Source organism: Sphingobacterium corticibacterium (assembly GCF_004208525.1).
GTDB lineage: Bacteria > Bacteroidota > Bacteroidia > Sphingobacteriales > Sphingobacteriaceae > Sphingobacterium > Sphingobacterium corticibacterium.
The window spans coordinates 692,056-922,741 of sequence record NZ_SGIT01000001.1; the positions used below are offsets into that span (position 1 = coordinate 692,056).

The 230,686-nt window shown below is 40.7% G+C and carries 206 protein-coding genes, 10 tRNA genes, 1 other RNA gene and 1 riboswitch (2 of these 218 running past the window's edge); of the genes, 114 read left to right on the top strand and 103 right to left on the bottom strand.

Annotated features, from left to right (window positions below):
- From bglX to EWE74_RS02860, 9 genes are all read right to left on the bottom strand, one after another.
- Positions 1-841 carry the 5' portion of a beta-glucosidase BglX gene (gene bglX / locus EWE74_RS02820; RefSeq protein WP_130140012.1) on the bottom strand. 1,439 nt of this gene lie to the left of the window's left edge, so 841 of the gene's 2,280 nt are visible here — the first part of the coding sequence; the start codon lies at positions 839-841; the stop codon falls past the left edge of the window.
- Positions 842-874: 33 nt separating this feature from the next.
- Complete coding sequence (locus tag EWE74_RS02825) at positions 875-2,614, bottom strand: family 43 glycosylhydrolase (RefSeq protein WP_130140013.1); 1,740 nt, start codon at positions 2,612-2,614, stop codon at positions 875-877.
- On the bottom strand, positions 2,589-4,148 hold the full coding sequence (locus tag EWE74_RS02830) for a sulfatase family protein (RefSeq protein ID WP_130140014.1): 1,560 nt from the start codon (positions 4,146-4,148) through the stop codon (positions 2,589-2,591). Before EWE74_RS02830 ends, EWE74_RS02825 begins: the two co-directional genes overlap by 26 nt.
- A 12-nt stretch (positions 4,149-4,160) precedes the next feature.
- Positions 4,161-5,522: a glucoamylase family protein gene (locus EWE74_RS02835; protein WP_239018535.1), complete on the bottom strand. Its 1,362-nt coding sequence runs from the start codon at positions 5,520-5,522 to the stop codon at positions 4,161-4,163.
- A gap of 37 nt (positions 5,523-5,559) precedes the next feature.
- Positions 5,560-7,542 (bottom strand): glucoamylase family protein, encoded by a 1,983-nt coding sequence (locus tag EWE74_RS02840; RefSeq protein ID WP_130140015.1) that lies wholly within the window; start codon positions 7,540-7,542, stop codon positions 5,560-5,562.
- A 16-nt stretch (positions 7,543-7,558) separates the two neighbouring features.
- Positions 7,559-8,629, bottom strand: a complete 1,071-nt coding sequence (locus tag EWE74_RS02845; RefSeq protein WP_206365123.1) for a LamG domain-containing protein — start codon at positions 8,627-8,629, stop codon at positions 7,559-7,561.
- 34 nt (positions 8,630-8,663) lie between these two features.
- Entirely contained in the window at positions 8,664-10,199 is a 1,536-nt protein-coding gene (locus EWE74_RS02850; RefSeq protein ID WP_206365124.1) for a RagB/SusD family nutrient uptake outer membrane protein, read from the bottom strand.
- Between the two features lie 19 nt (positions 10,200-10,218).
- Positions 10,219-13,287, bottom strand: a complete 3,069-nt coding sequence (locus EWE74_RS02855) for a SusC/RagA family TonB-linked outer membrane protein (protein WP_130140018.1) — start codon at positions 13,285-13,287, stop codon at positions 10,219-10,221.
- A 275-nt stretch (positions 13,288-13,562) separates the two neighbouring features.
- A complete protein-coding gene (locus EWE74_RS02860) occupies positions 13,563-16,415 on the bottom strand; it encodes a helix-turn-helix and ligand-binding sensor domain-containing protein (protein WP_130140019.1) in 2,853 nt (950 codons plus the stop codon).
- Between the two features lie 260 nt (positions 16,416-16,675).
- Between EWE74_RS02860 and ispE the strand changes: the two genes are divergently transcribed.
- On the top strand, positions 16,676-17,491 hold the full coding sequence (gene ispE / locus EWE74_RS02865) for a 4-(cytidine 5'-diphospho)-2-C-methyl-D-erythritol kinase (protein WP_130140020.1): 816 nt from the start codon (positions 16,676-16,678) through the stop codon (positions 17,489-17,491).
- Position 17,492: 1 nt separating this feature from the next.
- On the opposite strand, the gene EWE74_RS02870 is transcribed toward ispE, so the two are convergent.
- From EWE74_RS02870 to EWE74_RS02890, 5 genes are all read right to left on the bottom strand, one after another.
- Complete coding sequence (locus EWE74_RS02870; RefSeq protein WP_130140021.1) at positions 17,493-18,470, bottom strand: bifunctional riboflavin kinase/FAD synthetase; 978 nt, start codon at positions 18,468-18,470, stop codon at positions 17,493-17,495.
- A gap of 5 nt (positions 18,471-18,475) precedes the next feature.
- Positions 18,476-19,213, bottom strand: a complete 738-nt coding sequence (gene truB / locus EWE74_RS02875; RefSeq protein ID WP_130140022.1) for a tRNA pseudouridine(55) synthase TruB — start codon at positions 19,211-19,213, stop codon at positions 18,476-18,478.
- On the bottom strand, positions 19,214-20,008 hold the full coding sequence (locus EWE74_RS02880; protein WP_130140023.1) for an undecaprenyl-diphosphate phosphatase: 795 nt from the start codon (positions 20,006-20,008) through the stop codon (positions 19,214-19,216).
- 2 nt (positions 20,009-20,010) lie between these two features.
- Entirely contained in the window at positions 20,011-20,253 is a 243-nt protein-coding gene (locus tag EWE74_RS02885) for a DUF3098 domain-containing protein (RefSeq protein ID WP_130140024.1), read from the bottom strand.
- 112 nt (positions 20,254-20,365) lie between these two features.
- Complete coding sequence (locus EWE74_RS02890) at positions 20,366-21,244, bottom strand: cell division protein FtsX (protein WP_130140025.1); 879 nt, start codon at positions 21,242-21,244, stop codon at positions 20,366-20,368.
- 202 nt (positions 21,245-21,446) lie between these two features.
- Here EWE74_RS02890 and leuS point away from each other — a divergent pair, with 202 nt between their 5' ends.
- The 3 genes from leuS to EWE74_RS02905 all read left to right on the top strand — a co-directional run bounded on the left by leuS (position 21,447) and on the right by EWE74_RS02905 (position 25,662).
- A complete protein-coding gene (leuS, locus tag EWE74_RS02895; protein WP_130140026.1) occupies positions 21,447-24,230 on the top strand; it encodes a leucine--tRNA ligase in 2,784 nt (927 codons plus the stop codon).
- A gap of 116 nt (positions 24,231-24,346) precedes the next feature.
- Entirely contained in the window at positions 24,347-24,937 is a 591-nt protein-coding gene (locus EWE74_RS02900; protein WP_130140027.1) for a hypothetical protein, read from the top strand.
- Positions 24,934-25,662, top strand: a complete 729-nt coding sequence (locus EWE74_RS02905; RefSeq protein ID WP_130140028.1) for a DUF3307 domain-containing protein — start codon at positions 24,934-24,936, stop codon at positions 25,660-25,662. Before EWE74_RS02900 ends, EWE74_RS02905 begins: the two co-directional genes overlap by 4 nt.
- Before the next feature lie 50 nt (positions 25,663-25,712).
- Here the strand turns inward: EWE74_RS02905 and EWE74_RS02910 are convergent, their stop codons facing one another.
- On the bottom strand, positions 25,713-26,384 hold the full coding sequence (locus EWE74_RS02910) for a copper homeostasis protein CutC (protein ID WP_130140029.1): 672 nt from the start codon (positions 26,382-26,384) through the stop codon (positions 25,713-25,715).
- Between the two features lie 2 nt (positions 26,385-26,386).
- Complete coding sequence (locus tag EWE74_RS02915) at positions 26,387-27,343, bottom strand: N(4)-(beta-N-acetylglucosaminyl)-L-asparaginase (RefSeq protein WP_317125932.1); 957 nt, start codon at positions 27,341-27,343, stop codon at positions 26,387-26,389.
- A 141-nt stretch (positions 27,344-27,484) separates the two neighbouring features.
- Between EWE74_RS02915 and EWE74_RS02920 the strand changes: the two genes are divergently transcribed.
- Entirely contained in the window at positions 27,485-28,693 is a 1,209-nt protein-coding gene (locus EWE74_RS02920; RefSeq protein WP_223857509.1) for a pyridoxal phosphate-dependent aminotransferase, read from the top strand.
- Between the two features lie 74 nt (positions 28,694-28,767).
- A complete protein-coding gene (locus EWE74_RS02925) occupies positions 28,768-29,736 on the top strand; it encodes a bile acid:sodium symporter family protein (protein WP_130140030.1) in 969 nt (322 codons plus the stop codon).
- Here EWE74_RS02925 and EWE74_RS02930 read toward each other — a convergent pair.
- Positions 29,729-30,193, bottom strand: a complete 465-nt coding sequence (locus EWE74_RS02930; RefSeq protein WP_130140031.1) for a DUF4268 domain-containing protein — start codon at positions 30,191-30,193, stop codon at positions 29,729-29,731. The genes EWE74_RS02925 and EWE74_RS02930 overlap by 8 nt on opposite strands.
- A 121-nt stretch (positions 30,194-30,314) precedes the next feature.
- Here EWE74_RS02930 and EWE74_RS02935 point away from each other — a divergent pair, with 121 nt between their 5' ends.
- The gene (locus EWE74_RS02935) at positions 30,315-30,848 is read left to right on the top strand and encodes a lipocalin family protein (protein ID WP_130140032.1); all 534 of its coding nucleotides are present in this window, start codon (positions 30,315-30,317) and stop codon (positions 30,846-30,848) included.
- Positions 30,849-30,893: 45 nt separating this feature from the next.
- On the opposite strand, the gene EWE74_RS02940 is transcribed toward EWE74_RS02935, so the two are convergent.
- Positions 30,894-30,970 (bottom strand) — tRNA-Ala (locus EWE74_RS02940).
- 134 nt (positions 30,971-31,104) lie between these two features.
- A complete protein-coding gene (locus tag EWE74_RS02945) occupies positions 31,105-31,464 on the bottom strand; it encodes a DUF2200 domain-containing protein (RefSeq protein ID WP_130140033.1) in 360 nt (119 codons plus the stop codon).
- A gap of 274 nt (positions 31,465-31,738) precedes the next feature.
- On the opposite strand from EWE74_RS02945, the gene EWE74_RS02950 reads away from it, so the two are divergent.
- Entirely contained in the window at positions 31,739-31,969 is a 231-nt protein-coding gene (locus EWE74_RS02950; RefSeq protein WP_130140034.1) for a hypothetical protein, read from the top strand.
- 57 nt (positions 31,970-32,026) lie between these two features.
- Here the strand turns inward: EWE74_RS02950 and EWE74_RS02955 are convergent.
- Positions 32,027-32,114, bottom strand: a tRNA-Ser gene (locus EWE74_RS02955).
- Positions 32,115-32,286: 172 nt separating this feature from the next.
- Between EWE74_RS02955 and EWE74_RS02960 the strand changes: the two genes are divergently transcribed.
- The gene (locus EWE74_RS02960; protein WP_130140035.1) at positions 32,287-32,760 is read left to right on the top strand and encodes a DinB family protein; all 474 of its coding nucleotides are present in this window, start codon (positions 32,287-32,289) and stop codon (positions 32,758-32,760) included.
- Between the two features lie 65 nt (positions 32,761-32,825).
- On the opposite strand, the gene EWE74_RS02965 is transcribed toward EWE74_RS02960, so the two are convergent.
- The 3 genes from EWE74_RS02965 to EWE74_RS02975 all read right to left on the bottom strand — a co-directional run bounded on the left by EWE74_RS02965 (position 32,826) and on the right by EWE74_RS02975 (position 34,787).
- The gene (locus tag EWE74_RS02965; RefSeq protein WP_130140036.1) at positions 32,826-33,782 is read right to left on the bottom strand and encodes a helix-turn-helix transcriptional regulator; all 957 of its coding nucleotides are present in this window, start codon (positions 33,780-33,782) and stop codon (positions 32,826-32,828) included.
- A gap of 74 nt (positions 33,783-33,856) precedes the next feature.
- Complete coding sequence (locus tag EWE74_RS02970) at positions 33,857-34,234, bottom strand: hypothetical protein (protein WP_130140037.1); 378 nt, start codon at positions 34,232-34,234, stop codon at positions 33,857-33,859.
- Positions 34,235-34,313: 79 nt separating this feature from the next.
- Positions 34,314-34,787: a DUF2383 domain-containing protein gene (locus tag EWE74_RS02975; RefSeq protein WP_130140038.1), complete on the bottom strand. Its 474-nt coding sequence runs from the start codon at positions 34,785-34,787 to the stop codon at positions 34,314-34,316.
- 102 nt (positions 34,788-34,889) lie between these two features.
- Between EWE74_RS02975 and EWE74_RS02980 the strand changes: the two genes are divergently transcribed.
- The gene (locus EWE74_RS02980) at positions 34,890-35,135 is read left to right on the top strand and encodes a hypothetical protein (protein WP_130140039.1); all 246 of its coding nucleotides are present in this window, start codon (positions 34,890-34,892) and stop codon (positions 35,133-35,135) included.
- A 19-nt stretch (positions 35,136-35,154) separates the two neighbouring features.
- On the opposite strand, the gene EWE74_RS02985 is transcribed toward EWE74_RS02980, so the two are convergent.
- The gene (locus tag EWE74_RS02985) at positions 35,155-36,114 is read right to left on the bottom strand and encodes an endonuclease/exonuclease/phosphatase family protein (RefSeq protein WP_130140040.1); all 960 of its coding nucleotides are present in this window, start codon (positions 36,112-36,114) and stop codon (positions 35,155-35,157) included.
- Positions 36,115-36,312: 198 nt separating this feature from the next.
- On the opposite strand from EWE74_RS02985, the gene EWE74_RS02990 reads away from it, so the two are divergent.
- Genes EWE74_RS02990 through EWE74_RS03000 form a run of 3 tightly spaced genes read left to right on the top strand, consistent with a single transcriptional unit; the run spans position 36,313 to position 39,645 of the window.
- Positions 36,313-37,488: a glycosyltransferase family 4 protein gene (locus tag EWE74_RS02990; RefSeq protein WP_130140041.1), complete on the top strand. Its 1,176-nt coding sequence runs from the start codon at positions 36,313-36,315 to the stop codon at positions 37,486-37,488.
- Positions 37,488-38,495 (top strand): lysylphosphatidylglycerol synthase transmembrane domain-containing protein, encoded by a 1,008-nt coding sequence (locus EWE74_RS02995; RefSeq protein ID WP_130140042.1) that lies wholly within the window; start codon positions 37,488-37,490, stop codon positions 38,493-38,495. The genes EWE74_RS02990 and EWE74_RS02995 overlap by 1 nt, the downstream gene beginning before the upstream one ends.
- On the top strand, positions 38,476-39,645 hold the full coding sequence (locus EWE74_RS03000; RefSeq protein WP_130140043.1) for a glycosyltransferase family 4 protein: 1,170 nt from the start codon (positions 38,476-38,478) through the stop codon (positions 39,643-39,645). Before EWE74_RS02995 ends, EWE74_RS03000 begins: the two co-directional genes overlap by 20 nt.
- 31 nt (positions 39,646-39,676) lie before the next feature.
- Here EWE74_RS03000 and rpsU read toward each other — a convergent pair whose 3' ends face one another.
- Together rpsU and EWE74_RS03010 are read right to left on the bottom strand one after the other, a co-directional pair.
- A complete protein-coding gene (gene rpsU, locus EWE74_RS03005) occupies positions 39,677-39,868 on the bottom strand; it encodes a 30S ribosomal protein S21 (RefSeq protein ID WP_130140044.1) in 192 nt (63 codons plus the stop codon).
- A gap of 95 nt (positions 39,869-39,963) precedes the next feature.
- The gene (locus tag EWE74_RS03010) at positions 39,964-40,593 is read right to left on the bottom strand and encodes an HAD family hydrolase (RefSeq protein ID WP_130140045.1); all 630 of its coding nucleotides are present in this window, start codon (positions 40,591-40,593) and stop codon (positions 39,964-39,966) included.
- Positions 40,594-40,681: 88 nt separating this feature from the next.
- On the opposite strand from EWE74_RS03010, the gene EWE74_RS03015 reads away from it, so the two are divergent.
- From EWE74_RS03015 to EWE74_RS21270, 4 genes are all read left to right on the top strand, one after another.
- Positions 40,682-40,755: transfer RNA gene (locus tag EWE74_RS03015), tRNA-Ile, on the top strand.
- A 189-nt stretch (positions 40,756-40,944) separates the two neighbouring features.
- Complete coding sequence (locus EWE74_RS21260; protein ID WP_239018536.1) at positions 40,945-41,265, top strand: hypothetical protein; 321 nt, start codon at positions 40,945-40,947, stop codon at positions 41,263-41,265.
- 23 nt (positions 41,266-41,288) lie between these two features.
- Positions 41,289-41,897, top strand: a complete 609-nt coding sequence (locus EWE74_RS21265) for a phage integrase SAM-like domain-containing protein (RefSeq protein WP_239018594.1) — start codon at positions 41,289-41,291, stop codon at positions 41,895-41,897.
- A 59-nt stretch (positions 41,898-41,956) separates the two neighbouring features.
- Positions 41,957-42,244 (top strand): site-specific integrase, encoded by a 288-nt coding sequence (locus EWE74_RS21270; protein WP_239018537.1) that lies wholly within the window; start codon positions 41,957-41,959, stop codon positions 42,242-42,244.
- 278 nt (positions 42,245-42,522) lie between these two features.
- On the opposite strand, the gene EWE74_RS03025 is transcribed toward EWE74_RS21270, so the two are convergent.
- From EWE74_RS03025 to EWE74_RS03040, 4 genes are all read right to left on the bottom strand, one after another.
- A complete protein-coding gene (locus tag EWE74_RS03025; RefSeq protein ID WP_130140046.1) occupies positions 42,523-42,810 on the bottom strand; it encodes a hypothetical protein in 288 nt (95 codons plus the stop codon).
- Positions 42,811-42,902: 92 nt separating this feature from the next.
- Positions 42,903-44,330 carry an efflux transporter outer membrane subunit gene (locus EWE74_RS03030; protein WP_130140047.1) on the bottom strand — a complete coding sequence of 476 codons (1,428 nt, stop codon included), beginning with the start codon at positions 44,328-44,330 and terminating at the stop codon, positions 42,903-42,905.
- A gap of 16 nt (positions 44,331-44,346) precedes the next feature.
- The gene (locus EWE74_RS03035; protein WP_130140048.1) at positions 44,347-47,493 is read right to left on the bottom strand and encodes an efflux RND transporter permease subunit; all 3,147 of its coding nucleotides are present in this window, start codon (positions 47,491-47,493) and stop codon (positions 44,347-44,349) included.
- A 22-nt stretch (positions 47,494-47,515) separates the two neighbouring features.
- On the bottom strand, positions 47,516-48,718 hold the full coding sequence (locus EWE74_RS03040; protein ID WP_130140049.1) for an efflux RND transporter periplasmic adaptor subunit: 1,203 nt from the start codon (positions 48,716-48,718) through the stop codon (positions 47,516-47,518).
- Positions 48,719-49,136: 418 nt separating this feature from the next.
- Between EWE74_RS03040 and EWE74_RS03045 the strand changes: the two genes are divergently transcribed.
- From EWE74_RS03045 to EWE74_RS03095, 10 genes are all read left to right on the top strand, one after another.
- Positions 49,137-49,688, top strand: coding sequence for a TetR/AcrR family transcriptional regulator (locus tag EWE74_RS03045; protein WP_130140050.1), 552 nt, complete (start codon positions 49,137-49,139; stop codon positions 49,686-49,688).
- Between the two features lie 3 nt (positions 49,689-49,691).
- Positions 49,692-50,021, top strand: a complete 330-nt coding sequence (locus EWE74_RS03050; RefSeq protein ID WP_130140051.1) for a DMT family transporter — start codon at positions 49,692-49,694, stop codon at positions 50,019-50,021.
- Between the two features lie 24 nt (positions 50,022-50,045).
- The gene (locus EWE74_RS03055; protein ID WP_130140052.1) at positions 50,046-50,630 is read left to right on the top strand and encodes a pentapeptide repeat-containing protein; all 585 of its coding nucleotides are present in this window, start codon (positions 50,046-50,048) and stop codon (positions 50,628-50,630) included.
- A 646-nt stretch (positions 50,631-51,276) separates the two neighbouring features.
- Positions 51,277-52,647 carry a TolC family protein gene (locus tag EWE74_RS03065; RefSeq protein ID WP_239018538.1) on the top strand — a complete coding sequence of 457 codons (1,371 nt, stop codon included), beginning with the start codon at positions 51,277-51,279 and terminating at the stop codon, positions 52,645-52,647.
- 10 nt (positions 52,648-52,657) lie between these two features.
- A complete protein-coding gene (locus EWE74_RS03070; protein ID WP_130140055.1) occupies positions 52,658-55,867 on the top strand; it encodes an efflux RND transporter permease subunit in 3,210 nt (1,069 codons plus the stop codon).
- A gap of 77 nt (positions 55,868-55,944) precedes the next feature.
- A complete protein-coding gene (locus EWE74_RS03075) occupies positions 55,945-57,054 on the top strand; it encodes an efflux RND transporter periplasmic adaptor subunit (RefSeq protein WP_130140056.1) in 1,110 nt (369 codons plus the stop codon).
- A gap of 139 nt (positions 57,055-57,193) precedes the next feature.
- Complete coding sequence (locus EWE74_RS03080) at positions 57,194-57,703, top strand: hypothetical protein (protein WP_130140057.1); 510 nt, start codon at positions 57,194-57,196, stop codon at positions 57,701-57,703.
- A 53-nt stretch (positions 57,704-57,756) separates the two neighbouring features.
- Positions 57,757-59,307: a glutamine-hydrolyzing GMP synthase gene (guaA, locus tag EWE74_RS03085; RefSeq protein ID WP_130140058.1), complete on the top strand. Its 1,551-nt coding sequence runs from the start codon at positions 57,757-57,759 to the stop codon at positions 59,305-59,307.
- The gene (locus tag EWE74_RS03090; RefSeq protein ID WP_130140059.1) at positions 59,264-60,547 is read left to right on the top strand and encodes an ABC transporter substrate-binding protein; all 1,284 of its coding nucleotides are present in this window, start codon (positions 59,264-59,266) and stop codon (positions 60,545-60,547) included. The genes guaA and EWE74_RS03090 overlap by 44 nt, the downstream gene beginning before the upstream one ends.
- Position 60,548: 1 nt before the next feature.
- Complete coding sequence (locus EWE74_RS03095) at positions 60,549-61,742, top strand: RsmB/NOP family class I SAM-dependent RNA methyltransferase (RefSeq protein ID WP_130140060.1); 1,194 nt, start codon at positions 60,549-60,551, stop codon at positions 61,740-61,742.
- Here the strand turns inward: EWE74_RS03095 and EWE74_RS03100 are convergent.
- On the bottom strand, positions 61,720-62,187 hold the full coding sequence (locus EWE74_RS03100; RefSeq protein ID WP_130140061.1) for a universal stress protein: 468 nt from the start codon (positions 62,185-62,187) through the stop codon (positions 61,720-61,722). The genes EWE74_RS03095 and EWE74_RS03100 overlap by 23 nt on opposite strands.
- An 83-nt stretch (positions 62,188-62,270) precedes the next feature.
- Here EWE74_RS03100 and EWE74_RS03105 point away from each other — a divergent pair, with 83 nt between their 5' ends.
- Positions 62,271-63,041, top strand: a complete 771-nt coding sequence (locus tag EWE74_RS03105) for a C40 family peptidase (protein WP_130140062.1) — start codon at positions 62,271-62,273, stop codon at positions 63,039-63,041.
- Positions 63,042-63,056: 15 nt separating this feature from the next.
- Positions 63,057-64,037, top strand: a complete 981-nt coding sequence (locus EWE74_RS03110) for a tetratricopeptide repeat protein (protein ID WP_130140063.1) — start codon at positions 63,057-63,059, stop codon at positions 64,035-64,037.
- A gap of 14 nt (positions 64,038-64,051) precedes the next feature.
- Here EWE74_RS03110 and EWE74_RS03115 read toward each other — a convergent pair whose 3' ends face one another.
- The gene (locus EWE74_RS03115; RefSeq protein WP_130140064.1) at positions 64,052-64,939 is read right to left on the bottom strand and encodes a dienelactone hydrolase family protein; all 888 of its coding nucleotides are present in this window, start codon (positions 64,937-64,939) and stop codon (positions 64,052-64,054) included.
- Positions 64,940-65,056: 117 nt separating this feature from the next.
- On the opposite strand from EWE74_RS03115, the gene EWE74_RS03120 reads away from it, so the two are divergent.
- Positions 65,057-66,343: an MFS transporter gene (locus tag EWE74_RS03120; protein ID WP_130140065.1), complete on the top strand. Its 1,287-nt coding sequence runs from the start codon at positions 65,057-65,059 to the stop codon at positions 66,341-66,343.
- Here EWE74_RS03120 and EWE74_RS03125 read toward each other — a convergent pair.
- Both EWE74_RS03125 and ychF read right to left on the bottom strand, forming a co-directional pair.
- A complete protein-coding gene (locus EWE74_RS03125; RefSeq protein WP_130140066.1) occupies positions 66,340-67,221 on the bottom strand; it encodes a DUF72 domain-containing protein in 882 nt (293 codons plus the stop codon). The genes EWE74_RS03120 and EWE74_RS03125 overlap by 4 nt on opposite strands.
- A gap of 72 nt (positions 67,222-67,293) precedes the next feature.
- Positions 67,294-68,394: a redox-regulated ATPase YchF gene (ychF, locus tag EWE74_RS03130; RefSeq protein WP_130140067.1), complete on the bottom strand. Its 1,101-nt coding sequence runs from the start codon at positions 68,392-68,394 to the stop codon at positions 67,294-67,296.
- Positions 68,395-68,661: 267 nt separating this feature from the next.
- On the opposite strand from ychF, the gene EWE74_RS03135 reads away from it, so the two are divergent.
- Positions 68,662-69,660 (top strand): polysaccharide deacetylase family protein, encoded by a 999-nt coding sequence (locus tag EWE74_RS03135; protein WP_239018539.1) that lies wholly within the window; start codon positions 68,662-68,664, stop codon positions 69,658-69,660.
- A 6-nt stretch (positions 69,661-69,666) separates the two neighbouring features.
- On the opposite strand, the gene EWE74_RS03140 is transcribed toward EWE74_RS03135, so the two are convergent.
- On the bottom strand, positions 69,667-70,620 hold the full coding sequence (locus EWE74_RS03140; protein ID WP_130140068.1) for an acetyl-CoA carboxylase carboxyltransferase subunit alpha: 954 nt from the start codon (positions 70,618-70,620) through the stop codon (positions 69,667-69,669).
- 164 nt (positions 70,621-70,784) lie between these two features.
- On the opposite strand from EWE74_RS03140, the gene EWE74_RS03145 reads away from it, so the two are divergent.
- Positions 70,785-71,660: a mechanosensitive ion channel family protein gene (locus EWE74_RS03145; protein WP_239018540.1), complete on the top strand. Its 876-nt coding sequence runs from the start codon at positions 70,785-70,787 to the stop codon at positions 71,658-71,660.
- 1 nt (position 71,661) lies between these two features.
- Here the strand turns inward: EWE74_RS03145 and coaA are convergent, their stop codons facing one another.
- The 5 genes from coaA to EWE74_RS03170 all read right to left on the bottom strand — a co-directional run bounded on the left by coaA (position 71,662) and on the right by EWE74_RS03170 (position 76,021).
- Positions 71,662-72,603: a type I pantothenate kinase gene (gene coaA, locus EWE74_RS03150; protein ID WP_130140069.1), complete on the bottom strand. Its 942-nt coding sequence runs from the start codon at positions 72,601-72,603 to the stop codon at positions 71,662-71,664.
- Positions 72,604-72,671: 68 nt separating this feature from the next.
- On the bottom strand, positions 72,672-73,073 hold the full coding sequence (locus tag EWE74_RS03155; protein ID WP_130140070.1) for an OsmC family protein: 402 nt from the start codon (positions 73,071-73,073) through the stop codon (positions 72,672-72,674).
- A gap of 17 nt (positions 73,074-73,090) precedes the next feature.
- On the bottom strand, positions 73,091-73,459 hold the full coding sequence (locus EWE74_RS03160) for a methylglyoxal synthase (protein ID WP_130140071.1): 369 nt from the start codon (positions 73,457-73,459) through the stop codon (positions 73,091-73,093).
- 59 nt (positions 73,460-73,518) lie between these two features.
- Positions 73,519-74,748: a nucleoside recognition domain-containing protein gene (locus tag EWE74_RS03165; RefSeq protein WP_130140072.1), complete on the bottom strand. Its 1,230-nt coding sequence runs from the start codon at positions 74,746-74,748 to the stop codon at positions 73,519-73,521.
- A 223-nt stretch (positions 74,749-74,971) separates the two neighbouring features.
- Entirely contained in the window at positions 74,972-76,021 is a 1,050-nt protein-coding gene (locus EWE74_RS03170; RefSeq protein ID WP_130140073.1) for a patatin-like phospholipase family protein, read from the bottom strand.
- Positions 76,022-76,115: 94 nt separating this feature from the next.
- Here EWE74_RS03170 and EWE74_RS03175 point away from each other — a divergent pair, with 94 nt between their 5' ends.
- Entirely contained in the window at positions 76,116-76,631 is a 516-nt protein-coding gene (locus tag EWE74_RS03175; protein ID WP_239018541.1) for a GNAT family N-acetyltransferase, read from the top strand.
- Positions 76,632-76,639: 8 nt separating this feature from the next.
- Here EWE74_RS03175 and EWE74_RS03180 read toward each other — a convergent pair whose 3' ends face one another.
- The 3 genes from EWE74_RS03180 to EWE74_RS03190 form a co-directional block, all read right to left on the bottom strand.
- Entirely contained in the window at positions 76,640-76,933 is a 294-nt protein-coding gene (locus tag EWE74_RS03180) for a DUF202 domain-containing protein (protein WP_130140074.1), read from the bottom strand.
- 98 nt (positions 76,934-77,031) lie between these two features.
- A tRNA-Ser gene (locus EWE74_RS03185) sits at positions 77,032-77,118 on the bottom strand.
- Positions 77,119-77,214: 96 nt separating this feature from the next.
- The gene (locus EWE74_RS03190; protein WP_130140075.1) at positions 77,215-79,368 is read right to left on the bottom strand and encodes an HD family phosphohydrolase; all 2,154 of its coding nucleotides are present in this window, start codon (positions 79,366-79,368) and stop codon (positions 77,215-77,217) included.
- Positions 79,369-79,480: 112 nt separating this feature from the next.
- Here EWE74_RS03190 and rpe point away from each other — a divergent pair, with 112 nt between their 5' ends.
- The 3 genes from rpe to EWE74_RS03205 all read left to right on the top strand — a co-directional run bounded on the left by rpe (position 79,481) and on the right by EWE74_RS03205 (position 85,653).
- Complete coding sequence (gene rpe, locus EWE74_RS03195) at positions 79,481-80,161, top strand: ribulose-phosphate 3-epimerase (RefSeq protein ID WP_130140076.1); 681 nt, start codon at positions 79,481-79,483, stop codon at positions 80,159-80,161.
- Between the two features lie 279 nt (positions 80,162-80,440).
- Positions 80,441-83,212, top strand: coding sequence for a bifunctional aconitate hydratase 2/2-methylisocitrate dehydratase (locus tag EWE74_RS03200; RefSeq protein ID WP_130140077.1), 2,772 nt, complete (start codon positions 80,441-80,443; stop codon positions 83,210-83,212).
- Positions 83,213-83,385: 173 nt separating this feature from the next.
- Positions 83,386-85,653 (top strand): aconitate hydratase, encoded by a 2,268-nt coding sequence (locus tag EWE74_RS03205; RefSeq protein ID WP_130140078.1) that lies wholly within the window; start codon positions 83,386-83,388, stop codon positions 85,651-85,653.
- A gap of 65 nt (positions 85,654-85,718) precedes the next feature.
- On the opposite strand, the gene EWE74_RS03210 is transcribed toward EWE74_RS03205, so the two are convergent.
- The 4 genes from EWE74_RS03210 to EWE74_RS03225 are packed head-to-tail and all read right to left on the bottom strand — an operon-like array spanning position 85,719 to position 89,726.
- Positions 85,719-86,900, bottom strand: a complete 1,182-nt coding sequence (locus EWE74_RS03210; RefSeq protein ID WP_130140079.1) for a class I SAM-dependent methyltransferase — start codon at positions 86,898-86,900, stop codon at positions 85,719-85,721.
- 3 nt (positions 86,901-86,903) lie between these two features.
- On the bottom strand, positions 86,904-88,172 hold the full coding sequence (locus tag EWE74_RS03215; protein ID WP_130140080.1) for an aspartate kinase: 1,269 nt from the start codon (positions 88,170-88,172) through the stop codon (positions 86,904-86,906).
- 11 nt (positions 88,173-88,183) lie between these two features.
- Positions 88,184-89,005, bottom strand: coding sequence for a DUF3298 and DUF4163 domain-containing protein (locus EWE74_RS03220; protein WP_130140081.1), 822 nt, complete (start codon positions 89,003-89,005; stop codon positions 88,184-88,186).
- Between the two features lie 28 nt (positions 89,006-89,033).
- Positions 89,034-89,726, bottom strand: a complete 693-nt coding sequence (locus EWE74_RS03225; protein WP_130140082.1) for a YggS family pyridoxal phosphate-dependent enzyme — start codon at positions 89,724-89,726, stop codon at positions 89,034-89,036.
- An 82-nt stretch (positions 89,727-89,808) separates the two neighbouring features.
- Between EWE74_RS03225 and EWE74_RS03230 the strand changes: the two genes are divergently transcribed.
- Together EWE74_RS03230 and EWE74_RS03235 are read left to right on the top strand one after the other, a co-directional pair.
- Positions 89,809-90,513 carry a DUF4296 domain-containing protein gene (locus EWE74_RS03230; RefSeq protein ID WP_165384631.1) on the top strand — a complete coding sequence of 235 codons (705 nt, stop codon included), beginning with the start codon at positions 89,809-89,811 and terminating at the stop codon, positions 90,511-90,513.
- A gap of 7 nt (positions 90,514-90,520) precedes the next feature.
- On the top strand, positions 90,521-92,896 hold the full coding sequence (locus EWE74_RS03235; RefSeq protein WP_130140084.1) for an endonuclease MutS2: 2,376 nt from the start codon (positions 90,521-90,523) through the stop codon (positions 92,894-92,896).
- 14 nt (positions 92,897-92,910) lie between these two features.
- On the opposite strand, the gene EWE74_RS03240 is transcribed toward EWE74_RS03235, so the two are convergent.
- Complete coding sequence (locus EWE74_RS03240) at positions 92,911-93,555, bottom strand: MgtC/SapB family protein (RefSeq protein ID WP_130140085.1); 645 nt, start codon at positions 93,553-93,555, stop codon at positions 92,911-92,913.
- 86 nt (positions 93,556-93,641) lie between these two features.
- Positions 93,642-94,346, bottom strand: coding sequence for an LOG family protein (locus EWE74_RS03245; protein ID WP_130141111.1), 705 nt, complete (start codon positions 94,344-94,346; stop codon positions 93,642-93,644).
- A 56-nt stretch (positions 94,347-94,402) separates the two neighbouring features.
- On the opposite strand from EWE74_RS03245, the gene recR reads away from it, so the two are divergent.
- Positions 94,403-95,017, top strand: coding sequence for a recombination mediator RecR (recR, locus tag EWE74_RS03250; RefSeq protein ID WP_130140086.1), 615 nt, complete (start codon positions 94,403-94,405; stop codon positions 95,015-95,017).
- A 4-nt stretch (positions 95,018-95,021) separates the two neighbouring features.
- On the opposite strand, the gene EWE74_RS03255 is transcribed toward recR, so the two are convergent.
- The gene (locus tag EWE74_RS03255; protein WP_130140087.1) at positions 95,022-96,272 is read right to left on the bottom strand and encodes a PQQ-dependent sugar dehydrogenase; all 1,251 of its coding nucleotides are present in this window, start codon (positions 96,270-96,272) and stop codon (positions 95,022-95,024) included.
- 267 nt (positions 96,273-96,539) lie between these two features.
- Here EWE74_RS03255 and EWE74_RS03260 point away from each other — a divergent pair, with 267 nt between their 5' ends.
- Positions 96,540-98,051 (top strand): SulP family inorganic anion transporter, encoded by a 1,512-nt coding sequence (locus tag EWE74_RS03260; protein WP_262708704.1) that lies wholly within the window; start codon positions 96,540-96,542, stop codon positions 98,049-98,051.
- Between the two features lie 8 nt (positions 98,052-98,059).
- Here EWE74_RS03260 and EWE74_RS03265 read toward each other — a convergent pair whose 3' ends face one another.
- Together EWE74_RS03265 and EWE74_RS03270 are read right to left on the bottom strand one after the other, a co-directional pair.
- Positions 98,060-99,016, bottom strand: coding sequence for a hypothetical protein (locus tag EWE74_RS03265; protein WP_130140088.1), 957 nt, complete (start codon positions 99,014-99,016; stop codon positions 98,060-98,062).
- Between the two features lie 49 nt (positions 99,017-99,065).
- The gene (locus EWE74_RS03270) at positions 99,066-100,064 is read right to left on the bottom strand and encodes a beta-ketoacyl-ACP synthase III (RefSeq protein WP_130140089.1); all 999 of its coding nucleotides are present in this window, start codon (positions 100,062-100,064) and stop codon (positions 99,066-99,068) included.
- A gap of 185 nt (positions 100,065-100,249) precedes the next feature.
- Here EWE74_RS03270 and EWE74_RS03275 point away from each other — a divergent pair, with 185 nt between their 5' ends.
- Together EWE74_RS03275 and EWE74_RS03280 are read left to right on the top strand one after the other, a co-directional pair.
- Positions 100,250-101,644: an APC family permease gene (locus EWE74_RS03275; protein WP_130140090.1), complete on the top strand. Its 1,395-nt coding sequence runs from the start codon at positions 100,250-100,252 to the stop codon at positions 101,642-101,644.
- A 40-nt stretch (positions 101,645-101,684) separates the two neighbouring features.
- Complete coding sequence (locus EWE74_RS03280) at positions 101,685-102,212, top strand: class I SAM-dependent methyltransferase (protein WP_130140091.1); 528 nt, start codon at positions 101,685-101,687, stop codon at positions 102,210-102,212.
- A gap of 271 nt (positions 102,213-102,483) precedes the next feature.
- Here EWE74_RS03280 and metQ read toward each other — a convergent pair whose 3' ends face one another.
- From metQ to EWE74_RS03300, 4 genes are all read right to left on the bottom strand, one after another.
- A complete protein-coding gene (metQ, locus tag EWE74_RS03285) occupies positions 102,484-103,284 on the bottom strand; it encodes a methionine ABC transporter substrate-binding lipoprotein MetQ (RefSeq protein ID WP_130140092.1) in 801 nt (266 codons plus the stop codon).
- Positions 103,285-103,327: 43 nt separating this feature from the next.
- Complete coding sequence (gene metI, locus EWE74_RS03290) at positions 103,328-103,984, bottom strand: methionine ABC transporter permease MetI (RefSeq protein WP_130140093.1); 657 nt, start codon at positions 103,982-103,984, stop codon at positions 103,328-103,330.
- Between the two features lie 11 nt (positions 103,985-103,995).
- On the bottom strand, positions 103,996-104,742 hold the full coding sequence (locus EWE74_RS03295) for a methionine ABC transporter ATP-binding protein (RefSeq protein ID WP_130140094.1): 747 nt from the start codon (positions 104,740-104,742) through the stop codon (positions 103,996-103,998).
- A 177-nt stretch (positions 104,743-104,919) separates the two neighbouring features.
- On the bottom strand, positions 104,920-105,420 hold the full coding sequence (locus EWE74_RS03300) for a hypothetical protein (RefSeq protein WP_130140095.1): 501 nt from the start codon (positions 105,418-105,420) through the stop codon (positions 104,920-104,922).
- Between the two features lie 243 nt (positions 105,421-105,663).
- On the opposite strand from EWE74_RS03300, the gene guaB reads away from it, so the two are divergent.
- Positions 105,664-107,136 (top strand): IMP dehydrogenase, encoded by a 1,473-nt coding sequence (gene guaB, locus EWE74_RS03305; protein ID WP_130140096.1) that lies wholly within the window; start codon positions 105,664-105,666, stop codon positions 107,134-107,136.
- A 98-nt stretch (positions 107,137-107,234) separates the two neighbouring features.
- Positions 107,235-107,354, top strand: coding sequence for a 30S ribosomal protein THX (locus EWE74_RS03310; protein ID WP_130140097.1), 120 nt, complete (start codon positions 107,235-107,237; stop codon positions 107,352-107,354).
- 39 nt (positions 107,355-107,393) lie between these two features.
- Here the strand turns inward: EWE74_RS03310 and EWE74_RS03315 are convergent, their stop codons facing one another.
- Genes EWE74_RS03315 through EWE74_RS03330 form a run of 4 tightly spaced genes read right to left on the bottom strand, consistent with a single transcriptional unit; the run spans position 107,394 to position 111,935 of the window.
- Positions 107,394-108,860: an amino acid permease gene (locus EWE74_RS03315; RefSeq protein WP_130140098.1), complete on the bottom strand. Its 1,467-nt coding sequence runs from the start codon at positions 108,858-108,860 to the stop codon at positions 107,394-107,396.
- A gap of 30 nt (positions 108,861-108,890) precedes the next feature.
- Positions 108,891-109,589, bottom strand: coding sequence for a hypothetical protein (locus EWE74_RS03320; RefSeq protein WP_130140099.1), 699 nt, complete (start codon positions 109,587-109,589; stop codon positions 108,891-108,893).
- 41 nt (positions 109,590-109,630) lie between these two features.
- Positions 109,631-111,580: a M1 family metallopeptidase gene (locus EWE74_RS03325; protein ID WP_130140100.1), complete on the bottom strand. Its 1,950-nt coding sequence runs from the start codon at positions 111,578-111,580 to the stop codon at positions 109,631-109,633.
- Positions 111,581-111,584: 4 nt separating this feature from the next.
- Positions 111,585-111,935 (bottom strand): ArsC family reductase, encoded by a 351-nt coding sequence (locus EWE74_RS03330; RefSeq protein ID WP_130140101.1) that lies wholly within the window; start codon positions 111,933-111,935, stop codon positions 111,585-111,587.
- An 820-nt stretch (positions 111,936-112,755) separates the two neighbouring features.
- Between EWE74_RS03330 and fbaA the strand changes: the two genes are divergently transcribed.
- From fbaA to EWE74_RS03370, 8 genes are all read left to right on the top strand, one after another.
- A complete protein-coding gene (gene fbaA, locus EWE74_RS03335) occupies positions 112,756-113,835 on the top strand; it encodes a class II fructose-bisphosphate aldolase (protein WP_130140102.1) in 1,080 nt (359 codons plus the stop codon).
- Positions 113,836-113,973: 138 nt separating this feature from the next.
- Positions 113,974-114,858 (top strand): tyrosine-type recombinase/integrase, encoded by an 885-nt coding sequence (locus EWE74_RS03340; protein ID WP_317125934.1) that lies wholly within the window; start codon positions 113,974-113,976, stop codon positions 114,856-114,858.
- Positions 114,859-114,873: 15 nt separating this feature from the next.
- On the top strand, positions 114,874-115,218 hold the full coding sequence (gene hpf / locus EWE74_RS03345; RefSeq protein WP_130140103.1) for a ribosome hibernation-promoting factor, HPF/YfiA family: 345 nt from the start codon (positions 114,874-114,876) through the stop codon (positions 115,216-115,218).
- Between the two features lie 123 nt (positions 115,219-115,341).
- Positions 115,342-115,704, top strand: coding sequence for a hypothetical protein (locus EWE74_RS03350; RefSeq protein WP_130140104.1), 363 nt, complete (start codon positions 115,342-115,344; stop codon positions 115,702-115,704).
- Between the two features lie 176 nt (positions 115,705-115,880).
- The gene (locus tag EWE74_RS03355; RefSeq protein WP_130140105.1) at positions 115,881-116,408 is read left to right on the top strand and encodes a ferritin; all 528 of its coding nucleotides are present in this window, start codon (positions 115,881-115,883) and stop codon (positions 116,406-116,408) included.
- A gap of 111 nt (positions 116,409-116,519) precedes the next feature.
- Positions 116,520-119,273: a TonB-dependent receptor gene (locus EWE74_RS03360; RefSeq protein ID WP_239018542.1), complete on the top strand. Its 2,754-nt coding sequence runs from the start codon at positions 116,520-116,522 to the stop codon at positions 119,271-119,273.
- 2 nt (positions 119,274-119,275) lie between these two features.
- Entirely contained in the window at positions 119,276-120,247 is a 972-nt protein-coding gene (locus tag EWE74_RS03365; RefSeq protein ID WP_130140106.1) for an NAD(P)H-quinone oxidoreductase, read from the top strand.
- Between the two features lie 4 nt (positions 120,248-120,251).
- On the top strand, positions 120,252-121,232 hold the full coding sequence (locus tag EWE74_RS03370; protein ID WP_130140107.1) for a Gfo/Idh/MocA family protein: 981 nt from the start codon (positions 120,252-120,254) through the stop codon (positions 121,230-121,232).
- On the opposite strand, the gene EWE74_RS03375 is transcribed toward EWE74_RS03370, so the two are convergent.
- Positions 121,222-121,671 carry a nuclear transport factor 2 family protein gene (locus EWE74_RS03375; protein WP_130140108.1) on the bottom strand — a complete coding sequence of 150 codons (450 nt, stop codon included), beginning with the start codon at positions 121,669-121,671 and terminating at the stop codon, positions 121,222-121,224. The genes EWE74_RS03370 and EWE74_RS03375 overlap by 11 nt on opposite strands.
- A gap of 99 nt (positions 121,672-121,770) precedes the next feature.
- On the opposite strand from EWE74_RS03375, the gene rocD reads away from it, so the two are divergent.
- The gene (gene rocD / locus EWE74_RS03380; protein ID WP_130140109.1) at positions 121,771-123,012 is read left to right on the top strand and encodes an ornithine--oxo-acid transaminase; all 1,242 of its coding nucleotides are present in this window, start codon (positions 121,771-121,773) and stop codon (positions 123,010-123,012) included.
- A 140-nt stretch (positions 123,013-123,152) separates the two neighbouring features.
- Positions 123,153-123,830 (top strand): YceI family protein, encoded by a 678-nt coding sequence (locus tag EWE74_RS03385; RefSeq protein WP_130140110.1) that lies wholly within the window; start codon positions 123,153-123,155, stop codon positions 123,828-123,830.
- Positions 123,831-124,057: 227 nt separating this feature from the next.
- Here the strand turns inward: EWE74_RS03385 and EWE74_RS03390 are convergent, their stop codons facing one another.
- From EWE74_RS03390 to EWE74_RS03420, 7 genes are all read right to left on the bottom strand, one after another.
- Complete coding sequence (locus tag EWE74_RS03390; protein WP_130140111.1) at positions 124,058-125,965, bottom strand: DUF294 nucleotidyltransferase-like domain-containing protein; 1,908 nt, start codon at positions 125,963-125,965, stop codon at positions 124,058-124,060.
- Positions 125,966-125,995: 30 nt separating this feature from the next.
- A complete protein-coding gene (locus EWE74_RS03395; RefSeq protein ID WP_130140112.1) occupies positions 125,996-126,628 on the bottom strand; it encodes a 3'-5' exonuclease in 633 nt (210 codons plus the stop codon).
- A 120-nt stretch (positions 126,629-126,748) separates the two neighbouring features.
- Positions 126,749-126,822: transfer RNA gene (locus EWE74_RS03400), tRNA-Pro, on the bottom strand.
- Between the two features lie 122 nt (positions 126,823-126,944).
- Positions 126,945-128,129 (bottom strand): homoserine dehydrogenase, encoded by a 1,185-nt coding sequence (locus tag EWE74_RS03405; protein WP_130140113.1) that lies wholly within the window; start codon positions 128,127-128,129, stop codon positions 126,945-126,947.
- Positions 128,130-128,207: 78 nt separating this feature from the next.
- Positions 128,208-129,515: an O-acetylhomoserine aminocarboxypropyltransferase/cysteine synthase family protein gene (locus EWE74_RS03410; RefSeq protein ID WP_130140114.1), complete on the bottom strand. Its 1,308-nt coding sequence runs from the start codon at positions 129,513-129,515 to the stop codon at positions 128,208-128,210.
- Positions 129,516-129,726: 211 nt separating this feature from the next.
- A riboswitch (SAM riboswitch) is annotated at positions 129,727-129,842 on the bottom strand.
- A gap of 131 nt (positions 129,843-129,973) precedes the next feature.
- Positions 129,974-130,049 (bottom strand) — tRNA-Phe (locus tag EWE74_RS03415).
- Positions 130,050-130,088: 39 nt separating this feature from the next.
- A tRNA-Phe gene (locus EWE74_RS03420) sits at positions 130,089-130,164 on the bottom strand.
- A 184-nt stretch (positions 130,165-130,348) separates the two neighbouring features.
- On the opposite strand from EWE74_RS03420, the gene mnmA reads away from it, so the two are divergent.
- Positions 130,349-131,443 carry a tRNA 2-thiouridine(34) synthase MnmA gene (mnmA, locus tag EWE74_RS03425; protein ID WP_130140115.1) on the top strand — a complete coding sequence of 365 codons (1,095 nt, stop codon included), beginning with the start codon at positions 130,349-130,351 and terminating at the stop codon, positions 131,441-131,443.
- A 36-nt stretch (positions 131,444-131,479) separates the two neighbouring features.
- Here the strand turns inward: mnmA and gap are convergent, their stop codons facing one another.
- From gap to pfkA, 3 genes are all read right to left on the bottom strand, one after another.
- On the bottom strand, positions 131,480-132,475 hold the full coding sequence (gap, locus tag EWE74_RS03430) for a type I glyceraldehyde-3-phosphate dehydrogenase (RefSeq protein ID WP_130140116.1): 996 nt from the start codon (positions 132,473-132,475) through the stop codon (positions 131,480-131,482).
- Between the two features lie 8 nt (positions 132,476-132,483).
- The gene (locus EWE74_RS03435) at positions 132,484-133,332 is read right to left on the bottom strand and encodes a hypothetical protein (RefSeq protein ID WP_130140117.1); all 849 of its coding nucleotides are present in this window, start codon (positions 133,330-133,332) and stop codon (positions 132,484-132,486) included.
- 114 nt (positions 133,333-133,446) lie between these two features.
- Positions 133,447-134,430, bottom strand: coding sequence for a 6-phosphofructokinase (pfkA, locus tag EWE74_RS03440; RefSeq protein WP_130140118.1), 984 nt, complete (start codon positions 134,428-134,430; stop codon positions 133,447-133,449).
- Positions 134,431-134,551: 121 nt separating this feature from the next.
- On the opposite strand from pfkA, the gene EWE74_RS03445 reads away from it, so the two are divergent.
- The 6 genes from EWE74_RS03445 (at position 134,552) to EWE74_RS03470 (ending at position 142,175) form a co-directional block, all read left to right on the top strand.
- Positions 134,552-135,214, top strand: a complete 663-nt coding sequence (locus tag EWE74_RS03445; protein ID WP_130140119.1) for an NUDIX hydrolase — start codon at positions 134,552-134,554, stop codon at positions 135,212-135,214.
- A gap of 119 nt (positions 135,215-135,333) precedes the next feature.
- Positions 135,334-135,939 (top strand): TetR/AcrR family transcriptional regulator, encoded by a 606-nt coding sequence (locus EWE74_RS03450; protein WP_130140120.1) that lies wholly within the window; start codon positions 135,334-135,336, stop codon positions 135,937-135,939.
- 11 nt (positions 135,940-135,950) lie between these two features.
- On the top strand, positions 135,951-137,282 hold the full coding sequence (locus EWE74_RS03455; RefSeq protein ID WP_206365127.1) for a TolC family protein: 1,332 nt from the start codon (positions 135,951-135,953) through the stop codon (positions 137,280-137,282).
- A gap of 24 nt (positions 137,283-137,306) precedes the next feature.
- Entirely contained in the window at positions 137,307-138,365 is a 1,059-nt protein-coding gene (locus EWE74_RS03460) for an efflux RND transporter periplasmic adaptor subunit (protein ID WP_130140122.1), read from the top strand.
- Between the two features lie 14 nt (positions 138,366-138,379).
- The gene (locus tag EWE74_RS03465; RefSeq protein WP_130140123.1) at positions 138,380-141,571 is read left to right on the top strand and encodes an efflux RND transporter permease subunit; all 3,192 of its coding nucleotides are present in this window, start codon (positions 138,380-138,382) and stop codon (positions 141,569-141,571) included.
- 157 nt (positions 141,572-141,728) lie between these two features.
- Positions 141,729-142,175 carry a DoxX family protein gene (locus EWE74_RS03470; protein WP_130140124.1) on the top strand — a complete coding sequence of 149 codons (447 nt, stop codon included), beginning with the start codon at positions 141,729-141,731 and terminating at the stop codon, positions 142,173-142,175.
- A gap of 44 nt (positions 142,176-142,219) precedes the next feature.
- On the opposite strand, the gene EWE74_RS03475 is transcribed toward EWE74_RS03470, so the two are convergent.
- Positions 142,220-142,732 (bottom strand): RNA polymerase sigma factor, encoded by a 513-nt coding sequence (locus tag EWE74_RS03475; RefSeq protein WP_165384632.1) that lies wholly within the window; start codon positions 142,730-142,732, stop codon positions 142,220-142,222.
- Between the two features lie 482 nt (positions 142,733-143,214).
- On the opposite strand from EWE74_RS03475, the gene EWE74_RS03480 reads away from it, so the two are divergent.
- Positions 143,215-144,312 (top strand): sensor histidine kinase, encoded by a 1,098-nt coding sequence (locus tag EWE74_RS03480; RefSeq protein WP_130140126.1) that lies wholly within the window; start codon positions 143,215-143,217, stop codon positions 144,310-144,312.
- A 42-nt stretch (positions 144,313-144,354) separates the two neighbouring features.
- Here EWE74_RS03480 and EWE74_RS03485 read toward each other — a convergent pair whose 3' ends face one another.
- Positions 144,355-146,364 carry a M13 family metallopeptidase gene (locus EWE74_RS03485; RefSeq protein WP_130140127.1) on the bottom strand — a complete coding sequence of 670 codons (2,010 nt, stop codon included), beginning with the start codon at positions 146,362-146,364 and terminating at the stop codon, positions 144,355-144,357.
- Between the two features lie 143 nt (positions 146,365-146,507).
- Between EWE74_RS03485 and EWE74_RS03490 the strand changes: the two genes are divergently transcribed.
- Both EWE74_RS03490 and EWE74_RS03495 read left to right on the top strand, forming a co-directional pair.
- Complete coding sequence (locus EWE74_RS03490; RefSeq protein WP_130140128.1) at positions 146,508-147,155, top strand: hypothetical protein; 648 nt, start codon at positions 146,508-146,510, stop codon at positions 147,153-147,155.
- A gap of 34 nt (positions 147,156-147,189) precedes the next feature.
- Positions 147,190-147,984, top strand: coding sequence for a Rossmann-fold NAD(P)-binding domain-containing protein (locus tag EWE74_RS03495; RefSeq protein ID WP_130140129.1), 795 nt, complete (start codon positions 147,190-147,192; stop codon positions 147,982-147,984).
- On the opposite strand, the gene EWE74_RS03500 is transcribed toward EWE74_RS03495, so the two are convergent.
- The gene (locus EWE74_RS03500; RefSeq protein WP_130140130.1) at positions 147,971-148,387 is read right to left on the bottom strand and encodes a cupin domain-containing protein; all 417 of its coding nucleotides are present in this window, start codon (positions 148,385-148,387) and stop codon (positions 147,971-147,973) included. The two genes, EWE74_RS03495 and EWE74_RS03500, sit on opposite strands and share 14 nt — an antisense overlap.
- A 125-nt stretch (positions 148,388-148,512) precedes the next feature.
- Here EWE74_RS03500 and yihA point away from each other — a divergent pair, with 125 nt between their 5' ends.
- From yihA to EWE74_RS03555, 11 genes are all read left to right on the top strand, one after another.
- On the top strand, positions 148,513-149,133 hold the full coding sequence (yihA, locus tag EWE74_RS03505) for a ribosome biogenesis GTP-binding protein YihA/YsxC (RefSeq protein ID WP_130140131.1): 621 nt from the start codon (positions 148,513-148,515) through the stop codon (positions 149,131-149,133).
- 2 nt (positions 149,134-149,135) lie between these two features.
- Complete coding sequence (locus EWE74_RS03510; RefSeq protein WP_130140132.1) at positions 149,136-149,984, top strand: 4-hydroxybenzoate octaprenyltransferase; 849 nt, start codon at positions 149,136-149,138, stop codon at positions 149,982-149,984.
- An 83-nt stretch (positions 149,985-150,067) separates the two neighbouring features.
- Positions 150,068-151,081 (top strand): LacI family DNA-binding transcriptional regulator, encoded by a 1,014-nt coding sequence (locus EWE74_RS03515; protein WP_130140133.1) that lies wholly within the window; start codon positions 150,068-150,070, stop codon positions 151,079-151,081.
- A 207-nt stretch (positions 151,082-151,288) separates the two neighbouring features.
- Entirely contained in the window at positions 151,289-153,868 is a 2,580-nt protein-coding gene (locus EWE74_RS03520) for an alpha-amylase family glycosyl hydrolase (protein WP_239018543.1), read from the top strand.
- 15 nt (positions 153,869-153,883) lie between these two features.
- The gene (locus tag EWE74_RS03525) at positions 153,884-156,865 is read left to right on the top strand and encodes a SusC/RagA family TonB-linked outer membrane protein (protein WP_239018544.1); all 2,982 of its coding nucleotides are present in this window, start codon (positions 153,884-153,886) and stop codon (positions 156,863-156,865) included.
- Positions 156,866-156,881: 16 nt separating this feature from the next.
- Positions 156,882-158,462, top strand: a complete 1,581-nt coding sequence (locus EWE74_RS03530; protein ID WP_130140134.1) for a RagB/SusD family nutrient uptake outer membrane protein — start codon at positions 156,882-156,884, stop codon at positions 158,460-158,462.
- Positions 158,463-158,489: 27 nt separating this feature from the next.
- Positions 158,490-159,515, top strand: coding sequence for a SusE domain-containing protein (locus EWE74_RS03535; protein WP_130140135.1), 1,026 nt, complete (start codon positions 158,490-158,492; stop codon positions 159,513-159,515).
- Between the two features lie 14 nt (positions 159,516-159,529).
- A complete protein-coding gene (locus EWE74_RS03540; RefSeq protein WP_130140136.1) occupies positions 159,530-161,368 on the top strand; it encodes a glycoside hydrolase family 13 protein in 1,839 nt (612 codons plus the stop codon).
- Positions 161,369-161,371: 3 nt separating this feature from the next.
- On the top strand, positions 161,372-162,028 hold the full coding sequence (gene pgmB, locus EWE74_RS03545; RefSeq protein WP_130140137.1) for a beta-phosphoglucomutase: 657 nt from the start codon (positions 161,372-161,374) through the stop codon (positions 162,026-162,028).
- Between the two features lie 11 nt (positions 162,029-162,039).
- Positions 162,040-164,328, top strand: coding sequence for a family 65 glycosyl hydrolase domain-containing protein (locus EWE74_RS03550; RefSeq protein WP_130140138.1), 2,289 nt, complete (start codon positions 162,040-162,042; stop codon positions 164,326-164,328).
- Positions 164,329-164,337: 9 nt separating this feature from the next.
- Positions 164,338-165,678 carry an MFS transporter gene (locus EWE74_RS03555; protein ID WP_130140139.1) on the top strand — a complete coding sequence of 447 codons (1,341 nt, stop codon included), beginning with the start codon at positions 164,338-164,340 and terminating at the stop codon, positions 165,676-165,678.
- 10 nt (positions 165,679-165,688) lie between these two features.
- Here the strand turns inward: EWE74_RS03555 and clpB are convergent, their stop codons facing one another.
- Positions 165,689-168,295, bottom strand: a complete 2,607-nt coding sequence (gene clpB, locus EWE74_RS03560) for an ATP-dependent chaperone ClpB (RefSeq protein WP_130140140.1) — start codon at positions 168,293-168,295, stop codon at positions 165,689-165,691.
- Between the two features lie 288 nt (positions 168,296-168,583).
- Here clpB and EWE74_RS03565 point away from each other — a divergent pair.
- The 4 genes from EWE74_RS03565 (at position 168,584) to obgE (ending at position 170,439) form a co-directional block, all read left to right on the top strand.
- Positions 168,584-168,656 (top strand) — tRNA-Thr (locus tag EWE74_RS03565).
- Positions 168,657-168,705: 49 nt separating this feature from the next.
- Positions 168,706-168,779, top strand: a tRNA-Arg gene (locus tag EWE74_RS03570).
- 60 nt (positions 168,780-168,839) lie between these two features.
- A complete protein-coding gene (locus tag EWE74_RS03575; protein WP_130140141.1) occupies positions 168,840-169,409 on the top strand; it encodes an adenylate kinase in 570 nt (189 codons plus the stop codon).
- Positions 169,410-169,440: 31 nt separating this feature from the next.
- Positions 169,441-170,439: a GTPase ObgE gene (obgE, locus tag EWE74_RS03580; RefSeq protein ID WP_130140142.1), complete on the top strand. Its 999-nt coding sequence runs from the start codon at positions 169,441-169,443 to the stop codon at positions 170,437-170,439.
- Between the two features lie 2 nt (positions 170,440-170,441).
- Here the strand turns inward: obgE and EWE74_RS03585 are convergent, their stop codons facing one another.
- The gene (locus EWE74_RS03585) at positions 170,442-171,053 is read right to left on the bottom strand and encodes a hypothetical protein (protein WP_130140143.1); all 612 of its coding nucleotides are present in this window, start codon (positions 171,051-171,053) and stop codon (positions 170,442-170,444) included.
- 27 nt (positions 171,054-171,080) lie between these two features.
- A complete protein-coding gene (gene panB, locus EWE74_RS03590) occupies positions 171,081-171,896 on the bottom strand; it encodes a 3-methyl-2-oxobutanoate hydroxymethyltransferase (RefSeq protein WP_130140144.1) in 816 nt (271 codons plus the stop codon).
- A gap of 81 nt (positions 171,897-171,977) precedes the next feature.
- Here panB and EWE74_RS03595 point away from each other — a divergent pair, with 81 nt between their 5' ends.
- The 5 genes from EWE74_RS03595 (at position 171,978) to EWE74_RS03615 (ending at position 175,661) form a co-directional block, all read left to right on the top strand.
- Positions 171,978-172,721 carry an RluA family pseudouridine synthase gene (locus tag EWE74_RS03595; RefSeq protein WP_130140145.1) on the top strand — a complete coding sequence of 248 codons (744 nt, stop codon included), beginning with the start codon at positions 171,978-171,980 and terminating at the stop codon, positions 172,719-172,721.
- Positions 172,722-172,813: 92 nt separating this feature from the next.
- The gene (locus EWE74_RS03600) at positions 172,814-173,413 is read left to right on the top strand and encodes a TlpA family protein disulfide reductase (RefSeq protein WP_130140146.1); all 600 of its coding nucleotides are present in this window, start codon (positions 172,814-172,816) and stop codon (positions 173,411-173,413) included.
- A gap of 2 nt (positions 173,414-173,415) precedes the next feature.
- Complete coding sequence (gene pyrF, locus EWE74_RS03605; protein ID WP_130140147.1) at positions 173,416-174,258, top strand: orotidine-5'-phosphate decarboxylase; 843 nt, start codon at positions 173,416-173,418, stop codon at positions 174,256-174,258.
- Positions 174,259-174,289: 31 nt separating this feature from the next.
- Entirely contained in the window at positions 174,290-175,051 is a 762-nt protein-coding gene (locus EWE74_RS03610) for a hypothetical protein (protein WP_130140148.1), read from the top strand.
- Positions 175,052-175,061: 10 nt separating this feature from the next.
- Positions 175,062-175,661: a hypothetical protein gene (locus EWE74_RS03615; RefSeq protein WP_130140149.1), complete on the top strand. Its 600-nt coding sequence runs from the start codon at positions 175,062-175,064 to the stop codon at positions 175,659-175,661.
- 46 nt (positions 175,662-175,707) lie between these two features.
- Here the strand turns inward: EWE74_RS03615 and EWE74_RS03620 are convergent, their stop codons facing one another.
- Positions 175,708-176,817, bottom strand: coding sequence for an acyloxyacyl hydrolase (locus EWE74_RS03620; protein ID WP_239018545.1), 1,110 nt, complete (start codon positions 176,815-176,817; stop codon positions 175,708-175,710).
- Between the two features lie 238 nt (positions 176,818-177,055).
- Here EWE74_RS03620 and EWE74_RS03625 point away from each other — a divergent pair, with 238 nt between their 5' ends.
- The 9 genes from EWE74_RS03625 to EWE74_RS03665 all read left to right on the top strand — a co-directional run bounded on the left by EWE74_RS03625 (position 177,056) and on the right by EWE74_RS03665 (position 186,873).
- Complete coding sequence (locus EWE74_RS03625) at positions 177,056-178,039, top strand: formylglycine-generating enzyme family protein (protein ID WP_239018546.1); 984 nt, start codon at positions 177,056-177,058, stop codon at positions 178,037-178,039.
- Positions 178,040-178,064: 25 nt separating this feature from the next.
- Positions 178,065-179,378: a Gfo/Idh/MocA family protein gene (locus tag EWE74_RS03630; protein ID WP_130140150.1), complete on the top strand. Its 1,314-nt coding sequence runs from the start codon at positions 178,065-178,067 to the stop codon at positions 179,376-179,378.
- 3 nt (positions 179,379-179,381) lie between these two features.
- Positions 179,382-180,368, top strand: a complete 987-nt coding sequence (locus EWE74_RS03635) for an FAD:protein FMN transferase (RefSeq protein ID WP_130140151.1) — start codon at positions 179,382-179,384, stop codon at positions 180,366-180,368.
- A 19-nt stretch (positions 180,369-180,387) separates the two neighbouring features.
- Positions 180,388-181,299 carry a hydroxypyruvate isomerase family protein gene (locus tag EWE74_RS03640; RefSeq protein WP_130140152.1) on the top strand — a complete coding sequence of 304 codons (912 nt, stop codon included), beginning with the start codon at positions 180,388-180,390 and terminating at the stop codon, positions 181,297-181,299.
- A gap of 61 nt (positions 181,300-181,360) precedes the next feature.
- Positions 181,361-182,605: an MFS transporter gene (locus EWE74_RS03645; protein WP_130140153.1), complete on the top strand. Its 1,245-nt coding sequence runs from the start codon at positions 181,361-181,363 to the stop codon at positions 182,603-182,605.
- A 29-nt stretch (positions 182,606-182,634) separates the two neighbouring features.
- Positions 182,635-184,317, top strand: a complete 1,683-nt coding sequence (locus EWE74_RS03650) for a GMC oxidoreductase (RefSeq protein ID WP_130140154.1) — start codon at positions 182,635-182,637, stop codon at positions 184,315-184,317.
- Positions 184,318-184,346: 29 nt separating this feature from the next.
- The gene (locus EWE74_RS03655) at positions 184,347-185,774 is read left to right on the top strand and encodes a Gfo/Idh/MocA family protein (protein ID WP_206365128.1); all 1,428 of its coding nucleotides are present in this window, start codon (positions 184,347-184,349) and stop codon (positions 185,772-185,774) included.
- Positions 185,775-185,790: 16 nt separating this feature from the next.
- Positions 185,791-186,390 (top strand): gluconate 2-dehydrogenase subunit 3 family protein, encoded by a 600-nt coding sequence (locus tag EWE74_RS03660; RefSeq protein WP_130140156.1) that lies wholly within the window; start codon positions 185,791-185,793, stop codon positions 186,388-186,390.
- A 216-nt stretch (positions 186,391-186,606) separates the two neighbouring features.
- Positions 186,607-186,873 carry a hypothetical protein gene (locus EWE74_RS03665; protein ID WP_130140157.1) on the top strand — a complete coding sequence of 89 codons (267 nt, stop codon included), beginning with the start codon at positions 186,607-186,609 and terminating at the stop codon, positions 186,871-186,873.
- Positions 186,874-187,131: 258 nt separating this feature from the next.
- Here the strand turns inward: EWE74_RS03665 and EWE74_RS03670 are convergent, their stop codons facing one another.
- The 8 genes from EWE74_RS03670 to EWE74_RS03705 form a co-directional block, all read right to left on the bottom strand.
- Positions 187,132-187,377 (bottom strand): hypothetical protein, encoded by a 246-nt coding sequence (locus EWE74_RS03670; protein ID WP_130140158.1) that lies wholly within the window; start codon positions 187,375-187,377, stop codon positions 187,132-187,134.
- Between the two features lie 73 nt (positions 187,378-187,450).
- A complete protein-coding gene (gdhA, locus tag EWE74_RS03675) occupies positions 187,451-188,785 on the bottom strand; it encodes an NADP-specific glutamate dehydrogenase (RefSeq protein ID WP_130140159.1) in 1,335 nt (444 codons plus the stop codon).
- A 249-nt stretch (positions 188,786-189,034) separates the two neighbouring features.
- A complete protein-coding gene (locus EWE74_RS03680) occupies positions 189,035-190,279 on the bottom strand; it encodes a sulfate adenylyltransferase subunit 1 (RefSeq protein WP_130140160.1) in 1,245 nt (414 codons plus the stop codon).
- A gap of 19 nt (positions 190,280-190,298) precedes the next feature.
- A complete protein-coding gene (gene cysD / locus EWE74_RS03685; protein ID WP_130140161.1) occupies positions 190,299-191,189 on the bottom strand; it encodes a sulfate adenylyltransferase subunit CysD in 891 nt (296 codons plus the stop codon).
- Positions 191,190-191,214: 25 nt separating this feature from the next.
- Positions 191,215-191,910 carry a phosphoadenylyl-sulfate reductase gene (locus tag EWE74_RS03690; protein ID WP_130140162.1) on the bottom strand — a complete coding sequence of 232 codons (696 nt, stop codon included), beginning with the start codon at positions 191,908-191,910 and terminating at the stop codon, positions 191,215-191,217.
- Positions 191,894-192,487, bottom strand: a complete 594-nt coding sequence (locus tag EWE74_RS03695; RefSeq protein WP_130140163.1) for a precorrin-2 dehydrogenase/sirohydrochlorin ferrochelatase family protein — start codon at positions 192,485-192,487, stop codon at positions 191,894-191,896. The genes EWE74_RS03690 and EWE74_RS03695 overlap by 17 nt, the downstream gene beginning before the upstream one ends.
- A gap of 6 nt (positions 192,488-192,493) precedes the next feature.
- Positions 192,494-193,258, bottom strand: a complete 765-nt coding sequence (gene cobA, locus EWE74_RS03700; RefSeq protein ID WP_130140164.1) for a uroporphyrinogen-III C-methyltransferase — start codon at positions 193,256-193,258, stop codon at positions 192,494-192,496.
- A 25-nt stretch (positions 193,259-193,283) separates the two neighbouring features.
- Entirely contained in the window at positions 193,284-195,395 is a 2,112-nt protein-coding gene (locus tag EWE74_RS03705) for a HEPN domain-containing protein (RefSeq protein WP_130140165.1), read from the bottom strand.
- A 174-nt stretch (positions 195,396-195,569) separates the two neighbouring features.
- Here EWE74_RS03705 and EWE74_RS03710 point away from each other — a divergent pair, with 174 nt between their 5' ends.
- Genes EWE74_RS03710 through EWE74_RS03725 form a run of 4 tightly spaced genes read left to right on the top strand, consistent with a single transcriptional unit; the run spans position 195,570 to position 199,040 of the window.
- Positions 195,570-196,538, top strand: coding sequence for a PstS family phosphate ABC transporter substrate-binding protein (locus tag EWE74_RS03710; protein ID WP_130140166.1), 969 nt, complete (start codon positions 195,570-195,572; stop codon positions 196,536-196,538).
- A complete protein-coding gene (gene pstC / locus EWE74_RS03715) occupies positions 196,535-197,422 on the top strand; it encodes a phosphate ABC transporter permease subunit PstC (protein WP_239018547.1) in 888 nt (295 codons plus the stop codon). Before EWE74_RS03710 ends, pstC begins: the two co-directional genes overlap by 4 nt.
- The gene (locus tag EWE74_RS03720; RefSeq protein WP_165384633.1) at positions 197,419-198,276 is read left to right on the top strand and encodes a PstA family ABC transporter permease; all 858 of its coding nucleotides are present in this window, start codon (positions 197,419-197,421) and stop codon (positions 198,274-198,276) included. The genes pstC and EWE74_RS03720 overlap by 4 nt, the downstream gene beginning before the upstream one ends.
- On the top strand, positions 198,231-199,040 hold the full coding sequence (locus EWE74_RS03725; protein ID WP_130140168.1) for a phosphate ABC transporter ATP-binding protein: 810 nt from the start codon (positions 198,231-198,233) through the stop codon (positions 199,038-199,040). Before EWE74_RS03720 ends, EWE74_RS03725 begins: the two co-directional genes overlap by 46 nt.
- Positions 199,041-199,105: 65 nt before the next feature.
- Here EWE74_RS03725 and EWE74_RS03730 read toward each other — a convergent pair whose 3' ends face one another.
- Entirely contained in the window at positions 199,106-199,405 is a 300-nt protein-coding gene (locus tag EWE74_RS03730) for a YgaP family membrane protein (RefSeq protein ID WP_130140169.1), read from the bottom strand.
- A 71-nt stretch (positions 199,406-199,476) separates the two neighbouring features.
- Here EWE74_RS03730 and EWE74_RS03735 point away from each other — a divergent pair, with 71 nt between their 5' ends.
- Positions 199,477-200,349 (top strand): ATP cone domain-containing protein, encoded by an 873-nt coding sequence (locus tag EWE74_RS03735; RefSeq protein WP_239018548.1) that lies wholly within the window; start codon positions 199,477-199,479, stop codon positions 200,347-200,349.
- A gap of 194 nt (positions 200,350-200,543) precedes the next feature.
- Positions 200,544-200,690: an LPXTG cell wall anchor domain-containing protein gene (locus tag EWE74_RS03740; protein ID WP_130140170.1), complete on the top strand. Its 147-nt coding sequence runs from the start codon at positions 200,544-200,546 to the stop codon at positions 200,688-200,690.
- 43 nt (positions 200,691-200,733) lie between these two features.
- Here the strand turns inward: EWE74_RS03740 and EWE74_RS03745 are convergent, their stop codons facing one another.
- The 5 genes from EWE74_RS03745 to argS all read right to left on the bottom strand — a co-directional run bounded on the left by EWE74_RS03745 (position 200,734) and on the right by argS (position 206,718).
- On the bottom strand, positions 200,734-202,119 hold the full coding sequence (locus tag EWE74_RS03745; RefSeq protein WP_130140171.1) for a sigma-54-dependent transcriptional regulator: 1,386 nt from the start codon (positions 202,117-202,119) through the stop codon (positions 200,734-200,736).
- 50 nt (positions 202,120-202,169) lie between these two features.
- Positions 202,170-202,561: RNase P RNA component class A (rnpB, locus tag EWE74_RS03750), an RNA gene on the bottom strand.
- Between the two features lie 19 nt (positions 202,562-202,580).
- Positions 202,581-203,777: a BaiN/RdsA family NAD(P)/FAD-dependent oxidoreductase gene (locus EWE74_RS03755; protein WP_262708705.1), complete on the bottom strand. Its 1,197-nt coding sequence runs from the start codon at positions 203,775-203,777 to the stop codon at positions 202,581-202,583.
- A gap of 56 nt (positions 203,778-203,833) precedes the next feature.
- Positions 203,834-204,913 carry a Gfo/Idh/MocA family oxidoreductase gene (locus tag EWE74_RS03760; protein WP_130140172.1) on the bottom strand — a complete coding sequence of 360 codons (1,080 nt, stop codon included), beginning with the start codon at positions 204,911-204,913 and terminating at the stop codon, positions 203,834-203,836.
- Between the two features lie 20 nt (positions 204,914-204,933).
- Positions 204,934-206,718 carry an arginine--tRNA ligase gene (gene argS, locus EWE74_RS03765; RefSeq protein WP_130140173.1) on the bottom strand — a complete coding sequence of 595 codons (1,785 nt, stop codon included), beginning with the start codon at positions 206,716-206,718 and terminating at the stop codon, positions 204,934-204,936.
- Between the two features lie 109 nt (positions 206,719-206,827).
- Here argS and EWE74_RS03770 point away from each other — a divergent pair, with 109 nt between their 5' ends.
- The 4 genes from EWE74_RS03770 (at position 206,828) to EWE74_RS03785 (ending at position 210,284) form a co-directional block, all read left to right on the top strand.
- Complete coding sequence (locus EWE74_RS03770; RefSeq protein WP_130140174.1) at positions 206,828-208,219, top strand: arginine decarboxylase; 1,392 nt, start codon at positions 206,828-206,830, stop codon at positions 208,217-208,219.
- A gap of 134 nt (positions 208,220-208,353) precedes the next feature.
- Positions 208,354-209,268, top strand: coding sequence for a hypothetical protein (locus EWE74_RS03775; protein WP_130140175.1), 915 nt, complete (start codon positions 208,354-208,356; stop codon positions 209,266-209,268).
- A complete protein-coding gene (locus EWE74_RS03780; RefSeq protein WP_130140176.1) occupies positions 209,265-209,945 on the top strand; it encodes an ABC transporter ATP-binding protein in 681 nt (226 codons plus the stop codon). Before EWE74_RS03775 ends, EWE74_RS03780 begins: the two co-directional genes overlap by 4 nt.
- Before the next feature lie 153 nt (positions 209,946-210,098).
- A complete protein-coding gene (locus tag EWE74_RS03785; RefSeq protein WP_130140177.1) occupies positions 210,099-210,284 on the top strand; it encodes a hypothetical protein in 186 nt (61 codons plus the stop codon).
- Between the two features lie 47 nt (positions 210,285-210,331).
- Here EWE74_RS03785 and EWE74_RS03790 read toward each other — a convergent pair.
- A tRNA-Arg gene (locus EWE74_RS03790) sits at positions 210,332-210,405 on the bottom strand.
- A gap of 167 nt (positions 210,406-210,572) precedes the next feature.
- On the opposite strand from EWE74_RS03790, the gene EWE74_RS03795 reads away from it, so the two are divergent.
- Positions 210,573-211,397 (top strand): alpha/beta fold hydrolase, encoded by an 825-nt coding sequence (locus EWE74_RS03795; protein WP_130140178.1) that lies wholly within the window; start codon positions 210,573-210,575, stop codon positions 211,395-211,397.
- Here EWE74_RS03795 and EWE74_RS03800 read toward each other — a convergent pair.
- Entirely contained in the window at positions 211,381-212,166 is a 786-nt protein-coding gene (locus tag EWE74_RS03800; RefSeq protein WP_130140179.1) for a patatin-like phospholipase family protein, read from the bottom strand. The genes EWE74_RS03795 and EWE74_RS03800 overlap by 17 nt on opposite strands.
- A 10-nt stretch (positions 212,167-212,176) precedes the next feature.
- Positions 212,177-213,631 carry an aminoacyl-histidine dipeptidase gene (locus tag EWE74_RS03805; protein ID WP_130140180.1) on the bottom strand — a complete coding sequence of 485 codons (1,455 nt, stop codon included), beginning with the start codon at positions 213,629-213,631 and terminating at the stop codon, positions 212,177-212,179.
- Positions 213,632-213,729: 98 nt separating this feature from the next.
- Here EWE74_RS03805 and EWE74_RS03810 point away from each other — a divergent pair, with 98 nt between their 5' ends.
- Entirely contained in the window at positions 213,730-214,329 is a 600-nt protein-coding gene (locus EWE74_RS03810; protein WP_130140181.1) for a sugar O-acetyltransferase, read from the top strand.
- Here the strand turns inward: EWE74_RS03810 and EWE74_RS03815 are convergent.
- From EWE74_RS03815 to EWE74_RS03825, 3 genes are all read right to left on the bottom strand, one after another.
- Positions 214,283-215,095 carry an alpha/beta hydrolase gene (locus tag EWE74_RS03815; RefSeq protein WP_130140182.1) on the bottom strand — a complete coding sequence of 271 codons (813 nt, stop codon included), beginning with the start codon at positions 215,093-215,095 and terminating at the stop codon, positions 214,283-214,285. The genes EWE74_RS03810 and EWE74_RS03815 overlap by 47 nt on opposite strands.
- A gap of 77 nt (positions 215,096-215,172) precedes the next feature.
- Positions 215,173-215,835 (bottom strand): hypothetical protein, encoded by a 663-nt coding sequence (locus tag EWE74_RS03820; RefSeq protein WP_130140183.1) that lies wholly within the window; start codon positions 215,833-215,835, stop codon positions 215,173-215,175.
- 58 nt (positions 215,836-215,893) lie between these two features.
- Entirely contained in the window at positions 215,894-216,502 is a 609-nt protein-coding gene (locus EWE74_RS03825) for a WbqC family protein (RefSeq protein WP_130140184.1), read from the bottom strand.
- Positions 216,503-216,623: 121 nt separating this feature from the next.
- Between EWE74_RS03825 and EWE74_RS03830 the strand changes: the two genes are divergently transcribed.
- The 7 genes from EWE74_RS03830 (at position 216,624) to EWE74_RS03860 (ending at position 225,602) form a co-directional block, all read left to right on the top strand.
- Positions 216,624-217,490: a lysophospholipid acyltransferase family protein gene (locus EWE74_RS03830; RefSeq protein WP_130140185.1), complete on the top strand. Its 867-nt coding sequence runs from the start codon at positions 216,624-216,626 to the stop codon at positions 217,488-217,490.
- Positions 217,487-218,518 carry a glycosyltransferase family 2 protein gene (locus EWE74_RS03835; RefSeq protein ID WP_130140186.1) on the top strand — a complete coding sequence of 344 codons (1,032 nt, stop codon included), beginning with the start codon at positions 217,487-217,489 and terminating at the stop codon, positions 218,516-218,518. The genes EWE74_RS03830 and EWE74_RS03835 overlap by 4 nt, the downstream gene beginning before the upstream one ends.
- A 46-nt stretch (positions 218,519-218,564) precedes the next feature.
- On the top strand, positions 218,565-220,589 hold the full coding sequence (ligA, locus tag EWE74_RS03840; RefSeq protein ID WP_130140187.1) for an NAD-dependent DNA ligase LigA: 2,025 nt from the start codon (positions 218,565-218,567) through the stop codon (positions 220,587-220,589).
- A 20-nt stretch (positions 220,590-220,609) separates the two neighbouring features.
- On the top strand, positions 220,610-221,488 hold the full coding sequence (dapA, locus tag EWE74_RS03845) for a 4-hydroxy-tetrahydrodipicolinate synthase (protein WP_130140188.1): 879 nt from the start codon (positions 220,610-220,612) through the stop codon (positions 221,486-221,488).
- A 130-nt stretch (positions 221,489-221,618) separates the two neighbouring features.
- Positions 221,619-222,290 carry a hypothetical protein gene (locus EWE74_RS03850; protein WP_130140189.1) on the top strand — a complete coding sequence of 224 codons (672 nt, stop codon included), beginning with the start codon at positions 221,619-221,621 and terminating at the stop codon, positions 222,288-222,290.
- A 3-nt stretch (positions 222,291-222,293) separates the two neighbouring features.
- On the top strand, positions 222,294-224,318 hold the full coding sequence (locus tag EWE74_RS03855; RefSeq protein ID WP_130140190.1) for a hypothetical protein: 2,025 nt from the start codon (positions 222,294-222,296) through the stop codon (positions 224,316-224,318).
- A 12-nt stretch (positions 224,319-224,330) separates the two neighbouring features.
- Entirely contained in the window at positions 224,331-225,602 is a 1,272-nt protein-coding gene (locus EWE74_RS03860) for a hypothetical protein (protein WP_130140191.1), read from the top strand.
- A gap of 14 nt (positions 225,603-225,616) precedes the next feature.
- Here EWE74_RS03860 and EWE74_RS03865 read toward each other — a convergent pair whose 3' ends face one another.
- Positions 225,617-226,105 carry a hypothetical protein gene (locus EWE74_RS03865; RefSeq protein ID WP_206365129.1) on the bottom strand — a complete coding sequence of 163 codons (489 nt, stop codon included), beginning with the start codon at positions 226,103-226,105 and terminating at the stop codon, positions 225,617-225,619.
- 233 nt (positions 226,106-226,338) lie between these two features.
- On the opposite strand from EWE74_RS03865, the gene EWE74_RS03870 reads away from it, so the two are divergent.
- On the top strand, positions 226,339-227,643 hold the full coding sequence (locus EWE74_RS03870; RefSeq protein ID WP_130140193.1) for a DEAD/DEAH box helicase: 1,305 nt from the start codon (positions 226,339-226,341) through the stop codon (positions 227,641-227,643).
- 9 nt (positions 227,644-227,652) lie between these two features.
- On the opposite strand, the gene EWE74_RS03875 is transcribed toward EWE74_RS03870, so the two are convergent.
- Positions 227,653-228,012, bottom strand: a complete 360-nt coding sequence (locus tag EWE74_RS03875; protein WP_130140194.1) for a DUF4180 domain-containing protein — start codon at positions 228,010-228,012, stop codon at positions 227,653-227,655.
- Between the two features lie 229 nt (positions 228,013-228,241).
- On the opposite strand from EWE74_RS03875, the gene EWE74_RS21410 reads away from it, so the two are divergent.
- A complete protein-coding gene (locus tag EWE74_RS21410; protein WP_262708708.1) occupies positions 228,242-228,376 on the top strand; it encodes a hypothetical protein in 135 nt (44 codons plus the stop codon).
- Between the two features lie 541 nt (positions 228,377-228,917).
- Here the strand turns inward: EWE74_RS21410 and EWE74_RS03880 are convergent.
- The 3 genes from EWE74_RS03880 to EWE74_RS03890 form a co-directional block, all read right to left on the bottom strand.
- Entirely contained in the window at positions 228,918-229,247 is a 330-nt protein-coding gene (locus EWE74_RS03880) for a hypothetical protein (protein ID WP_130140195.1), read from the bottom strand.
- A gap of 131 nt (positions 229,248-229,378) precedes the next feature.
- The gene (locus EWE74_RS03885) at positions 229,379-229,819 is read right to left on the bottom strand and encodes a sulfatase/phosphatase domain-containing protein (RefSeq protein WP_130140196.1); all 441 of its coding nucleotides are present in this window, start codon (positions 229,817-229,819) and stop codon (positions 229,379-229,381) included.
- Positions 229,820-229,823: 4 nt separating this feature from the next.
- Positions 229,824-230,686: the 3' portion of a sugar porter family MFS transporter gene (locus EWE74_RS03890; protein WP_130140197.1), read on the bottom strand. Its footprint extends 463 nt past the window's final position; the window shows 863 of its 1,326 coding nt (coding positions 464-1,326); its start codon lies off the right edge, out of view; it ends in the stop codon at positions 229,824-229,826.

Sequence of the window (230,686 nt, forward strand, 5' to 3'; positions counted from 1 at the left end):
CCATCCCTTTGAATCCCCATTGGTTGCGTAAAACATCCGTCATCAGCCATCTATTTGCAGTAGCAGGTACACCATTGATATCGTTAAACGATGTCATCACCGTTCCGGCACCGGCATCGATGGCGGCTTTGTAGGGCGGGAAGTATTCGTTATACATCCGGTGCAGACTCATATCGGTTGTATGGTAATCTCTTCCAGCTTCGGCGGCTCCATAAAGCGCAAAGTGTTTCACACAGGCCATCAAGGTATAGTTTGTAGCGAGATCTTCACCTTGGTACCCCTTAACCATTTCTGTTGCTATGCGCGAGCTAAGGTAGGTGTCTTCACCACTTCCTTCGGATATCCGACCCCAACGCGGATCCCGGGAAATATCGACCATCGGGGAGAATGTCCAGTTCAAACCATCTGCACTGGCTTCTACCGCGGCGATACGTGCCGATTCACGAATAAGTCCCATATCCCAGGTAGCGGCTAAACCGAGGGGGATAGGAAACATCGTTTTATACCCATGGATAACGTCCATGCCGAAAATAATCGGAATGCCTAAACGCGATTGTGTAACCGCTAATTCTTGTGCAGCTCTGATTTTAGCAGGAGAAGACATGCTGAAGATTCCGCCGATTTCGCCTGCCTTTATTTTGGCTTCTACACCGGTAGATACAACCGAGCCCGTCACGGCTTCGCCTCCGGTAACGAGATTTAGCTGCCCAATTTTTTCTTCCACGGTCATCTTGCCCATGAGATCTGCAATAAATTTATCCATTTTGGTGTCGGTTTGGGCGTTTGCGTCCAACCACGCTATGGTGGCGATACCGAGCATCCATATTGTTAATCTTTTCATGATCGTTATCCTTATTTTATGGAGTTATCTATTTTATTCTATTTTGGTAATGGTGGACAATTCGGAAACACCATTCTCATTAAACGCCTCTATGGCGAAATAATAGGTTTGATCGGTGTTCAAGGACTTTAATAAGAGTTCATTGTCTTCATAAACCATCCACGAGCTATACAACTTATCCGGAGCAATGCCCCAACGTACATTATAACCTTGTGCATTGGTTTGCTTCGACCAGCTTAAAGCGATATCGCGCCTGTCACTATACCTATCTAAACGAAAGTTTTTAACGGGAGCAGGTTTTTTCCCGTTTCCTATTCCGAAGATTCGGATCTCGGACATCGCTAGGTGAGGAGTAGGTACCTCGATATTCTTATATCGGATATAACGTGTTGATACTGCGGATTCCAACTCGATATAGTCGTTGGGTGTATCCTTAAAACTTTTGCTTTTATCAACAATTGTAAACCAGTTTTCGCCATCACCAGAACCTTCCAATGTATAGCGATGTCTTAATCCTTCGATGCGTCCATACATATCCGACTGATAATCGGCATAATTGATTTGGATAGCATATATATCAGCTTGTTTTTCCAGATCGATAACGACCCATTGGCGGGCATCATTGTTTTCGGCCAGCCAAGACGTTTTGGCAATCTCATCAGTCAATGCCGATGCATCGTATCCCTCTTGGATCGATGATACATGGACGGGTTTGTTGTAAGAGAGTAACATCCATCCTCTAAACTGACCTCCTTTATTCGGTACGGAAGGCGCATAACGTGGATAATCTCCGAAGTAGGTGTCCGTATACATGATTCCGTCCTCATCGAAAAAAGTAGGAAACATACAAAGTCGTCTTTCCCAGGTCATGTTCACCGAATAATCCATCGTTGCAAAATGCCAATAATGACCACCGGGACCGACAACCGTACTACCATGTCCCGCACCGTTCATATAGCCACCCGGCTTATACGAAATCGGGTTGTGCGCCTGATAGGTATAAGGCCCAAGTGGCTGGTCCGCTATGTAAACACCATCGCCATATACGTTAAATTGGGTGCCGGGAGCAGCATATTGCATATAATATTTGTTGTTGTGCTTGGTAAGCCAGGGCCCTTCAATATAACCGCCCAGCACGGTGTCAGCATGGTTTTCTCCAAAGCGTTCCCAACCATGTTTGTCGGGCGCTAAGTTGAAAAGCTCGACGATAACCGAATCGGCAATGAACCGCTTGTTTTTATCCAATTTACGTCCGCGGATAGGAAATTTGTTGGATGAACCCCAGAACATATAAGCCTGTCCGTCATCATCGATAAATAGATCTGGATCTTGCAAGTTGTTAATGATGGAGGGAGTGGCTTTCCAATCGCCTTTTTTTGGATCGTCGGTATATAGGACACTCATGTGGCCAGATGGATCACCCGTAACATATAATATGGAATCCCTGTAGTTGTGTGCGGCTGGTGCGTTCGATCCCTCGAAATACCACTTGTCGGGCGTGATGAAATTCCAGTTTTGTAGGTCGGTAGAATGCCAGTACCCCATGGATCGGGTAACGAACATATAATATTCACCGCGGAATTCAACAACCGCCGGGTCGGCTCCGGATCGATAGGATATATCGCGATGTGCATTATAGATCATGTAGGTGTAATCCACGTTCAGTGGATTGCAGTAGGTGTCGGCGCGCATGTTTTGGCTATGTCCTTCGGTAGCAAACAGGACAAAAAGTAAGGCGAGCCAGATCTTATCGATATTCTTTGTCAACTTCATATTTATCTTGTAACATTAGCAATTCCCGCTGTAGTTTTTGTGTTAATTTTGCTGTTCCTTTTTTACCGTATATATTTTTGATCTCGGAGGGATCTTTTTGGAGATCATAAAGCTCCGAAAGATTCTCCTTTGGAAAATGCATCAATTTGTATCGTTCCATTTTTACCCCGTAATGTGCACGGACACTATGGAAGCCTGGATATTCATAGTAATGATAGTAAAGTGATTTTCGCCAGTCTTTTGGTGTTTTTCCATGTTGTACGAGTGCTTTGAAAGATTTCCCTTGCATTTCATCTGGTACGGCAATCTGACATAAATCCAATAGGGTGGGGGCAAAATCTATATTCTGTGTTAAACCATCTATTTTGATGCCTGACTCAATATGTTTAGGGTAGGACATGAGCAAAGGCATACCAAAGGATTCTTCGTACATAAAGCGTTTGTCGAACCATCCATGTTCGCCAAGGTAAAAGCCTTGGTCTGATGTATAGATAACAATGGTGTTTTTGTCCAATCCATTAGCTTTTAGATAGTCCAAAATCGCACCAACACTTTCATCTACCGATTTGACCGTAGCCAGGTAATCCTGCATATAGCGCTGGAACTTCCAGAGCGCTTTTTCTTTTTCCGTACGTTCCGTAATATGGAAATCGTTGTTCCGATCTCTGTAAGCCGTAAAGAAACGTTTCTGTTCTGCAGCTGTCATGGTATTCAAGAAAGCATGGGGCCAAGGATCGTACAGTAAGGTATCTGAATCGATACCGGTTACCATCTTCAGATCATGGCCTTCGTACATGTCCCGATAGATATTCATCTCTTGTTGCGCAGCTGCATATCGTCCTTCGTAATCATCGAAATATGTCTCGGGCACCGGAAAGGTGGTGTTTTCATAAAGCTTGTAGTGCCGTTCAGCAGGCACCCAGTTGCGATGCGGGGCTTTATGGTGCATCATGAGGAAAAACGGTTTGTTTTTATCACGATGTTCCAACCAATCTTTGGTCAGGTTGGTAATCAGATCGGTAACATAACCCATACGACGAACGGTATCCTGTTCCGTAATGAAATAGGGGTTGTAATAATCCCCTTGATCATTTAAAATTTCCCAATGATCGAAGCCCGTTGGTTTTGAAATGAGGTGCCATTTACCGATAATAGCTGTTTCATAACCGTTTTGCTGTAGTATTTTGGGGAGCGTCTGTTGGGTACCGTCAAAACCTCTATTTCCATTTTGCATAAATCCATTCTTATGACTGTGTTTACCCGTCAGTATTGCTGCTCGGCTAGGGCCACAAATGGAATTGCTGCAATAATTATTTAAGAATAGCGCTCCCTCATTGGCGATACGGTCGATATGTGGTGTCGGTGCTTTTTGAGAAATAGGATGTCCGTACGCGCTGATGGCCTGTTCTGCATGGTCATCACTCATGATAAATATGACGTTAGGACGCTGTGTGTCTGTCTGGCCGTAAGAACTCAAAGATACCATCCATATGGCGCCGAAAAAAAGAGCATATTTTAAGTTGTTTTTGAACATACGATTATTACTTTATCGTGCTGAAAAACCTAGTTTCTTTAAGCCTTCTTGTACATCTGGTGCACCCATAAAGAGATTCCAGATGAACCCATCTTTATAATTCTGAATCATCACGACCATCGGTCCCTGGTCAATGGCAAGATAACGTTGTGGATACCAATTCTCCGATTCGCTATAGGCGTCGTAAAAACCGTATTTACCCCATACGTCATCACCAATGCTATCTTTTAAATAGCGCATAAAGCTGATGCTTTCTTTGGGTGTATAGGGGATGGATGAAATGGCCGCCGTAGGCGATACCACGCCGGTAGGATCGTTGTCCGGATGGTGGGCATTATAACCATTTGTTGAATAACTTGCCGTCCATCCCCAACCTTTATCCGCTCCGTATCCCTTAAATTGTTTTGGGTTATCTTCTGCGTAGGCAATATGAATCTTCGCGTGGTTGGTCACCACGTCTTGGTAGTTTGCATATTGATCAGATAGCCCATTTGGATTTAAGCCTAAAAAGGAATAATGCGACCAAAATAATGGTCCGACTTCACCGTCTTTTGCGTTGTGTTTAACAATGGTTGGTATGTCGTATTTTGTAATCGACGTACGAATAGCGCCATCACGCGCCCAACCTTTGTGATAAGTGGCGGCTGGAATAGCATGTGTAGGGGAGGACGCTCCTAAAATGTAAGCAATCATACATTCATCGAATCCTTGAATAGCATGATTCATGCCCCAACCATGTTTCGGGCTCCAGTGCCAATAAAGCACATCTTTTCCATTTCTATAGAAATCCCAGTTAATACCTTTCCATAGTTCGTCGGCTTTGGCCGCTATCGTTTTCTCTGCTTCGTTACCGCCTTTATAATATTCGCGGATGGTAATCAGTGCCTGTGCCATAAAAGCAGTTTCGACAATATCGCCACCATCATCATTTTTGCTGAAAGCTTTTGGTTTGCCCGTGTCACCGAAATACCAATGCGACCAAGCGCCTTGGAAACGTTCGACCTTATCGAGAAAGTTCAGTGCTTTTTCAAACCGCGCCAGTCCTTCTTCTTTGGTAATAAATTCATTATGTATCCCTACCAAGATAGACATTAAACCAAAACCGCTTCCACCGATAGTAATAACGTTTTCATCGTTTTGGGGATATTCACCATCTATGTGAATCCGTTCTCTGGCCAATCCGGAATTGGGCTCCGCACCATCCCAAAAATACTGAAAGGTTTGTTGTTGGACGAGATCTATAAGTGCCTCGTCTGTTAATGTATCGTGAACAGCCTGTTGTTTGTTGTTTGTGCCACCGTTAGGATTCTGGCAAGCACTTAATGTGAGTACAACGCTCAAAGTAGCTAGGGAAAAAACTTTTCTTATCATCATGTACTTATTTATTATTTTCTATATCGTTTTATTATTTCTATTTATGTAAACTAAGTCTGTTCAAACCCTGTTGGATTTCGGGGGCGCTCATCAATAAATCCCATAGTAACCCTGTGCGGTAATTTTCAATCATCAAGATAATAGGGCCTTGATCTATAGCTAGATAACTGTCCGCTACCCAACCTTCGGTAATGTTGAATGCATCATAAAAACCGTACTCACCCCATAGCCGGTCGCCCATGGTATAATAAAAAAAATGCAATGCGCGCATGGATTCCGCTGGTGTATAGGGAAAGGAGGAAAGGGCGGCGGTAGGGGTAATAACTCCCAAATCGTTAGTGGGCGAATGAGCCGCATATCCGATATGGTTGTCACTGGCGGTCAATCCCCAGCAGTCCGCACTATATCCGACAAAAGCTTTCGGGTTTCGGACACAATATCTGTGATTGATTAAACTGTGGTTGACGTTTTGTTCCCAATAATTGGCATATTCGTCTTGTACCTGGTGGGGATCAATGCCTAGAAAGGAGTAATGACTAAAGAATAACGGACCTCCAAAATCAGGTCCTAACGGCAGGGATATACCTTCGTACATGGCTCCGTTTCGCATATTACCATTTCTAGCCCAACCGTTCGTATATACGCTTTTCGAAATATTATGTGTGGGAGAGGATGCGGCCAGTACATAAGTAATCAAGGATTCGTTCCACCCGCTGATTTTCAGGTTCATTGCCCATTTTTTATCCGGTGACCAATGCCAATACAATACTTCTTGCCCATCTCTGCAATACCAGTTCCAGTCTACGCTTTCCCATAATATATTGATGCGGTCAATATGTGATTTTTCAGCAGGTACATTCGGATTTAGATATTGTCGGAAAGTAAGCAGACCCTGTAGGAGCAAAGCTGTTTCCACCAGATCTCCGCCGTTGTCATTGGCACTGAAGGGAAGGGCTGCACCGGTTTCGCCATGGATCCAATGTGACCATGCACCATGAAAGCGATCAGTTGTTTCCAGGAAGGTTAATAGCTGTTCCATCCGTTCCAAGCCTTGTGCTCTGCTAATAAAATTACGCTCCATTCCCACGATTAATGCCATGATGCCAAAACCTGATCCTCCACTGGTTACGGTATTTCCGGAGGTGTTGCGTTCCCGAGCCATACCACTCCCCGGATGGGCGAAATCCCAAAAATATTTAAATGTTTGTCGTTGAACGAGCGTTAGTAATTCATCATCGGATACGACAGGGAATTTTGGTGTGGGATCTATTGCTGTGTATAATGTTTTGGAAATTCCGGCAAATTTTTCGCCGTCGCGTCCTGTTAACGCATCGGATAAGGTGAGGATATATTTTGTGAGATAGGGAAGCGGTTGGTTGCTGTGTAGGCTGATCGTTTTACCATTATTTAGCAAGGAGAAAGCCACTTGCTCGGTATCTGGACCGATGAGTTTAAAGGCCTCGCCTACTGATGCGGTGGAAACCGCTACCGACAAATGGATGTCTATCGAAAAATCCAACGGAATGTTCGTTAATAGATTGCTGTTGTCCCTCTCCTCACCATTGTATTCGATGCCGAGAATTTCTATATCCGATTTGCGGGTAGTAAATTGGATATTCCGAGCGGAAAACGGGGCACCGTCAGTAGCTTTAAGTCCATCAGATAATTCAAGAATATAGCGTGTATTGGGTGATAAAAGACGCTCAGGATATATAAGCACTTGTGCTCCCTGGGCTACAAAAGCCAGCTGAACCGGTACTTCTCCCGATTCGTATCGTAAGCTAATGGCGCTTTTTGCACTTTGCTGATCAACAGGCCCAGAAAAAACCAGGGAGATACTCCGATCCATTGGTATGTCCGTGTTTTCTCCGGGATTATCCAGATCAACTTCGGTTTCTCCAATAAATACATTAGAAAGAGTAAGGCTGCCGATATGTCCGGTTTCTTTTTTACACCCTTCAACCGTGAAAGTTAAAAGACTCCAAAACAATATCCATACCGGCAAACTTACCTTCTTCATTATTGTTTAGTTTACGTTAATTATCTTCAAAAATGGTGTTCACTTCTTCGGCCGTTAATGCTTTGTCGAAGAAACGTAACTCATCGATTAAACTTAAATCAGATTTATGATTCCACCCTGTGAAATTAGGAGCACCCGAAGCGATAGAGATCGCGTCACAGTCCGCCCAGCTTACCCCGGTAAAGGAACCATCTTTAACAACCTTACCATTGATATAAAGTGCACATCGGTCTGGCGCTATCGTGAAAGCAATATGTACCCAGTCCGCAGTTGCACTGATATCTGCCGCAGTACCACCGTCGAACCAGACGTCTGCTGTGCCATTTCCGACATTCAATTTTATACGTTGGTTTCCAGATGCACCCGGCTCTCTAAACAAGCGGAAACCGCTGGATCGTTTGTTGTTCGATGGATCTGGAGGGCTCACCGTTACTAATCCTGCATGAGTCGTACTCGCATTAATTTTATACCAGAACGAGCCACTGAACTCACTGCCGACCAAGCCCGCCGTTGGAACGGTTAAGTAACTGTCTGTTGCGCCGGCATAAGCACGACCTGCCTTTCCTGCCCCAAAGCTTGGGCTACCTATCTTTGCTGCAGTGATTTCCCCCAAAAGATCCATGTAGACATTGCCCTCAAACGGCATATAAAATATTTCTCCAGGGTATTTAGCGGCATATATATTGCTAATCTCGAATTCATGAACTTTGGTGGTGGTTTTTCCCGAGGCATCCGTCGCGTTAACTTCAAATTTGTAGTTACCCAACGCTAAATTTTCGCTTTTAAACGAGGTTTTAACGCGTCGGAAATCTAGAAACCCTTGATAGGATTCCAAAGGCTGCCCATTCAGTGCAATAGCAATCGAGGTTATTTCGATATCGTCTCTGACTTCAAATTCAAAATCGATATCGGTAGATTCATCTGTAAATGGAATTAATACCACAGCAGATGAAGGATATCCAATCGTGATGGCAGGTGCATTTTCATCATTGCCAGCATCTACCGGATTGATGTCATCTATATATCCATCCTGGCAGGCTGCGAATATCAACAGCGTGCTGAGGAATAAAATGTTAAACTTCTTCATGTTCCTTGTCATTTATAAAAGGTATAAGCTATTCTTAGTCTTCTGTTTGTAATTGCGGTAAAATGCCTTGCTGTTCAAGTGGGTAGGGGTAAAACCTTCCGTTGGACGTATTATATGTCCGCCCACCGTATGAAAGATCAGCGGTTTTATCGTGGCGGATCAAATCGTAAAAACGAATACCCCATTCTCCGGCAAACTCTGCCATTTTTTCATTTAATACATCGTCTAATGTGACATTGCTCAAAGCTCCCATATTGGCGCGATCACGAACCATATTAACAGCTGCTGTTGCCGTCATTGCCGTGCTGCTGGCACCACTCGTTAATGCTTCGGCGTGCATCAACAATACTTCGGCATAACGAATACCGATGAGGTTTTTATTTTCGCCATAAGCTGTCCGACCAGGTGTGAGCTGTGTGGACGGAAAATAATGTTTGCCGCTTAAAAACCGATAGCGGGCATGATTATTAAAAACATCACCTTCACGCGTTGTATTCGATATCCAGCTAGGTAGTGTAGCATAATTTGGATCACTCCTCAGCGCTTCTATACCGCGAGGCGTAAATAATACGGTGGTTTCCAAACGTAATCGTTCTCCACGGTCTAACATAAACTTTATATATTTTTGGCTAGGCTCCCAGAACCCCCATCCACCGCTTGATCCCGATCTCGCCGGGGTCCAGCTGCCCGGTCCGTAAAAATCCCAATTGAATTTGTTGGATGTGCCGGAAGACGTACCATAGTCTGAATATTGAAATTCTAACAGGTTTTCGCTATTTAATTTTCCCGGTAATTTGAAAAGCTGATAATAATCAGGTTCTAGGGAAAACAAGTTGCTGCTGATGATTTGACCAGTGGCTTCGGCTACAGCCGGGAAATTTTTAAGCTCTAAATTTGCCATTGCCTTGATGGCAAGAGCTGTATAACGTGTTACCCCCCCTCGTATATCCGAACGTTGGTCCGGACGCACATTCGGCAGGAGAGGTATAGCTTCGTCCATCTGGACGGAAATGTGTTGCATCACCTCCTCAAAAGTAGACAGTTCGACATTGAACAGCGCCGAAGGCTGTGAGCTCTGCGGAATCAGGATACTACCCCACATCCGTGCCAACTGGAGTAATTCATATCCTTCCATCACTTTTATTTCAGCAATATGTTGCTGTGCGGTCGTGGCATTGGCGCCTGCCTCTTGATACTTTTGGATTTCTTCAATAGCACCTCTCCAGTAAATTAAGTCGGAATAAAGGTTCAGCCAGGTAGAATTAAAGCCCCAAAAGTTTCTATCATAACGGAAACTATCCACTTGTGCTAGTACAGGCTGATCACCCAATCCGCCAATATCGATATCATCTCCTCTGACACTTATCAACGGGAATGTTTCCCATTGCATGCCATATAGTTCATTATACGCGCCGCGTAAAAGAAGAACCATGTTTTGGGACTGCGTATAATCTGTGCCCTCCACGATTTGTTGGTTTTCAAGAGGAGCATCCAATTCACAGGATGCCATTCCGAAAAGAAGGCCGACTAATATAACGGCAAAATATTTTAATGTATGGTTTCGTTTCATGATCATCATTTCTTTATTATTATAATTTAATCATTACGCCCAACGTATATACTGCGGGAACAGGATATACTTCTCTGTCCACTCCGTTGGATACTTCGGGATTGAATCCGTTGTATTTGAAAACGGTCAATGGGCGTTCTGCCGTTAGCGTTACTCTCGTTTCAGGCCATTTTTTGCCGTTGATTTCCTTTCCTAAGAAAGAATAGGACAGTCGTACGTTTTGTAAGCGGAAATACGAGCCATTTTCTATAAAATAACTGCTTAGATTCTGATTCCAAGCTCTCCTCAGACCGGAAGCTGATGGGTACGAATTGGATGTGCCTTCGCCACGCCAGAGGTTGGTCGCCAAATCAGCGTCGATATTGGTATCATTCGTGAATATCATCTCGCCACGCTTTCTGTTGAGAATATGATAACCATGCTGTCCTTGGAACAAAGCTTGAAAATCCAATTTTTTATAGCGAAAGCCTATATTACCACCCCAAGTGAATGTAGGTAGATAAGAGCCTAATACCATGCGATCTTCATCGTCGATTATGCCGTCGTTGTTGACATCTCGGAATATCAAATCACCCTCACGTAATTGTCTCTCCTGAATAAATTCTTTCGTGTATCCACTTGCCTGTACAAGGTTGTCAATGGAGGAAGCATCGGCGTAAGAGCCTTTCTGAAAAACGCCGACGACATCATATCCGTAGAAGGCTTGGTAAGGTTGGCCAATAATGGATCGCTGACGAAACTCTGCAGAACCGGCATTTATATAAGTGGGCCCCCCGAGCCCTAGCACTTCGTTTTTAAGCGTTGCGAAATTTCCACCGATATTATAAGAAAAATCTTCATGGATGTCGTCGGTCCAGTTAAGGTTCATTTCAAAACCTTTGTTGCGAATTTGACCTACACTTCTTCTTTCTTCTGCTCGGAACACAGGAGGGGTAATTCGGACAGCGAGATCACGGGTATCCCGGATAAAATAATCAGCTCCCAAGGATAGTCGGTTGTTCAAAAAGCGAGCATCTAAACCAATATTGGTTTCCACAGTGGTCTCCCATTGAGAGATATAATCAAATGTGGGATTGAGCCTTCTACCAACGATACGCGTACCGTCGATAGCGCCGTTATTTTCTTCCAATACGGGTAAACCTGTGGCCGGAGCTATACCGTCGTTACCCAATTGTCCCCATGATGCTCGGAATTTTAAGAAATCGATTCCAGAAACGTCAAAGAACTCTTCTTGGGAAACGATCCAACCTGCTCCGAGGGTGGCGAAATTACCCCATTTTTTCTGAAACTTGTTGTTTCCATCACGACGCAGGGTACCATACAGTAAATATTTGCCATCGTAATTATAAGATAAACGACCAAAAAAAGATAGAAATTGCAAATTCGCATTGATCGTCGCGTCGTTAGCATCTCCAATATCGTCGACGTCAAACTCTGTCGCATTGGTTAAGTACCAATATTGTTCAGCCGCGCGGGAAGGTGCCGGATTGATGGCTGTTCCACGGGCATATAGGAGCTCGCTATATTCGTTACGCCATGATTGTCCTAACACGGCCGTTAAACTGTGTTTTCCGAATTTATCGTCATACGTCAGGAAATTATCCCAAACCTGGTCATAATCGGATGTGTTCTGCCGTCTGATTGCCGATTGGCGGGCGGTTACGCCGTCATGATGTTCAAAGTCGATGCGTCTGGCGTTCACAAAGCCCAAGCTGTAATTATATTGTGTCCGGAATTTTAATTTATTTTCAATGATGTTAGCTTCCAAATGGAAGTTACCCAACATTTTGGCAACATGATTCCGGTTGTCTACATACATTAACGGATAAAAAGGGTTTTGTACACCTCGATATCCTAGTTGTTGCGCATTAGCCAATTTATAAGGGTCTGCCATCGTATTCTGTTCATCATATACGGGTAAAATGGGAACAGAAAAATAAGCTCTGAACCATGCCGTATTTTCGCCATTATATTGCCGCGCCGTACTCACATTGAAATTACCGCCGACATTTAACCAGTCGCGTACCCGACTATCTATTTTGGTTCGGAACGATAGTCTTTGAAAGTCATTTCGCTGCTCGTTGAGCAAGCCGTCTTGTTTGAAATAACTACCACCTATGGAGTAACGGGTTTTTTCGCCACCCCCATTGAATGACAAACTGTGGTTCTGAATAGGAGCGGGACTCATAATCTCGTTGTACCAATCGGTGTTGACATTTGGTAAGTTAGGATCGATACGACTACGTCCATACCGTTGCATCGCATTGTCAATAAAAGCAATATCCGCAGAACCTCCGGTTTCGTTTATATATTGAACGAATTGCTGCGTATTGGCCATCTTTAAAACATTTTGGGGATTTTGAATCCCATAATATCCGTCGTATACAATTTCTGCTTCCTGGTTGTACGCGCCTGACTTTGTTTCTATCAACACCACACCATTTCCGGCACGAACACCATAAATAGCAGAAGCAGAAGCATCTTTCAACACGTTGATGGTTTCGATGTCATTGGGATTCAAAAAATCGATATTATCAAAGAACATTCCGTCTACAACATACAACGGTGCACTTCCTCCCTCGAATGAGCCAATACCCCGAAGCCGGACAGTCGGCGAAGCACCGGGAGCTCCACTGCTGACAATCTGTACCCCAGCTACACGCCCTTGTAACGCTTGTAAGGGGTTGGCATTTGGTGTTTTTACGATGTCTTCTGATTTCACCGTAACGATGGAAGATGTCAGGTTCCGTTGCGTTTGCGTACCATAACCGATAACAACAACTTCTTCTAAAGCTTGGTCTTCACTGATCAAGAAAACATCTATAGTTTCCTGATCGCCGACCTCGACCGTCTGGGCAGTGTACCCAATAAAACGAAAAGTTAGCGCATCTGTAGGATTCGCCTCAATCGAAAACCGTCCAGCGGCATCCGTCTGGCTTCCCGTGCCATCCGGTTTAGAAATGGTCACCCCTGGAAGACCAATTAAAGATCCGCTGTCTTTGACTGTTCCGGTGACCGTTCTAACCTGTGCATACCCATAAGATAAGGTAGCGGTTAAGAACAAAAAAAGTATAAATAACTTCCTCATAAAACTAGTTTGTTAATGTTTATAATTGTGACACAATAACAGGTTATCGTAACACCGTGCATATAATCATAACAAAGATGTGATGTATAAGGTTTTAGGCAAAATAAAGCCGTTGCACATTACTACATCATATGTTTGGTGCTGCTACAGAAAGGGTTTGTTTACAGATTATTTAGTTGATTATTAGATTTTTAATGTCTATTCGAGCTTGCTCAAATATTTTTAGTTAGTGTTTTTTGTACACTATGATGATGTAGTAATAATGATGTAGTTTTTTATCGTTCTAATAAGAATTCTGTTAGATTTTTTTCTGTCGGAAGATTGAATTTTTTACGTAAACGGTACCGTCTTATCTCTACACCCCGTGTCGTAATGTTGAGTAGAGACGCCATATCTTTACTTGACATGTTGAGTCGCAAATAAGCACATAGCTTAAGATCATTTGGAGACAAGGATGGATAATCGGCCTTTAGTTTTTTGAAGAAGTTTTCGTGCGACTCATTAAAGCTTTTTTCAAAGACATCCCAATCGCGCTCATCGCTACGGGCATTATCCATGAGTTTGTTTATTTTTTGCAATTGGTCTGCGGATAGCTTGTTGCCGCCTTTGTCTTTAATGTTGAGGAGTTCCTCTTGCAGATTGTTTAACAGTTCGTTTTTGTATACGATATTCGTAGCCACATTAGCAATCTCTCGGCTTTTTTGCGCTAATTCCTGCTCCAATTGTGCGTTTTTTAATTGCATGAGCTTTTTCTCGTTTTGCTCGACTTCACGGCGCAACAATTCTTCTTGACGACGACGCAGTTTATGTCGCAGCTGGAGCTTATCTTGTTTTATTTTTTTGATGATACGACGTCGTACAATCATAAAACCAAATCCCAGTATAATAAGGTATAAAAGAAGTGCAGGCCATTGCAGATAAAATGGCGGTTTAATCGTGAACGTAATCTGACTAATGTCTGAAATCTGTCCGTTAGTGGCTAAGGCGCGTACTTTAAATACATAGGTGCCCCAAGAAAGATTCGTGAAGTCAATATAAGGTATTTCCGAAGGACTTGACCATTTATTATGGTACCCCTCTAATTGATACTGGTATTTTAAGGGCGTACTGGAATACCAAGGGGACGAGAATAGGACACGTATGTTGTTCTGGTGATAAGGAATAGATTTTTCGATGCCTAGATAAAGAATAGAATCACCGCTCATCATGGAGATATCCTGTAACCCTTTGATGATAGGACTTTTGATCGGTAAGTTATGTCTGAAATGCGGATTGTAGGCAACAAAACCGTTATCCAACGCAAAAAGAAATCGATCCGCGGCAAACTCCACATTTTCATGATTTTTCATAACCGTATTCTCTAGCACATTAAACGTGGCAGAATCAACGTGAATGTTATTGTCTTTCCACTCTACTAAAGCAAAACGTCCGTCATGGATAAAAATGTAAGTGCCATTGTCTCGCTCTTTAATGCTAGCGGCGTAGGCAAAAGAACCGAGTGATTTATTTAAATCGCTGTATACATCGAATTTTCCCAATACCTTATCGTAGATAAAAATACCTTTATCGGTCGCGAAAACTGTATTGCCCCGTATACTAGTTGGTGTGATCCGCTGGATGTCGGGGAAATCTTCTATAAAGGAGAAGGTCTTTAAGGTTTTTAGCGATGGCTGGGTTGTAGAAAGTTCTAAAAGCTGAATGTTATTGTTTAACACAGCCCAAAAGCTCCTATTCTCCCAAGGATAAAGTTTAAGGACGGCTTGTTTCAGTTCTTTAAACCTGTGATTTAATTGCCATCCTTGTCGGTTTTCAAATAGCGCTATGCCGGTGTAATTTCCTTGTATGAAAAAAGGATCGTCAGGTGTGAGCTGGATGTTTTGCCAACCTCCGGTCCAACTCGATATTCGTTCTATACGATTATCTTTCACTAAAAAAGTGCCATCATTATGTCCACATATAAGTTGATTGTTGAATATTTCCAGTGACCAAACTTGTCCTTGTGAATTAGGGATGAATTGAAATTGAAGCTGTTGGAGGTAACTATCTGCTGTCCAAGAGCTATAAAATAAGCCTTGATTCGTTCCGAGATATATTTTGTCTTGAAATACCTTGATGGCATATACGGTACCTAACTCTCCAAAAATATCTTTGTAGTAATAAAAAGGAGAGTTAATTTCGATGCGATCGATACCATTATCTAATCCAGCCCATATATTACCCTGCTTATCCAATACCATGCTAAGTACGGTATTGTTTTGAAGCCCATTTCGTTTATGGATATGTTGGAGGATTTTTCCTGTTTTATCGGCAATGAAAATGCCATTTTTTATGGTTCCGAACGCAAATGTGTTATCATCTATCTTAATGCCGTTATTTATTTGCGCTTCTTTAAGAAGTTGACTTAATTGGGAATTCGTATTCCATGGGGAAGCTGTTCCGTTGGTGTTTAGTAAAAAAAGACCGTTTTTTGCTGTTCCAACCAGTATCTCGTTTGTACCGAAGGGAAGTAGTACCAAAACGTTCGTCAGTCGCGTTTCCAAAGGAGTAAAGCCATTAGGCCCCCAGGAACTTAGTCCACTTGGAATCTTTTCTAACCATATATGGTCTCCTGTTTTATGGGCAAAGAGGAATGGTTCTCCGTTTCCATAATGTGTCGTTATTTTATCCTGATGCAGGAGATAAAATTTAGAGAATGACTGAAAGATAATGGAATCACCGTTGATGAGGATTTTCCATATCTCGTCGTTTTGGATGACACCGGGCTCTACCAAATGTGTTAAGGAATAATATTTAAGCTTTCCGTTCTTCTTTTCAAAATAACCGAATTCCGCTTTGCCACCAGCATATATCTTCCCGTCGTCCGCAACACGGACACTTCGCGCCCCCGCTTTATTTTTCAATGGATATATCTCCCAATAGGAGCCGTCGAATGTGATTATACCATCACCATTAGCAGCATATAGCACGCCATCCTGCCCTTGGTCAATACTCCAGTTCTGGTTTCCAGCTTTATATTGCGATTTGGTATAGTTCTGGACGTGCGGGCTTCCGATAGATGAAATGGATTGCCCGTAACAGCAAATGCTTAGGAGTAAACAAAACAACAAACTTATGGTGCGGATCATCATACAATACCTTTGCGAACTACGCAAGTTACAAACTCAGATGCTTTTTAGCAAAAGCTTCTTGAAACCTTTATTGTTGTGATTCAACAAAGGTTTATTTTATAAAATTGCATATCTCCCCCTTTACATTAAAATGTCCATCCGGATGTTTTACAACTGTACAAACCCATCCTTAGTACAATCCCTTATGTAAAACATTCGAAGGACGAGCTTTTTGCTTCTTTTTCGTGAGGAAAAAGAAGAAGAATGAGTAATATTGCATTATGATTTCATTTGCCAATGCTAAAATCAATATCGGACTAAATATTGTCGGTAAGCGTGCCGATGGCTATCATCTATTGGAGTCTGTATTTTATCCTTTTCCTTTATACGATATTATAGAAATCACATCAACGGAATCTGCTAATAAAACAACACTTGAAATTACAGGGCTAGATTTACCGATAGAGGATAACAATCTGTGTTTAAAGGCTTATCACTTGCTCGCAGAAAGATTTAGTTTACCTCCAGTACATATCCATTTGCATAAGCAGATTCCGTTTGGAGCAGGACTAGGAGGAGGCTCGTCAGATGGCGCATTTGTATTGAAAATGCTGAACGAGAAATTTAATATTGGACTTTCAGCTCTACAGTTGGAAGAGGAGGCTGCCAAATTGGGAGCGGATTGCCCCTTTTTTATGCAGAACAAACCCCTTTATGCAGAAGGAATCGGAACAGATTTTTCTCCTATTTCAATAGACCTGTCAGATAAATTTTTAGTACTCGTTAAGCCCGAAATAAGTATAGCTACGGCAGAGGCCTATCAACATGTCAAGCCTAATTCCTCCAACGATGACTTGAGAGAAGTGTTGCAGCTTCCCGTACAAGACTGGAAATTTTATGTTAAAAATGATTTTGAAGAGGGTATCTTTGATATATATCCAATCATCAGGAAGATTAAATTAACGTTGTATGCCGCAGGAGCCTTATATGCTTCGATGTCGGGTTCTGGATCGGCCGTATATGGGATATTTCCGAAGCCTGTCGATTTAACCACCTTAAAAGGATTAGGCGAGGTTTATTATCCGAAAGAGATTTAAATTATATCCCGAAATATTCCCGAATACTTTTTTCATCCGCTTTAATCTGATTGCGCATGGTTTCCAGCGAATCAAACCATTGATCATGACGGATGAATTTAAGAAACTTCACCCGTAGGGTGGTAGAATAAATATCATCCTTAAAATCCAATAAATTAATCTCAATTTTTCGATTCATGCCATCCACTGTAGGACGTGTACCAATATACGCCATTCCTTTCGCTATACGGTCGGGCTGTGGCGTGACATACTCACCGGTATGGACCGTGGACATATTGGCGTATATTTCGACTTCTACTGCATAAATACCATAGGCAGGGATAAGTTTGTGTGGTTCGTGTACGTTGAGGTTTGCGGTTGGGAAACCGATTTCCCGACCGATTTGGTCGCCACGGACGACTGTACCTGTCAACTCGAATGAATAACCCAAATATTTATTAGCCGTTTCGATGTCTCCTTTTATTAAGGACTCTCGAATTTTGGTCGATGACACGGCAACATCCTCAATATCCTGTTCAGGGATCTGCTCAACTGTGTAATCGTATATTTCTGCCAACTCTTTCAGGTCTTTGATAGACCCTTGTCGATCTTTGCCGAAATGATGGTCGTATCCAATCACAATTTGTTTGGTGCCTAGTCGCCCGACCAAGACGTTACTGATATATTCTTCTGGTGTCTGATTGGAAAAATCACGTGTAAAAGGGGTAATGATTAAGTGATCGATTCCCGAAAGGGCTAACCGGTGGGTCTTTTCCTCTATATCGTTAATGAGACGCAAATTGTCATCATCCGGATTAATGATTAGACGGGGATGCGGAAAAAAAGTAAGCAAGATCGTTTCACCATCTCTTTCTGCAGCACATTCTCTTAATTTGGATAAGATTTTTTGATGTCCAATATGTACACCATCAAATGTACCGATAGTTACGATAGCATTGGAGAGTGGTTCAAACTCATCTAAACTTTTATATATCTTCACTATAATTAGCTATTTTTTTGTTGCTGTTGAATCGTTGTTCTGTGTAATTTAATTTTTTCAATTAAATCCTGCAAATTCCAGGCATCATCTACGTGAAAATCACCGCTTTTTGTGCGCCTAAGCTTACTGAGATGGGCGCCTATTCCCAATGCCTTCCCAAAATCATGTGCTATAGAGCGGATATAGGTGCCTTTAGAGCAACTGATTCGGAAATATAGGTTGGGCATTTCAATTTTCTCTATATCGAAACTGTTAATGATGATACGTCGTGCTTTCAACTCAACATCTTCTCCGCGCCGTGCTTTTTCATATACACGCTCACCTTTTATTTTAATAGCGGAATGGGCAGGTGGATACTGTTCAAGTTCACCTGCAAATCTTAGTGCTGTTTCGTAAATATCGGCTTCGGTGATATGGGTGTAATCAAATGTTTGATTAACGGCTGTTTCCAAATCGTAGGAGGGAGTAGTTGTACCTAGCGTAATGACACCGGTATATTCTTTGTCTTCCGCTTGGAAGGAGTCAATTCTTTTCGTGAATTTACCGGTACAAATAATCAATAACCCCGTTGCTAAGGGGTCAAGAGTTCCGGCATGACCTACTTTGATTTTCTGAGGTTTCATACTATTGCGGAGTTTACCTACCACATCAAAACTTGTCCATTCTAAAGGTTTATCAACCAATAGAACCTCACCTCCTGCAAAATCGAATGGAGAAGAGAGAGTTTCTTCTACGTTTGTCATTTATATAATTTCCAAACTATGGCCGCTCAATAATAATCCAATAATCACGAGTCCTACGATAATACGGTACCATCCGAATGCTTTAAAACCATACTTTGTTAATACGCTGATAAAGCTTTTAATAGCGATAATGGCGACAATAAAACCGACCACGTTACCCACAATGAGGAGGTTTATTTCCTCACCGCTTAAAACATGCCCTTCCTTCATGAATTTATACAATTTGACAACCGAGGCACCCAACATCATCGGAATCGCCAAGAAAAAAGAGAACTCGGCAGCAGCTTTACGTGTGAGGCTTTGAGTCATACCACCAACAATGGTGCTTGCTGAACGTGATGTTCCCGGAATCAGTGCCAAACATTGATACCAACCGATGATGAAGGCTTGTTTGTAGGAGATATCGTCCGAATTATCGACTTGAGGTCTGTTAAACCATTTGTCCACAAATAATAAGATAATACCGCCGATGACCAGCATTACTGCTACCATCAACGGACTTTCTAAAAGGGAGTCGATGAAATCATTGAGTACTAACCCGAGTATAGAAGCGGGAATAGCGGCTACCACCAACTTATAATAAAAGTCTAGCGATTTAAAAAATCTTCGATAGTATAAAACTAACACGGAAAGGATGGTGCCGAGTTGTATAACGATGGTAAACAGTTTAACGAAAGGAGAGGGCTCCATGCCCATTAATGCTGTTCCGATAATCATGTGACCTGTCGAAGAAACAGGTAAAAATTCTGTTAATCCTTCAATGATTGCCAAGACAATCGCCTGAAAATAGGTCATTTTTAATTATTTTTTTTGTTTTTGGGTTTGTATAAAATGGCAACGAAGCCTAATGCGAATCCGAGAACAACTACGAAAGGTGCTAGCGTTATTTTTGTGAAACTGTAAATATCTTCCGTGCCTGTCATGAGGATGAACCCTAGAACAACCACAAGTACACTAGCAACAAACAGTTGATAGTTTATTTTTTCAAAAACAAAGCCGAATTTTGGCGGTGGGGTATGATGTTGTTTTTTTTCTGACATATTTCGTTGTTCGTAATTTAATTGGACCAATACGATTGCCCTTTATATTTCACCTTTTTATACATTTATGGTTTAACTTTTTAACTCTCTAACCCTTAATTCTTTAACTTTACTATCTATACAAACTATGTGATTTAGCTCTTAGATATTTTGTTACCGCGAAATAAGTGCTGAAACCGGAAATAACAATCCCTAGCGCAACTACTATAAGGAAAATCGCACCAAATTCATACCAGTTACGTAAAAATACCAGATCGGGAATTTGCTTTTGGGCAAATTGCAGGGTAAATATCAATAACAAAATAGCAATTAAGGCACCTAATAAACCGTGGAATATACCATATAGGAGATAAGGTTTACGAATAAAGTTCTTCGTTGCGCCGATAAGCTGCATACTCTTGATAAGAAACCGTTGTGAATAAATTGCTAAGCGGATCGTATTATTAATCAGTGCTACGGCAATGATTAATAGCACAATGGTGAAGCCTAACACCACAATACCAATAATACGGATATTCTTGTTAACCATATCAATAAGTGATTCTTGGTAAACCACCTCTTTTACGCGGCTGTTTTTAGCTGATTTCTGAATAAAAGTCTGTATGCTGTCTGTATTGGCATATTGTTCTTTTAAGTAGACGTCTATAGAAGGCAACAGCGGATTATGTCCCAGATATTCCACGAAATCCTCTCCGAGGTCTTCTTTAAGGTTTTTTGCCGCCAGTTCCTTACTGATATATTCCGTACGTAATACATAAGGATCTTTTTCAAGGTCCTTTTGCATCGCCAATACATCTCCCTCATTCACATTGTCGTTGACAATGATATTGAGAACGATATTCTCTTTGACGTATTTTGATAGATTTTTTGCGTGCACCAGAATCAAGCCTAATAAACCTGTCATCAACAGTACCAAAGCGATACTAATGACCGTTGATACATAAACAGATTTGGTTTTCTTTCTCGGTGAACCTTCTTCGTGAGTAGACATACGCTCTTTTTAATCTAATATTATGATGCGAAAGTAAATAATAATGTGCATTTAAGAAACAATTCGTCCGAATAATTTGCTTAAGCACCTAGACATTTAACATTCAATATATACATTTTATTGCCTATTCTGAAACTTTTATGCCTAAATTGATGTAAAATAGCTATTTTCGCATCTCTTTCAGATTAGCAGCATCATTATTATGGAATACAATCATCAATCGTTAGAAAAGAAGTGGCAACAATTTTGGGCGGAGAACGGTACATTTAAACCTGCGGAGACAACGGACAAACCCAAATATTATGTGTTAGACATGTTTCCTTATCCGTCTGGTGCCGGATTGCATGTAGGGCATCCGCTTGGCTATATTGCGTCGGATATTTTTTCTAGATATAAAAGATTAAAAGGTTTTAATGTATTGCATCCCATGGGGTATGACTCATTTGGGCTACCTGCTGAACAATATGCTATTCAAACGGGACAACATCCGTCCGTTACGACGGAAACAAATATCAAGCGCTATAGAGAGCAACTGGATAATATCGGCTTTTCCTACGATTGGTCGAGGGAAGTGCGTACATCGGAACCCGATTATTATAAATGGACACAGTGGATTTTCATGCAGTTGTTTAATGCTTGGTATAATAAAGAAACGGATAAGGCTGAGTCAATTGATAGTTTAATAGCACGGTTTAAAGACTCAGGCTCTGAGGATATTGAAGCAGTTTGTGATGATGATATATTAACGTTTACAGCTACGGAATGGAATGGCTTTTCGGAAGAAGAGCAGCAACGAGAGTTGTTAAAATATAGGCTGGCTTATTTGCGGGAAAGTACGGTGAACTGGTGTGCTGCTTTGGGAACCGTATTGGCAAATGATGAAGTTATTAATGGTGTATCTGAACGGGGAGGATATCCTGTCGAGCAGAAAAAAATGATGCAATGGTCAATGCGTATTACAGCATATGCTGACCGTTTGCTCCGCGGATTGGATACGGTGGATTGGCCGGAACCTTTAGTAGAAATGCAACGTAACTGGATAGGGAAATCGGTGGGCGCGTCGGTAAAATTTCTGCTACCCCAGTTGCATACAGATATCGAAGTATTTACGACTCGAGTGGATACCATCTTCGGTGTCTCTTTTATCGTTTTAGCTCCGGAACATGAATTAGTTGACACTTTAACTACAGATAATCAACGAGCTGAAATTGAATCTTATAAAGAGAAAACTGCGAAGAAATCTGAACTAGATCGTATGGCGGATACCAAAACGGTATCGGGTGCTTTTACAGGTTCATACGCGAAGCACCCATTGACTGGAGAGGACGTGCCGATTTGGATTGCAGACTATGTTTTGGCGGGATATGGAACGGGAGCTGTGATGGCTGTACCATCTGGTGACCAACGGGATTATGTTTTTGCAAAACATTTTAATTTGCCGATCATTCCGATTTCCGATGCACAAAATATCGAAGAAGAAGCTGATCCTACTAAAGATGGTCGCTATATCAACGCTGATTTTATCAATGGTATGACGTATAGTGAAGCTTTACCCGCATTGATCGGACGTTTGGAAGAGCTCCGTTTAGGTAGGGCTAAAATAAACTATCGGATGCGCGATGCTATTTTTGGTCGTCAGCGTTATTGGGGAGAACCCGTACCCGTATACTTTAAAGATGGATTGCCTTATTTGATAAAAGAGGAGGAGTTACCTTTGTTACTGCCGGAGGTAGACAAGTATTTGCCAACAGAAACAGGTGAACCTCCATTGGGTAGGGCTGAAGGATGGAAGTATAACGGGAAATATGATTACGAGTTGAGTACGATGCCTGGCTGGGCTGGTTCTTCCTGGTATTGGTTTCGCTATATGGATCCCAAAAATGACCAGACCTTTGCATCGAAAGAAGCCGTAGATTACTGGAAAGCTGTAGATTTATATATCGGTGGTTCAGAGCATGCTACGGGTCATTTGCTCTACTCTAGGTTCTGGAACAAAGTGCTGAAAGATCTTGGATATCACAACGAAGAAGAACCTTTTAAAAAGTTGATCAACCAAGGGATGATTCAAGGGCGTTCTAACTTCGTATATCGTGTGCTTGACGAAGAGGGGAAGGGAACAAATGTTTTTGTGTCATATGGTCTAAAAGATAAATACAACACTATTCCATTGCATGTTGATGTAAACATCGTTTATAATGATATACTCGATACGGAAAGATTTAAAGCCTTTCGTCCAGACTTTGCGGACGCGGAATTTGTCTTGGAGAATGGCAAATATATTTGTGGTACGGAAGTGGAGAAGATGTCAAAGTCTAAATTCAACGTGGTTAATCCGGACGACATTATAGAAACCTATGGCGCCGATACGCTCCGCCTCTACGAGATGTTCCTAGGTCCATTGGAGCAATCAAAGCCTTGGAATACAAATGGTATTGAGGGTGTATATAAATTTTTACGTAAGGTATGGCGTTTATTCCATGATGCCCAGGGAAATCTTGCTATATCGGACGAAGAGCCTAGCAAAGCAGAATACAAGGCACTGCATAAAATCATCAAAAAGGTAGAAGAGGACATAGAGCGTTTCTCGTTCAATACTTCTGTATCGGCGTTTATGATCTGTGTGAATGAGCTGACTGATTTGAAATGTAATAAACGAAAAATATTACAGGATCTCATTATTGTTCTTCAACCTTATGCGCCTCATATTACAGAAGAATTGTGGGGATTACTGGGAAATGAGGCAGGGACAATCTCCTATGCGCCATATCCTGTGTTTAATCCTAGTTACTTGGTTGAGTCAGAATTTGCTTACCCGGTCTCTGTTAATGGAAAAATGAAGATGAATCTATCGTTGGCTTTGGATTTGGATGCAAAGGCAGTAGAGGGAATTGTATTAGCAAATGTAGACGTACAGCGTTATCTGGATGGAAAGACCGTAAAAAAAGTCATTTTTGTGAAAGGTAAGATTATCAATATTGTAGTATAATATTATCACTGTTTTTAGTGGTATTTTGATTTATCATCGTTTTTAGTGATAATTTTAATTATCACTAATTTTGCTGATATGCTGTTGTATACTTATCTTTACGTAAAAGTCGTTATATGATAGCTGTAATATCAGGTGATATAATCAAATCGCGCTCTGTAGATCCGAAAGTATGGATGCCGGCATTGGAGGAAGCCATAGGACTATATTCGGATAAATTTGATATTTTTCGAGGAGATAGTTTCCAAGCGGAGCTCACACGCCAAAATGCATTAACAGCTACCGTCTATATTAAAGCTGCTATGCTGGCGTATAATTTAGATGTACGTATTGGTATTGGTATCGGAACCAAGGAATACGATGCCCCGCATATTAAAAACTCCTTTGGTTCCGCACTTACTTATTCTGGAGAAGCATTTGAAGAACTAAAAAAGGAAACAATATTTTTTAAATCGGCTTATCCCAAGCTTGATGCCGTATGTAATGTGATATTACCTCTAGTCGCAGAATTGACTACCCGATGGACACCTAATATAGCCGAAACGGTGAAAGCGGCATTCCAGAATGAGGGAGCTAACCAAGCTGAATTGGCTAAAATATTAGACAAGAAATATCAAAGTCAAGTGAGCACCGAATTGCAAAAAGCGAGCTATGCTAAAATACAACGCGCATTGGACTATTGTACAAAAGAAATGTTAGCGTTATGAGTATTTTATTTTTAAAACTGTTGCTGGCTCATTTTATAGGTGATTTCGTCTTACAACCCAAAAGCTGGGTGAAGAAACGCAAAGATCACATCCTTTATTTGCTGATACATATTGCGATGCATACCATGCTGCTGGTCCTGTTTTTCATCCCGGAACTATCCGACCAATGGCAAATAATATTATTTATAAGCTGTGTGCATCTGTTGATCGATAGTGCTAAGATTTATTTTGAGAAAAAATTTCCACGACGTACGTTTTTGTTATTCATAGCAGATCAAACGTTACATATCCTGTCATTGGTTGCCGTTGTATGGTATACATATGGCTTACCTGTCAATTGGGAAACGTTATTTTCTGCAAAAAGCCTATTATATGTTTTAGCTTTTGTGTTAACGGTGTTTGTTAGTCCGATTATGTTAAGGGTTTTCTTCAGCAAATGGACGTCCGAAGCGGATGTTGTGAACAAGCCGAAAAATTCTCTTGTCGACGCCGGGATGCTGATTGGTATTATGGAACGGTTGCTGATCGTCCTTTTTATACAGGTAGGATTCCTGTCGGGTATAGGATTTCTTTTGGGCGCAAAATCTATTTTCCGTTTTGGTGACTTAACTAATGCTAAGGACACGAAGTTTACGGAATACATCCTCGTAGGTACCTTAGCTAGTTTTGTTATTGGGATAGCAATCGGTTATGGTTTACGGCTAGGCTTGAAGTATCTCGTATAGTTTCCACAAGGGGTAATAACTATCTTCCATAGGCCTAAATAAAAAAGCAGTTATAATTTAACTGCTTTCACCAATGCCGCTACTTCTTCAGCGACCGCTGTTTCTGTCCCATCCGTGATGGCCGACGAATGAAAATATTCGGTACCTGTTTCCTGCCAAATATGCCCAATATTGGTGGAGCGTAAACCTCCGCCAGGCATAATAACAATACGACTACGAGCTCGCAGTACCAAACGTTTCAATTCCTCCTTTCCTAAATCTACATTGGGCGCACAGCCAGAAGTGAGGACTGTCGTAAAACCACAATCGATAATATCTTCTAATGCTTCTATGCTGTCCGTGACCTCATCAAACGCCCTATGAAAAGTGCAAGGTTTTCCACCCGCCAATCTAACTAATGCCCCGTTTCGTCGTCTATCAATATTCCCTGCCGAATCCAGTACACCAAATACAAAACCATCCACGCCTAATGCATCATATAGGGTTATGTCTTTTTGCATTTGCGTAAACTCGTGATCCGAATACACAAAATTACCACCTCGGGGTCTTACCATAACGTTGAGTGTAATTTTTAATTCGCGGCGTACGATTTCTGTCTCCTGCAAATCGGGGCTTGTCCCACCGACTTGCATATTGGTACAAAACTCTACACGGTCAGCGCCGTATTGTTGTGCTATCCGTGCTGCTTCTATATTAAAACAGGCAATTTCTATTTTTGGCATCTTTATTTGAGATAATGTGGAGAAAATATAAGTTCATTTCCGACATAGTCATACTTCGCATAATTAAATCCGCCATGTATACAATATGCACCATATTCTCCTTGTTTACTAAGGGCAATAAATCCAACCTGTATGTTATCTAATGTTTTCTTCCGGTTTTTGGTGAAATTAATAATTCGATTTACCGCCTCTTCACAAGCTTTTTGAGGCGTGTGACCTTGGCGCATTAATTCAACCACCAGATGTGAACCTACTGTGCGGACAACTTCTTCGCCGTGTCCAGTGGCTGTAGCTGCCCCCACTTCGTTGTCGACATATAGTCCCGCGCCAATAATAGGGGAATCGCCAACCCGTCCATGCATCTTAAAAGCCATGCCGCTGGTTGTACAGGCTCCCGAAAGATTGCCGTCTGCGTCTAATGCAATCATGCCGATGGTATCATGGTTTTCAATATTGACAACAGGTTCGTACTTTGCTGTTTTGAGCCATTCCCGCCATTCTTTTTCCGAAACTTCCGTTAATAGATTTTCTAATGGAAATCCTTGTTCTTGTGCAAACTGTTGTGCGCCGTCGCCAACGAGCATCACGTGTGGTGTTTTTTCCATTACTGCCCGGGCTACTGATATAGCATGTTTTACCCCTTCTAGCGCAGCTACAGATCCAATATTCGCATTTTCATCCATAATACAAGCATCCAACGTCACTTTACCGTCTCTATCCGGACGCCCTCCGTAACCTACGCTGCGCTCGGTAGCGTCAGCTTCGGTATAACGTACTCCCTGTTCGACAGCATCTAATGCACGTCCTCCTGTAGAAAGAATTTTCCACGCTTCTATATTCGCTTTCAACCCAAAATCCCAAGTGGAAAGAACGATAGGTTTGTTTATCGGGCTCTGTAGTGGTTTTAGCTGTTGGGCATAACTGGGATGTAATCCAAGCAGGAGCGAACCAACGCCCATATTTTTTAAAAATTTTCTCCGCGAATCCATATGAACAAATCTAGAAAAACCTAACGAAATCCCTATAAAAAATGAATTACTCATAAAAAAATAGCCTAGGCATTGGTGAATACAAAGCATTTTATTTAGGTTTGTAACATCATGAGTACGACATCATATTTATCAGATAGGATTAATAATTTATCCGAATCAGCGACCTTAAAAATGACAAAATTAGGGCGCGAATTAGCCTCTAAAGGTATTAACGTTATTAGTTTGAGTGTAGGAGAGCCAGACTTTAATACACCCGATAACGTGAAGGATGCAGCAAAAAAAGCGCTAGACGAAAACTATACACGTTATTCTCCGGTACCGGGTTATCCAGAACTCCGCCAAGCCATTGTGAACAAATTGAAAAATGAAAACGGGTTGGATTATGAGCCTTCGCAGATTGTGGTATCTACGGGTGCGAAACAATCACTTTCTAACGTTATCTTGACATTGATCAATCCCGGTGATGAGGTTATTATCCCTACACCATACTGGGTCTCTTATTCAGAGATGGTCGTTTTGGCAGAAGGAAAATCCGTATTTATCGATACGGATATTGATTCGGATTTCAAGATCACTGCTGCGCAATTGGAAGCAGCTATTACGCCGAAAACAAAATTGTTTATGTTCTCTTCACCTTGTAATCCAACAGGTTCGGTTTATAGCAAGGAAGAATTAGCAGCATTAGCTAAGGTTTTCGAGAAATATCCCCATATTTTCATCTTGTCTGACGAAATTTATGAACATATTAATTTTATCGACAAACATGAATCTATCGCCCAATTCGAATCTATCCGTGATCGCGTTATCATTGTAAATGGTTTTTCCAAGGCTTTTGCGATGACAGGTTGGCGTTTAGGGTATATAGCTGCCAATAAGGAAATTGCTGCCGCGAACGATAAATTACAGGGACAAACGACTTCTGGGACTTGTTCCATTGCACAACGAGCAGGTATTATTGCTTATAATGATGGGTTGGAAAGCGTAAATGAAATGAAAGAAGCATTTTTACGCAGACGCCAACTTGTATATGATTTATTGAATGATATTCCGGGAGTGAAAACAAATCTCCCAGAAGGAGCATTTTATTTCTTCCCCGAAATCAGTTCGTTTTTTGGAAAAAAAGATGCACAAGGCAATGTAATTAAAGATTCCTCAGATCTTGCGCTATATCTGCTCAATGAAGGACATGTCGCAACGGTTGGAGGTGATTCTTTTGGAAATAACAACTACATCCGTCTTTCGTATGCTGCTTCAGATGAAAACTTGAAGGAGGCTCTTCGGCGGATAAAAGAGGCGTTAGGAAGGTTGTCTTCTTAGCATTTTTTGTCTACGAATATGTTAAATATTAGTAGAGACGCAACATGTTGCGTCTCTACTTCATATAGATCTGTATGAAACTGAAATTCGATGGCTTTATTCTGGCTCTATTTTGTTTCATTGTTTTAGCTTATTACTTTCCGCAGCTATATCTGTGGCAGGGCGGACAGATAATCGGATTGACAACAAGCATCGGTGTATCCCTGATCTTCTTTTTCTACGGACTTAAATTAAGTTTCCAACAATTGAAAGTAGGACTACGCAATTGGAAACTTCACCTACTGGTACAAGGAGCAACCTTTGTCCTATTTCCGCTGCTCTTACTACCATTTTATCCATTTGTCCAAAACGAATTACAGTACGATTTTTGGCTCTCTTTTTTCTTTTTGGCAGCATTGCCATCCACAGTGTCTTCTTCTGTGGTGATGGTTTCCATTGCCCGAGGGAATATTTCGGCCGCGATTTTCAATGCTAGTATATCGGGATTGATAGGTGTGATTATTACGCCATTATGGATGCAGTTTTTTCTTGATTTTGGCGAGATTGATGTTTTTGGCGATGTGTATTGGGGTTTGATAAAGGAAATTATTATCCCGGTTATTGCAGGGCTACTATTGCAGCCGTATTTGGGTAAATGGGCTTTAAGATATAATCGACAATTAACGTTGTTCGACAAATCCGTTATTTTACTCATTGTCTATTGTAGTTTCGCTGAATCATTTGTAAGTGGCGTGTTTGAAAGCATGGGGAAGTTATATTTGCTATGGACTTTTGTAGGTGTAGTGCTATTGTTTATACTTGTCTACGGATTGATTTATGTGTTCGCTAAATTTGTCCTCAACTTCAATAGGGAAGATTGTATAACGGCCTTGTTCTGTGGTTCAAAAAAATCATTGACTCACGGGTCGGTATTTGGAAAATTTCTGTTTGCCCACTCCATTAGCGCAGGTCTATATTTTTTGCCGCTAATGATTTTCCATGCTTTTCAGATATTGGTCGTTACGGTGATAGCACAACGATATCATCGTGAAGATACTATTTAAATAGTTCAAACCCATATTTTGCGTTACTCCAAAATTGGTCTAAAGCGATAATACGTGGTTTGAAGAAATTGATCAAGGTAGGCCAATCCTCTGCTTTAAAAACGGAAACGTTTTTGTCGAGTTCTATTCCGATACGAGTGGTGTTTTTGCCGTATTCATCATAGTGGTTTTCACTCCATATCCACTCTTCTCCAAGTTCGGCATGCAATACATTTTTGTATTCTTTAAATTGCGTAAACATCAATTCCCGTATACCTTCATCTGGATGGCTGATTGCTACATAAATTTTTGCAGTTTTATGGTCTGCTTCCATACGGAAGTAAAGATGTTTGATGCCTGTTTTATAATTAACCCAATTGATTTTTAACCCGTCTTCATTTGGAACCAAGGACATAAACCGACCAAAACTTGTCCAAAACTGCTCTTTTAATTTTTTTGCTTCCTCTTTTGAATACAATATCTTTTGCTGAAAATGTTACTGCCAGTGATTACTAAAAACTTCATAGATGTCTCATGAAAGTTTTCCAAAACTATCAATTAATAGCCAAACTTTTATAACACTTTTTGGTTTAGTCTGTATGGATAGAAAAAAATCATTATTGTTGTTGGCAGCAGTAGCGGCAGGTACAACTTTATATAATTTGCTGAAGCCCGTTAAATCGAATATAGCGGTGGTACAAGGTTTCCAGAAGGAAAAATATCTAGGAGAGTGGTATGAGATTGCCCGTATGGATTTTTATTGGGAAAAAAATCTTAAAAATGTACTGGCTACCTATGCTTTGAATGACGATAGCAGTATCCAGGTCAATAATCAGGGATATGATATGGCAAAAGAAAAATATAAGCAAAGCATTGGCAGAGCAAAGTTCGTTAGAACAGAAGAGGAGGGGGCTTTGAAGGTTTCTTTTTTCGGTCCGTTTTATTCCGGATATAACGTTGTGATGATTGATGATGATTATCGTTATGCTTTGGTGTTCGGCGAAAATCTTGATTATATGTGGATACTATCACGGGATAAAACAATACCGGATGATGTTAAGCAGAAGTATCTCGCTTATGCTAGACGTTCAGGATATGCGATTGATAAATTGGTGTGGACGTTACAGGAATAATAAGAAATAGGCAAGGGTTAAATAATAATCCTTGCCTATTTTCGATGGTGGAGAATATCGGAGTCGAACCGATGACCTTTTGGCTGCCAGCCAAACGCTCTAGCCAGCTGAGCTAATCCCCCTTTTTTTAAAATCATTCAAACTTAGATAAAATGCTTTGCATTCACAAACTGAATGTTAAATAAGTTCATGCAGCATACCGTTAAAAATAAAAAAGTGTATCGTACCTAATAGAAAAAATCATCATGAGGATTTATTACCTTAAAATCTTTTCCATCTTTCTGCCTTTCGCCAGTTCGTCCACCAACTTGTCTAAATATCGGACTTGTCTTGTTAAGGGGTTTTCAATTTCTTCTATCCGATAGCCACAAATTACACCGGTTATGAGCGATGCGTTAGGGTTAAGATTAGCTCTCTCAAACAATATTTCAAAGGTTATGTTTTCATCAATAAGTTCTTGTAGTTTTTTGTTATCAAATCCCGTCAGCCACTCGATGACTTGATGTAACTCTTCTATTGTTCTACCTTTGTTTTTCACTTTGATCACGTAATGGGGATAAACGGAAGCAAATGTCATTTTTGCTATTCGTTCATTATGTTCAGAAGTTGTTTTCATTTCAGATTTTTTTGTGTTTCAGTCGCCTCTGATAAACTTAAATGCTTAAATATACGAAATGTAGGTCTAAGGAGTAGGGCATAGTTGATTTTATTGTTAGTCTCATCAAGTCAAAAAAAGACGATTGTAAAATAAATTCAGACGAACATTTTTCATATAAAAGATGTTCTTATATAGAAGACTAACGATACGTTAAAGAAAAAAGATATACATTATGAGCATAGTTATAAAAATAGATATGTTGAAAAAAAATTGCTTAGCAAGCATAATACTGATGAGTATACTATTCAGCGCTTGTAACGGAGGATCAAGACCATCATCTGCGGATAGGACCGATTCTCTTTCGCAACCCATCGAAGATAATGGTGTCCCGTTGAATAATCTAGAACGAAATAGAGATACGGATACTGTCGATCAGCAACTAGAAAATAATTCCGGCGTTCCATTAGATAATTTGAACCGCGACAACAGTAAGGATACGATTAACCGCCCGGGTTTAAATTGAGCATCTTTCGCAAAAAATAAAGCCCGACCTATTATAGGGGTCGGGCTTTATTTTTTGCAGAGAGAGCGGGATTCGAACCCGCGATACGGTCATCCCGTATACAGACTTTCCAGGTCTGCTCTTTCAACCACTCAGACATCTCTCTTTTCGGTGTGCAAATATACAATATTTATATTTTAAACCTAATTTTAAATCTTTTTTAATAAATTGAAAAGATGAAAGGACTGTTGACATACAGTTGTCATTCCATGCCATAATTTTGTTACAGTAATAAGATTTATAAAAGACTATTTATTGATTTTTAATTATTTAACGGTATGGGAACCACAGCAATTTTAACAAAGGAAGAGTTTTTGAAACATTGGTTAGGGCATCGCGATCTGACTCGTCGAACATTGGAAAAATTTCCAGAAAAAGAGCTTTTTGATTTTTCAATAGGGGGTATGCGATCTTTTTCGGAATTGATCATGGAATTATTGTCCATCGCCGAACCCGGACTGCGAGGAATCGTAGAAATAGATAATCAACCTTATAATCACAAATTAGCTTTGAACACAAAAGAAGATCTTTTAGCAAAATGGGATGCAGATACGCCGAAAATCATTGAGCTGTTCAATCAGATTCCGGAAGAAGACTTTCATTTGGTGCATAATTTATTCGGCGAATATAAATTTCCTATATACAGTAACCTGTTATATTTTATTGACAACGAAATTCACCACCGGGCACAAGGGTTTGTGTATCTACGGGCGCTGGGTATTGAGCCTCCTTTTTTCTGGGACAGACCATAACGCAATTGTCGAGAGTTGTAATTTGATAAAGTGCCCTATGTGATTTTAGTAACGTGGGGCATTTTTTATGAAGTAAATTTAACCTGAATATTGGCCAGTAATGCTTTGACATGTTCTTTGAGTTTCTCCGGCTCTAAAATACGTGCTTGATCCGCAAACATGAGATACCAGCGGGCAAACTCCTGTTCCATGTTTCTACAGGCGAAGGTCATCATAACCTCCGTGTCAATTATCTCTTCCGATACAAACCCATAATAGGAGCGTTCCCATTCCATATAACGCGCGTATGCAAAAGGTACAGCTATTCGTATGGTTATGGTTGGCGCAGGTTCTTCTTTTTCTAGATAATGTGATAATGACTTATGCGTTCTGGTAAAAGGAGTAGATGCTAGTTGGATTCGTTGGATTCGATCGATGCGAAATTGCCGATAATCTTTTCGCAGGTGACAGTAAGCGATAAAATACCAATAGTTTCCCTGGTGAAATACACCTACGGGTTCGATTTCCCGATGTACGGCGGTACTGTACGTACCGCTCTGATAATCCATATTAACCATTTTATGTTGAGCGATACTTTCAAATAATATGGATAGTGCAGAAGGTACGTTTTCGTTAAATCGATGTGTTAGCGAGCCCATTAACATATTTTCTTCCAGTAACGTTACATTTAGCTTCTCGTTGTAGCGAAGGTAGGCTTTGATTTTATTGAGTGCAGAACTAAAATGCCGGAACAGATCAGGATCTACAAATTTCTGCATCAACTTTTCTGCTGCAGCAAGAGTTAATATTTCTTCCTTAGAAAATTTAGTGGGTGGCAACCGGTATCCCTCCACCAGTCCGTAGCCTGTGCCTGCTTCGCCGTAAATGGGAATACCCGCTTGTTCCAGTGCTTTTATATCACGATAAATTGTTCGTTGGCTAACTTCAAATTGTTCGGCAAGATCCTGTGCCTTCACAATAGGTTTTGCCTGCAGTTGAAAGTAAATAGCAACAATCCTATTAAACCGCTTTGTAACCTCCATGCAGTAAAAGTAAACATTTTGAAACGAAAGAAAGCCAATCTTAGATTGGCTTTCTTTCGTTTTATGTCTCTTTTTTAGCGAGAACAATCGGCCGTCCATGTGCGACCGTCTCTTAGATAAGCAATCTTCAAGCTGGATGCTGTAATCCGGATGGTTCCGAGTTCTCCGCCGTTAAAGACGAGCGTGTTATTTTCGCCTTTTTCCATGGTAATATCACCTAAAGTTGGAATACCGTCCGAAAAATTGAAGGTATAATTATTGCCGACTTTTGTAACGGTGACCGAACCGTTTGTCTCGGGTACGTCTTCGTCATCAGAACTATTAAAAGAAACTGATCCTTCATACTTTCCCAAAAACAAATCATTGTCCGCGGGATCATCGTCTTTACTACAAGAGCTAAACGCGATAAATGTAATAAACAATAAACTCAAAATTTTAATACTCGTTTTCATATAATCTAATTTAGTAAATCTTAAAACTGTTACAGATATATTACAATCGAAATGCCAGTTAGCATTTTGTTAACAAAAATTAACGTTCTTGATCTGTTGCTTTTGTTGCACCTTTTATTTGTTCGACGATTTCTTGTTGAAGCGTTGCTTGGCTTTTAAGCATGGCGGTCGTGCTTTCCGTAAAGCTTCCTGCATTAGAAAGAATCTCCTGAAAAATACGAAGCAATGTATTTTCCGTTTTTTCGCAGACTTCGATGACCTGGTCGCGTCCGATTGCCTCTACCGAAGGTTTTTCTTCTTGCCAGCGCGTATATAGATTGCCGGCCACCCATTCCCGTTCAGAAAATGGACTATCCTCTTTGGCTAGCACACCATTGAGCTCCGATTTGAATTGCTGTGTTAGTTGCATACATTTTTCCAAAAACGCTATCAAGTCTATATCCTTGTTGGCATCAGCAGAAGAAATAATTGCGCGGTAAATTTCAACACGCTCTGTAAGGATCTGAATAAGATCGTGCAGCTGTGTGGCATGTGTATTTGTGTTGTTTTCCATAAACAAATAAGATATTGTCTATTCTATGAACAATTTCATCGGGATTCAGTTTCTAATAAGAGAAGTATTAACGCTTAAGTTTTATAATTATATAAATTCAATATGGAAACCAGTCTAATTACCAAGGAGCAACTTGACAAGATTGTAGAGCGAGTAGAAGGAGAATTTCGGGCATATTTCACATCGGAGGAATCAAAAGTAAATTCGTTACGCGATTGTTTTTTTAAGCCGGAGATATATGAGAAAGAGAAGTTATTAAGCCTAGATCAGGAGATATTTCAGTTGCTTCCGAAAGAGATTCAAGAAAAAACACACGAGTTGATTGCCGAGTTGACGAAAGTAGATTGATATGTAACAAACATAAATGTTATTTTTTCTTCCACTGTAGGATACACGATATCGCATAATGATCGGAGAGCGGTATATCATTTCCATCGGTAAAATATTGCTTTTCCAGTTTATATCTTTGAGGACAAAATTCAATAAACGTGCTATTACGAAAAAAGATTTTATCGATACTTTCACAACTATCCGTTAGCGTTAGTTTCTCACTTGGAACAAAAGTGGGATAGGGCAGTGGACATTTTCCATTTTTCATTAGCATGACCCATACATCTTGCACGCCCGTCTGTTTGGTAAACCATGATAAGTTATCCCAGGCAGCTGCAAAATGTGCGTTAAAATCGCCCATCACGATAATAGCATTGCTGGCAGAATGCGTGGTGATATAGTCTACTAACTGTTCGATATTTTTTTGTCGGGCGGTAGCTGCATATTTGTCATCCCGAGCCGTAGCATGGATGTTGTAAACATCGACATTGACTGATTTTGCGATGGTGATACGGGAAAAAGAAAATCCCTTCGCTGCTAAGCAATCTGAGCCATTACAATGCTGCCAAGGAATACGACGTGTTTCTTGGATTGGGTATTTGGACAAGGTATTGAGTCCATCGCCGTAAGGCACTGCCATTTTATGTTCAGTGCGATAACGATGCCTATTATCCTCTCCATAAAGTTCGTGATGATAATGGAAATCTTCCTGCACATTGACAATATCAAAACGATTGATTTTTTTAGAAATTTCTTTCATACTGCTTGCTCGTGAATTTACGGCGGCAGAAAGGAAATCAGGCAGACCTGCTACATTATAGGTCAATAAGGATAGCTCACCTTCACTGCGCTCTTCCAATGCAATTGTGTGCTCCTCGATATAAGATATAGAATTTGTGTTGGAGTGTGTGGTTTTGGTGAAATAAAGACCACAAACAATGGGGAGGAATGAAACAGACAAAACTTTTCGCCAGTATTTCTTTCTATGCGATATCATATTGAATGCATGGTTTTATTTTTATACATCAAAGCTAGTGCATGAGTGTTAGATATTTGTAAACCATCTATTATGCTTCCGTATGGAAATGATGTATTAAAGGTAAATAAGTATATGAAATTTCATAAATCATTAATATTCAGTTTCTATTAAGAAAATATGTCATGTTTATTTTCGTAAAAACAAACATCTAAGTATATGATAAGAATCGCTTTTTTTGCGGAGATCTTGTTTGAAGAATATGATGGTGCTGCCCGTACCATGTTTCAAATCATCAATCGAATCGATATAGAACGTTTTTCTTTCTTTTTTATTTATGGAAAAGGACCGGAAGAGATAGAAGGACATGCCTCGATTCGTATACCCACGCTCAATACAGGTTTAAATGCAGACTACAGTATTAGTCTGCCGGCGTTGGTAAAGGGGCAGATTAAGCAACAATTGGATGCGTTCCAGCCGGATGTTATCCATATTGCTACCCCTTCTTTATTGGGTTTTTTTGCTTTACGTTATGCGCGATCACGAAATATTCCGGTTATCAGTCTTTATCACACCAATTTTCTTTCTTATATACCCTATTATTTTCGGAAGGTTCCTACGCTTATTAAACCTGTGCAACGCTGGATGACGTCTGCTACTCGACGATTTTATAACAACTGTGACGTGGTCTATGTACCGTCCTGTGCTATGCAAAAACAGCTGGAGGATCTAGGTGTAGAAAGAGATAAAATGATCTTATGGCAACGTGGCATTGATTTAAAGCTTTTCAATCCGGAAAAAAGAGATAGGGCTTATGTGCGCGATATTACGGGAAACGACAATCCCAATATATTGTTTGCCAGTAGGTTGGTGTGGGAAAAAAATATACAAACTTTGATCGAAATTTATAAACGGCTTCAGAGATCGCATTTGCCCCATAATTTTATTGTGGCGGGTGATGGAGCTGCAGGGGAGGAGATGAAACGGCAAATGCCAGAAGCTATTTTTTTGGGGACATTATCCCACAGCGATCTTGCGAAACTGTATGCTTCATCGGATATTTTTGTTTTTCCGTCGATCTCGGAAACCTACGGAAATGTGGTTGTAGAAGCAATGGCTTCTGGCCTTCCCTGTGTTATCGCTGATGGCGGAGGAAGTGCAGATTTGGTACGACACGGACAAACTGGCTATAAATGTCTGCCTAGGTCTGCAGAGGATTTTCTTATTTATATCAGGATGTTGCTCGCAGATCCGACGTTACATAAATTTATCAGTGACACCGGAATCGCTTACACGGAAAAATTAGACTGGAAAAACCTGGTAGATCGCTATTTTGACGAAGTGACGCGATTAGGATTGCAATCCAACAAAAATATTGTCTGGGAAGCTTGCTAATGTACAAGAAAAGCCTTAAAATTTTAATGTTTGCCTGTATCGTTGTTCCCATAGCAATATTTATTGTTCAGGTGGATTTCGCGATCGTTTTGGCTGAGCTTCGGAAAATTGGATCGGGTTTTTTTGTCATTCTATTGATCACTCTTATAGCGTATATGCTCGGTACAATAGGTTGGTGGATTTGTTTAGGATCAGAACGTACTCGCATTTCTTTAGGGCAGCTTTTTGGAATTAGGCAAATTGGCGAAACGGTAGGGCTTTATAACCCGTCGAGCGTCGTCGGAGGGGATATGCTCAAGAACGAACTATTGAAATCCTACTCCATTTCAAACAGCAATGCATCAACATCTGTTGTCGTGTCACGTGTTACCGCCATATTATCACAACTGCTGCTTTTCATCTTATCTCTTTGTTGGTTAGTGGTTATCATGGATAATTCACGACAAGCGTTTTGGCTATATGGTTTATGCATACTGATTGCATTATTACTTTCATTAAAAATATTGTTTTTCTATCTGCTACATCAAAAGCGGAGTACAGTTGAGACGCAAGAGGTAGGCTCTTTTAATTTATGGCAACGCCTCTGTAAGGTTATTCGTAGTTTAGCCGTGCAAACACGATATTTTTTTCAGCATCACACAAAGCTCTTTTGGTGGTCTTACTTTTTCTTTTTTTTACATTGGTTGATAGGAGGCCTGGAATTTTATTTTATCCTTCGTTTTCTGAACTACGATGTACCGTTAATGCATAGCGTATGGATGGATATGGGCGTCATGATCTTTAAAAGCGTCGGTGCATTTATACCAGGGCAGTTAGGGATAGAGGAATTAGGTAATAAGATACTGTTGGCGAGTATAAGTATTCAGGGGTCTACCGTATGGATAACTGTATCGATATTGCGCCGTGCTCGTCAAATATGTTGGATATTAGTGGGGGTAATCTGTTATGTTTTTGTCCGCAAAACCGATACGCTTAGCATTTTCAAACATGGAAATACTGTTCGTTAGTCACAAGTATCCACCTGCTACTGGAGGGATGGAAAAGCAAAGTTATGAGCTGATTGAAGGCATGCATGCACACGCCATTGTACGAAAAATTGTTTATACAGGGGAAGAAAGCTACTTTCAGTTTTTTCGCAAATTAAATGGACGTATCCTATCGATGATACATCGATACCCTAAGATCGGTATAATACATTTTAATGATGGGTTGATAGCGGCTGTTGGCCTCTGGCATGTAGGCTATACGCATCTGCGTAGGGTCGTTACGCTCCACGGGTTAGATGTCGTCTTTCCACTTAAGGTCTATCAACGTTTCATTTTACCGCGATTTAATCGATACGATCATATCGTCGCAGTCAGTCATGCAACGGCTACCGCGGCTATCAGACGCGGGATAGACAAAAAGAAGGTTTCGGTTATCGCAAATGGTATTGATCATCAGTTGGAACCGAAAAATAATATCGAGGATTGGGAACAGTTTCGGCACAAATATCATTTGCCGGCTCATCGTAAAATTTTAGTAACATTAGGTAGGCCTGTTAAGCGAAAGGGTTTTTCGTGGTTTATTCGTGAGGTACTTCCGTTGCTTCCGGAAGAATATCATTTAGTCATGGCTGGTCCATTGTCTAAAGAGCCATCAAAAGTAGACAAACTGTTGGCGGGTTTACCGGAGAGGTGTCGCACCCTATATATGCTTTTTATGGGCTATCCTTCAGACCAAGCAGCGCTATGTACTTTATTAAACGATCCTGCATATGACAAAAAGATCACGCATCTAGGCAAATTACCGTTGGAAGAGGTAGAAATTCTGTTGAGTCATGCCGAGGCATTCTTAATGCCTAATATTAAAGTTGAAGGCGATATGGAGGGGTTTGGTCTGGTATGTCTGGAAGCAAGTGCCTGTGGGGCATTGGTGCTGGCGTCAGCACTGGATGGAATTACAGATGCTATACAACACCAAAAAAATGGCATACAGGTGGAACCGGAGAATGCAGAGGCTTGGTCGCAAGCAATCCAACACCGGTGGGATACGGAAGGGCAGCAGCGGTATGCTTTTCGTAAGTACACATTAAATCATTTCGGTTGGGACAAAATGGTAAATGATTATGCCGTATTATTTAAGAGGTTGTGTCAACATAAAAAAAGAGGCTTTTAGCCTCTTTTATTTTTTATCGTATCAAACAATATTAAACGTTCTCTTGGTTTAAATGTTGTTTATAGATTGCTTTCTTAATCTGGGTACGACGAGTTACTGATTTTTTCTCGTATGCTTGACGAGAACGAAGTTCACGTAATACACCAGTTTTTTCAAATTTCTTTTTGAAACGTTTCAACGCTCTGTCTAAAGATTCTCCTTCTTTTACATTTACGATAATCATGCTTTAAATACCTCCTTTCGTGCCCTTTTAATTTTTTGTGTGTGCAAAGATAGAGAAATAATTTAGATATAGAAAGGGATTGTCTAAGAAATGTTTCATAATCCCAATTTTTTTACAATTTCTTCCAAAGGCTCTTCCTGACTACACAATGCGGTTTGAAATCCTAATTTTTCCGCTGTTTCCAAATGTTGTGGACTATCGTCAATAAACAAAGTTTCTTGTTGTTGAATGCCTGTATCAATCACTAAATGGTCAAAAATATCCCGATTGGGTTTGCGTAAACCTATTACATGTGAATAATATGTTTTCTCAAAGAATACCGAGTTGTCCGGAACACCATATTTTTCCTGAATATGTTGCATGCAATATGCATAGTGAATTTCGTTGTTATTACTCAGCAAAAATAGGCGATATTTTGTTTGCAGGTACTCCAATATTTCATGTTTGCCTTCTGGCACTCCGATTAATAAAGCATTCCAAGCGTCATTAATTTGTTTATCGGTCAGGTCTGGGCAGTTTGCTCGCTCTCGAATCCCATTCCTAAATTCAGCGGCACTAATTTCTCCTCGATCAAAAGAGTCAAATAGGGGATCTTGTGCCCGATGTCCAAAAAAATCATTTACATTTTTGATACCCAAGGATATAAAGGCTTCTCGCACGCGAACAAAGTCAATCATAAAAATAACATTGCCGTAATCGAGTATAATATTTTTAATTTTTTGCATGGAAAATTTTGTTTTCTCCGTGCAAATATCGATAATTGCATCGTCAAAACGGAATGACAGTGCGTTCTTTTTGATAGGTTAAAAAACTGCGCCTATAGCTCAGTCGGTTAGAGTAGAAGACTCATAATCTTTTGGTCCCTGGTTCGAGCCCAGGTGGGCGCACAAATCGAAAAGTCGTTTTTCTGCAAAGGAAAGCGACTTTTTTCGTTTCTTAGGGCACTTTAGGGACATTTGTCCTACGTTGCATCGGATACCCCGAAACGGCGTGATTTGCATAATTTTTTGTTGAACTTCACGTAAAACCGTTACAAATACGTTACGGAAATTTTTGCGTGCTAATTCTAATGAATTATGGCAACCGTTAGCGACAAGGTGTTTGAGCACCACAAGAAAGCCGATGGAACGTACAATGTGAAAATCTGTATCCATCACAAGGACCAAAGAAAGTATCTTGACACAAACCATTACGTTGTCAAGAAGCAACTGACCAAGGATTACAAAGTCAAAGACCCGTTTATCGCGGACAAGGTCGAGCAACAGCTAAGGGACTATCGAAAGATGATCAGCGAACTCGACGATCGGCTGGATTATTTTACCGCTGAATCTCTACGCGATTACCTGCGAGACAAAGATGAAGATGTCGATTTTATCAAGTTTTTGATCAGCATATAGAACGTCTAAGAAAAGAAGATCGAATCGGAACCGCAAACAACCACCGGAAAATCCGCAACAGTTTGGTCGATTATTTCAACCGCTCGGCCGTATCCATCAAGGAGATCAACTCCAATATGCTGATTGCCTATGAACGTTACATGCGGTCAGAAAGGACGATGACACGTATAAATCAATTGGGAAATGAAGTGACAACAAAAGAAAAAGGTTTGTCTGACAGCGGCCTGCACAACAAGATGCGAGACCTACGTACCTTGTTCAACGCCGCGAGGGATCATTATAACAATGAAGACCTTGGAATATACCGCATCAAACATTATCCATTCAAGAAATACAAGGTTGGTTCCTCACCCCTCACCAAGAAAAGGAACAATACACTTGAACAAGTATTGACTATTCGGGATTGTGTAACCATCCCCGGAAGCCGTGCGGAATTAGCAAAGGAACTTTATATGCTTTCGTTCTACCTTTGTGGCATAAATGCCGTAGACCTGTACCAAATAACAGAACGTGACGTTAGAAACGGACGTTTAGACTATAACCGTTCCAAGACACAAGACAAACGTAAGGATAATGCCTTTATCAGTATTAAGATTGTTGATGAAGTAAGCCTTTATTGGAAAAATATTTAGGGAAATTGCGTGAACGCTATTCAAGTGCCAATGCCCTTAATTGGGCGTTATGTAAAGGCATGGAGCAATTACGCAAGTTGACTGGCATACCCGAACTAACTTTGTATTGGGCGAGACACACATTTGCGAACACGGCAAGGAATAATTGTCGCATGAGCAAAGACGACGTAACTCTTGCACTCAATCACGTTGACGAAGGCAATCGTCCTACGGACATCTATATCGCCAAAGACTGGAAGATTGTGGATGACGTTCAACGGAAGGTCATTGCACAGCTTATAAAATTCGAAATTAAGGTGATCAAGAAGGTACAAATGGAAAGCGAAACAGAAAAAAACGCTGCCTAATAAAAGAGAATGAATTACATGGGAATAATTTTCTCATGTAATTCATCTTAAGTATTTTAAATACGTAAATTTGAGTATCGATGAAAAATGTAGTTTGGTTTTTTATTACCTGCATCATTGCAACGATAGGCTTTTTTGCAGCCTTATCTATGAGAACCCCGTGGATAGGATTTGCTGTAGCTTTTGGTATATGGTTTATATTTATATGGACTACAACTAAGCCACGTAGGAGGTGATAAAATATCCATAGTACACAGATCAAAGTTTGGCTTATGTTATTATACGACGTGAAAAATTGATTTATTGACCAAAGAACCTTTTATCGCTTTGTCAGACAAACTGATACCCTCCTTTTCAAAAATCTTTTCCAGTTCGTATATTTCTCTAATGATGTACACGGTTTTGCCGTGTTCTTCAAGGTACAATGCCAATTCATTCATCTGCTCTAAATCTTCATCTATCAGGATGAATCTGGAATACTCCCGTAGAAATTTATTTTCAATGGAAGCGGGTTCAATTTTTTTATTCACTATTATAAAAGGTGCTGTCTGCTGTTGATTTCTCATAGGATTATTGCATTACGAAATTTCTCAATCAGAATGACCGGCTATTATCTGTTTCGATAAAACCGGCCATTCATTTCAACTATAATTAGCAACTACTGCCAGCCACCGCCGACAGCTCGGTAAAGTGCTGTAATGGCATTTAAACGTAGCGTTTTCAAAGAGGCAAGCTCCAGATCAGCCTGCAATTTGCTTGATTGGGCAACGATCACTTCCAGATAGGTTGCCTCCCCATATTGATATAATTTTAGGGAGTTGTTTACGACGTTTTCAGCTTTTTCTACCAATCCGATAGCAACAACTTCCTGCTCTTGCAGCTTTTCAATCTGCACCAGCGCATCCGAAACTTCACCGTAGGCATTCAGCACGGATTGCTTGAAGTTGATCTCACCCTGTTCAGATGCGATCTTGGCCTGTTCATATCTTGTTTTCAATTGCTTCCCCTGTAATATGGGCTGGGCAATCGTTCCTGTCGCCAAACCAAACAAAGAACCGGGTACATTAAACCAATTGGATGCTTTCAGCGCATTAAGACCACCCTGTGCCGTAATGTTCAATGCAGGATACATACTAACTTTGGCAACGTGGATGCTGGCAAAACTCTTTCGTAAAGTCAATTCACTGCTTTTTACATCTGGTCGGTAACTCAACATTTCTGCTGGTATTCCGGTTGAAATGCTTTCGGGAGTAACCACATTGTCCAAACTGGCCTGTCTTTTGATCTTTTCTGGGAATGAACCTGTAAGAATACTCAACGCATTTTCTTGAAGACTGATAGATGACTCCAACTGCGGAATGCTTTTCAGTATCTGCTCTTTTGCTATTCCCTGTTGCTCCACGGCAAGGGAATTGATCACGCCCAATTCGTACTGCTTTTGCAGGATAATCAGTGTATTGTCAGCAAAAGCGAGGTTTTGCTGTGTCACTTCCAATTGCTTGTCAAGCATCAGCAGGTTATAATAACCTTGCACGATTTCCGATACCAATCTAGTTTGAATCGCTTTGGCTGCTTCCTGTGTCTGCAAGAAGTCAGCCAGCGCTTCTTCTTTTGCTCCCTTGATCTTGCCCCAGATATCCGCTTCCCAAGAGAGGTTTATAGACGTGGTGTAATCTGTCAGGTAACTTTGTCCGAGAAAATAACTCAAAGATTCTCCGTTCATACTGTTACCAGAAGGGCTATTGATATTGGCACTTACTACCGTTGCGTCAATCTTTGGAGCATATCCCCACTTTGCTTGTCTGTAGCCAAGCGAAGCAGATTCGATCTGCTTTAAGGCTACTTTTAGATCATTGTTCTGCTGCATTGCCTTATCAATAAGGGAAATGAGTACAGGGTCTTTAAAGAAATCCCTGTAGCTTATCTTGGCAATACTTAGCGTGTCGGTCTGTCCTGTATCCGTTCTGAATATTTCGGGCAGGTTAAGTTCCGGCTGCTGGTATTCCTGAACCGCACAGGATGACAAAAATCCCGATAAAAGCAAGGTGCCGACCCATTTATATGTTCTGTTTTTCACTAAATTCATTTTTTACATTTTATAATTAATATTCCCAATCTGCGTCTGTTACGGTTTTACCACTGATTTTCTCGTGGAAATATTGGAAGACCACAAACAGAACAGGTGTGATAAACAGTCCTAAAATGGTTCCGAAAAGCATCCCTGAAATAGCAGCCCAGCCAATAGAGTGGTTACCCATTGCTGACGGACCGACAACGAACAGCAAAGGGATCAATCCCGTGATAAATGCCAGTGAAGTCATCAGGATAGGGCGCAGACGGGCTTTGGCACCTTCAATGGCAGATGCAAGCAGGCTTTTACCTGCCCGTCTGCGTTGAATGGCAAATTCCACGATCAGGATACCGTTCTTCGCCAACAGACCGATCAGCATCACCAACGCAATCTGTACATAGATATTGTTGGATATACCGGCAAAGGTGATTCCGATAAATACCCCGCTTAGACCTATCGGAATAGCTAACAGCACCGATAAGGGCAGTACATAACTTTCGTATTGTGCTGCAAGCAGGAAGTAAACAAAGATGAGACACAGGGCAAAAATCAAGGTCGATTGCGCACCTGACTTACTTTCCTCGCGGCTCATTCCTTTATAGTCATAGGTATATCCCGGAGGCAATACCTGCTTGCCCACTTCTTCGATAGCCGTCATAGCCTGTCCCGTACTATATCCCCAGCCGGGGATCACCGTTAGGTTGGAAGATTTGAAAAGATTGAATCTGTCTACGACTTCGGCGCCCGTTGTTCTTTTTAACGTAACCAACGTGTTTATAGGTACCATTTCTCCACTGCTATTTTTTACAAAAACACCGTTCAATGAGGCTTCGTCCTTACGTGTTTCGGGAGTTGCTTGTACCAATACTCTGTAATATTTACCAAAGCGGTTAAAATCTGAAGATTGGATACTACCGTAATATCCCTGCATGACACCCATAACTTCAGCAACAGTTACACCCAATTGGGCAGCTTTAGATTCATCCACGACCACTTCATATTGCGGATAGGAAACATCAAAAGTGGTATAGGCCACCATAATTTCCGGTCTTTGCATCAAAGCTCCCATCATGGCATAGGAAGCATTCCCAAGGTTGTGCAGCTCACCATTGGTCCTGTCCTGCAAGACCAGTTCTATACCACTGGTGTTACCAAAACCATCCACCGTAGGCGTGTTTACAACAAGGAAGTTTGCCCTCTTGTCCTGCGATAAGATGCCCGTCAATTGTCCGATTACTTGATCTATGTTATGTATATCCCCGCGTTCTTTAGGTTTTTTCAGCTTCACAAAGAAGGTCGCTGCATTAGAGGCATTGGCACCGCTGAATAGACCCAATCCCGTTACGGACATCACATTGTCGGTCGCCGGATGGTGGACAAGAACATCTTCCGCTTTATTGACAACATCTGCGGTACGGTCAATAGAAGCTCCCGGAGGAAGATTTACCGTTGCAATAATAAAATTCTGATCTTCATCAGGAATAAATCCTGTTGGCGTTACCATCGACATCCACGCAAACAATCCACCAAATACTGCCATGATAGAAAATGCCACCCATTTTCTCTTGATAAGGAATAGGATTGATTTTCCGTATCTGTTGGTCATTTTATTGAATGAGGCATTGAAACCTGCAAAGAAACGATCTTTAAAACCGAGCTTTTTTTGTTCACCATCTTCCGTATGATGTTGCTTTAAAAACAACGCGCACAATGCAGGGCTTAATGTCAAGGCATTAATAGCGGAAATGACAATCGCTATTGCCAAGGTTAGGGCAAATTGCTGATAGAACAGCCCGGTCGAACCCTCCATAAAGGACACCGGAATAAACACGGCAGACATCACCAGTGTAATGGAAACAATCGCTCCCGATATTTCACTCATGGCAGAGACTGTAGCAGCCCTTGCATTGAGTTTTTTCTTCTCCATCTTGGCGTGTACGGCTTCGACCACCACAATCGCATCATCCACGACTATACCGATCGCCAGCACGAGAGCAAACAAAGTGAGTATATTTATCGAAAAGCCAAAGAGGTTCATAAAGAAAAAGGTACCTACAATGGAAACCGGCACTGCAATGGCAGGTATCAACGTAGAACGGAAATCCTGAAGGAAGATAAATACCACTAAAAATACCAGAATAAAAGCCTCAATCAAAGTAATTATAACCTGATCGATGGATCGGTCAAGCGAATCTTTGGTAGCAAAAGGTATCTGATAGATCATTTTATCCGGAAATGATCTGGACAGCTCTTTCATTTTTTCCATCACCTCTATCTGCACCTCGTTGGCATTGGAACCGGCCATCTGGAAAACAGCCATAGAAACGGACTGTTTCTTATCCGATTTGGAAGATATGGCATAATTATATGCCGCAAATTCTACGGTTGCCAGATCTTTCAGCCGTAATACGGAACCATCGTTTAAAGCCCGTACTATAATATTTTTATACTGTTCGGGTTCTGTAAATTTACCTTTGTATCGCATGACATACTCCATCGCTTCATCCGTGCGCTCACCGAAACGACCGGGTGCAGCTTCGAGGTTTTGGGATTGGATAGCATTGGAAACCTCAAATGGCGTTAGATTATAAGCATTCAGTTTGGCGGGGTCTAACCACACACGCATAGAATAATCCTTGTTGCCCCAGGCCATTGCATCACCCACACCCTTGATTCTTTTCAGCTCGGGCAGGATATTGATCTTGGCATAGTTTTCTATAAAAAGATCGTCCAACGAACCGTCTTCACTGGTCAAACTTATAATCGCTATTTGGCTGTTCTGTCTTTTTATCGTAGTAATACCGGTCTGTACGACTTCTACAGGCAATTGATTCGTGACCTGTGCCACACGGTTCTGTACATTGATAGCCGCTTGATCGGGGTCAGTTCCCAATTTGAAAATAACGGTAATCTGTAATGTTCCGTCATTACTGGCAACTGAACTGATATAATCCATATTTTCCACACCGTTGATTGCATTCTCCAATGGAGGTGCTACGGAACGGGAGATTGCTTCGGCATTGGCTCCAGGATAGGTTGCGATGACCATTACCGTAGGCGGGGCAATGTCAGGGAACTTGGTAATAGGAAGGCTGACCATCCCTACGATCCCCAATATTACCAATAGCACAGAAATAACTGTCGCCAATACGGGTTTTTTTATAATACTTTTTAGCATAATCTCTCTGAAATGTATTTAATTAGTTATGGGAATTTTTATGTTCTTCAGGAACTGATTTTTGTTCTACCACTGCATCGCCAGACTGTAACCTTTCAAAGCCTGAAACAATGTATTTATCGCCGGGTTTGATCCCGTCCGTTACGATGAAATTTTGTCCTGATTTTCCTGAAACCTGAATGGGAAGTTGGACTACCTTGCTTTCTTGATCAACGGAATAAGCAAATATCCTGTCCTGAATACTCATTGTGGAAGAAATCGGGAACAGTATAGCATTGTCATGGTTTTGCCCCAGTACAATTCTTCCTGTATTACCGCTTCTGAGCAACAATTTCGGATTGCTGAATTTTGCCCGCATCGTAATGGAACCTGTGGTTCTGCTGAATTGACCATCAATTGCATCTATTTTTCCCTGTAGCTCATATTTACTCCCGTTTGAAATCAAAAGGTCAACGGCAGGTGCATTATTCAGTTTGCCGTCATATCTTTGCTGGAAATCCACGAAATCATTTTCGCTCATACTGAAATAGACATACACTTCCTGTATATCCGAAAGTACCGTGATCGATTCTACGTTTGTAGGAGAAAGCAAACTTCCCGGACGGTAATTCAATCTTCCGATATATCCGCTTACCGGTGCTTTAATAGTGCTGAAATTAACGTTAATCCGTGCCGATTCTATTGCCGATTCGGCTTGTGCAACAGCTCCCTGCGCTCCATCATATGTTGCTTGCGCTTCTTGTATCTGAATATCGGTAACAACTTTACTGCTGACCAATTCCTTTTTTCTGTCCAAATTGATTTTTGCAGTTAAAAGGCTCGCTTTAGCAGTGGTAAGAGCCGCCTGCGCAGTCCGTAGCTGTTCCTGATAGACACCGTCATCTAACTTGAACAAAGGCTGACCTGCTTTGACGTACTCACCCTCATCTACATAGATTTTACTTAGATAGCCGGATACCTGAGGACGGATCTCCACATTAGCAATACCTTCTATACTTGCGGAATATTCTTTTTCAACGGCAACGTTTTGCTGTTGCACCACAGCGAATGGAAGTTCGGGAGCTCCCTGATTCCATCCAGCTTCCTGATTATTCTGCCCGCAACCTGTCATTAAAAATATAGACAAGAGCAAGCCCGGCGATCCTATCTGAAAAAGTTTGTTTTTAAGTGGTTTAACAGGATTGACAGGATCGTTTAATAAAATTGAACGAATTGATTTTGACATGATTATGATATATATATTTATTAGAAAACAATACAAGTTGAAAAGGCCGGATACAGGAACTGTACCGACTAATGACATTTGGTTTGGCGTGACTATTTTAATAAAGTACGAACCAGAAGGCGACCAATGGGGCGACCTGTGGCAATCTGGGGGTTAAATTCATGATGTGCATCCGAAAAGTTTAGGTAGAAAAGGACTGTTCGAAAAGGAAAGAGAATAGCTGTGAATAATACTTATAACAGGTAATCTTAATGTCTTAAATCGTACATCAATATCCCGTTTACTGCTTACAACAACTAAGTTATTATCCATATTATCCTTGTTCGGAAGTGCCATAATTTGTCTAAACGACATACAAATGTAGAATTTTTTTAAAACAAACCAATCGTTCGGTATCTTTGAAAAAAAATATTTGTTTATGAGAGAGAGCAATCAATATACAAGAAAGAAAGAACCGGAATTGAACAGGCAATCAATTATAGATGCTGCTACAGATATTGGCTCTGAAACCGACTGGAGCCAAGTTACTTTTCAAGCTATTGCTGATCGTATTGGATTAAGTAAGGGGGGAATCATTCATCATTTCAGGAATAAGGAAGAGCTTTTGGACGAGCTGATGAGTGAAAGTTTAGCGGAACTGACAAACTGGATAGAGCAATATAAGAAAGAGCATCCTGATAAGGAAGGGGCAACGGCATATTTGGATTTTGTGTTGAACGAAAGAAAAGATGAAAGATATAAAAAAACAATGCGAATAGTTCTACAGGCCATTTTGGTAAATCCCAAATACAGAACAGAATGGAACAAATGGTACAATAAATATATTATTCCTCCCGAAGGTGAAATGAGCACCAAAAGTTTAGCTATTTATCTAATTGCAGATGGTATTTGGTATGGCGAAAATATGAATTCACATACCTATTCTGAAAAAGATAAAAAACGGATTATGAGCTATGTCAAAACGCTATAAGTAATGAAATATTTGCATTTAGCATTAGCTATAATTTTTGAAGTTGTCGGTTCATCTTTTATAAAAGCGTCAGATGGATTTTCTAAATGGCTCCCTACTACCATTGTTGCCATAGCTTATATGATTTGTTTCTATTTTTTGGCACAAGCTTTAAGGTACATTCCATTGGGAGTTGCTTATGCTATTTGGGGCGGATTGGGAATTGTCCTAACAGCGACAATTTCAGTGTTGGTATTCAAGCAAAAGTTAGATATACCTGCCATCATAGGGATTGTACTTATCGTATCAGGCGTATTTGTAATGAATTTTTTCTCGAAAAGTTTAAGTCACTAATATCAGTTGAAACTAAAAAAATAAATGGAAGAAACAGTCGTTCACACCAACAAAACATTTTCAGGTGTTGATTATTCAGAAAAAAAATTAAGAAACAGAGAATTCGTACAATGTGAATTTGTAAGTTGTGATTTCAACAAAAGTGATCTGAAAGAGAATGACTTTGAAGATTGTACATTTAAACAATGTAATTTTTCAATGGCCGACATCGACGGAACAGGATTTCGTAACGCTGTGTTCTTTGGCTGTAAAATGCTCGGCGTAGATTTCACAAGATGCAGTAAGTTCGCTTTCTCTCTTTCATTTACAGACTGCCATTTAGATTACAGTAATTTTTTTGGAACAAAGCTAAAAAAAACAATATTTAAAAACTGTACTTTAAAAGATGTAGAATTTACGGAAGCTGACCTAACAGCTTCGGAATTTTTGGATTGTGATCTTACTTCTGCAAAATTTTCTAACACCAATCTTGAAAAAGCAGATTTTAGAACAGCTGTCAACTTCGCAATAGACCCTGACGGAAACAGAATGAGGAAAGCAAAATTTTCGTCACTAAATATCGCAGGCTTATTGTATAAATACAATCTTGATATTTATTACAGGAATTAATTGTTCACTTCCGTAAATAAAGCTAATTTAGCATTCTGATGAGCAACATTACACCAAGTATTACAAATTACTTTCAGCGATACCTTTTCGTATTCGCTACGTTGTTTTTGGTACTATTCTCATCTTGTGCCGTTAAAGCGAGTGTCAAAACATTCGTTGGCATTCCTACAAAAACACAACAGGGTTTACCAAAAGCAAATCATAACTTACCTGTAAACTCTGTTGATAGATGTACCGTAGTTGCGGCATCGGATACGCAAATCATTCAAAAGCGTGTTTTCGACGCTAATGATTTACTACCTGTAGTTCTTTTTACGGCTTCTTTTCTGTTTTTATTTAGTTTTCGTACTGTAAGCAAAGAAAATAAACATCCTGTTTATAGCGGTAGCTCAAAAATTCGCAGTTCTATTCCAATCTTCTTGGAATACCGGAAACTTATCATTCATTTTTCCCACTAATCCTTTTTCCTTATCAATCACAAAGTTTGGTAGGTAAGACTTCTATTGTTTTCATCGAAATAATTGATTTTTCAATGGCCGATGAGAGCTCTCCCGACTGCGTCGGGTTCAGTTTCATTTTCAAATAATCTTAGGTCGCCTTTATACGACCTTTCCAAAAACTGTACAGTAATATGATTAAACATATTATGGCAACCACAATAGTGTGGGGTGCCGTTGTTGCGACATTTCCACTATATGCACAGCAACAACAAGAACATGCTTTGGGCAGCCTATGGCTCAAAGTAGAGGAAAACTATGTGGGTATTAATGCGAAAACGGCTTCCGTTGATGCCGCTAAACTCCATGAACGGGCAGTAAAAAGCAATATGCTACCGCAGATAAAAGCACAGGTACAGAATACCTACGGAACTTATGAGGGAAGTTCGGGAGGCTTTTTTCCGCAGGCAGGTTTCTTTAACGTGAGCGGTTCGACCGCAGGATTGGATGGTAGTTCCATAGCCGCCAGTACCTTTGGCTCCGCAATTGCCGAATGGGAGGTTTTTTCTTTCGGAAAGCTCCACAAGCAGAAAGAGGCTGCCGGAGCTTTGTACGATAAATCGCTAAACGAAAAAGACGCGTATTTGCTCAATCTGAAAAAGATGTTGTCCGAACGGTACATTGTCTTTTTATATAATAATGCTAAACTGAATTGGACGGAGAAAAATGCCGAACGCCTGAACGATATTCGCAAAATAACTTCGGGGTTGTCCGCATCAGGATTACGACCTGTGGCGGACAGCTTGCTTGCTTCATCATCGTACGTTCAGGCAATGGGCGAATACGATAAATGGAGCGGTTTCAAAAATGCTTCCTTTATCAAACTATTGGAACTCTACGGCGACGAGACAATTGATTATACAACTTCTGTCGAACGGTTCAGCAACCCGTCAGCAATGAATTTAAACAGCGAAAACGCTATAAATCCTTCGCACCCTATATTGAATACATTGGACAAGCAATCTAAATATTATACATTGAGCGGTCAGGCACAAAAAAGAGCCTCATTACCGTCTGTCAGTATTTTGGGAGGTTATGCACACCGTGGAACAGGTATCAGCCCGAACGGAACGGTATCGGGTGCTTGGAAAGACGGCTTTAGCAACACCACCAATAATTTTTTGGCAGGTATCGGCATTACGTGGAATATCACAAGCCTGCATACCAACCGTATGAAAGGCGAACAGCTTTTTAAAGAAGCGGAAAGTATCAAACTGCTCCAAACGCAGTACGAGCAGACCATGCAAGCGGATCTGTCCGCATCAAAGACAAAAATCGTACAGCAATACGAACAGCTCCAAAAAACAAGGCTTGCCGTACAGCAGTCGCAGGATGCTTACGAAATGTACCTCGCAAGATACAAAAGCGGTCTTATTGCATTGAGCGAGCTTTTGCAGATAAGAGCCTTGTTGGAGCAGGCTGAAAACACCCATATCGCGGCATCACGGGATTATTGGGTTCTCCTGGCTTATGAGGCAGAGCTGACTGCCAATTTCGATTTTTTGTTTAACAATCTTTAATTAATCGTATATGAACATCATAAAATTTGCGTTAAGGAAACCGATTGCGATTATGGTTGTCGTACTGTCGATTGCTTTCTTTTCCTATAACACCGTAAAAAAAATCAACGTAGATATATTCCCCGAAGTGGAATTACCTACGATATACATCGCTATGCCCTACGGGGGATTGTCCCCTGCCTATATGGATGGGTTTATGGCGAACGAGTTCCAAAAGGTACTTTTATTCGTCAGTGGTGTAGAAAACATCGATTTCAAAAGCGTACAGGGAATGACCCTGATGAAACTGAGCTTTTACCCTGGAACCGATATGGCGCAGGCTGCTGGAGAGGTAGCCACCTTTACCAACCGGGCAATGGGGTTTCTGCCAGCTGGAGCGGTTCCGCCTATGGTCGTCCGCTTTGACGGTAGCTCACTTCCCGTAGGACAGCTGGTTTTTGAGAGTGAACAGCGTTCGGTCAATGAATTACAGACACTTGCCATCACGCGAATACGGCCGATGTTTACCGAAATCCCTGGCATTACTTCTCCAGCTCCATTCGGAGGGAACGTCCGGACAATCGTGGTCAATATAAACCCCGAAGCCATGCAGGCAAACGGGTTAAGTCCTGAAGAAATTACAGCCGCTATTACCAAGAACAGCCTGCCGTCGCCTGCGGGAAATATTCGCATCGGCGATAAAAACTTAATGGCTCCGATTAACTCCATTGCCAAGAACCCCGAAGAATTTCTGAATACACCTGTAAAAACAAACGATAATAGGACTATATATGTCCGTGATGTCGCAAGTGTATTGGACGCAGCAGACCAGACCGTAGGTTATGCAGTTGTTAACGGCAAAAGATCGGTGTACCTGCCGATTATCAAAAAGGCGGATGCCTCCACATTGGACGCCGTAGAAAACTTAAAGTCTTCTATTCCCATGCTGAAAAACCAACTGCCCGAAGACGTGGATGTCCATTATGAATTTGACCAATCGACCTACATCGAAAGGGCACTTTCCACGCTTATCCACGAAGGAATTTTGGGTGCAGTATTTACTGGTGTGGTTATTTTACTCTTTTTGGGCGATAACCGTGGGGCAATCATCGTTGTATTGACCATTCCGATTGCGATTTTGTCAGCTGTTTCCGTTTTGCACCTTTTCGGGCAGACCATAAACATTATGACCTTGAGCGGTCTTGCCTTGTCAATTGGTATTCTCGTCGATGAAGCCACCGTAACGATAGAGAACATACACCAGCATTTTGAAATGGGCAAGCCCAAACAGCGAGCCATTTTGGACGCTTTGCTCGAAATATCTATCCCTAAATTGCTGATTTTGATCTGTATTCTTGCCGTACTGACCCCTGCCTTTATTATGACGGGTATTCCAAAGGATATGTTTATGCCTTTGTCTATGGCTGTGGCTTTTGCTATGATAGCTTCCTTTTTGGCTTCGCAGACCTTTGTGCCGATTTTGGCAAATTGGTTGATGAAGAACAAGCACAGCAACGAAACCAATACGCCGAGAAAACGGGCTTTCTTTGAAAAATTTCGCGTAAACTATGCTTACCGTATGCGTAAATGGTCAACCAAAGCCTTGCCTCTTTTTGCATTATATCTATTAGTTGCAGGAGGGATTGCCGCATTGCTGTTGAACGTCGTCGGAACAGATGTCATGCCGGTTTCCAATAACGGAGACTTTCAGTTACGCATACAAGCTCCGCAGGGGAGTAGGCTCGAAAAGACCGAGAAAATCGTCAGTGAAATTACCGATGAAATCCGTGGGGTTATTCCCGAAAACGGTATCAAACTGACCTCTGCATTCGTGGGAACGCATTCGGCAGGAACGCCCATCAATCCGATATTCCTGTTTACGAGTGCTTCACACGAGGCGGTTTTGCAGGTTTCTGTCAATCAGAAAGTGTATACGGGTTCCATAGAAGATTTGAAAGAAGAAATAAGGGTAAAATTACAAGAAAAACATCCCGATGTCGCTTTCAACTTTGAGCCAATGGAATTGACCGAGAAGATTATGGGACAGGGTGCAATGACCCCGATTGAGGTCAAAGTCGGTGCAAGACAAATAAACGGTGCTTTTGCACACGCATCTAAGATTGCGGAAAATTTGAAGAAAGTACCTTACCTGCGTGATGTCCGCATAGCGGAAGCGATTGCTTATCCTACATTGGAAATTGACGTAAATCGTGATCTTGCCGGACAGTTCGGACTGACCATGCAGGACGTAACCCGAAGCCTTGTAACAGCTACTTCATCTACACGATATACGGATAAAAACCTTTGGATTGACCCCAATTCAGGATTGGTATTCCAAACGCAGGTACAGATACCGGAGGCTACGATGCAATCGGAGGAAAAACTTCGGTCAATTCCATTAAAGAAAGGAAGTCTTCGTCCGGTATTGGAAGATGTGGCAACCATTCGTAAGGTTACTTCTCCTGCACAGGTAAACCGTAAAGGCCCAAATCGATACGTTACCGTTGTAGCCAATGTGTACGGAAAGGATTTAGGAAGTGCTTCTACAGTCGTCAAACAGGCAATTGCAGATGCAGGAGAACCACCCCGCGGCACGACGGTTTGGACAGCGGGAACATTACAGTTATTGGAAGATACCTTGGATAGTCTTATGGCAGGTTTGGGCGTAGCCATTATTGTTATTTTCCTAATGCTTTCAGCTTATTACCAATCGTTTAAAGTGCCGTTGGTCATCCTTTCAGTATTACCCGCCGTAATTGCGGGAAGTCTAATCCTGCTCTACCTTACAGGCAGTACGCTCAACTTGCAATCCTATATGGGGATTATTATGTCGCTTGGCGTATCGGTATCAAATGCCGTGCTATTGGTCAATCAAGCCGAATTTTATCGGAAAAAAATGGCATTGAAACCCGCTAATTCGGCAAGACTTGCTGCTTCGTCACGATTAAGACCCGTTTTGATGACCGCGACAGCGATGTTTGCGGGAATGTTGCCGATGGCAATGGGTTTAGGGGACGGAGCTGAGCAAGTTGCGCCATTGGGTAGGGCGGTTATCGGCGGACTTATAGCTTCCACAGTGTCCATTCTGTTATTGGTTCCGCATTTCTTTTCTTCTTTGATGTCGAGAACTTCCATTATCAGCCCGTCCTTAGACCCTGATGATGATGAAAGTAGATATTATACAGAACAATCAGAAAAAAACTCGCTTAATAGTCGTATTACGGATGATGAAAAACATTAACGGTCCTTTCTGTGCATTGAAAACAAATACTTTCAGAAAAAACAAACGATATAATAAAATTTAAAACCATACATAAAATGTACCACAGTATTTCCATAAATAAAAAATCAGTAGCACTATTGGCTATGACAACCTCGTTGATATTGGTTCTTTCCGCTTGTTCTCAAAAACCAGAGAAAAAAGAACGACCACAGAATGTGGAAGTGAAAGCAGTTAGTTATCCGACGGCTCCTGTACAATTGATCAATCCCGAATATGAAATATCGGTGCCGGCAGAACTGAAACCCTATGAACAGGTAGCGGTATATGCAAAGGTTAGCGGATTTGTCCAGCAGTTGTACGTGGACAGAGGTGACCACGTTCACAAAGGACAGCTTTTAGCCGTATTGGAAGCTCCTGAAATGGAACAGCAATACCTTTCGAGTAAATCATCTGAGCAAAAAGTTTATAACGATTATCGCTATGCAAGGCAGGCTTATGATAGGTTGGTGGATGCTTCCAAAACTACGGGTGCAGTAGCGGATATTGAATTGGATAGGGCAAAAAGTGCCATGGAAAGTGCTAAATCGGCTTACGATGCCTCCAAAGCAGGTACGGCACATTCCTCACAGCTGCAGCAGTACCTGCGTATCACAGCCCCTTTTGATGGTGTGATTACGCAGCGAAATGTTTCGGTCGGAGCATTGGCAGGAACAGGAAGCAACGTGCCTTTATATATAATCGCACAGGGCAATAAGCTCCGTCTGACTTTATCCCTGCCCGAAAAACACGCATCATCTGTTCAGCAAAGTATGCCGGCCACGTTTACGGTTAGCTCACAGCCCGGAAAAATGTTTAATGCCAAACTTTCCCGTTCATCGGGTTTGCTCGATCAACAGGACCGTTCCCTTACTTTAGAGTTTGATGTGAGCAATCCCTCGGGCGAATTGCAAGGAGGAGATTATGCACAGGTCAAATTAAAACTAAAACGTAAAAAGCCATCGCATTGGGTTAACAGCAAGAGCGTTTTAAACACGCAATCGGGAACGTATGTCTTGACGTTAAATAATGAAGAAGTGAAACGGATTGCTGTAGACGAGGGTATACGTATAGATACGCTGATAGAGGTATTTGGTAACCTTTCTCCCGAAGACAAGATTATTGTTAAACCGTCGGAAGAGATTAAAGTGGGCAAAGCCGAGCTTTAGCGAAAATCAAATTTTAGGATTATAATTTTATCAAAGCTATTGTAGCTTATTATTTTATATGGTAACTTGTTAAGCCAATCGAAAGCAAGATTGGCTTATTTTTTGTAAAGATATACTATATAACCAACGTATAAGGCTTATGGTGAGAAGATGCTTTTATGTGATGCTGTTTCAGATGCTAATAACGACGACGGCGTTATTCGGACAAAAACTTTCTCTTCCGGAAATTAGAAAGGATTTTAAAATTGGACATAAGGATGAAGCTACATGTAAAAAGCATCTGAATGCGTTAGAGGAATATGCAGACTGTCCAGTAGAGCGAGGTTATGAGGCCGCATACCATATGTTTATGGCAAACCATATAGGGAATCCCTTTAAGAAAATGGGTTATTTCAAAAATGGAAAAAAAATGCTCGAAGAGGAAATAGCGCGTAATCCAAGTGATATAGAATTACGGTATATTCGCTTGTGTATTCAATATTATATCCCGTCTTTTTTGGGATATAAAGGTAATATAGAGGAAGATAAAGATTTTTTAGTAAATAATTTGTATAAACTAAAAGATCAGAAAACCAAAGAACTCATTTATACTTATTTAAAAGGAGCGAAGATGTATTCTGAGGCAGAATTAGCATTACTAGGCCGTTAAAGGAAATCAATTAAAATCGTTAAAAATACAAGGCGAATATGTAACTTTGCGCCATGTCCGAAAAAATTATCATTCTCGATTTTGGCTCACAATATACACAGCTTATAGCACGCCGTGTTCGAGAGCTTAACGTTTACTGTGAAATTCATCCTTATAATAACTTACCGGTATTTGATGATGAGGTGAAAGGCGTTATCTTTTCTGGTAGTCCGTATTCTGTTAGACAGGAGGATGCCCCCCAAATTGATTATGCCGATATCCAAAATCGTTTTCCGTTATTAGCTGTATGCTATGGCGCGCAGTATCTAGCACAGCAGTCGGGCGGAGAGGTATTACCATCCGAAATTAGGGAGTACGGTCGTGCGAACCTGCAATTTGTGAATCAGGAAAGCGTCTTATTGAAAGGTGTACCGGTGCAATCACAAGTATGGATGTCCCATGGCGACACCATTAAAGAAATTCCTTCCAATTTTAAGATTATTGCCAGTACGGACAAAGTACGGGTGGCGGCGTACGAAATAGAAGGTACACGTACGTATGGTATCCAGTTTCACCCGGAGGTGACACATAGTACCGACGGACAAGTATTGTTAAAGAATTTTGTGGTTGATATATGCGGTTGTTCACAAGACTGGACGCCAGATACCTTTGTGGAAACAACGGTAGCCGAATTAAAAGCACAACTGGGTGACGATCATGTGATCATGGCGTTGTCGGGAGGCGTAGACTCTACCGTAGCAGCCGTATTATTACACCAAGCTATTGGAAAGAATCTTCATTGTATTTTTGTGGATCATGGCTTACTTCGTAAAAATGAATACGAACAAGTGTTAGATTCATACAAAAATATGGGGCTAAATATAAAAGGAATCAATGCGAAAGAATTATTTTTTGGCCGTTTAGCGGGTGTTTCAGAACCCGAGCAAAAACGAAAAATAATAGGTGCGTCTTTTATTGATGTGTTCGATCAAGCGTCCAAGGATATTCAACATGAATTACCGGAAGGCGTGGAAGCAAAATGGCTAGGACAGGGGACAATCTATCCCGACGTCATTGAATCTATTTCTGTGAAAGGTCCATCGGCAACTATTAAATCGCACCATAATGTCGGTGGTTTACCGGATTTTATGAAATTGAAGGTGGTAGAGCCATTAAAAGCTTTGTTTAAAGACGAGGTACGCCGTGTAGGGAAAACATTGGAAGTGGATGCTAATATTTTAGGACGACATCCTTTCCCCGGCCCGGGACTTGCTATTCGGGTGCTGGGCGATATTACGGAAGAAAAGGTACGGATTTTGCAGGAAGCTGATGACATCTATATCCGTAACCTAAAAGACGCGGGATGGTATGATAAAGTATGGCAGGCAGGAACGATCTTTCTACCAGTCCAATCTGTAGGAGTGATGGGGGATGAGCGTACATATGAACACGTGGTCGCGTTACGCGCAGTGGGTTCATTAGACGGTATGACAGCCGATTGGATTCACTTGCCATACGATTTGTTAGCAAAAATTTCAAACGAAATCATCAATCATGTTAAAGGAATTAATAGAGTTGTCTATGATATCAGTTCAAAACCACCAGCTACGATCGAGTGGGAATAGACTATTTTTCGTATTAATCTTAGGTGTCTTTTTTTTTCTGGGAGCTTGTTCCCCTAAAACCAGGGTATTAAAGTCTCCAGATCATAGTGGAGGGAATGTAGGGGGAACTCTTCCAAAAGAAGAGAAACCGGAAATTACCGACAAGGAGGAAACAGCAGAGGATGCTCGTAGAGCAGAAGCAGCAAGAAATAGTGTCACACTAGTTCTACCTTTTCAATTGGATAAGATCGCTCCACATACATTATCAAAGGAAGATGTTAATCGCTCGGCTATTGCACTAGATTTTTACCAAGGTTTTCAATTGGGGCTAGACGAATTGGCGCAGAAAGGAAGATCTTTTTCACTGAATGTAGTTGATTCGCGCGATAACGAACTACATAACCAATCTATTGCAAGGTCAGAGGATGTTACCAATGCTGCGCTGATTGTGGGACCGGTATTCCCGAAAGAGATTACGACTTTTGGTACACATCGGTCAAATAAAAAGGTGTTGCAAGTAAACCCCTTGGCCGCTACAAAAGCACGAGACTTTAATCTGCCTAATTTGGTGTCGTTAACACCATCTATTGATGTACACACAAAAGCTATGGCTAAACGCGTAGCACATGATTATAAAACGGGTGATGTCGTTATTATTTATAATACATCAGATAATGATGGAAAGCAGTTTTTGAGTGGTTTTCTATCCGAGTTGAAAAGTGCGAATTCCTCCGTTCAGGTAAGATCCGTATCCTCTATCCCTCAATTAAATGAACAGATTAGTTTAACCGGTACGAATTTGGTTGTAGCGGGTACAACGGACAGATTCCAATTGCGGTCTTTCGTGAGCAATTTGGAAATAAAATCTTCAGAGGAATTTTACACCTTTCGTGTATACGGCCATCCGTTATGGGACCGTATTGACTTTAGTATATATGAGCGTTTTGGTGATTTCCAACCTGTTATTACCACAGAGAGCCATATGAAAGCATGGACAAGGGCGGCCAAAGAGTTTAAAGATCAATACTATTCATTGTATGGTGTTAATCCTTCGGATTATTCTTATAAAGGATATGACGCCGCACGATATTTCGGAAATTTACTGGCGAAATATGGAGACGATTATCCAGCACATATCACAAAAGAGAAATTCGAGGGTTTATTTAGCACGTATACGTTTGATTATAACGAGGGATGGGGGTTTGTAAATAATGCTGTTTCGTTTAAGAATTATCAAGGCTCTTCGTTTCAATTGAAATAATATGGAAGCTAATCCACGTAGAGTTGAGCAGCAATTGCGAAATTTTCAGCGCGCCTTGGATGCTTATAATAATACGGAACCCTTTGCCCGGTTTCTTACCAAATTTTTTAAAGAAAATAAACAGATGGGATCATCCGATAGACGGATGATCTCTCGCTTATGTTATAATATATTCCGGCTAGGATGTTCTCTACAAGATTTACCCACGGTTGACCGCCTTGTTATCGCTGAATTTTTATGTGAAACGCAGAGTGCTGTTGTAGAATGCTACAAACCGGATTGGATTGCCAATATTAGCGCCTCTATAGCGGAAAAGATATTTTTTTTAGATACGCAGGGATATGATGTGAGGAACCGCCTTTTTCCCTTCGCGTCTCGTTTGTCCCCCACCATAGATACCGAACAATTTGTATTAAGTCACTTGATACAGCCCGATTTATTCATTCGTGTGCCGAATAATAATAAAGTGGTTGTAGAACGGGAGCTTGTCGAACATGGAGTTGCCTTTGCACCTGTTTTTGGAAATGCTTACCGTTTAGAAAATGGGAGTAAACTGCAAAATATAAAGAAGATAGAGGGTTTATATGAAGTGCAGGATTTATCCTCCCAGCAAAGTCTCGAAGGTCTTTCTTTAACTCCGGGAGAAAAATGGTGGGATGCGTGTGCCGCTTCGGGCGGAAAATCACTTTTATTACTAGATCGTTGTCCACTTATTGACTTGCTAGTCTCCGACATACGGCAAAGTGTACTTCGCAATCTAGATGAGCGTTTTGATAAAGCAAAGATAAAGACGAATTATAGGAAGAAAGTGCTGGATTTAACGCAGGATATTGATCATTTGATGAACGGGGAGACTTTTGATGCCATATTGGTTGACGCACCTTGCTCCGGTTCTGGAACCTGGGGACGTACACCCGAGATGCTCAGCCAGTTTGACGAAGAACGGATACAGACTTTTGCTTCTCTTCAACGTCAAATCGTGGACACTGTCGTTCGGTATCTTAAACCACAAGGAATATTAGTGTACATTACCTGTTCCGTATTTGAAGCAGAAAATGAACAGCTTGTACGGTATCTGGAAGATAAACATGCATTGGTCGTGGAAGAAGGTGGTATTATAAAAGGATATAATAGAAAATCGGACAGCATGTTTGCCGTCCGACTGCGAAAACCTACTCACATTTACCGGGAATAACAAGTACCGGGCAATTTGCTTTTCGTATAACTGATTCGGATACGCTACCCGAGATAAAGTGTTCAAAACCTGTACGTCCATTAGATCCCATAACGATAAGATCCGCTGTCCATTCGGTAGCGGTACTGAGAATTTCGTCCCGAACATGGCCTACTTTGTTAAATAGAAAGACTTCCTGCGCCCCTTCAAAATGAACGGCTACACTTTCCAAAAAACGTTGAGCGGATTCTTGCTGTATCTCCGAAACTTCTGGTACTACAATGGGTTGTTGCCCTAATAGCGGATCTGCTCCGTAGTTGGCAGGCGATGTCGGAGGGACGACAGTAACCAGTGCAATCGACGAACGGAACTCCCGAACCAAGTCTTTTGCGTAATCAATTGCCTTAACGGTACATGGTGTATCGTCCACGGCTAAAAGTATGCGATTGAATCTATGACTGCTCATCTTTTGTGGCTATATAAAAAGTGATATATTCGTAAATATAAAACAGCGTTGCTGTGGTATTTGTTTTTATAAAAACAACTCATATGAATATAGGTATCTGTAACTTATCGGCAATTCCCTTAAGAGCAACGAATAGCCACCGCAGCGAAATGGTGAATCAAGTACTTTTTGCAGAGCGATTTGAAATACTCCAGGAGGAAAAGGAATGGGTGTACATTCGTATGTTCGATATTGATTATGAAGGCTGGTTACAGCGCGGTCAGTTTGTATTCTTACCGGAAAATAATTTTATAGCTACCTCGGAAGACAATTTCCTAATTGTTGATATCGCAGGAGCAACAGCTTTCGTTGACGATCAAAAAGTGCGTTTATTTCCAGGAACGAAGATTTCTGCGCAACTTTTGCAAAAGCAGTATTCGGATTTTCCATATCGGATTGAAGGAAATTTACGTAAACCAAATGTAATAGACTTTGAAGGAGAATTGCCCAAATTGATAGATTATTATTATAACAGTCCTTATCTGTGGGGTGGACGTATCCAGGCGGGCATCGATTGTTCGGGACTTAGCCAAACGATATATACTCACTTCGGAATACAGTTGCCACGTGACGCATACCAGCAAGCCGAAAAAGGTGAGGTGGTCGATTTCTTACCCGAAATTAAACCTGGAGATCTAGCTTTCTTTGATAATGAGGAACGTCGGATTACACATGTTGGCATTATGATCGATGCAGAAACGATTTTCCACGCTTCTACAAACGTACGTATAGATAAAATGGATTCCGAGGGTATCTTTAATAAAGAACAAAACCGCTATACCCATAAGCTTCGCATTGTGAAAAGATTCTGGTAATTACTATTTTTGGTCATGTCTTTAAAAAACAATAGATACTTTCTTCTGGCAAGTGCCCAGCTTTTTCCTTTAACTTTTTTAGAACCCATAGAGATCGCGGTAGAGGATCAGGCATTGGTTGCAGCTAGAGAAGCGTTCTTATCCTATAAAAGTGGGCAACTGAAAATCGCACTTGAACAATATACAAAAGCCATTCAACGATTTTCCGACCAACCCTTTTTCTATGCTTGCCGATCAATTCTAAATATGGCTTTGGGTGATGAAGAAGGTGCATTTTATGACTATCAGGTAGCCAAAGGGTTAGATTTTAATTATCAAGCTTTTTTGGAGTGGGTAGAAAATAGACCCTCGGAAGAGAGACCTTTAGAAAGGAATACCGAGCTGAAGCAGTTATTGTCTGATGCGTTGGAAACAACACAGCAATTTGATTACGAGCATACGCTAAAATTGTATGCATACGCCCATGGAAAATATCCGGAGGACGTGGATGTGCTCGTATATCGGGGCGCTTTACATATACGGTTATTGAGATATGATAGGGCCTTGACTGATTTGAATCAGGCAATAACCATGAATCCGACACATTTTCAAGCATATCTGTTTCGGGCTAAATTATTTAAAGCTATCCAAGAACACGAAAAAGCGAAAGAAGATTTTGATAAAGCCATAGAGATTCAGCCAGAAGCTGGCGTCATTTACGAAGAAAGAGGAGGCTTTTTAGTTGATTTAAAATACTACGAAGAGGCTTTGTTGGATTTTAATAAATTAGTAAGTTTGCTTCCCGAAGATTTTTATGTGTATGCATTGCGCGCAGATCTTTTTGAGAAAATGGAAAATTGGGAAGCTGCGCTGCACGATTACTCAAAAGCAATAGCGCTAAATCCTTATTATTCCGATCTATATGCTTATCGCGCCGACATGAAGGATCGACTAGGCGATACAATGGGTGCGGCCGAAGACCGCCGTATGTTTGAAGAATTGGAAAAGGAGGATTAACGCATGTTTTATTCCTATTTTAACGTTTGATTGAAAAAATCAACCGTTCTTTTCCAAGCTAGATCTGCGGCTTCTTTATCGTACCGTGGCGTAGTATCGTTGTGGAATCCATGGTGCGTACCTGGGTAAGAATATGCTGTATATTCTTTTTTATCGGCCTGGAGAGCTTTTTCATAAGCGGGCCAGCCCTTATTTACATTCTCGTCTGATTCCGCAAATTGTAACAAAAGAGGAGAATTTATGTTTGGAACTTCTTCCAAAGGGGCTTGACCACCGTAAAAAGGTACCGCTGCCGATAATTCTGATATACGTACGGCCATCATATTAGAAATCCAACCGCCAAAACAGAAACCTACAACACCAACTTTACCATTGCATAGCGGATATTTTTTTAGATAATCAAAAGCAGCAATAAAGTCTTCCAGCATTTCATCGCGATTGCGTTTTTGTTGTAATACACGGCCATCATCATCGTTTCCGGGGTATCCGCCTAATGGTGACAACGCATCAGGAGCCAAGCTAACGAAACCGGCTAAAGCTGCACGACGTGCAACATCTTCTATATGTGGATTTAACCCTCTGTTTTCATGGACAACCACAATACCTCCGAGTTTTCCCGTAGTGCTTTGAGGCATGGATAGTAATCCTTTGATAGCTCCGCCTCCTTTGGGTGATTGATAGGTTATATATTGCGATTCTAATCGCGGGTCATTGGCTTTTATCTGAGCCGTATTTTTATAATCGGGTGTTAAAAAACTCATTAAAGAAGATACAGTCAATCCGCCTACCGCATATAAGGACAGCCTTTGCATAAACTCGCGTCGGTTGAGGCGATTGTGTGCATAGTCATTGTAAAGTTCAAATACCTTAGGATCAAGTTCTTCTTTTTTTATGGTTTTCATATCATGGAGGTTTTTAGGATACATTCCTATTATAACTAAACGATGGTTACTTATATTTTGTTTTGTTTGTAATACAAAAAGCTATCTTTGTCTCGCGAAATAAGATCTCATAAATTTATGCAGACAAAAATCAGTCTACCTTTTACAGGATACGAAAAATTTGTAATCTTCATCTTAGCTATCAGTCAGTTTACGGTTATCTTGGATTTCATGGTGATGTCGCCTTTGGGCGACCTGCTTATCAAATCTATGGATATGCATGCCTCATCGTTTGGTATCGTGGTATCCGCGTATGCTTTCAGTGCAGGTGTTTCCGGACTTTTAACGGCTGGTTTTGCAGACAAGTATGATCGGAAGAAACTATTATTGTTTTTTTATACAGGCTTTATTATCGGTACGATCTGTTGTGGGATTGCCCATACATTTTACACGTTAGTAGCGGCAAGAATTATAACCGGCCTGTTCGGTGGGGTTATTGGCTCTATTTCCATGGCCATTATCACAGATCTGTTTGCATTGGAAAAAAGGGGACGGGTAATGGGTTTTGTTCAGATGGGATTTGGTGCCAGCCAGGTTTTAGGCATTCCAATCGGACTATATATAGCAAATAAAATGGGTTGGGAAGCGCCATTCTTATTTATAGCCGGATTGGCCGTACTCATTGCGATTGTTATCGTCTTGCGATTAAAACCAGTGGATGCTCATTTAGGGATGGAAGTACAGAAAAAAGCTATTAGTCATTTAGTACAAACGCTAAAGAAAAAACCGTATCGTATCGGCTTTTTAACAACCGCGGTGTTGTCTGTCGGTGGTTTTATGATGATGCCATACGGAACAGTGTTTGCCGTAAATAATCTGGGAATAAGCAACGAACAATTACCTTTTTTATTTATGGCATCGGGTGTAAGTTCGCTTCTTATTATGCCATTTATTGGCAAAATGAGCGATAGGGTGAATAAATATAAATTATTTGCCATTGCGACGATTTGGTTGATGATTGTTTGTGTTATTTATACGAACCTTTCTACAACTCCTTTTATGTGGGTATTGGTTATTAATATCTGCATGATGATGGGAATTATGAGCCGAATGGTGCCATCGTCGGCGCTGATATCAGCCGTTCCAGATATGCAAGATCGTGGTGCATTTATGAGTATCAATGCATCGCTACAGCAAATAGCTGGAGGAATTGCAGCAACAATTGCGGGGCTTATCGTCTTTCAGCAAAATAAATTCAGTCCATTAGAACATTACGATATTGTCGGTTATACGGTTGTTGCCGTATCATTGGTTTCCATATTGCTCATGTATAGCGTAGATAAACTTGTTAAAACTAAGATGAGAAACATACCCTCATCTGTTTTAGATGAAGCAACGGGGTCATCGACTCAGGAACAGGCTTAAAACAACGTGTTTTCTTTGTTTGGTATACGGAGGTTTGAACCTATTTCCTTGTTGAGGTGTTCAATGAAATGTGTTGCTAGCAAAGGTGATTCCAACTCTATGTTTTGATGTATAAAAAAATATAATTGTTGCAAACCAGCTTCTTTCCATTTCTTGATGACCTTTACCCATTCAACCAACCGCTCATAGTCTGATGGATGATTAGCACCAACATAGCGTATAAACGCCGTCGGAGTGGTTAAACGCATATGCACCATATCACGGCGCCCGGCGGTATCGACGAGTACGTTGGTCGTATGCGTATCTTCGAATAACTTGTATAAGTTCTCACTGATATTTTTGTCTGAGAACCACTCTTGATTACGAACTTCTACAGCCAATGGATAACCTTTCGGAAAGCTATGTAAGAATTTTTCCAGTCTGTCAAAATCCTTTGGTTTATAATTATCGTGCATCTGTAAGAATGCCATACCCAGTTTCTCTTCAAATAATACAGTGGCATCTACGAAATCCTTTATTTTTTCATCGGTGTTGAGGAGTCTGGAATAATGACTAACCGATTGTGGGATTTTGGGGAAGAACTTAAAATCATCAGGTGTTTTGTCTTTCCAGGTTTTCACCTGTTCTTTGGAAGGAGAATTGTAAAATGTTGCATTTAACTCAATGGAATTAAACTGTCTGGAATAGTATACCAATTCATCTTTAGTCCCCCGAGGGTAGAACCCCTTTAAATCTGCTTTGTTCCATTTTGCACAGCCTACACTTATTTCTAGTGGTTTCTTTTGTGGATGTGCCTCCAGCAACTGGAATGTCTCCGACGGAGTAGGAGGAAGCGAAAAATCAATTTCTTCCGGATTACTTACTTGTCCAAATTTCATACTCGAAGATAAAAAAAAAATAAAAAACGCCCAACAATAGTCGGGCGTTCATTTTATAATGAGTTTAGTTTATTATACATTAAATCTAAAGTGCATAATGTCGCCATCTTCAACGATATAGGTCTTTCCTTCTACACTAAGCTTACCTGCCTCTTTAACCGCACTCTCTGAACCATATTGAATGAAATCGTCATATTTGATAACCTCGGCACGGATGAAGCCTTTTTCGAAATCCGTGTGGATAACCCCCGCAGCCTGAGGTGCCGTAAAACCTTTCTCGATCGTCCAGGCGCGTACTTCTTGAACACCAGCGGTAAAATAAGTAGCAAGATCCAATAGAGAATAAGCTGCCCGAATTAATTTATATACGCCAGACTCGTCCAATCCTAGATCGTCTAGGAACATTTTACGCTCTTCATACGATTCAAGTTGGGCAATTTCGGACTCAATTTGTGCGGAGATGACGAGTACTTCTGCATTCTCATCTTTGACAGCTTCTTTCACACGGTCTACATAGGCGTTTCCTGTTGTTACCGAAGCTTCGTCTACGTTGCATACATATAAAACAGGCTTTATCGTCAACAGGGCAAGATCACTGATAAACTCAAAATCCTCCGGTTGGATAGGAGCCGTTCGGGCGGATTTACCAGCTTCGAGGTGTTCTTTGACAACAGACAGGATTTCATATGTTCTCTTTGCGTCTTTATCACCGCCTGTTTTTGCCATTTTTTCTACTTTCTGGACACGTTTTACAACGGTATCCAAATCTTTCAGCTGCAATTCCGTATCAATGATTTCTTTATCGCGAATGGGATCCACAGAACCATCTACGTGTATCACATTACCGTCGTCGAAACAACGCAATACGTGAATAATAGCATTGGTTGTGCGTATATTTCCTAAAAATTGATTTCCTAAGCCTTCGCCTTTTGAGGCTCCCTTTACTAAACCCGCTATATCAACGATTTCAATGGTATTGGGAACGACGCGTTGTGGTTTGACAATTTCTGCCAATTTATTTAATCTATCGTCAGGTACGGTAATAACACCGACATTAGGTTCTATGGTGCAAAAAGGAAAATTTGCCGCCTGTGCTTTTGCATTGGACAGGCAGTTGAATAATGTTGATTTACCTACATTTGGTAAACCTACTATACCACATTGTAAAGCCATGAAAATTTCAATTTTTTGAATCGCACAAAGATAGCGAAAATCAACTATTTTTTGTCTGTTATTTTTGTTTCATTCAACGGATATACGGCATTGTCACGGGACATTATAAATTCTTCCTCATCCAACATGAAATAAATTGTGTATATTAACGCTGGGTGTGGGGAATGGGCATCTCTGGAAGCTACCTAATTTGAAATATATCCTTTTTTAAGTTTAATCAATAAAAATTTTTTAATTTCGAATCAAATTTATAATTGGAAATAGCGTATGGTGAAGGCGATAAAACCCATCCTAAGTTTGGGGGCTGTCATAGGTGCAGCAATATCGTTTGTGGGATGTCAGGGGAGCATGAACACAAAAGCAGCAAGTTCATTAACGGATACGGTAGTGGTTGATAGCTCTTTCGTGATAGACAGCACGTCGGTCGTGAAAGATACGGCCGTACAGAAAGAGAAAGGATATTTAACCGAACGATGGCGAAATCCTGTTCAGGTTCCGGTATTGGATACATTGAACCCTATCAGCAAAGATTCGCTGGCAAGATTTGTAAGACTGGAGCGTCGCCGTGTTCGGGACTCCGTAACGCAAGAATTAGATAAACTTCCTAAACATGTTTATTTTACCTTTGATGATGGTCCCTTGATAGGGAGTTCGGCAATTGATTCTATTTCAAAAGCAAAAAATATTAAAATTAATGCATTTTTAGTCGGTAGGCATGCCAATATGTCGAAACGACTGAAGAAAGATCTTCAGCGGTATAAGGATAACACTTTGGTAGAATGCTATAATCATAGCTATACCCATGCCGGCAATAGATTTAATACCTTTTATAGCAATCCAGTTAGTGCGTATGAAGATTTTGAGAAAAATGAATTGGATTTGGAATTGAAGCATAAAATAGTGCGTTTGCCCGGGCGTAATATCTGGATTTATGATGACATAAGGCGGATAGATCTAAAAAGTGGTGCCAGTACAGCGGATATGTTGTATACGAACGGATACAAGATTTATGGATGGGATGTGGAATGGAGAATTCATAGTGCTTCGGGTAAACCTGTACAATCCGTTGAGGAAATATATACGCGTATTCGGAATTATATGAATAACAAGTCGTCTATGGAGCCGAATAATGTTGTGTTGCTGATGCACGATGATATGTTCCAGAGCAAAAAAGGACAGCAATTGCTGTCCTCGTTGATCGATACTATTCAAACCACAACGGATTATAAGTTTGAATTTATAAGCGATTATCCGTTTCGGTACTAATTGTTTTTATTCTACAACAACCCCCATTTTACTAAACTTATCGATGCGCTCCGCCACAAGGCTATCGGCATCTTTTCGCGTTAGTTCAGTAAGGTCGCTTAATATCTTTGCTTTTAGGTTTTCAGCTGCCAAGGCTGGATCTTGATGTGCGCCACCCATAGGCTCACCAATGATACCGTCAATTAATCCATTTTTCAGCATATCTTCTGCTGTCAGTTTAAGGGATTCTGCTGCTTTTTCTTTCTGATCCCAACTCCTGTAGAGAATAGAAGAACAAGACTCTGGCGAGATAACCGAATACCAGGTGTTTTGCATCATGTAAACACGATCTCCCACGCCAATTCCTAGTGCACCACCAGAAGCACCTTCTCCAATAACAATACAGATAACAGGTACTTTAAGCACAGACATTTCCAAGAGATTGCGAGCGATAGCTTCGCCTTGTCCACGTTCCTCTGCTTCCAGGCCAGGATAAGCCCCCATGGTATCGATTAATGTTACTACCGGTTTATTAAATTTCTCTGCCATCTTCATCAATCGAAGTGCTTTTCGATATCCTTCAGGGTTGGCCATTCCAAAATTTCGGTATTGACGTTCTTTAGTGTTTTTTCCTTTTTGGTGTCCAATTACCATCACGGATTGGCCGTTAATAGAAGCAAATCCACCAACAATAGCTTTGTCGTCCCGTACCGTACGGTCGCCATGGAGTTCGATAAATTCATCGCAGATCATCTCAATGTAATCGAAAGTCTGCGGACGGTCTGGATGACGGGACATCTGAACCTTTTGCCAGCCGGTCAGGTTGGCATAAATATCTTGTTTGGTGTGTTCGAGCTTTTCCGCTAGTTCATTAACAGTAGCACTCATATCTACCTTGGTCTTTTCCTGCACTTGTAAGACCTTTTCTATTTGGGTTTGCAAGTCTGCAATAGGCTTTTCAAAATCAAATGTTGTTTGCATAATTATATGTGTCTAGCGCATTTCAGCTCGCTAAGTTAGCTTATTTTATGCTTTTTCAGAAATAAGAACGAAAAAAGCTATACTTCCTAATAAACCAGCACTCTTTTTGCCGAGACACAATTGTATTGGAATATCAGTGGAAAAGTGATAATTTAGGACATTTTATGATCATGACAGAAGAAAAGAAAGATACCAATCCCATACCATTTTTAGTGAAGCTGGTTTTATGGATTTTATTATACGCCTCGTTTTGGTATTCCGGCGATTTTTATGAGCAACATCCTCGGCTGAATAAAGTGTCCGATGGACTTAATCTGTTTTTGACAGCCAGCATATTGTTTTCTATAGGTCGGTATATCATTATAACCATATATAATAAGAGGCATGAAAAGCGCATAGTACGTGGTAATTTCGTGTTGGGTATTAATCGGCTTACGGTAGTACTCAACACATCTGTAGCGTTGATCAGTTTTATGATTGCTTTTGGTATAGACCCGCGAGAGTTTGTTACTAGCTTAACCATTGTGGCAATGGCAATAGCGGTTACATTTCGGGAATATATTACCAACTTGATATCGGGATTGTTTATTATGTTTTCGGATCAGCTGTCGGTAGGCGATAGGGTAAAGGTTGGCGAACATAAAGGGCGTATTGTCGATATCAATTTTTCTAGTCTGATTATACAAAATGAAGATGACGATATGGTCATGGTACCTAACAACATGGTTTTTACGTCTCCGATAATCAACTTGTCTGCACATCGCTCGACGCTTTTTTTGGTGAAATTTGAATTGCCGCTACAGGCTGCAGTGGAAGTGGATAAGTTGGAAAAAAGCATACAAGCGCTTCTGGCAAATCATCCTTATCTAACCGGAGAAGATGATTTACAGCTTAAAGTCGTTGAAATAGGGAAAGATTATGCTAAATACAAGATGGAAATGCATGCAAAAAGCAGTAGTAACAAAGTACATAAACAAGTAGAAAATGAAGTGTTTAAAGAGGTTCTGAAGTTTAAGAAGGATTATGATGTAGAGACTTAAGCTATATTTTACGAACCTTTATTTGTTTAACAAAATGATGAGATCCTTTTTCCAGAATTAAATCCGCGCGGTAGCGGGTAGGTAATATGTTCTTATGCAGGTTTGGGAGGTTAATGGTATTCCAGATAGTTGTAGCCATGGCAATACTTTCTTCTTTATCTAGATTGGCATAACGATGAAAATAGGAGGCCGGATTTTGGAAAGATGTTGCACGTAAAGATTCAAATCTATTAATATACCAATTTATTAAATCCTTCTCATCGGCATCGACATAAATAGAATAATCAAAATAATCTGAAACGAAAACGCTGTTTCCAGTAGATGAGTTAACCTGCAATACATTTATCCCTTCCACAATAAGTATATCCGGTTGTGCTATGATTTGGCTTTCGTGCGGAATGACATCGTATTCCAAATGTGAATAAACAGGTACTTCAAACTGGGGAAGCCCAGATTTCATCGATGCAAGAAAACTCAGTAATAGTTTGGTGTCGTAACTCTCTGGAAAGCCTTTACGTATATTCCGTTCTGCTAAAATTTTGTTAGGGTACAGAAAACCGTCTGTTGTTACCAGCTCCACTTTGGGTTTGGTTGGAAGCATGGAGAGCACTTTCTGCAGCACACGTGCGGTTGTACTTTTTCCTGCAGCTACAGATCCAGCTATCCCTATGATAAAAGGAAGGCTATTCGTAGCCTTGTTTAGAAAATTATTTACAGCAGCATGCTGGTCTTTTGTACGCTTAATCAAAATACCCAACAAGTGTGCTAACGGGAAATATATTTCTTCAATTTCGGTAACAGTGAGGGGTTCATTTAAAGCCCGTAAATTTTTCACATCCTCCCCCGCAAGGTGATGTGAAAAATGGCCGTTTAAATTTTTCCATTCCGTCCTGTCAAATAACTGAAATGGTGTATCAACCTCGCTGTTGTTAGTTGAAGACATTTATTTAAATTTTGAATGTCGGCAAACATAGATAAAATGCTTCGCATTCACGAATACATTATAAAAAATTATATTAAATTGCTTTGTATGACAATAGGATTACTTAATATTTTATGTATCGGACATTTGTCGGCAATTTTCAACAGGCGCTGTCTTTGCGTTTCATCGAGATTGCCATCCAGACGGATATGACACTTGATAAAATTAGTTTCCTGTAACTCACCCTTCTGTTTACTGACGGATAAGGAAATTTCGATAGCATCTACATCCCATTTTTTTCGATCGGCATACATACGCATCGTAATCGCTTTACAGCTACCGAGGGATGATAACAGGAGTTCCGCTGGTGCCGGTCCTAAATCCTGACCGCCCAAGTCTTTTGGTTCATCGGCAATAAGCACGTGGGGCTGTATATGAATTTCTGTTTTGTATGGATCTTTTCCAATTTTTGTAATAACGCTTTTAGTCATATGTCCCCGCTGATTGTTTAGGTAAATAATCCTTCAATAATTAGGCTTCCGGTTGCTGGATTTGTAGCTAATGGTACATTATATAAATCAGATATCCGCATCAACATTTGAATATCAGGTTCATGAACGTGTTTACCTAATGGATCCCGGAAGAATATGATTCCGTCGACTTTACCTTCCGCCGTTAGTGCAGCGATCTGTGCATCACCTCCTTTAGGACCACTTAGTTTGAGCTCCACTTCTAACCCCGTTTTTGCTATGTAGGATCCAGTAGTACCTGTCGCAATGATGTGCGCTTCCTGAAGAAATTCAATATGGTCTTTTACAAATGCCACCATGTCTGCTTTCTTTCCGTCGTGTGCAATTAATGCAATTGTTTTCTTCATCTATTTAAATTTTGTTTTAGTGTTTTCTTTAGCACTTTAAGATAGTTAAAAATATTGGGCTATCCAAAGAAAATATAAGCTACAATAATAGCGGCGATAATACCAACAAGTTCCGCTAAAAGCGCACAAGGTAATGCATGTCGTGTCTTTTTGATCGCTACCGATCCAAAATAAACAGCCAACACGTAAAATGTAGTTTCGGTAGAACCCTGTATTACACACGCCACACGGGCAGCAAAATCATCAGCACCTTTTGTTGCCATCAGCTCTACCATCAGTCCCCGCGCACCCGAACCACTCAATGGTTTCATGAATGCGACGGGCAATGCTTCTACAAAAGAAGTGTCTATTCCTACTAATGCGATGAGCGAAGAGATGCCCTGTACCAAATAATCCATCGTGCCAGAAGCTCGAAACACCGCTATACCCACTAAAATGGCTACCAGATAGGGGATAATTTTCACGGCCACTTCGAATCCCTCTTTTGCGCCTTCGATAAAGGCATCATATACGTTGATACGTTTAAATAAAGCTAGGGCAATGAATGAAACAAAGATGCTAAATAAAACGAGATTACCGAATACGCGGGATATCACATCAATTTCCGCAGGTGCTAATGTGCTGAAATAATATAATGCACTGCCTACCAAAACAAGCAATCCACCCAAATAGAGGATAATCGTTTTATGAAAGAGGTTAATTTTTTGGTAAATGGCAACCATAACAAGTGCGGCTAGTGTCGAAAAGAAAGTCGCAATAAGAATAGGTAAAAAGATGTCGGAGGGTTGTGCAGCGCCGGCTTCTTGTCTATAGGCCATAATAGAAATAGGTAGCAACGTTAGACTTGATGCATTTAATACAATAAACATAATCTGCGCGTTGCTGGCGGTATCTTTCTGGGGATTAAGTTCCTGTAGTTCCTTCATTGCTTTTAATCCTAATGGCGTAGCGGCATTGTCCAGACCTAAAGCATTGGCCGAAAAATTCATCAGTATGGAACCCAATGCGGGATGGTTTTTAGGGATTTCGGGAAAAAGCCGGTTAAAAAAAGGCCCGACGGCTTTAGCAAAGATATTAATCATACCTCCTTTTTCTCCTATTTTCATAATCCCTAGTGCAAACGTCATCATACCGATTAAACCGAGAGATATGGTGGCACCATTAGCTGCGCTTTCAAAGAGAGAATTCACAATATTTTGGAAAACCTCGGTATCGCCGCCAATAAGCTTAACGATAGCAACTAGAAATGTTATTAAGAAAAAAGAGACCCAAATGTAATTTAGTGCCATACGTGTTTTTTTGCTGCGTAAACCTAAATAAAATGCTTCGCATTCACGAATTCCTTAAAATAAAAATTATTTTGAGTAATTCATTTTTATATGCAATTTAATTACGCATAATATAAAATGAATTATTCATCATCGTATGTTTTCAAATGCATTCATGAGCACTACGTGGTTTATTCCGCTCTCCTCTGCCATCAAGGGCCATTTTATAGAGGAAATTTAGGACTTAATTTTTTAAAAAATTCCATACGGATCGATCCGAGTTATTTTTTTTGTCCTGTATGATTTCAGCGACTATTTGATTCATCCGTTCTTCATGTTCACTGATTAATTTATCCCCTAACGAGATCAGTTTTTGGATATTAGACGGAGAAGCAGAATCCATGGATGGGTTGATAGAGGAGAGACTACTAGGTTCTATACGGATATAATTACTCGATTTGTTAACAGACCGGAACAATTGTTTTAAGTAATAGTCTGTACTTTCCGCAGAGCTACTGCTCATGATATCGACTAATGCAGGTCCGATGGAGATAGCCCACTTCTTTTTGAAATCTTCGTAATTATACGATATTTTTGACAACCCGGTTCCCAAAGAAAGAATCCAAATATCATTTATTTTATACGTATTATAGCTTTTAATGACCTCTAAAAGAGCGGATAGGGAAGGGTTGTGGGCAAAGACACCGCCATCAACTAAGGGATAGCGCGTTTCAGCGAGAGAAAATATCTCTGCCACCGAGAAATACGTAGGCGCAGCGGACGTCGCACGACAGGCATCTCGTATGTAAAAGTCGCGCGAGTCACCATGCGATATGGCCTTTTGTTGTCGGAAAAGATGATTTTTACGTAATTCAATATTATATGCAGTGATAATGCAAGGCTTGAGCAGTTCACTAAGCCTTTTATCTCCAAAATAACTTTTCAAAACATTTTCCAATATCGTCTCATCGTAAAGTTCGCTTAACAAACCGAATTTGCTCAGAAAACGACGCCAAGTTGAAGCAGAAAATATTTCTGTACCGTGGTCTACATAAATATCCAGTGCATCCTTCGCGGTATACTTTTGTTTTTTCGGATCGCTATCATCCGGGCATAATAATATAGATAAAAGGATTCCGCCGGTGCTTGTACCTGCAAAAAAATCAAAATAGTCGGTTAAATGCGCTTTGGGATTATTAGTTGCCTGTTGTATTTTTTCTTCTAACGCTACCAAAAACATTCCTGGAATGATACCTCGGATACCGCCGCCGTCTATTGAAAGTATTCTCTTCATACGCTCATTCGGTTTATCTTTTAAATCTAGGTAAAAAAGGTCAAACCGGCGAATTTTTTATATCTTGCCCTATTAAATATAAATCAAGAAACGAGTGCTGAAGCAACAAATGGCTATAAAATTTCGGTTAGAAAAACTAATTCCTGCTGATTTTCCGATATATTTCGATTTGGTTGGTAATGAAGATGTAATGGCGATGATTACAGAGCGGGCTATTCCGCTAGAAGAAGCAAAATCGGATTACGAGAAGCGGATGTTGGAAAATCAGTTTCATAGTGATTTTGGACATTTTAAAATCATGGAGGAAAAATCCGATAATTTTATAGGGGTTGGAAAATTGGAAATAGAGGCACCCGATAGTAATAAGGCCGAGTTGGGATATATGCTTCTACCTAAATATTGGGGAAAGGGGATTGCAAGTGAGGTTGCCTATCAGCTAATCGGAGCAGCGAGGAAACATGTCTTTATTAAAAAGTTGTTTGCCATCATAGACCCCAAAAATATCCCATCTAGAAAAATCCTAGTTAACAATGGTTTTGTTTCTAAGGAATTTACGGATTTTGATGGTTTACCGGGAGAGGTTTTGGAATTGGTAATTCCGCGAAATTAAACGAACTATTATTTTTTGTTCAGATACTCTATCTTGTAATCACCGATATGATTGTTGCTCTCCGCAATTTTCTTTTTGTGGGTAAAGTAGTTAAATAATCCGATAGCAATCAAGATGGCCGAAATGCCGATAAATATATTTTCAATAATTCGTCCGTATTCTACCGTAGTCAAATTATTTATACTTATGCCCGCAACCAAAAAATACATGGACGTGCGTATAAAAGCCAATAAAGTGGATTGATTGGCTAGAATTGTTCTTTGCAAAGCTAATTTTTCCCGTAAAATCAAATCCTTATTCATCTTATCTGCTGTAACTTCCTTCGGATCGAACCCTGCAGATTCTCATCCCTAAACGCTATAAAAGTAAAAGTCCATCTTTTGGATGAACTTTTACCTTGCGGAGAGAGCGGGATTCGAACCCGCGGTACCGTTTCCAGTACGACAGTTTAGCAAACTGTTCCTTTCGGCCACTCAGGCACCTCTCCTTTATTTGAGTAGTGCAAACATAACGCAAATATTTCAATCCACAAAGCTTTAAACCCGTTTTTTTACTAAAAACGAATAAACATCTGACACTCAATTTAATTTTTTGTATTAGGCGTTGCAAGAGCAGTTTTCTTGTTGACATCATAGTCAATCCGTACGTGATAAATGCTCTTTAGCATCGATTTAAAAATATCCGAAACTTCGGTAATATCACGCATCGTAATATCAGAATTAATAAACTGCCGTTGAGCAATTTTGTAATCCACAATCTTATCTACCAAGTTATTGATAGACTCCTCGGTAGGCTCTTTCAACGCTCTTGAAGCAGCTTCTACCGAATCTGCAATCATGAGTACGGCAGTCTCTTTAGAAAAAGGTACCGGGCCTGGATATTTGAAGATGCTTTCGTCTACCAATTTGTCTGGATTGTTCTTGAGGGCCATATTATAGAAATAATCGACTTTCGTTGTGCCGTGGTGTGTGCGTATAAAATCAATAATAACATCTGGCAGTTGGTTTTTCTTCGCCATTTCAATGCCTTTATGCACGTGCGATATAATAATTTGAGCAGATTGTTCCGGTGTAAGCTCTGCGTGGGGGTTGATGTCTGTTTTTTGGTTTTCGATGAAAAACAAAGGATTCGACATTTTCCCGATATCGTGATATAATGCTCCTGCACGAATTAACAACGGATTTCCACCAATTTTATAGATAGCTGCTTCTGCAAGATTAGCAACCTGTAAGGAATGCTGAAAAGTTCCAGGCGCTTTTAAGGAAAGTTCCCGTAACAAACGGGAATTACTATTGGTCAATTCCATTAACGTCAGATCGGAGACGATGCCAAATAAGCGCTCGAATGCATATATTAATGGATAGGCGAGGAGCGTTAATCCGACGCTAACAACGAAAGGTATAATGTCTGTCCAGTAAATAGTGCTTATAGATCCGTTACGTGTTAACACTAAACCCACATAAGCGATGATATAAGTCCCTAGAATGATAAGCGATGATACTAAAAACTGTTCCCGTTTGACGAGTGTTCTGATGCTGTAAATAGCCACCATACCGGTCATAAACTGTAAAAACACGAACTCAAAGCTATTTGGTACAAATAGGGCGGCTAGCAATACCATGAGCAAATGGATGTTCAGGGCTACACGTGTGTCGAACAACACCCTAAAGATAATTGGAACACTACAGTAGGGGATGTAATAAAGGTTAGGGATTTTCATGTTGATGGCCCATGAGAGCACACCAAGCATGGATATAATGACGATTAAAATAATAAATAGCAACCTGTTACTATCAAATATAGTTGATCGGAAAAAATACAAGAAGACCATTAAAAGGGATACACACATGGAGATGACGACAAAGTGGCCAAGCATAACGTATCCCTGATTACCGCTAATGCGCGCTTCATCCTCAAAAACCTTACGTAAAGAAGTCAATTTCTGGTAAGTTTCATTACTGATGATTTTATCTTTTTCTGCGATAAGTTCTCCTTTTTGTACCATTCCACGGGTAGTAGAAATATTAGCCAACGCATTCTGTTCCGCTTTGTTTGTTAGATTTTCATGAAAAATGTAATTAATCGTAACGTAGTTTTTGAGCGTCTCTGCCAGCCAGCTCTTCTGATCTATTTTGTTATTTCTGGAAAGGTTGCTTTCGATATACTGGTTAGCCGATTCGATGGTGAAAATATCTGCCGTATTTTTCTGTTGGGCAACATTATCTTGAAGTAGTGTGAAATTATACTGGCTTTGGGCTTGGTCCACCTGTTCCGCGTTCAGCCCCTTGTTTTGATAACGGTTATTCAACGAGATAATACCTCTATTGTAAACGTAACTAAGAAGGGCATTTCCGACAGACTGGTATGTTTCTTTATCTTGATTAGATATGGAATCCATATTTGCTATTTGCCATTTCTCCGCAATATCCGTATTAAATTGATCAATTTGTTCTTTGCTGACACTACTGTTTAAATTGTATATAGGTTGTACGGTCTTCAAGATCTGCTCTCTATCTTTATTAAGCTCCTCCTGTGTTTTTAAGATGGCAAAATTATAGGGAGATACAAGGTTCTCATGATTCCATACTTTTCCTTTTTCAAATTCGTACCGAAAGCGTGGTTGTTTAGGTAAAAAAATACAAATCAATATGATTGCCAAAATGATCATGGCAGATTTCACTATAAAAGAATTGTTTTGATTCTTGTCGCGAAGATAATTGATCTTGAGTTTAGCCACTTGCTTGTCGTTTTTATGCTATCCAATATAATTTACAACAAATGTACTAAATACTAATTTACTCGCATAATAGCCTTAAACTTCCGTATCTTTGCAAAAAGATATAAAGAACATGCCAATAACAAAACATCTGATAGCCCCCTCTGTTCTGGCCGCTGATTTTGCGAAGCTTTATGATGATATCCAAATGATAAACAATAGTGAGGCGGATTGGTTTCATATTGATATTATGGATGGTGTTTTTGTGCCGAATATCTCTTTTGGCTTTCCGGTTATGCAGGCGATTGCGAAATACGCAACTAAGCCATTAGATGTACACTTGATGATTGTAGACCCAGATCGTTATCTAAAAAACTGTAAGGATTCAGGTGCTTCTATGATTACCGTGCATTACGAAGCCTGTACACACCTTCACCGCACATTGGCAGCTATTAAGGAACTAGGTTGTAAAGCCGGTGTCGCCTTAAATCCCCATACGCCGGTGTCGTTGTTAGCGGATGTCATTCGGGATATCGATTTAGTGTTAGTCATGTCGGTGAACCCTGGATTTGGAGGCCAGAAGTTTATTGAACGTACCTATGATAAGGTGAAAGCTTTAAGAGCTTTAGCCGCAGGCGTGAACGATAGTTTATTAATCGAGATTGATGGGGGAGTAACCCTACAAAATGCTGCATCACTGTTGCAGGCTGGAGCAAATGTATTGGTAGCAGGTTCCTTTGTGTTTAATGCGGCAGATTCTATGGAGACGATTAAAAAATTAAAGGCTGTTGATTATACTTTACGTTCGGTATAGCCATAGATTTTCTTTAATTATAAACTCCAATAATGAGATTGTTTATCAAAGTGATCAGCCTCATTGTTTTTGGTGGCATATATTCAGTTTAGAATAATTCCAAATTAAGCAATCAGGTGCTTATTTTCTCGATAAAGTTTGTTTTTTTTTACTTTTGCGCTGAAAAAAAGAGTGTTGTTTTTCGGTAAATTGTCGCAAGAGCAACTAGTAATAAAAAAAGAAGTAATAACCGTTGACATTTATAATTACAAAACGGTTTTAGCTTGATAATACACCATTATGAGTATATATAACGATTACATTCAGGAAATCGAAGAGAGAAAAGGACAAGGTCTTCATCCTAAACCTATTGATGGAGCGGAATTGTTAAGTGAAATCATTGAACAGATTAAAGACTTGAATAACCCATATAGGAAAGATTCAATTCAGTTTTTCGTGTACAATACCTTGCCTGGAACGACGCCCGCTGCAGGTGTAAAGGCTAAATTTCTCAAGGAAATTATCCTTGGACAGTTTTTTGTCGAAGAAATTACGCCAGCTTTTGCATTTGAGTTGTTGTCGCATATGAAGGGTGGGCCTTCCATCGAAGTATTGCTTGATCTAGCTTTAAGTGAAGATGCTGCAATTGCCAAAGAAGCCGCAAAAGTTTTGAAAACACAAGTATTCCTTTACGATGCGGATACGGATCGTTTAAAATCAGCTTACGAAAGTGGAAATGCTATTGCGAAAGAGATTTTGGAGAGTTATGCAAAAGCGGAATTTTTTACAGAGTTACCTGAAGTGCCTGAAGAAATAAACGTTGTTACTTATATCGCTGCCGAGGGAGATATTTCTACAGATTTATTATCTCCGGGTAATCAGGCGCATTCACGTTCTGACCGTGAGTTGCATGGAAAATGTATGATGTCGCTTCATGCGCAAGTGGAAATCAAAGCCTTACAAGCGAAACATCCGAATGCAAGTGTGATGTTAATTGCCGAAAAAGGGACGATGGGCGTAGGTTCGTCGCGTATGTCGGGAGTCAATAATGTTGCGCTCTGGACGGGTAAACAAGCGAGTCCTTATGTGCCGTTTGTAAATATTGCGCCGATCGTAGCAGGAACAAATGGGATTTCGCCGATTTTTCTAACGACAGTAGATGTGACCGGAGGTATCGGTATTGATTTGAAGAACTGGGTTAAAAAAATCGATGCCAATGGGAGACCCGTGTTGAACGAAAAAGGTGAACCGATTTTAGAACAAGTGTATTCTGTAGCTACCGGTACCGTATTGACCATTAATACGAAAACAAAAAAATTATATAACGGTGATCAGGAGTTGATTGATATTTCCAAATCATTAACTCCTCAGAAAATGGAGTTCATTAAAGCTGGAGGTTCTTATGCTATTGTGTTCGGTAAAAAAATCCAGACATTTGCAGCAAGAATTTTGGAGGTAGAAGCTCCGCAGGTATTTGCAGCTTCTAAGGAAATCACCGTCGAAGGACAAGGATTGACAGCTGTTGAAAAAATATTCAACAAAAATGCTGTTGGTGTAACAGCCGGTAAAATTTTGCATGCTGGTTCAGACGTTCGCGTACAAGTTAACATCGTTGGCTCGCAAGATACAACAGGTTTGATGACGGCCCAGGAATTGGAATCTATGGCAGCTACTGTAATCTCACCTATTGTTGATGGAGCCTACCAATCGGGGTGTCATACAGCTTCGGTTTGGGACAAAAAAGCACAGGCTAACATCCCGAAATTAATGAAGTTTATGAACGATTTCGGGTTGATTACAGCGCGGGATCCGAAAGGTGAATATCATGCGATGACCGATGTTATCCATAAAGTGTTGAACGACATTACCGTCGACGAATGGGCAATCATCATCGGTGGTGACTCCCATACGAGGATGTCTAAAGGGGTAGCTTTTGGGGCTGACTCGGGAACCGTTGCGTTGGCTTTAGCGACAGGTGAGGCTTCTATGCCGATTCCGGAATCCGTAAAAGTAACTTTCAGAGGAGAGATGAAAGATTATATGGATTTCCGCGATGTGGTTCACGCAACACAAGCCCAAATGCTTAAACAATTTGGTGGTGAAAACGTATTCCAAGGAAGGGTTATCGAAGTTCATATCGGAACACTTCCCGCTGACCAAGCCTTTACATTTACCGATTGGACGGCAGAAATGAAAGCGAAAGCATCTATCTGTATTTCGGAAGATGATACCTTGATCGAGTCATTGGAAATTGCGAAACGTAGAATCCAGATCATGATTGATAAGGGAATGGATAACAACAACGCGGTGCTCCAAGGCTTGATTAATAAGGCGAATAAACGTATTGAAGAAGTAAAATCTAGTGAAATACCAGCATTGAAGCCAGATGCAGATGCAAAATATTATGCAGAAGTAGTTATTGATTTGGATATCATCGATGAACCAATGATCGCCGATCCGGATGTCAACAACGAAGATGTTTCCAAGCGCTATACACACGATACGATCCGTGATTTGACTTATTACGGTGGTGATAAAAAAGTAGACCTTGGTTTCGTCGGCTCGTGTATGGTACACAAAGGTGATTTGAAAATTGTCTCCAAAATGCTGCGTAATATAGAAGAACAGCAGGGGGAAGTGAAATTTAATGCGCCGTTGGTTGTGGCTGCTCCGACTTATAATATTATTGATGAGTTGAAAGAAGAAGGAGATTGGGAATTGTTGGAGAAATATTCCGGATTTGAGTTTAACGACGCTGCACCAAAGGGGGCTGCCCGTACAGAATATCAAAATATGATGTATTTGGAACGTCCAGGTTGTAATCTCTGTATGGGTAACCAAGAAAAAGCGGAGAAAGGTGATACGGTAATGGCTACGTCAACCCGTCTTTTCCAAGGTCGTGTAGTCGAAGATTCGGAACGTAAAAAAGGTGAATCTTTGTTGGCTTCAACTCCGGTTGTCGTGTTATCGGCAATTTTGGGAAGAATTCCGACAATTGAAGAATATAAAGCGGCTGTAGTCGATATCGATTTGACTAAATTCACACCGTCAAACAAGCAACTTGTTCATTAGTTGTAGGTAATTTCAATCGTACGGACAGCACCCGAAATCCATATGGATTTCGGGTGCTTTTTTTTGTATGTGAACGCTCGCTTTCCATTCTTGACAATTTGATATTTATTCCATTTTTTCGTATCTTTCGCTAAATCAAATTGTTAATAAACGAATTTATTTAGAGAGAGAATATGGCTTTTGACATTGAAATGATTAAGAAGGTGTATAGCCAATACGACGAGCGCATTGCTGCTGCGCGTCAAGTGGTTAACAAACCTTTAACGCTTGCTGAGAAAATTTTGTATACACATTTATGGGCAGGAAACGCAACCGAAGCTTATGAGCGAGGAGCTTCTTATGTAGATTTTGCACCGGATCGTGTTGCCATGCAAGATGCTACGGCACAAATGGCATTATTACAGTTTATGCAAGCCGGACGCCCTAAAGTAGCGGTACCTTCAACTGTTCACTGTGACCACTTAATTCAAGCAAGGGACGGTGCGGAACAGGACTTGACACGAGCGAAAAACGAAAGCTCAGAAGTATTTAATTTCTTATCTTCTGTATCCAATAAATATGGAATAGGTTTTTGGAAACCGGGAGCAGGTATTATCCACCAAGTGGTGTTGGAGAACTATGCTTTCCCTGGTGGAATGATGATTGGTACGGATTCGCACACGGTGAATGCTGGAGGGTTAGGTATGGTGGCTATTGGTGTTGGTGGAGCTGATGCGTGTGATGTCATGGCTGGTTTGCCATGGGAACTTAAATTCCCTAAACTAATCGGTGTTAAATTAACGGGTAGGTTGTCTGGATGGGTAGCACCAAAAGATGTTATCCTAAAAGTTGCTGGTATCTTAACCGTGAAAGGTGGTACAGGGGCTATCGTAGAGTATTTTGGTGAAGGAGCAGAATCTCTTTCATGTACAGGTAAAGGTACAATCTGTAACATGGGGGCGGAGATTGGAGCAACAACTTCGACTTTCGGTTACGATGCTTCTATGGAACGTTATTTGCGTGCTACAGGTAGGGCTGACGTAGCTGACGCGGCAAATGTTGTAAAACAACATCTAACAGCAGATCCTGAAGTTTACGTTGATCCGGAGCAATATTTTGATCAGTTAATCGAAATCAATTTGTCTGAATTGGAACCGTCGTTGAATGGTCCATTTACACCAGACTTATATACGCCGGTTTCGCGTATGCACGAAGAAGCTGAAAAGAATGGCTGGCCGTTAAAGGTAGAGTGGGGCCTGATTGGTTCGTGTACAAACTCTTCCTACGAGGATTTATCCCGTGCGGCTTCTATTGCTAAGCAGGCTATTGATAAAGGTCTGGTTACAAAAGCGGAATTTGGTATTAACCCGGGTTCGGAACAGGTACGATATACAGCAGACCGTGACGGTTTGCTAAAAACGTTTGAAGATTTAAACGCTACTATCTTTACGAACGCTTGTGGCCCTTGTATCGGTATGTGGGATCGTGCTGGAGCTGATAGACAAGAGAAAAATACCATTGTCCACTCGTTTAACAGAAACTTTGCAAAACGTGCTGACGGTAATCCAAATACGTACGCCTTTGTGACTTCTCCGGAAATGGTGGCCGCGATTGCTATCGCTGGTAATCTAGGGTTTAACCCAGTTACGGACACGTTGACTAACAAAAACGGTGAGCAGGTTAGACTGGATCCGCCAACAGGTGATGAATTGCCGTCAAAAGGTTTTGATGTGGAGGATCCGGGATATCAGGCGCCAGCAGCAGACGGTTCGGCAGTAACAGTGGACGTGTCGCCTACATCTGACCGTCTTCAATTATTAGAACCGTTCTCCGCATGGGAAGGCACAGATCTTATAGGATTGAAACTGTTGATAAAAGCCAAGGGTAAATGTACGACTGATCATATATCGATGGCAGGCCCTTGGTTGAAATACAGAGGGCATTTGGATAATATTTCTAACAATATGCTTATTGGAGCGGTCAATTTCTTTAATGATAAAACAGATTTTGTGAAGAATCAATTGACTGGTGAATATGCGGCAGTGCCAGCTACACAGCGCTCATACAAAGCTGCGGGTGTCGGTTCGATCGTCGTGGGTGATGAAAATTATGGTGAAGGATCTTCTCGTGAACATGCGGCCATGGAGCCTCGTCATCTAGGTGTGCGTGCGGTATTGGTTAAATCTTTTGCCCGTATCCACGAAACGAACTTAAAGAAACAAGGTATGTTGGGCTTAACGTTTGACAATAAGGACGATTACGATAAAATTCAAGAGGACGATACCATCGATATCATCGGCTTAACAGAGTTTGCTCCTGGAAAACCATTGACTATTGTCTTGCATCATGCTGATGGTACGCAAGATAGTATTTTGGTTAACCATACGTACAATGCACAGCAGATTGAATGGTTTAAAGCTGGTGGGGCATTGAATATTATCCGTGCAAATCAAGCGAAATAGATTTAAGTAAGTAAACGAATGCGAAAGCCGCGGCTCTTTAATAGGTCGTGGCTTTTTCTATGATCTTAAATGCGCTTCGTGTACACAACCACAAGCCGGTCATCATATAGTGTCGTGAAATATAAATAATCTTCTCCGCCCTCTTTAATTTTGAATTTCTTTCGGATCTGTTCGACTTTTAAAGGAAAATTTTTAGTGACGATATTGGCTTTCGCTACACCAGTGTTTTTTTTAAATCTAGAAAACGGAACAACTTGTTGTATGCGAAATACACGTCCAGGAAAATCCCCGATGAAATCATCGTGGCTATACAGATGGCTGTGCTGATGTAGTTTTTGAAGATGGAAGGCGGAAGCGACAGATTTAAAAGCGCCCGCTTTCGTAATGGCCACATCAGGGTCATATAGAAAGTTTGTTGGTTCCCCCAATGTTGGTACCGTTTCCTTCTCTTGTATATAATTAAAAGAGAACGTCTGCGATTTGTCTGTCGATAGACGTACGGCATGAATAGTCGGTATGCCTTGAAAAGATTTTTCCTGGACAAACAACAATTCCTTACAATCGTTTTCGATGCTGATGACGTATACTTCTCTAACATGTGGCAGTACATTTAACGCCCCCGAGATATCGAGTAGTGGTGCTAATTTAGTGAGGAGCGTATCCGAATGTTCAAAAAATAAGGATTGATAAGCGAGTATATTGGGTTCGCAATCTTCTAGCCGGAAAACTTTTTGATTTTTTACTCTACGGGATGGATCGGTATAAATATAATCATATCGTTTACGCGATGAAGCTAAGAAAGTGATGCCATCTCCCGTGTGAAATTGTACGTTGTCTATAGCTAATTCAAGAAAATTATGCGCTACGATTTGCGACAGTTGGGGGTTGATTTCACAATGTATTACTTTTTTTGCACGTTGTGCAAAAAAATAGCTGTCCACACCAAACCCTCCCGTCAAATCTAACACCGTACAGTCTGGTGAAAGAAGGGAAACCTTGAACTTTCCAGTCTTGGCAGAGGAACACTGCTCCAGGTTAAGTTTTTCGGGGAAATATAAGGCTTTGTCTTGTTTTAGCCATTCCGGCATTTTACTGCTCACTTTTTGCCAGCCGGTTATCTGTTGTGCAAGTTCTGACGATGAGACGCCCTCAAATGGACTTTTTTTCAACGCAATCCGGCTTGCATCCATGTCAGCATGCTGTCGGATAAACGTCTGAACTTCCGCTGACAAAATGTTTCCGTTCACCCTTTAGCTCCTTAACTCCTTAACTAGTAACTGGCAGGTGTAACTATCTTTCAGCTCCCGGATAATTTCCTTATTCACCAATACCCGATCGATAGTTTCTTGATTATAATAGCGTATCGTAATAAGTTCCAAACCCTTTTCAACACTTACCTTATAGCGTTTTTCCAATTCTTCGAGCAAGACATCCACATTAGCACCGGTATCATCAATACTAACACAGAAGCTTATGGCGCTGTTGTGCATCATATTTATTTTGATACGGTGGTTATGGAAGAGGTTGAATATATGGCTTAAGTTATCCTCTACAATAAAAGAAAAATCCCGCGGCTGTATACTCACAAAAACCTGATTGACTTTAAAAATAAAAGAAGGAATAGGCAGTCCATCATTCGTCGTACGAATCAGTGTTCCGGGTTGCTCGGGAGCGACAAAAGAGCGTACATTTAACGTGATTTTCTTGTTCTGTAACGGTTTAATTGTCTTCGGATGGATAACTGTTGCCCCGTAATACGTTAACTCAATAGCGTCGGTATAGGATAATTCCGGAATGAGTTCTGTCGGATTAAACCATTTTGGATCAGCATTGAGCACACCGGGTACATCTTTCCATATGGTCACATTATCAACCTGTAGGCAAGCTGCGAATATAGCTGCCGAATAATCGGATCCCTCGCGACCCAGCGTTGTGGTGAAGTTTTCCGAGGTAGAGCCGATAAAACCTTGTGTGATAATGATTTGATTGTCGAGTATACTTGGTAATTCTCTGCGGATTTTATCTTCTGTTTTTTGCCAGTTAACGTCTGCTTCCCGATAGGTGTTGTCCGTAAAAATGTAATCACGTGCATCTATCCATTTGATAGGCAACCCAATGTGGGTACAGTAAGCAGCGAGGATTTTTGAAGAAACAATTTCGCCGGCAGAAACAATCTGATCATGCAGATAGTCGTATGCATCTTGTGGTTCTTCTTCCAGTATCCATTCAATTTCTACGAAGCAATTTGCAATTTCATCAAATATGGCATGATGCGATACGCCGAAAAGTGCTGTCAGAATCTGTTGATGTGCTGTTTTTACCTTTTCCAACAAGTCAAATGCTTGCCCGGTCTGGTCCGCAAAATGTTGGGTAACCTCGGTCAGTGCATTGGTGGTTTTACCAAGTGCAGAAACCACCACAAGCAACTCATCTTCCTTATATTTAGTTATAATATCGGCTACATTTCGTATGCTGTCCGCATCTTTTACTGATGCTCCGCCAAATTTAAATACTTGCATTAAAACGTTTTTTATTTTACAATATCTAACAACCGCTGACCTTTTTCCGTCGTTACCTCTTCCAATGCATTATATGGAACAATGAGTGTAGTCGGTCCCTCCGCATACGATTTGATCTCGTAAGGGTTATAGTGAAACAAAAGTCCCACACGGGTCAGGCCAAAGTTGTCTGCCAGGGTAAAGGTTTCATCATCAAAAAAATAATTACTTCCATAAGCGCTGGTATCGCTCAACTTTTCTTGTTTTCTGAAATAACCTTCTACAATTTGGCGTAATACAAGTGTGTCTTGAAAAATATCAGCCAATGAAAGCTTCTTTTTATTTTGCGTATCGTAGTTAGACCAGATTTCAATTTCTATTCCGTGTGCACCTCCTGTGTACTCACTAATCGCATTCTTTAAGGTTAGAAATCCGGGTACATTCAACATAACTTCACAATCTTGATTTCTGAACCAAGCATGAAAAGCATGATTTTCACTATTGATTTGTTCTTCGGCATATTCATTGAATCCACCTAGAAAGCTTTCTGCTACTTGGTCTGCTTTATGCTCACCATCGACAAAGATTGCTTCTCGAACCAAGGAATCTATTTCTGTAGAAAAAACAGGATAACGTGCCGCATAAAATGTCGTGTCCAAGGTCATTTCGTCACCGGAAAAATAAGGGCTGATCTCCTTGAAAACCTCCATGTGATAATCCAGCGTGTCTGTCATCAACGGAGAAGCATCTTCTGCTATTGTTGATACGCTTTCCTGTGATTTGTTTCTACTGGTACAACTGTGGGCGAATAAGAAAATGCCCAGTCCGATACTATATATTAAATGCTTTTTCACCAATTGCTAGTTTCTTAACCGTTAACCATTAATCATTGTTCTTATAATGTTTGATAATACGTTTCCCGAAAATGGTACTTCCGAGTCGGACCATATTTGCCCCCTTCTCTATAGCCAGATTGTAATCCGACGACATACCCATAGATAGGGTATCAAAGGTATCCTCCTTACGGAAAAAACTAGTCTTGATGCCATCGAACAACATTTTTAGTTCATAAAACTCTTCTTTGATCACCTTCTCGTTTTCGGTATTGGTGGCGATGCCCATAAGCCCACGGATACGCACATGCTGTAAATCCTGAAAGTCATGGCTACGCAGCATTTCGATAAGCTCTGCATGATCGAAACCAAATTTGGTGGCTTCATCTGCAATATACACCTGTAGAAGACAGTCGATGACCCGGTGGTGCCTGCCGGCGTGTTTATCGATTTCTTTTAAAACCTTTAATGAATCAACAGATTGTATCATGGATACAAAAGGAGCAATATATTTCACTTTATTTGTCTGTAAGTGACCTATAAGATGCCAGGCAATATCTTTCGGTAATGCTTCATATTTCTCAACCATTTCTTGTACCATGTTTTCACCAAATATGCGCTGACCCGCAGTATAGGCTTCCATGATTTCTTCGTTAGATTTTGTTTTGGAAACGGCAATAAGGGTAACACCGATTGGTTTGAGGTCGACTTGTAAAGATTCAATATTTGTTGCAATACTCATTTTGGTGTAATTTCAAATGTTCTGAAAATGAAAAAAAGCGGTTATTATGATGCCTTTTTGTAATTTTGTACAAACTTACAAAATGCAGCGCTTAATACTTATTATATTGTCTTCGTTTTTTTTGATGATCTCCTGTAATCGGTCGAAGCCAAAAGGAATCCTTTCGGAAAAGACGATGGTAGATTTGATGACGGATGTACATCTGGTGGATGGCTATTTGAATACCTTGCCAGTGGATAGTACCCGTAAAGTTATCGGCAGCTTGTATGGAGAGGTATTTGAAAAATACGGTATCGACTCGATTAAATTTAAGGATAATATTGCTTATTATTTAGGCAACCCTATAGTTTCTAAGGAATTGTATACCAAAGTGACAAAAAAAATAAATGGCTATGAGGATGACTATCGTCGGGCAGATTCTTTGAGAAACGTGTGGGTCTCAGATAGTATACGTATCGTCCAGAGGTTTGAACGTTTAAAAGAGGATGCACGTAGGTTAATTCTAGAGGTACAGGTGGATACGGTGCCATTGACATATCGTGTGCATCAAAACGATTTTATGAATGGCGCAGGACTATATGCTATTCAGACATATCAACCAACGATCCAGCCTTCGGTATCAAAAGAAGCAGATGAACCGAATGCAGAAGAAACGGAAAAGTCTCCACTGGATTCGAATACGATATCTGTTGAACGGAAACCGGCGATGGTACCTAAACGTGTCCGACCAACTCCGATGCGAAACCCTACGTCGAAAAAAGTAGAAGCGAAGCCGCTTGAAAATTAAGAATTTTATGATTTTTCCCAAAAATGCAATAGATAAATTAGGTTTTATTGAAATTAAAGACCTGATAAAAGATAAATGTTTGAGTGAGTCTGGAAGAGAAATGGTGGAGAAAATTCAGCCTCAAGTGAAACTTGATAATATCGATAGGTTTCTTCGTCAAACACAAGAGTTTAAGGATTTGTTGGTTAACGATGCACCGCTTCCTGTGGACCATTTGTACCCTATAAAGCCGTTAGCAGAAAAAGCCCGTGTAGAAGGTTCTTTTTTAGCAGAGGAGGAGTTTCATCGTATTTTACTTTCATTGCGTACGGTGTATGCTATTATCCGCTATTTCAACGAACGGCAAGGGCAGTATGTGCATCTGGAATTGCTTTTTGAACATCTTCCTATCGAAAAACAGATTATCCGACAGATTGAGGTGGTGATAAACGACAGCGGGAAAATGAAAGATAATGCATCTCGTTTGTTGTTGGACTTGACGCAACAAATACTTAAAAGTGAACAGGAAGCACGTAAACGTATCGATCAGGTATTTAAGCAGGCACAAAATAACGGTTGGACAGCAGACGGAAACTTAACGATTAGAGACGGTCGCTTGTGTATTCCTATACTCGCGGAAAACAAACGTAAATTAAAGGGCTTTATACATGATGAATCTGCTACTGGACAAACAGCTTATATAGAGCCAGAAGAAGTTTTTCACCTTAACAATAAGGTGAGAGATTTGGTGTTTGAGCGTAGACGGGAAGTTATACGGATATTGACGGAATTAACCAGCGAATTGCGTCCGCATGTTCCGTTATTATTAGCGTATCATGGTTTATTAAGTAAACTTGATTTTGTTCGGGCGAAAGCGCTATTTGCCATTGATATGGAGGCCGAGATGCCGGAATTATCAACGGAGGCAGATATTAACCTCGTTAATGCGCGGCATCCGCTGTTGTTAATTAATTCGCGCAGAGAAAATCATCCGTCCGTCGTTCCCTTAAATATCAAAATAGATCGCGAAGACCGCATAATTCTAGTTTCTGGACCAAATGCCGGCGGTAAATCGGTTTGTATGAAAACAGTTGGTTTGCTACAGCTTATGGTGCAATCGGGACTGCTCATCCCGGCGGAGCCAACCTCTAAAGTGGGGGTTTTCCGACAGATATTTGCGGATATTGGCGATGACCAATCTATCGAGAGTGACTTGAGTACCTATAGTGCGCACCTGTCAAAAATGAAGCATTTCACCGAGTTTGCAAATGCGAGAACGTTGATCCTGATTGACGAGTTTGGTACAGGGACGGATCCGTTATTTGGCGGGCCGATTGCTGAAGCGGTTTTGGAAGCGTTGAACAAAAAAGAGGTGCGTGGTGTGATAACAACGCATTACTCCAACCTTAAAGTATTTGCGAGTAATACAGCCGGATTGGAAAACGCATCTATGTTATTCGATAATGTCGCGATGCATCCGCTATATATCTTGCAGGTAGGAAAACCCGGAAGTTCATACGCTTTTGAGATAGCACAGAAAATAGGTTTGCGTAAAGAGATCTTACATGTGGCCAAAGACAAAATAGGTGCTCGTCAGAAGAAAGTGGATACGTTATTAGTGGATCTGGAGCGTGATAAAAAGGAAATATACGACACGAAGACGGCGATCGCTATGCGAGAACGCGAGTTAGAAAAATTAAAGAACGAATACGAAAACTTGCAGGGATATCTGGAAGAAAATAAGAAACAGATTATTCGGGCAGCGAAGGAGGAAGCTCGCCAGATTTTGAAAAATGCGAATAAACTGGTGGAGAATACGGTTGCCGAAATTAAATCCGTACAGGCGGATAAAGATAAAACCAGGGAAATACGACGTCGTTTGCATGCCGAGGTGGATAAGCACACCGAGAAGAAACCTGTGACCAAACAAGCTGTGGCTGCACAAATGGACGAATCCATCAAAGTAGGGGATTGGGTAAAAATTCTGGGAGCTGATACAGAAGCGCAAGTCATAGAGGTTGCGAAAGGGAACAATCTGATTTTGGCACTTGGAGAACTGCGTACGGTGGTCAAGAAAAATAAAGTGGTTAAATTGCAGGGAAAGGAAAAAGCTAATGTGGTCAAGAAGCACAAAGCTATTTCTACGGAATCGGCAGCCGATTTTCAGCCAGAACTTGATGTCAGGGGAATGCGTACAGAAGATGCTTTACGCCAGTTGGAAACCGTGCTGGATCGCGCAGTGATGATCGGTTACCCGTCGTTGAAAATTTTGCATGGCAAAGGAGACGGTATACTCCGAAAATTTATTCGGGATTATCTGCGTAAATATAGTCACATATCCCATTTTGAAGACGAACATGCTGATCGTGGGGGAGATGGAATTACCTACGCTTATATTCAGTAACGGTGGGGCTTTGTTTAGCCTAAATTATTAAATGAATACACATAATCCAGTGTGATAATAGCATCGTTTGCGCGACGGATATTTTTTTGTGTACCCGTTATTTCATAAACAACCGTAAGATGTTCTCCATTTTTCTCTACGCCTTTGCGTTGAGGCTTTACTTTATGCTCTTTCATGAAATTTTCAAATTCACCTAAATGGGCTACTTCGATATTTTGAAAAGTGACGTGGATAGTTCGTATAAAGTAAATGTTGGCAAGTAGGTTTTCCATCTTTTGGAATAGGGACAGAATTATCACCATGCAAAAAGTGAGCACAAAGCCAAGCGCATAGTTCTCAAAGCCAATCATCATACCGACACCTGCCATAGACCAGATGACAGCTGCTGTTGTCAATCCCTGTACGGTAAATTTGCCTTGATAAATGACGCCTGCACCTAGAAAACCAATTCCGGTCACAATATTGGCAGCGATACGGTCATCGGATATATTTCCCATACGGGATGTTAAGGTAAATATGGTAGAACCCAAACAAATGAGGATAATGGTACGAAAACCCGCAGATTTATTTTTAAACTCTCGTTCAAAGCCTACCACAGCACCACATAAAATGGATATTAATACACTCTGGATAGGCACGTCTTCTAGCCACTCAAACATATCTTATTATCAATTAATAGCAACTGCCGTCATCGTGCATTGCTAGTATAACGGTTTCGTACATAGAAAGTTTAATGGTTTTGTGTTTAAAAATTCGGTTTCATTAAATATTTATCATAGAATCGGAAGATATGGTCGGCAGCTTCTTCTGCCGTATCTACAAAACGGTAAAGTTTTAAGTCTTCTTCGGAAATATAGGCATTACCCAACATGGAATTCGCAATCCAATCGAATAATCCTTTCCAATATTCAGTTCCGACCAAAACGATCGGGAAGCGGGCAATCTTTCCGGTTTGGATTAAGGTGATGGCTTCAAAGAGTTCATCCATCGTGCCAAACCCACCAGGCATCACAATGTATCCCTGCGAATATTTTGTGAACATAACTTTACGTACGAAGAAATAATTGAATTCTAACAGCTTGTCCCGGTCAATATATTTATTGTGAAACTGCTCAAAAGGCAATTCGATATTGAGTCCAACCGATTTACCGCCGGCATCGTGCGCGCCTTTGTTGGCGGCTTCCATAATGCCTGGACCTCCCCCTGAAATTACACCATAACCCTTGTCCGCAAGTAAACGTGCTATTTCCACCGTAATTTCATAATATTTGTGGTCGGATTTGGTCCTCGCAGAACCAAATATGGATACACAGGGACCTATTTTGGCTAATTTTTCAAAACCATCGACAAATTCTGCCATGATTTTGAAAATCTGCCAAGAGTCTTTTACTTTTATTTCTTGCCAAGTTTTATTGGCAAATGATCTTCTTATTTTGTCATCTTTAACCATATACATGATTCCACTTGTTGAGTTTTCCAAGATAGGGATTTTTTTTATTTTTGCATATGCATTTTTCGTCGCGACTTTTAGAACAGGCAGTAGAAGAATTTGGGCGTTTGCCCGGAATAGGTAAAAAAACTGCTTTACGGTTGGTACTGCATTTGTTGAAACAATCAAATAGCGACGTGAACCGTTTCACCCATTCCATAGATCAACTTAAAGAACAGATACGTTATTGTAAGACGTGTTTTAATATTTCCGATCACGAAGTATGCGAAATCTGTTCGTCTGTAAAGCGGGATCATGAAACAATTTGTGTGGTGGAAGATACCCGGGATGTAATGGCCATAGAGAACACGAATCAATATCAAGGCGTTTACCATGTGCTAGGCGGACTTATTTCGCCGATGGATGGGGTAGGACCTTCCGATCTCAAGATAGAAGCACTTATGGAACGATTGAAGAAAGGTGAAGTGCGGGAGATTATTTTGGCCCTTAGCGCGACGATGGAAGGCGATACCACAATTTTCTATCTGTATAGAAAATTGAAGGATTTTGATGTACAGATTAGTACGATAGCTAGAGGTATAGCTTTTGGTGGTGAACTGGAATACGTCGATGAAATAACGTTAGGACGGTCTATTGCTACGCGAGTACCTTATGAAAGAAATATAGGGTAAAACCCTATATTTTCTTATGTATTTTATAAAGTCTACCACCATCTGTAATTGCCAATATTTCGCCGTTTTTACCTTGTACGACATCTCGGAAGCGCTGTCCTTCTTTTTCCAGAAGGCGTTCTTCGCCCACTACTTTATTGTCTTTAATAACAAGCCGTGCAATATGCATACTGCTTAAGCCTCCGCTAAATATGTTATTTTTCCATTCTGGAATAGCGTCACCTGTATAAAAGATCAGGCCGCTTGGTGATAATACGGGATCCCAATAATAAACGGGTTGCTCTAGTCCCTCTTGTTGTTGGATGGGGGGATTTCCTATTTCTTTTCCACTGTATTCTAAACCATAAGTGATCGTTGGCCATCCATAATTCTTTCCTGCTTCTATGCGGTTAAGTTCATCCCCTCCACGTGGGCCGAATTCTGTTTCCCATAAATCTCCGGTTTCTGGATGTAATGCCAAACCCTGCACATTCCGGTTTCCGTAGCTATAGATTTCCGGACGAGCCTCGCCGTCTGAAGCAAAAGGGTTGTCGGGTGCTGCTTGGCCGTCTTTTGTGATGCGGACAATTTTTCCTAAAGCAGATTTCAGGTCTTGTGCTTGTGGTCTTGTTTCGAGATCAGAACGTTCACCTGTACTCACAAATAAGTTCCCCGTTTTATCAAAAATAATACGTCCGCCATAATGTTGTTTGCCATCATAGGTTGGCAAAGCTTGGTAAATAACCTGCGCATTCTCAATGGACTTCTCATCATCAGCTAGACGTCCTTTGGCTACCGCCGTGTGATTGCCACCAGATACAGGTTCAGAGAATACCCAATATACCATTCTATTAGATGCAAAATTAGGATCGAGTGTAAGTCCAAGAAGTCCGCCTTGGCCACGTGCATCCACTTTTGGGATGCCGCCAATTGCTTCGCTAAGTTCGCCATTGTCAGAAACGATGCGCATGTTGCCTTCATTTTCGGTAATTAATAGGCGGCCATCAGGAAGTGCCACAATCCCCCAAGGAGATTTGAGTTTGTCTGTGACCACTTCGCTTTCGTACGGTGTCTGTGTCTTTACCCCTGGAGCCCGAGTCTGACCTTCAAAAGCAGGTTTGTAATCTGTATTGGGGTTGTTTTTTTCTACGGGAGGATAAACACTGTCGGTTGCAGCATGGTCGTCTGACGCTTTGGAAGCCCCGTTAGTATTGCAAGAGGTAGCAACTAATGAAGCCGTCGATAATAATAAAAAAGCTGGAAATGTTCGTTTCATCTGTCAAATATTATTTTTTAGTATGTCTTTTTCATTTAAGCATTAAATGTATGAAAATGTTTTGATAAGGCATAAAAAAAGGTTTTCAAACGGGGAGAATGAAAACCTTTAGCTAACCAATTATAAACCTAAATTATGATACTGCAAAGGTAGTAGTATTTTTTTATAAATGCAAATATTTTAAAAAAACATTACGGGTCATGAAAATACTACGATGGACTTAAAAAATAATTACCTTTGACGCGGTTAAAATATATCCTTTTTATCTTGAAATTACTGGAAAATATCAGTTTAAGAAATGAAATTCTGGCAGGATTGACCGTAGCCATGACGATGATTCCAGAATCTCTTTCGTTTGCCATCCTAGCAGGTCTTTCACCGTTAACAGGATTATATGCTGCTTTTTTAATGGGGCTGGTGACATCTATTTTGGGAGGCAGACCGGGCATGGTATCGGGCGGAGCTGGTGCTACAATCGTTGTATTAATTGCATTGGCAGCCGGGCACGGTGTCCAATATCTTTTTGCCGCGGTAGTGTTGGCAGGTATATTGCAATTACTAGTTGGTCTATGTAAGCTAGGCAAATTTGTTCGTTTAATTCCGCAGCCGGTAATGTATGGATTCTTGAATGGTTTGGCAATTATTATTTTTATGGCCCAAGTCCAACAATTCAGGCTACTTACGGATCCGTCCTCTTGGATGACCGGTGCATCTCTTTATACGATGATTGGGCTAACGGGCCTAACGATTCTGATCGTTATAGGATTCCCGAAGATAACGAAGAAAATTCCGGCATCTTTAGTTGCTATTTTAATGGTATTTACCTTGGTGACCATATTTGGCATCAATACAAAAAAAGTGGCAGATATTGCATCGGTAAGTGGAACGCTTCCTACTTTTCGTATTCCCGATATCTCATGGACATTAGATACGCTGAAATTAATCTTTCCCTACTCATTGGTTATGGCAGGAGTGGGGCTTATCGAATCACTTTTGACCCTTAATATGGTCGATGAAATAACAAATACAAAAGGAAAGTCAAACCAGGAAGCGGTGGCACAAGGCTTGGCGAATATGGTAAATGGTTTTTTCGGCGGTATGGGGGGGTGTGCGATGGTCGCACAGACACTGGTTAATCTCGATGCCGGTGCTCGCACCCGAATTTCATCGTTCATCGGTGCCGTGACTATTATGGTTATCATTTTAGTGGGCGCACCGTTTATCGAACAGATTCCGATGGCGGCTTTGGTGGGGGTGATGATGATGGTTGCCATTGGTACATTTCAGTGGGTAAGCCTACGTATTATTAATAAATTTCCGAGATCAGATATTTTTGTAGGCATGTTAGTCGCGGCTATTACAGTTGTGCTGCACAACCTTGCTTTAGCGGTATTAGCTGGTGTAATTGTTTCCGCACTGGTTTTTGCATGGGACAACGCCAAACGTATTCGTGCTAGAAAATACATCGACGAAGATGGGGTGAAACACTACGAAATATATGGCCCATTGTTTTTCGGATCTACAGCTGCGTTTATGGAAAAATTCGATGTATTCGATGATCCAAAATATATTATTATTGATTTTAAAGAGAGTAGGGTGGTAGATATGTCTGCCATAGATGCGTTGAATAAGATTACGGGACGATATGCAAAACAGGATAAGCATGTACAATTGAGACATCTTAGTCCAGATTGCCGTTCCTTATTAAAAAATGCACAAGGTTTTGTCAAAATCGATATAGCGGAAGATCCCACGTATAAGGTTATGCCAAACGATTGAGGACATGATCAAAGCTTTTCGAGTGCTAACGACAGTGATTTCAAATCTTGTTTCATTAAAGTGATATGAGATTCGAGCTGATCGTACATATCAGCCCGATTGGCCAGTTGTTCGGTTGTATATTTACCACCGTTCCCAAAATATATTTGCTCGATGGATGCATTTTCTTCCTCCGAAATCTGCCCAAAGTTTTTCCATTTGTCAATGATTTGCATTCTAACTGACGGCGTCTCGTTCGTGGGGTCATTATAATTGAGATAGTACCATACAGACGGTGGGAAGTTAGAAGAAACTTTTTTTCCCTTCCAAACTTCCCGAAGCGCGTTTCGTTCATGATAGAAGTCAATCTTTCGATTGTTGAAGAGCATTATTAGACCTAACGAGGCTTCGGTAATACCAGTCGCAATTCCGACCGTATTGCTTGCCGTTTCGTTTTTTATAACACCACCTGTCGTAATAGCACCCGCTGCACCTACTACAATGGCCGCTACCGTAAGTTTAGATTCTAGTTCACTCTCTCCACCTTTTAAATAATTGGCGACTTGGCTGGTTCGTTCTTCTTCACAATCCATTTCCGAAGCTATTGCAGAGACTTCAAGAGAAGCCATATTAATTTTATGATCGATGCGTTGTTTTAATTCCAGGAGGCTAATTCGTTTTTCAAGATCTGCGGGATTATTATCATTTTTTAAACGAACATAAGACGTGAGATCGGTTAAAATACCAATCGCATTAGCCATATTTAAATTTTCATAGCTTAAATAAGTAGATAAGGTCTTATCGATAGGGAGTGTATGAAGAGGTTGTGGCATATCATCCTCCGTATAATCGTAGATATTTTGTTGGTTGCAATTACTAACTACCGTTTGTTGCTGTATATGTGCGTCTTTTACAACACTGCATGCTATGAAAGTCGATAATATGAAAACCACAAATAACCATGGGGTGAGAGATTTTATACGCATATCCATGAAAACTAAAGCCTGGAATGAATATAAGTATATATTTTGATATCTATATCATCCATCGTAACAAGCTGGCGCCCCAAGAGAACCCCGCGCCGAATGCGGTCAACATCAATAGATCACCTTTTTGTATCAGCTTAATATTTTCCCAGATACATAAGGGAATGGTTGCTGCAATCGTATTACCACGATACTCAATATTGGTCAGTGTTTTGTCCTCTTGGATATTAATCTCCTTACCGACAGCATCGATAATACGTTTATTAGCTTGATGTGGCACTAACCAGTCTATATGCTCTATACCCAGTTGGTTGCGTTGCAGTACGCTTTTGCATGCATTGCTCATGGACTGTACAGCCTGTTTAAATACGACTTTTCCGTCTTGTCGCAAATACCTACGTTCATCACTAAATATATCATCATGGGTAGGGTGTAGAGAGCCGCCGCCTTCAATATTTAAGAACTCACGTCCGTCGCCGTTACTTTGCATAAAGGCATCAATGATACCTGCTTCTGCGGACGGTTCTAACCAGATTACGCCAGCCCCGTCACCAAAAAGAATATTGGTAGAACGGTCATGGATATTGACAAATGCACTGATATTGTCCGCTCCGACAACGAGTACATTTTTGTATCGCTCCGTTTCTACTAACGACGCCCCCATATCCAATGCATATAGAAATCCCGAACAAGCAGCATTCATATCAAAAGCCCACACATTTTTTAAGTTTAGTTTTTGTGCTATAATATTTGCTGTTGCAGGCATCAGCATGTCTGGTGTTGAAGTGGCGACAATGATAGCATCTATTGCAGAAATATCTTTATCGTAGCGTGTGCACAAATCCCGGATAGCCATAACGGCCATATCCGAGGTGGCCAATCCCTGTTCTAAAATACGACGCTCTTTAATTCCGGTACGTTTTACGATCCATTCGTCCGACGTATCGCATACCTGTTCTAAATCAAAGTTAGTTCGTCGTCCTTGTGGAAGGTAGCCACCGATAGCAGTGATCGCAGCATAAGGTCGGGATGAATAAATATTTTGCATAAATTTGGTTTCTCAAAATAAAAACAGGGCAAAGGTACGGAATTTTATGATTAGTTTGGAGTCAAGCGCGCCGGAAGATAATGCATTTTTCGTAAGTTAAGCGTAAAAAAATAGAAACAATTTGGCTAGTTGTTTGTACTATTATGTAAGGAATAATACATAACTCTACAAAATGGAAAGCGCGCATGAAAGACACGCAGAACCTGAAAACCACTATTGAAAACATAACGGAGGCCAACAGTAATGGTGCCGCTAATCCCCATAAATCAACCCACCCCAAACAAGTTTTAAGTGTAATTGATGCTATTGTTGTTATCGTCGGCATTGTTGTCGGAGCCGGTATTTTCCGAACTCCATCTATTGTTGCAGCAAATACAGGAAGCTCGGAATTATTTTTTGGCGTATGGGTTTTAGGAGGTGTAATATCATTAATCGGCGCGATGTGTTATGCCGAGTTGAGCACGGCTTTCCCCAATACCGGTGGTGATTATCATTTTTTGCATCGTGCTTTCGGTCGGCGTTTTGCTTTTCTATTTGCTTGGGCAAGGATGAGTATTATCCAAACAGGTTCCATCGCATTGTTGGCTTTTATCGTAGGCGACTATATGAGTGAATTGTATAGCTTAGGCACATTTTCTTCGTCTATTTATGCCGCAATAGTGGTTATTGGGCTAACACTTGTCAATATTATCGGGGTACATGTTGGTACAGGAGCACAAAAGCTGTTGGTCAGCCTGCAGTTTATCGGATTGTTCGTCTTAATTGTTGCCGGTCTTTTTTTTGCGCCCGAAAGTAGCGCCAGCACAACTGTTGCTCCCGTAAGTTCAGGTATAACAGCAGCAATAGGTGGAGCGATGGTAATGGTACTATTAACATTTGGCGGATGGAATGAGGCAGGATATATATCCTCCGAGATGCGCGGCGGTAGTAAAAAGATGGCACTGGTAATGATCGCCAGCATTCTTATTATTACGGTGATCTATCTGTTGATAAATATGGCTTATCTCCATGTTTTGGGTATTGATGGACTAGCTTCTTCGGAAGCAGTTGGTGTAGAAACCATGCGTGTTGTTATGGGAGACACGGGTGTGTTTTTTATAGGCTTATTGGTTATTCTGGCAGCATTGACGTCTACCAATGCAACCATCTTTACGGGGGCACGCACCAATCATGCGTTAGGGCGGGATTTTTCTGTTTTTTCTTTCATGCGCACCTGGAAATCCAAAACTTCCACGCCAGTTAATGCACTTGTGACACAGGGTGTAATAGCCATCTTTTTGATCATTGTAGGCTCTTTTGCCCGTAGTGGATTTGAATCTATGGTAGATTTTACGGCACCGATTTTCTGGTTTTTTATTTTATGTACAGGGGTGTCGCTGTTTGTCTTACGCTATAAAGAGCCTCATGCCCCCCGTCCGTTCAAAGTGCCACTATACCCGGTGCTTCCGATTATATTTTGTTTGACCTCCATTTACTTGCTCTATTCCAGCTTAATGTTTGCCGGAAGAGGAGCTTGGCTTGGAGTAGGCGTGTTGCTGTTAGGTACTGTTTTTTTCTTTTTCATACCAAAATCGAAATAATAGATAAAATATATTTTTTGACCCTTTAAATTAAAACAAGATGAATGCATTGAAAAATTATTTACTAGTTCTTTGCTTATTAGTAGGCTTTCAGGTATTTGCACAAACACCTAATCTAGACGTGCCTTATGTACCTACAAAACAACCAGTCGTAGATGCCATGTTGGATTTGGCAGGTGTGAAAGCAGGGGATGTTCATTATGACTTAGGTTGTGGTGATGGACGTATTGCGATTTCTGCTGCTAAACGTGGTGCTATCTCTACGGGTGTAGACATTGATCCACAACGTATCAGAGAAGCAAATGAAAATGCAAAAGAAGCAGGTGTAACTGATAAAGTAACTTTTGTACAGGGAAATCTGTTTGATTTTGACTTTAGCAAGGCAGATGTATTGACGCTTTATTTACTCCCGGAGGTCAATTTAAAATTGCGATCCAAAATTTTAAAAGAATTGAAGCCGGGAACGCGCGTGGTATCGCATGCGTTTGATATGGGCGATTGGGAAGCCGAAAAAACCATCACGGTAGATGGAAGTACGATATTTTTATGGACGGTTCCTAATCGTTAATAACTTTTTATGTTAAGAGAGGGGTCATGCAATTGTATTATCCCTCCATTAACTCCTTAATGCCAAATGAAAAATTTTGATAACGGTAGAAATATCATTTTTGTAGTACCCCATTCTATCAAAACTATTCTCGATGCGGGAAATGTGCGGGGTAGAGGGACGCATCAAATTTTAAAGCGGCGACTTTTATGAATTCGTGTTTATTTTGGTATTCATGAGCTTCCTCTGGTCGGTTTTTGTTTCTTTTTTTGAGAGAAAAAAAGAAAAGAAATTACCACCCTTTTATAGCCCCGCCTTTAAATACCTTTTCCGCTACAGCCTCTACTTCTTCTGATTGATAAGCTTTTGCAAAACTTAATACTTTTTCATTCTCCTTATTATCTTCCCGACTCACGATGATATTTACATAGGGAGACTTCTCGTTTTCGATAAAAATTCCATCATTTTTTGCAATGAGGCCGTGGCTCGCAGCAAAATTGTTATTAATCACTGCTACAGCGACTTTATCGTCATCCAATGTGCGCGGCAGTTGCGGAGCTTCCAGTTCCAAGATCTTTAGATTTAATTTGTTTTCCGTAATATCTTGTAAATTAGGTAGTAATCCTACGTTATCTTTAAGCTGAATCAACCCGACTTCCTGCATGAGCAAAAGTGCTCTGCCCAAGTTGGTGGGATCATTCGGGATAACTACCGTAGCCCCGGGTTTGAGTTCACTTATGTTTTTTATTTTCTTAGAATAACCTGCCATAGGGTAAACAAACGTATTTCCAACAATGGCTAATTTATAGCCGCGACTTGCCATTTGATTATCTAAATACGGAGTGGTTTGGAAGACGTTTACATCAATGTCACCCTGATGTAGCGCTTCATTCGGCATAACGTAATCGTTAAAAGAAACCAGTTCGACTTCTAAATTATATTTTTCTTTTGCAACTTTTTTGGCTTCTTCTGCCAAACTGTATTCAGGACCCGCTTGTACACCGACACGAAGGATATCAGCAGAACGGTTAGCCCCGCCACAGGATAAAAGGGTAGCTATAATAATAGCCGAACTAAATAAAGATTTAATCATCTTGTGCATATCTTATCACTTATAATTCATCATTCATAACGCTTCACTTCCTATGATCCACGTATTTCGATAGTCGATCGCCGATAAACTGTATACCAAATACAATGCCGATCAACAATACCAACACCACATTCATAATGAATGCATCATAACCTACATAACCATACTGATAACCAATATGTCCTAAACCTCCAGCACCTACGGCACCACCCATAGCAGAATATCCCACTAGCGTGATAAGGGTAAGGGAAGTACTGTTGATTATTGCAGGAAGAGCTTCAGGAATCAGCACTTTGCGTACAATCTGCATTGTTGTCGCCCCCATCGAGCGCGCTGCTTCAATGATGCCATAAGGGATTTCTAGTAGACAGTTCTCTATCAGTCGTGCTACAAATGGTGCAGCACCGATGCTTAGCGGTACTATAGCGGCATTCATACCAATCGATGTACCTACTAAAGCACGTGTGAAGGGGATCATCCATACGATGAGAATGATGAAAGGAATCGAACGGAAAATGTTGACGAAAAATGCAATCGTAGTATTTAACGACTTGTTGGCGAGTAATTGTCGCTCCCGTGTTAAAAATAATAATATGCCTAGTGGAAGCCCAAGTAGAAAACTGAAGAATCCGGCAGAAAATGTCATGGCGATCGTTTCCCAAGTGCCTTTTGCTAATAACCAAAATGTTGCTTCTGACATAACTGTTCTTGTTAATCAATTGTCCATGCTGGATTCAGCAATTCCTGTGTAATAGATGATTTCGGATATTTAAATAATTCGTTCATCTCATTTTCTTCAACGAGCTGGCCCTGAGAGATAACAGCTGCCCGTTTACAGATGGCGCGCACAACTTCCATCTGATGGGTGATCAAAACGATGGTGATGCCCAGTTCGCGGTTTATACGTCTCAAAAGCGAAAGGATGGCCCGGGTTGTTTGTGGATCTAGCGCACTGGTCGCTTCATCGCAAAGCAGAATCTCCGGGTCAGAAGCCAATGCTCGGGCAATCGCTACACGCTGTTTTTGTCCGCCAGATAATGCAGCAGGATATTCGTCTCGTTTTTCTGATAAATCTACCATATGGAGCAGGCTACTTACTTTTTTCTTTATTTCTGCTTTAGGCATTCCTGTTAGTTCTAGCGGAAAAGCAATGTTGTCAAAAACCGTGCGAGAAGAAAGTAAGTTAAAATGTTGGAAAATCATCCCTATTTTCCGTCGAAGAGGAATTAATTCTTGCTCCGAAAGCGACACAATATTCTGCCCCGACAAGAATATGTTTCCCGAAGTGGGACGTTCCAAGAGGTTAATGGTACGCACAAGCGTACTCTTACCTGAACCGGAATAACCGATAATACCGAAAATATCCCCTTTATGGATATGGAGCGTAATATTTAGGAGCGCCTGAATCTCCTTTTTTTTCTTATAGAATATTTTGCTGACTTGCTCTAGCTTAATCATATAATCTAGTGCAAAGATAGTATTTGTTCCGCTTTTTAAAAAAAATATCGGTATACCTGTTTGATATACCGACATCTCGATGATATTCTAAGGTTAGGAAGTTATAAAGTTAAGGAGTGAGAAAGAGACTTCCTTAACTTTATAACCTTCTAACTTCTTAATTACCCTGTTCTATATCTATTTTAATGTAAATTTAAATCCCAACGTAAAGCGTGCCGGCTCAAAATTGCTGTTGTGTGTAAGGTTCCACCACGGTTTCCAATCGAAGTGGAAAGCCAATGGCGCAGACGGAATTTTAAACTCTAAACCAGCAGCAGGACGTAAAGCAAAAAAGGTGCGATCACCATCTCTATTATCATACCACCAGCGTCCACCGTCGACGAAGGCAAGCTGGGGACCTACGCCTACGTACCAATTTAATCCATTGGTTCCAGCTATAGCCTGATTGTAAGAATAATCAACCCCTAATACCGTAACATCGTCCCCGAATAGTACTTGGGCATTTCCAGCATTTGCACCGTCAAAAAAATGCTTTATTTGCGGGCCCACCAATGTAGGGCCGTCTCCGACGTCAATCCCCAACCCTAAGGCTGTTCGATAACGGGCTTGCGCATTTGCCTCTTGTGCGCCGATAGCGACGAACGAAGCTGCCAATAATGATAAAAATACTTTTTTCATGATATACTTCTCTAATATAATTTCAAAACTTACCGATTATCGATAAGTTGGTTTTTTTAAATTACATCAATGCAAATAGTTTGCCAAACTATCAAAATGATACAAGAATGCATATTAACAAAGCAAGTGTAAGCCTATTGTCAAAGCGTTCTATTGTCGATATAAAAAAATGATAATTTTTGATAATCTCAAAAAAAATCGTAATTTTGCCTGGCAAATAGAAACTCCAAAGATATTTGCCATATGCAATTAGATCCACAAAAATTCGTAGCAGAAGGTCTTACATACGACGATGTTTTATTGATCCCTGCTTATTCAGAAATTTTACCTCGTGATGTCGACACGAGCACGCAGTTTACAAAAAAAATCCGCTTAAATATTCCGTTAGTATCGGCCGCCATGGATACAGTAACAGAAGCTGACTTAGCTATAGCTATCGCACAAGCGGGGGGGATAGGGATGTTACATAAAAACATGTCTATTGACGAACAGGCAGCAGAAGTACGCAAAGTAAAGCGCTCGGAAAGCGGGATGATCCAGGATCCGGTAACGTTGTTGGAAGGATCGACTGTCGGCGATGCTTTTAAAATTATGAAAGAGCATAAGATAGGAGGTATCCCCATCATTAACGGAGACAGAAAGCTTGTCGGTATTGTGACCAATCGTGATCTTCGCTTTCAGAAAGATATGTCGAAGCCCATCAATGAGCTTATGACAAAGACCAACTTAGTCGTGGCACCTGAGGGAACCGATTTGATTCGCGCAGAGGAAATTTTACAAAACCATAAAATAGAAAAGCTGCCCGTCGTAGACACTGATGGAAATTTGAAAGGTCTTATTACGTTTAAAGATATTCAGAAATATAGACACTATCCAAACGCGGCCAAAGATGGCCATGGTCGTCTATTAGTGGGTGCAGCAGTCGGCGTAACGGTCGATACCCTAGAACGCGTTACCGCTTTAGTAAAAGCAGGAGTGGATGTGGTGACTATTGATACAGCGCATGGACATTCGAAGGGAGTGATTGAAAAGCTAAAAGAAGTTAAATCTGCTTTTCCGGAACTACAGGTTATTGTAGGCAATATTGCGACTGGTGCAGCAGCAAAAGCATTGGCAGAAGCTGGTGCGGATGCTGTAAAAGTTGGGATTGGCCCAGGCTCCATCTGTACTACACGGATTATTGCAGGTGTAGGAGTACCACAATTATACGCGGTTTATGAGGTAGCTAAAGCCCTAAGGGGGTCTGGTGTTCCATTGATTGCCGATGGTGGTATTAAACAAACAGGCGATATCGCAAAAGCTATTGCAGCAGGAGCCGATACGATTATGGCGGGTTCATTATTTGCTGGGGTAGAAGAAGCACCTGGCGAAACAATCATCTACGAAGGTCGTAAATTTAAGTCGTACCGGGGGATGGGTTCAGTAGAAGCCATGGAAAAAGGTTCTAAAGACCGTTACTTCCAAGATGTGGAAGAGGATATTAAAAAATTAGTGCCCGAGGGAATTGTGGGACGTGTGCCTTATAAAGGAACATTAGCAGAAGTGGTATATCAGTATATCGGTGGACTAAGAGCATCTATGGGATATTGTGGTGCGGGTAGCATCGAAAAATTGAAAGAAGCACAATTTGTACGAATTACGGGTGCAGGGTTACGAGAATCACATCCGCATAATATCTCGATTACGAAAGAGGCACCTAATTACAGCAGGGGTTAAAGATCAGATAAATTCCTTATAGTACTTGGATTTACATGCAGTAATTGTTAAATTGCTTTCAATCGATCAATAATTGTAATATTTAAATACAAAAAGCTATGGGTAAAGGAGATAAAAAAACACGTAGAGGAAAAATTATCATGGGATCGTATGGAAAGAAAAGACCTAGAAAACATCCCAAATTGAAAGTGGAGGATAAAAAAGAAGAAGCTGTCTAACTAGACAGCTTCTTCTTTTATAAGGATAAAGGAAAGAGGTCATCGCTGTGATTTCCGCACTTTGCTGTGTTTTCGGCTATAGAACCAATAGATGGCGATACCGATAAGAAGCCATATTCCTAGGCGTTCCCAACTTTCTATCGGTAAAGATGCCATGAGGAGTAAACAGACAATAACGCCCAAAATAGGCAGGAATGGTACTAAAGGTGTTTTAAAAGGCCGTTCCAATTCGGGGTTTGTTTTGCGGAGAACTAATACACCGATACAGACAAGGGTAAAAGCAAATAACGTTCCTATACTGACCATATGGCCTAGGTCAGAAACAGGTACAAAGCCGGCAAATAAAGAAACAAATACCATAAATATCGCGTTTGTTTTCCATGGTGTCTGGTTCTTGGACAAATCGGAGAACATCTTTGGTAGTAGGCCGTCTTTGCTCATGGAGTAAAAAACCCGACTCTGTCCCAGCAACATCACGAGGATAACAGATGTATAGCCTGCAATGATGGTGATGATCAACGCTGTATTTAGAAAAGTATAACCTGTATTTGCAAATGCCGTGGCAACCGGCTTGGCGTCACCTTCGAAAGATTTATAGTTTTCCAACCCGGTCATTACATAAGAGAAAAGTACATACAAAATCGTACATACGACAAGTGAACCGATAATACCGATAGGCATGCCGCGTTTGGGGTCTTTAGCTTCCTGTGCGGCAGTACTTACTGCGTCGAATCCGACGAAGGCAAAGAACAGCACGCCTGCTGCTCGCAAAATACCTGAAATACCAAATTCGCCGAAGTAGTCGCTGCGTAGGAATGCCCATAAACCCATTTCACCATTTTTCAACATTTCTTCTCCTTCATTCGTAGGGATAAAGGGTTTATGGTTGGACGAATCAATGAAACTCCATCCCAATGTGATAAAAATAAGCACCACCGCCACTTTTAGAATGACCAGAATATTATTAACTGTCGACGATTCTTTTGTTCCTCTCATTAATAATAAGGACAATAAGCAGACAATAAGAATAGCCGGAATATTAACGTAGCCGCCTTCCCAAGGGCCTTTTAAAAATTCGTGCGGTATAGTGAGGCCGAAAGTCATTAAAAGCTCGTTGACATAATGCGACCAACTGACGGCTACCGTGGCACTGGCCAGCGCATATTCCAACACGAGGTCCCAGCCGATAATCCATGCCATAAATTCACCCATCGTCGCGTAGGAATAAGTATAAGCACTACCGGCGACCGGAATCATAGAGGCAAACTCAGCATAACACAGTCCGGCAAAAGAACAGGCTACGGCAGCGATAATGAATGAAAGGATAACGGCAGGCCCTGCATTTTCAGCGGCAGCAATCCCCGTTAGGGAGAAGAGCCCTGCTCCAATAATAGCGCCTACACCTAGAGAAACCAAGCCGGTACTTGAAAGTGTTCGTTTTAAGGTGTGCTCTCCACTTTCCTTCGCTTCCTGTATAATTTGTGGTATAGACTTTTTATATAGCATAATATTATTATATATAGAGACAGTGCTTTCTTATTTCGTAGATTTAAATTTGCTGTAAGAATCAAGGACATAAGCCCGTACATCTTCTGGCGACGCTGTTTCGATAAATTCAAGTGAGGGGCGAAATTGTTCTCTAAAGAGTGCCATTTCTGTATCTGTAAGTGGTACAAGGGCACGAATAGCCTGTGCACTAAATAACCGATCCACTTTTCGATTATGTTGTTCTTCCAGTAGAAGATCGAGGTTATTGCGCGCCATTTTACTCTGCCTTCCGAATAAACGAGAAAGTGAAATCCGTAATCCACCACGGTTTTGCGATGCCTCGGTAACCTGTCCTTCAGTTTTAGCTTTTTCGATTTCGTATGCCAAACGACTGTCAGTAAGACGACTGATAACAACCTCATCGATCGTGATGGTTTTACTGTCACGGATGAGATAGACCCGCTGTATCCCTTCTTGATAAACAAAAGCCGTGTCTATTTCATATCCCGGCTGTGTAAAAGTCAATAGATCATTGATTTGTCCGCCTACCGTAAAATTACCTTCCGTATCGGTCTGGGTGGTCTCGTTTGTCCGAAGGTTTTTAACGGTTACATCGCGCAACCGCTGACTGCTTTCCAGCTCGTGTACAATCCCTTTGATTTCCTGCCCATTGGCCGAACGGCTTATACCCAGCCCGGAAAGCAACAAAAGGAAAAGGAGCGCGTAATGTTGTATCTGTTTTCTCATGAATATTTGTCTATCTTATATCTTCTTATTTCTCACGCATCTTAATTATTGGGCCACACGTTGTTATAGGGGTCCATGTCTGGATAAACATTGTCGGGATCAATAACCACACGCGTAAGCGCTTCGGTAGATTTCAGTTTAAAGCGCCAAGATGTATTACGTTGCCATATCTCAACCGGAAGTTTTTTCCTTATTTTTTTTCCGGACACGGTGGTTGCTTCGATGACAACAGGCATGGCCATCTTTTGTAGATTATCAATCGTTATAATAGCGCCATGTTTTGGGTCTAACCCCTCATATTCTACTGATCGGACAGCTTGATCCAATGCCCAGTTGTTTTTAAACCAACCACGCCAAAACCAAGCTAGATTTTCGCCTGTTTCATTTTCTATGGTACGAAAAAAATCATCGGGTGTAGGATGCTTGTATGCCCAATGCGCAATATACTTACGGAATGCGCTGTCAAAACGCTCCGCACCAATTACCTCATCGCGTAACAAACGTAGGCCATAAGCAGGTTTGTAATAGGCAAGAATCCCAATATTTTTTTCTTTCATATTTTGGGGAGAAGACATGATCGGTTCTAAATCAGGTCTGGAAAATGCCGGCGCCATACTATTACGATTTCCAAACTTTTTATGATATTCTCCCTTATTGAATTCCTCAGTCGATAAACCGTTGATAAACGTATTAAAGCCTTCATCCATCCATGCGTGAAGCCTTTCGTTGCTTCCTACAATCATTGGAAACCAGTTGTGTCCGAATTCGTGATCGGTTACGCCCCATAAGTTACCTGCTTTGGCGGTAGCGCCACAAAAAGAAATAGCCGGGTATTCCATCCCGCCGACGTTAGACGCCACATTGACAGCAACTGGGTAGGGGTATTCAAGCCATTTTTTGCTGTAATGTTCGATAGATGCCTTCGTATATTCCGTAGAACGCTCCCAAGCATTGCCACCGTTACTTTCAGCAGGATAGGCAGAGAGGGCCAATGCAATTTTTCCACTAGGATTATTGATCCTCGCACCGTCAATAATAAAAGCTTTGGAAGAGGCCCAGGCGAAGTCATGCGCATTATCCAATTTATATTTCCAGGTTAGACGTTTCTTGTTCGGGCGTGAAGCAGCGTTGGTCACTTCTTCTGCCGATCGAATTAAGATTGTTCTTTCACTTTCAAATGCTTGTTTATATCGGGCAAGCTGCTCGGTGGTCCACACTTCTGCCGGATTAAGGAGCTCTCCACCTGCCACGACGATGTGATCGGCAGGCGCTTCAATCTCTACGCGGTAATCTCCAAACTCCAGATAAAATTCACCCGGACCTGTATACGGTTCGGTATTCCAGCCTAAAATATCATCATATACACATACGCGAGGATACCATTGCGCGATGGTGTATATCTTTCCATTCTTCGTGTCTAATATGCCTGTCCTGTCCGCTCCGTATTCCGGAACGGTGTATGAAAATTCCATTTCTAAGGTAACCGATTGACCGCCAGCTTTTAATACTTTAGGCAATTCCAATCGCATCCGAGTATCGATAACCTCGTAATTTGCCACTGAACCATCGGAAAAACGAAGATTTGTTAATTGAAATCCGCCATTGAAATCAGAGGCTGCCGAGCCATACCGACTATCTTGCAGCGGAATGGTCGCTTGTCCACGTGATGCCTCCTGAAAGAGGTTCTGATCCAGTTGAAACCAGAGATGTTGTAAATCATCCGGACTATTGTTGGTATAGTCGATGGTCAAATGCCCCGAAACGATATCGGTCTGTTCGTCGAGGGAAACACGGATGGTATAATCCGCTCTGTTTTGCCAGTAGGCATGTCCTGGTTTTCCACTAGCAGAACGATAGGGTGAGCCGTTTTGCGTATAAAAAATGGGATCGAAAGCTTCTGTATAGTCGTATACACTGTTCGTTTGTGCACTTACTTGGCCTATGGCCAGCATGACGGCACTCAACGAGGTACAAATTATTTTTTTAATCATAGCACTATGTAAGTTTGTCTTGGTATTCCTCCTCGTCGAAACCAAGTATAATCCCTTTAGGTGATTCTATTAAGGGTCTCTTAATCATACTATTGTTTTTTAACAGTACGTGGTTGGCAGTAGCTGCATCCACGACTTCCGCTTGCTCTTCTGCGGACAGCTTTCGCCAGGTTGTTCCTTTTTTATTGACCAAGGATTCCCAAGATACTTTCTTTTCCCATCCCGTGAGCTGCTCCAAGGTTGCAGGCTCCTTTTTGTAGTCATGAAACGTATAAGAAATGTTGTTGTCATCCAGCCAGGTCAAGGCTTTTTTTACTGTGTTGCAATTCTTGATTCCGTATACCTGTAATGCCATTAGCTATTCTTTTAAATTCGTTGATGTGATAAAGATATTAATATTATTAAAAATTAGTGGTGTTCTTTTCCGTTATTGTGTTGTTTCGTTTGCTATTTGTGCAGCAACGCGAATATATTGTGATACAAAACAAATTCCTTGTCCGGCTTTTTTGTTTTGTTATCCGGTGGTTTTCTTTCTCCGGGCAACAACATAAGTTTATCGTGGTATAAAACAAATTCCTTGCCCGACTTTTTTGTTTTGTTGCCCGATGGTTTTCTTTCTCCGGGCAATAGCACAAGCTTATCGTGACATAAAACAAACTCCTTGCCCGACTTTTTTGTTTTGTTGCCCGATGTTCTTCTTTCGTAGGACAATAGCACAAGCTTATCGTGACATAAAACAAATTCCTTGCACGGCTTTTTTGTTTTGTTGCCCAATGTTTTTCTTTCTCAGGACAACAACGCAAGTTTATTGCCCCATTCTTTTGTTTTGTTGGACAACTTTTTTGCAAACTTGTCCGTTTTTTATTTTCTGATTCCTTTGTTACTCAGGAACTAAAAACACCATTTAAACATATTTAAGTGCGGTTTTTTGAAGGGAATAGCGTTGAAAAAAACGTCTTCCATGGGGTAATATCCTGCCAAAAAGATTTTTAAGGTTTCCTAATTTTGGCGGGATTTTATCCCAGTCGTTTAAAATAATTATCCTATATTAACGCCAGATGCCTGGTTATCAACATACGTTATACCGGGTGCTGTGTATTTAATACACTAAGTTGTAAAAAACAAAAAAACTCCCTACCTTTAGTCGCAAATAACACAAGTAATAAAATAAAAATATGAGCCTAAAAGATTTTAAGGGTGTTTTAACCGGCGATCAAGTACAAGAACTATTTGAAATAGCTAAAGAACATAAGTTTGCATTACCTGCGGTCAACGTGATCGGAACAAATTCGATCAACGCTGTTTTGGAAACAGCGAAGGCGGTGAACTCACCGGTCATTATTCAATTATCCAATGGTGGAGCTCAGTTCTATGCTGGGAAATCATTGAATAACGACGGTTTGCAAGCCTGTATTTTGGGAGCTGTATCAGCTGCACAGCACGTACATTTGTTAGCGGAACATTATGGAGTAGCTGTTATATTACATACTGACCATGCTGCCAAAAAATTGTTGCCATGGATTGACGGTCTTTTGGATGCGGGCGAAAAATTCTTCGCACAACACGGAAAACCGTTGTTCTCTTCGCATATGTTAGATTTATCAGAGGAGCCAATTGAAGAGAATATAGAGATCTCCAGAAAATATTTAGAGCGCATGAAGCCGCTTGGTATGACGGTTGAAATTGAATTAGGTGTAACAGGCGGCGAGGAAGACGGTGTAGATAATACGGATGTAGATAGCTCAAAATTGTATACACAGCCGGAAGAAGTAGCTTATGCATATGAAGAGCTATCCAAAGTTTCCGATAAATTTACGGTAGCAGCGGCATTTGGTAATGTACATGGGGTATACAAGCCTGGTAATGTGAAATTGCAACCGGTTATTTTACATAACTCACAAGAATATATCCGGGAGAAATTTAATTTATCTGCTGAGAAACCGGTAAATTTTGTTTTCCACGGTGGTTCTGGATCTTCGCCAGAAGAAATTGCAGAAGCGATTTCCTACGGCGCTATCAAAATGAATATTGATACAGACATGCAATGGGCATTCTGGGATGGTATTCGCGCTTATGAAGCAAAAAATCGGGATTATTTGCAAGCCCAGATAGGGAACCCGGAAGGTGCGGATTCTCCAAATAAAAAATATTATGATCCGCGGGTTTGGCTGCGTAAAGGTGAAGAAACGTTTGTAGAACGTTTAAAACAAGCCTTCAGCGAATTAAACGCTATTGATGTAAATACGAAATTGTAACATTTACTATTGATCGCTTAAAACTTAGCTTGCGGGCCACCGCGAGCTAAGTTTTTTTTATGCCATCTTTTTCCTAAAATTTCCTAATAAATTTTTTTACATCACTCTTTTTGCTATATTTATAGAAGAACGATATAGATGATGAATAAGCAACGGTTTTTAAGTTTTTTGGAGTTTGAGAAGCGTTATTCCTCCCATACCATTTTGGCTTATGCGTTGGAAATAGATCGTTTTCTCCACTTTCTATCAACCGAAGAAATCGTTTTTGAAGAGGTAGACTATCGGGTTATTCGACATTATTTGGCGGTAATGAAAGAGAACGGTAGACAAGCTTCTAGTATTAACCGATCTATATCGTCCTTGCGTTCTTTTTATAAGTTTCTAGTCAGGGAAGGCGTTGTAACTTCAAGCCCTATGCAGTTGGTGCACGCACTTAAAACACCCCGGAAATTACCTGTGGTAGTCGAGCAGGAAAAAATAGTCGAATTGTTAGATAGGGGGGCAATGGATTCGGAAAGCTTTGAGGAAGCACGTGACTTTATTATTTTAGAGTTATTGTTTGGCACGGGTATAAGACTTTCGGAATTGCTTGCGATTCAAGAACGCGATATTGATACCTATAATCGGAGGATACGCATATTTGGAAAGCGGGGTAAAGAAAGGTTAGTGCCTGTACACCAAACACTGTTGGAAGAAATCAGACGCTATTTAATATTGAAATATGCACAAGATTTTAAAAACAAATCAACCTATTTAATCGTTACCAAAGAAGGAAAGCAGGCTTATCGTTCCTTGATTTATCGGACAGTACGGCAATATCTAGGGCGTATTACCTCTCAGCAGAAAAAAAGTCCGCATGTATTACGACATACCTTTGCTACGACACTTTTGAATAATGGAGCGGATTTAAATGCCATCAAGGAATTACTGGGACACGCTGGTTTAGCGGCAACACAAGTTTATACGCATAACTCTGTAGAAAGATTAAAATCTATTTATAAACAAGCCCATCCAAAGGCTTAAAAAAAAGGAGGAAAAATGAACATTACTGTGCAATCTATCAAGTTTGATGCTGATCAAAAATTAGTTGATTTTATCAAAAAGAGAACAGCTAAGTTAGAACAGTTTTTGGACAACATCATCGAGAGCGTATGTTATCTTCGTTTGGAAAACGTAGACGATGAAGCCAACAAAGTGGTGGAATTGAAGATGAACATACCTGGAAACCAATTATTTGCCAAAGCACAGGCGAAAAGTTTCGAAGAAGCAACTGATCTTGCCGTAGAATCACTACGACGACAGATCAATAAACATAAGACGAAAACCAGGACAGCAGTAAGTAATCACAAGGAGTTATTGAGTAATCCGGAAGAGGAATTTTAAAAGAAACAAATCAAAAAAGAGAGAAGCTGATCGAGAGATCAGCTTTTTTTATATATTTTGCAACTAATTTATTTGGATTGAATCTGAATAACATCTATATTTGCTCAGCGAATTTTAACAACGATGATCTGTCCATTAGCACACGTAGAAGAAGTATTCAAAACAGCACACGGAACCGTGTACCAATGTAGTCGAAAAAACTGCTATTGGCTCGAATTTCAACATACTACAACGGCCTTTAAGATTTCTGATTTCTTTCTATTAAAAAAACGTGTAGATGGGATGGATATTGCGCGTATGTTGGCAGATACTTCCCGTGCTGCCGATTTTGAAATTATGATGCCTCACCGTACAGAAAGGTGTTTTATTCTTTCCGTTCAGGATATTCTAAATTTAAAGGAAATTTTGGCTGGAGCAAAGTTCATGATAGAGCTAAACAGCGAAATAAAGAAGATCCTTCGTAAGGATGCTTTGCTTGTTATCTAGTCTTTTAATTGTACTGATTCTAAACAAGTTAAGTCGGACGAGCTGTAATTTAGACTTAATTTGTATTGTATTTTCTTTATCCATTTTGAGTTTTCTTGGTTTATCTTTGTACAAACAATGTGGGGAATACATTGTTGTTTATTAAAGTATATAAGATTATATTAAGCAAGATAAATATGAAAGACCTATTGAAATTGAAATCTTCGTTATCTGAGGAGATAGAAAATATATTAAATGCACAGGTAAAAGTAGAAGCACACGCATCCGCACTTTATTTAGCAATGTCTTCCTGGTGTGACGATCAAGGGTTGGATAATTCTGCAACTTTTTTTGCTAAACAAGCAGACGAAGAGCGAGAGCATATGTTGAAGTTATTTAACTATATCAATAACCGCGGAGGACGTGCGATCTCTCCTGAGATTACAAATATACCGGTTGACTTCGAATCTTTTCGTGGCGTGTTTGAGCAAACATTGGAGCAGGAAATGCATGTTACCGAACAGTTTAATAACATAGCAGACAAATGTATGAAGCTGAAAGATTATGTTACATTTAATTTCGTACAATGGTTCTTAGAAGAACAAGTAGAAGAAGAATATGTGGCGCGCCGTATTTTAGAATTGTTTGATGTGATTGGCGAAGAAGGTACTGGTCGTTGGGAAATAGATAAGCATTTAGTTAAAGTAACATTTGACGGAGAATAATTCCAGAAAAAATTACATAGGCGGGTCATTTCAATAGGAGATGACCCGCTTTTCTTTTATTGAATTTCATTTTTTTTGTATATTGACACAAATGCGTAAACGTTAGTTTTTGTGGAACATCATCGGTATCTTATATTTCTGATTGCGACGCTCTTTTTTGTTGGGCTAGGTTCGATTGGAGCAAAAGCCCAGACCGAACCACGGCAGATTCAGGGATTTGTAGTGGATACTGTTGGAACAAGACTAAAAGGTGTTACCATACGATTGACAAGCACACGTGATACAATTACCGTAATAAGTTCCAATGCAGGATATTATCGTTTTAAAGATATAAGGGGGGTGGATATTCGGTTGTCTTATAGTATGTTGGGGCATCAAATTGTGAACAGAACGCTGTCATCTAAAAACTTGTCCAGCTTTATCGTGATGCCGAATGTCGTGCTTCGGCCACAGAGCTCATTAATCGAGGGAGTGTATGTGTTAAAAACTATTCCGGTCGTCTATGCAGGTGACACCGTTCAATATAATATGGATGCGTTTACTTTTCGGTCGAATTCCCTTTTAGAGGAGGCGTTGAAGCAGTTGCCGGGGATCCAGGTTTCGCGCGACGGAACCGTCTATGCACAAGGAAAGCCCATTTCATCCGTACAGGTAGACGGTCGGAAATTCTTCGGAGGTGATGTTTTGACGGCAACACGCAATTTGCCTGCGGATTTTATCAAGAGTATTCAGATATTAAACTATCGCAACGAGCTTTCTGCCGATAAGCGTTTTACAACGGAAGAACCGGAGAAAATTTTGAATATCGTTCTTAAGGAGGATCGTAAGCGTATTTCCTTTGGTCAATTGACCGCTGGTGTCGGAACCAGGGAACGCTATATCGGTAGTGCAGGCATTAATCGTTTTGACGATGGACAGGAGTTTTCGTTGGTAGGTTCTATAAACAATACAAACACAAGTTTATTCTCTTTTGGATCACCAACCGGGATGGGAGAGCGGGAGAAATCACTTTTTGATGTTAATGATTTTGTAGATCCTACGGATGGTCTCAATAATATACGGTCATTAGGGTTTAGCTTTTCAGATAATTTAGCAGAAAACACACAATTTAACGCTAATTACAGCTTTACACGAAAGAAAAATTTTACGGAAGGAAATTCCATACTGCATTCGGATTATCTTAGAAACCGGATTTCTAATGAGGAAAATTATGATATAACAAACGATGATAATTTTCATAGACTTAGAGCGGAACTCAAACATCGGTTCCAAAATCAAGATGTATTAGAAATAAAGCCGGTTTTTTCCTATAGTAGGGTATATGTTTGGAATAACCGAAAGAGACAGGTTAACAATAATAGAATAACCAATAGAGGAACTTATCAAGATTCATCCTATCAGCGAAATCCTAATTTAGATATTGACATGCTATATGCCAAATCATTCCAAAAACCAGGTAGAAAGTTATTAGGAAGTGTTTCGCTTAACTTTAATAGCCAACGTAAACTAGAAGACGTGCTCGATCGCTATGTCTCTGTAGATTCGACACCTATAGATCCAATACATAGCTTGTTTGAGCAGCGATATTTTATACAACAGCGAAACGGAACAGATGGTGTGAGGGCGTCGGTGTCTTTCGTTGAGCCTTTCTCTGCATACAGTACATTAGAGTTTTTGTACAATTATGAATTAACGGATATGACCACACAGCGAATCGTGGAAGATAAGCTTAAATCGGAGGAACTTGGCTATTTCTTCTACGTGGATTCATTAGGGGTGAACTATAATTACCGTTTTCGAAATAGCCGCATGGGATTGAATTATTTGTATACACCCCACAAAACCTTCCGGGCAAATATTGGATTTGCGGTGCAGCCCGTAAAATTGAGCAGTTTCCTTCCACGGGAAGATATGCAGTATACGTATGAAAATGTTAACCTAGTGCCTACGGCAGGGTTTAAATGGCGGTTAAATGAGGAAACTGATTGGAGTGTTGATTACGTAGGTAAAAATAATCAACCTAATCTCTTACATATCATCCCGATCAGGGATAACAGTAACTCGCAAAATATTATCGTCGGAAATCCAGAATTAAAAGCCGAATTTTCAAACCGAATTAGTACGACGTTACGAAAATTCGTAACGTCCCGAGGACAGTATTTTGAAACCAATTTTGCGTACAATTATGTAGCTAACAAAATTGTATCTGATAAAACTGCAATTTCCGGCTCTACTATCCAGGAAACCACATTCAAAAATACAGATGGTTATTATGATATTAAATGGTATTATCTCTTCAACACACCTCTGTTTAATGAGAATGTACAATTGGATATTAGTGGAAACACGGATTATTATAATAATTTGTCGTATGTGAACGACCAACGAAATACGACCAGGCAATTCATATACTCCCAGTCTGCTCAACTGCGTTATAGCTGGAACGATTATTTTGAATCCATGTTTAATGCGAATTATCTTTTAAATAATGCGAGTTATACGTGGCCTTACACGACGAAAATTACCGGACATAGCTTATTGGCAAGTGCGGCTACCAAAAGCTATTTGGGAGAACATGTAACGTTAGGTGCGGAGATGTCACAACGATTCAATGCTGGGTATGCCAGCAGTTTTATGAATATCAATCCGACGATCATCAATGCCTATCTGGAGTTTTCTTTTTTGCATAATAAGCGGGCATTGCTACGCTTACAGGGGTTCGATTTGTTGGATCAGAATAAAAATATGGGTACGTACAGCGAATACGTAGGTAATGATGTATATGAGGCACGAAATAATCGGCTTGGGCGTTATTTTATGGTTACATTAAACATGCGTTTACAGAAGTATCCCAAAAAAAGATAGGTATGAAAGCTATTGTTATAACGAAAGCAGGTGGTCCGGAGGTTTTAGAGCTGCAAGAGCGAGCTATTCCCACAATAGCGAAAAATGAAGTATTGATACAGGTAAACGCAGCGGGAATAAACCGTCCGGATATTTTTCAGCGAAAAGGAAATTATCCAGCGCCAGTAGGTGTGGTGGAGGATATTCCAGGACTGGAGGTGGCCGGGGTTGTTGTTGAGGTAGGTACGGCAGTAACATTGTGGAAAGTCGGAGACAACGTATGTTGTCTCGTGGCGGGAGGTGGATATGCGGAATATGTTGCGGCTCATCAGGAGATGTGTCTTCAGATTCCAGAAGGGGTCAGCTTTGAAGAAGCGGCAGTATTACCAGAAACCGTGTATACCGTCTGGGACAATGTGTTTCGACGGGGGGCTTTGCGGGAAGGAGAGACGCTGTTGGTTCATGGTGGAGCGGGTGGAATTGGGAGCACGGCCATACAGCTCGCAAAAGCATTTGGAGCACGGGTGCTGACGACGGTTAGCACAGCGGAAAAGGAAAGGTATTGTCGACAATTAGGGGCCGATAAGGTCGTCAATTATCGAGATAGTGATTTTCAAGAGGTGCTGCGGACGGAGAATGTGCATGTCATATTAGACAGTATTGGCGGTGATTATTTCCAGAAAAACCTAGACTTGTTAGCGGCAGACGGTCGCTTGATTTATATCAATGCGATGAAAGGACATAAGGTAGAGCTTCATATTTTAAAATTAATGCAAAAACGTATCCTCTTGACCGGAAGTACATTGCGTGCTCGGGATCTTTCTTTCAAAATCCCGCTAACACGGGATGTACACCAATATGTTTGGCCACTCATCGGAAAATCATTCCAACCACAATTGTCTAAAGTATTTCCCATGAGCGATGCTTCAACAGCCCATGAATGGATGGAGAATGGGGCGTTTTTAGGTAAACTTGCGTTGAAATTTAAGAAATAAAAATATGGAAACTATAAAGTGGGGTATGATTGGCGTTGGTGAGGTAACAGAAATGAAGAGCGGACCGGCTTTTTATAAAACACCTCATTCTTGCTTATTAGCAGTTACTTCCCGCACGAAAGAGAAAGCAGAAGATTATGCGTTACGACATGGAGTGCCTAAAGTATACGAAGGTGTGCCAGCATTATTGGCTGACCCAGATATTGATATTGTTTACATTGCGACACCTCCCAGTACACATAAAGAATATGCATTACAGGCGATACAAGCCGGAAAGCCCGTATACGTGGAAAAACCGATGGCAATGTCACTCGCGGAAGCTAGAGAGATGCACGATGCAGCTAAACAAAAGGGAGTATCCCTATTTGTGGCTTTTTATCGTCGGGCATTACCCTATTTTTCACAGGTTAAACAATGGATCGATGAGGGGAAAATCGGTAAAATATTAACGGTATCGGTGAGATTGGTACGTGCGCCCAGTCTTTCGGATTTAAATACCGATATGCATACATGGCGCATTAAAAAGGAAATAGGAGGCGAGGGATATTTTGTCGATATGGCCCCTCATACCCTCGATATAGTAGATTATATGATAAGTCCGATAGCAGACGTAAACGGCTATGCCATCAATCTCGCCAAAAATTATGAGGTGCCGGATAGCGTTTGTGCTAGCTGGCAGCATGACAATGGCGTGCTGGGGACAGGTATATGGACGTTTTCGGGAATTCAGGAAACGGCAGAAGACCAAATCATCATCACCGGAACCACCGGGGAGATACGCTTTAGCACCTTTGATTTCTCACCAATAACATGGATAACACCATCGGGTACCCAATTTTTTGACTTTGAAAAACCAGCACATATCCAACAAGCCCTAATAGAATCCATTGTAAAAGAGTTACGAGGAGAAGGACATTGTCTTTCAACAGGAGAGAGTGCCTTACGGACAACAGCAGTAATAGAGAAGATTTTGTCTACAATTTAAACGCTTGCCGTCCAAGAAGCTGCCAACCATCATTCGATTTCACCCATGTCAGCATAATGCCTAACCGGATACTTGCCGGACCTTTTCCCGGGTCATTCGTTTTGGCGCTCAATGTATGGCGAACAATGGCGGTATTATCTTGCACATCCACCGTTTGGTCAGTCGTTTGAATTTCTTCAAAAACAGAAGCCCCGGAAATAAGTGTTTGTACAAACTGCTCTTTTGTTTCGATTGTTCCACTGGAATGGCCATAGCTAAGCTTGTCGGAGGCAAGTTTATTTAATATCTGTGCATTAGGCTTTAACATGACGTCAATAAGTGCTTTTGTAGCCGTTTCCACGGCTTGGGAAGTACTTTTTTCCTGTGCACCTGCTTCGGAAAGAACAGCTGTCATGATAATGGTCAGCATAACTAACGATACTCTATTATATAACATCATATAGTGATAGTTTTATTTAGTAATCGAATTTAGGAACTCTGGTTCGATATTCCAAAAAATATGTTTACATTAAAAGTTTATTAATATGATATCAGTGTTATGGAAATCAACGGCTATCAAATACCGGAAAAAACAGCAAGTTGTATTCAAATTGAAGATCAACATGGAGCCCATAATTACCATCCATTGCCGGTAGTACTAAATAGGGGGCTTGGGGCATTCGTTTGGGATGTGGAAGACAAACGTTATTTTGATTTTCTTTCTGGTTATTCCGCAGTCAACCAAGGTCATTGCCATCCGAAGATTCTTCATGCTTTGACGGAGCAGGCAAAACAACTAACGTTAACGTCAAGAGCTTTTCATAGTGATCGTATGGCAGAATACACGCGATATATTACACAGTATTTTGGTTATGACAAGGTATTGCCCATGAATACGGGAGTAGAAGCTGTGGAGACTGCTTTGAAATTAGCGCGTAGATGGGGCTATGCTGTAAAGGGTGTGCCGGATGGCCAGGCCAAAATTATTACGGTAGAAGGTAATTTTCATGGTCGGACTATCAATGTTATTTCCTTCAGTACAGACCCTACCGCAAAAGCGGGATTTGGTCCCTTTATGCCTGGCTATATTACTATCCCCTATAACGATCTACATGCTCTTCGTCATGCAATCGCAGATGAGGACGTCGTTGGCTTTCTGGTGGAACCTATTCAAGGAGAAGCAGGAGTATATGTGCCCGACAGTGGTTATTTGGCTGCTGCTAAAGCGCTTTGTAAAGAACACTGCGTCCTATTTATCGGGGATGAGATTCAAACCGGTTTGTCTAGAACTGGAAAATTACTGGCTTGCGACCACGAAAATGTACGTCCAGATATTCTCATTCTGGGAAAAGCTTTGAGTGGTGGTGTTATGCCAATTTCCGCTGTTCTAGCGGATGACGAAATCATGCTGACCATAGCGCCTGGTGAACACGGATCGACGTATGGCGGTAATCCGTTAGCTTGCGCTGTTGCTATAGCTTCACTAGAAGTACTGAAGGAAGAAAAACTTGCAGATCGTGCTGCAGAACTCGGGGCCTATTTCCGAACAGCGTTAGTTGGATTGGCACACCCCGTAATTAAACAGGTTCGGGGAAAAGGATTGCTTAATGCCATTGTCATCGAGCATCCCAGCGATAATGCAGCTGATATTTTGTGTTTGGAACTCATGAAAAATGGCTTGTTGGCTAAGCCTACACACGGTGACAAGATACGTTTTGCGCCTCCTTTGGTGATTACGAAAGAAGAATTGGAAGAGGCTATTGACATTATCCGTAAATCGTTGGTCGTGTTGCATACCTAAATGGAGACTAGTATACGAAATGTTACATTAAGACAACATATATATAATATTTTTTGCTCGGAAAAGGTCTGGATGTTGTGAACATCAAAAAAGATAGGTATTTTTATTGGTAATTTTTATTGAATATAAATAAGATATTTATGAGAAAAATTTTTTTATCAATGGCAGTGGGTACAGCCATTCTGTTTGCTTCTTGTGGAGGAAATTCTTCCAAGACGCAAGTATCCGAAAAACAAGAAGTAGCGGAGAAGCAAGGAGATGTGTATACGGCTAATCTAGAGGCTTCTGAAGTAAATTGGAAAGCTACACATAAAGGTGGTCTTGCTCCTCGATGGGGTATACTTTCGGTAACTTCCGGCGAATTAACAGTAGCTGACGGCAACGTTAATGCTGGTGATTTTACCATTGATATGAAATCTTTAGAAGTTGATGCAGCTTCTGTAACGGAAGCGGATAAGAAGGCTATCGATTTGCAGAATCACCTAAAAAGCGAAGACTTTTTTGATGTAGAAAATCATGCGACAGCAACTTTTCATATTACGCAGGTTTCTGATCTAGATTTATCTACGGTAAATAATACGGTGAACGGAGCAAACAAACTTGTTAGCGGTAATCTTACGTTGTTAGACAGTACGTTGAATATTTCTTTTCCTGCAAAAATTGACGTTCAAGAGAACAAAGTGGCCGTAGAAGCTAAGTTTACAGTAAATCGTGTTGATTGGGGGATCAAATTTGGTACTTCTGAATTAGATCCGGCTGAGTGGGGAATAAGCCGTGACATTGAGGTAGGGGTTAATCTGGAAGCTACAAAACAGTAACAGAATATCCTTGATAAACAAACGTTTAACTTAAAACAAGTACCTCCTAATAATAAAATAGGGGGTATTTTTTACCATAAAAAAGGGCTTTCAAACGGGGAGAATGAAAGCCCTTAACTAACCAATTATAAACCTAAATTATGAAGGGACAAATATAGTGTCTTTTTTACACTAAGTCAAGTGTTCCTTTCAATTTATTGCTTCATCTTTTGTAACATTTCTATGTCTTATCCGAGTATATTATTGGTGAACCGCATTTTAATGCCCATTTGAAAGTTGCTAATCGTTTTGAAGATCTCTTTCAGCGTAGCTTTTTCAATTTTAGTTAACGTATTGATCCGGATATAGTTATTGGGTTCCGATTTCTCTACCAGTATTTGATTAGCTTGGTTTTCTAATCGTAAAGCCATCAAATAATAGTAGGACTGATAAAGTTCATGATATTGTTGGGGTGTAAATACCTCCATTTCCATTAGCTTTTTTAACCGCTCGCCCGTATTCTCCTGATATATTCTCTTTTGAAGCGCATATACCCTTACCAGATCCACAATAGGCGTCATGGCGTTCTTGATATTGAAAACCTCGGTTTTGCCAATTGTTTCGGTTTTAATATTCTTAAAGAAGGTGAGGGGAGGTTCATATTGTAAAGCATTTTTTGCCGTAAAAGCAAAAAAACGATCGTTTGGCTTTTGAAGTTCTTCTTCAAGAAACTGCTTGAGTTCTTCAATAATATTTTTGTCTCCGTATAAAAAACGGCAATCAAAAAACGTTGAAAATTTGATAGCATTTTCCGGCACACTCTCCTCAATCCATTTTTTATAATTACGTTTCCAATGGGATAGTGAATGTGTCCATTCGGGATTGCTCGCCATATATCCTCCTTCACAATAACTGAAGCCAATTTCATTTAAATAATCGGATACCTTGGTGGCAAACGTTAGAAAATATTTCCGCACCATCTCCCGTTGTTCGTTCGCTTTATCTTCATAGATGATCGCATTATCTTGGTCGGTTTTCAGGGTTTGTTCTTTCCGTCCTTCACTTCCTGTTACCATAAAAACAAATTTAGCCGGAGGTTCTCCCATTTCCCGAATTACACGTCCAATGATTTTAATCGCAATGGTATCTGCGATTGTGGTAATGACCTGATTGGTAATCTCTGCATTAATACCCCTACCTAATAATTGTTTGATGATCTCTGGCACATAGTTCCATTTTTGACGTAGTTCTTCAATTGTTTCGGCCAGTTTTACGGACTGTATAAAAACTAATGGTGATTGGCCTTGTTCACTTAAGATACGATTCCGACTCAAGAATCCTACATACCGACCGTCTTTTTCAACTAAAAGATAGCGTGTTTTCGTGCTAAACATCATCAATACGGCTTCATAGAGATAAGCTTGATAGGATATGGAAACAATGGGATTGTCCATGACTTCTCCAATTGGTGTATTCACATCGATGCACTTCGAAATAACATTATCGCGCAAGGTCATATCAGTGGCATAACCGATGATATTTTGATTTTCGTCTTGAATGAAGAGGCAGCTTACCCGATTATCGGCCATGTGTTTTGCTGCTTTATAGATGGGCGTATTTGCAGGACAGGAAACAATATCCTTATAGGTGATTCCGTCTATTTTTCGGGAATACAATTGTTCTGCTGCAATATAACTTTCTTCGAAAGAAGCCGGTGTCTTAACAAAATGTGAAAATTCTTCATCCAACATCCTCTTACCAAAGTCGGTCGTATAGTATTGGAAAAAATCTTCATATGCCTGACATATTTTAAGAAATTCTTTACGCGGTAAATTGTAGACCACTGTTCCTTTTTTTGCCATGACAGACTTCAGTGCTTTTCGCCTATTTAAAAGAATAGAAATACCGCCGAAACAATAAATCGGATGATGTATTTCTATTGACCGTCTATTTTCAGAAGCGTCATAAAAAAATGTTTCATATTCTCCTTTGACAATGATATCGACACCTTTTAGCTCTGTTATTCCCTGTCTATAGGCAAGGGTATCCCGGGTATAGGAAGTTTGTACCAACGACTCGGAGATACCGCGAAGTACGCTTTCGGGGAGAATATCAAAAGGTGCGGCTTTTTTTAAAACTTCAATCAAATTCGACATAATCTGCTTTTTAACATAATGTTAAATATTCTATTTATCTAAAAAGTTAAGTTTCTGTGAAAACATTTTTTGTTGTCTTTCCATATCGGATGAGGTTATTTCATGACGATTCCACAACTCGAAAAAACATTTTGCCGTAGCATTGGCATCCTGTTCTGCCTCGTGAATCTCTGTCAATAAGTTGTCAAACAGGTATTCGTGCAATTGTGGCAACCGAAGATAGGTTGCCGATGGGTTGGTAGCGTATTTTTCGCTATCCAACATTGTACAGAAGAATGATTGGCTAATGAATGGATTCGGGAGGTTCGCCCGATAATAATCCGCACTTAGCACTTGCACATCTAGCTCGACAAAATGACCGATAATAACCGGGTTATATTTTTGTATATCGTGCGCTAACTTACGCAATACAGCTTTCCTTCTGTCACCATGCTGTTTTAGATACGCACGCGTAATACCATGAACATCGTAAGAAGCAGGTGTTATATCTATATCACCTTCATAAATGTATTTACTTGTACGTTTGATTTCTGTTCCACTAACATCATAAATAATCCAAGCGACCTGAATGACGTGGGGCCAGTTTTTTTCATCGGAGTAGGGGCGGTTCCAACGTTGTGGAATACCGGAGGTTTCTGTATCGATAAATAGATAGTGTTTCAAAAACGTGATGATTTATTCGAAATAATAGAACAACTTGATCTGCTGCAAATTGTTATATACGAAGATAAGGACTGTTTGGTTATTAAACAAAAAAGTCCGACTATCGTCGAACTTATTCTGTCGGGTTGGCGGGATTCGAACCCACGACCTCCAGCACCCCATGCTGGCGCGATACCTGGCTACGCTACAACCCGAAATCGAAAGGCAAACCTAAAAAAAATATTTTACATTCACGAACCGAATTTTGACATAATACCACTACATAAAAAATTACGTAGTTCTAAAGGATTATGATGAAAATCTATTACGGAAAGTCCTATAAAAGGACCTCCGCAATAAAATTTCCAGTTTGGTTGATGACGTCTTTTTTTGCAATGATTTCTTGCAGGTTGATTTCACCGATGACATATTTGAAATCTTGTCCATAAAAACGCTCTACTATGGAATCAAACTGTAACTGATTCAATGTTGCTTCCTCCGCATAACGGAAATATACCGTTAACTTATAATTCGTGCTATACTGGATTTGAGACGCCTCTAAATGCTTTTTATATTCATAGCGGTAGCCATAACGTAATGCTGCAATATCTGAAAGGACAGCAGATCCGGTAGGATGTCCACCAGCACCTTTTCCGTAGAAAAATTGCTCATCTGCAAAAGCGGCTTTTACTAAGACACCATTGTTTTCATTTTCAACATTGAACAAGATATTGTCTGACGTAATGAACCTTGGCAATACATACAAAACAACCTGGTTGTTGTTGATTTCTTTTGCGAAAGGCAGAAGTTTAATTTTAAATCTTTTTTCTTTAGCAAAGCGGATATCTCGGTCGTCCAATTTATCAATTCCGATGTTGAGGATATCATCGGGATTTACATAAATCCCGTAAGCGTGGGAAGCTACAATAGCCAGTTTATATTTAGGATCGAATCCGCCCACATCTAATATGGGGTCTGTTTCTGCAAACCCTAAATCCTGTGCCTGTTTTAACGCCACATCATAACTCTGGCTATCATTAAAGATCTTCGATAAGATATAATTAGAAGAACCGTTAAAGATACCGCTTACGGAGTGAAGTAGTTCATTGTCGTAGTATTCTTCCAAATTGCGAATAATCGGAATACTGCCACACACCGCACCTTCATATAATAAAGATGTACCATATTCTTGCTGAATGCGTGTAAGCTCTTCTAAGTGAGAGGCAATCATCTTCTTGTTGGCAGAGACTACATTTTTGCCCGATTTCAACGCACGTTTCGTGATTTCAAAAGCTGCATCAGCGTCATCGATAAGTTCAACCACCGTATTTATTTCCTCATCTCCCAAAATAGCCTCAGCATCTGTGGTAAATAGCACCGCCGGAAGTGTTCTCTTCTTATCCGCATTTTTGATAACAAACTTCTTGATTTCTAAATTTAGCTTTTTTGTTTTTATAATATCATATAGTCCCTGTCCAACCACACCAAATCCAAAAATGCCTATAATTAACCTTTCATTCATTGTTGTTATTCTGTTGTTTATTCTCGTAAAGCATTATTTTTTGTCAAGTTTAGTATTGTCCCATCCTTAACCCATTTATTATTTAATCTTATCGAAAGCCTGTTGCAGATCAGCTTTGATATCATCTACATGTTCTATACCCACAGAAAGACGTAATTGCCCAGGGAATACTCCAGCACTTCTTTGTGCGTCTTCCGAAAGCTGTTGGTGTGTAGTTGCTGCCGGATGTATAATCAATGTTTTAGCATCACCGACGTTGGCTAGATGGCTAATTAAATCCAATGCATCAATAAATTCATTTGCCTTATCTGCTCCTCCTTTTATGGTGAAGGACAATACAGCACCATAACCATTCTTCAAATATTTCTGTGCAGCTAAATGGTTCGGATCACTTTTTAAACCCGGAAAATTAACTTTCTCTACTTGTGGGTGAGCTTCCAGCCATTGTGCAATCTCTAAAGCGTTATCTACATGGCGTTGTACACGCAAGGAAAGTGTTTCCAACCCTTGTACTAACAAAAATGAGTTGAATGGCGAAAGTGCCGGTCCAAAATCACGTAAACCCTCTACACGCGCACGTATTGCAAATTGAATATTACCGAAAGGGCCTTCTGGACCAAAAACATCAGCGAATACCAATCCATGGTAGCCTTCGGATGGTTCAGAGAACTGCTTGAATTTGCCATTGCCCCAATTGTAATTACCACCATCGATAATGACTCCACCTATACTGGTGCCATGCCCCCCAATCCATTTCGTTGCAGCTTCAACCACCACGTGTGCACCATGTTCTAAAGGTTTAAATAGATAGCCTCCCGCTCCAAATGTATTGTCTACAATTAAAGGTAAATCATATTTTTGTGCCAAAGCTGAAATTTTTTCAAAATCAGGAATGTTGTAACTCGGGTTACCGATGGTTTCTACATAAAGAGCCTTTGTGTTTTCATCGATTAAAGGCTCCATGTTTTCTGCAGTGCTATTCTCTGCAAAACGAGCTTCAATCCCCAATCGTTTGAAAGATACCTTAAATTGGTTGTAGGTACCGCCGTATAAATCGGAGCCGGTTACAAAGTTTTCGCCGCTTTCTATAATATTTGTCAAGGCTAAAAACTGTGCGGCCATACCAGAAGCTACTGCGACAGCAGCAACGCCTCCCTCCAAAGCAGCTATACGCTTTTCAAAAGCATCTGTAGTTGGGTTCATGATGCGCGTATAGATGTTACCAAATTGCTTCAATGCAAATAGGTTAGCACCGTGTTCGGCATTTTCAAACACATACGAAGTAGTTTGATAAATAGGCAATGCTCTAGATCCTGTGGTTGGGTCTACTTCCTGTCCGGCGTGGACTTGTAACGTTTCGAATTTTAGGTTCTTATTTGTTGACATAGTTTATAATATTTTAATGTAATAAATATAATGAAAATTAAATAGACATTCCATGCTATACGGATGCTGGTCGTCTGTAGGATGGCAATTTAGCGTAGAGGGAGACTAGCACATTCGCATAGCCAAGTAGGTACAACAACAAATAAATGTCGTTGAATAGAAGCGTGTGTAGTCCGTGATGTTTGTTGTAAATGTTCCCATTGTCTTACTGTATTTATATGTTCCAAAACGATATTATTTTGGACAGGATTTGGCACCTTTTCAATTTCTCTCTTGCTGGTTGCCAGTGGGTCATAGAGCCAGTCTCTCGCCACTTCTTTATAAACCAAGACCTAACACGATGAAAGGTGTTGATTAGGAACGCCTGTTAAGCGAACGACACAAATATATAAGATTAGTATTAAAAAGTGAAAAAATAATAAACAAAAAATCCTTTCCGTGAATCGAAAAGGATTTTGTGGTGGTGCCAGCTGGATTCGAACCAGCGACACAAGGATTTTCAGTCCTTTGCTCTACCAACTGAGCTATGGCACCATTAAGTTTTTGTTTGGAATCTGTTACTTTCAGATTTTGTGGTGGTGCCAGCTGGATTCGAACCAGCGACACAAGGATTTTCAGTCCTTTGCTCTACCAACTGAGCTATGGCACCTTTCGCAACCATATTTTTCCCTTGATTGCGTTGCAAATCTATGTTCTTTTTTTGAAATCTAAAACTTTTGTATGCATTATTTTTTAAGTATTTTTCAAGTCGTTGATTCTTATGTAAATAAAATTACACGAAATAAACACGGCTATGTCTCAAATAACCTATCTTTGCAGCTCACAAAATTAATATGAGTAAAAAAGGCAGGATATTGGTCGCGATGAGTGGTGGAGTAGATAGTTCCGTAGCGGCCATTATGTTACATGAGCAGGGCTACGAAGTTATCGGGATCACGATGAAAACGTGGGACTATGCCTCCGCTGGTGGTTCGTCTAAAGAAACAGGATGTTGTAGTCTGGATAGTATAAACGATGCGAGGGCATTGGCTGTAGGCTATGGCTTCCCGCATTATATATTGGATATACGGGATGAATTCGGTGATTTTGTTATTGATAATTTTGTCGATGAATATATTGCCGGACGAACACCTAATCCTTGCGTACTTTGTAATACCCATATCAAATGGTCAGCATTGATGAAGCGGGCAGATAAGCTGGATTGCGAATTTATTGCGACCGGGCATTATGCGAACATCCGTTTACACGATAATGGAAGGTACGTTATATCGAAGGGAAGAGACGAAAATAAAGATCAATCCTATGTGCTTTGGGGAGTATCGCAGGAAAACCTTGCCCGGACACAGTTTCCGTTAGGCAATTTTACGAAAAAGGAAATCCGGCAGATGGCGTTGGAAATGGGACAGGAAGAGCTTGCTCAAAAATCGGAAAGCTATGAAATCTGTTTCGTTCCAGACAACGACTATCGTGCTTTTTTACGCCATAAACGGCCTACACTTGATGATGAAATCGGACCTGGAAATTTTGTATTGTCTGACGGAACGGTAGTAGGCCAACACATTGGCTATCCTTATTTTACCATTGGCCAACGTAAAGGATTAGGTATTGCGTTGGGTAAACCGATGTTTGTCATTGAGATATTGCCAGAAAGTAATACCGTAGTGCTAGGAGAGGAGCATGAATTGGAAAAATCACAAGCTTTTGTACGCGACATCAACTTGATTAAATATGCTTCGATAGAAGAACCAATGGAAGCCATTACAAAAATACGCTATAAAGACGCAGGAGCACAATCCACAATAACGCAGCAAGGAAATGTGATGCAGGTAGATTTTGCACATCGTGTCAAAGGTATAGCACCCGGACAATCTGCTGTTTTCTATGAAGGTAGTGATTTACTCGGTGGCGGTTTTCTGATGAAATTGTAATATAAAAAGGGCTCGCAATTGCGAGCCCTTTTTATATTACAATTTACCAACTTCTTGTGCCAAATCGATAATTTTGTTGGAATAGCCCCATTCGTTATCGTACCATGATACAACTTTTACAAAGTTGTCATTCAATGAGATCCCAGCTTTCGCATCAAAAATCGATGTGCGTGTATCACCAATAAAGTCAGACGAAACTACCTCATCTTCCGTATAACCTAAGATACCTTTTAGCTCACCTTCCGAAGCTTCTTTCATTACTTTTTTAATTTCTTCGTAAGAAGCACCTTTTTCTAGACGAACTGTTAAATCAACTACAGAAACGTCTGCTGTAGGAACACGCATCGACATACCTGTTAATTTGCCTTTCAATTCCGGAAGAACCAATCCAACTGCTTTTGCGGCACCAGTAGAAGAAGGAATTATGTTTTGATAAGCACCACGACCACCTCTCCAGTCTTTTACAGACGGACCATCGACTGTTTTTTGAGTAGCAGTTACCGCATGTACTGTTGTCATTAAGCCTTCCAAGATACCGAAGTTATCGTTCAATACTTTTGCAAGAGGTGCTAAACAGTTTGTTGTACAAGAAGCGTTTGATACAATTGTGTATTCTGCTTTTAGTTCTTTGTGGTTTACACCCATTACAAAGGTTGGCGTATCATCTTTTGCCGGCGCAGACATTACAACTTTTTTTGCACCTGCATCAATATGCTTTTGTGCTGTTTCTTGTGTTAAGAAGAAACCTGTCGATTCGATAATCACTTCGGCTTCTACTTCATCCCATTTTAAGTTAGCAGGATCTTTTTCAGCTGTTACGCGGATTGTTTTTCCGTTGACAACTAAATGTCCGTCTTTAACTTCTACCGTACCATCGAATTTTCCATGTGTAGAGTCATATTTTAGCATATATGCCAAATAATCAGGTTCTACCAAATCGTTAATACCAACAACTTCAATATCACTGCGATTAATAGCTGCTCTAAAAGCTAAACGGCCAATCCGACCGAATCCGTTAATTCCAATTTTCATTTTCTCTATTAGTTTTTATTAATGTAATACTTTATTAAGTTTTGAACAGGCTCTTTGATAATAGAGCCAATATGTAATCCATGTTCCGCGCCCAATTCACGTAACCAATCGGCGTAATTATTGGCTACTGATCCGGTGAAATTAAACTGATTATCCGGATAACTTTCTGACAAAGGAATTAAATATGTTTTAATATATATATCTAATCCTTTTTTTATTTGTTGTGTAAAATAAGGTTCATCACGATGTTCATAAATGAAATCGGCAAAACTTGTTAAAAACAAATTCGGATTAGGATTATAATATACACGTTCCAAAATTGAACGTCGGTCTAGGTTGTATTTGTGTAGTAATTTTTCACGGATACTACTCGGCATTGTTTCGGTTAAAAAATCTTTCAACAATTGCCTGCCTAACCAATTCGTTGAACCCTCATCGGCTAAGATATAGCCCATGCCGTAATTATTAGGCATAACTTTTCTGCCATTATAATATGCCGCGTTCGAACCGCTACCAATAATGCCAACGATACCTTTTTCGTCCCCAAATGTTGATTTCGCCGAGGCTTCCATATCATGACCCGCTTTTACTTTGGCATTTTTAAAAAATTGTGCAAATGTCTGTTCTATTTTTTGCTGGCGTTCAGGCGAGGACACACCCGCACCGAAAAAGAAAATTTTACGGATCTTTTCGGCATTGTTTATTAAATGATTGCTTTTGTTCAGGAGCTGTGTAATATACCGCTCATCTTGTATATAGGAGTTGATACCCGGCGTACGGAAACCGTGGAGTACACGTTTTTTATCCGCAATCCGCCAATCTGCATATCTCGACCCGCTAAAAACAACTACAATCATTTATAAAATATCTAAAGATAAACGTGCTAAAGCTCGCTTAAAAAGCCAAAAACCTGAAATGGTTCATTGATGCCTTAAAACTAATAAAACATCAATAAATAAAAAAATGATTTTTTATAAGGCCATTATTTTTGCAATTTCTACAAGGTCTTCGTTAAGCTTTAATTCCTTTTTACTTAGCGCTTCTTCTAAAGGAGTCGTAACCATTTCTGATCCACGAATCCCGATTGTAGCCCTTGTATTGCCTTTTAAAAGTTCATTGACCGCTGCATACCCCATACGCGTTGCTAATACCCTATCTGCACTACTTGGAGCCCCGCCCCGTTGCAGATGACCTAGTATACTAACTTTTGTGTCATAATAACCAAATTTTTCATGGACACGTTTAGCGACGTTATTTGCGCCACCGTTTTTATCACCTTCCGCGACGATAACAATCATGGACGATTTATTTCTGTCGGCGGCATGGGCCAGCATCTCGATAAGTTCATCAATTGCGGTATCCTTTTCGGGGAGGAGGATAGCCTCAGCACCACCCGCAATACCAGCATTGAGTGCAATACATCCGGAATCACGACCCATAACTTCGATAAAAAACAAGCGGTTGTGGGAAGCAGCCGTATCACGGATTTTATCAATCGCTTCGATAACGGTATTATTTGCGGTATCATATCCAATCGTGAGGTCAGTACCGTTTAAGTCATTATCAATAGTCCCTGGAATACACATTACCGGAATATCAAATTCACGCGAAAATATTTCTGCACCTGTAAATGTACCGTCACCGCCGATAGCAACCAATGCATCGATACCGGCTGCGCGAACGTTTTCATATGCCTTTGCGCGTCCCTCCGCTGTTTTAAATTCCATACACCGGGCAGTTTTTAAAACGGTACCTCCTTTTTGTATAATGGAACTAACCGATTTACTTTCCATATCAAACATCGTATTATCAATCATACCTTGATAACCATGATAAATACCGGTAACTTTCTTGTCATTATGCAGTGCTGTTCTCACAACAGCACGGATAGCAGCGTTCATTCCAGGGGCATCCCCCCCTGATGTAAAAACGCCTACTCGTGTTATTTTTCTCACTCGATTACTCATTTTAGGTTCTACGAATATAGTGTGTATTTCTTACACTATTAAATTTTTTTTGTTTTTTTTGGATTATTGTGATAATATTGGTGAATATTGATTAAAAAATCACATTGTTTTGCAGACTCATTTCACCATAGATTGTGTAATATATAGCTTTAACGAAGGCAAGCTTCAGTTATTGCTAACCGAAAGAAGTGTATATCCGTATAAGGATTGGTGGGCTTTACCAGGCTTCTTTACGCAGAAAGACGAAGAAATGGAGGATGCTGTAAAGCGTATCCTCTATGAACACACTGGTCTGAAAGATATCTTTATGGAGCAGTTGGGCGCCTTCGCCGGTGTGAAACGACATCCGGAAGGACGCATATTGACAGTTGCTTTTTCGACTATTGTGAAATATGAAGATGTGAAGTCAAAGATTAAGCCCATGACTTCTTATATGCGACAAGCAAAATGGTTTCCCATAGATCAACTACCTGACTTAGCTTTTGATCATGCTAGAATTGTACAGGAAAGCTTGCAAAAGTTAAAACATACTATTAATTACTCGACTGCGGTATATGAACTTTTACCCGAAAAATTTACATTAACGCAGTTACAGCAAGTATACGAAGCTATTATAGGGAAGACCTTGGACAAGCGAAATTTTCGTAAAAAAATCGCCAACGCAGGGTTTCTCAAGGAATTGCCCGAAGTACAAAAGGGCGTTTCGTATCGTGCGGCCAGATTGTATAAATTCGATAAACGTAAATTCCAGAAACAACTAGGCATGATGTAAGAAGTAATGCTAATTTACAGTAAGATTACAATTTCTTGATAGATTGTTTCTTGCGGTTTCATTTTGTTTTTATACTTTTGAACGTTTTTAGAAAAAAGTCAAAAAGTATAAAGGTAAGAATGGACAGTAAAAAGGGACAGATTGTTCAAGCGGCTCTCAAACGGTTTTCACATTATGGTTTTAATAAAACCACAATGAGTGAGATCGCTGTTGACTTGAATATCACAAAGGCGAACCTATACTACTATTATCCAGACAAAAATGCGCTTATAAAAGATGTGCTTGCCTGTATATCGGACGAAATCCTGACAAAGCAGTATGAAGTGCTCGATCAGTATGACGGTAGTTTGGTGAAAGTACTTTGTAAGTTGTTGAAGATAAAGGCGGACTTTTTAAAGGATTACTACGTTCTCCATATCAATGAAAATCTAGAATGGATAAAAGGACAGGGAATAGGTACACTTTTGGAAAAATTTCACTATAAAAATATCGAGATTGTAGGGAATTTATTGAAGCGCGCTGTAGAATATGGTGAGATTGAGGTGTGCTCTACCGAAGAAGCAGCCACCTCTTATACGGAAATTATGGCAGGATTGAGCCTCATTCGCAGTGTCTCCGATACGATTTCCGGAATGCCGAATGCACGTAATGTTGATGATATTTTGGAGAGCCAAGAGAAAGCGACAAAGTTTATATTCAATAATAAAATAAAGGAGAAAAATTAGTTTTACAGATCATGTTTTCAAAAATGGGATTTAAATATTTAGGTGTTTTAGCGGTCGGTTTACTGCTGCAGGGTAACCCTCTTCAAGCCCAACAGACACTTACGCTGCAAGAGGCGATAAAATATGCACTCGAAAATAAAGCAGAAGCGAAGACGGCTAAACTGGACGTCGAAAATGCGCAATATCAGATTGATGAGGTGCGTGCCGGAGCGTTACCGCAAATTAATGCATCGGGGACAATGAAGTATAATATTATTATTCCAGAAATGGCGCTCGAGTTTGGTGGAGAAACGATTACGGCAAAAATGGGACAACCCTGGAATTCTACGGCAGTTGTCTCCTTGAATCAACAATTGTTTAATCAATCTCTTTTCACAGGTTTGAAAGCGGCCAGGACCACAAGAGAATTCTATCAGCTGAATGCGCAATTAACGGATGAGCAGCTGATTGAAAATGTATCCAATGCGTATTACGATATTTTCCAAACGCAGTTACAATTGCAAACCATCCAGAACAATTTAGATAATACGAGCAAAACACATAAGATCATCGACGGTATGGTAGCTGCTGGTCTTGCCAAAAAAATTGATTTGGATCGTTTGTCGGTAGCGGTAAACAATCTGGAGTCACAAAAGAAACAGATACAAAGTGCGTTGCAACTAAAAGAGAATGCATTGAAATTTGCCATCGGTATGCCGATGGAGATGGGTATCGAACTGCCTGAAGAAACATTTGAAATCAATCCGGCTATTTCTTTACAAGTCAATGATGTTGAGAATAGATCGGAAGTTCTTTTGAGTGAGAAACAAATAGCGTTATACGAATTGAATAAAAAAGCGCAAACAGCAAGTTTGTATCCTACTTTGTCGTTAGGAACTGATTTCGGATTTAGTGGTTTTGGTCAAGGGTTTCCGATCGGAGGAGATTTTATGTGGCCTAAAACTTCCAGTATTGGTTTAAATTTATCGATCCCGATTTTTACAGGAGGAGCGACAAAAGCTCGGATCAATCAGGCGGATATTGATATTCGAAAAGCACGAGTCGCATTAGAGGATACGAAATTGGGTATTTCGCTGGCAAATGAAAATGCTAAAACCCAAATAAGAAACAGTTTATTAACGGTCGATGCAAACCGTAGAAATGTAAGACTTGCCGAGGAGGTTTTGAGTGACACCCAAAACAATTACAACAATGGTTTGGCTACACTGACAGATTTGTTGGATGCAGAAAAAGCACTGGCAGATGCAGAAACAAATCTGAACACTTCTTTGCTAGATTACAAATTAGCAGAGGTACAGCTGATCAAAGCAAACGGAAATTTAAGAACATTAATCAACGAATAATCAACTTATTTATACACATCAAATATGAAACGGGTAATTTTAACGGTAATCATCATTGCTGCTGCGTTAGCAGGGATTATGTTTATTTTGAATCAGAACAAAGCTAAAAACGAAGCTGATACGGCTACGGTTGCCATTCAAAACGCAGCGGTATCTGTTCGTGCCGATACAGCAGATTTTAAAGACGTCAATGCAGAATATGTCACCAATGGTGTATTTGCGCCTAAGCAGGAAGTTATGTTGTCCGCAGAAGCTTCTGGCAAGGTAGTACGTGTACTGGTAGAAGAGGGAGCGTATGTAAAAGCTGGCCAGACACTCGCCATAATTGATGGCGATAAGCAAAATGTTACGGTGACAAATGCGCAGGCAACCTACAACAACGCCGAGGCGGAAGTTGCTCGTTTCGAGAGTGCTTATTCCACAGGAGGCGTCACCCAACAGCAGCTGGACCAAGTGAAGCTCCAGTTGGAAAATGCAAAAAATAATTTGAAATCAGCACAGTTGTCAGCTTCTGATGTAAATATTACAGCGTCTTTCGCAGGTGTAATCAACAAGAGAAATATTGAACCCGGTTCTTATGTAAGCCCAGGACAGGAACTATTTGAGGTGGTCAATGTGTCTACGTTAAAGTTGAAAATAAATGTTGACGAAAAAAATATCGGACAGACGAAATTAGGGCAAAGCGTTAAGGTTGAATCACCTGTCTTGCCGAATCAGACCTTTTATGGTACGGTCACTTTTGTAGCACCTAAAGCAGATGGCAGTTTAAATTTTCCTGTGGAGTTAGAAATAAAAAACAATGCCAATAACGATTTGAAAGCCGGAATGTATGGTACGGCCTATTTTGGTGGCGAAGGAGCTGTTAATGCCTTAGTTATACCACGAAACGCCTTTGTAGGAAGTGTGAGCTCTAATCAAGTTTTTGCTGTTGAAGATGGAAAAGCGGTATTGAAAAATGTGGTGTCAGGAAGAAGCTTCGGGAATTACATCGAAGTGGTGTCGGGATTAGAAAAAGGTACGGTGGTTGTAACTTCTGGTCAAATTAACCTTTTGGAGGGCACACCGGTAGAAATTATTAAGTAAAAAAGAACCTTTCAATGAAGATTTCTGAAATATCTATAAAAAGACCCAGTATAATAATTGTATTGTTTATTATACTTACGCTTGGTGGAATATTCTCCTATAGCCAAATGGGATATGAGCTTGTGCCGAAATTTGAGGTCAATGTTATTACGGTGCAAACGATATATCCCGGTGCGGCACCATCCGAGGTAGAAACTTCCGTAACCAAAGTAGTGGAGGACGCTGTGGCGTCGTTAGAAAACGTAAAAAAAATAGAATCAAAATCGATGGAATCAGTTTCTGTCGTCATGATTCAGCTTAATACCGGGGCGGATGTTAACTTTCTCCTCACGGACGCACAACGTAAGATCAATGCTGTGATCAATGAATTTCCGGATGATGTAGAAACACCGGCATTGTCCAAATTCTCCTTGGATGATGTACCTATCATGAATTTATCCGTGACGTCCAATTTGTCAGAAAAAGATTTATATGATCTTTTAGATCAAAAAATTCAACCGGTTTTCGCCCGTATCAACGGTGTTGCAAAAGTGGATATGATTGGGGGAGAAGAGCGCGAAATCCAAGTTAGCGTGGACCCTAATAAACTAGAGGGCTACGGTCTGTCAGTTTCGCAGGTGCAACAAGCGATTGCTTCTGCTAACCTTGACTTCCCGACAGGTAACGTACGGACACGGGATAATCAGACCACGCTACGGTTGGCTGGTAAATTTACAAGTATCGATGAGTTGCGGGATTTGCCGATCACTACACCGGGCGGCGCAGCCATCCGTTTACGTGATATCGCAGACGTACAGGATGGGATTAAAGATATCGAAAAAATATCACGTATTGACCGCCAAAACACGATCTTGATGCAGGTGTTTAAGCAGTCTGACGCCAACGCGGTAGCCGTTTCGGAATTAGTGCAAGAAGAGATCGCTACAGTGAATGCGGATTACCAAACGGAAGGGGTTAATATTATCATAGCAAATGATACAACCGACTATACATTGACCGCCGCCAATAACGTGATCCACGATTTAATGATTGCGATTGCTTTGGTAGCATTTATCATGTTATTTTTCCTCCACAGTTTGCGCGATGCGTTTATCGCTGTGGTAGCTATTCCTTTATCGTTGATAGCCACCTTTATTTTCTTAAATATGTTGGGCTACACCTTAAATTTGATGTCGCTTTTGGGATTGTCGTTGGTGGTAGGTATCCTGGTAGATGATGCCATTGTGGTTATCGAAAATATCCACCGTCATATGGAGATGGGTAAAAATAAAGTACGTGCTTCCTTCGATGGCGCGAAAGAAATTGGTTTTACAGTTTCGGCAATTACCTTAGTTATCGTGGTCGTGTTCTTACCTATTGCAATGTCATCAGGGCTGGTTTCCGATATCTTACGCCAATTCTGTGTCACTGTAATGGTTTCTACGTTACTTTCTTTCCTTGTTTCGTTTACGATTGTACCGTGGCTATATTCTCGTCTAGGAAAACTGTCTCATATTAATAAAAAATCATTTTTTGGGGGCATACTACACGGTTTTGAAAATGGTTTAACGGGGTTGACAAACTGGATTTCGGGTATATTGAAATGGTCATTAAAACGTCGCCTAAATAAAGTCATCGTTTTACTTATTTCTATAGGACTACTGTTTGCATCTTTCGCATTGGTTGGTATGGGGTATATTGGTTCGGATTTTTTCCCCGGAAACGATAAAGGAGAGTTTTATCTGCAAATGGAGATCAACAAAGACGCCTCTTTAGAACAAACGAACTTTATGGTTCAAAAAGCGGAAAATTATTTAGCACAGAAGCCAGAAATTGAACGGATGATTACAACCGTAGGACAAGCATCTGACGGAATGATGAACGTAGGAGGTACAAAATACAAGGCAGAGATTCATATCATTTTAGAGCCCGGATACAATAAAACGGAATCTACCAAAGTTTACTCCGCAAAGTTAAAGCGTGAGATGGAAAAAGTTCTGGTAGGCGCTAAATTAAAAACGGTTAATATGGGAATTATGGGCGCTGAACAAGCACCATTGATGATGACAGTTGTGGGGGCTTCTCCAGAGGATGCGTTAGAGACCGCACGTACCTTTGCGGATATACTTCGCAGTGTGCCCGGCGCTTCAGAAATTGAATTGACATCCGAAGACGGTAATCCCGAAATTAGTGTACAAGTGGATCGTGATAAAATGAACACGTTGGGACTAAATGTTGCAACGGTAGGTATGACGATGCAAACGGCATTTTCTGGAAATACGGATACCAAATATCGGGCAGGTGATACCGAATATGATATTAACATCCGTTATGATGAGTTTGGCCGCGGAAATATTGATGATGTCCGAAACTTAAAATTTATTAATCAAGATGGACAAGCTATTAAATTGGAGCAGTTTGCAGATGTGGCGTATGCTTCTGGGCCAAGTTTATTAGAACGACGGGATAAATCGCCATCGGTGTCTGTACAAGCACAGGTGGTTGGACGTCCCGTCGGTACAGTAGCAACGGAATGGGAAACGGAAATCCAAAACCAGATTGGTAACAACACCATCACGTTAAAACCAGGTGTTTCTTATATGTGGGGTGGTAATATGGAAAATCAAGAAGAAGGTTTTGGGACATTGGGTGTGGCCTTGATTGCTGCTATTCTTTTGGTCTATCTGGTCATGGTAGCGCTCTACGACAGCTTTATGACGCCTTTTGTCGTGTTATTCTCCATTCCGTTGTCTTTCATTGGTGCCTTGTTAGCATTAGCGATAGCAAACCAAACGTTGAATATCTTTACCATTTTAGGTATTATCATGCTGATTGGATTGGTAGCTAAAAACGCTATTTTATTAGTGGATTTTGCGAACCACCGAAAAGACGCTGGAGCCAGTACATACGACGCTCTTGTTGCAGCCAACCATGCGCGGTTTCGCCCCATCTTGATGACAACTATTGCGATGGTTGTTGGTATGATACCTATTGCATTGGCACAAGGGGATGGTGCAGATATGAACAGAGGACTTGCAATCGTGATTATTGGTGGACTTTTATCGTCTCTTTTCCTGACATTGGTTGTTGTACCGGTGGTGTATTCCATTTTCGATGGTATTAGTAGAAGATTTGGTAAAAAGGAGAAGGTGGATTACGCAGAACTGATGGTCGCTGATTATATCGAAAACGAAGATTACGTAGACGAGATGGAAATCAAATATTAATTTAAAAAAGCGAATAGAAGAAGAGGTCAACACGGAAATGGTTGACCTCTTTTTTTGAATATATTTTTAATTAAGCACGATTTTTGCAGAAGATTGTATAACTATAAACCGCACCTTAAAACTGTACAATGGCTTTAATGTTAAAAAAGGAGGTTATATGAATCTGGTACAAAAAATTAGTCGGTGGGGAGATACGCATCATCCACGTTGGCTAGACATCTTAAGAATCTTTCTCGGCGTTGTTATTTTTGCTAAGGGGATAAGTTTCGTAAACGATCGGGACGCTGTCGCTGATCTTATTCGACAAACAAGCTTTCAGCTCTCCATCTGGTCGGCTGTTCATTACGTAGTATTTGCTCACCTCGTTGGCGGATTATTCATTATTTTTGGTTTCCAGACACGGCTGGCGGTTCTTTTTCAAATACCCATACTTATAGGTGCCGTGTTTTTTGTGAACATCACAAATGGCTTTACTTTTCTAAATTCTGAGTTCTGGATCTCCTTGGTGGTTTTAGTGTTATTATTTGTATTTTTAATCGTAGGTTCAGGAAAGTATTCGCTGGATAATCTAATGGATAAACCGGGATATAAACGGTCTATATAAGCTAGAGACGTAGCGTACATTGCTACGTCTCTACTCATCTTATCCTACCCTTTTCTATATATTGACAACTCCTTCTGCAGAAACTTCCGTGTATGGTGGATACGGGTTTTTACAGTGCCTTCGGGTAAGCCGAAATGATCGGAAAGTTCACGGTATTTATATCCTTCCATATATTGCACAAAGAGTTCGTAATGATCTTGAGGTAGCTTTTGTAAAGCGTCACGTATATCTTTCATCACAAATTTTCCCTCTACCGTATTCGTTGTGAAGGGCTCCGAACAGCCTTCTCCTCTGTATCCGGCACTTTGGAAGCTCTCATATTCCGTATGTCGCTGGTTACGTCGATAGTGGTTAATGTATACGTTTTTCATAATGACGTATAACCACGAAACCAATTTTGGGTTATTAAAGAAATTGTCGAGATATTTAATGGAACGAACCAATGTCTCCTGAACAAGTTCATTGATCTCCTCAGGATCTTTAGTAAACTTAAATGCAATATTCTTTAAAATACTTTGGTTTTCTAATAATGCTAGATTTAATTTTTTGCTTTCCATAGTTTTCATGTTTTTATCTAGTTTACGTCCGATTGTGTGGAGAAAGAGTAAACAAAAACAATGCAAACAAATATGTAAATCACGGTGTAGTAAATGGCAATCTTGAAATACGATAAAAATACCTATCGGGTGCGGATTTTCCTCAATAAGCTAAATCCTAAAGAAAAGTTTATCTGAAACATCTTTCTTTAAAATGTATCTCGTTTCTTTAAAAAACAAAATAGGTGTTTTGCTTCACGATACGTATAAATCGCGCGATATACGGTAAAAAATTAGTCAATAGGTCAATAAGTAGGTGTTTGTCGCAAAATAATGTCAACTATTCATGTATTATGATTGTTTTTATCTAATTCGGACGATAGGCTGCATTGGAAAAGAAAATAATGCTATGTATTTATTTTGGTACGATGTCCGAAATAAAACAAAATTTTCCCATAATTGTTATCTGGTAGAAATTGAATATCGCCGGCTTTATCATAGACATGAATCGATTCCGAAATTTTATTTTACAGACCCTGGAAAAATCTAGAGGTGCAACTGCGATATATGACACCGCAGATATACGAATTGCCTTCGTTAATAGTGCGATGTTTGAAATATGGGGACGTGGTGAGGAGATTGTCGGACTACTTTTTGGCGAGGCTTTCCCCGAGTTTACTGAACAGGGTTTTACCGATATATTGAAAAAGGTGTGGGCGACAGGTCAAACATACGAAGCAATAGCATATCCGGCTAACGTCACGATCAATGGTGTGACCGAACTGAAATATTTTGATTTTATCTATCAAGCTATCGTAGATGAGGAAGGTAAAACAAGCGCTATCATTCATACTGCAACAGATGTGTCTTCCCGTCGACAAGCCTTGGAGAAAGTGCGGGAGCAGAGTGCTATTATGGCTTTCAATAATGAATTGGAGATCCTGGCACATACCTTATCACACGATTTAAAAAATCCTTTGTCTATAGCGAAGATGGGAACGCAATACTTACAAACAAAAGGGGGGCTAAACGAGGCGGAACAATATAAATGGACTACGATCATTTTAGATGCTCTGGTTAGTATTGAAAACATCATTGGACATAATATTCAACTGAATCAAACACGTTTATTAAAATACAACAATGCTTGTGTTTCCTTGGAGGAGATCATTCATAAAATATGTCTCGAAAGCCAAACGCTGTATAGCGGTACCAATTGCGTATTCAAAATTGGTCGACTGGAATCGTTGTATGGGGATAAGGACGTGTTCTATCAGATATTTTTTAATATTATTGGGAATGCAGTAAAGTATTCGTCCAGGCAGAAAAAGCCAATCGTGGAGATTAGCAGCTCGAAAAAGCAGGGTTATATCATTTACACGATACAGGACAATGGCATCGGCATTCCGAAAAAAGAGCTAGGATCTGTTTTTCAACAATTTCATCGCGCATCGAATACGGAAGGTTTCCCCGGAACCGGTATTGGGTTATGTGTCGTAAAGAAAATCATGATTCGTCTTAAAGGCAATATCACACTTTCCAGTTTGGTCGATAAGGGGACGACCGTCGAATTGTCTTTTCCGGAACGTGCCGAATATTAACCATCCCGTATCGTATCATACGGGATGGTTATTCGTATCAAATTACCAAATTTTGATACGTTCCTCTTTTGGTTTATACATTTTATCGCCTTCTTTTGTATCGAATGCTTCGTGGAAAGCGTCTAAGTTGACAATAGGGGCAAAAGCACGGTATTGCGCCGGAGAGTGCGGATCTGTTTTTACTTGGTTTACCACAAATTCATCCGTCGTCTTTGTTCTCCATATCGTCGCCCACGATAAAAAGAAACGCTGTTCTGGTGTAAAGCCATCAATTAATCCAGGGTCACCTTTGTCTTTCAAGTACATTTTTAAGGCATCGAACGCGACCGAAGAACCACCGAGATCGCCAATGTTTTCACCTAATGTAAAGCGTCCATTGACAAAAACACCTGGTACAGGTTCGTATGCTTCAAATTGAGCCACCAATGCATCGGCAGCAGCATCAAACTTTTCCTTATCTTCGGGTGTCCACCAATTATTTAGATTTCCATCACCATCATATTGCGAACCGGAATCATCGAATCCATGCGACAATTCGTGTCCGATAACCGCACCGATACCACCAAAGTTTACCGCAGCATCCGCACGATAATCGTAGAACGGTGATTGCAGAATGGCAGCGGGGAAAACAATCTCATTGAACAATGGGCTATAATAGGCATTTACCGTCTGTGGCGTCATACCCCACTCGGTTTTATCGACAGGTTTACCTTGTTTAGCAAGATTATCTTCAAAAGACCAACGATTAAGCGCATGAACATTCTCAAAGAGTGAAGTTCCTACCTCCAGCTTTGAATAGTCTTTCCATTTGTCCGGATACCCAATTTTAACATTAAATTTAGCTAGTTTTTCTAGCGCTTTCTCTTTGGTTTCGGCCGACATCCAATCCAAATTATTGATATGTACTTCAAAAGACTTGATAAGGTATTGCACTAACTCTTCACAAGCAGCTTTTGCTTCCGGTGGAAAATTTTCTTTTACATACAGTTTACCCAATAACTCGCCTGCTGAACCATTCACAAAATCCAGCCCTCTTTTCTCCATATTGCGTTGCTCTTTTTGCCCTTTTAATTGACGCCCGTAAAACTCAAACGCTAACTCGTCAAGTTCGGCAGACAGGTAGTTCGTCGCGTCGTTCATGACATTGAATTTCAGATATTCTTTAATCTGTGGTAGTTTTTCCGGTGTAATAATTTTATCAAGATGCTTATAGTAGTTGATTTCGCTAATAATAACCGTATCAGCCGTAAAACCAATTTCTTTGATATATTTCGCTATATCGATATTTTTAACCATTTTTCCAAGGTCCGCTACGGCAACTGGATTATACCTCTTTTGTGCGTCACGCGACTCCTCAATGGTTTTAAGATAAGAGGCGATTTCCTTTTCAAATGCTACAATTTTAGGTCCTTTAAGGTCTTTGGTTCGTTGGTCTATTTTACTATATAGTGTAGATGCAAATGTAGCATATTGTCCTAACGTTTCCGTATTTTTCTCGTCCACTTTCTGGTAGTATGAACGACCAAGCCCTAAGCTTCCACCACCCAAATAAACTGCATTAATATCGCTGTTTTTCATGTGCGCATATACGTATCCTCCGAAGAATGGATTGCCACCTTCTGGCCCTACTTCCACTAGGTAATCGTAGAGATCGTCCAGTGTTTCGATGGCATCAATTTTTGTGAGATAAGGTTTAATCGGATCGAAACCTAATTGATTACGGTTTTCTACATCGACATAAGATTGATACAGATCCGCAATTTTTTGTCCGTCTGTACCCTTCTCAAAAGTTTCCTTTAATGATTCTTTTAATATCTTTAATACAGCCTCGTCAGTGTTCTCACGAAGTTCATCAAAAGAACCCCAACGTGCCTTATCAGCTGGAATCTCTGCCGTTTTCATCCAGTTGCCATTGACATAATGGTAGAAATCATCTTGCGGACGAACAGTGGTGTCCATGTGCGATAAATCAATCGCTTGATGTGGTTCTTGTGTGCCGGCACATCCGGCTGTCATCACCACAACAGTGGCTAATCCAAGAAGTTTTTTCATTATACGTTGTGTTTTAATTTGGAAACATTATGCCTGAGCTGTTTCCCATTTTGTTATTTAGTTTTCTATGCAAACATAATAAATCTTAAGAAAATGGAACGTAACGATTGTAGGAAGAACTGGATTTTCCGTATCTTGCTCTCATGATATGGGTAGTGGATGACCAGGAGATAGAGGTTCTTTTCAGTGCAAAAGAAGAAGTGGAGATATGTCGATGGAATGAATACAAAAAGATCATACAAGTGCCGTTAAGTATGCAAAAAGCGGAAGCTATCTGGACTATACGTAACTTTTTGCAAACACGGATTTCAGACACCACACGCTGGGTGGAGGAACGATTGGAAGTGTTTGATAAACATTGGCCAATGAAGCTATCGTCGAATAAACAGACACCCTATATAAAAGAGGGCATCATCCATTGCTATATTATGGGTAGGCAGATGTCGGCTACCGGAAAGATAAGAATCAAAGAAGAGCTGTTACAGCAATTCGCCTTACGTGAAGTAGGTCACTGGGAAGAAACGCTTAATTTATTGATTCCCTATATTACCTTCCGAAAGAACAAAAATAAACCCTATGTCGTGCAGCGACAGAAAGGAAGTATTTGTGTTGATAAAGCACTTTACAACCTATCATTAGAAGCTATTACATACTGTTTGTTTAACGCGGTAGCAGATTATGGGGTTTTAGGAATAAATCGTAGAAGACAATTAATCGAAAAGCATTTTCCGAGGTGGGAAGCCTTGGAGAAAGTTATACGCTATGCATATGCATCCTATGAAAGCCCTTAATAATAAGTAAATAATGAAATAAACAAAAAAATCGATGAAAGAAATATGCTCGAAATTAAATAACCTACATATAGGTATCGTAGGGTGCGGATGGCTTGGTATCAGAATGGCAAGGAAATGGCAGATAAAGAACGATCTATATACGACAACAACCTCACCGGACAAAATAGGGGCATTAACTTTTCAAGGATTAAATCCAAGGCTTATAGATTTCAATACAGATAATTCCACGGTTGACATTTTAACTTGGGAGGTCGTTTCATCTTTAGATGTTTTGATTATAACTTTCCCTATTTCTTCCCGTAAAGATCAAGATCGTAATAACATTAAAAGACGAATTCATAATTTGTCTAAGTTTATAGGTAATTTCGATGGCCAACTATTTTTTATGGATTCTACAAGTGTTTATCCAGATGAACAAAAAGAATTTATAGAGGACGATATTTCTATTGAAAACGTCGTAGCTGAGTATCTATTAAGGGCTGCATACCCGGAGGTCAATATCTTAAGATTGGGTGGACTTATGGGAGACGATAGGCAACTTCACAAATATAACGTTTCCAATCTCGATGCCCCTGTTAATCACGTTCATTTCGAAGATATTATTGCTATAATCGAGAAAATGATTGAAAATAGATCCCGATCTAAAATATACAACATTGTGGCTCCCGTACATCCAACAAAGCGAGAAGTGATCTGTGAACAGACGGGGCAGCCGTACAAAGAGGATAAAAGAGAAATAGGTAGATTAATTTCCTCAAGGAGGTTGATGGAGGAACTGGATTATCATTTTATATATCCCGACCCGCGGTATTTTATTCTTTCATGACCAATGTGAGTAAAAAAAAGCTTTCTGTGCATGCTTTTATGCCGTGCATCAGATTTTCTTGTAACGCTATCATTTGTCCTTTTTCTATTTGTACACTTTGGTGTTCCGTACTGAATTCAATTTTTCCCGCTAACACTTGTACACTTATTGTTCCATTTGCTTTATGTGGTTTTAGTTCCGCATTTTCATGCAACCCAATTAGTACAATAGTCATAGTCTCCGATTTAAAAATAGTAATTGAATTCCGTTCGCTATCGGCCCAAGTCGTTTCATTTTTTATTTGATCAATGAATGCTAACAAATCCATTTCTACAAGAGGAGCGTTTAAAATACGTTCACCCTCGGGGCGTTGTGGTGTCGCATCATTTGATTTATTGTTTTCGTTCAAATTCTCTTTTTCCATTTCTAAAAGTCTTTATACACGATAATATTTCCGTAATAAGGTTTGCCAATATATTATTTAACGATTCAGGAATGGATAATGTTTGCCAACATTAGACAAATGGGAAAAAATATTACCTTTGCTATATGTTTGTAAAAACTGCAGAATTTATCGCTAGCAATACTGATGTTCGGAAGCTTCCGGAACCGTCGTTACCAGAATATGCTTTTATAGGTCGCTCAAATGTAGGTAAATCATCGTTGATCAATGCCATGGTCAATAAAAAAGGCTTGGCCAAAACATCACAAAAGCCCGGTAAGACGCAACTTATCAATCATTTTATAATCAATAAGGATTGGTACCTTGTCGACCTTCCAGGTTATGGGTTCGCGCAGACATCCAAAAAAAACCGGGCAGAATGGGAACGGTTTATTCGAAGATATCTAACGCAACGCGAAAATCTGCAATGTATTTTTGTACTCATTGATAGCCGGCTCGAACCACAGAAGATCGATTTAGAATTTTGTTGTTGGTTGGGAGAGCAGGGATTACCTTTTTTGTTGGTATTTACAAAGGCAGATAAGCAATCCGGTGTGAAATCCGACCAAAATATTGCTAAATTCAGAAAGGCGCTCTTAGCCTGGTTTGAAGACGTGCCATCCATCTTTTTGACTTCTGCTGAAAAAAAGCAAGGTATGGAAGAGATTTTGGCGACGATAGATGAGATTAATAAAAATTTTATTCCGCCTATTGTGGAACAGCAGTAACCATGAAAAAGTATATGTCTCTCGTGCTGTTTGCGCACAGCATTTTCGCATTGCCTTTTGCTATTATCGGATTCTTCTTAGCTATAAAAACCACAGAACATAGCTTTGATTGGAAAAAGCTTCTGCTGATGTTGGTATGCATGGTAGCCGCTCGAAATGCGGCCATGGCATTTAATCGATTTTTAGATAGGGATATTGACGCTAAAAATCCCCGAACGGCGATGCGTGATATTCCCGCCGGAAAGATTTCAGCCAATAGTGCATTGACGTTTACCATCATTAATTGTTTCTTATTTGTGGCAGCTACTTATTTCATCAATACACTATGTTTCTATCTATCACCTATAGCGTTGTTCGTGGTATTGTTTTATAGCTATACCAAGCGGTTCACCCCCCTATGTCATATCGTATTGGGTGTTGGGTTGGGATTGTCGCCTATAGGAGCCTATTTGGTTGTAACCAACCATTTCGATATCGTGCCGATATTTTATGGTATTGCTGTGATGTGTTGGTCTGGCGGATTTGACATTATTTACGCTCTCCAAGACGAAGAATTTGATAAAGCAAATGGCTTGCGTTCTATCCCCGCATATTTTGGAGCAAAAAAAGCATTACGTATTTCAGAACTGTTGCACGTTCTCTCTTTTGTATTTGTATTATTACCGGCGTTTTATATGCCAGTAGGGTTATTCTACTACTTGGGTATCGCTTTTTACGGACTTTTATTGATATATCAGCACCGTATCGTAAGCCCTACTAATTTAAGCCGAGTCAATCGCGCATTTATGACGACTAATGGTGTAGCTTCTGTCGTATTTGCTGCATGTTATTTATTGGATATTATTTTTTAGGGTAGGCGACTATACGCCATACGCGTCACAAGCATCTGGTAACGAACAATGAATTATTACTATCTTTGAACAAGAATAAAGATATGTCACAGATAACGATAGTTGATTTAGCAGAAAAATTAGGGCTGTCCAAATCTACCGTATCCCGGGCTTTTCGGGATAGTAGCGATATTAGTCCGAAAACAAAAGAACGTATTCTAGCGAAAGCAGAAGAACTAGGTTTTTCTCCTAACTTATATGCGAGTAGTTTACGGGGAAACCGTAGCCAGACGATTGCCATTATCATTCCCGAATTTGGAAACAAATTCTTTAGCCAGGCAATAAAAGGGATTGAATTGGTTGCCCGTTCTAAAAAATACCATACGTTGATATACGTAACGGATAGTAGTGTACGGAATGAAGCCTCTATCGTGCGTTCATTAGTTAACGGTCGTGTAGATGGCGTATTAATTTCTGCTTCCGGAGAGGGGAAAGATCATAGCCATTTACAAACACTGGAAGACCACGGTATACCTACGGTATTCTTCGATAGGAGTTACGACGACTTTCAAGGGCATTTCGTTACGGGTAATGACTTTGAATCCAGTCGGCTTGCTACGCAGCATCTTATTGATAGCGGATGTAAAAACATCGCCTATTTGGTAATTGACCAGAAAGTATCTATCGGTAAGATTCGAATGGATGGTTATAGAAAAGCGTTGGAAGATAATGGTATACCATTTCAAGAGAAATTGATACTAGACACCGAAAACGACGAAACAAAAAATAAGGTCGCTATTCAAGAGCTCCTTCAGCAGCATAAACCTGACGGAATTTTTGCTTCGGTGGAAAGATTGGCTATATCTACAATCCGGGTAGCTCAGGAAGAGGGAGTACGTATTCCTGAAGATCTGAAATTGATATGTTTTTCCTGCTTAGACATCGCAGATTTATTGAATCCTTCACTCAGTGTTGTAAAGCAACCTGCGTTTGCCATGGGAAAAGAAGCGGCCAATTTTCTCTTCCAGGCATTAGATAAGCCTACTGAACGTGACCAACAATATACTACCTTGCTGCAATCCAGCCTTATTTTTCAAGATTCCAGCCGGAAAATTTGAGTTGCCGTAAAAAAAAATCATTTTTTACTTTGTATTATTCCCGAAACATTTTACCTTTGATATGTTTCGGGAACATTCCCGGAATGCTGACAATTATAGAGGGATCACAAGAGTAAAAGTTTTTATAGTACGCTTTGTTCTTCCATAATTAATTAAATGGAATTTTTTCGGGAACATTCCCGTGGTTTTTTGCTAACCGTTTTGAGAATGAAAACGTACAAAAGTTTAGGATATCTGTTAATTACGCTGTGCTGGATCGTTGCCTGTAAAAAGGATGTGAAACCAGATATAGACACTATCGAGGAAGAAACAGCGCAGGGGATCGTATCATTATCCAACAATTTTCTTTATTGGGATGAAACTACCACACTTACGTTTGATCTCGCAAAAGGGAACAAAGAGCTTGCCAATCATTCGAGCGATCTATTTCTCCACGCAGGCTTACTACTGACAAGCAGCACATCGGAAAAAGAATGGAAAGAAGTTGCTACAGCATGGGATAAGAATCTGGATAGCTATAAGTTGAAGAGGGAAGCGGATGGTCGATATAGTATCGCGATTCATCCGGCAAGCTTTTTTAAACGTACACAGGCAAATGACGTTACGCACATTGCTTTTTTGGTTCGGAATGCGGATGGAAGCAAAGTGGCGCGTAATACAGATGGATCGGATATGTATTGGTCTATTTCATCGAAGCAAAGACCCGATATAACTTTTAAAGCGCCTGCGGTTCAACCCACTTTTGTTCCGCAATCGGAAAAACAATCATTCGCAAAGGGTGAAGAGCTTCCGATTCGATTACAAGCTTCCCAGTCGGGTACAATCACACTTTCTCTAAATGGACAGGAAATTGCGACTGGCCAAGGGAATGAGCTTCAACACAAATTGCAGCTGAATGGTACAGGGCAGCAGCATATACAGGCGCGTATCGAAGCCAATGGACAACGCACGATTAAGGAGCTTACTGTGTTTGTGGAAAGTGATGTGGAAGTTGCTGATCTGCCCGAAGGGATAAACAAAAATGGAGTCACAATTAATCGCGATAAACAAGAAATCTCATTCGCGCTTACGGCGCCGGATAAGTCTTCTGTATTCCTATTAGGTAATTTCAACAATTTTCAAGCGACGCAAGATTATGCGATGAAACGCACAGCAGACGGGAATACTTGGTGGATTACTGTAAGGAGTTTGGACTTTCAGAAGAATTATACATATCAATTCCTAATAGATGGACAGCTGAAGATTGCCGATCCTTATGCAAGATTGGTGTTAGATCCGAATCATGACGGGGAAGTGGCGTCCAATCCGTATTTGCCAAGCTATCCCCAGGGTGCAACACAAGGCATCGTTTCGGTATTGTCGCTAAACAATACAGCGTATACTTGGCAAGCCACAACGTTCAATCGTCCCGATGCCTTCGATTTGGTGATTTATGAATTGCATGTAAGGGATTTTCTGGATCAACGCAATTATAAAACATTACGAGATTCTATTTCTTATCTGAAGCGATTGGGCGTGAATGCCGTTGAGCTTATGCCTATACAGGAATTTGAGGCAAACTCCAGCTGGGGTTATAATCCTTCTTTTCATTTTGCGTTGGATAAATATTACGGTACCACAAATGAGTTGAAAGCATTTATCGATGAATGCCATCAAGAGGGGATTGCCGTAATACTGGATATGGTATTAAACCATGCGTTCGGACAATCACCTATGGTACGTTTGTATCAACAATCGGGTTCACTAACAACTAATCCTTGGTTCAATATTACACCTACACACCCGTACAATGTAGGATACGACTTCAACCATGAAAGCCCGTTTACGCAGCAATTTACTAAAGATGTGATTGCGTTTTGGATGGACGAATTTAACGTAGATGGTTTCCGTTTTGATCTCTCCAAAGGTTTTACACAGAGAAATTCAGGTACGGATGAAAGCGACGGAGCCGTACAGCAATGGTCGGCTTATGATGCAAGCCGTATCGCGATATGGAAAAACTACCATAATTTTATCCGTGAACGGGATCAAAACTTCTATGTCATTTTAGAGCATTTTGCGGAAGATCGGGAAGAAAGGGAATTGGCAAGTGAGGGCATGTTCTTGTGGAATAACTTAAATCATGCATTCAATGAAGCCACCATGGGTTATAATAATAACTCCGATATGAGCCGTCTTTTTGCGGACGCGCATGGTTTCGATCAACCCCGATTTGTGTCGTATATGGAATCGCATGATGAGGAACGTTTGATGTACAAAAATCTGCAATATGGCAATACAAATAGCAATTATTCAGCGAAAGAGCTGGCGACCGCATTGGAACGTATGAAACAGGCAGCGGCATTTCTGTTTTGCGCGCCAGGTCCGAAAATGATTTGGCAATTTGGAGAATTAGGGTATGATATCTCGATTGATGAAAACGGCAGGACAGGAGAAAAACCGTTAAAATGGGATTATTTGAAAGATGCGAAACGCTATAGTCTCTTTGCACACTATGCAAAGCTGATCGATTGGAAACGTCAGAATTCTATTTTCAGAAATGGAACAGTGAACCATCATGTAAATGGAGCCGTGAAATATTATGTATTAAAAGAAGCTGGACAGGAGGTACTTGTTATCGGAAACTTTGATGTGGTTACACATAACTTCACTGTTCTAGCAGATTTACAGAAAAACTGGCACGATAACCTGGCAGGGGTGTCACGCGATTGGCGTTCGAAAAGTTCGATCACATTGACCGCAGGACAATATTACATATTAAGCATAAATAAACTGAACAATAAATAATAACAAACTAATCAAATGATGAACAAATTCACATTACGCAGGGTAATGACCATGAGTTTTCTGATGTTACTTAGTACACTGACATTCGCGCAAACGGCACGCCTACAAGGCCGAGTTTTGGATAACGAAGGGAACAGTGTAGTAGGAGCGACGGTCCAATTCATTGGTCAACAAAGTGCTACGTCTACAGGTCCAAATGGAGCGTATTCCTTTAGCAATGTTTCGCCGGGATCCTACAAGGTGGGCGTATACATGATTGGATACGATCAAGCGGAGCAAACCATAAATTTGGCAGTAGGGGATAACACCCTAGATTTCACACTAACATCTTTTGCCAGTAGCCTAGATGAAGTCGTGGTCATCGGTTATGGTACACAGAAAAAAGGAGATTTAACCGGTTCATTGACAACGGTATCGTCTAAAGATTTTCAAAAAGGCTTGATTAGTTCACCAGAGCAGCTAATAGCGGGTAAGGTAGCCGGTGTACAGATTACCACGAGTGGTGGACAACCTGGCGGTGGAGCCACCATCCGTGTTCGTGCAGGAGCATCCTTAAATGCTAGTAACGATCCGTTGATCGTTGTCGATGGTGTTCCTTTATCGACGGGAGAAATTTCGGGTGTTGGAAATCCATTGAGTCTAATTAATCCAAATGATATTGAAATATTTACCGTATTAAAGGATGCGAATGCAACGGCTATTTACGGTTCACGGGCATCGAATGGGGTTATCTTGATTACAACGAAAAAGGGTACTAGCGGTAAACCGTCTTTCAACTTTAGTTCGCAAAATTCGCTGGCGAAGGTCGCTAACAAAGTAGATTTACTGTCTGCCGATCAAATCCGTGAATATGTTAATACGGAGGGCAACGATGCCCAGCGTGCGTCATTGGGAGATGCGAATACAGACTGGCAGGACGAAATTTACCGAGAAGCATTTGCTTCGGATAATAATCTCAGCGTAGCAGGAGCTATCCAACCCAATCTTCCTTATCGGGTATCATTAGGTTATCTGAGCCAACAGGGGATCTTAAAGCGCGATCTTTTAGAACGAACAACAGCTGGTATCAATTTCGCTCCTAAGCTTTTTGACAATAGCTTACAAATTGATATTAATTTGAAAGGGTCTATTTCAAATTCTCAATTTGCTAACCAAGATGCTATCGGAGCAGCTATACAGTTTGATCCAACAAAACCAGTATATACCGAGAACCGTTTTGGCAATTATTACGAATGGACACAATATAACAATAATACACAACAGGACGATCCAAATCCCAATGCTCCGCGTAACCCGGTTGCACTTATTGATCTAAAAGATGACAACGGAAAGGTTGCCAGAAGCTTTGGTAACATTCAGTTTGACTATGCTTTACCTTTCTTGCCTGAGCTTCATGCCAATTTAAATCTAGGCTATGACGTGTCCAGAGGACAGGGAAGTACGTCTATCCCAGCATATGCTGCGTCCAATATCAACACCTTAGGAGAGATTACCAGATATAAAAAGGAAATTACGAACACGGTTGGCGAATTTTACTTAAACTATATCAAGGATCTGACTGATATTCAGAGTAATATTAACGCTACCGCGGGTTATGGTTATTACGATAACAGGTCTAAGGAATATAATTTTGATCGTACGAGTGCAGACGGTACGGTGCTTAGTACGCCAACCTTCCCATTTGATATACCGCATAATCGGCTTATCTCTTATTATGGTCGTTTAATATACACCTATGCCGATAAATATATTTTCTCAGGAACGGTGCGTACAGATGGTTCTTCTCGTTTTAGTGAAGAAAACCGCTGGGGCGTTTTTCCTTCTGTTGGTGCCACTTGGCGTATTAAAGAAGAGAGCTTCTTGAAAGATAATAATACCATTTCCGATCTAAAATTACGGTTAAGCTATGGTGTTACTGGTCAGCAGGATGGTATTGCAAACTATTCGTACCTTCCTAATTATGTGCGTAGTATGAACGAGTCCTTATATCAGTTTGGGAACACGTTTTATAATATGTATACGCCGGTAGCCTACGATAAGAATATTCGATGGGAAAGTACCGCTACGTACAACGGTGGAATAGATTATGGCATTCTGAATGGTCGGCTTTCGGGTAGTGTGGACGTTTATTTCAAGAAAACCAAAGATTTGTTAAGCACAATACCTATTCCGGTGGGTACAAACTTCAGTAATCTGCTATTGACGAATGTAGGGAATATGGAAAACAAGGGAGTCGAGTTTAGTCTGAATGGAGCCGCCATACGTAAAGATGATCTTAATCTGGATTTAGGATTTAACTTTACGTATAACCATAGTAAAGTAACCAACCTAACCGCCGTGGACGATCCGAATTATCTTGTCGAACAAGGCGGGATATCAGGGAGTACAGGTAACAACATACAAGCTCATGTGGTGAACCACGTGCCCTACAGCTATCGAGTATACAGACAGGTATATGCGGAAGATGGCAGTCCGCTTGAAGGGATCTATGAAGACTTGAACGGTGATGGTATTATCAATGATAATGATCGCTATTTCTATAAATCGCCACTTCCAACCTATTTGTTGGGTTTTACGGCACAATTAAATTATAAGAAGTGGACATTGAATACCGTTTTACGTTCCAATATTGGAAATTATGTTTACGATAACGTGTCATCCAATTTTGCTAGCCGTTACAATGTACTCGATCCAAATGGGCCAATTAATAACGCCCCTACTAGTTTTTTAGGAGCTCAATTTGAGCAAAAACAATATAACAGCGATTACTACATTCATAATGCGTCATTTCTAAAAATGGATAACCTCTCTTTAAGTTATGCTGCGGGGAGTATTTTTCGGAATGGGGGTGGTAGACTGACCATCTCAGCAAACATGCAAAATGTGTTTACAGTGAGTAAATACAAAGGGGTAGATCCCGAAATAGATGGCGGTATTGACAACCGTTTTTATCCGAGACCGAGAACCTATGTATTAGGTGTAAACTTAGATTTTTAACCGTTAACTGAAGAAAATGAAACGTACTATATTTTTAGCAATAAATGCCGTCTTGATGCTGACAAGTTGTAGTCAGAACCTAGATTTGGCGCCGACAAACGATATCACGGCAGATGTCGCCTATAGCTCGCCCGAGGGTTACAAAAATGCCTTAGCAAAAGTGTACGGCAGTTTTGCCCTCACCAGCGGAACGGGACCGGGAGACAGTGATCTGGGCGGAATCGATGCGGGAACATCAGACTTCCTACGTCTTTACTGGAATGCGCAAGAACTCACAACGGACGAAGGCATCTGTGCTTGGTTAGGAGATCCGGGTGTAGCTGATCTCAATTATCAAACGTGGAACTCCAGTAATGTCATGCTTAGAGGGTTATATACACGGAGTATTTACCATATAACCGTTATCAACGAATTTTTACGTGAAAGTACGGATGAAAGGTTAACTGCAAGAGGTATTACAGGCAATGATGCAACGATGATCGCCCAGTATCGTGCGGAAGCGAGATTCCTGCGTGCGTACCAGTATTGGGTATTGATGGATCTATATGGCAATCCTCCATTTATAACGGAAGAAAACGAAATAGGTGTTACACCGCCGAGTCAGATTACTCGGACGGAACTTTTTACCTATGTAGAGACGGAACTTCTTGCTATCGATGAACTATTGACGGCACCACGACAAAATGAATATGCGCGCGTGGACCAAGCAGCAGCTTGGGCATTACTAGCCCGCTTATATCTCAATGCCGAAGTCTATCTTGGACAAGGAAATGGGAAGTTTACCGAAGCGGTAACTTACTCCTCTAAAGTAATTGATGCCGGTTATAGTCTAATGGAACAGTATCAACATCTTTTCTTGGCTGACAACGATCAGGATAACCCCGAGATAATTCTTCCGATTGCCTATGATGGTATACAGACGCAAAATAACGGTGGGACAACATTCATTATCAACTCATCTGTACATGGTTCTATGACACCGGCAAACTTCGGTATTCCTGGTGGGGGATGGGGTGGTAATCGTAGTCGCAGCACCTTACCGGGTACGTTTGACGATGTAAGTGGAAACACGGATAAGCGAGCAATGTTTTTTGGAAGTAACCCGAATATTGAGGATCCAGCCGTATTCACGGAAGGATTGGCCGTGACTAAATTTAGCAATAAAACGTCTACAAATCAAAATGGAAAATCTATCAACGGTACTTTCGTTTCGACCGATTTTCCATTATTCCGTTTGGCAGAACAATACCTTATCTACGCTGAAGCGGTTCTGCGTGGAGGATCCGGCGGCAACAATACACAGGCCTTGGCCTATCTTAACCTCCTTAGAGCACGTGCCTACGGTAACTCTTCCGGAAACCTGAATACTATTTCTTTAGATATTGTATTGGAAGAGCGGAGTAAAGAACTGTATTGGGAAGCCTTCCGCCGGACAGATTTGATCCGTTATGGAAGGTATACGGGCGGAAGTTACCTATGGCCGTTTAAAGGTGGACAAGCAACCGGAAGAGCAGTAGAATCCTTCCGCACCCTTTTCCCTATTCCTGCGGCTGATTTAATCGCAAATCCGAATCTAGAACAAAATACAGGGTATTAATACAGTACATATTCAAATCAGGAAATAATGAAAACGTTTAATATAATTGCATGTCTTGCTGTACTTCTTAGCCTAATAGGCGTGTCGTGTAGCAAAGATGAAACCAAACTGGTGGCAGTACCAGGAGAGGGTGGTTCGTTGCAGGCTTCGGGATCTTCGGTGGTACTTACCAAAGAGAATGCGGATCAGGAAGCATTAGCGATACAATGGGAATCTGCTGATTTCGGGTTTAAAGCCGCTATTATCAATACGCTGCAAATAGGATTGAAAGGACAAAATTTTGAAGGAGCTAAAGAGATCGCTTTTTCAGCTGGCGATAATAGTTATAGCTTTAATATCCTTGAATTAAACGCACTGTTGCTCGCTATGGAATTACCTGTGGATGTAGTTACAGATCTGGAATTACGGTTAAAGTCTACTATCTCGACGTCGTTTACGCCACTTTATTCTAATACGTTGCCGTTGGCGGTTACGCCCTATGCAGCCATCAGCTACCTCTATGTGCCGGGTGCTTACCAAAAGGCTATTCCGCCGGGAGCCGACTGGGTTGTCGAAACCGCCGAAAGTCTGATCTCGCCGACTAGTAACGGTATCTACACGGGTATTATCTATTTCCCGGAAGCAGATTCGGAATTTAAGATAACACCTGCACGCAGCTGGGATGCCTCGTATGGAGACGATGGGGCGGGAAGAATATCACTAAACGCCGGAGGAAATATTAAAGCACCGAGAACCGGAAACTTGGAACTTACGGTAAACACCAATGAGAATACCATCACGTATAAAGATCATAGTTGGGGAATTGTCGGCGATGCGGCTGTTAGTTGGGATGACGATACCGATATGCGTTATGAAAACAGTACACAGCTGTGGAAGATAACCGTAGAGCTGAAGGCCGGCGAGATGAAATTCCGGAAAAACCACGATTGGGGTACGAACTACGGTGGTGCAAACGGTACGTTAAATAATGATAATATTGTTATAACAGAAGCCGGCATGTATGATATCGTATTCGATTTGGTGAACATGAAATACAGTCTTACTAAAAAATAAATATGTCCATATTCATGAACTTGAAGAAAGTTTTAATCAGTGCCTGTTTTATCGTATGGATTGCCTTTGCACAAGGGCAATCCATACAACGGGCAGAACCGCTACACTGGTGGTTAGGTATGCATAATCCGGAACTGCAGCTCGTATTATACGGTTCGGATATCGGTGATTGTGAAGTCAAATTGCCTAAGGCGGGCATGCAGTTAAAAAAGGTTCACCAGGTAGAAAATACGAATTACCTTTTCCTGGATGTCGAAATTCTAAATAATGCGCAAGCGGGAACCTATCCTATAGAGTTATACAAAAACGGAAAGAAAGTATTAACGCGCGACTATGTGTTGAAGAATCGTGACAAAAATCTGGTTAAAGCACAAGGTGTACATGCGTCAGATCTTATTTATTTGATCATGCCCGATCGGTTTGCCAACGGCGATCCTAGTAACGATTCCGTAAAAGGCATGCGCGAAACCGCGGTAAATCGCGATTCCATGTATTACAGACACGGAGGCGATCTACAAGGGATTATCAACAACCTGGATTACCTTGAGGATTTAGGTGTCACGGCTCTTTGGATGACGCCTGTCGTGACGAATGATATGCCGGGTTATTCATACCACGGTTATGCGAACACGGAAAACTATGAAATAGATCCACGCTTTGGAACAGTCGATACCTATCGCGAACTCGGAAAAGAACTGCATAAGCGCAACATGAAACTGGTTCATGACGTCGTACCGAACCATGTGGGGCTACATCACTGGACAGTGATTGACCGTCCGTCTTCCGATTGGCTACATGAATGGGACACCTTTACGCAAACAACCTATAAAGACCAGACCATGTTCGATCCGTATGGAACGCAGGCAGACAAAGATCTGATGGAAAAAGGATGGTTTGTAGAAACAATGCCCGACTTGAACCACCAAAATGAAAAGATGCAGAAATACATCACACAGAGTCATATCTGGTGGATTGAAGAAGCAGGCGTAGACGGTTTTCGTATCGATACATATCCCTACAATGATCTGGCTTTCATGGGGAAATGGACAGATGCCATTCGTGCGGAATTTCCCGATTTCTCCTTCTTTGGGGAAACGTGGGTACACTCCGTTCCGAACCAGGCGTATTTCTTGGGTGGTCAAAAAGTAGGGCAGGATGTCGATACGAAATTGGAAGGTGTAACGGATTTTCAATTAAACTATGCTATCGGAGATGCACTTAATCTGGAAAAAGATGGTGCTAACAAATTATATAGCACCGTAAGTGGCGACTACCTGTATCCAAACCCTTTGGCAAATGTGATCTTCCTCGATAACCATGATAAGGACCGTTTCTTTTCAACAGTGGGTGAAGACATCGAAAAGTATAAAAGTGCTTTTAGCTGGTTGTTAACCTACCGCGGTATTCCGCAGATGTACTATGGAGCAGAGATCTTAATGAAGAACTTCAGCAGACCAGATGGTTTGGTGCGGGAAGATTTTAAGGGTGGTTTCCCCGGAGATGAAGTCAATAAGTTTACAGCCAAAGGACGCACAGAAGCTGAAAACGATATGTTTAATCACGTGCGTACCTTGGCGCAATACAGAAAGCAGACTACGGCTTTGCAAGATGGCAAGTTGTTACACTATGCGCCGCAAAATGATGTATATGTGTATTTCCGCTATAACGATAAGGAAAAAGTGATGGTGATCATGAATTGTAGCGAAGAAGAGCAGACGGTTGTATTAGCACGTTTTGACGAAGGTATCGGACAGTCAAAACAGATGAAGAATATTTTAACAAGTGAATCGTTGAATTTGCCGGAAAATGTGGTGGTGAAAGGGAAACAAACATTGGTATTTGAATTAAAGTAATACATGAACGCAAGAAAGATAATAGACGACGCAACGGCTGTCATATTTGATTTAGATGGGGTGCTGGTGGATACTGCTGTATTTCATTACCAAGCCTGGAAGCGGTTAGCCAAACAGTTTGATTTTGACTTCACGGAAGCGGAAAATGAGCAATTAAAGGGTGTCAGCCGTGTGGACTCGCTGAATCTTATCTTAAAATGGGCAAACAAGGAAGTGCCTGCCGAAGAAAAAGAACAGCTGGCGGCATTGAAAAATACCTGGTATCTCGAATTGGTAGAAAATATGCAAGATGGGGATGTGCTTCCGGGCACAATAGATCTATTGACCTATTTGAAAGCTACAGATAAAAAGATAGCATTAGGTTCGGCGAGTAAAAATGCGGTTCGGATTTTGGAGAAAACCGGTATCCTGCGTTATTTCGATGCGATTATTGACGGAAATGCCGTCAAAAACTCGAAACCAGACCCCGAAGTCTTTTTAAAAGCAGCAACATCGGTCGGTGTCGAACCCGCTGCATGTGTTGTACTGGAAGATGCCCAGGCAGGAATTGAAGCCGCAAAGGCTGCTAAGATGCAGGTGATAGCCGTAGACAAATCTCATGTCTTAACGAACTACGATGCGCGTGTAGACGATTTGTCGGAAATATTGATAAGTGAATAGTAACGAAGAGCATGAAGAATTACATCATACACGATCCGTGGCATATCATTGAAGATCAATTTAGAGCGGAGCACAACGAGTTTTCGGAAAGCATTTTTTCCATTGGCAACGGACGGATGGGACAGCGCGCGAATTTTGAGGAAGCCTATTCCGGAAAAACGATGCAAGGTTCGTATCTGGCAGGTGTCTATTATCCAGATAAAACAAGAGTAGGCTGGTGGAAGAACGGTTACCCCGAATATTTTGCCAAAGTCATCAATGCGGTACAATGGATTGGACTGGACATTCAGATAGACGGTACAACGTTGGATTTGGCTCAATGTGAAATCATAAGCTTCGAGCGCCGTTTGGACATGAAAGCTGGTGTACTTTATCGTACGTTTAGGGCAAAGATGCCAAACGGAAAGGAGGTGGAAATAACGGCTAAACGGATGTATCATCTGTTTCAATCGGATACCGCATCACTGCAATATACGCTACGCGTTTTAAACTCGGATGCCGACGTGGCCGTACGTTCTTATTTAGATGGCGACGTCGTGAATCGGGACAGCAACTACGATGAGCGTTTTTGGGTGCCGATTGCGGAAGACATCCAAGATGATCTCGTGTTGGTGAAGGAAACCAGAAAAACAACATTTCGTGTAGAGGCGCGCCTGCGTAATGTATGCTATGTTGGCGGAACTGCACAATCATCGGGTATAAAAAGAAAAGAACAATTCTATGTAGGCGAGGAGTTGCACGCGCATTTGAAAGCCGGCGAATCCATCCGCATGGAGAAATATGTTGCGATGGTCAGCTCCCTCAACCATCCGCTGGATAAACTAACGGAAGCCGCACAAAATAGTCTGGAAAAAATTGCTTCCAAAAGCTATGATGAACTGATACAACTACAAACAGAGGCGTGGGCACGTATCTGGGAAGAAAGTGACATACAGATTGAAGGAGATGTTGCCGCACAACAAGCGATCCGGTTTAATATTTTCCAGCTAAACCAAACCTATACAGGCGAAGACGCCAGGTTAAATATCGGGCCGAAAGGTTTTACCGGAGAGAAATACGGTGGAGTCACTTATTGGGATACCGAAGCCTATTGCTTACCTTTTTATCTCGCGACACAAGAACCCAAGGTAGCCCGTAATCTGCTGCTTTACCGTTATCAGCATTTGGAAAAAGCTATTGAAAATGCAGGCAAATTGGGATTTAGTGATGGGGCGGCTTTGTATCCAATGGTCACGATCAACGGGGAAGAATGCCACAACGAATGGGAAATTACGTTTGAAGAAATCCATCGGAACGGTGCTATTGCCTTTGCTATTTACAACTATGTCCGTTATACAGACGACAGCGAATATCTCTCTACGCACGGTTTGGAAGTGTTGATCGGTATCAGCCGTTTTTGGGCACAACGCGTCAATTGGAGCGAGCAGAAACAGCAATATGTGATGCTGGGTGTAACCGGCCCGAATGAGTATGAGAATAATGTAAACAACAACTGGTATACGAACAAAATTGCTGTATGGTGTTTACGCTATACATTGAAGGTCATCGCACAGGAGCAAACACTACACGAGGATCGTTTATACGAGTTGTTGTCAAGATTGGACTTTAAAGCGGAAGAAAGTCCGTTATGGCAACATATCGTAGATAATATGTACCTGCCTGAAGATAGTGGCCGCGGTGTATTTCTACAACAAGATGGTTTTTTGGATAAGGAATTGATCCCTGTTGCGGAGCTACCAGCGGGAGTACGACCTTTAAATCAACACTGGAGTTGGGATCGGATATTACGTTCTTGTTATATTAAACAGGCAGATGTGCTGCAAGGCATATATTTCTTCGAAGATGAATTTGATACGAACACTATTCGTCGTAATTATGATTTCTACGAACCGTTAACCGTTCATGAAAGTTCTCTTTCTCCTTGTGTGCACGCGATTATCGCAGCCAAATTGGGTAAAGAAGATAAGGCGTATGAGTTCTACCTCCGCACCGCCCGGCTTGATTTAGACGATTATAACAACGATACCGAAGATGGATTGCACATCACGTCGATGGCGGGCACCTGGCTGGCTATTGTAGAGGGATTTGCAGGTATGCGCGTACGCGATGGTCAATTACATTTTCAAACTTTTATCCCTAAAAACTGGCAAAGCTATGCTTTTCACGTGCAGTATAGAGGAACAAAGTTGTATATTAATGTAAGCCAGGATGATTTTGAAGTCAAAAACCTGTCTGATACCGAAATTAGTATTATATTTAACGGTGAACAGCTTTTGATAGAACCTGAATGGAAATCTTAAAACCTTTTCATGAACAATATACGCGTTAAACCCACTTTGACTGTTGCTCAGATTATCAATATGAGCATGGGCTTTTTGGGTATCCAAATGGGGTTTGCTTTGCAAAACGGTAATGCTTCCCGGATTCTACAAACGTTTGGTGCCGATGTGGAGCATCTGTCTTTGTTTTGGTTAGCAGCTCCGATTACCGGGATGATTGTGCAGCCGATTATCGGCCACTATAGTGATCGTACCTGGACAAAGATGGGGCGTCGACGGCCTTTCTTTTTGGTGGGCGCTATATTGACAGCGATAGCGCTGGTACTCATGCCCAATATCGCCCTATTTACAGCAATACTGCCCCCGTTATTGATCGGGGCCGGTATGCTGATGTTGATGGATGCGTCCATTAACGTGACCATGGAGCCGTTCCGTGCGCTGATAGGTGATAATCTGCCCAGTTCCCAGCGAAGCTTGGGTTTTTCGGTTCAGACAGTTTTAATAGGGGTGGGGGCTGTAGTCGGTTCTTGGTTACCTTATGTATTTGCAGAATATTTAAATATCCCTGCTGAAGGGGGAGATGGTATCGTTCCTCAAAATGTGATTTATTCGTTTTACTTTGGCGCATTCATATTGATCGCTACCATTCTATGGACTGTTTTCACCACAAAAGAATATGCTCCGAAGGAACTGGAGTCTTTTGTAGGGGAGGAAGAGACGGAAGCAGAAACGCAATCTTCATCCAGCCATAATTTGGGCGCGATCTTTCAAGATTTCAAACGGATGCCCTTAACGATGAAAAAGCTTGGATGGGTACAGTTTTTTTCCTGGTTTGCACTTTTCATGATGTGGGTATATATGACACCGGCTATTGCAGAACATGTATTTTATAAGATGGATGGAGAGCGCAGCCGTCTGTATGCGGAAGCGGGCAATTGGGTGGGGGTACTTTTTGGCGTATACAATGGGATATCGGCTATATACGCTATTTTCTTACCTCGGCTTGCTAACCGATTTGGGCGAACAAAAGTACACGCGTTCGGATTAGTCATCGGTGGTATCTCCTTGATTTCGATACTCTTTATTTCTTCGCCGAATATCTTGTTATTAACAATGCTAGGGGTGGGCATAGCTTGGGGGAGCATTCTCTCGATGCCTTACGCCATTTTGAGCGATAGCCTGCCTGCTCGTAAGATGGGTGTATATATGGGAATCTTTAATTTCTTTATCACCTTTCCGCAAATTATATGTGGCTTTTTTGGAGGTATGATTATTAAATATGTTTTCGATAGCCAACCGATATACGGGATTATGCTAGGAGGGATATTTATGCTGTTAGGCGCTATTTCCGTATGGCGTATTAAAGAATAAAAGACAGGGATTATTGATCCCCGTCTTTTTTATTCATAAACACAAACTTACCATCAAATACATCCAGTTGTATCATGGAATCCCTCGTTACTTTACCCGAAAGGATCTCTTTCGAGAGTTCATTAAGTACACGTTTTTGAATTACTCGTTTTAGTGGTCTTGCGCCGTATACCGGATCGTAGCCCAATTGACCTAACCAATCGAGTGCATCTTCACTGGCAGACAAGAAAATGTTCTGTTCGGCAAGCTGCTTCTGTATCCTTTGAAATTGCATACGCACGATATCGCCAATCTCATCCCGGCTCAATGGCGTAAACATGATCACCTCATCAATACGGTTCAGAAACTCCGGTCTGATAGACTTCTGTAATAGTTCAAATACGTCATCCTTGGTTTTCGCAATCACTTCATCGCGATTGCTGTCATCCAATTTGGAGAAATTCTCCTGAATAATATGCGACCCGGTGTTAGACGTCATGATGATGATCGTATTCTTAAAGTTGACCACACGTCCTTTGTTGTCCGTTAAGTGTCCGTCATCCAATACTTGCAATAAGATATTGAATACATCCGGGTGGGCTTTCTCGATCTCATCCAAAAGGACGACTGAATAAGGTCTACGGCGTACGGCTTCCGTTAACTGCCCGCCTTCTTCGTAACCGATGTATCCGGGAGGAGCACCGATCAACCTGGATACCGCATGTCGTTCTTGATATTCCGACATATCAATCCGCACCATCGCTTGTTCATCATCAAACAGGAATTCGGCCAATGCCTTAGCAAGTTCTGTTTTACCTACCCCAGTTGTACCAAGGAAGATGAACGAACCGATAGGTCGTTTCGCATCGCTCAATCCGGCCCTGGAACGGCGGATGGCATCGGCGATCGCTTCAATCGCTTCTTCCTGACCGGCAACACGTTTGTGCAATTCTTCTTCCAGATTAAGTAATTTCTCACGTTCAGACTGTACCATTTTGCTCACTGGAATACCTGTCCAACGAGATACCACGTCCGCGATATCCTCGGAGGTAACTTCCTCTTTTAGCATACGGCTATCCTGTTGCTTTTCCGCAAGTTCGGCTTTTAGATTTTCTACTTTATCCTGTGCCTCTTTAATTTTTCCATAACGCAATTCAGCTACCTTGCCGTAATCGCCAGCACGTTCTGCTTGATCTGCTTCCAGTTTGTAATCTTCGATATTTTGGATTTCCTGGTTAACTTTGTCGACCAAGCCTTTCTCCGATTGCCAAGCTGCTTTTAACGAATCCCGTTCGTTGGAAAGATTAGCGATAGTTTCAGAAAGTTCTTTCACTTTTTTCTCGTCGTTCTCGCGCTTAATCGCCTCCCGTTCAATTTCCAGTTGCATGATGCGTCTTTCCAATTCATCAACTGCCTCCGGTACGGAATCCATCTCCAACCGTAGTTTAGAGGCCGCTTCATCTATTAAGTCAATTGCTTTATCCGGCAAGAATCTATCGGTAATATAGCGTTGTGATAGTTCAACCGCTGCAATAATAGATTCGTCCAGGATACGCACCTTATGGTGTGTTTCATATCTTTCTTTTAATCCACGGAGGATAGAAATAGCATCCTGTGTGTCTGGCTCATCAACCATGACCTTTTGGAATCGGCGCTCTAAGGCTTTATCTTTTTCGAAATACTTTTGGTATTCATTCAGTGTTGTCGCACCAATTGCCCGAAGCTCGCCGCGTGCTAGAGCGGGTTTTAGGATGTTTGCGGCATCCATAGCACCTTCGCCACCACCAGCCCCCACCAAGGTGTGGATTTCATCGATGAAAAGGATAATCTCCCCCGCGCTGTCCGACACCTCTTTTACGACTGCTTTTAAACGCTCTTCAAACTCACCTTTGTATTTTGCTCCAGCGATAAGCGCCCCCATATCGAGCGAGAACACCGTTTTAGACTTCAGGTTTTCAGGTGCATCACCTTTGATGATTCGGTGGGCAATACCTTCTGCAATAGCTGTTTTACCCACACCCGGCTCCCCAACCAGAATCGGGTTGTTCTTTGTTCGGCGTGATAGAATCTGCATCACACGACGAATTTCTTCATCACGGCCGATAACCGGATCCAGTTTTCCGGATTCTGCAAACTCATTGAGGTTACGCGCGTATTTCCCAAGGGCATTGTATGTTGCCTCTGCATTTTGATCGGTAACACGATTATTTCCTCTAAGCTCTTTGATAGCCAATTTGAGATCTTTCTCGTTTACGCCTTGATCCTTCAACAAAGAAGCCGTCTTATCACTTGAAGAAAGAAGTCCCAAAAGAATATGCTCAATGGAAACAAATTCATCATTGAATTCTTTTAGATAACTTTGGGCTTTTTGTAACACCGAAGCAGACGTGTTACTGAGATATACATTGCTTCCGCTTACTTTAGGAAGAGAAGCAATTTGTTTGTCGACCTCTGTCTCCAGATAGTTGGTGTTTACATTTAGCTTTTTCAATAAATGCCCAATAACGTGTTCATCCACGGTTAGGAGTGCCTTTAATATATGTGCGGATTCAATCGCTTGTTGCTGATTACCCGCTGCAATTTCGGAAGCTTTTTGAATAGCCTCCTGTGCTTTGATTGTATAATTGTTAAAGTTCATATAATAATATCTCTTTAATCTATTGCAAATGCTTGTTTAATCTCGTTTTATGGATAAACAATTTAAGTGCCTTTTTGATTTTAACTATCTATTCGGAAATTTTGTCGCTAAAAAATACAATTAAACGACAAAATGACCTGTTTATTTGCCGTTTAAGCGGATACGCTGGAATGTAATAGCCAGTGTCTTCGGCCTTTATCTTCTATATAACGAGTTTTTTCAAAAAGTACTTGCATAATAAAAATAGAACTGTGATATTTGCATCACTGAATCGGAAACGGTTCGAAAGCCTCCTTAGCTCAGCTGGTAGAGCAACTGACTTGTAATCAGTAGGTCATTGGTTCGATCCCGATAGGAGGCTCAAAGAAAACCAAAGCAAACAGACTATATGTCAAGATGTGATGGTTACCGCGCTCATAGCTTAACTGGATAGAGCACCTGACTACGGATCAGGAGGTTAGGGGTTCGACTCCCTTTGAGCGCACAAGTAAAGCCTAATTCTGTATCGGGATTAGGCTTTTTTTTGAACATAAAATAACAACTTATGCTAAACCTCGTCTTATTTGGTCCTCCCGGTGCAGGGAAAGGTACCCAATCAGAAAAACTCATTGAAAAATACCAATTGGTTCATATCTCCACTGGTGATATTTTCCGTGCTCATATCAAAGACCAAACTGCTTTGGGACAGCAAGTGAGTCAAATTATTGCCGATGGTAATCTTGTTCCTGACTCTATTACCATCGCTATGCTGGAAGAAGAAATTAATAAAAACCCACAGGCAAAAGGATTTATTTTTGATGGATTCCCTCGTACGGTAGCGCAGGCGGAAGCTTTAGATAAATTTTTGGAATCGATTAATGAACACATCACAGGTGTATTGGCATTAGACGTAACGGAAGAAGAATTAAAGGAGCGTATCGCGAAACGTCAAGAAATATCTGGTCGTGCAGATGATGCTGCAGATAAGTTGACGAAACGTATTGAAGAGTATTTTAATAAAACCATACACGTATTGCCCTATTATGAAGCACAGGGTAAACTGTCCAAAGTAAACGGTATTGGTGATATTGATGCAATTTTCCAGTCGTTGACAGCGATTATTGATACATATTAATTCCCAAACATAAAAAGTAATATAGTAGAATATGGCTCAGGGCTCGAATTTCGTGGATTATGTGAAGGTGTGTTGCCGCTCTGGGCACGGAGGAGCCGGCTCGGCCCACCTGCATCGGGATAAATTTACCGCCAAAGGTGGGCCAGATGGAGGTGATGGTGGTCGTGGTGGCCATATCATCCTAAAAGGTTCTTCACAGCACTGGACATTACTCCATTTAAAATATCGTAAGCATATTATTGCGGAAAATGGTGGGCCAGGATTAAGCGCGTTGCGTACAGGGGCAAACGGAAAAGATGAAATATTGGAAGTCCCTCTAGGAACGGTTGCTAAGGACGCCGAAACTGGTGAGATTCTGTTTGATATTACAGAAGATGGAGAAACTAAGATATTGACCCCTGGCGGGAAAGGTGGATTAGGCAATTGGCACTTTAAATCTGCTACACAGCAAACGCCGCGCTTTGCACAATCGGGTATGCCAGGAAAAGAGCAATGGATTATACTGGAATTGAAAGTATTGGCAGATGTTGGATTAGTCGGTTTCCCCAACGCTGGAAAATCCACGTTGCTATCTGTTGTGTCAGCAGCAAAACCGGAAATTGCCGATTATCCGTTTACCACCTTGGTGCCAAATCTTGGGATTGTTGGCTACCGCGACAATAGATCATTTGTAATGGCGGATATTCCGGGAATCATCGAAGGAGCCTCAAAAGGCAAAGGTTTAGGGCACCGATTCTTACGCCATATTGAACGTAATGCGGTTCTATTATTTATGGTTCCTGCGGATACCGATCGTAGTATTGCCGAAGAATACGAGATTTTACTAAATGAATTAACGGCTTATAATCCCGAGCTCATGGATAAACCACGCCTATTGGCAGTTACAAAGTCTGATATGCTCGATGATGAACTCGAAGCGGAGATGACGGAAACACTACCAAAAGGAATGCCTGCGATTTTCATATCTTCCGTATCGGGTAAAAATATCCAACAGCTAAAAGATATGATATGGAAGGCTATTAATGATTGATATTAGATAATCGGAAACAATCTACTTTCTACTTCGATCTTAAATTTTTCGTGAAGATATGTAAAGAATTGCTTGTTCGCTTGGTTTTGGTTTTGTTCAATAAGATAGGGAATGACGACAATATCTTGTTTTAAACGAAGCTTATAATAACCAAACAAGGTATCTCGGTTTTTTTGAACGGACTTTACTTCGGATACACTTACTACATCACGCATTAAATTAAAAGAAAGAGGCTGATCTTTAATATGGTCCAACAAGACTTCATAAGTTTCAAGATTAAAATAAATACGTTGATCCTTAGTATATTTAATATGGTTCGTGTAAACAAAAAGTTGACCAATGAGATAAAGACTTAATGGAATAAGTATCCACAATATTTTGATTTTCATCCCCAGAATGATGACGATCAAAAGGAGTAAAAAACCGATTCCAACTGTGCGTAATGTACTCTTTGTCACACGGCTGATTAATAGGGATGACGTATCTATCAAGACAAAATGCTGGCGCTGATTCGCCCGGACGATAGATGTACCGTCTCCACTGGTCAACATAAACCTTCGGGCTATAAGATATAGCAAAAGTCCGAGTAAAGCGATAATAATAAATATCTTCATTGCGCTATCTTAGAAAAGCCATATCTTTTAATATTGCTCAGATTCATTCGGGTAATTCCCCGATTTCACATCTTCTGCATATTTAGCCGCCGCTTCCACGATACCATCGTACATTTCCATATAACGTCTCAAGAATTTTGGTTTGAAATCTTTGGTGAATCCAAGCATATCATTAACCACCAATACCTGTCCATCACATCCGTTTCCTGCACCAATGCCTATCGTAGGGATGGAAAGTGATTCACTGACTTCTGTAGCAAGTTTTGCCGGTATTTTTTCCAAAACAATAGCAAAGCATCCTATTTCTTGAAGTGCCAACGCATCCGATTTCAGTTTTTCCGCTTCTGCTTCTTCTTGTGCCCGGACACCAAACGTTCCGAATTTATTGATGGATTGCGGTGTCAGGCCTAAATGCCCACAGACAGGAATACCCGCATCAATAATTTTCTTAATATTGTCCAATATCTCGACACCGCCTTCCAGTTTCAACGCATGAGCGCCCGATTCTTTCATCATCCGAACAGCCGACTTGAAAGCATCTTCTGCTGTACCTTGATATTCACCAAAAGGAAGGTCAACCAATACCAACGCCCGCTTTGCACCTCTCGCTACCGCACTGGCGTGGTATATCATATGGTCTAATGTAATAGGTAACGTGGTTTCATACCCTGCGAAAACATTTGCCGCCGAATCTCCCACCAATAAAACGTCGATACCTGCTTCGTCTAATGCACGCGCAGTAGAGTAATCATACGCCGTGAGCATGCTGACTTTTTCACCATTTGCTTTCATCGCCAAGATGGTGTTTGTGGTTACTCGTTTGATTATTTTATTTACGGACATTGCTTGTAGTTTGAAGAGACAAAGCTAATAAAAAGTTATAGAAGTCGAGGATCTTAAAGGGATTTCTGTATTTTTGCGTTTATGCAAAAAAGTGACAATCGTTTATTTAAATTTCCGAAATTTCAAGATCTCATTATTTTTGAAGATGATAACCTCATTGTCATTAATAAACCGCCGTTTGTAGCTTCTTTGGACAACCGGAGCGGGGATGAAGTGAATATTTTGCGTCTTGCAAAAAAATATTATCCGGATGCTCAGGTTTGCCACCGCTTGGACAAAGATACGTCCGGTCTGCTTTTATTGGCAAAGAACCCGGAAACATATCGGTTGGTCTCGATTGAATTCGAACGGAGACGTGTAGATAAAATATACCATGCGATTATCCGCGGAACGCATACATTTACCAACCTATCCGTAGATTTACCTATTTTGAACCAAGGGAACAAAAATGTCTCCATAGATCGTGCTAACGGAAAACTCGCCGAAACTATTTTTAATTCTATACAGTATTTTAGACATTTTACACTCGTTGAGTGTAAACCGATTACGGGACGTATGCACCAGATTCGTATCCATTTGGCTACACAGCGAGCTGCTATTGTAGGTGATGAGATGTACCGAGGTAAACCGGTTTATTTGTCTCAGATTAAAAAAAGAGGCTTTACCATGGCAAAAGGAGAAGAAGAGCAGCCCATTATGAAACGATTTGCGTTGCATGCGCGTCAAATCCGCTTTACTCTGGAAGGAAAAGAATACAATTTTGAAGCGCCATATCCGAAAGATTTTGCTACCTTGTTGAAATTACTGGAGAAATTTGATCGTTAAACGGGGGAACTTGAGATGAAATACTTATGTTTCCGAAAACACAAACGCACATGCGTATTCCATATAGCCCTTAAAGAACAAATTATTTACATATGAATAAAAAGAAAGTTTGGAAAATAGTTGGTAATGTTATCTTCGTGGGATTGATTATTTTATTAATTCTACCCAGTGGACGCATCTGGGTACAGCAAGGGTTGATGAAAATCGGTTTGTTTAAACCTAAATTGGAAAAACCGGAACCGACCCCGATCGCAGAAGCAGAGGTACCCGCGAGCAGCAATTATGCGGGCGTTGCTTTTTCAGATGATAATGGAGAAGTGGTACATATCCCGGACTTAAAAGGAAAGGTGGTCTTCCTAAATTTTTGGGCAACCTGGTGCCCCCCTTGTAAAGCGGAAATGCCTTCTATTCAGGTGTTGAAAGATAAATTCAAAGACAATAATAACGTGGTTTTCCTCATCGTTGAAATTGAAGGTGAAAAAGAGAAAGCGCGAGACTTTATGCAGCAAGGCAGTATGGATCTACCCGTTTATTATCCGGAAAGTCAAATTCCGGGCGAATGGTTGGGAGGAGCTATTCCCACGACAGTCATTTTAGATAAAACGGGAAATATTGCCACACGCCATGAGGGTATGGCTGATTATGCCCGCGTAGAGGTGTCTGACTTCATTACAGAATTAATTCAAAAATAAGCATGACCAAAGCAGCATTAGTTCAACAAATAAAAATCAAAAAGAGCTTTTTGTGTGTGGGATTGGATACAGATATTACTAAAATACCGACTCACCTGTTGGACGATGAAGATCCTATATTTTCTTTTAATAAAGCAATAATTGAGGCGACAGAAGATCTCTGTGTAGCGTATAAGCCTAATATCGCCTTTTATGAATGTTATGGCGTAAAAGGATGGCAATCGCTACAAAAAACGTGGGAAATCCTGCCCAAAAATTGCCTGAGCATCGCAGATGCTAAACGTGGTGACATCGGGAATACTTCTACCAGATACGCAAAGGCATTTTTTGATCAAGATACATCGGGGTTAGGATTTGATGCGATTACCATAGCACCGTATATGGGGCATGATTCGATTATTCCTTTTCTAGATATTCCAGATAAATGGTCTATCGTACTAGCATTGACATCTAATTTAGGAAGTAAGGATTTTCAAAACGTTACCAATGCCTCGGGTGTGGAATTATTTGAAGTTGTGTTGGATAAAGTGAAAGAATGGGGCACTCCCGAAAATACCATGTTTGTGGTGGGAGCGACTCGAGGAGAAGGCTTTTTGAAAGTGCGTGAACATGTGCCAGACCATTTTTTGCTAGTTCCAGGTGTTGGGGCACAAGGAGGTTCGTTACAAGAGGTATGCAAATATGGTATGAACAAAGCGTGTGGTTTGTTGGTAAACAGTACCCGAGGTATTATATATGCATCTAATGGAAAGGACTTTGCGGAACGTGCGCGGGAAGAAGCCTCAAAGCTACAAAAGGAGATGCAGGTAGAATTAGAAAGAGCGGGGATAATTTTGGCACAATAATTACTTATCTACAGCATAAGAACAATAACTTATGTATATTCGATTTGTATATGTCTTCACCCTGTCGCTCACGTTATTTTTTGCATCCTGTAGTTCCATATATATGCCTAATGTGCCGGCAACACCGATGTTTCAGCGAAAAGGAGAGGTGCATGCCGCTGTTCATGCCAATATTAAAGGTAATGTAAGTGGAAGCGGCGGCGTGGCTGTAGGAAATCACATTGCGTTGATCGCGAATGGCTCTTACCTTGACCAAGGTGGTAACAACAATAAAAACAATCTATTTAAACAGTATCTAATAGAAGGTGCTCTGGGCTATTTTACGCACTTGGGGAAGGAAAAACGACAAACACTGGAAGTATATGCAGGTTATGGCGTCGGATCTTCCACAGAAATCGATCGCCGGGCTTCTACAACAGGTATGATGCCGGTAGAAACAAGGACAATGGATTTTGATAAAATTTTTGTACAGGTAAATTATTCATCTACTCGGAGAAATAAACTAAATATATTTGGTAAGCCACGTGAATTAAATTATGGTACGGCTATTCGTGCAAGCCGGGTGGCCATGCAAGATTTTACAATTAATGATTTAACTAGTCCAACAGAAGAAGCCTTGTTTATCGAACCTCTTTTTTATACGCGCATGGAATTGAATAGAGGTTTTCAGCTACAGTATACGAACGGCTTTAATTTTAACGTGGTGGAAAACACCTATTTAAAAGCAGGAAATGCTGTATTTACATTAGGGCTGACATATAATTTTGGCGGAAAAAGGAATAAAACAAAGTAATAAATTAGATATGGAAAGAAAGAACATCAATATCCTATGTATAATGTTCATGGGATTATTATTGAGCGGCTGTGCTATCAATAAAAATCAAATTGACGCACTTGCCAAATGCGACTATACAGTGGAATCTCTGCAGGATATCCGTTTGGCCGGTAGAAATATGGATAGCTACACAGGAAAAGATGGTGTAAATTTAGCTTCCCTTCCGGGGATTGCCATGGCGATGTTGCGCCAAGATTTACCGCTGGAGGCGCGAATAAATATGAAAGTCAGTAACCCCACTACCACAACAACAAAAATCAATTCCTTCAAATATCTGATTGAAATTCAAGGAAAACCACTTTTTGAAGGAACGGTGAACGAAAATCTTCATTTGGCAACCGGTGAGAGCACCGTTGTACCCCTAACCTTTAAAGCGAATATCTTCGGTACCGCAAAAGAAGAAGGAATCGAAAATGTATTAAATGAGCTTTTCACGAGAAAAGGAGAAGGTTTTCTTGTCCTTAAAATAAAACCATCTATTAAAATTGGCAATAGTAATATCTACTATCCGGGCTATATTACGGTAGACAGAAATCTAGCAAAAAGCATTGGGAAATTAGTGATGTAGGTTTTTTTGTATCCTTTTTTATCAAGAAAAAAGGATACAACATCTGTTAATCCCTATTAAACGTATACCCCACAGTCCATTCGATAAAATCTGCCTTTCCTTTATGGGCTTTGATAGAGATGCCTGCATTAATGTCTTTATAAACATAATACCGTGCGCCTGCTCTTAAAAAGACATGGTTTATTTCACCATTGAAATATCGTTTGTGAATATAATACCCCACGTTCCCATTCAATACCAAATTACGGTTTAATACATGCACCAAGTAAAATGATGGTCCGCCGGATAATTTAGCGCTTAATTTCCCGCTATCATCTCCTGCAATTTCATCGTAGTTTCCGGAAGAGGAGTAGAATAAATCGAGACCAGCACCCATTCTCCATTTATGTGCTACGTGCTTACTCGCGTAAACACCTAATGTGGTCTTTAAAAAACGCTCATCTTTATTAATATCTAATTGTTTCCAGCCTATACCGTAATTGATATGATAGAGAATTTTGTCGCTATAGGGAGCTATCTTGCTCTTGTCGGGAATAACGGTTCCACCGTTGGGTTGATAAGTAATGGAAGCCGTGAGGGGAATTAGATTAACGCCTTTGTTTGGCAACCGAAGAGCTCCATTTGAAAAGTGGTGATAGGCCAAACCTAATCCTACGCGCCAATTCGGATTAATTTTATACTGACTCCGTATACCAAAATCAATAAAAACATTATTTTTTGCGCCGATAACGACATTCAGCGGATTGGTTTCGGCATCATAAGGTGTAAAGTTGCCTGAAATACCGAGACCTATACGATAATCGAAACTCCAGCGCTTCTTTCTTAAATTTCCAAATGGGGATTGCATGAATCCGTATATAGCATAAGGGCTTCCTATAATATCGGTATTAAATGTACTACTATAAAATCCAATCCCGTAGATAGGATTGTTATATAGTGTGAAGTATTGGTCATCTGATTTCTGTATTTTCCAGCCTATTTTTAAGTTGATCCCATTGTAATATGCACTTTCAAAAGTAGTACGCCTTATATCTTTAGCCGCCAATATTCCGCCATTTTCCATTTCTAACTCTATAACAAATGGATTCTTTACGGGTTCTTTTCCTGGAATAGAATCTACTTGTGCATATAGTTGTGAAGTAGCTATTAATAACACTGATGTTAAAAAAAAATTTTCCAATATCGTCTTTTCAAAAATAATAATTTGGAGCCAAAGATATCACTTTTTTTAACGTTATAGGCTGTGCTTTGATGCGGAATCAGTGATATTTCCGTCATTTTAAATACGCTTTGCAAGCACTTTTTTTTGTAACTTGATTGTTGTAAAAAAGACTTAGTGTATTTTTTACAATATTATTCCTATATTTAGTTCCGATTTGTAAAAATCTAGATTAATGATAATGCAAAATGTAAAGAACGGTTTAATTATTTTTACGTTCATGGTAGCTAATCTCCTTTCAAAAGCACAGGAAAAGCACGGGCGTTATATTCAAAAAGTGGCAGGAACTCATTTAGAATTTTCTATGGAAGCAATTCCTGGAGGGACATTTCTTATGGGAAGTGATAAATCTAATAAAGAGGATGAAAAACCGATTCATCAGGTGGAGCTTGATCCATTTTGGATGGGTACTTATGAGGTAACCTGGGATTTATACGAACCTTTTGTTTATAAGGACTTGGAACAGACGATTGCCATTGATGGTAAAGTACCGTCTGGCGTAGACGCGGTGACACGGCCGACAAAACCTTATTTAGATATGACTTTTGGCATGGGTAAAGAAGGACATCCTGCATTAGCAATGACACATTATAATGCCATCCAGTTTTGCAAATGGCTTTATACGCGTACGGGCGTATTCTATCGTTTACCCACAGAAGCAGAGTGGGAGTATGCTTGTCGTGCGGGATCTACATCCGAATATTTTTTTGGAGACGACGTTTCCCAACTAGTAGAATACGCTTGGTTTGAAGCAAATAGCAACGAAAAAACGGCACCGGTAGGAAAGAAAAAACCGAATGCCTGGGGATTATATGATATGATGGGGAATGTGGCAGAATGGACTTTCGATCAGTATATAGCTGATTACTATAAACAGTTTGAGGGTAAGACGGTTAAAAATCCGGTTGCTGTGCCGACTGAACTATACCCACATAGCGTAAGAGGAGGTTCTTTTGATAGCCAGCCTGATGAACTTCGATCGACTGCCCGTATGGTATCTGATCCTATATGGAAGCAATTAGATCCACAAATACCGAAATCTAATTGGTGGTTTCCCGAAGCTCCATTTATTGGGTTACGTCTTGTTCGTCCAGTTAACCCACCATCACAGGAAGAAATTATGATTTATTATAATCAAGAACCTATAAAGGATTTTTAATAAGTAAATTACAACACCTAAACTAATGCAACATTTTAAAAGGAGAGATTTTATTAAAGCCGGATCCCTATTAACGGGGGCAGCTGCTTTGTCGTCGGTACCAGTATCGAGTGTGTTTGCTGCTGGAAGTGATGTGATCAAGATTGCCTTGATCGGCTGTGGCGGACGTGGTACCGGTGCCACGTTTGATGCGTTTGCTTCAGGGCAAAACTTGAAGTTGGTTGCGATGGCAGATGCCTTCCAAGATAATCTAGAAAAGACTTACCAAACTATAAAAGAAAAATTTGGTGATAAGGTAGATGTGCCGGACAGTCGTAAATACGTCGGTTTTGATGGCTATAAAGCAGCTATTAGAGATGCAGATGTGGTATTACTTGCTACACCTCCCGGCTTTCGTCCTATCCATTTTGAAGAAGCTGTAAAAGCGGGCAAACATGTTTTTATGGAGAAACCTGTTGCAGTCGATATTCCAGGTATACGGAAGGTACTAGCTGCTGCAGCTGAGGCTAAAAAGAAAAAATTAAATGTCGTCGTAGGGTTACAACGACGTTATCAAACGAATTATAGAGAAGCCATTAAGCGCATACAAGATGGTGCCATTGGCGATGTCGTTTCCGGACAGGTTTATTGGAATAGTGGGGGCGTTTGGGTTCGCCCGCGCGAACCAAAACAAACGGAAATGGAATACCAGATGCGAAATTGGTTTTATTTCAACTGGCTTTGTGGCGATCATATTGTGGAGCAACACGTGCATAATATCGATATTGCCAATTGGGTAAAAGGAAAGTATCCTGTTTCTATTCAAGGGACAGGGAGTCGAGCCCACCGTACCGGTAAAGATTACGGTGAAATATATGATAACTTCGCTATCGAACTTACTTACGACGATGGTGCTGTGGTATATAGCCAATGTAGACATTTTGAAGGCGTATCCAACCGTGTGGACGAAACTTTTCAGGCAACTAATGGGCGCGCTTTCCTTTCTGCAGGAAACCAGGCAATACTATGGGATACCAACGGAAACGAAATATACCGTCATGATCCCAAAGGCAATCCAAACGCTTATCAGCAGGAGCATAAAGAACTTTTTGCGGCAATAGCTAAAAATGAATATGTGTTTGACGACGCGCAGCATGGAGCGTATAGCACACTTACGGGTATTATCGGTCGTAATGCTTGCTATACGGGAAAGATCATTAAATGGGAAGAGGCCCTAACCTCCACTGTTGATCTGTCTCCTGATGTTTACGCCTGGGATGCCTTGCCTAAAATCGTTCCGAATGAAAACGGAGAATATCCTTATCCCATTCCGGGCAAAAATACAGATCGTTATATATAGAACGTGTTAAAAGGAGTATTCATATCGTGTTTAATATGCTTAGGTTGTTTGGCTTATGCCCAGCAACCTAAATTTACTATTGATGGCAAGGCACAGGGTACATCTTATCACATTCAATACTATGCGCCAAATTCTATCGTTTCTAAAATACAGATAGATAGCGTGCTGCAGGTAATTGACCGCTCCATGTCGCTGTATGACGACCAATCTCTCATCTCGATTTTTAATAGAGCAGATAGGGATATAGAATTGGACAAACACATGGCGAAGGTAGTGCGACGTTCGTTTGATCTAAATCAACTGTCAGATGGTATTTTTGATATAACCGTAATGCCTTTGGTAAATTTGTGGGGGTTTGGTCCAAATCGAATTCACACATTTCCTGAACGCCAGACAATTGATAGTATATTGCAATTTGTGGGCATGGATAAACTGGTTTTAAACGACAATATGCTAACGAAGAGTGACGAAAGAGTACAGGTAGATTTAAATGGAATAGCGCAGGGATATTCAGTGGATGTAATTGCTCAATTTTTGGATGGTAAGGGAGTTGAAAGCTATTTGGTTGAATTAGGTGGCGAAATAAAGGTAAAAGGTTATAAGGATGTTAACATACCTTTTGAGATTGCTATCGAAAGTCCGCAGAACGGAAAATATTCGAATGTTATACTGCAATTGACGGATAGGGCAGTGACCACATCTGGAAATTATAGACGGACATTTGATTTGGAAGGACGTCGGATCCATCACCATATAAATCCACAGGACGGCTACCCCATACAAAATAACGTAGCCAGCGTCACGGTTATAGCACCTACAGCTATGGATGCAGATGGGTATGACAATGTATTTATGGCAATGACACCGGAGCAGGGAATAGAGCTAGCAAACAGACTCGAATACATCGACGTCTATATTATTTATCAGGATAAAGGTCGGTTTAAAGAAGCTTTTTCAGCAGACTTTCACCGATATATAAAAAATAATTAACCGATTAAATTTAAATAGAATGAAACGAGCAGATTTTATAAAAAGTGGTGCAGCGTTTATTGGAAGTACAACTATTTTAGGTAATGAAATTATGGCAGCAACAAAACAAAATAAAGAAGGAGATACCTTCCAATTAGATTATGCCCCGCATCAAGGCATGTTTTCGGCAACAGCTGGTAAAAACTTTGTTGATGAAATCAAGTACATGCATGAATTGGGATTCCGTAGTATTGAGGACAACGGTTTACCTACTCGACCAGTAGAAGAACAAACAAAAATAGGAGAGACCTTGGCCAAATTAGGTATGCGCATGGGCGTATTTGTTGTGCCTAAAGGAGGTAACGGAGCTAATACTTTGGCCGCCGGAAAACAGGAACATATTGATATTTTCTTGAAAGGATGTAAACAATCGGTAGAAGTGGCAAAACGGGTCGATGCCAAGTGGGTAACCGTTGTTCCGGGCGACTATCAGCGTAATCTGCCGATAGGTGTTCAAACGGCCAACGTGATCGAAGGATTAAAACGTGGTGCCGATATTTTTGAACCACATGGTATTACTATGGTGTTGGAGCCATTAAGCGATACCCCAGATTTATTTCTTCGATATACGGATCAAACCTATGAAATATGTAAGGCCGTTGGAAGTCCATCTTGTAAGATATTATATGATGCATACCATCAACAAAAAAATGAAGGTAATCTTATCAATCTCATGGATATGTGTTGGAGTGAGATTGCGTATATCCAGGTAGGCGATAATCCAGGAAGAAAAGAGCCCACTACAGGAGAAATCAATTATAAAAATGTATTTAAATGGTTGAAAGAAAAAGGCTATACAGGTATTGTGGGGATGGAACACGGAATGTCGAAATCTGGTGTGGAAGGCGAAAAGGCATTGGTCAATGCTTATCGGGAAGTAGACAATTTTTGAGTGAATTTATATAAAATAAAGGAGAAGTAATATATTTATACAAAAATAAACCTATTATCAGATGTCAACATCCATAAGATTTAAGCTATCTTTTATGATGTTCCTCGAATTTTTTATCTGGGGAGCATGGTTCGTAACGTTAGGAACTTTCTTGATTCAAAACTTACAAGCTGAACCTTTTCAGATTTCCAACGTATTTTCGACACAATCATTAGGCGCTATTATTGCACCATTTATTATTGGTATGATTGCCGACCGTTATTTTAATGCGGAAAGAATCCTAGGTATTTTACATTTAATTGGAGCATTTCTCATGTTCCAGATGTATAAGGCGACGGATATAGCTACGTTTTATCCTTACGTTTTAGCATACATGATTCTGTATATGCCTACTTTGGCATTGGTTAATTCCGTGTCCTTTAGGCAATTAACAAATCCTGAAACACAATTTTCGAGTATTCGGGTATGGGGTACTATCGGGTGGATTGTCGCGGGATTGGCTATTAGCTTCATATTCCAATGGGATTCACCAGCGGGTGCACAACAGGGTGCTTTGCGAAATACCTTCGTGATGGCTGGCATCGCTTCGGCTGTATTAGGGTTGTTCTCTTTCATTTTACCAAAAACACCTCCAATAAAAGTGGATTCGGTAGAAAAGCCTTCGTTTGCCTCCATTATAGGATTGGACGCGGTCAAGCTATTAAAAGATAGGAACTTCTTAATTTTCTTTATTTCGTCTATCTTAATATGTATACCGTTAGCTTTCTATTATTCCAACGCCAATCCATTCTTGGTGGAGATTGGTTTATCCAATGCGACAGGGAAAATGGCTATAGGACAAGTTTCGGAAGCGGTATTCTTATTATTGTTACCGGTATTATTTGTTCGTTTTGGTTTTAAGAAAACGATTCTAATCGGTATGTTGGCATGGGTAGTACGTTATCTTTTGTTTGCCTATGGAAATGCCGGTGACTTATCATTTATGTTAATTATTGGTATTGCGCTACACGGTATATGTTACGATTTCTTCTTTGTTTCGGGGCAAATTTATACCGATAGTAAAGCAGGCGTAAAGTATAAAAGTGCCGCTCAGGGATTGATTACGTTAGCGACTTACGGTGTGGGACAATTGATAGGTTTTTGGGTTGCCGGTTTTATTGGAGACAAATACCAAAGTATAAAGGAAACAGACGTAGCTGCATTTTGGCAACAAATATGGATTGTGCCAGCTGGTATTGCATTTGTTGTCATGATCTTATTCATGATTTTATTTAAAAATGAGAAAGTAGAGAGTAAAACAGTATAAAAAAAACAAATTAAAAAAATAGAAAAGGTATGGCAGATAATGTTTATGATGCAATTGTCATCGGATCAGGCATCAGCGGTGGTTGGGCAGCGAAGGAGCTTACGGAGAAAGGGCTGAAAACCATAATGCTGGAGCGCGGGAGAAACGTTGAGCATATAAAAGACTATCACGCGAACAAAGATACTTGGGAATATCCGCATAGAGGAGGTCGGACCAAGCAAATGGAAAAAGATTATCCCGTATTGAAACGAGATTACCCGTTGAACGAGAAAAACCTGGATTTTTGGGTAAATGAAAAAGAGAGTCCGTATACTGAAGTTAAGCGATTTGACTGGTATCGCGGTTATCATGTAGGTGGTCGTTCTTTAATGTGGGGACGCCAGAGTTACCGTTTCTCCGATTTGGATTTTGAGGCAAATATAAAGGATGGACACGGTACAGATTGGCCGATTCGGTATGCTGATATTGCGCCGTGGTATAGTTATGCAGAGAAATGGGCTGGTATTTCAGGTAATAGGGATGGTCTTGATGTGTTACCAGACGGTGATTTTCTTCCCGCGATGGATTTTAATGTGGTGGAGAAAGATCTAGCTACTCGTTTGCAAAAAGAATACAATGGGAAACGCCATTTTATTATGGGAAGAACGGCTAATATTACAAGGCCTCATCATGGACGTGTAAATTGTCAATATCAAAACCAATGTTGGTTAGGTTGTAATTTCGGCGCTTATTTCAGTACACAATCTTCTACGTTACCTCCTGCAGTGGCGACCGGTAATTTAACACTTCGTCCTTTCTCTATTGTTACGCGGATATTATATGATAAGGATACACAGAAAGCAACAGGTGTAGAAATTGTTGACGCAGAAACGAACCAAACCTATGAATTCCATGCAAAGGTCATCTTCGTGTGTGCTTCGGCATTCAACTCGACTTGGGTATTAATGAACTCCGCTACTGATGTTTGGGAAGGCGGTTTGGGAAGTAGCTCTGGTGAGCTTGGTCATAATGCAATGGATCACCATTTTCGTTGTGGCGCCAGTGGTACGGTAGAGGGGTACGAAGATAAATATATTTTCGGACGGCGGCCGACTGGCTTATATGTACCTCGATTTGTTAATGTACCTGGTGACGATAAAAAACGGGATTATGTACGTGGATTTGGGTACCAAGGAGCGGCAAGTCGAGGCAGATGGTCTGGTGAAGTTGCAGAAATGAGTGTTGGCGGTGATTGGAAAGATGCTATGCTGGAGCCAGGTAGCTGGAGTGTTGGCTTTGGGGCATTTGGAGAAATCCTACCGTACCACGAGAATAGAATCTATCTCGATAAGGATAAGAAAGATAAGTGGGGGTTACCTGTGTTAGCCATGGATATGGAGATCAAAGATAATGAATTAAAAATGCGTCCGGATATGATGGATGAGATGAAAGATATGCTAGAGAAAATAGGTGTTAAAAATGTCAGCACTTATGATAGTATCTATGGTTTCGGTCAAGGAATTCATGAAATGGGGACGGCACGCATGGGGACCGATTCCAAAAACTCTGTATTGAACAAACATAATCAAGTTTGGGATGCGAAAAATGTATTCGTAACTGATGGTGCGGCGATGACTTCGGGTGCTTGTGTCAATCCATCGTTAACATATATGGCATTAACAGCACGTGCAGTAGATTTTGCAGTTAGCGAGCTTAAGAAAGGGAATCTATAAATCAGCTTAACTAAATAAAGTATCACATCATGAAAGAAACAAATAGCTCAAGAAGAAATTTCATAAAAAATGCGGCTTTAGCTGCAGCAGGTTTTATGATTGTTCCTCGTCATGTATTGGGTGGAAATGGATTTATTGCACCAAGTGACAAGTTGTCCATCGCTGGAATAGGTGTAGGTGGTAAAGGTCATGGCGACATTATGTCTTTTCACAAAAGCGGGAAAGCAGAAATCGCCTTTTTATGTGATGTAGACGATCGTCGCGCTGCAGGAGCGATAAAAAACTTTCCAAAAGCTAAATATTATAAAGATTATCGCGAGATGTTGGACAAGGAACATAAGCATATAGATGCTGTTTCTATTTCTACTCCGGATCATAACCACGCGATCCAAACATTAGCTGCCATGGAATTGGGTAAGCACGTCTACGTACAAAAACCATTGACACACGATGTCTGGGAAGCGCGCGTGTTAACAGAGGCCGCAAAAAAATATAAGGTCGTGACCCAAATGGGAAACCAAGGCGCGTCAAACGACGGTCCACGGGAGATCCGAGAATGGTATGAAGCTGGATTAATAGGCGATGTCCACACCATCTACTGTTGGACAGATAGACCGGTGTGGCCTTCTGGTATTCCTTGGCCAACTCAAATAGCATCGGTGCCGAAGGAGTTAGATTGGGATCTTTGGTTAGGAACGGCTCCTTATAAAGACTATATTGAAAAACTTGTACCATTCAATTGGCGCGGTTGGTGGGATTATGGTACCGGAGCATTGGGTGATATGGGCTGTCATCTTCTAGAAGTGCCTTTTAGTACCTTAGGACTTCAATATGTACAAGATGTACAGGCAACTGTGGGTACTATCTATGTGGATGAATTCAAACGAGGCTATTTCCCAGAAAGTTGTCCGCCATCGAGCCACGTTACAATGACCTTTCCAAAAACGGAAAAAACCAGTGGACCGATTACTTTACATTGGATGGATGGTGGTATACAGCCCGCGCGTCCGGATGAATTAGAACCTAACGAAGTTTTCGGTGATGGTGGTAACGGTATCTTATTTGTTGGTACAAAAGGAAAGTTGTTAGCAGATACTTATGGTGATAATGCCCGTTTGCTTCCAACTAGCCGCAAAGAAACTGTAGCACAAAAATATGCGCGTGTTCAGGGCAAAGCAAGCGGACATTATGCCCAGTGGGTAGAAGCTTGTATTGCAGGATATGGGAATATGGAAGTCAGCGCACCATTTGAGATTTCAGGACCACTTACCGAAGCTATTTTAATGGCAAACCTAGCTATTCGTGGGGCAGATCTTCAAGTGGATGGTAGGTTCCCAGGTAGAAATCTCAAGTTATTATGGGATAAGGATGCCATGAAGGTAACCAACTTTGACCTCGTCAATCAGTTTGTGAAACGGGAATACCGCCAAGGATGGGATATAAATTATAACATTTAATTTTAAGTAGATTAAAATGAATAGAAGAGAAGCAATTCAACGGGTGGCCATGCTTATTGGGGGTTCTGTTATCGGAGCCAACTTATTTCTGGAAGGGTGTACAAGACCCGCGACCAAAGAAGTGGCGGCGTTGTTTGAAAAGGATACGATGAATTTCTTGGGAGACCTCGCAGAAGCGATTCTACCGGAAACATCAACCCCGGGTGCTAAGGAAGCAGGTGTTGGTGAATTTATTCCGGTGATGATCCGGGATTGTTATGATCCGCAGGACCAAAAGGCTTTCCTAGAAGGTTTAGGCGGGGTAGACGAGCTGTCGAAAAAGGAATTCGGCAAAAAATTCCAAGAACTTTCAAAAGACGAACAATTACAATTTGTCAATATGTTGGATAAGGAAGCTAAAGAATTCCAAAAAGAAAGAGGACAGAAGCAAAGTGAATTAGCTGAAGGTGCAGAACCACTTCCTAATCATTTCTTCCATATGTTGAAACAGATAACATTGACTGGATTTTTTACTTCGGAGGTTGGAATGACGAAAGCGTTGCGCTATGTTAAGATTCCGGGTAAATATGATGGTAACTATCCTTATAAAAAAGGAGAAAGAGCATTCGCGTCTTAATTACGTACGGTTAGCAATTTTATGTAAATTCAATAAGCATCCAAACAGGGCAACCTTGTTTGGATGTTTTTTTCGTATGGTTATATAGTTGCAAATAAATGTTAAAAAGTAAGCAATAATGTAAATATTTTGTTGTTATGTATAAAACGTCAAAATCAAATAATTATATTTAGCTAGGACAGAAAAACGAGAATATTTACATAAAAAACTGGGTATATGACGGCACAAATCATCGAAAAAGAACATATTGGGGATTATAAGATTATTCCAGCTGAAGTAGACAATACAGCTACGTTATATGACAAACTATGGGCGGCACAGCGTCTAGGCAATGAGTTTAAATCCAAAACGACCATTGTTTTCCAAACGGAGGACGGGCCAAAACGGATTGAAACAACGGTATGGTCATTAACGGAGCAGTATATTCAAATTAAGAATGGCGTACTTATTCCGTTGAAATCAATTATAAAAGTTGATTTTTAAATCTTTTCTCAAGCTTTTCCAAAGTGCCAGCCTTTGGAAAAGCTATAAAATAGACACAATTTATGCGAAATAATATTTCGTTTAAAAAATTAAAATACTGTTATTCAGTTATTTATATTGTTTATATAAACAATATATTTTTCAAAATACACAAACACCTAAAAAATGTCCACGTCAAACCAAATTTAATTTTGTTTCTTGCTAAGTTAATGTATATACTTCTGTTTGTCACTTACTTACATTCATTAAAAGAATTATTTATTCATATCTATCATACGCTTCCATAAAGGTTTTACGCATAGACTTAAATTGTTCTACTACCTGACTTATAAATGTCTCATCGAGAAGTTCAAATACGCCATTCACTCCGCCTATTACGTCTGTTTCTGCTAACTTATAAGATTGTTCCAATGCACCCTGTTCAAACTTAATGATGAATTTTTGATTCATTGAAAAAATAGATATTTTGCAATCCGGATGAGGAAGTTCTGCTATTACTCTCATATTTTAAAAATTAGATAAAAATAAAGCTCCACAATTTGGTTGTGGAGCTTTTGAATTTACACGAAATTGGGCATTAAACCAACCCTTGTGCTTTCATAGAAGCGCCGACTTTAATAAAGCCTCCGATATTTGCACCTTTTAAATAATTAATATAGCCATCTTCTTCCTTGCCATATTTAAGACAAGTTTTGTGAATATTATCCATAATACCTTTTAAACGGGCATCTACCTTTTCTGCATGCCACTGCTGTCCGATAGAGTTCTGTGACATTTCAAGACCAGAAACAGCTACGCCACCAGCGTTTGCAGCTTTTCCGGGAGCAAAGTGAATTCTAGCTTTATGGAATATTTTAATAGCCTCAGCGGTAGAAGGCATGTTAGCACCTTCGGCGACACATACACAACCTTGTTTAACAAGCTGCTTAGCATCTTCAGCATCCAATTCATTTTGGGTAGCGCAGGGAAGAGCAATATCGCATTTAAGATGCCATGGCGTTTTTCCTGCATGAAAAGAGGCAGCCTTAAATTTTTGTGGATATTTAGATAATTCACGTCCTAACGTCGCAACGTAACTCAATTTCTCCAGTGTCAGCCCTTCTGGGTCATGTAGTGTACCTGTACTATTTGATAAGGAAATCACTTTAGCACCTAAATGTATGGCTTTCTCTGCTGCATAATAGGCAACATTGCCAGCGCCTGATATAGTGATCGTTTTTCCAGCTATTTCTTCATCTATATTTTCAAAAATACACTCGACGAAATAAAGCAAACCATATCCTGTCGCTTCCGGACGAATAAAAGAACCTCCCCAGTGTTTACCTTTTCCAGTTAATACACCTGTGAAGTTATTTTGAATACGTTTATACTGACCAAACATATACCCGACCTCACGTTCTCCTACACCTATATCTCCAGCGGGAACATCTGTTTCCGGTCCAATATGGCGATATAGTTCCGTCATGAAGCTTTGACAAAAGCGCATAATTTCCATATTGGACTTGCCTTTAGGATCGAAGTCTGAACCGCCTTTTCCTCCACCAAGGGGTATTCCTGTCAAGCTATTTTTGAACACCTGCTCAAAAGCTAAAAATTTTAGAATACTTAAGTTTACAGTGGGAGAGAAGCGGAGCCCTCCTTTATATGGTCCAATCGCACTGTTCATTTGCACACGATATCCACGGTTTACCTGAACTTCATTTTTGTCATTTAACCATGTTACCCGAAAAGAAACTACACGCTCTGGTTCGACAATGCGCTCTAATATTTTTAAATCACTCCAAGTTGGATGGCGCTCGTTAATATAAGGTATCAAATCTTCGGTAACCTCGGCAACAGCCTGTAAAAATTCCGGTTCGTTTGGATTTCTTTCCTCCACGTAATTAATAAACTTCTTAAAGTTAAGTGACATTTGTTATGAATTATAGTTGTTATTTACCCTCAGATTGCTAATTTATTAAAAAAAATGAAGAATGGCGAATATTCGTTAAAATAATGTCAAGAGAAACGTAAATCGGTTATAATGGGAGGTTATATAAACTCTATTTAACATAATGTCAATTATAGGTCTTTTTATATTTTAGAATTTGACCATTCCTCTTTAAATAAAAAAAGCAACACTTAATTAGTGTTGCTTTTTTTATTGTTACCTATATATTAATTAGGCTACATTCTCAATCATTAAAGCGCCAACGGTTAAATTCGTTCGGGGGTCAATTAATATACCTTGAGAGTTCTCCGGAAAATCACGATTTAGATCAAAGACAACATCACCAGCCGCCTTAAGCTCTATTTTGGCAATATCATTCAGCTGAATGTCTGTTTCATATTGCTTTTCCTGCGTATTTACGTCAAATTTATAGAGAACGTCAGCCACCTTAACTTTAGTGACTGTTGTATGATTTTGTAGTAAATAGATTTGATTTTTATCCAAAGGTTTATTATCAAACCAGCATATATTTGCCTCAAAATTTCTTTCCGCCAATGGTGGTTGAGAAACAGCTACGAGGATATCTCCTCTTGAAATGTCAACATCGTCTGCTAAATGAACAATAATAGATTGTCCATTCTGTGCTTGATCCAATGGTTCTTCGGCTAATTCCAAGCTTTTTACCCTGCTCCTCGCTCCGCTTGGTAGCACCATAACCTCATCTCCTGTCTTTAGTCCATCGCCTAAAACACGCCCAGCGTAGCCTCTATAATCGTGTAAATCATCTGTTTGTGGCCGTACTACCCATTGTACAGGAAAACGCCACGGCTGTGGCTTTTTATCCTCTATATTAACCGTTTCCAGATAATCTAATAAGGAAACTCCTTCATACCAAGGCGTATTCTCCGAACGATTTACGATATTATCTCCTTTTAAAGCAGAAACCGGAATAAAATCCACATTTTCAAGTCCCAATCGGCTAGCCAGTGTTAGATAATCTGCTTTAATCTTTTCGTAAACAAACGGATCAAATCCAACCATATCCATTTTATTGACACAAACGAGCACCTTCTTTAATGACAATAATTTGGCAAGGAACGAATGACGTTTCGTTTGTTCAATAACTCCTTTACGTGCATCAATTAAAATAATAATCAACTCAGAATTTGATGCTCCGGTTATCATATTACGTGTGTACTGTATATGACCTGGTGCATCAGCAATAATAAATTTCCGCTTTTCTGTTTGAAAATATTTATACGCTACATCAATAGTGATTCCCTGCTCGCGCTCAGCTTTCAGACCGTCTGTTAATATCGCCAGGTCAACCGTTCCATCATTATTTTTTCGGTTGGCTTTTTTTATAGCCTCTAATTGATCGTCTAAAATCGAATTGGTATCATATAACAATCTACCAATCAACGTACTTTTTCCGTCATCTACAGAGCCTGCTGTTATAAATTTCAGTATATTCATTTCTCTCTAGCTTACTTCCTTAAAAATATCCCTGTTTTTTACGTTCTTCCATCGCCGCTTCCGAAACTTTATCGTCCATCCTTGCGCCTCTTTCGCTTACCGTTGAAGCCTTTATTTCTTCGATGATATCATCAAGTTCCGTCGCAACGGAATCTACAGCTGCTGTACAGGTCATGTCACCTACTGTTCTGAAACGAACTGATTTATGCTCTACAATATCCTCTTCGTCTATTTGTAAAAATGGTGCGGCTGCCATCCATTGTCCATTTCGCAATACAACATCCCGTTCGTGACTAAAATATATCAAAGGTAATGCAATATTTTCTCGTTTAATATAATTCCAAACGTCCAATTCCGTCCAGTTTGAAATTGGAAACACCCGAACATTTTCCCCTTTATGGATTTTTCCGTTTAAGATATTCCACAGCTCTGGACGCTGACGTTTTGGATCCCATTGTCCGAATTCATCACGTACAGAAAAAATACGTTCTTTTGCCCTAGCTTTTTCTTCATCTCTCCGAGCCCCACCTATGCAAGCGTCAAAACCATACTTCTCGATTGTGTCCAAAAGAGTCACGGTTTGTAGAGGATTTCGACTTGCATTTTTTCCTTTTTGCTCTATGGCTTTTCCTTGATCGATACTTTCCTGCACTAACCCGACAATGAGTTTTTCGCCTAACTGCTCGACCAACCAATCTCGAAATTCAATCGTTTCCGGAAAGTTATGACCTGTGTCAATATGTACTAACGGAAAAGGAAATTTTCCCGGTCGAAAAGCTTTTTTTGCCAAATGTACTAACGTTATCGAATCTTTTCCTCCCGAGAACAAAAGTGCAGGATTCTCAAATTGTCCCGCTACCTCACGCAGGATATATATTGCCTCCGCTTCTAAATGATCTAAATAATCCATCTTCTATTTATAATCTATTGACTGTTTATTGTGTGACATGTAGACCACATTCTTTTTTACTTTTATCTTCCCACCACCATCTGCCGGCTCGGAAGTCTTCCCCTTTACGTATTGCCCGGGTACAAGGCTGGCAACCTATACTTGGGAAACCCTTATCATGTAAGGGGTTATAAGGTATACCATTCTTTTTCAAGAAGCTTTCTACTTCTTCTAATGTCCAATGAAACAAAGGGTGTATTTTAATAATATTGTTTGCAGCATCCCATTCTACATTTTCCATATCTTCTCGATTGGAGGACTGTTCAGCACGGATACCCGTAATCCATATTTCAAATCCTTGTATGGCACGACGTAAAGGTTCTATTTTACGTATATGGCAACATTCTTTCCGATTCTCTACCGATTCATAGAAGCTGGAGGGTCCTTTTTCCGTTACCATTTTCTCTACAGCAGCGGTATCTGGATAATAAGCTTTTATCGGAAGCTTATACTTCTCGAGTGTCCTATTCCATACATAATATGTTTCCGGAAAAAGACGTCCCGTTTCCAATGTAAAAAGAGAGATTTCTTTTCCGGACTGTGCAATCAGATGTGTGATAACCTGATCTTCTATACCGAAAGAAGTCGAAAAAACCGTTTTTGGACCGTATTTTCGTTGCACATGCTCAACAATTTCTGCAGCGTTCAAGCCTTGTATTTCCTGCTTAATTTGTGCTATCATACGATTTCTTAACTAAAACATCTTTTGTGTGTGCATTTAAAGCACGTACCTTTTCTTGAAAGTCACCTTTTAAATTATCTCTTAGCTGTCCCATTAATTCCAGCGTTTCATCAATTTCTTCCGGAAGCAGCTCGTTAAGAAATTCTTTAAGTCGTTTGGCTATCGTAGGTGATTTACCATTCGTTGATATCCCGATTTTAAGATTACCCTTGCAAACCACCGAACCCAAGTAGAAATCACATAATGTAGGTTTATCAGCAACATTCAACAAAATGTGACGTTTGCTGGCTAGCTGACGAATATGCGCGTTCAATGTCGTATTATTCGTCGCCAACATAATCAAATCTATATTGTTGATATCACTTTCGTCAAACAGTCGCTCTGACACGTCTATATTAGTTTTTCCTTTAACGAGCGTGTAAACTTCGGGGTTGACTTCTGCCGCCACGATATGTACCTTGGCTTCGGGTGAATTGGCTAATATCGCTTCCAATTTTTCCAACCCCACGTTTCCAGCTCCTACCAACAGGGTTTGAACCTGATGAAGTTTCACATATATGGGAAACAGTTCGTTCATCTAAAATTAAACAGTAAGTGACTGAAGTTCTTTTTTTATATTTTCAAATGCTTGGTGTTTAGCAACGACATCGCCCAAAACGATAATTGCAGGCACCCCCACTAGATTTCGTTCTGCCTCTTCTAAGATGTTGTCTATCCGTCCTAATGCAATGCGTTCATTTGGTAAAGACCCATTTTGAATCAGCGCTATTGGCAATTGGCCTTTGCCATGTTGTTGATAAAAATCAACGATTTGTGCCAATTTAGCATATCCCATAAGGACAACAACAGTAGCACGGGTATGCACCGCCGACTGCAAGTCATCTGACAGACGTCCATCGGATGTAGAACCGGTAATCACCCAAAAACTTTCACTGATACCACGATACGTTAATGGAATCTGTTGCAATCCTGTCAGACCTAACGAAGAAGATATACCGGGTATCACAGCCGTAGGGATATCAAATTGTCTGACATAATCAATCTCTTCTCCTCCGCGTCCAAATACGAACGGATCTCCCCCTTTTAAACGTACGACATGACCATGCGTCAAAGCATAATCCACCAGGAGTTTATTGATATAATCTTGCGAAGTAGATATGCGTTCTGCCCGTTTGCCGACATAGATCAATGCACAAGATGGCTTGGCATACGATAACAGCTCTTCATTTACTAAAGCATCATATAGAATAACATCCGCTTCACGAATAGCTTTTATACCTTTTAGCGTGATTAGATCCGGATCTCCCGGCCCAGCTCCTACTAAAGTAATAAATGGTTTAATTTGCATTCCTTATTTCCCTCCTAATATTAAACTACACGGTTGTAGTTGTTGCCCGTAGCTCCTCTCTTCGGGCAGCAGCATCAACATAAAATGCTGTCGATTGTGTTAAATATGCTTCTGCGAACTCCTGAGAAGGTTCATATTTATTGATTTGTAATACGCGCTCTTTAAACGACGTTGAAAAAGTAAATATTTCCGTTTGCACGTATTGTGTATCAAATTCATCTATAGTCGCTATTTGTGTACTCGCATTTATTCCTTTATCCAGAAGCAATGCTTTTGCTGTCCATACAAAGGCACTATAGGCATGATATATACCGTCTGCATATTGCCCTTTTTCTAACATTATTTTTGCTAAATCCAGCTTTTCTTCTGCTTCGAATAACAACGTAGCCACTAAATCGATAACTACACCTGCACATTCTCCCACTCCGATGGCTGTATTGTATACATCATCACGTCCCCAGTCTACAAACTCGTCGTCTGTTAGATTGGTTAAATCAGCAAGGGGTTTCAGCAAACGGTAAAAATAATCTTTCGTCTGCCTGTCGTAGTAATCATGGAAATTCTCGTTTTCCAACCTATTTACTTTATAGTCATTTAAGACCAAATCTACAACCTGTGTAACCCGTTTTGTAGGTACTTTGGTAACTCTATCGGATACACGGCCAACACCATCACCAACGGTTCCGCCACCCATCATAATCTGCGCTGCTGGTAATACCTTGCCGTTAGCTTTGAGCGAAGCACCGTGAAATCCAATATGTGCTAGACTATGCTGACCGCATGAGTTCATGCAACCGGAAATCTTAATCTTCAGATTTGTTTCATAGACGAAATCTGTATGAAATTCTTCTATATATTGCTCCAGTACACGTGCCATTTCTGTTGAATTGGAAATACCTAGATTACAGGTGTCTGTTCCCGGACAGGTTGTCACATCCAATGTGCTATTGAATCCAAATCTTGCATAACCCAACTGGTGCAGCACATTATATATATGTGGAAGTGATTCTTTTCGAACGTATTTTAACAATAGATTTTGATCTTGTGTAATCCGCATATCATCAGCAACATGGCCACGAATCCCAGCTACCAGCAGCCGGGCATTGGCAGTGGATATATCTCCAGTAGGTACTTTAACATATACACCGTAGAAACCTTTTTGCTTCTGCTCGAAAACATTCGTTTTTGACCATATTTCATATGCATTTGCATCCAGAGGTTCCACAATACCCGTAAACGCAGGTGGAGGTTCCGGTTGCGTGATTTTATCTCTGTCGATGGCAAACCGTTTGTTTTTATTTGCTTTGCGCTCGATTTCAACTAACCTTAAAACTTCGTCTAATCCTAATTTTTGCACCACATATTTGAAGCGTGCCTTGTTTCTATTGTTACGCTCACCATGGCGATCAAACACACGTATAGTTGCTTCCATCAAAGGAATAAGTTCTTCTTCTGGCAAGAAATCATGTATTTTATGTGCAAGTATAGGTTGTGCGCCCAAACCACCTCCAAACATCACCGTGAAACCGCGTACTTCCTGACCGTCTATTGTTTTAACTTTAGGGATAAAGCCGAAATCGTGTATATAGGAAAAAGCCGTATCTTTTATGCTCGAGGAAAATGCAATCTTAAACTTTCGCCCCATTTCAGCACAGATGGGGTTCCGAACAAAATATTCGAATGTCGTCTGCGCGTAAGAAGAAACATCAAAAGGTTCGTCTGGATCTATCCCTGCGGCTGGAGAGGCCGTCACGTTTCGAACCGTATTACCACAGGCCTCCCGGAGTGTCATGTCATCCTCTGCTAGTTTTGACCACAGTTCGGGTGTACGATCAAGACTTACAAAGTGTATTTGAATATCTTGCCTTGTCGTGAAATGTATATTACTACTAGCATATTCATCCGAGATATCCGCGATCTTCAATAATTGCTTAAAGGTTACTTTGCCAAAAGGCAACTTGATACGTATCATCTGAACACCTGGTTGGCGTTGACCATAGATGCCTCGGGCTAAGCGTAAGGATTTAAATCTATCCTCCACAATATTCCCTTGGCGGTAAGCTCTTATTTTTTTCTCCAGCTCGATGATCTCCTGCTCTACTATTGGATTTTCTAATTCTGTTCGAAAACTTTGCATGAACCTAAACTCTTTTCTATTTACGAATTCTCTAATTTACTCCTCATTACGGCTATATTTTTATAATAGCGCGTTCGCAAAGTTACAAAATTTTTATCTATTAATAATACAAAATCTACCAATTTAGTATATATTTGTAAGAAATTTCCCGAAGTAATTCAAATAGCAAGTTAAGTGAAAATACACAATTATTTAGTATACAGCTTTTTATTTATACTTTTAACAATTTCGTGTGCTCCGAAGGTTAAAGAGGGATACGACGAAAAAAAAGGTTATACGGGAAATATCTCTATTTCCGGTGCATTTGCTTTATATCCTATCGTTGTATTATGGAGTGAAAATTTTAAAAAGGAACATCCCAATGTACGGTTTAATATTTCGGCAGGAGGCGCTGGAAAGGGTATTTCCGACGTATTGTCTAACATGGTGGATATCGGCCTAGTATCTCGAGACCTGCATCAACAGGAACTTGTGCGTGGCGCTTATCCTATACATGTGGCTAAAGATGCCGTAGTAGGTTCTTTTAACCGTAACCACCCGAATTATACCCTTTTAACAGAACGAGGTCTGACGCAAGAAGAATTAGTGGGGATTTTTGTACACAGAAAATACAAGCTTTGGAGTGATCTTGATGCTCGTTTTATAAATAAACCTATCGAAGTATACGTGCGATCGGATGCCGCAGGTGCTGCAGAAACTTGGGCCAAGTTTCTGGGAGTACACCAAGAAGGGCTAAAAGGAGTAGGTATATTTGGAGACCCCGGTTTAGTACAAGCTATTAAGGATAAGCCGCTTTCAATAGGTTTTAGCAATATCAATTTTGTTTATGATCTTAAAACAAAGCGAACGGTAGAACATATCGCTATTCTTCCGTTGGATCTTGATGGTGACGGCCATATCAATAAAGAAGAAGATTTTTACGATCATCTAGATTCCTTGACACACGCAGTCGCCACCAATCGGTACCCTTCTCCACCTTCCCGCGATTTGACATTTGTTATCCACTCCGACAAGAAGACGGCCTTATTAACGGCATTTATACAATTTGTTCTGGAAAAGGAGCAACAGGGCTATCTCCTCGAAAACGGGTATGTGCCATTGAATGACGAAATAAAGAACAATGAATTAAATAAATTAAAGTGAACTGGAGATTAATAAAAGATAAGCTAATACGGCAGAGTTTTGCTACGCTGCTGGTTTTATCCCTTGTTGTCATTGTTATTATACTCGTCGGGCTGAGTATAAAATCGATGCCCTTGCTGCGTGCTGAGCGTTTGGGCGTAATCCTTACGGAAAGTGTCTGGTCGCCAATGAACGGTAGTTTTGGATTTCTTTCCTTTATTATGGGGACAGTCTGGGTAACTTTTATATCGCTTATTATTGCCGTCCCACTTTGTGTGCTAGCTTCGGTCTATTTAGTAGAATATGCTGGTGAAGCGTTGCGCAAAATGGTTTTGCCTTTAGTGAATGTATTGGCTGCCATTCCACCTGTACTTTATGGTGTTTGGGGTGTATTATTTGTGGTTCCTTTTTTGAGCCAGTACATCGCGCCTATTGTAGGAGCAGAAACTACCGGTTACACCGTATTTGCTGGTGGAATTGTTTTGGCGGTGATGATTTTCCCGATCATGGTAAGTATTATGGTAGAAGTACTCCAGACAATTCCCTATGAATTAAAAGCAGCTTCACTGTCGTTAGGAGCTACAAAATGGGAAACCATCGTGAAAGTTATCCTGATAAAGGCCAAACCTGGATTGATAGCGGCTGTTGTGCTGGGAATTTCCCGGGCCTTTGGTGAAACAATAGCCGTTCTCATGGTCTGCGGAAACATTCCACAGATTCCGAAATCATTCTTCGACGCGGGCTATCCGCTACCCGCCTTAATTGCGAATAACTTTGGAGAGATGATGTCCATACCGCTGTATGACTCCGCATTGATGTTTGCAGCTTTACTATTGTTTGTACTTATTTTCGGATTCAATTTAATATCGCGTTTAATTCTTAACAGATTGGAGAGGAAATCATGATATCAAATGTCAAAAAGCGTCTACTAAAAGAAAAAATAGCGAAAGTGGCCATGCAACTTTCGGGTATCACCATTACCGGTTCTCTCTTTTTCATCATCGGAACGATTCTTTATAAAGGTCTTCCTTATTTATCCTGGGAAATGATCAGTCAAGCGCCGAAAGGTGGCTTTTACATCGGAAAAGAGGGTGGTATTTTGAATGCGATCTTAGGTTCGCTATACTTAGCCACCAGCTCTACTTTACTCGCCACGCTCATCGGAATTCCCATTTCCATCTTTCTGAATGTTTATGTAAAGAGCGGATCTTTTTTAGAGCGATCTTGCAAATTATTGTTTGATGTGCTTTTTGGTATTCCGTCTATTGTATACGGTGCGATTGCCTTCAGTATCATGGTTTGGGTAGGTATCCGGGCTTCATTATTGGGAGGTATTATCACGATTACCCTATTGACTATCCCCATTGTGGTGCGCACTATAGATGAGTTGTTAAGAACAATTCCTATCGATCTGAAGCATGTTACCCTTTCTTTGGGAACGACCAGATGGGAAACCGCTAAAATATGCTTAAAGTATATTAAGCCCGGTATTTTTACGGCTATTCTATTAGCATTTGGACGCGCTATAGGCGATGTAGCCGGTGTTTTGTTAACCACAGGTTTTAGTGACAATCTTCCAAAATATGTAGATGAGCCCGCCGCTACCTTACCGTTAGCTATTTTCTTTCAATTGAGTAGTCCGATTCCGGAAGTACAAGGACGTGCCTATGCTTCCGCTCTAGTTTTAACATTTATTATTTTAATAATCGTTATATGCACACATCTTCTCGCATCCAAGCAGCAGAAACACAAGACTTAGGGAATATTTCCATCCCTCATATACAAATTAAAGATCTGAACGTTGCCATTGAGGGTAAGCGTATTTTAAAAGATATCAATCTATCTATCCCTAATAATTCGGTTACTTCGATTATTGGACCGTCGGGTTGTGGAAAAACAACCCTGCTCAAAACCTTAAATCGTCTCGTAGACGACACTAAAGGCGTAGAAATTACAGGTTCGGTATTAGTGAACGGCGAAGACCTTTATGCTAAAGATGCGGAAGTTACGCATATCCGCAAAAAGATGGGGCTTCTTTCGCAAAGGCCTTTCCCTTTACCTATGTCTATTTTTGATAATGTAGCTTATGGTCCTCGAATACATGGTGAAAAAAATAAGCAGGTATTAACTCAGATCGTCGAAACCCAATTACGAAACGTTGGGTTATGGGATGAGGTGAAAGATCGGTTAGATGCTTCTGCAACCCGACTATCTATCGGACAGCAACAACGTTTATGCCTAGCTCGCGGACTCGCGGTAAAACCAGAAATTATTTTGGGAGATGAATCGACTTCGGCACTAGATCCTGTTTCTACCCAAACTATTGAAAATTTACTGATCGAACTCAAACAAGATTACACTATCGTCCTCGTCACACATATTCTTCGGCAAGCACGACGTGTATCAGATTATATCATATTTGTATATAATGGGGAAATAATAGAATTTGGAAAGACAGATGATGTCCTGCTGAATCCGAAACATGAGATTACCCAACAATACGTCAAAGGTTTTATCAGTTGATACAAAAAAGCCAAACCATCTCGCGACAGTCTGGCCAGAATTTAGTATATAACAAACAAACTTGATTATTTCTCGAAATATCGGCGTTCGATTAATGTAAGATTACGTTCCTCTTCCTCTGCTTGGTGGATTGCGCCTGTAACCGGACATTTTCCCGTTATTCCTCTAGCAATCAAGGCTCCTCCCAATGTAACACCAGAGAGAGCGGTCAATGGTTTTTTAATTACTTTCTTCAGGCTATATCCAAGAATGAAACCACCTGCTATCACGGACAGCATCCGTTCGGAACTGGTTATCGTGCCTTGTTCGCAAGCATCGTCCAGTTTCACTTTCATTGTATCTACGGCTTGTTCTATAATTCCCATAACGCATTTTTTTAAATAGAACAGTCTATTTATTCAAAATGTTTTGCTGTTTATGTAAAAAATTGTACTTTTTGAAACCCAAACAAATCATCATGAAGATTTATGTGAAAAAATACTCTGGAGAGTTGGTTCCATTTGAACCCCAAAAATTGAAACACTCCCTTTCTAAGTCAGAGGCTTCGGAAGAGGAAGTGGAGAAGGTTTTTCAACGCATACAACCGCGTCTCTATGACGGCATCAGCACGCGCGAGCTCTATGAGCTTGCCTTTGATTTACTAAAAAATCACCGTGATTCCTACGCCGCCAGGTATTCTTTAAAAAAAGCTCTTCGAGATTTAGGACCAGAAGGCTTTTATTTTGAAAAATGGATCGGTAAATTGTTTGCCAATGCGGGCTATCAAACGATTACAGGGAAAACCGTACAGGGACATGCCGTAACGCACGAAATTGATGTTATTGCCACAAAAGGGGATATTATGCTGGCTATAGAATGTAAGTTTCGAAACGATGTCGATGCCAAAATATCGGTTACCACTCCTATGTATTTCCTTTCGAGAGTAAAAGATATCAAAGGGCTGTCCTTTTCATTTTTTGAAACATCCCAACAGTTTACGGATGGCTGGCTGGTGACAAACGCTTATCTTACAACAGATTCCATTCGTTTTGGTGAATACTATAAATTAAATATGTTAGCGTGGGACTATCCCGCGAAAAACAACATTAAAAACAAAGTAGACAATTTAGCGCTGTATCCTGTAACTTGTTTAACTAATTTGAACAGTATGGAAAAGTCCCTATTGCTCAAAAACGGTTGTATACTTGTTCGCGATCTAGTAGAAAACCCCAACTACCTTCAATACTTGCAAACGGCCACACACCAAAAAAAACGCATCTTGATTGAGGCACAGGAATTAATTCACAGTCTGGTTACCGAAGAAATTTAGTTTTTGTACCAGTTATTTCTTTTTTGTTTAAATTAGAATGCCTAATTGCAATTTGTAAGAAAAAAAATAAAATGACTTTAACATTTATTTAACATACTTTAACAAAAAAGGCCTCATCTTTGCATCTATATGTTTGTTATTTAAAAGGGAAAACATTATATTATCTCAATTGTGTTTTTTTAAATATTTAAGTTATGAGAAAGATGGGGTTTATTATTCAAGACATCCCTACGGAGGGGCAGGAAACATCGCCGACGGCAGCAATTATCGTGGGGGCGGTTATACTTCTACTTATTATTATTGTACTCTATAGGAGACAAAAGCGAAAATTCAATGATTAAAAAAGCGGTGGACATCTTTTCCACCGCTCTTTTGTCATGTGTGCTAATCTGCACGCTTTAATCCAAACTTTTCAATTTTATGGTATAGATGACTGCGTTGTATCCCAATATCATCGGCTGTCTTTGAAACGTTCCAACCATTTTTATCCAATTTAAAGTTGATAAATTCTCTTTCAGCATGATCTTTAAAATCTTGAAAAGATTCAAATTTATCAAAATACAATCCCTGCCCCGTCTTCGACACTTGATTGTCGCCTTCTGCTATATGGTTATTTGTGGGATTTGCATACAACGCTACTTCTCTTTCCGTAATTTTCTTATCACTCAGTATAATCAACCGCTCGATCATATTCCGCAGTTCGCGGATATTTCCAGTCCAGGGTAAGGCTTGTAAAGCTCGCATTGCTCCCTCTGTAATTTCTTTTATCGGTGTATTATACCCCCCGCATATTTCTTCACAGAAACTGGAGGCGATAATCGGAATATCCGCTGAACGTTGTTTTAGGGATGGGACATGAATTAAGATTACACTTAAACGGTGGTAAAGGTCCATCCTAAAATTACCGTTCTCGATTTCTTTCAATAGGTCCTTGTTTGTTGCAGCGATAACGCGGACATTCACATCGATTTCCTTTTCTCCACCTACACGTGTTATTTTGTTTTCCTGTAGCGCCCGCAACACCTTAGCTTGCGCCGAAAGGCTCATATCACCAATTTCATCTAAAAATAACGTACCACCATTAGCTTGTTCGAACTTTCCGATGCGTTGCTTTACGGCAGACGTAAATGAACCTTTTTCATGTCCAAACAATTCAGACTCGATGAGTTCGGAAGGAATCGCAGCACAGTTTACCTCTATTAACGGAGAACTTGCACGAGCAGATTTTTCATGAAGCCAATGTGCAACCAGTTCCTTTCCAGAACCATTCTCTCCGGTTATTAAAACCCGTGCTTCTGTAGGCGCTACCCGATCGATGGTTTCTTTTATAATACTGATTGTTGATGATTCGCCAAGTATTTCCTTGGTTTTAGAAACTTTTTTCTTTAGAACCTTGGTTTCTTTTACCAACACCCCTTTTTCCAGTGCATTACGAACTGTGATCAGCAGTCTATTGAGATCAAGTGGCTTTTCCAAAAAGTCAAAAGCTCCTTTGCGCGCAGCCTCTACAGCAGTCTCGATAGTACCATGACCGGAAATCATGATGAAAGGCGTATCGCTGATACCTTGCGCCTCCGTCAGAACCTCCATGCCGTCCATTTTGTTCATCTTGATATCACAAAGAACGAGGTCGATTTTCTCTTTTTTCAGAATATCTAATCCATCAAACCCGTTATCGGCATCCAGTACTTTGTAATCTTCATATTCCAAAATATCGCGTAACGAGCTCCTTATAGGACGTTCATCGTCGATGATTAAGATTGTCGCCATTTATATGTTTAACTTGGTGAATAACTAATATAAGTATCTTTATTAAAAAAAAAGAAGCAAACCTTATAAGCCGGGTTCTGTATCCGAATTATTTTGGATTTCTATCATTTATCTAGGCTTGCATTCACATACAAGCTCCATCAACCTACCCATTACGAATCCCGACAAGTCGGGAGAAGACGAGCAGCCTTCGAGGTTCGCAACCTATTTGGTCTTTCAACACACGAGGTTTACCGTAATGCATGTCACCATACAAGACCGTGAGCTCTTACCTCACGTTTTCACCCTTACTGCGACAAACGTCGTAGCGGTATTTTTTCTGTGGCACTTTCTGTCTCTTATTCACATAAGAGCCTTCCCGTTAGGAAGCGTGTTGCTCTATATTGCCCGGACTTTCCTCTCTCCCGCCTAAGGGCAAGACAGCGATAGAACCGGTTTGCTTCGGTGCAAAGGTAAGAAAATTATAAATCCTGTGCAATCAGATAGCCTGATGCCCAAGCCCATTGAAAATTATAACCACCCAGCCAGCCTGTGATATCCACTGCTTCGCCTCCGAAATAAAGCCCTGACTGCGTTTTTGCTTCCAGCGTACGTGGATGGAGTTCATTGGTGGACACACCACCTCGCATCACTTCGGCTCTATCATAACCCTTATCACCTGCCGGTTTAACCACGAATTTATGTATAGTATCATATATTAATTTAGCATCTGCCTTGCTTAATGATGCAATCTTCAGATCAACTGGAAGATATTTCCCCATGGCTTCTACTATCTTTTTTGTAAAATAATCGTTCAGTAGTTGCCCTACCGTTCGTTTCCCTCCTACTGTTCGCTCATTTTTGATCAGCTCCTCTAAACGGAATTTAGGGAGAAGGTCTATCGTGAAGGTCTCCCCTGCACGCCAATACGACGATATTTGTAAAATAGCAGGGCCACTCAATCCCCAATGCGTAAAAAGAATATTTTCCTCAAAACTGATCTTATCATTATAAACCCTTGCAAAAACACTGTTCCCCGCTAGTGAAGCATACCAAATCGCCTCTTTTCCGGTAATAGTTAGTGGAACGAGTGCAGGCGCCGTGGTCACAACAGACAAACGGAATTGACGCGCTGTTCGTAGGGCAAAATCGGAGGCCCCCAATTTAGCAACTGGTAAACCTCCGGAAGCGAAAACTACTTTCTTACAAAAAAGATGTTGTTCGTTTCCTTCCCTTACAAAAGATACAGCATACCCCTCTCCTTGCCTCCTGACGGATTTTACTTCGGTATGCAACCAAATATCCTGTCCAGTTTCATAGAGTAGTTTGGTAAACACAGCCACAATATCTTTGGCTTTATTTGATTTGGGGAAAAGTTGACCAAGTGTTTTTTCCTCGCCCTGAATCCCGCCAAATGTATCAAAAAAGGAAATGGTATCCTGCACTGTCCATTGGGAGAAAGCCTCGTGTAAAAAAGATAAATTTTCGGTTACAAAATTATCTGGTTCCGTGTAGAGATTCGTATAGTTGCAACGGCCGCCACCCGATATCAATATCTTGGCTCCGGGTTTGTCATTTTTTTCCAGTATCAATGTCTGCTTCCCCAATAGGCCCGCTTGCGCGGCACACATGAGGCCACAAGCCCCTGCACCGATGATAATTGCGTCGTAATTTTTCAAGGTGATGTGGTTATAGGGTTACAAGATGATAGAGAAAAAGTGATACTTTTGGAAAATCAATAAGCGATGAGTTGTTCTTTCAGCGAAATTACGCGTTGCTCGGTCCAAGATTGTTCCGCCGCTTCTAGAATACGGATAACGTCTCTTGCTTGTTGTGGTGTTATCAGGAGTTCGGCATCACCGTCCAATACCTCCACCAGATTTCGGTAGAAGTCCTGCCCAGTGCCTTTTTCACTGGGGATAGTCTCGCGTACATCTTGTCGATTTTCGATCACATTTAATCTTCCATAGGTGGATTCATCTTCCACGCCCCAATTGTCGATCTTGTGCGGGAGCGCCCCATTGCGTAACTTTTCCTCCTGTGGATCTACGCCCGGCTTCACAAAAGAACCCTGTAGGCCATATATCGCGAACCGGGGTGTTGACTCTTTGGCTAGCATCTGTCCAAATAACGAAATTTTACGCGTCGGATAACTTAAAATAAATTCAAAATCGTCTATGGCTTTAGCATGTTCGCGTTGTTTGCGCAGATCTGCAAAGACGGCATCGGGTTTTCCGAATAGTTGCAACGCCTGATCTATCAAATGTGCGCCCAAGTCATAGTGAATACCAGAACCCGGCAAATCTTGCTCCCGCCAAGCTCCCTCGCGCAGGAAGTTTCTAAAACGATCATAACGCGCTTGATAATTGACCACCGAACCTAATCTATTACTGTGTATTACTTTTTTAACCGTCTTAAAATCAGAATGAAAGCGTGCATTGTGATGCACGGTTAACACACATCCCTTTTCCTTTGCAAGCGCAATCAGTTCATCCGCTTCCGCCGTGGTATTCGTGAAGGGTTTTTCCACGACAACATGCTTTCCTGCTTCTAACGCACGTTTCGTTAGTGAAAAATGCACGTCATTGGAAGTTGCCACCACCACAATGTCCACCAGCGGATCATCTATGATTTCATCTACGGTCGATACGGCTATCGCCGAGGGATATTTGTTCGTTAAAATTTGCTGTTGCTCGGGTTTTCGAGCCGTTACTTTATACAATTCCAAGGATGGATTTCCAACAATGAAAGGTGCATGAAAGACTTGTCCTCCTATCGAAAATCCAATTAATCCTATTTTATATTTTTTTTGCATAGTGTTGATCTTCCTGTTGTTTACATCCTTTCGGGCACTTCAATTCCTAGCAACCGCATACATTCCGAAATAATCCGTGCGGCTATGGCCGACAAGTGTAAACGGAAGTTTTTCACGGTTTCATCCTCAGCTTTTAGAATACTTTCCTCGTGATAAAACTTGTTGTATAACTTGGCTAACTCATAAGCATAATTCGCCAGTTGGGCGGGCGAAAACTCTTTCGCTGAGGCTTCCAACACTTCGGGATAGCGACTTAATGATTGTATTAAATCTTGTTCATAGACAGACAGCTCAGAAGGATTTCCTAAAGAAACAGATGCGTCAAAAGAGGCTTTACGGAGCACCGACTTAATACGTGCATGGGTGTATTGAATAAATGGTCCGGTATGGCCTTGAAAATCAACAGACTCATTAGGATCAAATAATAATCGCTTTTTAGGATCCACTTTCAACAAAAAGTATTTTAATGCCCCCATGCCGATAGTATTGTACAGTGAGGACTTTTCCTCCTCTCCTAACCCCTCGGTTTTGCCTAATTCTTCGGTACGCATTTTGGCAGTTTCCAACATTTCTGCCATCAAATCATCGGCATCCACCACCGTTCCTTCCCTAGATTTCATTTTTCCTGAAGGCAAGTCAACCATACCGTAGGATAAATGGTACAAGCCTTCAGCCCAAGATTTTCCTAATTTCTTCAAAATGAGAAATAACACCTTAAAATGATAATCCTGCTCATTACCGACCACATAAATCGACTCGTTCATTTTGAACTCGTCATATTTTAGCTGAGCAGTGCCTAAATCCTGCGTAATATATACCGATGTGCCGTCTCCCCGTAACACCAATTTCTGGTCCAGCCCTTCATCTGTTAAATCAATCCAAACGGAGTTGTCTTCTTTCCGGAAGAAAACACCTTTGTCCAACCCTTCCTGAATAATATCCTTACCGAGCAGATAGGTGTTCGATTCATAATAAAACTTATCAAAATCTACCCCCAATTGCTTATAGGTTTGTTCGAAACCTTCGTATACCCAACCATTCATCGTCTTCCATAACGCGATAACGTCTTCGTCGTTAGCTTCCCATTTTTGCAACATTGCCTGCGCTTCTTTTATCAACGGGGCATTCTTTTTCGCCTCCTCTTCCGTTTGCTCCTGCTCTTTCAAAGCGTCAATTTCCTTCTTGTATTCTTTATCGAAGATAACGTAGTATTTTCCGACCAGATGATCACCTTTCAGTCCGGAAGAAGCGGGTGTTTCGCCATTTCCATATTTTTGCCAAGCGAGCATCGACTTACAAATGTGGATACCACGATCATTGACAAGATTGGCTTTCACGACATCATAGCCATAAGCTTTTAAGATCTCCGCAATCGAGTAACCTAATAAGTTGTTACGTATATGTCCTAGGTGAAGCGGTTTGTTGGTGTTGGGAGAACTATACTCCACCATGAGTTTCTTTCCATTAGCAGGGAAAGATCCAAAAGTCGGGGCTACCAATGCCGTATTGACCAGTGTTATCCAATATTGATTGGAAAGACTAATATTTAAAAAGCCCTTAATCACGTTGAAGTCAGCAATTTCTCGAACGTTTGCTTTTAACCATTCCCCGATATCTGCACCTGTCTGCTCAGGAGATTTCTTGGAGAAACGTGTTACAGGAAAAACGACAACCGTGATATGCCCCTCAAACTCTTTCCGAGTTTCCTGTAGCGTTATCTGTGCGGAAGGAATATCCGCACTATAAAGCTCCTGCACGGCGCGAATAGTCTGCGCAATTAAAGTCTGTTGAATAGAATTAGCCATGTAATTATTTCGTAATTTTTGTAACTATCTGATAATGAATGTTAAAAATTAAACCTTCGATAGCAAGGTATTCATCATGAAAGTATATCTTTGCCAAAAATAATAAAAAATGCAAAGCTATCAGGAATTTCTTGACTTAAGTGTTGGTTTTCCACAAGACGGGTTCGAAGTTATCGACGACGAATTGTACTTCCACGATCTGAATTTGATGGAGATGATAGAGACGTATGGCACACCATTGCGTTTTACCTATTTACCTATCGTCAGCAAAAAAATTCAACAAGCAAAAATTTTGTTCCAAACAGCCATTCTAAAGAATGACTACCGAGGAACTTATAAATACTGTTATTGTACAAAATCTTCACACTTCAAACATATCGTTGAAGAAGCGCTGAAAAATGACATCCATTTGGAGACGTCATCTGCTTTTGATATGCCGATGATTGATGCTCTAGAGCGTGCCGGAACGGTCAGTAAGGATATTACCGTAATCTGTAATGGCTTCAAGACCTACCAATATAAGCAGTATATCATTGATATGATCCACGATGGATTTAAAAATATTATTCCTGTCCTGGATAACAAAGAAGAGTTTAATTTGTATGATGATGAGATCGAGCTGGACGAGCCTTGTGCGCTTGGTATCCGCATCGCATCGGAGGAACAGCCAGATTCACAATTCTATACATCTCGGTTGGGTATACGGTCGGAAGATGTTATCGATTTTTATAACAATAAAATTGTAAACAATCCAAATTTCAAGGTCAAACTATTACATTTCTTTATCAACTCCGGTATTTCCGATACACCGTATTACTGGAATGAGCTGGAGAAATACGTGACGTTATACTGTAAATTTAAAAAAGTAAACCCAGACCTCGATACCCTTGATATCGGCGGAGGCATGCCGTTTAAAGATTCTTTAGTACATGATTTCGATTATGAATATATGGTAAACGAAATCATTAATCGCATCAAACAGATCTGTGCACATCATGAGGTAATGGAACCCGATATTATTACCGAGTTCGGTAAATATACGGTAGCAGAAGCGTCCGGTATTTTGTATAAAGTATTGGGGCGTAAACAGCAAAATGACCGGGAAAAATGGTTTATGATTGATGGTTCTTTTATTACCAATCTGCCGGATGTCTGGGCGTTAAACCAAAAATATATCCTCTTGCCTATAAATAACTGGGATTCGGAATACGAGCGTGTCACGTTAGGCGGTATTACTTGTGACGGACAAGATTATTACAATCAGGAAGCGCATATGGATTCTATTTTTATGCCGAAAACCCGTAAGGTACAATACGTTGGGTTTTTCCACACGGGCGCTTATCAAGATGTGTTAAGCGGTTATGGTGGTATACATCATTGTTTGCTACCTTCGCCTAAGCATGTGCTGATCCGTAGAAACCGCGATGAGACATTCAATTTTGAAGTTTTTGGAGAAGAGCAGAATTCTAAACAGGTGATGAAGTTGTTAGGCTATCAGTAATGAGTATTGCATGATGAGCATAAGCATCGGAGTATTCCGGTGCTTTTTTTTTACTATACTTTGCATTTTAGATCGGACGATGGTCTTGGTAGATGTTTTTTAACTTGCTATTTTAGGCAATTAAAATAAGAACAATGAAATACTACTTTCGTCTGCAATATGCTATTTTCCGACGCCAAATAGAAGATATAGGGTTTCCGTTTATAGTCGGTCTATTGCTATGCCTGTTATTATACATTGCCTTGTTTGCCGTTGCGATAAAATACCCGCAGTATGCTCCTTGGATACTCGGGTATGTATCTATTTCCCTATTATACAAGCTAGCCAATAGGGACAGAACCGATTTTCTTAAAAATATATATACAAGACAAGGGTTCTTGACCATAAGATTTGCTGAAAATATAGGTTGTATTCTGCCCTTTATACCCATAGCTATTTATGGAAGGGAGTGGTTGCTAGTCATACTCCTTCTTTTATTGGGTATGATATTTACCATTATTTCCATTAAAAGGATAGCAACCCGAAATATACCAACCCCCTTTCGTAGTTCCGCATTTGAGTTTATTATTTTATTCCGTCGCCTTTGGTTGTTATTGATTATCTGTTATGCGCTTGCGGTTATAAGTTTATATTTTGAAAATATTAATCTTCCAGTAGTATTATTAGGGATTACTGTTCTGATCGCTTTAGGCGCTTACGACATTATCGAAGATGAATATATCGTATGGAATAACGCGCTGTCAGCATCCCGTTTTATTACATATAAAATACGTACAGGAAGTATCCAATTAAGCCTATTAATTGCACCATTCATCTTATTATTGCTGCTATTTGGTATGCCCATATTTCTTTGGGGAATTCTTTGTTGGGTTAGTGGACTATTGTTGCTCATACTCGTAATATTGATGAAATATGCCGCTTATCCACGTCGTATCGGAATAACGGAAACTATTGCATGTATGATCATCGTCATGCTCCCCATACTTTTAGTAGCAGCCTACCCTTATTATTATAAAAATGCTATTCAAAACCTAAAACAATATTTATGATTACTATCCGCAACCTACATAAATCTTATGGCAAACATCAGATTTTAAAAGATTTACATATCGATTTTTTACCAGGAAAAGTTTATGGAATTGTGGGCGCTAACGGCGCCGGTAAGACTACATTTTTCCGTTGCCTAGCGGGAATGGAAAAATATGACGGGCATATTACCGCTGACCTTCAGCCACTCAAAGACCACATCGGCTATCTCCCTTCCGAAATCTTTTTTCTTCCTAAAATTACCGGTAAAGAATATCTTGCATTACTGATGGAAGCCCGTAATAAAAAACCGCAGAACCTCAACAAGCAGAATATTTTTGACCTACCGTTAGATCAATATGTAAGCAGTTATTCGACTGGTATGAAAAAGAAGCTGGGGATTTTGGGCGTACTATTGCAAAATAATCATATATATATTCTCGACGAACCTTATAATGGGCTGGATTTTCAAAGCAGTCTTTTTTTAACAGATATTATCCACCGTTTACGTTCTAAAGACAGGACGGTGATCCTATCTTCCCATATTTTTGGTTCATTAGCCGAAACTTGTGATTCAATTACTTTGTTAAGTAACGGTAAGTTTAGTGTCTTTGCGAATAAGGAGAGCTTCCCCGAATTGCAACGTCAAATTACGGGCGAATTATTACATAAAAACTTAAATGATATCTTTCCACTATAAAATACCAAAACCAATCGGATCCAATGCAGAAGCAGGCAGCATATGGTGCTATCAACTATTTTTGGAAAAAATTACCGTTAGGTTTTCGTTTTATCATCTAGCGATAAAAACCTTTCGGGCATAAATATTGTTTAAATATCAAAAAACGAAACCATGAATGTAAAACGGATATTTGGAACGATACTAACTATTTTAGGTATTATTGGATTAATCTACACGGGCTACGAACTGATTAATCAAAATACCGACTACATATCACTGATTGTTATTGGTGCTATTGCGTTGATCTTTTTCTTCTCGGGGATAGGTCTTGTAAAAAATACAAAGGACGCGGCGTAAACTCGATTCTGAAATATAAAATAAAGATAATCAAGGTAAGAAAAAAGTGCGCTTGAAGGGAGTCGAACCCCTAACCTCCTGATCCGTAGTCAGGTGCTCTATCCAATTAAGCTACAAGCGCGGACTTTTTATGTCGATAACAACAATTGTTTGTTGTTTTTGGTGATGCAAATATCGCCACTTTTTCCTGTTTTCCAAATTATTTTGAGAAAAAAGATACACTAAATGTAGCAATGGTATGTATATTGCTGATTAAAAAATAATTACATTCGTATTAAATTTATCAACATGACCGAACGCTTAATAAAAAGCAATAAAATCCGCATTGGAGATATCAGTATCTCCTATTATATTAAAAAATCAACGACTACGTCATCCAAAACCATTATATTTTTACATGGGTTCCCCTTTAATAAAAATATGTGGCGCGACCAATTGCAGGCATTGCCTGAAGATATTACGGGAATTGCATTAGATATTCGTGGACATGGTCTCTCAACGAGCGGACATAGCTTTTTTTCCATCGATGTTTTTGCAAAAGATATAAGGGTATTTATGGAGAAACTGGATGTCGAACAAGCGACGTTATGTGGCATTTCCATGGGTGGATATATTGCGCTGCGTGGCTACCAACTATTTCCCGAAAAGATATCGGGTCTCATTTTAGCCGATACGCACAGCAAAGCGGATACCAACGCCGGAAAACAAAAGCGATTTGATAGCATACAAGCCGTCCTTAACCACGGACGCCGACCATTCTCTATTGGTTTCGTAGAAAATGTATTTTCAGCAGATAGTATACAAGAAAAACTGGAAGCAGTCGAGTATATTAAAAGTGCCATTCGCCGAAACAGCGTGCGGAGCATCTGTTCTACATTGTTGGCACTAGCTGCTAGAACAGACACCAGCGACACCTTAAAAGACATCAGCGTTCCCACGCTCCTGATCCGCGGTAGTGACGACCGGATTACTTCCGCCCAGGATATGAAGGATTTAGAAGAGGCTATTCCAAATGCCCGATTTAAAGAAATTGCCGCATGTGGACATTTACCCAATCTGGAAGCACCAGAAGAATTTAATCGGGTGATCAACGAATTTATGGACGAGGTTTAATTGCGCTGCGTGCTAATTCGTACCCCATATCGATCAATTCAGCAGAACGGTGAAATTCCCATATATCGGCAGCATTATGTGGCACAGAGACGGTGTAATCGGGCTCATGAAGTGCTAACATCAAGGTGCTTAATTGACGTCTCATCGCATAATACGATGCAAACAATAACGTTCGCGCCGTAAAATTTTGGGTGACAGTTGTTTTATCTTTAATAGGCATCCCATCCAAGTTTACGGCAATGGTTAAGTTTCTTTTTTTAGCTACATGATTAAGTGGCAGTGGGTTTAAAACCCCTCCATCCACTAAAAAACTATTCTCCGCGGCTACCGCAGTAAAAACCCCTGGAATAGCGATAGATGCCCGTATTGCTGCATAAATACTTCCTTCGCGGAACACCACTTCCCGTTCATTTTCCAGATCAGTGGCGACAGCCGTATAGGTTAACGCCAGATCCTCTATGTTGACGTCATCAAACACCTCATGCAACGTGTTCAAAACGCGCTCACCTTTCAACAGACCATAGCGTGGATTGGTAAAATCCATTAATTTGAAAACCTGTCCCCGGGTCAGCGTTTTCATCCATTCTCCTAGTTCATGCAGGCGATTACTAGCGTATGCACCACCCACGAGCGCGCCGATGGAACAGCCAACAATTTCGTCAATTTCGTAACCCTGCTCTTCCAACCATTGGATAACACCAATATGGGCGATACCTCGAGCACCACCTCCTCCCAGCACCAAGGAAACTTTCTTTCGTCTTTTTAGCATTATAATCGTGTTATTTCATTGGAATCTCCTTCAAGATCTCCAATAAAAACGTCCAAAACTTCTGAACGGACGATATGGATACACGCTCTTGTGGAGAATGTGCTCCTAAAATCGTCGGGCCAAAAGAGATCATGTCCATCTCCGGATAATGACTCCCTAATATCCCGCATTCCAACCCGGCATGGCAAGCGACAACATGGGGTTCTTCGCCGAATAAACTCGTGTAGGTTGATCGGAGCACGTCCAGGATTTTCGAATCGGGGTTTGGTGTCCAGCCCGGATAGTCACCGGAGAAGGTAACCTCCGCATCCATTAGTTCGAAGCAACATTTTAAGGTATTTGCTAAATCAACTTTTGATGATTCCACCGAAGAACGCGTGAGACATTTGACAGAAATCTTTCCCTTCCCTATCTTGACACGCGCTATATTATTGGACGTTTCCACCAGATTATCGAAATCAGCACTCATGCGATAAACACCATTTGGCGTAGCATAGAGCGTTTGAATCAATTTTGTCTGCACCGCTATCGGTAACACGTCATCAGATGACGTTTCATAACGTTCCAGCACAATTTCAAGATGCTCATCCACGGTTGCAAATTCTTGCTTTATCGCTGCGCTTTCTTGTTCTATTACCGATAAAAGCAGTTCCGTTGTTGTTTCTTCGGCAGCGAAGATGGCCATACTCTCTCTTGGGATAGCATTGCGTAATCCTCCCCCATCAATACTAGACAACCGGATATCCAACGGTAATAAGCTATACAACAAACGGTTAATTATTTTATTAGCATTACCCAATCCTTTATGGATTTCCATCCCTGAATGTCCGCCATGCAACCCTTTCACGGTTAGCCTATAGTAAACCAAATCAGCCGCACTTGTTTCCGGTATATATGTACGACGAGCCGTCACATCCACCCCACCAGCACAACCAATGTCGATTTCATTATCGTCTTCAGTATCAAGATTCAACAGCACCTCACCTTCTAGCAGACTACCCTGCAATCCTTTTGCGCCTGTCATTCCCGTTTCTTCATCTATAGTAAACAGGGCTTCAATAGCAGGGTGAGGAATAGATTCTGATGCTAGAACCGCCATGATTGCCGCTACACCTATACCATTATCTGCACCCAATGTCGTACCATGTGCTTTCACCCATCCGTTTTCTATAAACATAGAGATTCCCTGCGTGTCAAAATCAAAATCCGTATCGTTATTCTTCTGATGCACCATATCTAAATGAGATTGTAATACAACCGTCTTGCGGGTTTCCATACCAGCAGTAGCCGCTTTACGGATAATCACATTGCCCACCTTATCTTGTATCGTATCCAATCCTAAACGGGCGCCGAAATCCAACATAAACTGAATAACATGCTCTTCCTTCTTCGATGCCCGGGGAATGGCATTTAACGCTTCAAAATATTGCCAAACCGGTTTGGGCTCTATTTGTTCTAATATCATGTTTGCTGTTTTCTTTCAAAATTAACGAATTTTATGGAATACCTCTCTTTCAGGCATCAATTCTTAAAAAGCAGAAAAAATACGTACATTTAATTAAAATGAAGAAAACAGAAAAAGAAAAAATGATTGCGGGGGAGTTTTACCAAGCAATGGGAAAAGAGTTAATGGAAGAACGGCAATATGCCAAAGAACAACTTTTTCAGTATAACAATCTCGAACCGTCCAAAATAAAAGCACGAAATCAAATTTTAAAAAAGCTATTTGGCAAAACCACCAGCCGTTTTTTTATCGAGCCTCCGTTTCGTTGTGATTACGGTTACAATATATATCTGGGAGACAATTTCTATGCGAATTACAATCTGATCATTCTGGATTGTGCGCCTGTCTATATTGGTGACAATGTGATGATAGGTCCAAATGTATCACTTTTCACTGCCGGGCATCCAGTACATCCAGAGCCTCGTACAGCCGGTTGGGAATTTGCCAAACCTATCGCTATTGGTGATAACGTCTGGATTGGTGGGCATACCGTCATAAATCCCGGTGTGACCATTGGGAAAAATACAGTGATCGGCTCGGGATCGGTGGTTACCAAAAATATCCCCGAAAATGTGGTTGCGGCAGGAAATCCCTGCCGGGTGATTCGGGAGATTACCGACGCAGATCGGACAACCGCTTTATTTCCTGAAGTAAAATAGGAAGACCAGGGTACACCATGCCATGATTATATCCTTGGAACTCGAGAAGTGTGGTGTGCTTGTGTCCAACAATGGATAGCATCCGTTTTAAGTAGGCATTTTCTTCATAACGGCCGAGCATTTCCAATTCACGGTCACCCGTCAGCAATACGATGGGAGGAGCATCCTTCCGTACCCAAAACAAGGGTGCTAACTCGTCAATCGTTGGCTGCTCCTCCTTGATACCCTGCTCGTTACGCGCTGTAAAATGCGTAATGGTCTGTGCACTGAATGGAATAATTCCGGCAAATTGGTCCGCATCCACGCCTTCTGCCGCTAAATACGTCTTGTTCAACGTTAGCATCAGCGCGAGGTAACCGCCTGCCGAATGACCAGAAATAAACATTTTATCGATATCTCCGTTGTATTTACGGGCATTTTTCATCACAAAGGATGTTGCCTTTGCTGCATCCCGAATGATATCTTCTACCTTCACCTTCGGGGAAAATCTATAGCCTACACCGACGACCACAAGACCCTTTTCTTTTAAAAACGTAGGTATTTCTTTTCCACCGCCCGTCAATCCGCCACCATGAAACCAGAGTACAACCGGTACATTATCACCTGAAGCAGGATAATGTATATCCAATTTACATTGTTCTTTCGCATAATCTGATGCCGTTTCATCGACATAGCTTATATTTTCAACCGTTTCATAGCGAATCTCCTGTGTATAGCCTATAGAGCCAATCCCTATCGATATAAAAAGTAAAATCAAAAGTCTCATAGTATAATTTTGTATTGAATGATGAAATTAAGAAAACTTGGCTAAAATAAGATAATTTACGGCGTAATAGATAGATATTAATCTTTATAGGTATCAATGCCAATGACGCCTGTGACTTTTTCACTTAAACTGGTGATATCAGATTTTAATCCAACCATAACCGTTAAGAACTGTATAGAATTTCCCTCCATTTTTCTAAAATTGTACATATACCCTATTTCTCCGCCAATGAAAAAACCAGGAAATTTGTAATCAGCGCCCATTCCAATCTTTGCAGCCGCTGTCAATGAATATTTATTAGACATTCGGAATTGTTCATTTACGACATTCCCTCTAGGTTCCACTATCAATCCCGCTACCGGCCCAATATACGCAAAGGTATTTAGCCGTCTATATTGATGTCTTCTTCCCGCCGCCAGACTCAGCATATAGAAATTCGTCCGACCATTCTCTATCATATAGTTGTATTTCGGATCTGCTTGTTGTTGATCATAACGAAATGTCAACATGTAAAGCGTAGGGCTAAGAAAATAACGACTGTCTTTTAAAGCAATATCGAGTCCGGCGCTTCCTGAAAACAGCTTTGTTCCCAGTACGTTCTTTGATTTCCCCAATGGAAAAGAAAGCCCTGTTCCACCCATATAGTAAATCTTACGATAGTGCAAACTATCTGCATCTGTTTGTGCGGATACTAAAAAACAGCCTGTACAGAGCAAAACAAAGGTCAACAAAATTCTCATGAAACGGATATATCTGTCTTTAGAACAATCAACCACTCTGAAATGTTTTGCGAGGGGACTATAAGTAACTTTTACTTTGCGGCCCTTGATTAAACAACAGATCTACCACACTGAGATCCGGCAAAAAGCCATGCTTATCTTTAAACACCTGATAGTATGGTTCAGGGTTCATTAAAAGACTAGGTTTCTTCGGATGAATAGCCTCCCTATAGTCCAAGTGCTCTACGCGAGATGTATACGTCTCCGTGAATCCCAAGGAACGGTTTATTTTCATGCACTTCAGAAGCAGCTGTAATTGCTCGATATTAAAATCGAATAGAAAATCATGCTTTTGTTCGTAAAATCGCACAAAATCATCCTCATAATATTCAAAATAAGCCGAACTACGATAGGCCGTCTGGATACTTAGCCAGTGTAAACGTTGCCAGTTAAAGTCATAATTAATCCGAATATCTTTCATCGGAACATGCTCTTTTCTCCCGTGTATAATGGGAACTATAAGATCTAAAACACCATTTGCTGTTGCTATCTTGGCCCGCGTCCTATACGTCTGCTTAGGGAAATGTTCAAATCGTTCCACTATAAGTGGCTGTTCACTTTGTTGGATAATATGAAAATAACTGACAGGAGGTAAATAAAAAGCCGGTAAAAGCAACTGTGATTCCATGTATTTTAACTAATTTAGACAAATTTAAACTTATTTCAGGAATTTCCGCTAAAAATAAGTTCCTATTGGCAGCGGAGATTTATATAAATTTGTAACTTATTCTGGAGAATTGACCGTATTCATGAAGAAAAAAAGCATAGATGTATCCCTATATATACTCTCGTTATTACCTTTCTGGGTATTGTATGGTATATCCGATGGGTTGTACTATCTTCTTTTCTATATTATTCGATATCGCAAAGATGTGGTCTTGGACAATTTAAAAAATGCTTTTCCGGAAAAATCGGACGGCGAGCGGTATCAGGTAGCCAAGAAATTCTATCGCTTTTTTCCAGATTTAGTGGTTGAAGCGGTTAAAATGCGAACGATGTCTGCGAAGCAGGTATTACGACGTATAGAGCTCCTTAATCCGGAAGAGGTATATCGACATTTTGCGCAAAATAAGGGTGTTATCGGTGTAACGGCACATTACGGAAATTGGGAATTGGGCATATATCGCTTATCGCTCATGACAGATCATCCCCGGCTGGTAATTTATAAACCGCTTAATGACAAAGCTTTCAACGAGGTTTACAATGGACTGCGTAGCCGTTTCGGAGCGATCATGGTTCCCATGAAACAAATTTTGCGTCATATCGTACGATTAAAAAACACCCCACATATCAGTATGTTTGTCGCCGACCAAACACCAACGTATCAAGATTCTGACTATTTCATGGAATTCTTACATCAGGAAACATTGGTGTATACCGGTACCGAACGTATTGCTCGATTAACTAAAAATCCGATTGTTTATTGCCATATTGGACGCAAGGAAAAGCGCGGGCATTATTTTTGTAAATTCACCACTTTGGTAGAACACCCAGACGATTATCAGACGCATGAAATCACACAGCTGCATAATCGTTTTACGGAACAAATTATTAAAGAACAGCCAGAATATTGGCTGTGGACACATAGACGTTGGAAAAGAAAACGCAGAATATGACACATTATCCCAAAGTCGCCGTTGTTATCTTGAACTGGAACGGGAAGTTTTTCTTAGAGAAATTTCTTCCCTATGTATATAATAGCACCTATCCTAATATCGAGTTTATTATTGGAGACAATGGTTCTACAGATGATTCTGTAGCCTTTGTCCGCCAGACGTATCCCTCTATCAAAATTATTAAAAACGATCAGAACTACGGTTTCGCTGGTGGATATAATGAGATATTACGGTATGTGGAAGCAGATTACTATGTCCTTTTAAATTCCGATGTCGAAGTCACGCCGAATTGGATAGAACCGGTGATTCATTATTTAGAAACCGAACCGGGTATGGTCGCCGCGCAACCCAAAATTCTCGCCTATCATGACAAGACTACCTTCGAACATGCCGGTGCCGCCGGTGGATTTATCGACTCACTGGGCTATCCTTTCTGCCGGGGCAGAATACTCCACGAGGTGGAACAAAATCAGCAGCAATACAATGATAATCGGGAAATTTTCTGGGCGACAGGTGCCGCTTTATTTATCCGCGCCGATGTATGGCGAGAATCTGGCGGCTTCGATGACGATTTTTTTGCCCATATGGAAGAAATCGACTTGTGCTGGCGACTTAAGCGGATGGGCTATCGTATAGGATACGTGGCTAATTCTACCGTATACCATGTAGGTGGGGGAACATTAAAAACGAGCAATCCTAAAAAGACCTACCTCAACTTCCGTAATAATCTGTTGATGGTGCAAAAGAATGCGGGATTTTTCGCCTGCTGGTGGGTTATATTTGTACGTTTGTGGCTAGATTTGCTGGCCTTGATTAAGTTTCTGATGGATGGTAAGCCACGTGATGCCTGGGCCATCAGTAGAGCACATCAATACCTTTTTATCAACCTCTTTAAGACTGCTAAAAAGAGGAAACGCTATGCCACAAAAGAAAACCAAACCGGATTATATAAAAAGTCTATTATTTGGGATTTTTATGTAAATAAGATACGGAAGTTTTCGCAATTGAATAACAGAGATTTTTATTGATGTTTAATTTTGCGCATACACCTAAATTTATCTAGTTTTGTCCACTATGTTTGCAGATATTCAGGAAAAAATAACGCAGCTGACACAAGAGCTCAACGAATATAATTATCAATATTATGTGTTGGCTAATTCCCTTATATCCGATTACGATTTTGACATCAAGCTGAAAGAATTAGAGGAGCTAGAGAAACAATATCCGCAATTTAAGGATCCCAACTCTCCCACCCAAAAAGTAGGCGGAGATATTACGCATAAATTCAATACCATAAAACATCGGTGGCCGATGCTATCGTTAGGAAATACCTATAATGAACAGGAATTGCGTGATTTTGACGAACGTGTACGCAAGATTGTGGGAGATCATGTACAGTACGTCTGTGAACTAAAGTTTGATGGCCTTTCGATTTCCATCACGTATGAGCAAGGTAAGCTCGTCCGCGCTGTAACCCGCGGTGATGGGACACAGGGCGATGAAGTTACCAATAACGTCAAAACAATCCGGAGTATTCCCCATTCCTTGAAGAAGAATAGCTACCCCGACCTGTTTGAAATACGCGGCGAAATATTTATGCATCACGCGGCTTTCGAAAGGCTAAATAAGAAACGGGAAGAGAACGGTGAACAAACCTATGCGAACCCACGCAATTTTGCGTCGGGCACCATAAAATTACAAGATCCGAAAGAAGTTGCTAAGCGTCCACTAGATTGTTTTCTCTATTTTTTGTATGCCGACCAACGAAACCGAATTTTCGACAGTCATTGGGATAGTATACAAGCTGTTAAAAGTTGGGGATTTCCCATATGTGAGCATACGAAATTGTGTCAGAATATAGATGAAATACTGGTTTTTATCAACTTCTGGGAAGAGATGCGTCATCAGTTGACCTATGATATCGACGGTATCGTTATTAAGGTGAACGATTACGCCCAGCAGGAAGAACTCGGTTTTACTGCGAAATCACCACGTTGGGCCATTTCCTATAAGTACAAAGCGGAACGGGTAGAGACATTATTGAAGAATATCACCTATCAAGTCGGTCGTACCGGCGCAGTTACCCCTGTAGCTAACTTGGAACCTGTCCTACTGGCAGGAACGACCGTGAAACGGGCTTCCCTCCATAATGCTAATGAAATAGCGCGATTAGATTTGCATGAGGGTGATACAGTATACGTTGAAAAAGGGGGTGAAATTATTCCGAAAGTAATTGGCGTAAACAATGAAAAGCGTGCTGTGGGCACCTCCCCTATTGTATATCCAACAGCATGTCCGGAGTGTGGGACTACACTCGTAAGACAAGAAGGAGAAGCCGTGCATTATTGCCCTAATGAAACCGGATGTAAACCACAAATTGTCGGTAAGTTACAACACTTTATCGGCCGAAAAATGATGGACATACAAGGTATGGGTAATGAAACCATAGAGACTTTTTATTCGCTCGGCCTGTTACACAATATCAGTGATATCTATTCGCTAAAGGAGCATCGGGAAGAACTGAAAACCCTCGAACGATTCGGAGAAAAGTCTATTGAAAACATGTTGGCAGGTATAGAGAATTCGAAGAATAAACCATTTGAAAAGGTACTCTTCGCGCTAGGTATCCGTCATGTTGGGGAAACTATTGCAAAAAAATTAACTTTGCATTTCAAAAGTTTGGATAACTTAGCGAAAGCTAATATAGAGGACATCGCCAATGTGAAAGATATTGGGATAAGGATTGCGGAGAGTGTTTATTATTATCTTCACGACGAGCAGCATATACAGGAAATTAACAAGCTAAAGGCGACAGGGCTGCAGTTTGAGATAGAAGAACAGGAGATTGTATTGGCAGGCGATAATTTAGCGGGTAAGACATTTCTTATTTCCGGTGTATTTGCTGATTTTTCCAGGGAAGAGTTGGCAGCGCTTATCGAATCGCACGGTGGAAAAATGTTATCCTCAATCTCTGCAAAGCTGAATTACTTGGTGGCGGGTGATAAAATGGGACCATCAAAATTGGCCAAGGCAGAGAAATTGAAAATACCCATTATCTCCGATAAAGAAATAGTGGAAATGATTGAACAGAATACATAAATAATATATATCGTAATACCATGAATGAGCTTCGAGGAGCGGGTGTCGCATTGATTACACCTTTTAATACAGATGGAACAGTTGATTATGAATCGTTAGGCAATCTAATCGATTATCAAATCAAGGAGGGTATGGACTATTTGGTTGTTTTAGGCACCACAGGTGAAACAGCTACACTACTTGCAGAGGAGCGAAAACAGGTTTGGGAATTTGTGGCTAAACGAGTTGAGGGACGCCTGCCGTTAATCGCCGGTATTGGTGGCAATAATACACAGGAAATTGTAAAACAAGTCGATCAATTCAATATAGACGGCTATTGTGCTATCCTCTCCGTTTCTCCTTATTATAACAAGCCTACACAAGAGGGTATATATCAACATTATAAAGCTATTTCCGCAGTCTCGAAATTACCGATCATATTGTACAATGTGCCGGGCAGGACAGGCAGCAATATTGCCCCGGCTACCGCTATTCGTTTGGCTACAACATGCGATAATATAATCGCGATCAAAGAAGCTTCGGGCAATTTTGCGCAATTCAGCGAAATTATGCGTGACAAGCCGGCAGACTTTTTATTGATTTCGGGGGATGACCCTGTTACGTTGCCCATGATGGCGTTAGGGGCTGTAGGTGTAATTTCTGTGGTCGGCAATGCCTATCCTAAAAAAATGGCTACCTTGGTCCATGCCTGTTCCAGTGGTGATTATGCCGCTGCACGCGACATACATAACACTTTGTTAAAGATCACGGATTTATGTTTTGTAGAAAGTAATCCCTGCGGCGTGAAATACATCCTAAAAAAACAAGGCATTATTGCAACAGATGCGGTTCGACTGCCGTTAGTACCTGTAGGGCCACAAACCCAGCAAGCGGTTGAAAAGGAAATGGATTACGTGTAGACAAAAAACGAGGGGTAAAAAGTAGACGAATCTCTACAATATATATACATCGCAAAAATCCCTGATTCTAGGGATTTTTTGCTATCAACTAATTTCTATCTTTGGATGAAGAAAGATAACGGTTAGGACGATGAGAAAATATATGGGTGTATTGCTCGTGATAGGTTGTTTAACACTGAGCAGCTGTTTTGATTTGGTTGAACAGATTGATATGAACCACAAGGGTGCGGGTACGATCAAAGCGACATTAAATCTGAGCAAGAGCCGTACAAAGGTTGCTTCACTTATGAAGATGAAGCAGTTTAACGGTATTGATATTCCTTCGGAAACAACCATTAAGCAGGAAATGGCACAAGTTGTCCGAACACTTAAATCGACATCAGGAATCAGTGATGTACAATATAATCTTGATTTCCAAAATTATATCGCCACACTATCTTGCCATTTTGAAAACGTACAGGCCTTAAATGATTTCAGTAAGACATTGTCCGGTCAGTTCAAAACCCAGATTACGAGCTATAATAGCTATCAATACGACCGTGCTTCACAAACATTTTCACGTTCCTACACGTACACCCCAAACTTGGCAAAGGAATTTTCTAAAGTTCCAAACGACGATAGAGACCTTTTTGCCGATGCCTACTACACTAATATTATTCGCTTTGACAAAAATATACAATCCCAAAGCCACAAAAATGCAAAAATATCTGCCAATAAACAGGCGGTCTTTTTAAAGGTAAAAGCAACCGATCTGATTAATGGATCTACCAGTCTAACAAACACAATCACACTCGTAAAATAGAAAATGAAATTTCAAAAAAGTTATATTGCTACATTAGTAGGTTTGTCCATAGCCGCTACCAGTTACGGACAGCAAGATCTTATCCAACAAGTACCCGAAAATGCATCGTTTGTTGTGGTTATCAATAACCAAGCTATTGTCAAACATAGCTCTTTCGAAAAGATAAATGAAGTATTGGAAAAGCTTGGCGCATTTGATGATATCGGCAATCAAGATGTACCGATCGAGCGTATCCATGACCTTGACTTATCATACGACAGAAGTGCGTATATCTACAAATCAGATACGGATAGTTCTTACTATACAGGTATTCTTCTCCCCTTAAAGGCGGGACATCAGATAGGAACAAATCTCTTTAGCAAGCTTTCTCCGTTTCCAGCCTCACAGGGTTATGAGCGTCGCGTCAGTACCGATGGAAAAACACAAGTTGCTTGGAATGATCACAGTGTTCTTATATTGACTGGCGACGCACGCCGTTATTATTTCGATACTGATTCCGTTGCACAACGATACGGCATAGATTTACCGACTTACGATAAAGCTAATACATGGCTTGATTACCCATATGATGTAGTACCGGATACGGCCAATGTGGAAGATATGGCTGACGCCGCTGCAGATGCTGCCTATACGATAACAGATACTGTCGAAAGAGCATGGCAAGCCTATGATTTCGAAGTAGATACGGCTTACCTTGTGGATACTATTCCTGATAATTTACATATAGATTTCCCGCCGCCTGCGCTAGAAACCGAGGAAACCCACGTATACAGTGATTATCCCGTTTATGATACCTATTCAGATTCCACCTATCAAAAGGAAATGGCTCGAAATGCGAAAAATGACTCCCTGCGTAATGCTGCTTTTGCATCGTGGCTTGCGCAAGATTTTGATCGTTACCTCCACCCTGCTCAAAATGCGACTTCACATAAATTTTTAAACAAGTTTGACAAGAAAAATACCCTAGTCCATTTTTGGTCCAGGAATATGATGAGTCTTTACAGCCAGTCCATACCTTATTACATGCCGACTATGCAGTATGCGTTTGTCAATCAAATGGAGAAACTCGCCTACGGATACCAAGACATTGTACTCAATTTAGTACAAGATAAACATACCCTAAAATTACAAGGGTCGTTCGGTTTAGATAAGGAAATGGAGCGCATGATCAAACCCATATACAAAAACAAGATGAACCGTAAGTTTGCACGTTACATACCCGAAAAGCATATTGGGTATATGTCGTTGAACTTCAATTCCGAGGCCTACCTAAAGAACTTCCCGCTCATGATGGAGCAACTATATGGATCCACGATGTACTTTTCCTTTGGCGAGGTAGCGGGCATAGTAGCAACAGCTTTAGAAATCGCCCTGGATGAGAAAGCTATTGCGAATGTTATGGGCGGCGATCACGTCCTGTTCATCAATGAAATGAAAAAAGTAGAAAAAGAATATATCGACTATCAGTACGACGAAAACACCTTTGATTATAAGGAGATAAAGAAGACAAAAGATGATTATATTCCTACTTTCTTGTGGATGTTTACCTCAGCAGACCAGCGTATCTATAAAAAGATCTTGAAACTAGGCGAATCCAAAGAGAAAGTAACACAAACCGAAGGTATCTATCGTATCGCAGACAAGCCGAGCGATGAAATCATATATGCACTGTTTAAGGATAACATGGTATTTGTAAGCAATGATGAGGAGCAACTCTCCGCCATCCGAACAAATCGCTTTCCGGCTTCACGGGACAAACATATTAAAAAGCAGATTTTCTCCAATACGATGACAGCCGTTACGCATCTTTCCGAAATTCCGGAAACGATTAATAGATTAGGAATACCCGTTATAAAGCGTTGGGATCACTTGGTGAACAATCTGTCGGCATACGGTGATGTCACGATCACTGCACAAGGGAACAAAAAAGGCAGAATAACCGGAGAGATGGCAGTCGATTTCCCTCAACAAGAAACAAATGCGTTACAATATCTTTTACAAGAACTGTTAAAGACGATCGATAAATAATATACAGCATTGATGAAACGTACAATATGGATTTTTGTGGTGGTACTGGTTATAACAGCCGGTACCATCATCGCCTTATACCTATCCCGGAAAAACCAGGCACTTGATCAGTATGTACATCCCAATAGCCAAGCTGTTGTATCCATCGCAGTGGATGATTTATTACTGGACAACATGTCCCAATTCTTTAAACGCCGGACGGATAGTATCGTACCGGCGTCTGGTTTATTAGATATGGAAAGCTGGTGGAGATCCGGAATACATATACCTGCTCAAATCCATTTTTTCACCCTGAAAGATAATCCGCTAACATTTTTTACGATTCAAAAAATAGCAAAACCTGAAAAATGGGATGCTTTTTTAAAAGAACATTGTATAGATTCTGTCCAGGTTATGGAAGATGCCGGGCAGCGCTTATCTTTCGCCCATCTCGCTTCTAACACGGACGTGTTGTATGATGATCAATACCTGCTGCTTCGTTTAACAGCCACGAAACAGGAAGAAGACAACGTGATGCAGGCCATATGGGAAGCGATGAATAATTGGGTATACGTAAGCGATTTTGACTTTCTTCCTGCTGAAAATTCAAAAGCACATATCGCTTACCGTCACACCGATGGAACATTTCAACTCTTTGCCGATGTATCTGACGGTCATGTCGCACTTTCTGGCGATTGGCACTTGACGACGGATGCTCCTGTCATTTCCAAAATACGAAAACAAGAGACAAATAACACGTTTATATCGCTATGGAGTACGCTGTCCCCTACCGAAACACCTTTTATCACCAGATCCTTATCTATTTTCTCGGATGTCGAATCCGATATGTGGGTCAACCACTCATACGATTATGTAGACCTATTTATCAGCTCCGATATCACGACACAGCAAGATACGATTATCACCTATGATTATGATGCGGATTTTAACAGTGTCGAAAAAAAGGAGATACAGGAAATCCATGTACCCGTTATTGAAAACGTATGGAAAGGAGATACACAATTAGCAGCGGCTTTACCCGAAAAATTATTGTATCGGTTTTACAAGGATGTTCAGGATAGCCTCATTATACTGTCTACAAAAAAGGATTCCGAATTTACACCCGTGTTTGTCTCTGCAGCGAGTCCATTTCATCTAACGGTAGATTTTCGTAATCTACCATCGTCTTGGAATAATATGCTGCATCCATTACAAGAACAGGTATTTCAAATAGCGGTTGAAACATCTATAATAGAGAAGAAGACGTTAGGTATCACGGGGAGTATACGATACGCAGAAAAGTAACCGTTTATCATTTATTATTTGTTGTCCCAGGAATTTCGGCTATAGACACCTGGCACGGCATGATCACCTTCCTCAAAACCAAATGCTACATATCGTACATCAGGTAGCTCCGTAAAAGAGTAGGTCGTGGAGACCATAAACTGCTCTGCTCCCGCCGTTCCCATTTGCTGTGTCAATACGGTGCTTTCGGGAATTTCGAGATAAACCGTATCGCCAAAAGTTTCTATATACCTGACCTGTACATTTGGCCATGTATGATTAATCATGGTTTCAATACCTTCGGCTGTCAAGCTATCTGCTGGGACTTCCCGTACTTTAACAGGTTTGAAATCAAGGGTAACCGTGTCATATTGGTATTCCCAAAAGGCTTCTGTCGGCACATAAATAAATGGGTTTTCCACTTGTTGAACGGTGTCCATTTTCATAGTATCCGATTCATCGTATTGTTCTTCACCTTGTTGCCGTGATGGGTTACAACCTACACCTAATATTAACAGCCCCATAAATATTGTTTTGATATGCATACGAATGCCTTTTCTCTTTTTGGGATAAACGTATATAAAGTGAATATGTTTAGGAAAAAATTAAAAAGGCTTCAATCGGGGAGATCGAAGCCTTTTACTAACTAACCAATTATTAACCTAAATTATGAATTGCACATATATTAGCAACCATCGTGCCAAACTTTCAATTTTTAATACCCGTTTTGTCCATTTTTAATATGTAAATTTGTCCCATGGAGCTCCAACAGATTTTAAACAGGATGCAGATTGCGGAATTAAATGCTATGCAACATGCGGTCCTAAACACCTACGACAATAATAAAGACTTCGTTTTACATTCGCCCACAGGGAGTGGTAAAACACTTGCTTTCGCTTTGTTGTTAGCCAAACATCTCAAAAAAGATAAAGACGGTGTACAAGCCCTCATATTAGTACCTACCCGGGAACTAGCGCTCCAAATAGAACAAGTCATGCGCAAAGCGTTAACAGGGTACAAAATCACCTGTGTATACGGTGGTAACGATACCAAGACAGAACGTAATAAACTTCGCGAAGCACCAAGCTTATTGATCGGTACACCCGGACGGGTGATGTATCATATCGAAAGGACATATGTGGATCCTTCCGCTATACGAACGCTCGTCCTCGATGAGTTTGATAAATCATTGGAATTCGGTTTTCAAGAACAGATGCAATATATCATCGAACAGCTACCGCGGTTGCAACATCGTATCCTCACTTCGGCAACGAAAATGACGGAGATCCCGACCTTTACCGGAATTGGTGATTTTGTGACGGTTGATTTTTCTGCTGATGCCGATACGGCTCCTAAACTTACGATCAAGAAAGTAATTACACCTGCGCAGTATAAATTGAGTACCTTATTTAAACTGCTATGCAAGAATGGAGCAAAGAAAACCCTTATTTTCTGTAACCACCGGGAGGCGGTAGATCATATTAGTGAGTTACTCGAAAATCGGGAAATTATACATGATATGTTTCATGGTGGTTTAGAACAGGAAGATCGGGAGCTTGCTTTATTGAAATTCCGTAACAACTCCAATCGTATTTTGATCACGACGGATTTAGCGGCCCGTGGATTGGATATTCCGGAAGTGGATGTCATTATACATTATCAGTTACCTTATAAGGCGGATGCGTTCATCCATCGTAATGGCCGAACAGCTCGTATGCAGGCCAGCGGGGAAGTCTATGTTATCCTGAAACCGGAAGAGGAATATCCATACGTGCCAGAAGGCAGCGAAATAGTCATTTTGGAAGAGGAGTATCCTCTCCCACCAAATTCGCCTTTCGCCACGCTTTATATTAGCGGCGGTAGAAAAGATAAGATCAACAAGATTGATATTGTCGGCTTTCTGTTAAACCTGGACGGGATATCGAAAGAACAGGTCGGCATTATTGAGGTTAAAGATAAAGAATCCTACGTCGCTGTGGAGCGTGCTGCAGCCGCCAGTATCATCAAACAAGCGAATAATCAAAAGATCAAAGGTCGGAAGATACGGATTGGTCGGACGTAGTTTTTGTGTCTATCTGCTTAACGCGTTTAGAGCCTCATCAAGAGAAGCTAGAAAATTAACGTGCTTTCCTTTATTACTTTCGTAAATAAAATCGTTCAGACTCTTGCTTTCCAATCCTGAAAAATCTCCAATAATGACAAGGGAAACCCGATAGTTGGAAAATTTCTGCAGTATTTCGCCTGCCATCTTGTTTTTTAAATCGAAGAAATCGGGCGTAATATTTTTCTGATGGATAATCATTTTGTCAAACCCTTGGTAATATACATTGCCCATTAAATCCAACGCATCTTCGGCATTTTGGATGATGATTTTATCGGAGATTATTTCTGCGACTGCTTTTTCGTTTATTTTGTGGGATTGGATGTGCATCTGCTTTGCAACTAAAAAAAATCATTAATTCATAATCAACAACATTTGGTGTAATAATATTGTTTCTCAAAGATACTTATTGATCTCCGAAGTTACAATAGATTTAGCTTTGCCTTGTTGTTTAATGTTCATGACATCTTGTTTTAGAAGGAGGGGTCATTCCTCACTGTGTAACAAAGGTGGTCTGAGGGAGAAAATTTTGATGGGAAATGCCATCAAATACAAAAAAATGCAAACGAACACTTTTAGCCGTCCTGTTTGCATTCCACACAACAACTCGAGCTTGGCGACGGAGTACTTTGGCCGATCGTCGAACTACTTTACGAGGATGATGACCATCAATATGGCTCACCAGACGGTATAAGTTACGAATTTGATCAATTTATTTGTGTCTTACGGCGGCAAATAATTGACGAAATAGTCTCATTTTCAGTAATATTAACGTGACAATATATAGGTGTCTTTATGTTGTAGCGTCTACGAAAAAGCGCAAAGTTCCCATTTTGTACATGTACATTGTTCCCTTGTGCATGTACATGGTTCCGTTGCGCATGTACTTAGCGGCTATGTACCGTGTTTGCATCAACAAAGCACTGTAGCTGATGGTCTTGTACCGTGTCAAAACGTACTTGTGGCCTGACATATCGATTCTGTCCTTTTGATGGTCGATGACCGCACGTGACATGTTTGATATGTCACGTGCGTGAACGACTATGTGTTTGAAGTTGACCACAAAGTCACGGAACATAATCTATAACTCACGTGACATGTCAGCTTTGTTCTCGTACAAAACAGGAATGTGCTGTGCAGGCATGCACATGTACATTTACAAAGCCTCAAAGAAATACGCAGTCGCTGTTTTCCCGTACACCGACGCGATCTCGTCGTACGTCTTGAATCGTTCGTCAGACAACGACACGATGTCGTGGTATTGGAGATACAGTCAACCCGTCCAGGGAAGTGATGGGGATGATCATCTGTTTCATCTCTTTGTGCGGGAAGATCATTCTTTCGTATGACGTAACAGTACTTCCGCCCTTCGGGATGAGTTTTCCGTTCGCCGACATCATCTCCCGGTATGCCGATACGTTGTCGGCATACCGGGAAAATGTTTCTTTGGACAGGAGCAACGTTGCCCCAGAGACCGAGACGACTTTCCCATATGCCGACGTGAAAAAGATGGACGGGAGTTGCGTAAAGTAGGGCAACGAAGTGATGTCGGCGTCCGTCGACATAACACTTCCGTCCGCCGACGTTACATTTCTGTTAGGGTCGGTGATAGGGTTTTACCTAATTGATCTTTGAGGTTGTATAAATATATTTACGACGAATACCTGCAAAACCCGGTTTATAAGATTAAGCATCTTTACTTTTGATTTGGCGGTACTTTCAATTGTTTTCGCAGTCTGGCAAGTTCTTTTTCCAACATCTTTCTTTTAGCTGTATATTCAGGGTTATTATATACGCTACGCATTTCATATGGATCTCTTCGCAGATCGAATAGTTCCCATTCATTCAGCGAATAGTAATTGATCAGCTTCAGGCTATCCAAATAAACGTCTTCATGTATAGGCACTCCGTGACCACCGGCCTCGTAATAGTGATAATCCTGCATGTAGCGCTGGTATTTCCACGGTGTAAGATCATCGCCTTTTGGTTTCAGATCGTAGAACGCCTTATTTTTGACAGTATAGGCGGTGTCCCAAGCTTTTTTCTGCGCATCACTCATCCGTGCATAGCTAGCTTCTCGCAGTTTGCTCAATATATCGGTCATAAACCACAAGAAAATCAAGTACCTAATCCCCATAAATCTACAGTGCCTCTTGGATCTCTTCTAAAGACTTTCCTTTTGTCTCTGGCATAAATTTCCATATAAAAAAGAAAGAAACAGCCATCATAATGCTATAGAAAAGGAAAGAATAAAAACCACCGTTCGGATTTCCTTCAGCAATAACAGGAAATACCCATGAAATGGCTGCCGCCATAATCCAGTGGGTGGAACTTCCGAGCGAACTGCCTTGCGAACGAACATTATTCGGAAATATTTCTGCAATGAACACCCAAATTACAGCTCCCTGTGAAAAAGCAAAGAATGCTATAAATCCGATCAGATAGATCAATACCCACGAAGCGCCTGCTATCCCCTGACTAAAAGCATGTGCAACTAAGGCAAGAAACACAAACATGCCAACGCTGCCGATCAATAATAGTTTTTTTCGGCCAAATTTATCGATAATCATCATGGCTAGACAAGTAAAGAGTAAATTCGCACCTCCAATAAAAACAGGTTGTAAATATGCTAATTGTTGATCGAAGCCTGCCAATTCAAAAATTCTGGGCGCATAATACAATATCGCGTTGATTCCACTCAACTGATTAAACATAGCCAGTATGACGGCATACAAAATAGGTTTGCGGTGTTTCCGCTGAAACAAGGAGTCTTTTGTGGTTCCCGATTGTGCACTTGCCCTCAAGACGTTTTCCGTGTCCGGTTCCCCCAACTTATGGAAAATGTCACGTGCTTTTTCTTGTTTGCCCTGCATCATCAACCAGCGAGGGCTTTCCGGAATAAGCTGCAAGAGACCGAAAAACAGCAGGGACGGGACAACCATGATACCGAGCATCCATCGCCAAGCTTCGTCACCCATCCCGACAAAAAGAAAATTCGTTAAAT

Excerpts from the sequence above, each read along its gene's own strand:
- EWE74_RS02825 (WP_130140013.1), bottom strand. The coding sequence starts at position 2,614 with ATGAAGTTGACAAAGAATATCGATAAGATCTGGCTCGCCTTACTTTTT.
- EWE74_RS02830 (WP_130140014.1), bottom strand. The coding sequence starts at position 4,148 with ATGTTCAAAAACAACTTAAAATATGCTCTTTTTTTCGGCGCCATATGG.
- EWE74_RS02835 (WP_239018535.1), bottom strand. The coding sequence starts at position 5,522 with ATGATGATAAGAAAAGTTTTTTCCCTAGCTACTTTGAGCGTTGTACTC.
- EWE74_RS02840 (WP_130140015.1), bottom strand. The coding sequence starts at position 7,542 with ATGAAGAAGGTAAGTTTGCCGGTATGGATATTGTTTTGGAGTCTTTTA.
- EWE74_RS02845 (WP_206365123.1), bottom strand. The coding sequence starts at position 8,629 with ATGAAGAAGTTTAACATTTTATTCCTCAGCACGCTGTTGATATTCGCA.
- EWE74_RS02850 (WP_206365124.1), bottom strand. The coding sequence starts at position 10,199 with ATGAAACGAAACCATACATTAAAATATTTTGCCGTTATATTAGTCGGC.
- EWE74_RS02855 (WP_130140018.1), bottom strand. The coding sequence starts at position 13,287 with ATGAGGAAGTTATTTATACTTTTTTTGTTCTTAACCGCTACCTTATCT.
- EWE74_RS02860 (WP_130140019.1), bottom strand. The coding sequence starts at position 16,415 with ATGATGATCCGCACCATAAGTTTGTTGTTTTGTTTACTCCTAAGCATT.
- ispE (WP_130140020.1), top strand. The coding sequence starts at position 16,676 with ATGATTTCATTTGCCAATGCTAAAATCAATATCGGACTAAATATTGTC.
- truB (WP_130140022.1), bottom strand. The coding sequence starts at position 19,213 with ATGACAAACGTAGAAGAAACTCTCTCTTCTCCATTCGATTTTGCAGGA.
- EWE74_RS02880 (WP_130140023.1), bottom strand. The coding sequence starts at position 20,008 with ATGACCTATTTTCAGGCGATTGTCTTGGCAATCATTGAAGGATTAACA.
- EWE74_RS02885 (WP_130140024.1), bottom strand. The coding sequence starts at position 20,253 with ATGTCAGAAAAAAAACAACATCATACCCCACCGCCAAAATTCGGCTTT.
- EWE74_RS02890 (WP_130140025.1), bottom strand. The coding sequence starts at position 21,244 with ATGTCTACTCACGAAGAAGGTTCACCGAGAAAGAAAACCAAATCTGTT.
- leuS (WP_130140026.1), top strand. The coding sequence starts at position 21,447 with ATGGAATACAATCATCAATCGTTAGAAAAGAAGTGGCAACAATTTTGG.
- EWE74_RS02900 (WP_130140027.1), top strand. The coding sequence starts at position 24,347 with ATGATAGCTGTAATATCAGGTGATATAATCAAATCGCGCTCTGTAGAT.
- EWE74_RS02905 (WP_130140028.1), top strand. The coding sequence starts at position 24,934 with ATGAGTATTTTATTTTTAAAACTGTTGCTGGCTCATTTTATAGGTGAT.
- EWE74_RS02910 (WP_130140029.1), bottom strand. The coding sequence starts at position 26,384 with ATGCCAAAAATAGAAATTGCCTGTTTTAATATAGAAGCAGCACGGATA.
- EWE74_RS02915 (WP_317125932.1), bottom strand. The coding sequence starts at position 27,343 with ATGGGCGTTGGTTCGCTCCTGCTTGGATTACATCCCAGTTATGCCCAA.
- EWE74_RS02920 (WP_223857509.1), top strand. The coding sequence starts at position 27,485 with ATGAGTACGACATCATATTTATCAGATAGGATTAATAATTTATCCGAA.
- EWE74_RS02925 (WP_130140030.1), top strand. The coding sequence starts at position 28,768 with ATGAAACTGAAATTCGATGGCTTTATTCTGGCTCTATTTTGTTTCATT.
- EWE74_RS02935 (WP_130140032.1), top strand. The coding sequence starts at position 30,315 with ATGGATAGAAAAAAATCATTATTGTTGTTGGCAGCAGTAGCGGCAGGT.
- EWE74_RS02945 (WP_130140033.1), bottom strand. The coding sequence starts at position 31,464 with ATGAAAACAACTTCTGAACATAATGAACGAATAGCAAAAATGACATTT.
- EWE74_RS02950 (WP_130140034.1), top strand. The coding sequence starts at position 31,739 with ATGAGTATACTATTCAGCGCTTGTAACGGAGGATCAAGACCATCATCT.
- EWE74_RS02960 (WP_130140035.1), top strand. The coding sequence starts at position 32,287 with ATGGGAACCACAGCAATTTTAACAAAGGAAGAGTTTTTGAAACATTGG.
- EWE74_RS02965 (WP_130140036.1), bottom strand. The coding sequence starts at position 33,782 with ATGGAGGTTACAAAGCGGTTTAATAGGATTGTTGCTATTTACTTTCAA.
- EWE74_RS02970 (WP_130140037.1), bottom strand. The coding sequence starts at position 34,234 with ATGAAAACGAGTATTAAAATTTTGAGTTTATTGTTTATTACATTTATC.
- EWE74_RS02975 (WP_130140038.1), bottom strand. The coding sequence starts at position 34,787 with ATGGAAAACAACACAAATACACATGCCACACAGCTGCACGATCTTATT.
- EWE74_RS02980 (WP_130140039.1), top strand. The coding sequence starts at position 34,890 with ATGGAAACCAGTCTAATTACCAAGGAGCAACTTGACAAGATTGTAGAG.
- EWE74_RS02985 (WP_130140040.1), bottom strand. The coding sequence starts at position 36,114 with ATGATATCGCATAGAAAGAAATACTGGCGAAAAGTTTTGTCTGTTTCA.
- EWE74_RS02990 (WP_130140041.1), top strand. The coding sequence starts at position 36,313 with ATGATAAGAATCGCTTTTTTTGCGGAGATCTTGTTTGAAGAATATGAT.
- EWE74_RS02995 (WP_130140042.1), top strand. The coding sequence starts at position 37,488 with ATGTACAAGAAAAGCCTTAAAATTTTAATGTTTGCCTGTATCGTTGTT.
- EWE74_RS03000 (WP_130140043.1), top strand. The coding sequence starts at position 38,476 with ATGGAAATACTGTTCGTTAGTCACAAGTATCCACCTGCTACTGGAGGG.
- rpsU (WP_130140044.1), bottom strand. The coding sequence starts at position 39,868 with ATGATTATCGTAAATGTAAAAGAAGGAGAATCTTTAGACAGAGCGTTG.
- EWE74_RS03010 (WP_130140045.1), bottom strand. The coding sequence starts at position 40,593 with ATGCAAAAAATTAAAAATATTATACTCGATTACGGCAATGTTATTTTT.
- EWE74_RS21260 (WP_239018536.1), top strand. The coding sequence starts at position 40,945 with ATGGCAACCGTTAGCGACAAGGTGTTTGAGCACCACAAGAAAGCCGAT.
- EWE74_RS21270 (WP_239018537.1), top strand. The coding sequence starts at position 41,957 with ATGGAGCAATTACGCAAGTTGACTGGCATACCCGAACTAACTTTGTAT.
- EWE74_RS03025 (WP_130140046.1), bottom strand. The coding sequence starts at position 42,810 with ATGAGAAATCAACAGCAGACAGCACCTTTTATAATAGTGAATAAAAAA.
- EWE74_RS03030 (WP_130140047.1), bottom strand. The coding sequence starts at position 44,330 with ATGAATTTAGTGAAAAACAGAACATATAAATGGGTCGGCACCTTGCTT.
- EWE74_RS03035 (WP_130140048.1), bottom strand. The coding sequence starts at position 47,493 with ATGCTAAAAAGTATTATAAAAAAACCCGTATTGGCGACAGTTATTTCT.
- EWE74_RS03040 (WP_130140049.1), bottom strand. The coding sequence starts at position 48,718 with ATGTCAAAATCAATTCGTTCAATTTTATTAAACGATCCTGTCAATCCT.
- EWE74_RS03045 (WP_130140050.1), top strand. The coding sequence starts at position 49,137 with ATGAGAGAGAGCAATCAATATACAAGAAAGAAAGAACCGGAATTGAAC.
- EWE74_RS03050 (WP_130140051.1), top strand. The coding sequence starts at position 49,692 with ATGAAATATTTGCATTTAGCATTAGCTATAATTTTTGAAGTTGTCGGT.
- EWE74_RS03055 (WP_130140052.1), top strand. The coding sequence starts at position 50,046 with ATGGAAGAAACAGTCGTTCACACCAACAAAACATTTTCAGGTGTTGAT.
- EWE74_RS03065 (WP_239018538.1), top strand. The coding sequence starts at position 51,277 with ATGGCAACCACAATAGTGTGGGGTGCCGTTGTTGCGACATTTCCACTA.
- EWE74_RS03070 (WP_130140055.1), top strand. The coding sequence starts at position 52,658 with ATGAACATCATAAAATTTGCGTTAAGGAAACCGATTGCGATTATGGTT.
- EWE74_RS03075 (WP_130140056.1), top strand. The coding sequence starts at position 55,945 with ATGTACCACAGTATTTCCATAAATAAAAAATCAGTAGCACTATTGGCT.
- EWE74_RS03080 (WP_130140057.1), top strand. The coding sequence starts at position 57,194 with ATGGTGAGAAGATGCTTTTATGTGATGCTGTTTCAGATGCTAATAACG.
- guaA (WP_130140058.1), top strand. The coding sequence starts at position 57,757 with ATGTCCGAAAAAATTATCATTCTCGATTTTGGCTCACAATATACACAG.
- EWE74_RS03090 (WP_130140059.1), top strand. The coding sequence starts at position 59,264 with ATGATATCAGTTCAAAACCACCAGCTACGATCGAGTGGGAATAGACTA.
- EWE74_RS03095 (WP_130140060.1), top strand. The coding sequence starts at position 60,549 with ATGGAAGCTAATCCACGTAGAGTTGAGCAGCAATTGCGAAATTTTCAG.
- EWE74_RS03100 (WP_130140061.1), bottom strand. The coding sequence starts at position 62,187 with ATGAGCAGTCATAGATTCAATCGCATACTTTTAGCCGTGGACGATACA.
- EWE74_RS03105 (WP_130140062.1), top strand. The coding sequence starts at position 62,271 with ATGAATATAGGTATCTGTAACTTATCGGCAATTCCCTTAAGAGCAACG.
- EWE74_RS03110 (WP_130140063.1), top strand. The coding sequence starts at position 63,057 with ATGTCTTTAAAAAACAATAGATACTTTCTTCTGGCAAGTGCCCAGCTT.
- EWE74_RS03115 (WP_130140064.1), bottom strand. The coding sequence starts at position 64,939 with ATGAAAACCATAAAAAAAGAAGAACTTGATCCTAAGGTATTTGAACTT.
- EWE74_RS03120 (WP_130140065.1), top strand. The coding sequence starts at position 65,057 with ATGCAGACAAAAATCAGTCTACCTTTTACAGGATACGAAAAATTTGTA.
- EWE74_RS03125 (WP_130140066.1), bottom strand. The coding sequence starts at position 67,221 with ATGAAATTTGGACAAGTAAGTAATCCGGAAGAAATTGATTTTTCGCTT.
- ychF (WP_130140067.1), bottom strand. The coding sequence starts at position 68,394 with ATGGCTTTACAATGTGGTATAGTAGGTTTACCAAATGTAGGTAAATCA.
- EWE74_RS03135 (WP_239018539.1), top strand. The coding sequence starts at position 68,662 with ATGGTGAAGGCGATAAAACCCATCCTAAGTTTGGGGGCTGTCATAGGT.
- EWE74_RS03140 (WP_130140068.1), bottom strand. The coding sequence starts at position 70,620 with ATGCAAACAACATTTGATTTTGAAAAGCCTATTGCAGACTTGCAAACC.
- EWE74_RS03145 (WP_239018540.1), top strand. The coding sequence starts at position 70,785 with ATGATCATGACAGAAGAAAAGAAAGATACCAATCCCATACCATTTTTA.
- coaA (WP_130140069.1), bottom strand. The coding sequence starts at position 72,603 with ATGTCTTCAACTAACAACAGCGAGGTTGATACACCATTTCAGTTATTT.
- EWE74_RS03155 (WP_130140070.1), bottom strand. The coding sequence starts at position 73,073 with ATGACTAAAAGCGTTATTACAAAAATTGGAAAAGATCCATACAAAACA.
- EWE74_RS03160 (WP_130140071.1), bottom strand. The coding sequence starts at position 73,459 with ATGAAGAAAACAATTGCATTAATTGCACACGACGGAAAGAAAGCAGAC.
- EWE74_RS03165 (WP_130140072.1), bottom strand. The coding sequence starts at position 74,748 with ATGGCACTAAATTACATTTGGGTCTCTTTTTTCTTAATAACATTTCTA.
- EWE74_RS03170 (WP_130140073.1), bottom strand. The coding sequence starts at position 76,021 with ATGAAGAGAATACTTTCAATAGACGGCGGCGGTATCCGAGGTATCATT.
- EWE74_RS03180 (WP_130140074.1), bottom strand. The coding sequence starts at position 76,933 with ATGAATAAGGATTTGATTTTACGGGAAAAATTAGCTTTGCAAAGAACA.
- rpe (WP_130140076.1), top strand. The coding sequence starts at position 79,481 with ATGCCAATAACAAAACATCTGATAGCCCCCTCTGTTCTGGCCGCTGAT.
- EWE74_RS03200 (WP_130140077.1), top strand. The coding sequence starts at position 80,441 with ATGAGTATATATAACGATTACATTCAGGAAATCGAAGAGAGAAAAGGA.
- EWE74_RS03205 (WP_130140078.1), top strand. The coding sequence starts at position 83,386 with ATGGCTTTTGACATTGAAATGATTAAGAAGGTGTATAGCCAATACGAC.
- EWE74_RS03215 (WP_130140080.1), bottom strand. The coding sequence starts at position 88,172 with ATGCAAGTATTTAAATTTGGCGGAGCATCAGTAAAAGATGCGGACAGC.
- EWE74_RS03225 (WP_130140082.1), bottom strand. The coding sequence starts at position 89,726 with ATGAGTATTGCAACAAATATTGAATCTTTACAAGTCGACCTCAAACCA.
- EWE74_RS03230 (WP_165384631.1), top strand. The coding sequence starts at position 89,809 with ATGCAGCGCTTAATACTTATTATATTGTCTTCGTTTTTTTTGATGATC.
- EWE74_RS03235 (WP_130140084.1), top strand. The coding sequence starts at position 90,521 with ATGATTTTTCCCAAAAATGCAATAGATAAATTAGGTTTTATTGAAATT.
- EWE74_RS03240 (WP_130140085.1), bottom strand. The coding sequence starts at position 93,555 with ATGTTTGAGTGGCTAGAAGACGTGCCTATCCAGAGTGTATTAATATCC.
- EWE74_RS03245 (WP_130141111.1), bottom strand. The coding sequence starts at position 94,346 with ATGGTTAAAGATGACAAAATAAGAAGATCATTTGCCAATAAAACTTGG.
- recR (WP_130140086.1), top strand. The coding sequence starts at position 94,403 with ATGCATTTTTCGTCGCGACTTTTAGAACAGGCAGTAGAAGAATTTGGG.
- EWE74_RS03255 (WP_130140087.1), bottom strand. The coding sequence starts at position 96,272 with ATGAAACGAACATTTCCAGCTTTTTTATTATTATCGACGGCTTCATTA.
- EWE74_RS03265 (WP_130140088.1), bottom strand. The coding sequence starts at position 99,016 with ATGCGTATAAAATCTCTCACCCCATGGTTATTTGTGGTTTTCATATTA.
- EWE74_RS03270 (WP_130140089.1), bottom strand. The coding sequence starts at position 100,064 with ATGCAAAATATTTATTCATCCCGACCTTATGCTGCGATCACTGCTATC.
- EWE74_RS03275 (WP_130140090.1), top strand. The coding sequence starts at position 100,250 with ATGAAAGACACGCAGAACCTGAAAACCACTATTGAAAACATAACGGAG.
- EWE74_RS03280 (WP_130140091.1), top strand. The coding sequence starts at position 101,685 with ATGAATGCATTGAAAAATTATTTACTAGTTCTTTGCTTATTAGTAGGC.
- metQ (WP_130140092.1), bottom strand. The coding sequence starts at position 103,284 with ATGATTAAATCTTTATTTAGTTCGGCTATTATTATAGCTACCCTTTTA.
- metI (WP_130140093.1), bottom strand. The coding sequence starts at position 103,984 with ATGTCAGAAGCAACATTTTGGTTATTAGCAAAAGGCACTTGGGAAACG.
- EWE74_RS03295 (WP_130140094.1), bottom strand. The coding sequence starts at position 104,742 with ATGATTAAGCTAGAGCAAGTCAGCAAAATATTCTATAAGAAAAAAAAG.
- EWE74_RS03300 (WP_130140095.1), bottom strand. The coding sequence starts at position 105,420 with ATGAAAAAAGTATTTTTATCATTATTGGCAGCTTCGTTCGTCGCTATC.
- guaB (WP_130140096.1), top strand. The coding sequence starts at position 105,664 with ATGCAATTAGATCCACAAAAATTCGTAGCAGAAGGTCTTACATACGAC.
- EWE74_RS03310 (WP_130140097.1), top strand. The coding sequence starts at position 107,235 with ATGGGTAAAGGAGATAAAAAAACACGTAGAGGAAAAATTATCATGGGA.
- EWE74_RS03315 (WP_130140098.1), bottom strand. The coding sequence starts at position 108,860 with ATGCTATATAAAAAGTCTATACCACAAATTATACAGGAAGCGAAGGAA.
- EWE74_RS03320 (WP_130140099.1), bottom strand. The coding sequence starts at position 109,589 with ATGAGAAAACAGATACAACATTACGCGCTCCTTTTCCTTTTGTTGCTT.
- EWE74_RS03325 (WP_130140100.1), bottom strand. The coding sequence starts at position 111,580 with ATGATTAAAAAAATAATTTGTACCTCGTTGAGTGCCGTCATGCTGGCC.
- EWE74_RS03330 (WP_130140101.1), bottom strand. The coding sequence starts at position 111,935 with ATGGCATTACAGGTATACGGAATCAAGAATTGCAACACAGTAAAAAAA.
- fbaA (WP_130140102.1), top strand. The coding sequence starts at position 112,756 with ATGAGCCTAAAAGATTTTAAGGGTGTTTTAACCGGCGATCAAGTACAA.
- EWE74_RS03340 (WP_317125934.1), top strand. The coding sequence starts at position 113,974 with ATGATGAATAAGCAACGGTTTTTAAGTTTTTTGGAGTTTGAGAAGCGT.
- hpf (WP_130140103.1), top strand. The coding sequence starts at position 114,874 with ATGAACATTACTGTGCAATCTATCAAGTTTGATGCTGATCAAAAATTA.
- EWE74_RS03350 (WP_130140104.1), top strand. The coding sequence starts at position 115,342 with ATGATCTGTCCATTAGCACACGTAGAAGAAGTATTCAAAACAGCACAC.
- EWE74_RS03355 (WP_130140105.1), top strand. The coding sequence starts at position 115,881 with ATGAAAGACCTATTGAAATTGAAATCTTCGTTATCTGAGGAGATAGAA.
- EWE74_RS03365 (WP_130140106.1), top strand. The coding sequence starts at position 119,276 with ATGAAAGCTATTGTTATAACGAAAGCAGGTGGTCCGGAGGTTTTAGAG.
- EWE74_RS03370 (WP_130140107.1), top strand. The coding sequence starts at position 120,252 with ATGGAAACTATAAAGTGGGGTATGATTGGCGTTGGTGAGGTAACAGAA.
- EWE74_RS03375 (WP_130140108.1), bottom strand. The coding sequence starts at position 121,671 with ATGATGTTATATAATAGAGTATCGTTAGTTATGCTGACCATTATCATG.
- rocD (WP_130140109.1), top strand. The coding sequence starts at position 121,771 with ATGGAAATCAACGGCTATCAAATACCGGAAAAAACAGCAAGTTGTATT.
- EWE74_RS03385 (WP_130140110.1), top strand. The coding sequence starts at position 123,153 with ATGAGAAAAATTTTTTTATCAATGGCAGTGGGTACAGCCATTCTGTTT.
- EWE74_RS03390 (WP_130140111.1), bottom strand. The coding sequence starts at position 125,965 with ATGTCGAATTTGATTGAAGTTTTAAAAAAAGCCGCACCTTTTGATATT.
- EWE74_RS03405 (WP_130140113.1), bottom strand. The coding sequence starts at position 128,129 with ATGAATGAAAGGTTAATTATAGGCATTTTTGGATTTGGTGTGGTTGGA.
- EWE74_RS03410 (WP_130140114.1), bottom strand. The coding sequence starts at position 129,515 with ATGTCAACAAATAAGAACCTAAAATTCGAAACGTTACAAGTCCACGCC.
- mnmA (WP_130140115.1), top strand. The coding sequence starts at position 130,349 with ATGAGTAAAAAAGGCAGGATATTGGTCGCGATGAGTGGTGGAGTAGAT.
- gap (WP_130140116.1), bottom strand. The coding sequence starts at position 132,475 with ATGAAAATTGGAATTAACGGATTCGGTCGGATTGGCCGTTTAGCTTTT.
- EWE74_RS03435 (WP_130140117.1), bottom strand. The coding sequence starts at position 133,332 with ATGATTGTAGTTGTTTTTAGCGGGTCGAGATATGCAGATTGGCGGATT.
- EWE74_RS03450 (WP_130140120.1), top strand. The coding sequence starts at position 135,334 with ATGGACAGTAAAAAGGGACAGATTGTTCAAGCGGCTCTCAAACGGTTT.
- EWE74_RS03455 (WP_206365127.1), top strand. The coding sequence starts at position 135,951 with ATGTTTTCAAAAATGGGATTTAAATATTTAGGTGTTTTAGCGGTCGGT.
- EWE74_RS03460 (WP_130140122.1), top strand. The coding sequence starts at position 137,307 with ATGAAACGGGTAATTTTAACGGTAATCATCATTGCTGCTGCGTTAGCA.
- EWE74_RS03465 (WP_130140123.1), top strand. The coding sequence starts at position 138,380 with ATGAAGATTTCTGAAATATCTATAAAAAGACCCAGTATAATAATTGTA.
- EWE74_RS03470 (WP_130140124.1), top strand. The coding sequence starts at position 141,729 with ATGAATCTGGTACAAAAAATTAGTCGGTGGGGAGATACGCATCATCCA.
- EWE74_RS03475 (WP_165384632.1), bottom strand. The coding sequence starts at position 142,732 with ATGGAAAGCAAAAAATTAAATCTAGCATTATTAGAAAACCAAAGTATT.
- EWE74_RS03480 (WP_130140126.1), top strand. The coding sequence starts at position 143,215 with ATGAATCGATTCCGAAATTTTATTTTACAGACCCTGGAAAAATCTAGA.
- EWE74_RS03485 (WP_130140127.1), bottom strand. The coding sequence starts at position 146,364 with ATGAAAAAACTTCTTGGATTAGCCACTGTTGTGGTGATGACAGCCGGA.
- EWE74_RS03490 (WP_130140128.1), top strand. The coding sequence starts at position 146,508 with ATGATATGGGTAGTGGATGACCAGGAGATAGAGGTTCTTTTCAGTGCA.
- EWE74_RS03495 (WP_130140129.1), top strand. The coding sequence starts at position 147,190 with ATGAAAGAAATATGCTCGAAATTAAATAACCTACATATAGGTATCGTA.
- EWE74_RS03500 (WP_130140130.1), bottom strand. The coding sequence starts at position 148,387 with ATGGAAAAAGAGAATTTGAACGAAAACAATAAATCAAATGATGCGACA.
- yihA (WP_130140131.1), top strand. The coding sequence starts at position 148,513 with ATGTTTGTAAAAACTGCAGAATTTATCGCTAGCAATACTGATGTTCGG.
- EWE74_RS03510 (WP_130140132.1), top strand. The coding sequence starts at position 149,136 with ATGAAAAAGTATATGTCTCTCGTGCTGTTTGCGCACAGCATTTTCGCA.
- EWE74_RS03515 (WP_130140133.1), top strand. The coding sequence starts at position 150,068 with ATGTCACAGATAACGATAGTTGATTTAGCAGAAAAATTAGGGCTGTCC.
- EWE74_RS03520 (WP_239018543.1), top strand. The coding sequence starts at position 151,289 with ATGAAAACGTACAAAAGTTTAGGATATCTGTTAATTACGCTGTGCTGG.
- EWE74_RS03525 (WP_239018544.1), top strand. The coding sequence starts at position 153,884 with ATGATGAACAAATTCACATTACGCAGGGTAATGACCATGAGTTTTCTG.
- EWE74_RS03530 (WP_130140134.1), top strand. The coding sequence starts at position 156,882 with ATGAAACGTACTATATTTTTAGCAATAAATGCCGTCTTGATGCTGACA.
- EWE74_RS03535 (WP_130140135.1), top strand. The coding sequence starts at position 158,490 with ATGAAAACGTTTAATATAATTGCATGTCTTGCTGTACTTCTTAGCCTA.
- EWE74_RS03540 (WP_130140136.1), top strand. The coding sequence starts at position 159,530 with ATGAACTTGAAGAAAGTTTTAATCAGTGCCTGTTTTATCGTATGGATT.
- pgmB (WP_130140137.1), top strand. The coding sequence starts at position 161,372 with ATGAACGCAAGAAAGATAATAGACGACGCAACGGCTGTCATATTTGAT.
- EWE74_RS03550 (WP_130140138.1), top strand. The coding sequence starts at position 162,040 with ATGAAGAATTACATCATACACGATCCGTGGCATATCATTGAAGATCAA.
- EWE74_RS03555 (WP_130140139.1), top strand. The coding sequence starts at position 164,338 with ATGAACAATATACGCGTTAAACCCACTTTGACTGTTGCTCAGATTATC.
- clpB (WP_130140140.1), bottom strand. The coding sequence starts at position 168,295 with ATGAACTTTAACAATTATACAATCAAAGCACAGGAGGCTATTCAAAAA.
- EWE74_RS03575 (WP_130140141.1), top strand. The coding sequence starts at position 168,840 with ATGCTAAACCTCGTCTTATTTGGTCCTCCCGGTGCAGGGAAAGGTACC.
- obgE (WP_130140142.1), top strand. The coding sequence starts at position 169,441 with ATGGCTCAGGGCTCGAATTTCGTGGATTATGTGAAGGTGTGTTGCCGC.
- EWE74_RS03585 (WP_130140143.1), bottom strand. The coding sequence starts at position 171,053 with ATGAAGATATTTATTATTATCGCTTTACTCGGACTTTTGCTATATCTT.
- panB (WP_130140144.1), bottom strand. The coding sequence starts at position 171,896 with ATGTCCGTAAATAAAATAATCAAACGAGTAACCACAAACACCATCTTG.
- EWE74_RS03595 (WP_130140145.1), top strand. The coding sequence starts at position 171,978 with ATGCAAAAAAGTGACAATCGTTTATTTAAATTTCCGAAATTTCAAGAT.
- EWE74_RS03600 (WP_130140146.1), top strand. The coding sequence starts at position 172,814 with ATGAATAAAAAGAAAGTTTGGAAAATAGTTGGTAATGTTATCTTCGTG.
- pyrF (WP_130140147.1), top strand. The coding sequence starts at position 173,416 with ATGACCAAAGCAGCATTAGTTCAACAAATAAAAATCAAAAAGAGCTTT.
- EWE74_RS03610 (WP_130140148.1), top strand. The coding sequence starts at position 174,290 with ATGTATATTCGATTTGTATATGTCTTCACCCTGTCGCTCACGTTATTT.
- EWE74_RS03615 (WP_130140149.1), top strand. The coding sequence starts at position 175,062 with ATGGAAAGAAAGAACATCAATATCCTATGTATAATGTTCATGGGATTA.
- EWE74_RS03625 (WP_239018546.1), top strand. The coding sequence starts at position 177,056 with ATGATAATGCAAAATGTAAAGAACGGTTTAATTATTTTTACGTTCATG.
- EWE74_RS03630 (WP_130140150.1), top strand. The coding sequence starts at position 178,065 with ATGCAACATTTTAAAAGGAGAGATTTTATTAAAGCCGGATCCCTATTA.
- EWE74_RS03640 (WP_130140152.1), top strand. The coding sequence starts at position 180,388 with ATGAAACGAGCAGATTTTATAAAAAGTGGTGCAGCGTTTATTGGAAGT.
- EWE74_RS03645 (WP_130140153.1), top strand. The coding sequence starts at position 181,361 with ATGTCAACATCCATAAGATTTAAGCTATCTTTTATGATGTTCCTCGAA.
- EWE74_RS03650 (WP_130140154.1), top strand. The coding sequence starts at position 182,635 with ATGGCAGATAATGTTTATGATGCAATTGTCATCGGATCAGGCATCAGC.
- EWE74_RS03655 (WP_206365128.1), top strand. The coding sequence starts at position 184,347 with ATGAAAGAAACAAATAGCTCAAGAAGAAATTTCATAAAAAATGCGGCT.
- EWE74_RS03660 (WP_130140156.1), top strand. The coding sequence starts at position 185,791 with ATGAATAGAAGAGAAGCAATTCAACGGGTGGCCATGCTTATTGGGGGT.
- EWE74_RS03665 (WP_130140157.1), top strand. The coding sequence starts at position 186,607 with ATGACGGCACAAATCATCGAAAAAGAACATATTGGGGATTATAAGATT.
- EWE74_RS03670 (WP_130140158.1), bottom strand. The coding sequence starts at position 187,377 with ATGAGAGTAATAGCAGAACTTCCTCATCCGGATTGCAAAATATCTATT.
- gdhA (WP_130140159.1), bottom strand. The coding sequence starts at position 188,785 with ATGTCACTTAACTTTAAGAAGTTTATTAATTACGTGGAGGAAAGAAAT.
- EWE74_RS03680 (WP_130140160.1), bottom strand. The coding sequence starts at position 190,279 with ATGAATATACTGAAATTTATAACAGCAGGCTCTGTAGATGACGGAAAA.
- cysD (WP_130140161.1), bottom strand. The coding sequence starts at position 191,189 with ATGGATTATTTAGATCATTTAGAAGCGGAGGCAATATATATCCTGCGT.
- EWE74_RS03690 (WP_130140162.1), bottom strand. The coding sequence starts at position 191,910 with ATGATAGCACAAATTAAGCAGGAAATACAAGGCTTGAACGCTGCAGAA.
- EWE74_RS03695 (WP_130140163.1), bottom strand. The coding sequence starts at position 192,487 with ATGAACGAACTGTTTCCCATATATGTGAAACTTCATCAGGTTCAAACC.
- cobA (WP_130140164.1), bottom strand. The coding sequence starts at position 193,258 with ATGCAAATTAAACCATTTATTACTTTAGTAGGAGCTGGGCCGGGAGAT.
- EWE74_RS03705 (WP_130140165.1), bottom strand. The coding sequence starts at position 195,395 with ATGCAAAGTTTTCGAACAGAATTAGAAAATCCAATAGTAGAGCAGGAG.
- EWE74_RS03720 (WP_165384633.1), top strand. The coding sequence starts at position 197,419 with ATGATATCAAATGTCAAAAAGCGTCTACTAAAAGAAAAAATAGCGAAA.
- EWE74_RS03725 (WP_130140168.1), top strand. The coding sequence starts at position 198,231 with ATGCACACATCTTCTCGCATCCAAGCAGCAGAAACACAAGACTTAGGG.
- EWE74_RS03730 (WP_130140169.1), bottom strand. The coding sequence starts at position 199,405 with ATGGGAATTATAGAACAAGCCGTAGATACAATGAAAGTGAAACTGGAC.
- EWE74_RS03740 (WP_130140170.1), top strand. The coding sequence starts at position 200,544 with ATGAGAAAGATGGGGTTTATTATTCAAGACATCCCTACGGAGGGGCAG.
- EWE74_RS03745 (WP_130140171.1), bottom strand. The coding sequence starts at position 202,119 with ATGGCGACAATCTTAATCATCGACGATGAACGTCCTATAAGGAGCTCG.
- EWE74_RS03760 (WP_130140172.1), bottom strand. The coding sequence starts at position 204,913 with ATGCAAAAAAAATATAAAATAGGATTAATTGGATTTTCGATAGGAGGA.
- argS (WP_130140173.1), bottom strand. The coding sequence starts at position 206,718 with ATGGCTAATTCTATTCAACAGACTTTAATTGCGCAGACTATTCGCGCC.
- EWE74_RS03770 (WP_130140174.1), top strand. The coding sequence starts at position 206,828 with ATGCAAAGCTATCAGGAATTTCTTGACTTAAGTGTTGGTTTTCCACAA.
- EWE74_RS03775 (WP_130140175.1), top strand. The coding sequence starts at position 208,354 with ATGAAATACTACTTTCGTCTGCAATATGCTATTTTCCGACGCCAAATA.
- EWE74_RS03780 (WP_130140176.1), top strand. The coding sequence starts at position 209,265 with ATGATTACTATCCGCAACCTACATAAATCTTATGGCAAACATCAGATT.
- EWE74_RS03785 (WP_130140177.1), top strand. The coding sequence starts at position 210,099 with ATGAATGTAAAACGGATATTTGGAACGATACTAACTATTTTAGGTATT.
- EWE74_RS03795 (WP_130140178.1), top strand. The coding sequence starts at position 210,573 with ATGACCGAACGCTTAATAAAAAGCAATAAAATCCGCATTGGAGATATC.
- EWE74_RS03800 (WP_130140179.1), bottom strand. The coding sequence starts at position 212,166 with ATGCTAAAAAGACGAAAGAAAGTTTCCTTGGTGCTGGGAGGAGGTGGT.
- EWE74_RS03805 (WP_130140180.1), bottom strand. The coding sequence starts at position 213,631 with ATGATATTAGAACAAATAGAGCCCAAACCGGTTTGGCAATATTTTGAA.
- EWE74_RS03810 (WP_130140181.1), top strand. The coding sequence starts at position 213,730 with ATGAAGAAAACAGAAAAAGAAAAAATGATTGCGGGGGAGTTTTACCAA.
- EWE74_RS03815 (WP_130140182.1), bottom strand. The coding sequence starts at position 215,095 with ATGAGACTTTTGATTTTACTTTTTATATCGATAGGGATTGGCTCTATA.
- EWE74_RS03820 (WP_130140183.1), bottom strand. The coding sequence starts at position 215,835 with ATGAGAATTTTGTTGACCTTTGTTTTGCTCTGTACAGGCTGTTTTTTA.
- EWE74_RS03825 (WP_130140184.1), bottom strand. The coding sequence starts at position 216,502 with ATGGAATCACAGTTGCTTTTACCGGCTTTTTATTTACCTCCTGTCAGT.
- EWE74_RS03830 (WP_130140185.1), top strand. The coding sequence starts at position 216,624 with ATGAAGAAAAAAAGCATAGATGTATCCCTATATATACTCTCGTTATTA.
- EWE74_RS03835 (WP_130140186.1), top strand. The coding sequence starts at position 217,487 with ATGACACATTATCCCAAAGTCGCCGTTGTTATCTTGAACTGGAACGGG.
- ligA (WP_130140187.1), top strand. The coding sequence starts at position 218,565 with ATGTTTGCAGATATTCAGGAAAAAATAACGCAGCTGACACAAGAGCTC.
- dapA (WP_130140188.1), top strand. The coding sequence starts at position 220,610 with ATGAATGAGCTTCGAGGAGCGGGTGTCGCATTGATTACACCTTTTAAT.
- EWE74_RS03850 (WP_130140189.1), top strand. The coding sequence starts at position 221,619 with ATGAGAAAATATATGGGTGTATTGCTCGTGATAGGTTGTTTAACACTG.
- EWE74_RS03855 (WP_130140190.1), top strand. The coding sequence starts at position 222,294 with ATGAAATTTCAAAAAAGTTATATTGCTACATTAGTAGGTTTGTCCATA.
- EWE74_RS03860 (WP_130140191.1), top strand. The coding sequence starts at position 224,331 with ATGAAACGTACAATATGGATTTTTGTGGTGGTACTGGTTATAACAGCC.
- EWE74_RS03865 (WP_206365129.1), bottom strand. The coding sequence starts at position 226,105 with ATGGGGCTGTTAATATTAGGTGTAGGTTGTAACCCATCACGGCAACAA.
- EWE74_RS03870 (WP_130140193.1), top strand. The coding sequence starts at position 226,339 with ATGGAGCTCCAACAGATTTTAAACAGGATGCAGATTGCGGAATTAAAT.
- EWE74_RS03875 (WP_130140194.1), bottom strand. The coding sequence starts at position 228,012 with ATGCACATCCAATCCCACAAAATAAACGAAAAAGCAGTCGCAGAAATA.
- EWE74_RS21410 (WP_262708708.1), top strand. The coding sequence starts at position 228,242 with ATGCAAACGAACACTTTTAGCCGTCCTGTTTGCATTCCACACAACAAC.
- EWE74_RS03880 (WP_130140195.1), bottom strand. The coding sequence starts at position 229,247 with ATGTCGACGGACGCCGACATCACTTCGTTGCCCTACTTTACGCAACTC.
- EWE74_RS03885 (WP_130140196.1), bottom strand. The coding sequence starts at position 229,819 with ATGGGGATTAGGTACTTGATTTTCTTGTGGTTTATGACCGATATATTG.